Genomic DNA, 226,540 nt, shown 5'->3' with positions numbered 1-226,540 from the left:
CTCTTCCGCCTCCGCGCGATCCCCCACGTACTGCAGGCACACGCCGAACAGTTTGCTCGCGGTCACGCGGTAGAGCGTTTCGAAGGCCAGGCGATTGCCCTGGCCGCAGGCCTGCAGCAGGACATTGAGCGCAACGGGCTCCGGGTTCGTTTCAGGGCTGGCCGATACGGCTGATCTGCTCGTCAAGGATGGCGTTCCGAAAGGAGGCGCAACAAAGGTAGCTGGGCGTCAGCCCTATCGGGGCCGAGCAGCAAGAGGCCCGGGATTGCGGTGCTTGATGGCTTCACCGCCTCGGACGACCGCAGCAGCGAGGGGCGATCTGTCCGATTTACCATCGAACGGGCGGCTTCGCAATCGCGATTACCCTCGTGCGCTAATGCTTGCTCGGGTGGCTTAGGGCGCGCGGGCCTGCCGGCTCCCTCTCCGTATCCGCTCCTTGACCACCTTTACACAAGGCTACATGCCAGGCCGTAGCTGCCTCGCGGGCTGAGCGGCTAGCATGCACGTCCAGATCGTCCGACTGTTCAGGTAGCCCCGATGTCGCTGTCATCCGAATCCCCGCGCTGGACCTCGCGCATCCTGCTAGTGGATGACGATCCGTCGATCCGCGAGTTGATCTGTGGCTATCTGGCGCGTTTCAGCATCAATGCCCGGGGGGTGGGTGACGGCCTGGAGATGCGCCGGGCGCTGGCGGAGGAGGCCTTCGATCTGGTGGTGCTGGATCTGATGCTGCCGGGGGAGGACGGGCTTTCCCTCTGTCGTTCACTGCGGCGCGACAGCGGCATTCCCATCCTGATGCTGACCGCCCAGTGCGAGCCGGCGGATCGCATCATTGGCCTGGAGCTGGGCGCCGACGACTATATGGCCAAGCCCTTCGAGCCCCGGGAACTGGTCGCGCGGATCCAGTCGGTGCTGCGCCGGACCCAGGATGGCCGCGTGCCCCAGCGCAAGGCGCCGCGGACCAGTGTCAGCTTCGATGGCTGGAAGCTCGATGGCATCCTGCATCAGCTGCACTCGCCGGCCGGGGTGATGGTACCCCTGTCCAATGCCGAGGTGCGGCTGCTGTGGGTCTTCATCGAGCAGCCGCGCCAGGTCCTGAGCCGCGAGCAGTTGCTCGACGCCACCCGCGGCCGGGCGATCGAGGCCTTCGATCGCAGCATCGATCTGCAGGTGTCGCGCTTGCGCAGCAAGCTGGGCGACGATCCCCGCGCGCCGCAGTTGATCAAGACGGTGCGCGGCGAGGGCTATCTGTTCGATGCCAGGCAGATAGGGCACTAGCCGTGCGCCGCCTGGATACGCTGTTCGCCCGCCTGTTCGCGGTCTTTCTGCTGGCCATCCTGCTGGGCCATCTGCTGGCCTTTTTCTGGTTTCGGCATGGACTCGGCGAGCGACCGCCGCCACCGCCGCCACCCATGGAGGGTGAAGCCGCCTTCGATCGGCCACCGCCGCCCGGGCCTTTCCCGCACCGGGAGCCCGGCGTCTGGCGGCGCATCGAGTGGTTCCTCGGCGGCCCGCTGATCTTCCAGCTAGGCTCGCTGGTGATCGCCGCCTGGCTTGGTGCGCGATTGCTGACGCGGCCGCTGCGCCAGCTGACCGAGACCGCCGAACACCTCAGCCATAACCTCGACGGTTCGCCCATTCCGGTCACCGGCCCCTGGGAGACCCGGGAGGCCGCGCGGGCGCTCAATCGCATGCACCAGCATCTGCTCGAACAGCTCCAGCAGCGCGGGCGCATGCTCACGGCCATCTCCCATGACCTGCGCACGCCCCTGGCGCGGGTGAAGCTGCGCATCGAGGACATCGACGATCCGCGCCTGCATGCCCGGGTCAGCCAGGACGTGGACGACATGATCGAGTTGCTCGACGGCACCCTGAGGTATCTCCGCGAACAGCACCGCCAGGAGCGTCCCATCCTCTGCGACGTGCAGGCGCTGGTCGAGGCCATGGCCGAAGACGCGGCGGAGGAGGGCGCCCAGGTCGCTGTCGAGGGCAGCTGCCAGCCGTTGAAGGTGGCGCCCATGGCGTTGCGCTCCTGCCTGGGCAATCTGCTGCAGAATGCCCTGCGCTACGCGGGCCAGGCGGAGATCCGCCTGAGCGAGCAACCAGAGCGGCTGCTGATCTCCATCCTCGACCGCGGGCCGGGGATACCAGCCCAGTATCGGGAAGCGGTGTTCGAACCCTTCTATCGCCTGGAGGGCTCGCGCAATCGATCCTCTGGTGGGACCGGGCTGGGGCTGGCCATCGCCCGGGAAGCGGCGGCGCACATGGGCGGCGAGCTGACCCTCGGGGAAACGCCCGGCGGCGGCCTGACCTGCCAGGTGGTGCTGCCACGCCCCTGATGTATCGCCAGGCATACAAAGTGACCAAATGGCTGACATCTACCCGGCGGATACTGGGCGCTGCGGAACACTGATGTCCGCATTTCCCGGGAGAGACATCCATGATCAGCGGAATAGGCAGTGGCTACTCCAGCTACTACAGCAGTGCCAGCGCGATCAAAGGCACAGCTACGACAGCGTCCGGCAATAGCGTCAGCGGGGGTGAAGACGGCAATCCGTTGAAGAAGCTGTTCGGCAAGCTCGACAGCGATGGCGACGGCGCCATCAGCAAGAGCGAACTCACCACCGCCGCCAGCGCGGCGAGTGATACCCAAACGGATACCGACGAAAGCGGGGCTATCGACGTCGACAAGCTGCTCGGCATGCTCGACCAGGATGGTGATGGCAGCGTCGGCGAAAGCGAATTCGCTTCGGTCTTCGCACCGCCGCCCGGTGGTCCCCAGGGGCAAGGGGGCACCGAGGAATCCGGCAATTCCAGCGTCGCCGGACCGGGCGGTTCAGCGCGTCCGCGCATGCCGCCGCCACCGCCGCAGGGGGCGAGCGGACAAGGGGACAGCGAGGCCGAATCCAGCACTCAGGCGTCGTCGAGCCCCTACACGCAACTGGTCCAGGCGGTATTGCGCCAGTACCAGAGCATTGGCAGCAACGGCAGCAGCACCGCCACGGGCAGCACCCTGAACGTGGCCGCCTGAGCGGAGATCGGCAACACAGGGCAGGGCGGCCAGCGGCCGTCCGGTCTGCGCAATCACCTTGCACTCGATTCCCTTCTTGCCACCAGCCACCAGCTCCCTTCAGGGGCGAGTACCTTGGCTTACGGCTAATCGGACTGGACCTCATCGCCTGCCGCCGCTCCGCGAAAAATTCTCCAGCTGTTTCAAGATGTTGCTATCGCCGGTAGGGCTTGGCTTGTTGCGAAAACGTTATGATATAACGTGCGCCTTCATTGGTTTGGCCGATGCTCGGCTGTCAGCTGCGGGTATCGGCGCTTTCGCTCTGCTAAGGACTGTTATGCCTGTATCTCGCACCCTCCGGTCGGCGCTGACCGCTTCGGCGTTGGCGACCCTGGTCGCCTTCGTGCCGCCGCTTTCCAGCGCCGAGGAACGCGTCTTCGACGTGGTCGGCCCCTTCGAGATCGGTGGGCTGGATCCGTCGATTTCCGGCTTCGTCTTCCAGCGCATGCAGATCACCGAGACGCTGCTCGAAGCCGATGCCCAGGGCCAGCCGCTCCCTGGCCTGGCAGTGCGCTGGACCGAATCGGCGGATGGCCTTACCTGGCGGCTCACCATTCGCCAGGGGGTGAAATTCCATGACGGCAGCGTCCTCACGGCAGAAGCCGCGGCCGCTGCCCTCAATGCGGCACGGGGCAAGCCCGGGGTGCTCAAGCAGGCGGGCATGGAATCGGTCACTGCCGAGGGCAACGAGGTGGTGATCCGCCTGACGAAACCCTTCAAGCCCTTGCTGGCGCTGCTGGCGCATTCCTCCACCAATATCCTGGCGCCGGCCGCCTACGACGGCGAAGGCAAGGTACAGCAGATCATCGGCACGGGGCCGTACCAGCTGACCCTGCTAGAACCCCCGCAACGCCTGGCTGCCAAGCGCTTCGCGGGCTACTGGGGCGCCCAGCCGGAGATCGCCAGGACCTCCTACCTGGCCGCGGGCCGCGGTGAGACCCGCACCCTGATGGCCGAGAGCGGCGATGCTGAGCTGGTGTTCCAGCTCGACCCGCCCAGCATTGCCCGCCTCAAGCGCTCCAGCAGTCTCAAGGTGCTGATCGAGCCAGTCCCGCGAGTGGTGCTGCTGACCCCCAACTCCGGTGCCGGCGCCACCGCGCCGGTGGAAGTACGGCAGGCACTCAGCCTGGCCATCCAGCGCGAAGGCGTCGCCGCCGCCGTGTTACGCGCGCCGGGTACCGGGGCGACTCAGCTGTTTGCCAGGAATGTGCCCGCCTGGCACGACCCCGAGCTGGCGCCGCTCGCCTACGATCCGGCGGCATCGCGCAAGCTGCTGGCCGGGCAGGGCTGGACACCGGGATCCGATGGCATCCTGCAAAAGGACGGCACGCCGCTCAGGCTCAAGCTGCTGACCTATTCCGACAGACCCGAGCTGCCGCTGATCGCCACCGCGCTGCAGGCGCAGTTGCGCGAAGTGGGCGTGGACGTGGAGGTCGCGGTGCAGAACTCCAGCGCCATCCCGGCCGCGCACAACGATGGCTCGCTGCAACTGGCGCTCTATGGCCGCAACTTCGCCCTGGTCCCGGATCCCCTGGTTACTCTGCTCAATGATTTCGGCCACGGCGGTGCGGAATGGGGTCCGTTGGGCTGGAAGAACCCGGTCTTCGACCAGGCTCTGGCCGCGCTGCTGGCCAGCGACGATCCGGCCGAGCAACAGCGCCAGCGCCATGCCGCCATGGCCCAGGTGCAAAAGGACCTGCCGGTGATTCCGGTGGCCTGGTATCGCCAGACGATGGCCGTGTCCAATGCCGTCGAAGGCGCCGCCATCGATCCCTTCGAGCGCACCTTCGGCCTGAGCAAGCTGCGGTGGACCCCATGACCCGCTTGCTTGCCTTTCGCCTGCTGCAGGCGGGGCTGGTCGCCCTGCTGGTCGGCGGTCTCACCTTCCTGTTCATGAATCTGCTGCCGGGAGACGCCGCCTACCGCATCGCGGCCGGGCGTTACGGCTATGATCTGGTGGATACCGCCGCAGCTGCGGCGGTGCGGGCCGAGCTGAATCTGGATCAGCCCCTGCTGTGGCGCTTCCTCGCCTGGATCGGCGATCTGCTGACCCTGGATCTCGGCCATTCGCTGGTCTCCGGCAAGCCGGTGATGGACGTCGTCGCCCACGAATTGGGCAGCTCCATCCGCCTGGCCATCGGTGCCGTCTGCCTGTCGCTGCTCCTGGGCCCGCCGCTGGGCGTGGTGGCCGGTCTGCGTCCGGGGAGTCTGCTGGACCGCGGCCTGCTGGTGCTGACCACCGCGATCCGCGCGCTGCCGCAATTCGTCCTGGGCGTGATCTTCGTGCTGCTGTTCGCCATCTCCTGGCAGCTGTTCCCGGCGGCCGGTCACGGTACCTTCTGGCACAGCGTATTGCCCACGCTGACCCTGGCCCTGGGGCTCGCCGCGGTGTCGTCGCGGGTCGCCCGGGACGCCACGGTGGAGGTCGCCGCGTCCGCCTACTACCGCTTCGGCCGCCTCAAGGGCCTGAAAGGCGCCAGCGTCTTCCTGCGCCATGGCCTGCGCAACATCGGCGTGCCGGTGGTGACCTACCTGGGCGTGCAGCTGGTGTATCTCATCGAGGGCGTGGTGGTGGTGGAGACGCTGTTCGCCTGGCCGGGCATCGGTCACGGTCTGGTCCACGCCATCGTCCAGCGCGACGTGCCCATGGTGCAGGGCACCGCCCTGGCGATGGGGCTGCTGTTCGTCATCCTCAATACCCTGGTCGATCTCGCCAACCACCTGATCGATCCGCGCGGGAGAAACGCATGAATCTCGACGCTACCCTCGCTGCGGCGGCGCCTCCGGGCAAATCTTCCGCGCGCGGGCTCGGCCTGGGCCTGCTGGCGACACTGATCGCCTTCGCCGTACTCACCCCGCTGCTCTGCCCGGGCGATATCGCCCATCAGGACTATGAGGCGATTCTCGCGGGGCCCAGCAGCGCCTATCCGCTGGGTACCGATCACCTGGGCCGCGACATGCTGGCGCGGCTGTCGGTGGCCATCCGCTTCTCGCTGGGGCTGGCCTTCATCAGCGTCTGCACCGCTGCCATTCCCGGCGTGCTGCTGGGCATCCTGGCCGCCTGGAAAGGCGGACTGGTCGACAAGCTGCTGGGCGGCCTGGCCGAGCTGTTCCTGGCCTTGCCGGGGTTGCTGCTGGTGCTGCTGATCGTCGCGGTGTTTCCCGGCTCCTTCGTCGCCCTCTACAGCGCCGTGGCCCTGGTGCTCTGGGTGGAGTATTTCCGCATGACCCGGGCGCTGGCGCGCACCGTGCTGGCCTCGCCGGCGGTGGCCGCCAGCGGGCTGCTGGGCTTCGGCCCCGTCTACATCATCCGCCGCCATCTCTGGCCGCAGATGGCGCCGCTGCTCCTGACCATCGCCGCCTTTGGCGCCGCCTCGACCATCATGGCCATCGCCGCCCTGGGTTTCGTCAGCATCGGCGTGCGCCCGCCCACGGCCGAGCTGGGCCTGATGATCACCGAGTTGCTGCCCTATTACGCCGAGGCACCCCTGGTCATGGGCCTGCCTATCCTGGCGATCTTTCTAACCGTGCTGTCGCTGCTGCTCATCACCGGAGGGCGCAAGCCATGACCGCCTTGCTCACGACCACGGCGCTGGAGATCCGCACCGCCGAGGCCCGATTGGTGGAACCGCTGTCAATCCGCCTGGCGCCGGGGCAGGTGTTGTCGATTATCGGCGAGACCGGCTCGGGCAAGAGCCTGTTCGCCCAGGGCGTCGTCGGCAACCTGCCGGCGGGGCTGCAGGCCCACGGGCAGATAGGCCTGGCGGACGGCTTCAGCGAAGAAGGCCGCGAGGCCGGTCGCCGTAAGCACTGGGGCAGGGGGCTGGCGGTGCTGCCCCAGGAACCCTGGCTGAGCCTGGACCCGACCATGCAGGCACGCTCCCAGGTCGCCGAGACCTACACCCAGGTCGTCGGCCTCGCCCGTGCCGAAGCCCGCGACCGGGCCAGCGCGGATCTGGCGCGGCTGGGCCTGGCCGGCGCCGAGCGCAAGTATCCCTTCCAGCTGTCCGGGGGCATGGCCCAGCGCCTGGCCTTTGCCGCCACCCATGCCGGTGGCTCGCCAGTGCTGATCGCCGACGAGCCGACCAAAGGGCTGGATCGCGACCGCATCGACGAGGTCATCGACCTGCTCAAGGCCATGCTGGCCGAGGGAGGCAGCCTGCTCATCATCACCCACGACCTGGAAGTCGCGCGCCGCCTGGGCGGCGAGGTGATGATCATGCTCAAGGGACGGGTCATCGAATCCGGTACGGCCGAGCAGGTGCTGCGCCAGCCGCAGCATGCCTATACCCGTGAACTGCTGGCCGCCGATCCCGCCCAGTGGCCGAAGCGTACCTCGCGAGCCATTACCGACGAAGCCGTGGTGACGGTGGAGGACCTTGCCGCCCAGCGCGGTGGCAAGCAGCTGTTCGAGGGATTGTCCTTTGGCGTCCGGCCTGGGGAGATTCTCGGCGTGACGGGACCGTCTGGCTGCGGCAAGTCGACCCTCGGCGACATCCTGCTTGGCCTGGCCGCGCACAGCGCGGGTGCGATCCGCCGCCAGCCGGGTCTCGGTCGCTTCGCCTTCCAGAAGCTGCACCAGGATCCGGTGGCTGCCTTCGCGCCCTCGGTGACCATTCGCCAACTGCTGGCGGATCTGGTGCGGCTGCATCGGCTGGATACAGCGCGGATTGGGCGGCTGATGCAGCGCCTGCGCCTCGACGAGCGCCTGCTGGATCGACTGCCCGGCAACATCTCCGGAGGTGAGTTGCAGCGCTTTTCCCTGCTGCGCGTGCTGCTGCTCGACCCGGCGCTGATCTTCGCTGACGAGCCCAGCTCGCGGCTGGACCTCATTACCCAGAAGGAGATGATCGAGCTGCTGGTCGAGACCGCCGAGGAATCCGGAACCGCCATCCTCCTGGTCAGCCACGACGAGGACCTGGTGGGCGCCGTCGCCGATCGGCGCATCCACCTGCCAGATCCGGCGGCGCCGATGCGCAGTCAGGCGGAGTTGAACTCCCGGCCTGAGGCGCCGGAGGTGGTTTTCGCCGCCCACGACTAGGATTTTCGCCGGTATCCCTCAGTACCGGCAGCACCCTTCCAGCTAAGCGACTCGTCTGACATGCGATGGCAGCGGTCACGTGCTGGGCGCAACAAACGTCCAGTGAGGTTCGCTGCGCGCTGAAAAAAGCGTCGGGTATCCAGGCCCTGCTCCGAAAGCGGCAGGTTTCAACTTGGTATTACTTTACCAAGAATTCTTGGTAGTGATTTTTGGACTGGTTAGAAAGAGATCCTGGGTTGGCCAAGCAAACTTGCACAGCTCCTGAGTCGAAACTTCCTGAGCTTGGCGCACTGAGCGATGGGATCGATGTTTTTCCGTCTGTATCTGTTAGATGAGGGACAAGGCGTGGGCTTCGTGAATCGCGCTAGAAAATTCTTATAATATGTCCGTCTTTTTATAGTAGGCGCTCGATTTCTATTGGAGATATAGGAGGTGAGCTGCGGTAAAAAACCTTAATAACTTAAATATCCAAATTTGAATTTTAGGTGAAAAGACGCCGTAAACCTTGACGCCTGGCGATAGGAAAAAGCAGCATTACGCATCCCGTGTCGACGTGCCCTTGCTGCCAATCGACTGCACTAGTCGATTGCGCGGCAGTGTCTGCACGTAAGTAGAGGCTGCCCGCGAAGTTCATGTGACGACTGATTTCTACCTCTTTGTCTGTGTGTGAGAGTTCCAGCGGTTTTATCCGGCTAGTTTCGGCGTGGCAGTGAGTTATATCGAAAGATTGAACAGGCAGGCTTGCAAGTCCGTTGTTTTCGAAAATTAAGAGATCGAGTAACTCCTATGTCCGCTTTGTTTTCTTTCTGGTAGTCGATTCGCCAGCACTATGACCTGATTTCAGAGCCCGTACTGGGGAGTGCGGGCTCTCTTCAACGCGCATTTCAAGCCACGCCGGTGCGGCTCTGCTGTCCGGTGCGCGTCTGGCTGCGCGTCTTCAACCACTAGTAGTCGCCGACAATGAATAGGGGAAGTTATGCAAAGCACGCGTAATCAGAAAGGAGCGATATCCAATACCCATTTGACCAGTTTCAGCCGACTCCTCGGCCGCTGGACGTTTGGGGTGGTGGGCGGCTGTACGCTGCTGCTTGGCTGCAATGCAGCCTTCGCGGAGGGCTTGGTGGACGACAGCAAACTGGCGCTGACGGTACGCAACTTCTACTTCAACAGTGACCGCGCCAACGGACGGGCGAATCAGGAAGACTGGACCCAGGGTTTCCTGCTGGACTATCAGTCAGGGTTCACACCGGGTCCCGTGGGTATTGGGGTCGATGCCTTCGGCTATCTGGGCCTCAAGCTCGATGGCGGCCCCGGACGCCGTGGCACCGGTAACTTGCCTGTTCATGCCGGGAATGAGCCGGCTGATGAATATTCCCGTGCCGGTGCTGCGCTGAAGCTGCGGCTGGGCAATACCGTGGTGCGCTATGGTCAACAGGCGCCCACGGCGCCGGTCTTCGCCATCAGCACCAGTCGCCTGCTGCCGCAGACCGCCACGGGGTGGAGCGTGCTCAGTAGCGACATGGCGGATCTGTTGCTGGAAGCAGGGCATTTCACCTCTTCCACCGATCAGGTCAGCACTAACCGCGATGGCGATCTCTGGGCCGGATACGCGCGGCAGCGCGCCGATCACATCGATTTCGCCGGTGGCAAGTACAGCCCGGTCAAGGGGGTCAGCCTGTCGCTCTATGCGGCGCAGCTGGATGACATCTGGAACCAGTACTACGGCAACCTGAATCTGGTAAGGGCGCTGTCCAGCACCCAGGCACTCACCTTCGATGCCAATCTCTATCACACACGGGATACCGGAGCGGCCAAGGCTGGCCCGATCGACAATACGTCCTATAGCCTCGCCGCTGCCTTCAGCCAGGGACCTCACACCTTCACGCTGGGCTGGCAGCAGATCGATGGGGATACGCCGTTCGACTACGTGGCCCTGGGCGACAACGATCGCCTCGGTGGCGGTATCCTCCTGGGCAACGCCGTGATGCTCTCCGACTTCAATGCCCCTGGCGAACGCTCCTGGCAAGCGCGCTACGATCTCAGCTTCAAGACGCTCGGCGTGCCGGGCCTCAGCCTGATGACCCGCTACCTCGAGGGCTCCGGTATCGATGGCCGCGAGCTGCCGGTCAACAGCGCCTATCGTGGGCTCTACGGCGCAGACGATCACGAGCGGGAAGTCGACCTGGAGGGTCGCTACGTCCTGCAAGCGGGAGCGGCCAAAGGACTGTCGATCCGGGTCCGCCAGGCCTGGCACCACGGCTCGCCGTCCACCGGCGGTTCGGTCAATCAGCTGCGGGTCATCCTCGACTATCCGCTGCAATTGCTCTGACGCTCGCGTAATCCCCAATGGACGCCGCGACCGCTGGCAAGCGGTTCGCGGCCGTCCGTCGTCGCTGGCTTAAGCGGGCCCCGCTGCGCCGATAGCCCTAATAGTCATTTTATTAGGGATAACCCTCATGAGTCTTCGCAGCCTCAACGTCGCGCCCCGCGCCGTGCTGTTCTTTTCCGTCATCGTCCTGATCGTCTTCGCCCTCGGTGGCGTCGCCGTGGTGCAGATGGGCAAGCTCTTCGAGGCGGAGCAGGAAGTGGAGACCAACTGGCTGCCGGGCAACCAGCTGGCGGCGAAGATGAGTGGCGGATTGCTGCGGCTGCGCCTGGAAAGTCTCAGGGCCACCACCACACCGGATCCGCAGCTGCGCGCCCAGACGGTCGCGGCCTTTCCCGGTTATCGCGATGCCTTCTTCACGGCGGTCAAGGCCTACGAAAAGACCCTGGCCAACGCTGAAGACCGCGAGTTGTACGGCGCCGTGGTCAAGGGCGCCGAGAGCTACCGGACCCTGCTGGATGCCTTCGAGCCCAAGCTGCGCGCGGGTGACAACGAAGGCGCCATCGTCCAGATCAACACCTCGATCCGTCCGCTCACCAACGCGCTGGAAAAGACCATTGCCGAACTGAGCGCCTTCAACGAGCGCGGTGCCCAGGCTGCGGGGCAGGCGGCGAGCGCCACCTATGCCAACGGCCTGTTCTGGGTCTATGGGCTGATCGGCCTGACCATAGCGGCCACCGTCGTGCTTGCGGCTCTGCTGATCCGCAGCATCACCCTGCCGGTGGGTGAGGCCTTGCGCATTGCCCAGCGGATCGCCCGCAAGGACCTTACCGAGCGGATCACCGTGGTCGGTCGCGACGAGGCGGCGGGCATGCTGCAGGCCCTGGCCCAGATGCAGGGCAATCTGCGCGACACCGTTTCCCACCTCGGCGACAGCTCGACCCAGCTGGCCTCCGCCGCGGAAGAGATGACCGCGGTGATCGACGAAGCCAGCCGCGGCTATGTGCGGCAGAACGACGAGGTCAACCAGGCTGCCAGTGCCGTCACCGAGATGAGTTCGGCGGTGGAGGAGGTCGCGCGCAACGCCGCCGATGCGGCCAGCACCTCGCTGCATACCCAGAACCTGACCAGCGACGGTCTGGACAAGGTCACCCGCACGGTGCAGTCGATCGAGGCGCTGGCGCAGAACGTGGCCAGCACCAGCGAGCAGATCCAGGCCCTGTCGTCCCGCGCCCAGGACATCAACGCCGTGGTCGAGGTCATTCGCGCCATCGCCGAACAGACCAACCTGCTGGCGCTGAACGCTGCCATCGAGGCGGCCCGGGCGGGTGAGCAGGGCCGGGGCTTCGCCGTGGTCGCCGACGAGGTACGGGCACTGGCCCATCGTACCCAGCAGTCGACTCGCGAGATCGAGCAAATGATCGGCGCCATCCAGAATGATTCATCCCAGGCCGTCAGGGCCATGGCCGAGAGTCAGCAGCTGGCCGGTGAATCCACCTCGGTCGCCCAGCTGGCCAATGTATCCCTGGAGCAGATCGCCGAATCCATCTCCCAGATCAACGATCGCAATGCGGTCATCGCCACCGCCGCTGAAGAGCAGGCGCAGGTGGCGCGGGAGATCGATCGCAACATCACCAGTATCCGCGACCTGGCCACCCAGAGCGCGACCGGCGCCACCCAGACCGCCAGCGCCAGCGCCGAGGTCTCCAGGCTGGCCAGCGGATTGAATCGCGTGGTTCGCGAATTCGCCGTCTAGGAGGAGGGCCTTGAGGCCTTCTCGCCACGCGGCGGCGGGAAGGCGTCCTTTGCGACTGGCTCCAGGTTCGTCGCGGCAATAGAAAGACTAACAAGGGCTCTGGGGCATTCGCCCGTGCGACTGCGCTGGGCGGGCACGCCTGCTCGCCGCTGGAATGCCCGCCCGACAGTCTTTAGTATTCCGTTACATCGCCTCTGGCATCGGGTAGAGAACGAATCGGCGCTTGGCCTGCCTAAACAGTGTCCAATCAACCCGGAGTCCTACCATGAACGCGAAGAAAATCTCTGCCTTGATGTTTGCTGGTCTGATCGCTGCCAGTGGCGCTGCTTTCGCCACCGAAAGTGCAGGCAATCCGCCAAAGGCCAACAGCGCTGGTATGGGCACCCCGGCTGGTCAGAAGACCGGTGAAGGTGCAGGCGCCGCGACCGGCGCCGGCAAGACCACGCTCAACGAGCAAGGCCAGAAGCAACAGCAGTAATGTCCAGGGGGTCGCCGGCACGTCTGGCGCCCCCTAAATCTGCGTCTAGAATGGAACTTTGCAGGCCTCTTGTGTCCAAGGGGGCCGAGCGTGTGGGTACAGGGGTCAGATGGTGAGTGCGGAACAGAGCAAGGTTGTCCTGGTCGTCGAGGATGAGCCGCAGATTTTGATGATTCTGGCGGATTATCTTTCCGAACTGGGTTACACCGTCCTGCAGGCGCCCTCGTCACTCGAAGCCTTTCGCATCCTGGCCGGTCGGCCACGCCTGGATCTGCTGATCACCGACTTCCGCCTTCCCGACGACGTCTCTGGCGTGATGATCGCCGAGCCCGCGCTCAAGTTGCGCCCCGATCTCAAGGTGCTCTTCATCAGTGGCTATCCAGCCGAAATCATCGATACCGGCTCGCCGTTGCTGGGCAAGGTCCCCTTGCTGACCAAGCCATTCTCCCTCGAGCGTCTCCACCTGCAGGTGCAGAAGCTGCTCGGCGCCTGATCCGCTCCCTCGCCACAGATCGTTTTTCCGCCGGCACAGTCTATCTGTCAGGTGCGACCACTCCGGTCGCCTCAGGTTGGAGATACCGGCGCCCATGGCTATCAAGCATTTCAATCATCACGAAGCGATTTCCTCCGCCGTTCCGGCTGAACAGGGTTTCGAAGCGGTCATCGCCGTCAAGGCGCGGCGCGAGGATGCCCATCCGACCTTTCACAAGGTCGCCACCGAGCGTCATTTCGATCTGGCCTCCGAGGCGGAGGAGGCCGCCGATGCCGCGCTCAATCGCGTGACCGAGATCGGCGACGACGATGAACTCCTCTGGGACGAGCGGGCCGTCTGATGAAGAGAGACCAGGAACAGGGCGAAGAACCCCGACAGCGGCATGAATCCGGTCCGGACGACCCTGAACTGAGTCGCGAGGAAGAAGAGGACGTCGACGAGAACCAGCTGCCACGCGCCGTGGTGCTGCACGAGATCATCCGTACCCAGGGTGATCACGAACTCGAACGAACGATCGCGGCGCTGTTCTGGTCGGCGCTGGCCGCCGGCCTGACCATGGGTCTGTCGTTGATGGCGATGGGGCTACTCAATGCCAATCTGCCCGAGGGTGGCTACAGCAAGGCCATCGCCAGCTTCGGTTATTCGGCTGGCTTTCTGGCGGTGATCCTGGCGCGTCAGCAGCTGTTTACCGAAAACACCCTGACGGCGGTACTGCCGGTGATGAGCGAACCCACGCTGCACAATTTCGGTCGCCTGGGGCGGCTGTGGGGTGTGGTACTGGTGGGCAATCTCATCGGGACCATCCTGGTCGCCTACGTGATCCTCAATCTGCCGCTGTTCGATGCCAAGGCCGACGCCGCTTTTCTGAAAATCGGTACCAAGGTGATGGAGAACGATGCCTCGGCGATGTTCGCCAAGGGCATCGTGTCCGGCTGGATGATCGCCACCATGGTCTGGATGCTGCCCGCTGCAGAGCACGCCAGGATCTGGATCATCGTGCTCATCACCTACCTGATGGCCCTGGGGGACTTCACTCACATCGTGGTCGGCAGTCTGGAGGTGGCTTACCTGGTGTTCGCCGGAGAGGCGAGCTGGGGCGATTTCTGGCTGACCTTCGCCGGGCCGACCCTGGCCGGCAACATCGTCGGGGGCAGTCTGATCTTCGCGCTGATCAGCCATGCCCAGGTGCGCAGCGACACCTGAAAGCGGAAGGGCCGGCAAATTGCCGGCCCTTCGCGGTGATCAGGTAGCTGCTTCGATCACTCGTCGTCGTTGAGCTGACCCATGGCGGTAGTGTTGAAGCCGCCGTCGACATAGAGGATCTCGCCGCTGATGCCCGATGCCAGGTCGGAGCAGAGGAAGGCACCGGCGTTGCCGACTTCGTCGATGGTCACGTTGCGACGCAGGGGCGTCTGACGTTCGTTGGCGGCCAGCATCTTGCGGAAGCTCTTGATGCCCGATGCGGCCAGGGTGCGGATGGGACCGGCGGACACGGCGTTGACGCGGGTGCCTTCCGGGCCGAGGCTGCCGGCCAGGTAACGGACGCCGGCTTCGAGGCTGGCCTTGGCCATGCCCATGACGTTGTAGTTCGGCATGGTGCGCTCGGCGCCCAGGTAGGACAGGGTCAGCAGGCTGCCGTTGCGGCCGCGCATCATCTCGCGACCGGCCTTGGCCAGGGCGACGAAGCTGTAGGCGCTGATGTCGTGGGCGATCTTGAAGCCGTCACGGGTGGTCACGGCGGTGAAGTCGCCGTCCAGCTGGTCGCCGGGGGCGAAGCCGACCGAGTGGACGATGCAATCCAGGCCATCCCACTTCTTCGCCAGCGCGGCGAACACGGCTTCGATCTGGGCGTCGTCGGCAACGTCGCAGGGGAAGCACAGCTCGGGATTGGAACCCCAGCCGGCGGCGAATTCTTCGACGCGACCCTTGAGCTTCTCGTTCTGGTAGGTGAAGGCCAGCTCGGCGCCTTCGCGGTGCATGGCCGCGGCGATGCCGGAGGCGATGGACAGCTTGCTGGCGACGCCGACGATGAGAACGCGCTTACCGGCGAGAAATCCCATGGTTTTTTCCTCTTCTGTGTTGAATCCCGGGCAGCAGCCAGGGGCTGAGGTCCGGGTTGGGCAGGGCTCTGCGCAGGTCAGAGCGAGATCTTGGCCTGGCTCCGCTAGGGGTCAGGCACGGGTGGGGCGGTAAGGTAGCAGGTCGATACCCGGGACAAAAGCGCTGGTTGACCGCTGCGGTGCGCGGTCGCGCCTCAGTTGAGGAACAGCGTCAGGGTCTGACCAGGGGTCAGGGCGGAAGCGCTGCGCGGATTCCAGTCCTGCAGCGCCTGCACGCCGATGTTGTAGCGCTTGGCGATCTGATAGAGGGAATCGCCGGCCTTGACCCGATAGTAGGTGGGGGCGGCCTTGGTCGTTTTGGCCGTCTTTACCGCCGGCTTGGTGGTCTTGACGGTATAGGAGGCCGGCATCGCCACGGCCGTGGCGGTGCTGCTGCCCGTGCCATGCAGCTTCAGCGTCTCGCCGACCTTGAGGCCACGCTTGCCGAGATCATTCCAGCGCTTGAGGTCACCCAGTTCCACCTCGTTGGCCCGAGCGATGGACCAGAGGCTGTCGCCAGTGCGCACCCGGTAGGTGCGCACCACGGGTTCTTCGGCCACGGCGATGGTTTCCAGGGGCGTCGTGGTCTTGCCGGTCTCGCGCCGCGGGATCATCAATTCCCGGCCAGCGGACAGGCGGCTGCTGCTGCTGAGCTTGTTGAGCGCGGCGAGTTGCTCGACGCTCACACGATTACGCTTGGCCACGCTGCGCATGGTATCGCCGCGGCGCACCTGGTATTCCTGCCACTGCACCACGGCATCGGAGGCGATGTTGGGCAGGGTCGCGACCAGGCGCTTGGCTTTTTCCGCCGGCACCAGCAGATGCTTGGGGCCGTCCATTGTCACGCGCTGGGTGTAGGCGGGATTCAGGCGATAGAGTTCGTTGGCATCCAGATCCGCAAGTTCCGCCACTCGGGCCAGATCCAGGTGCTGCTTGATGTCCACGACTTCGAAATAGGGCTCGTCCGGGATGGATTCCAGGGCCAGGCCGTAGGCGTCCGGATTGCGTACGATCTGGGAGACGGCGAGCAGCTTGGGCACGTAGTCCTGGGTTTCCGGCGGCAGCGACGACAGATTCCAGTAGTCGGTGGGCAGGCCGAGCGACTGGTTGCGCTCGATGGCGCGGCTGACCGTGCCTTCGCCGGCATTGTAGGCAGCCAGGGCCAGCAGCCAGTCGCCACCGAACATGTCGTGCAGCTTGCTCAGGTAGTCCAGGGCGGCGTTGGTCGAGGCGGTGATGTCGCGGCGACCGTCATAGAAGCGGGTCTGGCGCAGATTGAAATACTTGCCGGTGGTGGGGATGAACTGCCACAGACCGGAGGCGGCGCTGCGCGAGAGGGCGTTGGGATTGAAAGAGCTTTCCACCACCGGCAGCAGGGCCAGTTCCAGCGGCATGTTGCGTTCTTCCAGGCGCTCGACGATGTAATGCAGATAGGGCGCGCCGCGGCTGCAGGACTGCGCGAGGGCAGCTTCGTGGCTGGCGTACCAGAGGCGCTGACGATCGATGCGCGGGTTGGTGCCGTTATCGCCGGCCCCCTGGAGCTGATAGCCGTCCCGCACCCGGTCCCAGATGTCGCCGCTGGTGGCCGCCGCGGTCGGTGCCTTGCGCAGCCATTCCGGCGGACGCTGCATCTTGCTTTGCGTCATGTGCAGATCGGCCTGATAGGCACGATTGTCTGGCTGCTGATTGCTCTGGCAGCCGGCGAGGAAGACGGCGAGGCAGAGCGCCGAGACTTTGAAGGAGGTGGCCAGCACGTCTGGTTCGCGGGTTTTCGGCGTCGCTGGCGGCATCGGTCTGGGCTTTCCGGGAGCTGGAGGATGGGCGATTCTAGGAACCGCATCCCGGGGGGTCAAGGAACAAGCCCTTGGCCTGTGACCTGTACGACGACCGTAAGCCCTGGCTTACAGCGTGCTGAAGGGGTCTGGGCAATAGGTGTCAGAACGTGTCCTTCCAGCCTCTCAAGGCCGCGAAATAGGTATCCTCCGGCGCATCTGCCGCCACCCCGCGCTCCTCTTGCAAACGCAGACGTACGCTGCTTTCGGCGGTACGCAGGAAGGGATTGATGCGGCGTTCGCGGCCCAGGCTGGAGGGCAGGGTGGGACGCTGGGCCTCCCGCAGCTGCTGCGTCGCGGTCAGGGCCTGCTGCACCGCGGGGTTTTCCGGTTCTACCGCCTGGGCGAAGCGCAGGTTGCTGAGGGTGTATTCGTGGCCGCAGTAGATTTCGGTGGCGTCCGGCAGGCTGGCCAGGCGTTGCAGGGAGGTCAGCATCTGGCTGGGCGTACCTTCGAAGAGCCGGCCGCAGCCGGCCGAGAAGAGGGTATCGCCGCTGAACAGCAGGGGTCGCTCACCCGCGACATGGAAGGCGATGTGGCCGGCGGTATGGCCGGGCACCCGCAGGACCTCGAAGGGAACGCCCAGCACCTCCAGGCGCTGGCCGTCCGCCAGGGGGAGGTCGACCGCGGCGATGCGTTCGTCAGCCGGCGCACTGACCCGGGCGCCGCTGCGCTGCTTGAGCGCAGTGATGCCACCGGTGTGGTCGTTATGGTGGTGGGTGATCAGGATATCGGTCAGGCGCCAGTCCGGATTGGCATCGAGCCAGGCCAGGACGGGGGCGGCATCGCCCGGATCGACCACGACCGCCTGTCTTGTCGCGGCGTCCTTGATCAGCCAGATGTAGTTATCGTTGAAAGCGGGCAGCGGAAGAATGTCGAACATGGACGAGCTCTCTGGTCGGACTGCAGGCCCCTAGGGTAGCAGTGGGTGGTAGGGCTAAGGCTTCAATATGAGAGGACCAGACGATGCACGATGAATTCTCCGCCCAGGTCGATCCGCGCTGGCTGAGGCTGATGAGCTCGGCGCGGGATTGGCTGGCCGGTCCACTGGGCCAACTGCTGCTGGAGCAGGAGCGCGTGCTGATCGACGAAGAGCTCAAGCGTCACTTCGGCAGTTACCTGATCCATTACGGTCCGCACCCCGAGGCGCCGGCCAATTGCGGTCAGCTCCGCCATGCGGTGCGCATAGGGCCGCCGCTGGGTGATGTGGACATTGTCTGCGAAGAGGGTGCCTGGCCCCTGGGCGAGCACGCGGCCGACGTTGTCCTGTTGCAGCACGGTCTGGATTTCTCCCTGGCGCCGCATCGGCTGTTGCGTGAAGCGGCACTGAGCGTGCGCCCGGGCGGGCACCTGGTGGTGGTGGGCATCAATCCCTGGAGTCTCTGGGGCGTGCGCCATTACCTGGCTCGGGATGCCCTGCGCAAGGCCCGTTGTTTCGGCCCCAGCCGGGTCGGCGACTGGCTGTCGGTGCTGGGCTTCGCGCTGGAGAAACGGCGCTTCGGGTGTTATCGTCCGCCGCTTTCATCCCCCAAGTGGCAGCAGCGGCTGGCCTGGATGGAGCAGGGTGAAGCCGAACCCAACTGCGAGCAGGCAGCGGGCGCGGGCTTCTATCTGCTGTCGGCGCGCAAGCTGATGTTCGGCCTGCGCCCCGTGCCCCAGGCGCGCAAGGAACCGCGCGGCAAGCTGGTGCCCATGCCGGTGGCCAAGATCAGCCGCCGCGAATCGAGTGAATCCAATGAGTGACGACATCGTCGAGGTCTTTACCGACGGCGCCTGCAAGGGCAATCCCGGCCCCGGTGGCTGGGGCGCCTTGCTGAAGTTCAAGGGTGCGGAGCGAGAGCTCTGGGGCGGCGAAGCCAACACCACCAACAATCGCATGGAGTTGATGGCGGCCATCCAGGCCCTGGCGGCGCTCAAGCGCCCCTGCCAGATCCGCCTGACCACCGACTCCGAGTACGTGATGAAGGGCATCACCCAGTGGCTGGTGAACTGGAAGAAGCGGGGCTGGCAGACCGCCGCGCGCCAGCCGGTGAAGAACGCCGAGTTGTGGCAGGCCCTGGACGAACAGGTTCAGCGCCACCAGGTCGAGTGGCGCTGGGTGCGCGGCCACACCGGCCACCCCGAGAACGAGCGAGCCGACCAGTTGGCCAACCGCGGTGTCGACGACGTCCGGCAGGCCAAGCAGGCCGCCAAGGCGTAACCAGGCAAGAGGTTAGCGATGAGATACGTAGTTCTGGATACCGAAACCACCGGCATGCCGGTGACCGATGGCCATAGGGTCATCGAGATCGGCGGGGTCGAGGTCGTCGGCCGGCGCCTGACCGGGCGGCATTTCCATGTCTACCTCAACCCGGATCGGCAGATCGACGAGGGCGCCATCGCGGTCCACGGCATCACCGATGATTACGTCGCCGACAAGCCGCGCTTCGCCGAGATCGCCGACAGCTTCTTCGAGTTCATCGAAGGTGCCGAGCTGGTCATCCACAACGCGCCCTTCGACGTGGGCTTCATCAACATGGAGTTCGCCCGGCTGGGTGTCCATCCCGAGCGCGCCGACATCTCCCAGCACTGCTCGGTGCTCGACACCCTGGTCATGGCCCGCGGCCGGCATCCCGGCCAGCGCAACAGCCTGGATGCCCTCTGCAAGCGCTATGGCGTAGACAACTCCAACCGCGAGCTGCATGGCGCCCTGCTGGACGCCGAGATCCTCGCGGACGTCTACCTGGCCATGACCGGTGGCCAGACCAGCCTGTCGCTGGCCGCCCACGGCCAGGAAGGCAATGGTGACGGCAATTACGTCATGCCGATCAGGCGGTTGCCGGCCGATCGCCCGCGGACACGGGTGATCAGCGCGACCAGCACCGATCTCGATGCCCATGCGGCGCGCATGGCGGCCATCGAAAAGAGCTGCGGCCGGACCCCCCTTTGGCTGGCCGGCGCCGACGCCGAATAGCGCCTTTCAGCGCTCGCCGGACGCCCGCTCGGTCCGGGAGCGGGCGTTCGCGTTCGTCTGAATAAGCTGAAAGACCTCACAATTTTCAGCTATTGTTCAACTAAGATGCTGCAGGCTGGTCATTTGAGCCCGCATGAAGCCTCGAATTTCGAATTGCGCGGAACTTTATTTGTTCCTCAAAATCATATGACGATTCGGAATTATCGCTTCGCTGTTGTGGATTTACAGGTCTAGCGTTCCAGAGCAAGGTTCTTTGGCGTGGCGAGTAGTCCCATACCCGTCCGCCTGGAATGATTAGTGTGACCCGGTCAGGAAGACGCAGGTACCTAGGCTCCAGTTGGAATAGCAAGCCTTTTTTCCCGTTTTAAAATGGCGTTGGCGAGGTTGTAATGGCGCAGGAGGCGTAAGGCACCATGGTGACCGGAGCAAGAGCTTTGAGCTTGGTCCGCGAACAGCTGTTCGCGACCATCGAGGAAGCTGAATCCCATCTCGAGCGATTCATTGTCGAACGGCACTGCAGCAGCCTGTTGCAGCGCGCGGTCGAGAGCATCGGCCAGATTCGTGGCGCCCTCACGCTGATAGAGCTGACTGGCGCCCAGTTGCTCGCCCATCAGACGCTGCAGATCGCCAACGACATTCCTGCCGGCGCCGGTGCCGAACATGACGAGCATCTCATGGCGATCTGTCGTGGACTGCATGTGCTGCGCCGCTATCTCGAACAGCTTCGTAGCGGTCAGGACGAGATGCCCGAGCTGCTGCTGCCGGCGATCAACGCCCTGCGACTCGCTGGCGGCGAACCCGAACTCCCGGAAAGTTATTTCTTCAGTGTCCGCCTCGATCAGCGTCCCCTGATCAGCGAGACCACCAGTCTTGGCGTGCGTGAGCGTCAGGCCCAGGCGCGCCGGATGCGTCAGATGTACCAGGTCGGCCTGCTGGGTTTCCTGCGCGACGTCAATGGCGTGGCCAGCCTCAGGCTCATGGCCAGGGCGCTGGAGCGCTCCGCGGCGCTGCTGCACGATCATGTCGGCGGCTACCTGCCCTGGGTCGCCGCGGCCACGGTCGAGGGCTTCGCTCAGGGCCGCCTGACGGCCACCCGTGAACGCAAACAATTGTTCGCCCGGGTCGATCGCGAACTGCGCCAGATGCTGGGCAACGAGCTGCACGAGCCGGCCCGCAGCACCCTCAAGGAGCTGCTCTATCTGCTGGCGCTGGCCGGTGTCGAAGGCGCCCATCCGCAAGAGGTCATGAACGCCTACGGCTTCGAGCGACTCGGCTTTACCGATGCCCAGCTCGAAGCCGGCAAGAAGCGGCTCGCCGGTCCCGGTCATGCGGTGATGCATTCGCTGTCCGCGGCGATCCGCGAAGAGGTGGAGACGGTCAAGGACCTGATCGACCTCATCGAGGCCGAGTTGCGCACCGGCGCCGAGCAGAATCGCCTGCCTCGCTCCGATAATTTCTCCCGGCTGTATGTCCAGGTCGGCCTGCTGGGCAAGACCCTGGAGATGGTCGGGCAGGAGAACGCCGGTCAGGTGCTGCAGCAGTGCCTGCCCAATATCTCCCAGTTCCGCGACCGGACGGTCGTGCTGGAGGACCTGGCGCCCCTGGCCGATGCTCTGTTGCTGGTGGAAAGCCTGCTGGGCCAGCCCGAAGGGCAGGGCTCGCTGATCGACGTGCCGCTGGAAGCCGAGGGTGTCCAGGTCAGCGTCGCCAACTATCAGCTGGGCGAGGCCCAGGCGTTGCTGCACCGGGAGGCCTACAAGGGCCTGACCGACGCCAAGCGCGCCATTGGCGCCTTTCTCGATTCCCGTGGCGATACCCTGCACCTGGCCACCGTGCCGGCGCTGCTGGATACCGTCCGCGGTGCCTTGTTCTTCCTGGGTAATCCCCGCGCGGCCGAGCTGGTGCGGGCCTGTACCGGTTACATCCAGCGCTGCCTGATCGAAGGTGGTCAGGCCTGCGAGTCGGCGACCCTCGAAGTGCTGGCGGATGCCCTCAGCAGCATCGAGTTCTTTGTCGAAAGCGGTGGCACCGAGAGCCAGGACGGCACCCCGGAGATTCTCGATATCGCGGCGCAGAGCATTCGCGCCCTGGGCTGGACCTCGGCTGCGGCATGAGTGTCTGGCAGCCTGGCTGGTTCCAGGCCGCCCAGCCCTCCGGTGGCTGGCTGGTCGTCCACAGCGGCCAGGCGTTTCTGACCTCGGGCACCGAGGTGCTCTTCGCCCTGGATGATCCGCGCGTCCAGGGCTTCGAAGGGGAGCGCCATGGGATGGGGCAGTGGCAGGCGCAGCCGGTCACGCTGCTCGAACTGGATACGCCTGAGGATATCGATGGCTGCCTCTGGCAGCCCTTGCGGCCGTTGATGCTGCAATCGCCCCATGCGCTGTTCAAGTTGCTGGGCTATGCCAACCAGATCGGAACCTGGGCGCGGCAGCATCGCTTCTGCGGCCAGTGCGGTACCCGGACCTTCGCGCTCGATGGCCAGCGCGGCCTCAAGTGCCCGAATTGCCAGCTCACCCAGTACCCACGGCTGTCGCCCAGCATGATCGCCCTGGTCACCCGTGGCGATGAGGTGTTGCTGGCGCGATCGCCCCGTTTCGCGCCCGGCGTCTTCAGCACCCTGGCGGGCTTCGTCGAGCCGGGCGAGTCGGCGGAAGCTTGCGTGCACCGGGAGATCATGGAAGAGGTGGGCGTTGCGGTCACCAACCTGCGCTACCAGGGCAGCCAGAACTGGCCGTATCCGCATTCCCTGATGCTGGGTTACCACGTCGATTATCTGAGTGGCGACATCTGTTGCCAGCCGGAGGAAATCGAAGACGCCCGCTGGTTCCATCTGCGCGAGTTGCCGACGCTGCCGCCGGCCTTTTCCATCTCGCGCTTTCTGATCGATCGCTATCGCGTCGAGCGGCTAGGCGGCGCTGAACCAGTGCTGCCAGATTAGCTTGACGGTCAAGGCCAGCACGACGCAGATGAACACCGGGCGGATGAACTTGGCGCCGCCGGCGATGGCGCTGCGCGCGCCCAGATAGGCACCCAGGGTCAGTGACAGGCCCATGGTCAGCCCCAGTACCCAGAGCACCTGCCCCAGGGCGATGAACATCACCAGGGCGACGCCGTTGCTGACGAAATTCATGGTGCGGGCCACGCCACTGGCCTTGAGCAGGTCCAGCGGGTAGAGCAGCAGGCTGCTGACGGTCCAGAAGGCGCCGGTGCCCGGTCCGAAGAGGCCGTCATAGGCGCCCAACGTCAGGCCCTGGGGCCATTGGCGCCGCTGCGGCACGGGCGCATCGCTGAGCACCGGCGCCTTGGGCGTACCGCCGAACAGCAGATAGAGGGCACAGCTGAACACCACGACCGGCAGCAGCTGATTGAGGAAGTCCGCGGAAAGATGGTGGGCGACCAGGGCGCCGATCCCCGCACCGATGGCGGTAGCCACCAGGGCATGCCGCCACTGACGGGGATGGAACAGCTTGCGTCTATAGAAGGTGTAGGCGGCGGTGGCGCTGCCAAAGGTGGAGCTGAGCTTGTTGGTGCCGATCGCCAGGTGGGGCGGCACGCCGGCCATCAGCAGGGCCGGCACCGTGAGCAGGCCACCACCGCCGGCGATGGCGTCGATGTAGCCGGCCAGAAAGGCGACCCCCGCCAGCAGCGTCAGGGTCATGGGGTCCAGGGCGAATTCGAGCATGGGGTAGGGCGCCAGATGGAACGGGGGCGCCATCATGCATCAGACGCGCAGCCGTCACCACCTGTCGCCGCCCCTGGTCAGTCCAGTGCGGGGAAGGGCAGTCCGACGTAGTTTTCCGCGATGGTCGTGCGACCCGCTCTGGAATCGAGCAGCGCCTGGAGTTCGGCGTCCTGCACCCGCTGGGTGAAGGCGTCGGTATCCGGAAAGCGGTGCAGGGCGGTGGTCATCCACCAGGAAAAGCGCACCGCCGCCCAGATGCGTTTCAGGCAAAGCGTCGAATAGCGTTCGAGGCAGGCGGCATCGCCGGTGCGATAGGCCTGCTCCAGCAGCAGATGCAGATTGCGCACGTCGCCCAGGGCCAGGTTGAGCCCCTTGGCGCCAGTGGGCGGGACGATATGGGCGGCATCGCCGACCAGGAACAGGCGGCCGTACTGCATGGGCTCGACCACATAGCTGCGCAGTGGGGCGATGCTCTTTTCCAGGGACGGACCGGTCACCAGCTGGGCCGCCGTCTCGGCTGGCAAGCGGGCCTTGAGTTCCGCCCAGAAGCGCTCGTCCGGCCAGTTCTCCACCGAGTCCCCGGCTGCCACCTGCAGGTAATAGCGGCTGCGAGTCGCCGATCTCATGCTGCACAGGGCGAAGCCGCGGGGGTGGTTGACGTAGATGAGTTCATCGGCGGCGGGCGGGGTATCGCTCAGCAGTCCCAGCCAGCCGAAGGGATAGACCCGCTCGTATTCGGTGAGCACACCGTCCGGGATGCTGCGGCGCGAGACGCCATGGAAGCCGTCGCAGCCGGCGATGTAATCGCAGTCGATGCGCAGGGTCTCACCGGCAACCTGGCAGGTGACATGGGGGCGCTCGCCCTTGAGCTCATGGGGCTGGACATCGCTGGCCTGGTAGAGGGTAGGGGCGCCGCTGGCCTCGCGGGCGGCCATCAGGTCGCGGGTGACCTCGGTCTGGCCATAGACAGTGACGCAGCGTCCGCCCAGCAGATCGTTCAGGTCCAGCCGCTCGCGCTGGCCATGGATGGCGAACTCGACCCCCTCGTGTACCTGGCCTTCCTGTTCCAGCCGCTCGGCGACGCCGGCCTTGTGCAGCAGATCGACCGTGCCCTGTTCGAGCACGCCGGCGCGGATGCGGCTGAGGACATGATCGGCGCTCTGGCGCTCGACGATGACATTGTCGATGCCCGAACGGGTGAGCAGTTGACCCAGCAGCAGCCCGGATGGGCCCGCGCCGATGATGACGACTTGGGTACGCATGGAGTCTGTCCTCTTGTCTGGCGTGATCGCCGTCTTGTTATAGGGCTCCGGTATTTTTGGACGATTTTGGCTGGTATCGGCAGGGACCTTTCCGATACTTTCTGGTACTTTTCAATGATTCGTGCGGCTATCGCCCAGGGACTGACGATGACCAACGCCTTTCCACCCATCTTCAAGCTGTATGGCGAGGCTCAGGCCTGGCCGGCACCGGATCTGCTGCATTGCGAGACCATCGAGAGTCGCAGTCGGCTGCATGCCTGGCATATCGACACCCATCGCCACGCGGATCTCGCGCAACTGCTCTATGTGCGCACCGGTGGGGTGCGCCTGCAGCTGGAAGACTGGCAGGGGGAAAGGCGCGGACCGCTGCTGGTGGTGCTGCCGGTGCTGTGCGTCCATGCCTTCGACTTCGATCCGGCGGTCGAAGGCTTCGTCATTACCCTGCCGGTACCCCAGGTGGAGCGGCTGAAGCAGCGCTGCCAGCGAGCCGGTCAGGGATTGTTCCTGGGGGCCGAGTGCCTGGACCTGGCAGCGCCCGATGCCCTCTGGATCGATCAGTTGATCGGCCAACTGGTCGCTGAATACGAAGGGCACAAGCCGGGTCGCGAGATAGTGCTCGAGGCCCTGCTCGACAGCCTGGCGATCTGGCTGCTGCGGCAACATCGCCATGAGCAGGGCACGGCCTTGCCGCGGCGTGCCGAACAGCACCTGGGACGTTTCCTGGCGCTGGTCGAGCAGCATTATCGCGAGCACTGGAGTCTGGGTCGCTACGCGACGGCGCTCGGTATTTCAGGGGTACACCTGAACGGTCTGTGTCGGCAGCTGGCCGGTGCCTCGGCGCTAGCCATCGTGCACCAGCGGCTGCTGCTGGAGGCACGCCGCACCCTGAGCTACACCCAGGCGTCGGTGGGCGAGATCGCCGATGCCCTCGGCTTCGCTGATCCGGCCTACTTCGCGCGCTTCTTTCGCCGCGGCACCGGCCAGAGCCCGCTCAGTTATCGGCGTCTGGCGGGCCAGCAACGGCAGGGCTGACGGCTGCCAGGGTTTCGCCGACCCGCGCAGCCAGGGCGTCGAGGTTGAAGGGCTTGGTGATCAGCGTCATGCCGGGGTCGAGATAGCCGTCCAGATGCGCCCCTTCGGCATAGCCAGTGGCGAACAGTACCCTGAGGCCGGGCCGGCGCTGCCGCGCGATCTCGGCCAGCTGGCGACCGTTCATGCCCGGTAGCCCGACGTCGGACAGCAGCAGATCGATGGGACGTCCGCTTTCCAGCAATGGCAGGGCGCCACGGGCGTCTTCGGCCTGCAGGGTGGCATAGCCCAGCTCCCGCAGCAGATCCACCACCATCTGCCGGACCACGGGTTCGTCCTCCACCACCAGCACGGTCTTGCCCGCGCCCTGGGGCGTGACGGTGGGCGACGTCAGCCGCGGCGGCTCGACATCGGCGCCCAGGTAGCGGGGCAGATAGAGGCCGACGGTCGTACCCTTGCCGGGCAGGGAGTCGAGTCGGACATGGCCCTTGGACTGCTTGGCGTAGCCGTAGATCATCGACAGCCCCAGGCCGGTCCCCTGCCCGATGGGCTTGGTGGTGAAGAAGGGGTCGAAGGCGCGGGCCATGACCTCGGGCGGCATCCCGGTACCATCGTCCACTACCAGCAGCGCCACATAGTCGCCGGCACTCACGGCGTCCAGGCCGTTGCCGCTGTCGGTCAGATAGACATTGCGGGTCTCGATGCGGATGGTGCCACCATGGGGCAGGGCATCGCGGGCATTGATGACCAGGTTGAGCAGGGCGCTCTCCAGCTGGTGGGCATCGGTCAGTGCCTGCCAGACATCCTTGTCGAGGTCGAGGACCAGCGCGATGTCGCCGCGCAGACTGCGCAGCAGCAGCTCCTCCATGGAGCGCACACTGTCGTTGACATGGATGGGCTGCAGATCCAGCGCCTGGCGCCGGGAAAAGGCCAGCAGACGCTGGGTGAGGGCGGCCGCGCGCTGGGCCGAGGTCAGCGCCGAATGCAGATACTGGTCGAACTTGTCCTGCCGGCCGGCCTTCTGTTGCCGCTGCAGCATGTCGAGGCTGCCCATGATGCCGGTCAGCAGGTTGTTGAAGTCATGGGCGATACCCCCGGTCAGCTGACCCACAGCTTCCATCTTCTGCGCCTGGCGCAGCTGTTCCTGCAGCTCCTGCTGCTCGGTGACGTCACGCCCCACGGCGTAGATGAGATCGTCCTCGGCGCTGGCGGTCCAGTCGAGGATGCGATAGCTGCCATCGCGGGCACGCACCCGCGCCCTGAGATTCGCCGAGCCCTGCTGGCGGCCCAGGCAGCGTAGCGTATCGAAGACCTGGCGCTGATCGTCCGGATGGATCAATTCGGTGAGCTGGACGGTCGCCAGGTCGGTTTCGCGTCGTCCCAGCAGGCGAGTGGCGGCGCTGTTCACCGTCTTCACCTCGCCGTCGGCGCGGCAGATCACCATGAGATCATGGCTGATACGCCACATCCGATCCCGCTCGCGGGTGCGCAGCTCGATCTGCTGTTCCAGTTCCTGGCGCGAGCGGGTGAGCACTTCCCGGGCGTCGACAATGCTCTGGATGTCGGTGCAGGTGCCGAACCACTGCTCGATGCGCCCCTTGGCGTCACGCACCGGCTGCGCTCGACCGAGCACCCAGCGATAACGGCCCGAACGATGTCGCAGGCGGTATTCGATATGGTAGGGCTCACCGGTGCTGAGGCTGTGGTGCCAGACCTTCCAGGTGCGCTCCTGGTCGTCGGGATGGAAGACGTTGGCCCAGCCTTCGCCCTCCGTGGAGCCTTCCGGCACCCCGGTGAATTCGTACCAGCGATCGTTGAAATAGAAGTGGTGGCCATCGGGGCGGGTGGCCCAGACCATCTGGTCGATGGAGTTGATGATGGCGCGCAGCTGCGCCTCGTTACGGGCCAGCTCCTGGGCCTGGCGCCGGTGACCACTGATGTCGATGAAGAGTACCGCGAAGCGATCGCCCGGCAGCTTGTGGGCGCGCACCTCGTACCAGTGTTCGTGCTGCAGGTGCAGCAGGATGTCGAACTGGGTGAATTCGGCATCGCCGTTCATGAAGTCGATATAGGCGGGCAGCAGATCGGCTTCCAGCTGCGGCAGGGATTCGCGCAGCGTCCGCCCCAGGACCTGATCCAGGGGGATGCCGGTCAGGGTGGCGAAGACCGGATTGACCTCAAGGAAACGGAAGTCCTCCATCCGGCCACTGGCATCGCGGATCGCCTGGGCCATGTAGAAGCCTTCGCGCATGCCGTGATACAGCTCCTGCAGCCAGAGATCGCGCTCGGTGATGGCGGCTTCGTTGAGCTTGCGCTCGGTGATGTCGTAGCACACGCCCAGGTAGCGGCCATTGCCCTGGCTGGTCATCAGCTGGCCGCGGCGACCGAGCCAGCGCTCCTCGCCGGTGTCGGCCCGGCGGATGCGGTATTCGAGATAGTCGAGGGCGTCGTCGTCCGGCGCGGCAGTCAGGGTTCGCAGGCTGGCGACATCGTCGGGATGCAGCTGGCGGACCAGCTCATCGAGGGAATAGCTGCGGCTGACCGGTAATCCCCACAGCTCGCAGAACCCCGAGGACACCAGCAAGCGGGCCTCTCCGGGCAGCAATTCGAAGGTGCCGACGCGACCGACGTCCTGGGCCAGGCGTACTCGCTCCTCGGCCATCAGCTGTTCGGTGCGGTCCTGCAGCACATGCACGAAGCCGAGTACGGTATCGGCGTCCTTCAGGGCCGTGGTGGCGATCTCCACCCAGCGCGGCGTACCGCCCTCTACCGTGATCCAGCCGGCGCCCTGGCCATGTTCATCGACCAGCGCCTGATGCTGAGCCGTGGTCAGGAACGAGATATCCCGATCGGGCGCCAGCAGGTCAGCGAAGCGCTGACCGCGGGCTTCGTTGGCTGGCCAGCCACACAGCAGTTCGGCGCCCCGATTCCAGCGCTCGATGCACCCGTGGTGGTCGGTGATGACCAGGGCGTGGGACGTCAACTGCAGAAGCGCCTGCTGTTCGAGCAGCGAGATCGACATGCGTAGATTCCATTCAGCGAGCGGGCGTGTGGCTAGCGATTCCTAGGCTTCGATACCCTCGCTCAGCTGGACGTTCAAACTGCGCAGGGCATTCCAGTACTCAGGATAGGTCTTGCCGACGCATTCGGGGTCCAGAATGCGGATGCCTGCCACTTTCAGGCCCGCCAGGGCGAAGCACATGGCGATCCGGTGGTCGGCGTGGGTCTCGATCACGGCATCGGTCCGGGTACCGGCCAGGGCCGGGTCCGCAGCCACCAGCAGGTCGTCACCCTCGACGCGGGCAAGGCCGGTGCGAATGGCGTTGAGGCCGTCGTGCAGCGCCGCGACCCGGTCGCACTCCTTGACCCGCAGGTTGGCCAGGCCGACGAAGCGCACCGGCGTCTCGTTGAACGCGGCAAGAACGGCGAGGGTAGGGATGGCATCCTGCATCTGCGAGCCGTCGATGACCGCCGGCAGCCGCGGGAAGGCCGCGATATGGTCGCGGGCCTTGGCATCGGGCTGGGTGAAGGCGTCGTCGGCCACACCCAGATCGATGGCGCCGCCGGTCAATGCCTGGGCCGCCCAGAGATAGGTGGCGGCGGAGGCGTCCGGCTCGATGAAGTAGTCCCGGGCGACATAGCCGGTCGGGGCGACGCGCCAGGTGGCGGCGTCCAGCTGCTCGACCTGGGCCCCGAAGGCGCGCATCGCCTCGACGGTCAGGTCGACATAACCACGGGCGCCGATGTCGCTGCCGCGCAGGGCGACGTCCACCGGTTCGCTGCCCAGCGCGGCCAGCATCAGCAGGGCGGAGACGTACTGGCTGGAGAGACCGGCATCCACCTCGAAGCGGCGGGCGGTGAGGCGGCCCTGGCCGGTGACGGTCACCGGCGGGCAGCCGCTAGGGGCGTCCACCTGGATACCATTGGCCCTCAGGGTTTCCAGCAGGGGACCGATGGGGCGCTTTTGCATATAGGCGTCACCGGTCAGGGTCACGGCGCCCGCGACGGTCGCCACCGCCGCGGTGAGGAAGCGTACCGCCGTGCCGGCGTTGCCGAGGAACAGTGGCTGGGCCGGCTGCTGTAGATGACCGGAGCTGGTCACCACGAAGGTGGTGGCATCGGGCTCGTCGACGGTGACACCCATCTGCCGCAGGGCCTCGGACATGTGCCGGGTGTCATCGCTCTTGAGGGCGCCGGTCAGGCGACTGGTGCCCTTGGCCAGCGCGGCCAGGAGCAGTGCCCGATTGGTGATGGACTTGGAACCGGGCGGGGCGATCCGTCCGTGCAGCGCGACGTTGGGCGGGGTGACGGTGATAAAGGGTCTGGCGGACATGGAGGCTCCAAGCAACTTCGCGACGGCCGTGACGGCGGTTCGTAACAGGGGCGCCATGATGCCATTTCGGGGAGCCAGGCCAAAGCGCCTGTTGGTTAATACCACCCCTATAAGGCAAAAACAGTTTATCTGATACCTCTGATGTCATGAACAAGTAATCAAGGCGGGGTAGTGCTAGCGGTTTTCCAGTAGAGGCCTATGCCATGTCCCTTCTTCGTCCTGATCGTCGTCGTGTCCTGCAAGGCCTGGGTGCTTCGCTTCTGTTACCGGCCCTGGGGCAAAGGACCTGGGCCGCGCCGGCCGGACGTCCAGCAATACCCGACGGTATCCAGGCGGGAGATGTCACTGACGGCAGCGCATTGATCTGGAGTCGCACGGACCGCCCCGCCCGGTTGCTGGTGGAGTGGGATACCCAGGAGAGCTTTCGCTCACCGCGCAAGGTGGCCGGTGCCGTCACCACGGCCGCGCAGGACTATACGGCGCGTATCGACCTCGCCGGATTGCCGGCCGATCAGCACATCTTCTACCGCGTTCGCTTCGAGGACGTGGACAGTGGTGCCCTCAGCGAAGCTGTCGCCGGTCACCTGCGCTCGGCGCCGAGTCAGCGTGGCGATATCCGTTTCGTCTGGGGCGGCGACACCGTGGGGCAGGGCTTTGGCATCAATCCCGATATCGGCGGCATGCGCATCTACAACGCCATGCGCGAGCGGCGACCGGACTTCTTCCTGCACAGTGGCGACACCATCTATGCGGACGGGCCGGTGCCAGCGCAAATGACGGTGGAAGAAGGGCGCATCTGGCGCAATATCACCACCGAGGCCAAGAGCAAGGTGGCGGAAACCCTGGACGAATTCCGCGGCAACTATCGCTACAACCTGATGGACGACCATCTGAAGCGCTTCAACGCCGAAGTCCCGCAGATATGGCAGTGGGACGACCACGAGACCACCAATAACTGGTCGCCGAGCAAGACGCTGGACGAGCGCTACCAGGTCAAGGACATCGCTGTCCTGAGTGGTCGGGCGCGCCAGGCCTTCCTGGAGTACGCACCCATGCGCGGCGTCTCGGCAGACGGGGCAGGGCGCATCTACCGCCGCATCGCCTACGGCCCCTTGCTGGATGTCTTCGTGCTGGACATGCGCAGCTATCGCGCCGGCAATGACAACAACCTGGGGGACGAGGAGGGCGGTCAGGGTGCCTTCCTCGGTCAGGAGCAACTCGACTGGCTGAAGAAGGAGCTGCAGGCGTCCAGGGCGACCTGGAAGGTTATCGCGGCCGATATGCCCATCGGGCTGCAGGTCCCGGATGGCAAGGACGCGCAAGGGCAGGCCCGCTGGGAGGCCATCGCCAATGGCGATCCGGGCGCCCCCAAGGGGCGGGAGCTGGAAACGGCCGATCTGCTGAGCTTCATCGCAAGGCAGGGGATTCGCAATACCGTCTGGCTTACCGCTGATGTGCACTACTGCGCCGCGCATAACTATCACCCGGACAGGGCAGCGTTCCAGGATTTCGAACCCTTCTGGGAATTCGTGGCAGGCCCGCTCAATGCAGGCAGCTTCGGGCCCAATCCACTGGATGCCACCTTTGGTCCCGAGGTGGTTTTCCAGAAGGCACCGCCCCAGGCCAACACCTCGCCGCTGAGTAATTTCCAATTCTTCGGCGAAGTCGAGATCGACGGGAAGACCGCCGAGCTGCAGGTCACCCTGAGAGATCAGGACGGCCGACCGCAGTTCAGCCAGAAGTTGCAGTCGGTCTAGGTTAATACCACCCCTACACAGAGGCTGCTACTAAGATATCCTTCTGTAAGGTAATCAATAAGAAGGGTGAAGTTCGTGCAAATGCTACAATCTGGTAGATATCAGGCTGGAGTTGGCTATGCACGAAGACATCAAGAACGCGTTCGAAGAGCTGAAGCGGAGCATCGCAACCTTCAATGAGCGCTGGCCCAGCAAGGTGATAGCCGCCCGGGTCTGGCGGCTGCCTTTGCTGGCGCAACAGCGGGTGCCGGACCACATTGCCGCGGAGTTCTTCGAGGGCAGCGCTGCGGTGAAGCTTACCCGCGATGCCTTGCTGGCCTTCCACCTGCAGCCCGGCCAGGCGCCGGGTACGGTCAGCCGCCTGCCAGGCTATATCGCCCTGACCGAACCCCTGATGGAGGAGGTCTTGGCCATCAACACCTGCAAGGCGGCCTTCAGCGCGGCCATCGAACAGACGCGCCTGGAGCTGGAGCTGGCGCCCGAGGCGCGGCCGCGCATAATGCGCAAGGCCCTGGGCGGCGCCTTCAATACCAAGCAGCTGATCCGCAAGGTGCATGGCTTTCCCGATCCGGTCCGGCAGCTGACCTTTACCTGGGCCGGCCATACCGCCGGAGGAGAGCGGGTCAAGGTGTCCAAGGTACGCGAGCAACTCAAGACCCTCGCCATGGCCCGCGCCGATCGGGAGCGGACCGCCCTGGATCGCACGCCGGAATGGCAGGAGCATCAGGCACTCAATCGCATGGCGGACGACGACATCCTGGTCCGGCACAAGAAGATCGCCCCGCATCCACGGGCGATGCTCTGGTTCGGCGAGGAAAGTCGCTATGACGCCATGATCCACGCCAACCTGCCGGTCTTCGTGGTGCCGGCCCAGGACGGCATGCAGGTCGTCGACCTGCGCGATTTCGACCGTACCCAGCGCGGGGCGCTGCGACCCGACATCAAGCCGCGTCGCGAGGTGCTGGCCACACGGCTGCTGTACCTGCCTACCGACAATCCCGAACGACCTGCCGCCCAGCGCAACAATGAGGCGACACTCAAGCGTTCGACCTACAGCCGCTGAGCGCCGCTGACGTTACCGAGCGGGTGGATGTCGTAACCAGATCCTTCACCGCCGAGTGAAAAGGTAACGAAATCCTCCGCAACAGTCGTCCCAATGTCAGGCTAGAATCAATAAAATCTATCTATTTCAACGACTTATGAATGTTGGCACGGCGAGTGCTTTATTACTGACACAAGAACAACAAGATGCGCCGCTAACCGCCCACAACAAGAACAAGACGGCCAAGGCTCGCGAACCGATCATTTTGGAACGCTGCAGAGCAACCAAAGTAATCTGTTCACTTCCCACCTGCTTGGTGGGGCGTACTAAAGATCGATGACGTTGATGTCCGACAACAAAAACAAGAGGACAGCAGACGTACTTGAACAGGGGAGCCTCCGGGCTCCCTTTTTTCATGCCTGCAAGAAGGTCGCTAGAGGGCAGGGGATGGCTGCCCTGACAGCACGATTAACTTCCAGCTTTGGCGCATCCCGCGTCCTTGATCTATCGTGTGCGCAGCCCATCCGCCGCGGATAACCGTCATGACCCTTGCGAAGACCTTGCCCGCCCACTGGCTGAACGAGCCGAAGCGCTGGTCCGACACGGATGGCCTGCTGCACATCTGTACCGATCGCGAGACCGACTTCTGGCAGAGGACCCAATACGGCTTCGAGCGTGATAGCGGGCATTTCCGCGGTTATGCGGCCGGAGCGGACTTCACCGCCCAAGTGCGGATCACCGGGACCTTTACCGAGCTGTATGACCAGGCCGGCCTGATGGTGCGGCAAGGCCGCGAGCAGTGGTGCAAGACCGGGCTCGAGATCAGCGATGGCATCGCCCATCTGGGCAGCGTCCTCACCCTGGGGCATTCCGACTGGGCCCTCGGGCCCATGCCTGATGCCTTGCGCGGCTTCTGGCTGCGGATGACACTGCATGACGAGGTGCTGCGCCTCCAGTATTCCCTGGATGGTCTGACCTGGCCGCTGTTGCGGCTGTGCCGGTTCGCGAGCGAAGAGGGCGCGGACCTGCAGGTCGGGCCCTATTGCTGCTCGCCGCAGCGCGAGGGCCTGGAGGTCAGCTTCGCCGACCTGCAGATCGGTCCGGCGATCGTCAAGGAACTGCATGACCTGAGCTGACCGCAGGGTGGATCAGCTCATCCAGTTGCCGCCGTCGACGTTGTAGGTCTGGGCGACCACGAAATCGCTGTCGCTGGACGCCAGGAACAGTGCCATGCCGACCAGGTCCTCGGCGGTTCCCATGCGGCCGTAGGGTACGGCTTCACCGACCAGGCGCTTCTTCTCGCCCAGCGGCCGTTGCTCGTAATGGGCGAAGAGGGCGTCCACACCCTCCCAATGCTCGCCGTCGACCACGCCGGGGGCGATGGCATTGACGTTGATGCGGTGCTTGATGAGGTCGAGGCCGGCCGACTGGGTCAGGCTGATGACCGCGGCCTTGGTCGCGCAATAGACGGCAACCAAGGCTTCACCGCGGCGCCCGGCCTGGCTGGCCATATTGATGATCTTGCCGCCATGACCCTGGGCGATCATCTGCCGGGCAGCGGCCTGCAGGGTGAACAAGGGCCCGGCCACGTTGATGGCGAACAGCCGGTCATAGCTTTCCCGCGAGATCTCGACGATGGGGGCCAGGTCGAACAGGGCGGCATTGTTGACCAGGATGTCGAGCTTGCCGGCGGTAGCGACCACCTGGGCGATAGCCGTGTCGATGGACACCTGGTCGGTAACGTCCATGGCCAGGGCGTAGGCGCGCTCGCCCAGTTCCTCGGCCGTTTCACGGGCTCTTTCGATATTGATGTCGGCGATGGCCACCCTTGCGCCTTCCCGCAGGTAGGCCTCGGCGAAGGCCTTGCCGATACCGCGCGCGGCGCCGGTGATCAGGGCGCTTTTTCCTTCCAGTCTGTTCATGGTCTTGGCTCCAATCGAGAGACTGACCGCGCGATGCAGCGCGCAGTCAGGTCTTGGATAAAGGGAAGCTACTTGAGATAGCCCGCGCGTTTCATTTCGCGGGTCGTCGAGGTCTGGGCAGCGTTGAGGGCCTGCTCGACGCTCATCTGGCCGGTGAGGGCAGCGGAGAACAACTTGCCGACCGAGGTGCCGATGGCCTGGAACTCGGGGATGGTCACGTACTGGATGCCGACATAGGGCACCGGCTTGGCCGAGGGATGGGCCGGGTCGGCGTGCTGCATCATCTCCAGGGTGATCCTGGCGAAGGGCGCAGCGCTCAGGTAGGCCTGGCTGTAGGTCGACTGGCGAGTGCCCGGCGGGACGTTGGAGATGCCATCCTGGTCGGCCACCAGCTGGATATATTCCTTGGAGGTCGCCCAGGTGATGAAGGTCTTGGCAGCCTCCTTGTGCTTGGCGCTCGCCGGGATCGCCAGCGACCAGGCATACAGCCAGGACGAGCCCTTGTCGGTGACCTCATGGGGCGAGGCGGCGAAGCCGACCGCATCGGCCACCTTGCTCTGGCTCTTGTCGGTGGTGAAGGAGCCGGCGACGCTGGCATCCACCCAGAGCGCGCACTTGCCGCTGTTGAACAGGGCCAGGTTCTCGTTGAAGCCGTTGCTGGAAGCCCCGGGCGGGCCGTACTTCTTCATGTTGTCGACGTAGAAATTGGCCGCTGCCGTCCACTCGGGACTGGTCAGTTCGGGCTGCCATTGTTCGTCGAACCAGCGCGCGCCGAAGGCGTTGCCCATCAGGCTGAGCAACGCGACGTTTTCCCCCCAGCCGGCCTTGCCTCTCAGGCAGAGACCGTATTGCTCCTTGTCCGGCTGGTTGAGCTGGCTGGCGAAGGCGGCGAGTTGCGTCCAGGTCGGCTTGTCGGGCATCTGCAGGCCGGCGGCCTTGAACAGATCCTTGCGGTAATAGGTGACGGTGCTTTCGCCGTAGAACGGCAGGGCATAGAGACGGTTGTTGACCGACAGCCCCTGGCGGACCGCCGGGAAGATGTCCTCGACGTCATAGCTGGCAGGCAGGTTGTCGAGCGGCTCCAGCCAATTCTTGGCACCCCAGAGCGGTGTTTCGTAGGTGCCGATGGTCAGCACGTCGAATTGGCCACCACCGGTGGTGATGTCGGTGGTCAGCCGCTGCCGCAGCACGTTTTCTTCGAGCACCACCCAGTTGAGCTTGATATCGGGGTGTTGTTTTTCGAAGACCTGGGACAGGCGCTGCATGCGCACCATGTCGCTGTTGTTGACGGTGGCAACGGTGACCGATTCGACGGCCTGGGCAACACCGGTCAGTCCGAGACCGGCCAGCAGCAGCAACGCGATAGGGCGCTTCATCTTCTTCTCTCCGTGGCTGCCACGGCGGGCAGCTTGTTGTTGTTATGAGCGGCTGGCCGCCGATATAAATCTGATCTCGACAGGCCCGCTGGAGAGGATTACAACAGCAGGGCCAAGCCGCTGGCTAACCTGGTATTGACCAGTTGCCGATACATTTTTGACCTGGATCGCACAGCGCGCCGAGGTCAAAAAAGCATCGATAGCCAGGCGGACGGGTGCGGTCTTACCAGAACACGCAGAGGTACATCATGAAGGCGACCGCCTTCTTCGAGGCGCGGCCAGCAGAGCTGGAAGTGATCTTCGCCGCGCCCGACCAGAGTTTTCGCTGGTACGAGCACGACTATCCCTACGCCTTGGCGCGCTGGAATCATCACCCCGAATACGAGATCCACCTGATCCGCCAGGGCAGTGGACGACTGCTGGCCGGCGACTATGTCGGGCCCTTTGCGGCAGGTCACGTAGCCATGATCGGGCCGGATCTGCCACATGACTGGATCGGCGATCTGCCACCCGGCGAGGTGCTTGCCGGTCGCGATGTGGTCATCCAGTTCAATGGTGACTTGCTGCGCTCGCTGAGCGCTGTGGCACCGGAGCTGGGCGATTATCTGCCGTTGCTGGAACAGGCGCGACGCGGTCTGGAGTTCAACGGCGATACGGCCCTGCAGGCGGCTGCATTGATCGAGGCGATGGGCCAGGCCCGGGGTGCCGAGCGCCTGCTCAAGCTGTTCGCCTTGCTGGGCTTGCTGTCCCGGGCGCCGGGACGCGAAAGGATCGTCCTGGCCAGTGCCTGTTATGCGCCGGCGCTGGATGCCCGCAGTTCCGCAAGGGTGCATCAGGCCTTCGACTATCTGCTGAGCGAACTCACCGAGGATATCCGGCTGCCGGTGATCGCCAGGCGCGTCGGCATGAGCGAGGCGGGGTTTTCACGCTTTTTCAAGAAGGTTACCGGCCACGGCTTCATCGAACTGGCGCGCAAGCTGCGCATCCAGCGGGCCTGTCGTCTGCTGCGGCAGGCGGAGCTGTCCATTGCAGCCATCTGCTTCGAGGTGGGCTATTCCAACCTGTCCAATTTCAACCGGCATTTTCGCAACGAGACCGGACAGACGCCCAGCCAGTATCGCCAGGAACAGATCGGGACGCGGCGTCAGCAGCCGCAGAGGTGAGGGCGGGCGAGGGTGGTTATGCCCTGCCAGGAGCTTATAAAGGTAGGCGTAGCTGACGCTGGAGCGCCCGCTACGCCAAGCGGCGCCTTATTCCGCGCTGGACGGCTTGGCCCAGAGATTGATGTCGCCTTCGACCGCATGGGTATCGATCTCGGCCAGTTCCTCGGCGGTAAAGGTCAGGTTGTCCAGAGCTGCCACGTTTTCCACGATCTGCTCGGGCCGACTGGCGCCGATCAGGGCGCTGGTGATGCGCGGGTCGCGCAGGGTCCAGGCCAGGGCCAGCTGCGCCAGGCTCTGGCCGCGGCGCTTGGCGATGGCATCCAGGGCGCGGACCCGGGCCAGATTCTCGGCGGACAGATGGCCTTGCTGCAGCGATTGGCCACCGGGTTGATTGACCCGGGCTTCGGCCGGAACGCCATTGAGGTACTTGTCGGTCAGCAACCCCTGGGCCAGAGGTGTAAAGGCGATCACGCCGCTGCCGATGTCCTTGGTCGCCTCCAGCAGATCCTTTTCGATCCAGCGATTGAGCAGGTTGTAGGCCGGCTGATGGATCAGCAGCGGGATCTTCCAGTCGGCCAGCAGCTTGGCCATTTCCCGGGTCTTGGTCCCCGAATAGGAGCTGATACCGATGTAGAGCGCCTTGCCTTGCTGAACCGCCGTGGCCAGGGCACTGGCGGTTTCTTCCAGCGGCGTGTGTTCGTCGAAACGGTGCGAATAGAAGATGTCGACGTAATCCAGGCCCAGGCGCTTGAGGCTCTGATCCAGGCTGGCCAGGACGTATTTGCGCGAGCCGCCGCCTTGGCCATAGGGTCCGGGCCACATGTCCCAGCCGGCCTTGCTGGAAATGATGAGTTCGTCGCGGTAGGCCGCGAAGTCTTCGCGCAGCAGCCGACCGAAATTGATCTCGGCGCTGCCATAGGGCGGCCCGTAATTGTTGGCCAGGTCGAAGTGATTGATGCCCAGATCGAAGGCGGTGCGCAGCAAGGCGCGTTGACGATCCAGCGGCGTGGTGTCGCCGAAGTTGTGCCACAGGCCCAGCGAAAGCGCCGGCAGCACGAGACCGCTGCGACCCACGCGGCGGTAAGGAATACGGTCATAGCGATCGGAAGCGGCTTGATAAGCCATGCAAAACTCCTTGGGATGGAATACGTGTTGGAAACCCAGGACATTCGCGCGCGGTGACACAGGCAGAGGCGCGACAACCGGAAGGAACTCCGGGAACGGACGCCATCCGATTAAAGCCGCCAGCGGCGTCTTGTACAAACGGGCGCTGCGGAATTTGCGGTGCAGGTGTACGGTAAGCGGCGATCTGAATCCCTGGAGTCGTAATGGCAGGCAACGTGGCGAGGTCGTGACGAATTGGAGGAAGCCGCCAGCGTAAAAACGCAGCCACCTGGTGCAGCGCTCCATAACCATGACTTCGCATAATGTATATTATGTTAAATTGGATATAGGCCTGGGCTGACAACTGCCCTTTGCCATCCCACTCGGCGTTTAACGTTCTCGCCAATCCAGCCAGCAGACTCCACTCTCGCTTCCCTACCCTGACGCTGCCGATCAGCATGTTTTGCAAGACGTGCAGCTTCGAGCAGGATTTCCTTGAGTGACGATCCTGAAGACGTGTCCGTTACGAACGACGTCTTCAGGATCTCCAGACCGATCGCCGCAACGCCCAGCGACCCTCAGGTCGCCAGGACCTGCTCCAGTCGCTGCAGACGTTCCCGGTACACACGCCGTGCGGCCAGCGCGTCTTCCAGGGTCACGGCGACGAACCGGGCTTTCTGATTCGGCTGCAGCTGGCCGATCAGATCCAGGTCACTGCTGATGACGGTGCCGATCATGGCGTAGCCGCCGCCAGACACCGCGTCTCGGTGCAGGACGATGGGTTCAAGGCCCGCCGGCACCTGGATCGAGCCGATGGGATAACAGCTGTCGACGATATTGGACGGATCCGAGCCGGCGCCAAAGGGTTGTTCGCGCGGCGTGAATTGCAGCGGCCGACCGCCCTTGAATCTATAGCCGATGCGATCGGCTTCGGAGCCTACCGTCCAGGTATCGGCGAAGAACGCCTCGGCGGCGTCCGCGGTCAGGCGGTGATGATAGAGACCCGGCACGACCCGCAGGATCACCTCGCCGCCGCAAGCCGGCACCAGGTCGCCTGGCAACCGGACGCCAGGCTTGACGCCTGTCGCCGGGGTGCCGACAGCCAGTTCGTCACCCGCGGCGAGCCTTCGACCCTGGAAGCCACCCAGGCCGCCCAGGGTGTACGTCGAGCGACTGCCCAGCACCTCGGGCACATCGAAGCCGCCCGCCACGGCCAGATAGCCACGGGCACCGGCCTTGAGGTAATCGAACTTGAGCACCTGGCCGGCGCGTACGCCGAAGGCTTCGTCCAGCGGCATTTCGGCGCCGTCCAGGCGTGGCGTCATGCGCGCGCCGCTCAGGGCGACCAGCGCGTCTTCGGCGAAGAGCAGCTCCGGACCGAGCAAGGTGCATTCCAGGGCCGCGGCGCCGGCTGCGTTGCCCACCAGCAGATTGGCCGCGCGCAAGGCATAGCTGTCCATGGCACCCGACGGCGGAATGCCCAGGTGGTAGTAGCCTTCACGGCCGAGGTCCTGGATCGAGGTGGCCAGGCCGGGTTTGAGTACCTTGATCATGCCGGCTCCTCCATCAGGGTGCGCGGATAGCCACGGGGATCGTCGAGGAAGGCGTCCAGGGAAAAGTCAACCGGCCGGATATTCAGGGTGAAGCTACCCTCCTCTACCTCGGCCAGCATCCGGTCGTACTCGGCACGGTCGATGGCGCGGAAACGGACGATGTCGCCGGGCCGGAAGAACACCATGTGCTCCTGCAGGTAATCGAGGCGCTGCGCCGGATCGTAGATGGGCGCCGGCGTCACACCGAACATCTGGTAGCCGCCGGCGCCCCGTACCGAATAGATGCAGCCGAAGCAGCCGCCGTGGCCAAGGGTCTGCCTGGGTGTGTCGGTGCGGGGTCGCAGGTACTTGGGGACCTGCAACTGCCGCTCGGACTCCACCATCTGGAACATGAACGGCAATCCGGCGACGAAACCCACCATGGACACGAACCAGGGCGCGCCGCTGTGGGCGGCGATAAAGGCTTCGACGTCGGCCAGGCCGTTGATGCGCGCAGCGTATTCCAGATCGGTGGCGGACGGATCCTGGTGGCGATCGCGAAAGCGCATCAGCGTCTCGTGGGTCCAGGGATCGTTGTAGAGCACCGGGATTTCGATCATCCGCGTGGCCAGCTGGCGCTCGGCCACCGCCTGGTCTTCCACGCCCTGGACCGCTGCCAGGAGCCGGTCGGGCGGCAGCACATCGGGATCGAAACGGATCTGGAAGGAGGCATTGGCCAGGCAGATGTCGTGGATGCCGGGCAATTGCAGCGCCTGCACCGCACGGGTCATGGCCAGGCCACGGAAAAACGCTTCCAGGGACATGCTTTCGGACAATTCGACGAACAGGTGCTCGTCGCCACCGAAGCTATAGCGGATCGCGGTCGTCATGCGGAGATCTCCTCGGCCAACCAGTGTTCCAGGGTACCGGTGTCGAAGCGCGCTTCGATCACCCAGGGTTCGTCCAGCAGACGGCGATGCAGGCTGGCGGTGGTGGCCATGCCGCTCAGACGTAATTCGTCCAGCGCCTGGCGGGCACGGGCCAGGGCCTCGCCGCGATCGGCGCCATGGGCGATGAGCTTGGCCAGCAGCGAGTCGTAATAAGGGGGGACCCGATAGCCTGCGTAGAGATGACTGTCGACGCGGATGCCCGGGCCCTGCGGCCAGGCGAGCTGCTCGACCGTCCCGGGGCTGGGAAAGAAGTTGCGCGCCGGATCTTCGGCGTTGAGTCTCAGCTCGATGGCGGCGCCCTGCAGATGGATGTCTTCCTGGCGCAGCCCCAGGGGTTCACCCCCGGCGATGCGCAGCATGGCCTGGACCAGATCGATACCTGTGACCATCTCGGAGACCGGGTGCTCGACCTGGATGCGGGTGTTCATCTCGATGAAGAAGAATTCGCCGCTGGCTTCATCGAACAGGTACTCCAGGGTCCCCGCGCCGCGATAGCCGAGGCGTTCGGCCAGGCGTACCGCGCTGGCGCAGAGGGTCTCGCGCTGGGCAGCGCTCAGCACCGGCGATGGCGCTTCTTCCAAGAGCTTCTGGCGGCGCCGCTGCAACGAGCATTCGCGCTCGAACAGATGCACGGCGCGCTGGCCATCGCCAAGGATCTGCACCTCTATATGACGAGCGCGCTCGATGAAGCGCTCCAGATAGAGGGCGCCGCTGCCAAAGGCGGTCTGGGCTTCGCGCTGGGCGACGGGAAATTCCCGCGCCAGCTCGGCGGCGTCGCGGGCCAGGCGGATGCCCCGACCTCCTCCCCCGGCCGCTGCCTTGATCAGCAGCGGATAGCCCACCGTCTCGGCTGCCGCTATGGCGGCCTCTATATCAGCCGGTTCGCTGGCAGAGCCCGGGACCACCGGGACGCCAGCCGCCTGCGCGGTGCGTCGTGCCTCGGCCTTGTCGCCCATGCGGCGGATGATGTCACCCGAGGGGCCGACGAAGACGGCACCCGCCGCCTCCACTGCATCGGCAAAGGCAGCGTTCTCGGCCAGAAAGCCATAGCCGGGATGCACCGCATCGGCGCCGCTGTCACGCAAGGCCTTGAGCAGCGCCTCTATATTGAGGTAGCTGCGATCCGCCCGCGCCGGGCCGATCACCACCACGGCATCGGCCTGGCGCGCCGCCAGGGAATCCTGGTCGGCCTCGCTGCAGGCCAGTACCGTCTCGATGTCCAGCGCCTTGGCGGCGCGCAGGATACGAACGGCGATCTCGCCACGATTGGCCACCAGCAGACGGCGGATGCCGCTCCCTGACGTACTCACGAGGCGGCTCCGCTCAGGGTGGCCAGCAACTGACCCGGCTCGACCGGGTCACCGTCCTCCACCGCGAAGGCCGTCAGGGTCCCGTCCACTTCGGCGTGGACCTCCGAGAATTGCTTCATCACCTCGACCAGGCCGATCACCGTGCCGGCGGTGACGGTTTCCCCGACCTCCACATAGGGCGCCGCATCGGGCGTGGGTTTGCGATAGAACGTTCCGGGCAAGGGCGAAAGCACCGAATGTTCGGCCATGACGATTCCTCTTCTAGGCAATGTTGTCGGAAAGGCAGGCGTAGCGAAGGACTGGAGGACCCGGCGTCTTGGCGCCGGTGTCCGCATGAAAACTAGCCGGCGCCAGGGGCGCGGATGGCGATGCCGGTGGCGTCGAGGCGCTGGCGGATGGCCTGGGCCAGGCCCAGCGCACCGGGGGTATCGCTGTGCAGGCAGATGGATTCGAAGGCCACCTCGACCTCGCCCCCCTCCACCGTGGCGACCCTGCCCTGCTGGCAGGCTCTGAGTACCCGTTCGGCCACGGCCTGGGGATCCAGCGCACCCATGCGCCGGACCAGCACGATGGACCCGCTGGCGTCATAGTCCCGGTCGGCATAGAACTCGCGCACCAGGGGCTGGCCCAGCTCGCGACCGATTCGCCAGGTGGCCGAATCGGGCAGGCAATAGAGCAGCAGCCCGGGTTCGATCCGTTGCAGCGTCTCCACCAGCAGCCGGGCAGCCGTCTCGTCCCGCGCCAGGTGCATGAACAGCGCGCCATGGGGTTTGAGGTGTTGCAGCCGCAGGCCATGCAATCGGGCGAATTCACGCAGGGCGCCGAGCTGATAGACGATATCGGCCACCAGTTCTTCGGCGGGCATCTGCAGGGGCCGGCGGCCGAAACCCACCAGATCGCGATAGCCCGGATGGGCGCCGATGGCCACGTTGCGCGCCTTGGCCTGCAGCACGGTGCGCTGCATGAGGGCGGGATCGCCGGCATGGAAGCCGGTGGCGATATTGGCCGAACTGACCAGGTCGAGCAGTTGGTCATCCACGCCATCGCCCAGCGTCCAGGCGCCAAAGCCCTCGCCCATGTCGGAATTGAAGTCCACCTCGATCATTGCGGTATTCCCTTGCAGTGGTGCGGTGTCCTCGACCTTAGGACTGCCCTGCCCCCTTGGGAAGATTTATTATCCAAGGTCCAGCGTTCGGAAAAATCGATACCTCAGGACAGTTGTCATGGCCCTTACCCTGCGTCAGCTGCGCTACTTCACCGCGACCGCCGAACTGGGGCAGATCTCCCAGGCGGCCATCCACCTAAACATTTCCCAGTCGGCGGTGACCAGTGCCATCCAGGAACTGGAGAGTCTGCTGGGCGCCAGTCTTTTCGTCCGCTCGGCGCAAGGAATGGCGCTGACCGATGCCGGCCGGCATTTCCTCAACCATGCCTACGGCATCCTGCGCGGGGTCGACGATGCCCTGAGCAGCGCCCTGCCCGACCACCGCGCCAGCGGCGAATTACGCATCGCCGCCAGCTATACGGTGATCGGCTACTTCCTGCCGCACCATCTGCAACGCCTGGCGCAGCTCTATCCCGAGGTGACGGTGGCGGTGCACGAACAGGAGCGCCAGGCCATCGAGGAGGCGCTGCTGGACAGGCGCATCGACATGGCGGTGGTCCTGACCGCCAACCTGACCCACGAGGACATCGTCTCCGAGACGCTCTTCAATTCCGAACGCCGTCTCTGGCTGCCCAGTGGCCATCCCCTGCGCGATCGACCCAATGTCAGCCTGGCCGATGTCGCCCGCGAGCCCTATGTGCTGCTGACCGTCGATGAGGCGGAACAGAGTGCCAGGCGCTACTGGCGCCAGTCAGGCCTTGAACCCCAGGTGCGCTTGCGGACCAGCTCGGTGGAAGCCGTGCGCAGCATGGTGGCCAACGGCAGCGGCGTGGCCATTCTCTCCGACCTGGTCTATCGCCCCTGGTCGCTGGAGGGCAAGCGCCTGGAGACGCGCACCCTGATAGAGCCCATCACGCCCATGAGCGTGGGGCTGGCCTGGCACCGCGAACACCCCCTGACACCGGCCATGCAGGCCTTTCGCAGCTACTTCCACAGCGCCTTTCTGGCACCCCAGCAACTGGGGGCGCGACGTTAGCAGAAGATTAAAATCCTCATGATCGAAAGGATTTTGTATTAGCAGCGTTATCAGCAACTGAAATCCTCACGATCTTGAGGATTGCGCTGCCTTTCCCTTTGGCGTTAGCCTGATCCCCACGCTCGTGAGGATAAATCATGCAGGTGATACTCAAGAATGCCGCCGACCTGGGCGCCCTCGTCCGCCAGGCGCGCAAGGCCCAGTCGCTGCGCCAGGACGATGCCGCCGGCAGTCTCGGCGTCAGTGAAAACTTTCTCGGCAAGGTCGAGCGCGGTGGCGAAACCGTCCAGTGGGGCAAGCTGTTCCAGGTATTGGAAGGCCTGGGGGTGCGCCTGATCGTGGATCTGCCCACTGAAGTGGCAGCCCAGCCGGATACCCGGACACCATGAGGCGTGAACTCCTGGCCTGGATCGACGACCAGCTGGTGGGTCGGCTGGCTGACGAGAACGGTATCTGGTCGTTCCGGTACGAGTCCGATTGGCAGGCCTTCGGGCTCTGTCCGCAATTGCCCTTGCAGCGAGCGCCACTGATCGATGGCAGTTCGCAGCGACCGGTGCAGTGGTACTTCGACAACCTGCTGCCCGAGGAAGGCCAGCGGCAACTGCTCGCCCAGGATGCGCGCCTGGATGCCGCCGATGCCTTCGCCCTGCTGAGCTGGTACGGCGCCGAATCCGCCGGATCCCTTACCCTGCTCGCCGAAGGACAGCACCTGCCACCGGGAGATCGCCGCCCCCTGAGCGATGCCGATCTCTCCCGGCGGATCCAGGCCATGCCGCAGTTGCCGCTGACCCACGAGGCGCACAAGCGCATGTCGCTGGCCGGCGCCCAGCACAAGCTGGCGGTGATTCTCGATGACCAGGGGTTGCAGGAACCCGTGGGCGCCCTGCCCTCCACCCATATCCTCAAGCCGGACCATCCCCACGAGGCCTTCGCCCATTCGGTGATCAACGAGTGGTTCACCATGCGCCTGGCGGGTCTGGCCGGGCTGATGGTTCCCGCCGTCGAGCGCCGCTACGTGCCCGAGCCGATCTATCTGATCGAGCGCTTCGACCGCGTCCGTACCTCGGGCGGCTGGCAACGGCGCCATGGCATCGACGCCTGCCAGGTGCTGGGTCTGGACCGTCATTTCAAGTACCAGGCGGGTAGCGTGGAGCGCCTGGCCGAACTGGCCCGGCTGTGCGAGGCGCCCGCCGTGACCCGGACGCGGCTGTTCAACTGGCTGGCCTTCAACGTGCTGGTGGGCAATACCGATGCCCATCTGAAGAATCTGGGCTTTCTGGTCTCACCCCGTGGGCTGGCCCTCGCGCCCTGCTATGACCTGCTCTGCACGGCCGTGTACGAGAGCCGCGCCTTCGATCAGCAGCGCTGGCCGGACGCGACCACCCTCGCCTGGCCGATCCTGGGTGAAAGCCGGCTGGTGGCCATCGACCGCAAGCGACTGCTGGATGCAGCCGAAGCGCTGGGTATCAAGCGCTCGCCGGCTGCTGCCCAGTTGCAACGCCTGCGCCAGCGCCTGTCCCTGCAGGCTCAGCAGTTGCTGGAACAGACCGAGCGGGAAAACCAAACCCTGGCCGGGGCGCGACCGGAGCTGCGGGCGGTCTTCGCCGGCGAGTTGCGCTGTCTGCGCGCGATCAGGGCGCTGATCGCCGAACAGGTCGAGCGGCTGGCCTGACGGCCACGTTCAAAGCGGCAACACCGCCAGCAGGCGTTCGCGTCTGAGCTGCTGCAGGCGGGCAATCAGCTCCCGCGTGGGCGTGCCGCTCGTGAACTGTTGCAGCCGTTGACCGGCGACCGATCCCAGCCATTCCAGCTCGTTCGAGCCCGCCGGCTCGACCGCCAGCAGCAGGCAGTCACCGCCCAGCCGGGACAACAGCCGTACGATCCGGCTCTGCGGACCCTGGGTGAGCCACTCCTCGTGCAGCCCGCCGACGTCCTCCAGCTGCAGCACCGGGAGGTCGCTGCAGCCGGGCAAGCCGCTGCGCAATTCCGCCGTTACCGCGGGGTCGAGATCGCCATGCAGGATGACCAGCGCCACGGCCGGCCGGAGGTCGTCTACCGCTGTCCAGCATTGGCTCGTCATGCGGGACCTCCTGGTGATCGGTCGTGGTTTTGGGGTCAGGCGAAGGCGTTGTGGTAGGCGTTGAGCGCCGGGGCACCCCCGAGGTGAACATAGAGTACCCGGCTGCCCTTGGCGATCTCGCCACTGCGCGCCATGGCGATCAGCCCGGCCATGGATTTGCCCTCGTAGACCGGGTCGGTGAGCATCCCCTCCATCTGCGCGGTGTAGCGGATGGCCTCGACGGTGGGACCATCCGGCAGGCCATAGTCCGGTCCGCAGAAGCGGGGCTCGATGATGACATCTTCGTCGCGGATCTCCTGCTTCAGGCCGATCATCTCGGCGGTGTTGCGCGCGATCTTGGTCACCGCGGCGCGGGTCATCTCGGCGTCCGCCGCCGTGTCGATGCCGATCAGGCGCCGCTCGCGCTCCTGGGCGCGAAAGCCCACCACCATGCCGCCCTGGGTAGAACCGGTACAGGTGGCCGTCACCACGGTATCGAAGAAGAGGCCCTGCTCGCGCTCCTGACCGGCCAGTTCATCGGCGAAATGGGCATAGCCGAGGCCACCCAGCGGATGGTCCGAAGCGCCGGCGGGAATGGCGTAGGGCTTGCCGCCTTCACGCCGCACCTCATCCAGCGCGCGCTCCCAGGTCGCCTTCACCGCGGTGGAATAGCCCTCGCCTTCCAGCAGCGTCTGGGCGCCCATCAGGCGGGACAGCAGGATGTTGCCGACCTTGTCGTAGACCGGGTCTTCCCACTTGGTCCACTCCTCCTGGACCAGCCGGCACTTCATGCCCAGCACCGCGGCGACGGCAGCGACCTGGCGCGTGTGGTTGGACTGGATGTTGCCGATGGAGACCAGGGTGTCGCAGCCCTGTGCCAGGGCATCGGCGGCCAGCCATTCCAGCTTGCGCACCTTGTTGCCGCCATAGGCTAGACCGGAGGAGACGTCGTCACGCTTGGCCCAGAGTTCGATACCGAGGTCCTTCGACATGCGCTCCAGCTTGTGCAGGGGCGATGGGAAGTAACCGAGCTTGACGCGGGGAAAACGCTTTTCGAGATCCAGGGACATAGCAGCGACTCCAGTGGTGAGAGGACGCCTTCAATGCTAGGGAAAACCCTGAAAAAGGTGCTTTCGAATGAGCGGTACGAAATCTGCTTTCCTTTTGAACAACTCCCAGAATCCGCATGGATGTTCCTCCAACAACCGTTTTCCAAGGAGAATCTTTCGATGAGCGAAGCTGCGGAACTGACCCCGGTAGAACGCAAGATCCTGCGCGCCCTGCAGCAGGACGGCCGGCTGAGCAATGCCGAGCTGGCGCGCCAGGTTGCCCTGAGCCCGAGCGCCTGCTGGAACCACACGCGCAGGCTGTTCGAGAGCGGCGTCATCACCAGCGTCAGGGCCCATGTGGACCCCAAGGCGGTGCAACGGGAGACCGCGGTACTGGTGGGCGTGGTGCTGGACAGATCGACCCCGGATTCCTTCCAGGCCTTCGAAGCGGCCGCCCGCGCCCTGCCCCCGGTGCTGGAGTGCTACCTGGTGGCCGGCGACGTCGACTACTTCATCAAGCTCAGGGTCAAGGACATCGCCGCCTTCAATCGCCTGCACAGCGAACGGCTGATCGCCCTGCCCGGCGTGCGCCAGGTGCGCACCTTTTTCGTGCTGAACGAAGTCAAGGCCGAGGGGCTGTTGCCTATCTGAACAGGCGGGTGGCGCCCAGGGAGGGACGGGTGCCGAGCGGCGCCCGTTCAGATAAGGGGTTTCACAGAGGGCGGCGTCCTGATTTGACGCCGCCTCAGGTCATTACACGACCACGTTCAACAGCAACACCACGATCAAACCGACCACGGCGACGATCGATTGCACCACCGAAATAGTCTTGGTGGCTTCGCCCATCGTCATGCCGAAGGATTCCTTCACCATCCAGAAACCTGCATGGTTGGCGTAGTTGAAGAACAGCGAGCCGCAGCCAATGGACAAGGCCAGCAGCGGCAGGTTGAGGCTGGGATCGGCACCGGCGAGCGGTGCCAGCAAGCCGGCAGCCCCTACGATACCTACCGTGGCGGAACCGGTAGAAACCGAAAGCAACATAGCGATCAACCAGCCGAGGACCAGCGGAGGGAATGCCGACTGCTGAGTCAGGTGGACAATCGCATCGCCCACCTTGGCGCTGGTCAGCAGCTGCTGAAAGGCACCGCCGCCGGCGATGATCATGATGATCGAGGCGATTGGCTTGAGGCTCTTGCCCAGCGATTCGCGCAATTGCTCCGCATCGCCGCCGCGCGCGAGTACCAGGCTCGCCCCGGCGAACAGCACGCCCAGCAGCATCGCTATCAGCGGATTGCCGAGGAAACCGGCCATTTTCAGCAGCGCATTGTCCTTGGCCAATACCATCTCGGCGACGGCATGGATCAGCATCAGGATCGCCGGCAGCAAGGCTGCCAGCACGCCAAGGTATACGCTGGGGCCTGGTTTATCGTCGGCTTTTTCAGCCAGGGTGAACTGATCCAGCAACACCTGATCGGGCCGAGTGCTCATGCGCGGGGAAATGAAAGCGCCATACAGTGGGCCGCCCAGGATCATGGCCGGGATAGCCGCCAGGAAACCATAGAGCATGGTCGGCCCGACCGAGGTTTTCAGCGCGGCGATGGCCGTCAACGGGCCAGGGTGCGGCGGGACCATACCGTGCATGGCGGCCAGTGCGGCAATCACCGGAACGCCCACATAGACATAGGCTGAACCCTTGAAGCGCGCCTGACTTTCCAGCTTGCGCGCCACGCTGAAGATCAGCGGCAGCATGATCACCAGGCCGACCTCGAAAAACATCGGAATGCCAATCACGAACGCGACCATCATCATCGCCCACGGAATCATCCGATCCGATGTACGCCTGAGGATGACCGCGGCGATCTGCTCGGTGACGCCGGCGTCCGCAAGTATTTTGCCGAGCATCGCCCCCAGCGCGATGACCACCCCCACTGCCCCCAGTGTCTTGCCGGCGCCGGTGACCAGCTGGGAGACGATGCGATCTGGCTCCATGCCGGTTGCAAAGCCTACGCCGACGGAAACTACCAGCAACGCCAGCAGCGGGTGCATTTTGAGGCGCGAGACGATCAGCACTACCAGCACCACGACGCTGATCAATGCAGTCAGTAACAGATCTATATCTAAGGGAGTCATGAAAGGTTCTCGGTTGGGCTGGTGCCAAACTCTTGTAAGAGGGTGAGATGAATGGCCTCTGCAACGGCTAGGTTGCAGCGTTCGTCTTTCTAGAAACCAAATAACCTGCGAGGCGCCTGCACCAGCAGCGCGGCGCTGGCTTGCGCCGAAAGCTCCAAGGCTTGCAACTGGTCGACGACGGTGGCGAAGTCAACGCTTTGCTCATGCTGCGTATGCGGCCAGTCGCTGCCCCACACCAACTGATGCAGGCCAACGCTTTTTTCCAGCAACGGTAATGCCCGTCGAGCGAAATCAATGTTCTGTTGTGGCGTACCTCCCAGGCGATAGATTCCCGATACCTTGATCCAGATCGAGCCTTTCGATCCGGCCTCGAGCAACTCGCCAAACCCGGGCTGATCGAGACCTGCATTCGCATCCGGCCGCCCCAGGTGATCGATCACCAATTTCACGCCGAACGGCGTCAATTGCCGGATCAAGCCCGGCAGATCCCTGACTTCCCGGTGCAACTCGACATGCCAGTCGAGATCGGCGATATCGCGGAAAAACCCTTGCCAGGCACTGTCACGAAAATCAGGTAACGCCTTGCCGATCAGGTTCAGGCGCACGCCGACCACGCCCAGTTGCGCCATGTCCTTCAAGGTAGAACGACTGATGCCGGGCTCCAGCACGACCACACCGCGCAATTGCTGAGGTGCTTGCTTCAACGCCGCCAACAGGTAGCTATTGTCGGTGCCAAGGAAACTTGGTTGCACCAATACACCGTGACTCAGACCATGGGCTTGCAAATGCTCAAGGTACTGGTCAAGCGTGGCGTCGTACTCGGGACTGTAGCGGCGTGCACCGATCAGCTGCAGATCACGGCTGAACACATGGGCATGGGCGTCAATGCCGGTGATCGACTTGGAGCGGGAAGCTGACATGGGTTTTATCTACTGAAGGTGGGGATCATCACGCCCGAGCGCGCTGATTGCCGTTGATAGTGGCCGGAACGGCGGAGGCATTGGCTTCAAGGTCCCTGCCCCGGGTTTCAGGCAGGCAAAGTGCGGCAAGCACCCCCACGCCGTAGGCGATTCCGGCATCGATACCGATCGCCGAACCCAGGGACATGGAATCACTCATGTGCCCGACCAGGAATGGAAATACAGCGGACAGCACCCGGCCAAAGTTGTAGCAAAAGCCAACGCCGGCGCCGCGTACATCGGCCGGGTAAAGTTCGTTGAAGAACGCGCCCAGACTGGCCGGAATGCCGGCGGCGAAGAACCCCAGCGGGAACCCCAGGAACAGCATCTGCGTATTGGTCAGCGGCAGAAATACGTAGCACTGCACCGTGACCACGCAGCACAAGGCAAACAGCACAATGTTTTTTCGACGGCCAATGCGATCGATCAAATAACCGCTGGCCACACAACCACACCAGAAGGCGAAGATGATCACCGCCAGATAGCCGCCCGAGTTCAGCACAGACAGATTGCGCTCGGTCTTGAGAAAAGTGGGTAACCAGGTCATTACCGCGTGATAGCCACCGTGCGCGCCCAGTCCCAGCAGCCCGCCAAACAGCGTCACGCGAATCAGTTCCGGGCGAAAAATGCCCGCGAGCGACGTGAAGAAACCCTGCGGAATGGCGTTGCCTTCTTGCAGACGCCGGAAGCTGTCCGGCTCCTCAACGTTACGACGTACCCAGAAGATCAGGAACGACGGCAGCAACCCGACAAGGAACATCACACGCCAGGCCATGTCCTGTGGCACAGCGGTATAGATCAGGGTGAACACCCCGACCGCCAGGCCCCAACCCACCGCCCAGGCACTTTGTACAGTGCCCATGACCTTGCCGCGATAGCGCGGATTGATCGTCTCGGCCATGAGCACCGCGCCGGCCGCCCACTCCCCGCCAAGCCCGAAACCCTGCAGCGCCTTGACCACCAACAGCTGATTGAAGCCCGTGACGAAAGCCGAGAGAAAGGTGAAGAACGAGAACCACAGAATCATCAACTGCAAGGTGCGCACGCGGCCGTAGCGGTCAGACAACGTCCCACCCACCCAGCCACCGAGTGCCGAGGTGACTAGGGTAACGCCGCTGATCAATCCGGCATCGCCCTTGGTCAGCGCGAAAGCGGCGATCAGCGCCGGAATCGCCAGACCGAACATCTGTACTTCCAAGGCGTCGAGCGACCATCCGCCGAAGCAGGCCCAAAATGTCTTGCGCTCACGAGGAGTGATGTGGCGATACCAGCTGAACATGAGTCTTATCCTTATAGGTGTTACGCAAGACAGCCGACGGCCAACCCGCCGCGACAGGATCGACGTTGGCAACCAAACAGCAATCGGCCGGCGATCTGGCCGCCGCAGAACGCTTCGCTACGCAGACAGGCGTCAGCGAATATCCACGCTGTAGCGGAAATGCTCCGCGTGGCCGCGCGAGCGACGCCACTCCAGCGGGCTACCCGCGTAATCACGGGCCAACCGCTCGATCACGATCACCGGACTGTTGACCGGTACCTGGAGCAGGCGGGCATGCACGTCATTCACCGATTCGGCGGTCAGCGTCTCTTCGGCCGAGGCAACAACCTGTCCGCACACCTCTTCGTAGATCGGATACAGCAGCGGCCCTTCGCGACTGAGGTCGATCTCCAGCAGCGCCTGGAACCGCTGGCGGGGCAGCCAGATTTCTTCGGCGAGCACCGGCTTAACATCGAGCAGACGCACGCGGACAATACGAATGACCAACGCATCGGCAGGCAACCCTAGCGCTTGCGCTACGGCCGAAGGTGCGGCAACGGGCTCGATCGAGAGGATGCGACTCTCCGGGACCTGGCGCTCTCCGGAAACAGTCTGGAATCGGAAGAAACGGAACAAGGAGGATTGAAACTGCGCCCGTCGAATGAACGTCCCGCGCCCTTGCTGACGTTCCAGAATGCCCTCACTGACCAAGGCATCAATCGCCTTGCGCACCGTGCCGGTGGACAGCTGATATTCCGCAGAAAGCGCCGCTTCGGTAGGGATCGCCTCCCCCGGACGCCAGCGATTATTGGCGATCTGCTCAGCCAATTGGTCACGCAGGCGTTGGTACAGCGGCAGTCGGGCATCACTGGATAAAGAATTCATCGACTTTATTCACCTTGTTATCTAGTCATCTATATGAATCTTGCAGCGAGTATTTGCCCAGACAACTTCGCTGTCAAGGAAGGGCCTTTTGTCTCGCTGACGAATGGCTGCCCTACCGCCCTTGTCATCGACAGGCAGGTCTTCGCCAGCAATATCAGATCCTGGCCGATTGCTGCCCCGAACCAAGGGCAGCTATGAATCGATAGCTCGAGGATCTAAAGCCGCCAATTGTGGCCCTCCCCGACCAGGAGTCGCACCTGTTTCGGAAACCGGCGTGAGGGTCAGGCCTTTACGGCCAGGGCCAGGATGGTCGCCACCAGCGCCTGGGTGCGTGGAACCAGGGTATCGAGCACCAGGAATTCGGCGTCGGTGTGTACCTTGCCGCCCACGGGGCCCAGGCCACAGAGGGTGGGCACGCCCAGGCTGGCGGTGAACCCGGAGTCGGCGCAACCGCCGGTGAATTCGCCCTCGACGCTGAAGCCGAGGTCCTCGGCCTCGCGCTGGTAGAGCGCCAGCAGGTCGTGGCTCAGGTGCGCCTCCATCGGCAGGAACAGGCAGGTGGGTTCGACACGGGCGGCTGTCCCCGGCACCTCCACCTCGGCGATGATGGCCTCGATGCGCGCCTGCAGCGCGGGCCAGTCGGCCAAGGCGACGAAGCGCACATCCAGGCGCGCGGTGGCGCTGGGCGCCACGGTATTGCTGGAGGTGCCGCCCTCGATGAGGCCGACGTTGGTGGTGATGCCGCGCTCGTAGTCGGTCAGGGCGTGCAGCTTGGCCACCTTGAGCGCCAGGGCCTGGATGGCACTGGCGCCCTCGGCGTGGCTGACGCCGGCATGGGCGGCACGACCGCTCACGCTGATAGCCAGGGTGGCGCCGCCCTTGCGCGCCTTGACCACGTTGCCACTGACGCGCCCGGGCTCGCAGTTGAGCACGGCCCGGGCGCCGCGGGCCGCCGCTTCCAGGTGCGGGCGAGCCGTGCCGGAGCCGATCTCTTCGTCACCGGTGTAGAGCACCCGTACCGGAAACGGCAGCTCGCCGGCGCGCTTGAGCGCGCGCAGCGCGAAGCAGCTCGCCACCAGTCCACCCTTCATGTCCGCGACGCCGGGGCCATAGGCCTGGCTGGCATCGCGGGTGAAGCCGCGGCTGGCCACGGTGCCCGGCGGAAAGACGGTGTCGCGGTGGCCCAGCAGCAACACCGCAGCGCCGGTGGCGGGCCCCACCTGGGCGGCGAGGACGTCACCGAAGTCGGCGATCGGCGTCCGGGCAACCTCGATGCCGTCTTCGGCCAGGGCGGCGGTGAGCACTGCACCGACGGCATCGACGCCGGCCTTGTCGTAGCTGTTGGAATCGGTATCGACCAGGCGTTGCAGGAGAAGGGTCATCGGCTCGCGCTGGGTGGCGAGCCACTCCAGGGCAGTGGTCTTGGCAAGGGGCATCAGCTGCGGCTCCAGCGATCGCCCAGGTCCCAGAACAACCCGGCCATGAGTTGCAGCCCCTGCCGCGCGACCGGGGCCAGGAGATGCTCGTTGGGCGCGTGCTGGGAGCAGGCGGGATAGGAATGGGGCACCCAGAGGGTGGGCAGTTCGAGGATGTCGGCAAAGATGTCATTGGGCAAGCCACCGCCGAAATTGGGCAGCAAGGCGGGCTTTTCGCCCAGGGTGCGGGTCAGGGAGGTCAGCGCCCAATCCACCCAGGGATTCTCCGGGTCCAGCCGCGAGGCGTGGAGGATCTCGTCCTTGGCACGGGAAACGCGCACCGCGGCGAAACCCCGTTCGGCCAGGTGCGCCTCGATCAGCGGGATGAAGGTCGTGCAATCGCAGCCGGCGACGAAGCGGATCTGGCAGTGGGCGCGGGCGCTGCCGGGAATGGCATTCACCGGTGCCTCGGGATTGCCGGTGGTGAAGGCCAGCAGTTCGAAGGTGTTCCAGCCGTAGACACGTTCCGCCGGGGTCAGCCCGGGCTCGCCCCAGTGGGGATCGATGGCCGGATCGCCCGGCGCGCCGCCCACCTCGATGTCGGCCAGCGCCCTGCGCACCGGTGCGGGCAGCTCGGTGGGCTTGAGCCCCGCGACCTGGATCTGGCCCCGGGCATCCACCAGGCTGGCCAGCGCATGGGCGAGGATGATCCCGGGATTGGCCAGCAGCCCGCCCCAGTTGCCGGAGTGATGGCCGCCTTCGCGCAGCTCCAGGTGCAGATCGAAATTGAAGGTGCCGCGGGCACCCAGGAACAGCGTCGGCCGGGATGCCGAGACTCGCGGACCGTCGGAGGCGATGAACAGATCGGCGGCCAGGGCCTGGCGCTGCTCCTGGCAGAAGGCGCGCAGGCCGACCGAGCCGATCTCCTCGCCCATCTCCAGCAGCAGCTTGACGTTGTAGCCCAGGCGTCCGCCGCGGGCGGCGATCACCTGTTCCAGCGCCGCCAGGTTGAGCAGGTGCTGGCCCTTGTTGTCGGCGGTGCCGCGGCCGTACCAGCGCTCGCCCTGCTCCACCAGGGTCCAGGGCGCGAGGCCTTCGCGCCAGCGGCTGGCATCACCGCGCACCACGTCACCGTGGCCATAGCTGAGCAGGGTCGGCAACGCCAAGTCCTCGATTCGCTCGGCGATCAGCAAGGGCCCCTTGCCGGCGACCGGATTGTCCAGCTGCCGGCTGGTGAAGCCGAGACTGGCCACATAGGGGGCGATGAATTCATCCAGGTAGCGCTGCAGCTCCGCCTGGCGCTCGGGCGCCTGGCTTTCGGTAGGATGGGCCACCGCGGTGGCGAGCTGCGTACGAAAGGCGCCGCTGTCGAAGTGCGCGGCGGCAAGCTCAAGGGCATGGGTACGGCTGGTCATGGCGGACTCCGGGGTCAGGCAGGTTCGGGCAGATGGCAGCGCTTGCTGCCGCCGGGGATGGGTTCGCGTTCCGGATAGCGCTCGGCGCAGGGGCCGAAGCAGCGCGGGCAGCGGGGATGGAAGGCGCAGCCGCTGGGCGGCGAGATGGGATTGGGAAAGCTGCCGCCCAGGCCCAGCGCCGGCAGGCCCAGGCTGGGATCAGGGGTGAGCACCGCATCCAGCAGCGCCCGGGTATAGGGATGCGCCGGCTGGGCGAACAGCGCCGCTCGCTCGCGCTCCTCGACGATCTTGCCGAGGTACATCACCGCCACCCGGTCGGCCAGGTGCTCCACCACCGCCAGGTTGTGGCTGATGAGCAGATAGGTCAGACCGAATTCACGCTTGAGTTCCAGCAGCAGGTTGAGGATCTGCGCCTGCACCGAGACGTCCAGTGCCGAGGTGGGTTCGTCGCAGATCAGCACGTCCGGGCGCATCACCAGGGCGCGGGCAATGGCCACTCGCTGGCGCTGACCACCACTGAGCTGGCCGGGATGGCTGTCGGCGGCGCGCCGTGGCAAACCCACCACGTCGAGCATCTCGGCGACCCGCTGTTGCTGCTCGGCCGTCGAGCCCAGGCCATGCACCTTGAGCGGCAATGCCACGATCTCGCGCACCGTCTTGCGCGGATTGAGCGACGAATAAGGGTCCTGGAAGATCGGCTGGATATGCCGGGCCATTCGCTTGCGATCCACCCCGCGCAGGTGCTCGCCGCCTACCAGGATGTCGCCGCTGGTGGGTGCCAGCAGCCCCAGCAGCAGCTTGGCCAGGGTGCTCTTGCCGCACCCCGATTCCCCCACCAGACCCAGGGTCTCGCCGCGATGGAGCCGCAACGAAATGCCATCCACCGCCTTGAGGGTGGCCGGCGGGCGGAACAGGCCGCGACCCAGGGTGAATTCGCGGCGGATGTCGCACAGTTCCAGAGCGATCTCGCGGCTCATCGCACACCTCCGACCCGGCGCAGGGGTTCGCTGGGCAGGGCGAAATGGCAACGCGCCAGGTGCGCGCCCTCCTCCAACAAGGGCACGCTGTCGGCGCAGACCGCCACCGCCTGCGGGCATCTGTTGCGAAAGGCACAGCCGTGCTGCTCGCCGACCAGGCTGGGGACCAGGCCGGGAATGGCGCCCAGCGGCTGCCCGGGACGGGTCCGGCCCGGTACCGGGATGCTCGCCAGCAGCCCACGGGTATAGGGGTGTCGGGGGGCGGCGAACAGCTCGGCGGCCGGTGCCTGCTCGACGATCTGGCCGGCATACATGACCGCTACCCGGTCGGCGATGCGCGCCACCAGCCCCAGGTCATGGGTGATGAACACGATGGCCGTGCCGAATTCCCGCTGCAGATCGCGCAACAGGTGCAGGATCTGCGCCTGGATGGTGACGTCCAGCGCCGTGGTGGGTTCGTCGGCGATGATGAGGTCCGGTTCGCAGAGCAGCGCCATGGCGATCACCACCCGCTGGCGCAATCCGCCACTGAGCTGGTGCGGATACTGGCGCAGGCGCTCGCCGGCGTTGCTGATGCCGACCTTTTCCAGCATGGCCTCCGCGCCTGCCCAGGCGGCCTTGCGATCCAGCCTGCGGTGGCGCCGCAGCACCTCGGCGAGCTGGTCGCCGATGCTGTAGGCCGGATTGAGGGCGGTCATGGGTTCCTGGAAGATCATCGCCAGGCGATTGCCGCGCAGGTCGCGCATGCCCTTTTCGCCCAGGGTCAGGAGGTCGTGCTCGCCCAGCGTCAGGCGCGCCGCCTGGCGCCGGGCCTGGCGCGGCAGCAGATCCATCAGCGCCAGGGAGGTGAGCGACTTGCCGCAGCCGGACTCGCCCACCAGGCAGAGCATTTCGCCCCGCTCCACCTGCAGGTCCAGGCCGCGCACGGCGTGCAGGGTGTCATCCCCCAGGGGGATATCGATCCGCAGGTCTCTTACGTCGAGCAGTGCCATGGTCAGTCCTCCGCTTAGTTGCGCCCGCTGGGCGCGGCCAGATCCCGGATACCGTCACCCACCAGGTTGATGGCCAGCACCAGCAGCATCAGGGCGATGCCGGGAATGGCGATCACCCAGGGCGAAAAGAACATGTAGGGCTTGCCTTCGGCGATCATCAGGCCCCAGGACGGCAACGGCGGCTGCACGCCCACGCCGAGAAAGGACAGGGTCGCCTCCAGCAGGATGGCGTGGGCCATCTCCAGGGTGATCACCACGATCAGCGCCCCCAGCACATTGGGCAGGATCTCGCCGACGATGACCCGCCAGGGTGAACAGCCCAGCGCCTGGGCAGCGGCGACGTATTCGGCGTCGCGAATCTGCTGCACGGCGGCGCGCACCACCACGGCGAAGCGATCCCACAGCAGACAGCCGAGCAGGATCACCACCACCTGCAGCGAGCCACCCACCAGGGAGGCGGCGGCCAGGGCCACCATCACCACCGGCAAGGCCAGGCGGGTGGTCACCAGGTAGCTCACCAGGGCGTCGACCTTGCCGCCGTAGTAGCCGGCGAGCACCCCGAGCAAGGTGCCGATGGCGCCGGAGATGAGCGCCGCGGCGAGACCGATGAACAGCGAGATGCGCGCGCCATAGAGCAGCCGGGAGAGATAGTCGCGGCCGAGCTTGTCGGTGCCCAGCGGATGGGCCCAGGTGCCCTTGGCCATCCATACCGGTGGTTTCATCCGCTGCATCACGTCCTGGGCATAGGGGTCGTGGGGCGCCAGCCAGGGCGCGGCCAGGGCGGCGAAGACGATGACGACGAGCAGCACGGCGCCCAGGGCGAAGCCGCGGTGGCCGAACCAGCGGCGTAGCTGGCGGCCCAGCGTCGGGCGCGGGGGCAGATAGTCGTCGAGCACGAAGGGATTGGCGACGGTCATGGAGCCTCCTAGCGCACGCGAATGCGCGGGTCGAGCAAGGCGTTGAGCAGATCGGCCACCAGCGTCAGCACGATATAGATCAACGCGATCAAGAGGACGATGGCCTGCACCACCGGGAAGTCGTTGCGGGCGATGGCGTCCCAGGCCAGTTGGCCGATGCCCTGCAGCGAGAACACCGCCTCGATCACCACCGACCCGCCCAGCATGAAGCCGAACTCCACCGCGGCCAGGGCCACCACCGGGATCAGCGCATTGCGCAGGGCGTGCTTGAACAGTACCCGGGCCGGACTCAGGCCCTTGGCCCGGGCGGTGCGGATGTAGTCGGCGCCCAGTACATCGAGCATCCCGGCCCGGGTCAGGCGCATCAGCGAGGGAGTGGCGTAGTAGCCCAGGGCGATCGCCGGCAGGATGAAGTGCTGCCAGCTGGTATTGCCGGACACCGGCAGCCATTTCAGGGTCACGGCGAAGACGACGATCAGCACCAGGGCGAACCAGAAGCTGGGCATCGCCTGGCCGAAGGTCGCCAGGGTCAGCGCCAGGCGGTCGATCCAGGTGTCGCGCCGGACCGCGGCCAGCACCCCGAGCGGGATGGCGATGAGCAGCGCCACCAGCAGCGCGATGGCGCCCAGGGTCAGGGTGATGGGCAGGCGGCTGGCGATGAGATCCCGCACCGATTCCTGGAAGAAGAACGATTGCCCCAGCTCCAGGCGCAGCAACTGCCCGATCCACTCGACGTACTGCGTCGCCAGGGGTTTATCGAGGCCGTGTTGATGACGCACCACCTCGATCTGCTCGGCGGTGGCCTCGGGTCCGGCGATGGCGGTGGCCAGGTCGCCGGACAGGTGCAGCAGGAAGAAACTGATGAGGGAAACGGTAAAGGCCACGGCCAGGGTGATACCCAGGCGGCGCAGGAGATAGGCGGACATGTTCGGCTCCTCGGCTGAGAACCTGTTCAAGCGCTGCTGCGCGTCGGCCAAACGGCGTTGAAAAGGCCTTCGGAATGCTCATTTACCATTCGTAAACTCCGCTTCCTCAGGCCTTTTCGCCTTGTTTGGCTCTAGCTCGCGAGCTTGAACAGGTTCTGAAGACGCCCCCGTGCGGGGCGCCGGGACGGATCAGTTCCAGTGGGCCAGGGCGAAGCGCGGCAATTCGTCCGGATAGGGCTGGAAGGCCAGGTCCGAGGTGAAGGCGTAGTTGATGGAATAGTTGAACACCGGCGCCCAGTAGGCCTGCGCGGCGATCCGCTGCAGCGCCTTGCGGTAGTTGTCCTTGCGCACCGCCGGATCCATGGCGGTGTCGGCCACCTTGAGCCAGTCGATCACCTGGGGATCCTTGGCCACGTCGTCGGCATTGCCCTTGAAATACACGCCGGTGGCCGCCGAGGCGTCGGCGATGGAGAACGAGCCCCAGGCGAGAAAGGCCATGGGCACCTTGCCGGCGCGCTGCTGGTCGCGCAGGGCAGCGTATTTCAGATAGCGCAGCTTGGCGTCGATGCCCACCGCACGCAGGTCCCCGATCAGCGCCTCGACCACGTCACGATCGCGGTAGGCGAAGATCTCGGTGCTGAAGCCGTTGGGATAGCCGGCGGCCTTGAGCAGCGCCTTGGCCTTGGCCGGGTCGTAGGCGTAACCCGGTACGGCTTTGGCGTCGCAGCCGAATTGCTCCGGATAGCAGGCCACCTGCAGCGGCTGGCTGCCGCCCCCCATGAGCTGGCTGGCGATGGCCTGGCGATTGATGGCGTAGTTGACCGCCTGGCGCACCTCGGCCTTGGCAAAGGGTGAATCCGGGCTGGAGGCGCCCTGGGCGTCCATGCTGAGGAAGCCGATCCTCATGCTGGCGCCGCTCTCCACGGTGAGGTTGGGCGCGGCCTTGAGTTGCTCGGCCTGGTCCGGCGCCACGCGCCAGGCCCAGTCGATGCCGCCGGTCATGAGCTCGGCGAGCCGGGTCTCGGCGTCGGGGATGACGCGGAACTGGATGTGGCCGATGCGTGGCTGACCCTGGGGACTGTCCTTGAAATAGTCCGGATTGCGCTCCAGCGTGACCCCCTGGCCGCTGGTGACCGCGACGATGCGATAGGGCCCGGTACCCACCGGCTTTTGCGCGAAGCCCGCCAGACCGACCTTCTGGAAGTACTTGCCGGGATAGATGGGCAAGGGATTGGCCAGGTATTCCAGCGCGGCGGGAAACGGCTGCTTGAGGTGCAGGCGAACCTTGTATTCGCCCAGCTTCTCGGCGCTCTTGATCCAGTTGACGTTCTGCTGGGTGACCACCTTGCCTTCGGGCGAGGCCACGTAGTTGAAGGTGAAGACCACGTCGTCGGCGGTGAAGGGGTCGCCGTTGTGGAAGGTCACGCCCTGGCGCAGATCGAAGTCGAGGGTCAGCGGATCGACCTGCTGCCAGCCGGTGGCCAGCATCGGCCGGTATTCACCGGTCTGGGGATCGCGGTAGATCAGGGTATCCCAGGCCAGGTGGGCGAGGATGACGCCTTCACGGGCATCGTTGTGATAGGGGCTGACGTTTTCGGGCTCGGTGTCGGAGGCGTAGACCAGGGTGTCGTTGGCTTTGCCGGCGAAGGCCTGGCCCTGGGCCAGGAAGAGGGAAAACGCGATGCCACAAGCGAAACCTTTGAGTCCCATGCCGTCTGTCTCCGGGGCGGTGGTTGGTCAAAGGCAGGTCCGCGAAACGCGGGAAAGGAGTTCTTGCTGAAGCCTGTTGTTGGTCTCTTGACCCGACTCTAGGTCTTGCCATCCCATGCCACAAGCAGAATATTTAGATGCGAGCCATGCCTTTTCGGCAAAGGAGGCCCTATGCAGCCCTACGGCATTCAGTCCACCGCCCTGCGCTATTTCCTCGAGGTGGTGCGGTGCGGCTCCATCAGCGAAGCTTCCCAGCGGCTCAATGTCGCGGCCAGTGCGGTGAGTCGCCAGATCGCCAAACTGGAGCGCGAACTGCAGACGCCGCTGCTCGAACGCCGCGCCCGTGGCGTCGTGCCCAGCGCCGCCGGCGAGCGTCTGGCCGTGCATGCGCGCAAGGCGCAGCTGGCCAGCGAGCAGGTCGCGGCCGAGTTGCGGGGCCTCGCCGACCTGCGCCGCGGCCAGGTACGCCTGGCCACCACCGAAGGCTTTTCGCTGGACTTCCTGCCCGAGGTCATCGTGGCCTTTCGCCAGGGCTATGCCGGCATCCACTTTTCCCTGGAGGTCTGCGCGCCGGCGGCGGTCACGCGCCGGGTCCAGGAAGGTGACGCCGACCTGGGCCTCACCTTCAGCCTCAGGCCAGAGCCGGACATCAGCGTCGACGCCGCCTTGAGTGGCGCCATCGAGGCGGTGGTGGCGCCCGAGCATCCCCTCGCCGGCCGTACCGGGCTGACCCTGGCCGACCTACAGCCCTTTCCGCTGGCGCTGCCGATGCCCGATACCACGGTGCGCCAGCTGTTCGACATCTGCTGTGGCGTCCAGGGACTCTCCTTCGAGCCCGTGCTGGTGAGCAACAACATGCAGGCGCTCTATCGTTTCGCCGCCTTGGGCGGTGGCGTGGCGCTCTCAAGCGAACTGAGCCTGCGTAGTCGACTGCGCGAAGGCCAACTGGTGGCCCTGCCCCTGCTGGACGAAGGCCTGGCCGCGCGGCGGATCGAATTGCAGAGCATGGCGGGTCGCGAATTGCCCCCGGCGGTGAATGCCTTTCGCCAGGCGCTGATCGCGGCGCTGGGGCGCTGAGTCAAAGCAGTGCATCGTGCCGCTTCGAACGCACTGCAACGGGGCGGCGCGCTGGATACAGCCTCAACGTCATGGCGAGCAATCAGCATGGCACGGGGCCTGGCGGCAACTGGCACGCATCTGGCAAAGGCCATAGCGTGCAGGAGCACCGGCCAGCCGGTTTGATGCACCACAATCTGCAATGGATGACTAGGGTTCCGACTCGCTCGTGCGGGTGTCTGGTCCGAGAGTCGTCGACCTCTGATGGGGTTACACGGCGGGACAAAAGCCCGGGAGACACAGCGCCAGTCGCGTGCTCCTGTCCCGTCGTCCATCCTATTGGAGGTCCCATGCGCCATCCCCTGCTCGCCTCGCTCGTTCTCGGTTGTTCCCTGCTGCTTGGTGCCACCGCTCAGGCGGCGCCGCGCGACGACTTCAAGGTGTGCTGGACGATCTATGCCGGCTGGATGCCCTGGGGCGAAGCCCAGGCCCAGGGCATCATCGACAAGTGGGCCAAGAAATACGGCATCCACATCGAGGTCGTGCAGCTCAACGACTACGTCGAATCCATCAATCAATACACCACCGGCCAGTTCGACGGCTGCGCCATGACCAACATGGACGCCCTGACCATTCCGGCCGCCGGCGGCGTGGACAGCACGGCGCTGATCGTCAGCGACTACTCCAACGGCAACGACGGCGTGGTGATGAAGGGCAAGGGCAAGACCCTGGCCGACCTCAAGGGCCAGCAGGTCAACCTGGTGCAGTTCTCCGTCTCCCACTATTTGCTGGCACGCGCGCTGCAGAGCGTGGGACTGAGCGAGAGGGACCTGACCACCGTCAACACCTCCGACGCCGACATGGTGGCCGCCTTCCAGACCGCCGACGTGCGCAACGTGGTGACCTGGAATCCGCTGCTGGCCGAGATCAAGGCTCAGCCAGACACCACCGAGGTGTTCGACTCCAGCAAGATTCCCGGCGAGATCCTCGACATGCTGGTGGTGAACACCGCCACGCTCAAGGACAACCCGGCCCTGGGCAAGGCCCTGACCGGTGCCTGGTTCGAGATGCTGGCGCTGATGCAGTCCGGCGACGCCAAGGGCAAGGCGGCCCTGGAGGCCATGGCCAAGGCCTCGGGTACCGATCTCGCCGGCTTCCACGCGCAACTGGACAAGACCCGGCTGTTCGCCACGCCCGCCGAGGCCCTGGCCTTCGTCAAGGATCCCGCGCTGCCGACCACCATGCAGCGCATCGCCCACTTCTCCTTCGAACACGGCCTGCTGGGCCAGGGCGCACCCAGCGCCGAGGCCATCGGCATCGCCTATCCGGGCGGCAAGACCAGCGGGGACGCGGGCAATCTCAAGCTGCGCTTCGATCCGACCTTCGTACAGCTGGCCGCCGACGGCAAGCTCTGAGCCCCGCCGCGAGGACGACGCCCATGCGCTTCATCAATCGGCATCCCGATCGGGGCGGCCGGCTCCTGCTGGTCCTGCTGCCCTTCGCCCTGCTCGCCCTGCTCTATCTGGTGGGCTCGGCCACCCGGCTAGCGGAGAACCCCAACGACAAGCTGCTGCCCAGCGTGGCGCAGATGGCCGATGCGGTGCAGCGCCTGGCCTTTACCGCCGACGTACGTACCGGGGGTTATCCGTTCTGGCAGGACACCCTGGCCAGCCTGCAACGCCTGGGGCTGGGCCTGGGGATCGCCGCGCTGATCGCCCTGGTGGTGGGCATCGCCGCGGGCAGTCTGCCCCTGGTCGGCGCGCCGCTGTCGCCGCTGGTGACGGTGCTCTCGATGATCCCGCCGCTGGCGATCCTGCCGATCCTCTTCATCGTCTTCGGCCTGGGCGAACTGGCCAAGGTGATGCTGATCGTGGTGGGCGTCACCCCGGTGCTGATCCGCGAGCTGGACCAGCGCGCCCGGGAGCTGCCACGCGAACTGCTGATCAAGGCCCAGACCCTGGGCGCCAACAGCTGGACGGTGATCCTGCGCCTGGTGCTGCCGCAGCTGCTGCCGCGCCTGCTCATCGCCCTGCGGCTGCAGCTGGGCGCCGCCTGGCTGTTTCTCATCGCCGCCGAGGCCATCGCCGCCACCGATGGCCTGGGCTATCGCATCTTCCTGGTGCGGCGCTATCTGGCCATGGACGTGATCCTGCCCTATGTCGCCTGGATCACCCTGCTGGCCTGGCTGCTGGACGCGGGCCTGCGCCTGCTGACGCGGCGCGCCTTTCCCTGGTACGGGGAGGGTCGCTGATGATCGAGGTCCGCAATCTCTGGCAGCGCTATGGCGAGCAGGTGGTGCTCGAAGGCCTCAGTCTGCAGGTGCGCGAAGGCGAATTCTGCGCCCTGGTCGGTGCCTCCGGCTGCGGCAAATCCACCTTCCTGCGCCTGCTGCTCGGCCAGGAGCGGCCCAGCCGTGGCGAGATCCGCATCGATGGTCAGCCGCTCTCGGCGGAACCGGATCCCGAGCGGGGCGTGGTCTTTCAGCGCTATTCGGTGTTTCCCCACCTGAGCGTGCTGGACAACGTCGCCCTGGGCCTGGAATTGCCCAGGTCCCCGCTGCTCGGCCGGCTGCTGGGCACGGCCAAGCGCCAGGCCCGGGAACAGGCCGCTGCCCTGCTCGAACGCGTCGGCCTGGGCCAAGCACTGAGCAAGTACCCGGGCCAGCTGTCCGGCGGCATGCAGCAGCGCCTCGCCATCGCCCAGGCGCTGATCGTCCGGCCGCGCATCCTGCTCCTGGACGAGCCTTTCGGCGCCCTCGATCCCGGCATCCGCAAAGACATGCACACCCTGCTGCTGGAGCTCTGGCACGAGCGCCCGCTCACCGTGTTCATGGTCACCCATGACCTGCACGAGGGCTTCAGCCTGGCCACCCGGGTGCTGGTGTTCGACAAGGTCCGCCAGGACCCGCAAGCCCCCGGCGCCTATGGCGCCCGCATCACCTACGACCTGCCCCTGACCGCCAAGACCCGGCCCGTGCATGCGCCTGGGACTCGGCCAGCCCTTACCTGACGAGGTTGCCCATGACTGACGAACTGCTCTACCAGGAACGCGTCCCCGGCGGCGGCACCGCCTCCTTCATCCTGCGCCGCGGCCAGACCCTGCGGCTGACCGACGTGGAAGGCGGCGCCAATGTCAGCCTGCTGCTGTTCAATGCCGATGACCGCAGCGAGCGGCTGAACCTGCCCGATACCCTCAAGGGCCAGCACACCGCGCGTCTCACCGCCGGCCATTGCCTCTATTCCGACATGGGGCGGGTGCTGGCGGCCGTGGTGCGCGACACCTGCGGCTGGCACGACAGCTTTGGCGGCGTGGCCAATGCCGCCGAGGTGGCGGAGAAATACGGCGCGGGTCGCTACCAGGAGCTGCGCAACGGCTTCCACCGCAATGGCACCGACAACCTGCTGGTGGAACTGGCCAAGTGGGGCCTGGGCCTGGAAGACCTGCTGATGACCCTCAACCTGTTCAGCCGGGTGGACGTGGATGCCGCGGGCGCCTTTGCCTTCGTGCCCGGCAACTCCCGCGCCGGCGATCTGGTCGAGCTCCATGCGCCCATGAACACCCTGGTGGTGCTGACCGCCCTGCAGCATCCGCTGGACCCGGACCCGGTCTATGCGCCGCGCCCGGTCGATCTCGCCCAGTTGCGCGCGGCGCCCGAGGTGGCCGAACGCTGCCGCACCTCGCGCCCGGAAAACGAGCGCGCCTTTCAGAACACCGCCCGCTACTTCCTCTGAGGCCCTGCCATGACCCTGATCGCCAGCACCAAACGCCCGGAAGATGCCAGCTACCGCGCCCTCCTGCCGGCCGGAGCGCCCTACCTCAAGGAGGTCAAGGCCGGCCAGACCCTGCGCATCCATGACCTGGAAGGCAACCAGGCGGTGGACACCCTCTTCTACGCCGCCGCCAACCCCCAGGAACGCTACGATCCCCAGCGCACCCTGAGACGCCAGGGCCGGGTCTATCTGTCGACCGGCAGCGTGCTCTATTCCAACCTGGGCAATCCCCTGCTGACCATCGTCGCCGACACCTGTGGCCGCCATGACACCCTGGGCGGCGCCTGCTCCCAGGAGAGCAACACGGTGCGCTACGCCCTGGATCGCCGGCAGATGCACAGCTGCCGTGACAACTTCCTCTGCGCCGGTGGCCATGACGGGCGCCTGGGCAAGCGCGACATCGGGGCCAACATCAACTTCTTCATGAACGTGCCGGTGACCGCGGACGGCGGCCTGACCTTCGCCGATGGCATCTCCGGCGCCGGCAAGTATGTGGAGTTGCGCGCCGAGACCAACGTCATCCTGCTTATTTCCAATTGCCCGCAACTCAACAACCCCTGCAACGGCTGGAACCCTACTCCGGCGGAGGTGCTGCTATGGGACTGACCCACGCACGCCAGCTCTGGCAGTGGCTGCGACCGCGTCTCCATCGCCTCTGCGAAGTCCGCGCCGGGCGCTACAGCTACCGCGGCAAGCGCTAGACGCCGACTGACCTACCGCCCTCGCGCGGCCTCCTGGGGACGACCCCGGGAGCTTTTATCTGGCGGGACGGCCCGCCGCCTTCGAGGACGCCTCGAATGTTCACCACCCTGCTCATCGCCAACCGTGGCGCCATCAGCTGCCGCATCCAGCGCACCCTGCGCGACTTGGGCGTCGCCGCGGTCGCCGTCTACAGCGAAGCCGATCGCGCCAGCCGCCATGTCAGCGCGGCCGACCAGGCCTTCAGCCTGGGCGAAGGCGCCGCCGCGGCCACCTACCTGGACACCGCCAAGCTGCTCGAGGTGGCGCGCCAGAGCGGCGCCCAGGCCATTCACCCGGGTTATGGCTTCCTCTCCGAGAACGCCGCCTTCGCCGAAGCCTGCGAAGCCGCCGGCATCGCCTTCGTCGGGCCCACCCCCGAGCAACTGCGCACCTTTGGTCTCAAGCACACGGCGCGGGCCCTGGCGCGCGCCCAGGGCGTGCCGCTGCTGGAGGGCACCGAGCTGCTGGATACCCTGGAAGGGGCACTGGCGGCCGCGCAACAGATCGGTTATCCGGTGATGCTCAAGAGCACCGCCGGTGGCGGCGGCATCGGCATGCGCGTGTGCCGCACGGACCCTGAACTCGCCGAGGCCTTCGACGCCGTGCGCCGGCTGGGCCAGAACAACTTCAGCGACGCGGGCGTCTTCCTGGAGAAGTACATCGAACGCGCCCGGCACCTGGAGGTGCAGGTGTTCGGTGATGGCCAGGGCGAGGTGCTGGCGCTGGGCGTGCGCGACTGCTCGGTACAGCGCCGCAACCAGAAGGTACTGGAGGAAACCCCGGCGCCCAACCTGCCGGCCGGCATGGCCGAGGCGCTCTGCGCCGCCGCCCTGGAGCTGACACGCGCGGTACGCTATCGCAGCGCCGGTACCGTGGAGTTCGTCTACGACAGCGCCGCCGACCGCTTCTACTTCCTGGAGGTGAACACCCGGCTGCAGGTCGAGCACGGCGTCACCGAGCAGGTCTGGGGCGTGGACCTGGTGCGCTGGATGATCGAACTGGCCGCTGGCGAACTGCCGCCGCTGGCCGTGCTCGCCGCGGGGCTGCAGCCCCAGGGCCATGCCATCCAGGCGCGGCTCTATGCCGAAGACCCGGGTCGCGACTTCCAGCCCAGCCCGGGCCTGCTGACCCAGGTCGACTTCCCACCCGCGGATGGCCGGGCGTTGCGCCTGGACACCTGGGTCGAGGCCGGCTGCGAGATCCCGCCCTATTTCGATCCCCTGGTGGCCAAGGTCATCGCCTGGGCCCCCGACCGTGACGCCGCCCGGCAACGCCTCGATCAGGCCCTGGCGGCAACCCGGCTCTATGGCGTGGAAACCAATGGCGACTACCTGCGGCAGATCCTCGCCGCCGCGCCCTTCGCCTCGGGCCAGCCCTGGACGCGCTGCCTGGAAGGGCTGACCTACCAGGCCACCACCCTGGAGGTGCTCAGCGCCGGCACCCAGACCACGGTGCAGGACGCCCCCGGGCGCCTCGGCTACTGGTCGGTGGGCATTCCCCCTTCCGGCCCCATGGACGACCGCGCCCTGCGCCTGGGCAATCGCCTGCTCGGTAACGACGGCCGCGCGGCCGCCCTGGAAATCACCCTGGCCGGCCCTACCCTGAGATTCAACACCGAGGCCGTGGTGGTGGTCACCGGCGCGGCGCTGCCGATCCTGCTGGACGACCAACCCCAGGCCATGGACAGCGTCTTTCGCGTCCCCGCGGGTGCCATCCTGCACCTGGGCGCCATCACCGGCGCCGGCGCCCGCAGCTATCTCTGCCTGAGAGGCGGCCTGGACCTGCCCGACTACCTGGGCAGTCGCAGCACCTTCACCCTCGGCCAGTTCGGCGGTCACGGTGGCCGCGCCCTGCGCGCCGGCGACGTGCTGCACCTGCACTCGCTGACCGACGCACGTGCGGAGGCCCGGCTGCCCCTCGCCCTGACCACCCGGCTGCCCGAGACCCGCACCCTGCGCGTCATCTATGGACCGCACGGTGCGCCGGACTATTTCAGCCCGGCCTATCTGGATCTCTTTCTCGCCACCGACTGGGAGGTGCACTTCAATTCCAGTCGCACCGGCGTGCGCCTGATCGGCCCCAAGCCGGAATGGACCCGCGAAGACGGCGGCGAGGCTGGTCTGCATCCCTCCAATATCCATGACAATCCCTATGCGGTGGGCGCGGTGGACTTCACCGGCGACATGCCGGTCATCCTCGGCCCGGACGGCCCCAGCCTGGGCGGCTTCGTCTGTCCGGTCACAGTGATCGAAGCCGACCTCTGGCAACTGGGCCAGCTCAAGGCCGGCGACCGGCTGCGCTTCCTGCCGGTGGACCTGGCGACCGCGCGACGCCTGCAGCAGGCACGCCTGGCCGAGGAAAGCAGCTTGCAGCCGCAGGCGGAGATCGCCATTACGCCCGAGCGCGGCGATCCCGTGGTGCTGGATCTGGGCCAGGGCGCCGAGCGCCTGGTGGCGCGGCTTTCCGGGGATACCCATCTGCTGCTGGAGATCGGCCCACCGGAGCTGGACCTGGCCTTGCGCTTTCGCGGCCATGGGCTGATGCAGGCACTGGCCGCGCTGGCGCTGCCCGGGTTGTACGAACTCACCCCCGGCATCCGTTCGCTACAGGTGCACTACCAGCCCGAGGCACTGCCTCTGGCAGAGCTGCTGGCGGCGGTCAGTCGCTGCTGGCAGGCGCTGGGCGATGCCCAGGACCTGCGGGTGCCCTCGCGCATCGTCCATCTGCCGCTGTCCTGGGACGATCCGGCCTGCCGCCTGGCCATCGAAAAATACACCACCACGGTGCGCAAGGACGCGCCCTGGTGCCCGAGCAACTTGGAGTTCATCCGCCGGGTGAATGACCTGGAGTCCCTGGAGGCGGTCAAGCGCATCGTCTTCGACGCCAGCTACCTGGTGATGGGCCTCGGCGACGTTTATCTGGGTGCGCCGGTGGCCACCCCCCTCGATCCGCGTCACCGGCTGGTGACCACCAAGTACAACCCGGCGCGTACCTGGACCGCGGAAAACTCGGTGGGCATCGGTGGCGCCTATCTCTGCGTGTACGGCATGGAAGGCCCTGGCGGCTATCAGTTCGTCGGTCGCACCCTGCAGATGTGGAATCGCTACCGTGACGTGGAAGCCTTCCACGGCCAGCCCTATCTGCTGCGCTTCTTCGATCAGATCCGCTTCCATGAGGTGTCGGCGGACGAGCTGCTACGCATCCGCGCGGACTTCCCACTGGGTCGCGTGCCGCTGCGCATCGAAGAGAGCGAATTGTCCCTGGCCGACTACCAGGCCTTCCTGGCACGCGAAGCCGAGGGTATTACCACCTTCCGCACGCGCCAGCAGAGCGCCTTCGCCGCCGAGCGGCAGCGCTGGATCGACTCCGGCCAGGCGCATTTCGACAGCCAGGAAGCCGCCGTGGAAGCCACCGAGGATGTCCCCCTCGCCAGCCACCAGCTGGCCCTGGAAAGCCCGGTGGCCGGCAATCTCTGGCAGGCCCAGGTGCAGCCGGGCGACCAGGTGGAAGCCGGCCAGCCGTTGCTGATCCTGGAATCCATGAAGATGGAAATCCCGTTGCTCGCGCCTTGCAGCGGCCGGATCCACGACCTGCAGGTCCAGCCCGGCTCGCCGATCCGCGCCGGCCAGCGCCTGCTGGTCATCGACAAGACGTGAAGGAAGCCACCATGACATTCGATCTGCGCCTCGACACCCTGAGCGCCGCCTATGCCGCCGGGACCCGGACCCCACGCACGCTCATCGTTGAATTGCGGGAACAGGCCGCGGCCCTCAACCCCGAGTACCACCTGTTCATCCACCTGCTGACCCCAGCCGAGCTGGAGCCCTATCTCGCCGCCCTGGACGATCGCGATCCCGCCGAGCTGCCGCTCTATGGCATCCCCTTCGCCATCAAGGACAACATCGACCTCGCCGGCATCCCCACCACGGCGGCCTGCCCGGCCTATGCCTATGTGCCCGAACGCTCGGCGACCCTGGTGGAACAGCTGGTCGCCCTGGGCGCCGTGCCGCTGGGCAAGTGCAATCTCGACCAGTTCGCCACCGGCCTCAACGGCACCCGTTCGCCCTACGGCGCCTGTCGCAACAGTGTCCATCCGGACTATCCTTCCGGCGGCTCCAGTGCCGGTTCGGCGCTGGCCGTGTCCCTGGGTGTCGCCAGCTTCGCCCTGGGCACCGATACCGCCGGTTCCGGGCGCGTGCCCGCGGGGCTGAACAACCTGGTGGGCCTCAAGGGCAGCAAGGGACTGCTGTCCACCGCCGGCGTGGTCCCTGCCTGCCAGACCCTGGACTGCGTGACCTTCTTTACCGCCACCGCCGCCGAAGCCAGCACGCTGCTGGCGCTCACCGCCCGCCTCGATCCGCGCGATCCCTACAGCCGCGCCAATCCACAGTGGAACGACGCCAGCGCCTTCGGCCGCCCGCGGCCCTTCCGCTTCGGCGTCCCGACCCAGCTGGAATTCCTCGGCTGCCCGGAAAGCCCGGCGCTGTTCGCGGCGGCCAAGGCCCAGCTGGAGGCCCTGGGGGGCGAAGCCGTGCCGCTGGACCTTGCGCCCTTCCTGGAAGCCGCGCGCCTGCTCTATGAAGGCCCCTGGGTCGCCGAGCGCTATAGCGTGGCCGGCGCCCTGATCGAGGCCGAACCGGACGCCGTACTGCCAGTGATCCGCGCCGTGCTGGAAAAGGCGCCCGACACCACGGCGGTGGACGCCTTTCGCGCCGGCTACCGCCTGCAGGCGCTGAAAGCCCGGTGCGACACCCTGCTCGCCGAACTGGATTGCGTCCTTACCCCCACCTATCCGCGCCCGGTGACCCTGGCGGAACTGGCCGCCGAACCGGTCACCCGCAACGCCGATCTGGGTTACTACACCAACTTCATGAACCTGCTGGACTACGCCGCCGTGGCCGTGCCGGCCGGCGTCATGGCCAACGGCCTGCCCTGGGGCGTGACGCTGTTCGGCCGGGTCTTCACCGACCAGTACCTGCTGAGCCTGGCCGCGGCCCTGCAGGAAGCCCAAGGCCTGGCGCTGGTCGGCGGCGCCCTGCCGCACGCCAGCCTGCCGGCGCGTCCCGCCCACCATGACCGTGCCCGGCTGGTGGTCTGCGGTGCCCATCTGCAGGGGCTGCCCCTCAATGGCCAGTTGCTCGCCCGCGGTGCCCGCCGCCTGGCCCTGACCCGGAGCGCGCCGCACTATCGCCTCCACGCCCTGGCCGGCGGCCCGCCGCTACGTCCGGGCATGGTCCGGGTCGCCGAAGACGGCGCCGCCATCGAGGTGGAGGTCTGGGAGCTGCCCAGCAGCGAACTGGGTAGCTTTCTCACCGGCATCCCCGCCCCGCTCGGCCTGGGCAAGGTGGAACTGGCCGATGGCAGCTGGGAAACCGGCTTCATCTGCGAGCCCTATGGCCTGGCGGAGGCTGAGGACATCACGGCGCATGGTGGGTGGCGGGCGTGGTTGGCGAGTCGCAGCGCCGTTTAGGTCGGGAAACGAGCTAGGCGGCGAAGCCACCGTATCAGCCAGGATGCGCAGCGCCGCTTCTAACCGCCGCTGTGCAAGCGGTGGACGCAAGCACCCGTCTGCTGTTCATGAGCTTCTTTCAAGCCGCCATGAGCTGCGGGCGCTAGCCGTACCCGTGGCCGCCTGCTATCAAGGGTGTTCGAAGCCGCTGACCGTTGCTGGGCAGTGGCGCCTCCTTGCTTGAAGATCGAAACACCCTCATGCCTCTCTCCTGCACCGACCGCTACGACCTTCCCCTGTCCACCGCTTCCACCCGCGCCGCCGAGCGCTATCAGGCCGGCATAGATCTCTTGCTGTCGCTCTGGCCCGGTGCGGCGGAAGCGTTGGACGAGGCCATCGCGGCCGATCCTGGCTTCGCCCTGGCCCATGCAGCGCGGGCACGGCTGCAGCTGATCGACAACCAGGCCGGCGCTGCCCGGGAGACCATCGCCCAGGCGCAGCGGCTGGTGGAGCGACATGGCACGGAGCGCGAGCGCAGCCATGTCGAGGTCGTGCGGCGGCTGATCGCCGGGGAAGCCGCCCAGGCCCTGGAGGGCGCGCTGGAACACGCCGAGCGCTGGCCGCGCGACATCCTGATCCTCGGCCTGCCGCTGGGGGCCTTCGGCTTGCTGGCATTTTCCGGGCGGGCGGATCATGACCAGGCGCGGGTCGAACTCTGCGAACGCCATGCCCGCCATTTCGCCGCGGATGACTGGTGGTTCCTGACCTACCGCGGCTGGTCCCACGGCGAGAACGGCGACGTGGTCCGCGGTCGGGCGCTTGCCGAGCGGGCGCTCGAGCTGCGCCGCCACAACGTCAATGCGGCCCATGCCCTGACCCATGTCCTGCACGAATCCGGCGCCAGCCAGTCCGCTCAGGCCCTGATCGCCGGCTGGCTGCCCGAGTACCCCCTTCACGGTACCCTGCATGGCCATATCGCCTGGCACGGCGCCCTGGTGGCCCTGGAACAGGGTGACAGCCAGGGCGCGCTGGCCCTCTATCAGCGCTTCGTGGCGCCGGCCGCGTCCACCGCCGGCCCGCTCAATCGAGTCAGCGACAACGCCTCCTTTCTCTGGCGCCTGGGCCTCTATGGCCATGAGGTGCCCGCCGACCTCTGGCAGGCCACCGCCGCCAGCGCGGACGGACTGTTCAAGCAACCGGGGCTGCCCTTTGCCGATGTCCATATGGCACTGATCGCCGCGGCGACCGGGGATCGTCTGGCGGTGGAAGCCCGCGTTGCCGGCCTGGAAAGTCGTCTGCGCGACGGCGTCCTGCCCGCCGGGCCGGTCGTACCGCTGCTCTGCCGTGCGCTCCTGGCCTTCGCCGAAGCCGATTACCTGGGTTGTGCCCGCCTACTGGAACCATTGCGCGCTGACGTCCTCCGCATCGGCGGCAGCGGCGCCCAGCGCGAGGTCATCGAAGACACCCTGCTGGTCGCTCTGCTGCGCGGGGGTGAACAGGCCAAGGCCGCGGCGCTGCTGGACGAGCGGCTGCACCGCCGGCCCTCGACCCGGGATCGGCGCTGGCAGGCCAGCCTGGCGCTCCCTCGCTAGGACGCCCATCTAGCCGCCCTAGCGAGGGAGCGGTAAAGCCTCTATCTCTGTAGATGCAAATTCATTATATTTGCCTCTACAGATTGGAGAATACTATGTCCCAGGTTGCCATCGTTGAGCAATTTTCGAAAAGCCAGAGCACAATTGGTCTAAGGGCAGCGCTCAATATCCTGGAAAGATGGCAAGCTTCCAGCGAGCAGAGTTGCCGGATCCTGCGCATCTCACGCAGCACCTATACCCGAGCGTCGCAGCGGGACAGCGAATGGGCGGTGAGCCTGGATGCCGATCAACTGCAGCGTGTCAGCCTGGTGCTGAACATGCATTCCGCGTTGCGCCTGGTTTTCGACAACCCGGAAAACGTCTATGGCTTCGTCGCCATGGCCAATCACAATGAATTCTTCAATGGCCGTTCGCCGCTGGAGATCATGGCCCAAGGCGACATGATCTCCCTCTATGAAACCTTCCGGCGTATCGACGTCCTGCGCGGTGCCGGATGGTGAAGCTGGAGGACCTGCCCCTGCTGGCCGATGAGCGTCTACAAGGGCATCGCCTGGTCAACTCCAAATTCCCGCCCATCCACCTGTTCGACGATGTTGCCAATGCCGAAGATTTCGCCGTGCTCCATCAGTTACAGGTGTTGACCAACCCGCGCCTACAAAACGAACTGGGGCGTCTGGAGCTGATTCCCCGCGAACAGATTCCCTTCGGCATCTCGGGTTGCTCCTATGCGACAGCGCCCTTCACTCATGTCAATCCAGAGGGTTCGCGCTTCAGCGATGGCACCTTCGGCGTTCTCTATCTGGCCGACCATCCCGATACCGCCCTTGCCGAAGTCCACCATCATCAGCAGGCCTACTGGTCGAAGGTGCCGGCACTGAAGTACGAGCGTTTCGTCTTCCGTAATCTTTCGGTGAGCTTCTCCGAGAAGGGGGTACGCGACGCCCCGGTGCTAAAAGCAGCAGATCCTATCCATGATCCCTTGGACTACAGCGCGGCGCGCAGTCTGGGCGCCGCCGCCAAACGCGTCGGCTGCCCAGGTCTGCGCTATCGCTCGGTACGCCGCCCCGGCAGCCATTGCTGGGCGCTGCTAACCCCGCGCCTGGTCACTGCCGTGGTCCAGGCGGCGCCGGTTGAGATGATCTGGAATGGCGGCATCATCAGCGTGAATCGCCTCACCGCCGTGCCGGGCGAGTCGGACTGATCTGACACCGACCCATCAGGCGTGGGTCAGATACCAGCGCCAGTCCTGTTCCCCCACCTCGGCCATGAATTGCCGGTACTCCGCGCGCTTGATCGCCAGATAGACCTCGATGAAACGCTCACCCAGCGCCTCCCGGATCCAGCTGGAGCGCTCCAGCGCCTGCAGCGCGGTGAGCCAGTCGGTGGGCAGGAAGTCGGTGGCCTGCTCGTAGCCATTGCCGACGATGGCCGGCCCCGGGTCGCGTCGGTCACGGATGCCTTCGTGGATGGCAGCGAGGATGGCCGCGGCGGCCAGATAGGGATTGGCATCGGCGCCGCAGATGCGGTGCTCGATGTGGCGACTGCTGGCCGGACCTCCAGGTACGCGCAGGGATACGCTGCGGTTGTTGACTCCCCAGCTCTTGGCCAGCGGCGCATAGCTGTTGGCCTGGAAACGGCGGTAGGAGTTGGCGTTGGGACAGAAGATCGCCAGGGCGTCCAGCATCCGGTGCTGCATGCCGCCGATGGAATGGCGCAGCAGCGGCGTGCCCTGCGGGTCCTCGCTGGCATAGAGGTTGTTGCCCTCGGCATCGGCCAGGCTGACGTGCAGGTGCAGGCCACTGCCCGCCTGGTCGCCGAACGGCTTGGCCATGAAGCAGGCCTGCAGGCCGTGGCGGTTGGCCACGCCCTTGACCAGGCGCTTGTAGCGAATGCCTTCGTCGATGGCCTGGAGGGCGTCGAAGCGGTGCAGCAGGGTCAGTTCGAGCTGGCCGGGGGCGTATTCGGAGATGGCCGTGCGCACCGGCAGGCCCTGCACCTCGCAGGCGGCGTAGAGGTCATCGAGAAACGGCTGCAGCTGCTCCAGTTCGTAGACCCCGTAGACCTGCGGCGAGCCGGGTCGCACGCCATTCATCTGCAGCGCCGGTTGCGGCCGGCCCTGGGCGTCGCGGGTGCGGTCGAGCAGATAGAACTCCAGCTCCACCGCCATCACCGGCTGGAAGCCGTCGGCCTGCAGCCGTTCGATCACCCGTACCAGGGCGTGCCGGGGATCGGCGGGCGTGGCCGGCAGCCCCTGGGTCGGGTGCATGCTCACCTGCACCTGACCGGTCGGGGTGCTGCGCCAGGGTTGCAGGGTCAGACTGCCGGGCAGTGGATAGGTCCAGCAGTCGACGTCGGCGACCTCCCAGACCAGACCGGTGGCTTCGACGTCCTCCCCCTGCAAGGTCAGCGCCAGGATGGAGCTGGGTAGCGGCCGGCCCTCCTCATAGATGGCCAGCAGTTCGTCCCGGTGCAGCAGCTTGCCGCGGGGCACGCCATTGGCATCGATCAGCATGAGTTCGATGCTGCGCACCTCGGGGTGGGCGGCGAGGAAGTCGCGGGCTTCCTGAGCGTCGGCGACGTTCATGGCTGACACTCCCGGGCGCCGGGCAGCGCCAGGAGTTCGGCGAGGCCCTGGTCGAGGGTGGCGAGCAGTAGATCGACGTCTGCCGCAGCGAGGTCCGGGCAGCACAGGGTCATGTTGTGGAAGGGGGTGATGAGGATGCCCCGGTTGATCAGATAGAGGTGCAACGCCTGCTGCAGGCTGTCATGGAAGGCGGCTTCCGCCTCGGCGCCGGTGGTGGGCGGCGTGGCGCAGAACTGGAATTCGCAGCGGGCGCCCAGCTCCGTCACCGACCAGGCCAGGCCATGGTGGGCGATCACCGCGCGCAGACCGGCGGCCAGTCGCGCTGCCATCGGCAGCATCCGTTCGTAGGCGGCCGGCGTCGCCACTTCCTCCAGGTTGACTCTCAGGCAGCGCATGGCCAGGGCATTGGCCGACAGCGTGGTGCCCATGCCGCTGTGCCCATGGCCGTGGCTGGTCTCGCTGGCGTGCTGCTGCGCCAGGCGCATGGCCTGGGCCATCTCGTGGCTGCAGCCATAGGCCGAACAGGGGACGCCCCCGGCGATGGGTTTGCCAAAGGTGATGAAGTCCGGCTGCAGATTCCAGGCGCGGGTACAGCCGCCGGGGCCGGTGGACAGGGTATGGGTCTCGTCGATGATCAGCAGGGTGCCGTATTGCCGGGTCAGGGCGCGGACCTGGTCCATGAAGCCCGGGGCGGGCAGTACCATGCCGATGTTGGTCATGGCCGGTTCGCAGATCAGCGCGGCGACGTCGCCCTTCGCCAGCGCCTCCTCCAGCGCCGTGAGGTCGTTGAAGGGCACGGCCCGGCTGGTCTCGGCCAGGTTGTGCGCCTGGCCGATCAGGCCGCCGCGGTGCACGGTGCGACCGTCCTGATGGCGCACCATGACGTCGTCGACGGTGCCGTGATAGCAGCCGTCGAACACCAGCAGCACCTTGCGATTGGTGATGGCGCGCGCCCAGCGGATGACATAGCGATTGGCGTCGGTGGCGGTGGTCGCTACCTGCCAGAACGGCAGGCCGAAGCGCTCGGCGAGCAATTCCCCGGCGACCACGGCATCCTCGCCGGGCAGCATGGTGGTGAGCCCGCGCGCGCCCTGCTCTGCCAGGGCCCGGGCGATGGGCGTCGGCGAATGGCCGAACATGCTGCCGGTATCGCCCAGGCAGAAGTCGATGTACTCGTGGCCGTCTACATCGTGGAAGCGCGAGCCCTGGGCATGGCTGACGAACAGCGCACTGGGCATCGACCAGTCGTTCATCCAGTGCATGGGCACGCCGCCGAACAGCGAGTGCCGGGCCCGCTCGGCCAGGGCGAGGGATTTGGGATTTCGCGCCAGGAAGCGCTCGCGTTCGGCCGCGACAAAGGTCTGGACGGCGGCTTCGCTGATACCACTGGTGGTCATGTCGGACTCCTCTTGGGGTTGAGGGCGGCTCGGCCCGGGCTCAGTGCCCGGCCGAGACGCCGCAATCGATGGCCAGGTCGGCGCCGGTGATGGAGCGGGCGGCGGGTTGGCACAGGAAAAAGGCCAGTTCGGCGACTTCCTCGGGCTGGATGAAGCGCGCCTGCTCGCCTTGCGGATACTTCTCCAGCAATTCCTGCAGATAGGCGGCGGGATTGCCATTGCCGTAGCGCTCTGCCTGAAAGTTCAGCATGGGCGTCGCCACATCGCCGGGGGAGATGCTGTTGCAGCGCACCCCGCTGGGCGCCAGGTCCAGTGCCAGGGCCTTGGTCATCAGGGTCACCGCGCCCTTGCTGGCGCAGTAGACGGCGGCGTTGCGATTGCCCTGGCGGCCGGCATCGCTGCTCAGGTTGACGATGGCGCCGCGGGTGTCGCGCAGCGCGGGAATGGCCGCGGCGCTGAGAAAGAAGCTGGCCTTGAGATTGACGTCCAGCACCAGGTCGAAGTCTTCCTCGCTGAAGGTCTCGGCCGGGCCTTCGCGCCAGACGCCGGCGCAGTTGACCAGGGCGTCGAGGCGACCGAGGCGGTCCAGGACGCTGGCGACCACCTCCCGGCTCGCGCGGGCCTGGCGCAGGTCAGCAGCGTGCTGGCCGGCAAGGTGGCCGTCGGCCTGGAGCGCCGCCAGGGCTGCGCCGTCGAGATCGGTGCCGAAGACCTGCCAGCCCGCCTGCAGGAAATGCTCGCGCACCGCCCCCCCGATGCCACCCAGAACCCCACTGACCAGTACGACCGGCTGCATGTCAGGCCCCCTTGTTTTCGATGCGGCTGTTGCCGCCGTCCACCACCAGGTATTCCCCGGTGATGTAGCTCGCCTCGGGCGAGGCCAGGAAGGCCACCGCCGCCGCGACCTCGGCGGGGCGGCCGGCGCGACCCACGGGGACCCGCGTCGCCGCCTGCAATTCTTCCGGCAGGCTGGAGGCGGTTTCGATCCAGCCAGGGGCCACGGCGTTGACCGTGATGCCCTGCCCGGCCACCTCCAGCGCCAGACTCATGTTCATGCCGACCATGGCCGCCTTGGCCGCGCTGTAGGCCGCTGCCTGCGGAATGCCCGCCCGGGTGCCGGTGGCGGAACTGACGTGGACGATGCGGCCATAGCCGCGCGCCTGCATGCCGGGCAATACGGCGCGAGTCAGCAGGAAGGCCGTGGTCAGGTTGCGCGCCAGGGTCAGATTCCAGTCGGCCAGGGTCATCCGCGCCACCTCCACCAGGGGCTCGGGACTGCCCTGCATGGTCATGCCGGCGTTGTTGACCAGGATGTCGATGCGGCCCCAACGCGCCTCGGCCCACTGGCAGAAGTCGCCAACGGCGGCCTCCTCGGTGAGATCCAGGGCCTGACCTTCAGCGGTAAAGCCGGCGGCGCGCAATTCCGCCACCCGCTCCGCGATCCGGGTGCTGCTGGCGGTGACGAGCAACCGTGCCCCCGCCGCGCCCAGGCGGCGGGCTATCGCCATGCCGATGCCGGCTTCGCTGCCAGCACCGCTGATCAGGGCCACCTGGCCCGCCATCGACTCGCTCATGTCGCTGTCTCCGTTGTGGTCTGACTGGACTCTAAGCCTGTCTGGCTGATACAAAAAGACGATCGTTATCAGCGAAATTGACAACCATGGCCTTTACCAGCGAAACGCTTCGGGTATTCCTCGCCGTGATCGACGAGGGCTCCTTTTCCGCGGCGGCCCGCGTCCTGGGGCGGGTGCCGTCAGCGGTGAACATGGCGATTTCCCAGCTGGAGGCCGAGCTGGACCTGGTGCTGTTCGATCGCGCCACCCGCAAGGCCTTGCCTACCCCCGCCGCGCGCGCCCTCGAACCCCAGGCGCGGCAGGTGGCCAGCCAGCTCAACCTGCTCGACGCCCATGCCCTGCAATTGCACGCCGGGCTGGAGCGGCGCTTCGTGCTGGTGATGGCGCCGGAGTTGCAGACCGGTGCCTGGAGTCGGCCGCTGGTGACCCTGGCCGAGGAATTTCCGGCGCTGGAAATCGAGATCCGCTCGGCGGCACGCGCCGAGGCGATCCGCCTGCTGCACGATGGCAGCGTCGACCTGGCGCTGATCTTCGAACGACCGGGGATCAACGAGCAGGAAGGTTTCGCCGAGGCCGGCAGCCAGTTGCTCACGGCGGTGGCGGCGCCCGGCTACCCCTCGACCCGCACCGGTCGACCTCTGGGCGAAACGCTGATGGCCGATACCCGTCAGATCGTGGTGGCCGGCGGCGACCGCAACGCCTCGGACCCGCAGATCGTGCTGTCGCAGCGGGTCTGGCTCACCGACAGCTATCTGGCGACGCTGGACCTGGTGCAGGCCGGGCTGGGCTGGGCCTATCTGCCTCACCCACTGGTGCGCCCACTGATCGCCGCCGGGCTGCTCGAACAGGTGCAATTCGACAACATGGCCAGCCAGATCCGTCGCTGGATCGACGTCATCTGGATCAAGAACCGCCCCCAGGGCTTGGGCGCGCGGCGTTATTTGCAACTCCTGCGGGAGCAGATCGGCACCAAGCCTGAATAGTAGCCTTAGCGCCCTTCGGTGAGCCGCTGCAGCAGTTGCACACGCCGCGCCTGGTCCGCGGCTTCCTTGGCCTGGGCCAGTGGCAGCAAGGCTGTGGCCCGCGCGGGCGACAGGATGAACAGGCCGTCGTCGTCTCCCAGGGCGAGGTCACCGGGGCAGACGAGCGTCTCGCCGAGCTGGAGTTCGACGTCCAATTCGCCCAGCGCCTCGCCGCCTTGGGTGGTGACGGCGCTGATGCCGCGATGGAAGACCGGCAGACCGAGTTGGCGAAGCGCCTGGATGTCGGTGATGGCGCCGCTCACCACCACGCCGGCCAGGCCCTTGACCAGGGCCGCCAGGGTGCGCAATTCGCCCCAGCAGGCGCAGTGGGGATCGCCGACGGCCTCGATCACCAGGACGTCGCCCGGGCGACTGGCGATCAGCGCCTCGCGCAACAGGGCGCCGTGGGGCAAGGGAATGCGCGCCGTCACCACCCGGCCCAGCAGGCGCGCGCCGGCTACCGCCGGCTTGAGCTCGGGCAGGTAACCCGTACGTCCGAGATGACCCAGGGTCGAGGCGGAAATCTCGGCGTAGCCGGCGATCAGCGCGGCCGGCAGCTCGTTCAGGTGGCTGGGCATACGGCCTCCCGGGGGCGGATCAGCGGACAGTTGGAGCAGTATTCGGCAGGTGCCGTGGCCTGGTAGTAGAAGCAGCAGGTGCGCCGGAAGCGGACGGGACGTCCCACGGTACTGGCCGTTGCAGGCCGGCGGAATTGCGCCAGCGGATTGGTCTCCAGTCCCAGCTCCGCCGGCGTGGCCGCCAGCAGCCAGGCGAAGTCCTCGGCGCAGCGGGCACGAATGGCCGGATCGGCCAATTCGGCAAGGCGCCGGTCGTACAGCGAATAGAGCCGCACCGCCGCGTTCTCCCAGAGGATGCGCGGCGAGACGCGGCCAACCTGCGCCAGGGTCTCCCAGAGCGGCCGCAGCAACTCGCCGAACAGGGTGCGGGCCAGCAACGCCCGGGCAGTGGCATGATCTTCCACGGCAGGCAGTGGCCGGGTATCGCTCAACGGCAGGGCCGATCGCCAGCGCCCCTGGGCGTGGCCATCCTCGATCCAGACATTGCCAGGCGTCAGGTCCAGGCGCCGGTCATAGGCCGACAGGGCGTGAAAGGCCACCCCGGTGGTAAGGAAGCCCAGCCGTTTGGTCAGCAACGACGCCGCGACCCGCCGCGTGGGGGCTTGCATGCGCGCCGTCAGATCGTCGAGCAACTCGGCGCAGCGCGCGGCGTCCAGCCAGGCGGCGACCGGCTGGCTGTGCTGCCCATCGCGCTCGCTGGCTTCGCGCAGGCCGAAGGTAGCGCGCAGCTCGTCCCGTTGGGCACTGTCGAAGGTGAGCCTCAGGCACATGGCGGTACCTCGCGACCGAAGGGAATGCACAGCGGCGTGCCGAAATAGGGATCGGCGATGATCCGGCATTCCAGGGCGAACACCTCCCGTACCAGGGCTTGCGTCAACACCGCCGCGGGAGCGCCCTGGGCGTAAGCGCGACGCTGGTGGACGGCGACCAGGTGATCGGCATAGCGGCAGGCGAGATTGAGGTCGTGCAGCACCATGACGATGGTCTTGCCTTCCTCCCGGTTCAGCTGGCGCAGCAGGTCCAGCACCTCGATCTGGTGCGCCAGGTCCAGGTAGGTGGTGGGTTCGTCCAGCAGCAGGCAATCGGTATCCTGGGCCAGGGTCAGGGCGATCCAGGCGCGCTGGCGCTGACCGCCGGAGAGGTCGTCCACCGGCCGCTCCGCCAGCGCCAGCAGGTCGGTGAGGCGCAGCGCCCTGTCCACCGCCGCGGCATCGTCCGCCGACCATTGGCGCATCCAGTTCTGGTAGGGATAGCGGCCCAGGCTGACCAGCTGCCGCACGCTGATGCCCTCGGGCGCCACCGGGGTCTGTGGCAGGACCGCCAATCGCCGGGCCAGGGCGGCGGTGGACTGCCGGTGGATGTCCTGGCCGTCGAGCAGCACCTGGCCCTGGCGTGGTTCCAGCAGCCGGGCGCAGGCCTTGAGCAGGGTGCTCTTGCCGGAGCCGTTGCTGCCAATGAGGACTGAGACGCGACCCGGTGGTAGGTCGAGGTCGAGGGCCTCGATGATGGTCTGGGTGCCGTAGCCGAGGGTCAGGCCGCGGCTGGCCAGGGTTGCCATGAAGCCTCCTTCAGGGGCGTTGCCGGATCAGCAGGTAGAGGAAAAAGGGCGCCCCCAGGGCGGCGACGAAGATGCCGGCCGGCAGATCCAGGGGCAGGAACAGGGTACGACCCAGGAGGTCGGCGAGCATGACCAGCAGCGCTCCCACCAGGGCCGCCAGCAGCGCCTGACCGGCGAACCCACTGGGCAGCAGGCGGCGGGCGATATGGGGCGCGATGAGGCCGACGAAGGCGATGGCGCCCCCCCAGGCGATGGCCACCCCGGCCAGGGCCACGGCCAGCGCCAGCAGGGCCGCGCGTTGCCGCTGCAGGCGCACGCCGAGGCCGCGGGCCAGGTCGTCGTCGAGTTGCGCCAGCACGGCGTGTCGCGCCAGAGCCGCCAGTGGCAGCAACAGGGCCAGCCACCAGAGGCCCAGGGCGCGCACCTCCGGCCAGCTGGCGCCATAGACGCTGCCGGTCAGCCAGACGTAGGCGGACAGCGTGGTGGTCAGCGGACTGAACACCAGCAGGAAGGTAGTGGCCGCGGCGAGCATGGCCGATACCCCTACCCCCACCAGCACCAGCCGCAACGGCGAGGCTCCGTGATTCCAGGCCAGGCCATAGACCAGCAGCGCCGCCAGGCCCGCGCCGAGCATCGCGGCCAGCGGCAGGCCATGCGGCCCGAGACTCCCGGCCAGAAACGCCAGATAGCAGACCGCCCCGGCACTGGCGCCACTGGTGATGCCGAGCAGGTCCGGCGAGGCCAGGGGATTGCGAACCTGGCCCTGCAGCAGCAGGCCGGACACCGCCAGGGCGCTGCCGACCAGGGCCGCCAGCAGCGCCCGCGGCAGGCGCAACTGGGTGACGATGAAATTCCGGCCGCCGTGCGCGTCGTCGGCGAAGACGGCCAGCACCTGGGTGGGCGTCAACCAGACCTTGCCCAGGCAGAGGCACAGCAGCAAGGCCGCCAGGGCCACCAGCGCGGCGACGACCAGCCGCCCCAGGGTGGCCGGGGCCAGGCGCCGGGAAAAGCGGCCGAGCCGCCAGACGATCTCAACGGCCATGGCGGCCTCCCCGGCGCGCGAGATGGATGAAGAACGGCCCGCCGAACAGGGCGGTCATGATGCCCACGGGCACCTCCTGGGGCAGGATCACCACCCGCGCCAGGCTGTCGGCCAGCACCAGCAGCAGGGCCCCGCCCAGGGCGCAGCCGGGGATCAGCCAGCGATGCTCGTTTCGCGCGCGGGCCAACAGCCCGCGCACCAGGTGCGGCACCATCAGGCCGATGAAGCCGATGTTGCCGGCCAGGGCCACGGCGCTGCCAGCCAGGCAGATCACCAGCACCCCGGCCAGCAAGCGGATCAGTCCGATCGGCTGGCCGAGGCCACGGGCCAGGTCGTCACCGGCGACCAGTACATCCAGCTGCCCGGCCAGGACCATGGCGGCGGCCAGGGCCAGCAGGCTGAACACCAGCAGGGGCGCAGCCATGGCCAGGTTGCGCTCACCCACCGAACCGGCCAGCCAGAACAGCACGCTGTCCAGGCCCTCCTGATTGATCACCAGCAGCGCCTGGCTGAAAGCGGTGAACAGCGCCGCCAGGGCGGCGCCAGCCAGCACGATGCGCAGCGGCGTCAGGCGCGCCTGGCCCCGGTTGCCCAGGATCCAGACCAGGGTGCCGGCCACCGCAGCGCCCAGCAGCGCGCAGAGCACCCAGCCTTCCGTGCTGGACAGCCCCAGCAGGGTGATGCCCAGCACCAGGGCGAAGGTGGCCCCGGCGTTGATGCCGAACAGCCCCGGCGAAGCCAGGGGATTGCGCGTCATGGCCTGCATCAGGGCACCGGCCACCGCCAGGTTGGCACCCACCACCAGAGCGACCAGCAGCCGCGTCAGGCGCGTGGTGTTGACCAGGGTGGCATCCAGCGCCAGCGAAGGATCCTGCACCAGCGCCGCCACCACGCTGCTAGGCGCGATCCAGCGCGCACCGACCGAGAGGCTCAGCACGGCGGTCAGCGCCAGGGCCAGGGCGAGCAGCAGCAATCTGAAGGGTGCGCTCATGCGGCCCCCTGGGCGGCCAGAACGCCCTCGATATCGTCCAGCAGCCGATTCGCCGCGAGAATGCCGCCGCCCAGGCTCCAGGCCACCCCGTCGACCCGCCAGACCTGCCCGCGCCGGGGGGCGCTCAGGCGTTGCCAGAGCGGGTGTTCGAGCAGACTGGCGTAGTTGCGCTGCACCGCGGCCTGGTCGGCGCGCAGGAAGACGAAGAAGACCTCGGCCTCCACCACCGGGAGGCTTTCCCGGGAGGTCAGCTTGATCGAGGACGCGGCGCTGCCCTGGCTGGCCGCCGGCCAGGCGAAGCCCAGTTCGCTGAGTACCCGCCCGGCGAAGCTGTCGGGCAGGTAGCTGCGCAGGTGATCGGCGCGCACATCCAGTACCGCCACCGTCGGCGGCCACTGGGTCCCGTAATGGCGTTGCAGCGCCTCGCGCAGACGGGCGATGCGCGCCTGCCAGGCCTGCAGCAGGGCCATGGCGTCCGCTTCACGCCCCGCAGCGGTGCCCAGGGCCAGCAGGGTCTGCTTGAATTCGAAGACCTCCTCCAGCATCACCACCGGGCACAGCTGCTGCAGCAAGGGTGCGATCCGGCCATGGCGAAAGCGCGAGGCGACGATCAGGTCGGGCGCCAGCAGCGCCAGGGCCTCCAGACTTGGCTGGGTTTCCAGACCCAGCGAGGGCACCCCTGCCAGCGCCGGGCGCAGGTAGCGATAGACAGGTTTCTCGCTCCAGGATTCGACCACCCCGCAAGGCCTGAGCCCTAGGGCCACGGCACTGTCGGTGGCACCCTGGAACAGCGTGGCTACGCGCGTGGACTGCGCCCGGGCGACGCCTGGCGGCAGCGCCAGGCCGGTGGCGAGCACGCCGCCGAGCCCGAGCAGGCGGCGGCGGGTCATAGAGAGGGAAACACTAGGGGGCATGGCTCACCTGATGAAAGGGATTGACCACCCTGCCCTTGCCGAACGGCATGCTGCCGGGCCCACCGGCCCGCTCGATCATCGGGCGCAGCAGCCACTTCTGCGGCCAGTCCGGTGCCTCGAACAAGGTCTCCCGGAGCAGCGCCCGGGCCTCGGCGTCGAAGTCCAGGGCCGCGATGCGCTCCTCCAGTACCTCGCGCAGCAGCGTCCAGGCAGCGGTCAGCGGGACAGCGTAGCAGTTCGCGACGGTCTCGAAGATGGCCCTGAGGTTGACCTGGATGCCCAGCGTCTGGAACCAGAACAGCAGATCGCGCGGATGCTCGTGATAGAGCGTCTGGGCATGGCCGGGCTTGATCCGGTACTGCGGATCGGCCAGCCCCTGGCGCTCCAGCCAGGGCACGTACAGGCGCAGGGAGTCGTGGTCGCGTAGCAGCAGGCCCTGGATGCGCCCGGCGCGCCAGACCAGCACGGCATTCTGCCCGTGCACCTCGCCGAGCAGGCCGAGGCGGAACAGCCGCAGGTTGAGATCGATGAAACTGTGGCACAGCTCACCCAGCAACAGCTGGACGTTGGCCGGCGTCGGTGCCAGCGCCCGGGCCGCCAGCCAGTCATCGAAGAAATGCCGGCGACTGCCCGGCAACGGCGTGCCGAGCGCGGCCATGGGCAGCAGCCGGCAGTCGGGATCGGCCAGCAGCGCCGCGGGATAGCCGCGCACCATGGCTGACAGATGCCGCGGCGCCTCGTCGAACAAGGTCGCCGCCGGCGGCATGAAGGCCCACCAGCGCGACTCGTCGCACAGGTGCAGGCTCTCCGCGAGCACCGGGTCCAGGGTGCGGGCCTGGCGCAACAGGGCCTCGCTGCGCGAGCCGTTGATCATCTTCACCGCCGGCAGGTAGCGCGAGGCGCCCAGGGAATGCACCGCCATGGGCAACTTGAGCTGGGCCACGCCCGCGCCCTCCTCCATGAGCATGGAGCGCAGCGACGAGGTCGCGTGGCAACGTGCGCCGGCGAAGTCCAGGTGCTGGCAGACGCCGCTGGTGAAGGCCTCGTCCAGCCGGCCCGGCAGTCCCTCGGCGAGTTGCCAGGGGTGTACCGGCAGCGCCAGGTGACTCTCGGCCAGGCCGCGCTGCTGCAATTCGGCCTGCAACTCGGCCAGCGCCGCTGGGGTCAGCAGGGCGGCCGCCGGCCCCTGGCTCTCCGCCGCCACCCCCTCGCCGCACAGCAGCTGATCGCGGTGCACCGCGACCCAGGCCAGGCGCACGGGTTGGCCGAATTCGGCCTGATAGGCCTGGTAGTCGGCGTCGTTCAGGCCCAGCTTGGCCTTGGCCAGGGGGTGATAGGGTCGATCCCGCAGGGCGGCCCAGCGCTCCAGTTGCAGGAAGGCGGCCTGGCCGTCGCCCTCCAGCAGCGGACCCGGGACCAGGGGTCGTTCCAGCGACAGCCGGGTTTGCCGCAGGCTGGTGGCCAGGGTCTCGCGCAGCAGGGCGATGCCCCGTGCCCGCTCCGGATCGGCAGCCGCCTCGGCGAAGACCAGGGAGACGAAGGCCTCGGGCGTGAGGGTGCTCCAGGCGTCGCCCTGGCGCGCCAGGATCGGCGTACCGGGCACCTTTACCCAGGCCTGGGTGATACCCGGACGCACCCGCGCGGCGATGAAGCGCTGCTCGCGGGGATCGCAGCAGCACTCCCAGAGGCGCTCCTCCGGGGCGGCCGGCTGCAGGATGGCGGGAAGTTCCGGGGCCGCGGCCGCCAGGGTCACGGCCAGCGGGGCGAAGACGTCTTCGGCCAGCAGGCAGTCGAACAGGTCCTGCAGGATCAGATCGGTGGCGAGGGTCTGGGCGTTCATGGGGATTCTCCGCAGGAATGGGCGGTCAGGCGGGCCTGCAGGGCCCGGAAGGCGATGCCGCGCTCGTCGCCGAGCACAAAGGTGGTGACGCCCCGGGCGCGCCAGAGATCGAGGTCCTCCGGGCGCCGGGGGATGGCGCAATAGGGTGTGCCCTGGCGTCTTGCCGAGTACCAGGTCTTGTGCAGGGCCTCCTGCACCTCCGGATCGGCGATGCGCCAGGGGCGACCGAGGGATTGCGACAGGTCCGCCGCCCCTTCGAGCAGCAGGTCCACTCCCGGCACCGCGGCGATCTCCGCTGCCCGGGCAACGCCGGTGGCGCTCTCGATCATGGCGACCACCAGGATCTGCGCATTGGCGCGGGTCACGTAGTCGGCCAGGCTGGTTTTGCCGAAGGAGCCAGGCCGCCCGGCATTGAGGCTGCGCTCGCCCTCCGGGTGGTATTTGCAGGCGCGCACCGCGGCGGCCAGCACTGCCGGGTCTTCCACGCAGGGCAGCACGATCCCCTGGGCCCCGGCATCGAGCAGGCGCAGCAGGCGCTTGGGCTCGGCGTCCGGCACCCGCACCAGCGGCGTGAGGTCGTAGCTCTCGGCGGTGCGGATCATGTTCTCCAGGGTTTCCGGATTGATCAGCACGTGCTCCAGGTCGATGATCACGAAGTCGTAGCCGGCTTCGGCGATCAGCTCGATGCTGGCGGGCGTGGGCAACGAGGCGAACAGGCCGTGGCTGGGCGTGCCGGCCGCCAGGGCGGCCTTGAGTCGATTGCGCCTCAGCATGCGGCGGGCCGGTAGGGATGCAGGGGATTGGCCACCGCCTTGAAACGCCGCTCGCCATCGCCCAGCAGGCGCCGCTTGGTCAGCTCCTCCACCTCGAAGGTGGGGGCGAAGACGTCGAACAGCGCATAGCGCTCCCGGTGCTGGGGATGGGCGCGCTGGTAGTCGAGGATGACCGTGGCGGTCGCCTGCCAGAAGTCGGCCTCGGCCAGGGCGAAGTGCTGGCGCAGAAATACCGCCAGTTCGCCCAGGGCGATGAAAAAGAAGGCATCGCAGGTGAAGTCCCGGACCGCGTCCACGTCCTCGGTGAGGATGAAGGAGTTGCGGTTGATCCGCGCGTGGCTTGCCGGCAAGGGCGCAAGGGTCGGGCGCAGCTCCGGACGCGCCAGGTGGCGCTCGGCATAGCGTACGCCGTCGTGGAAGTCCTTGAGGGCGATGCGCAGCGGCCAGCCGTCGCGGTGGATCAGCACGATGTTCTGGCCGTGGGACTCCATGCCGATGCCTTCGGCGTGGAGCATGTGCATGAGCGGCGTCACCGTGACCCTGAGCAGTTGCCGCAGCCAGGCGTCCAGGCCGTAGCGCTCGATCCAGGCGGCGACGAAGGGCTGCGGCGCGCCCTGGCCATAACGATGCTCCACCTGGGTCAGGCCATTGAAGGGTACCGCCTGTTCATCCGCGCGCAGATAGGCATGGATGCTCTCGCGCCAGACGGCGCCGAGGGTGCCGTAGACCTGCCCCGCGCGACTGACCGGCAGCGTGCGACTGTCGTAGGCGACGCCGGCGACCTCGCCGAGCACCACGAAGTCCAGGTCGCGGGCCGTGGCATCGGTTTCGATCAGGCGCTGCAGCCAGTCGGTGATGATTGGGCCGTTGAGCACCGTATGGCGCGCCAGGATGCGGGTGCTGGAGGTATTGGTCAGGCACATCGCCAACTTGACGTAGGGCCGCCGGGGCGCACTGCGGTTGGCCAGGGTGCGGATGGACTGCTGGGCGGCGTACTGGTCGCGAGAGGTGCCCAGGTAGAGCAGCTCGCCACTCACCAGCTCGGGCTGGAACAGCGCGGCGAGGTGCTGCTCCCACTGCCAGGGATGCACCGGGATCAGTTGGTAGTCGTCCAGCGCCCGCCCCTGTTCGCGCCACTCGGCGGCCAGGGCCGCCCAGCGCTGGGCACCGAATTCCTCGGCGATGAAGGCCGGAAAATCCAGATGGCGAGAGTGCCCCACCGAGGCCCGCTCGCGCGCCAGGGCCAGCCAGACCAGCTGGATCGGCTCGCCGAATTCCGGTCCGTAGCGGCGATTTTCGGCTAGGGAAAAGCCGATGCGCGACTTGTAGCAGGGGTGGTAGCCATGGGCATCCATGAAGTGCCGTTCCAGCGCGTCCACATCCAGTTCGTGGGCCGGGCGGTCGGGACGATAATCCTGGCGGCGCGACTGCAGGTCCTTGAGCAGGGTCTGCTCCAGCTCCTGGACGAAGCGCGGCCATAGCGGCGCGGCGCTCTGCTCGCCGAGCAATTCGGCCAGGGTCTCGTGCAGCGTCGGCGCACGGCTCCCCTGGGCGTCCTGGCGAACCAGGCGCTGGGGGTCCAGGCGGATCAGGCCGAAGCTGGCAGCGGCGGGCGCATAGCCCAGGTACTGCACCGGTTGGCCATCGGCGGCGTGACCGGCCAGGCGATACTGCGCCAGGCCATCCGCCACTGGCTGTACCTGGGCGCTGAGCACCTCTTCGTAGATCAGCGTCTGCAGCAATTGCGCCACCACGCGCTGCTCGACCTGGCGATAGAGGGCGGCGTCGGCGGGCGACGGCCAGGGCTGCGCAGGAAGTGAAAGCTGAGCGGTCATGAGTACCTCCGAACGGAAAGGGATTGGCCGGCGGGAAAGCGCCAGGCCCAGGGCAGTGCCAGCAGGATGAACAGACCGGTGGCGATGAAGGCGTCCTGGATGGCGACGCCGGTGGCAGCCTGGCGCGGGCCCCAGCCGGCCGCGCCGCCCAGGCGCAGTTCCAGCCACAGGGAGGCGGCCACCACGGCCACCGAGGACACCAGGCGCCGGGCGATGTTGTTCATGGCCGCGCCCTGGGTGACCTGGGCATCCGGCAGGGTATTGAGGCCGGCGGTGGTGGCCGGCATGTAGGACAGCCCCAGGCCGACGCCGCGCAGCACCATCAGCGCGCAGATCCAGGCGAGTCCGGCATGGCTGCCAACCACACCCAGGGCCAGGGTGGCCAGGCCGCTGAGCGCCAGACCGGTGGCGATCACGCCACGGGGTCCGCGGCGGTCGAGCAGGCGCCCGCCGACCTGACCGAACAGCGCCGCCGCCAGCGCCGTGCAGAGCAGTGCCAGACCGGTCCAGAGCGCGCTGTGGCCCAGTACCAGCTGGATGAGCAGCGGCAGCAGCACCAGGCATTCGAACATGCCCACCGCCTGGACCACGGCGATGATGACGCTGGCCCGGTAGCCGCGCAGGGCGAACAGTCGCAGCGGCAGCAGCGGATGGCTGCGCCGCAGTTGCAGCCGGACAAAGGCCAGCAGGCACAGGAAGCCGGCCGCCAGGGCCAGCAGATTGAGGGGTTCGCCCAGCGCCGCCAGCTCGCGCAGCCGGCCGAGGGTCACCAGCAGCAACCCCAGGCCACCGGCGATCAGCAGGTAGCCGGCCAGGTCGAAGGGCTGGTGTTCGCGAGGGCCATCCGCGGGCAGCACCACCTGCCCCATGGCCAGGGCCAGCAGGCCCACCGGGACGTTGAGCAGGAACAGGGCGCGCCAGTCGAACACCTCCAGCAGCAGGCTGCCGCACAAGGGCCCTACCGCCGGCGCCAGCATCACCGCCCCACCCCACCAGCCGGTCACCCGCCCGCGCTCCTCCTTGGGATAGACGGAGAAGATGATGCCCAGCGCCAGGGGAATCATCAGGCCGCTGGCCACCCCCTGAACCATGCGCGCCAGCAGCACGCCGGCGATGGAATCGGCCAGGGCGCCCAGCGCCGAACCGGCGATGAAGGCCAGCAGCCCGAGGCGATAGAGCCGCCGGCGCCCGAGGCGCCCGGCCAGGAAACCGGTCAGCGGCATGGTGATGCCCATGGCCACCATGAAGCCGGCGACGATCCAGCTGGCCAGCAGCGGCCCCAGGTCGAAGGTGGCGATGAAGGCCGGCAGCGCCGGATTGAGCGCGGTATTGGCCAGGCTGACGGTGACCGTGCCCAGCAGCACGTTCACCGCCACCCAGACCCGCGGGATCGCCACGCTCACGCCGAGGCCCTCCCGTTCCCGTCGAGGAACAGCTGCCGCGGGCGCGGATGGCAGAGGAAATCCGCGTGGGAGATGTTGTAGCCATAGGCGCCGGCCAGGGGCAGCACCAGCAGGTCGCCCACCCGTACCTCACCCAGCGGCTGGCCGCGGCTGAGGACGTCCTTGGGGGTACAGAGCTGGCCCACCACCGTCCAGGCCTTGCCCCCGGTCGCCGTCGCCCGCGCCTCGCGGGGCAGGTGCAGCACCGGGTGATCGTGCCCCTGGGCCACCGGCAGGCGGAACTGGTGGGTTCCGCCGCGGCAGACCAGGAAGTGCTGGCCATGACTGGTCTTGGTATCCAGCACCTCCATGGCGTAGTAGCCGCAGAAGGCCGCGAGGAAACGGCCCGGTTCGAAGCGGATCAGCGGCGGCTGCGCCTGGGCGGCCAGACGGGCGCGCAGGTGCGCGCACAGCCGCGCCCAGTCGAATCGCCGACCTTCGCGATAGTCAACGCCGATGCCGCCCCCGACGTTGAGCCGCACCAGGCTCTCCGGGCGCCGGGCCAGGCCGCACCAGTGCGGCCAACGCTGCAGGTAGAAGTCCAGCAGGTGCAGATGGCGCTCGACCGAGTGCTGGTGCGACAGGGCATGCACATGGAAACCCTGCAGCTGCAGGTGACTGGCCGCCTCCACCGCTGCCACCGCGGCGTGCAGATCGGCCTCGTCGAAGCCGAAGGGCGTCGCCGTACCGGCCATGGCCAGGGTACTGGTCAGCCCGGCCGGCAATTGTGGGTTGATGCGGATGTACACCGGCTGTAGCCGCCCCAGGGAGCGGGCCAGGCGTTGCAGGCGCTGGATCTCGCCGAGGCTCTCCAGGTGGATGGCTTCGACCCCGGCGCTCAGGGCGGTGCGCAGGTCGGAATCCAGCTTGCCCGGACCGGAGAAGATGAACGGCTTGCGCTGCGGGCAGGCGGCGAGGCGATCGATCTCACCACCGGAGGAGATCTCGAAGCCGTGCACCAGCGGCGCCAGGGCCGCCAGGATCGGCGCCTCGCTGTTGGCCTTGATGGCGTAGTACAGCTCCACGCCCGGCGGCAATTCGGCCATCAGCGCGGCGACGTGCCGCCGCAGGGCATCGAGGTCGTAGACGAAGGCCGCCAGGGGATCGCTGGACTGCGCCTGGGCTTCCACCAGGGCGGCGCGGACCACGGTCGGTAGCTCACCCATGACGCACCTCCGCGCCCCAGGGGCAAGGCAACTGCACGTAGCCGGCCTGGCGATCGGCCTGGGCGGCGAGGCGCACCTTGAGATTGGTCTTGCAGGGAATCGGCTGGCCGGCGATCAGCGCATCCAGCTCGGGCGCGGCGCGTTGCAGATCCGCGCGGATGGCGATCAACTCGGCTTCCACCTGCCGCCACAGGCGCGGCGCCAGGTGCGGACGCTCCCAGCTCAGCGCCAGCACCGCCTCGGCGAGGTTATTGACGAACAGGCAGTAGGCGATGCGCCGCCAGCCCTGGTCGCGGCTGTAGAGCAACGACTGGCGCACCCGGGGATGGACGTGGGCGTCCAGGGCCTCGGCGCCGAGGGTATCGGTCAGCTTGATACCTTCGAAGTCGCGCAGCAGCAGCCGGACGGGCCGGCCATTGTCATGCACCAGGACGCAATTCTGCAGGTGCGGCTCCAGCACCACGCCGTGCTCGAAGAACATTCGCAGCACCGGCCCCAGCAACAGCCGCTGGTAATCCTGGAACCAGGCCAGCCGCGCCTGATCGCTGGGTTCCCTACCGCCGCAGCGACTGAGGAAGTCCTGCAGCAGCGGCTGCAGGCGGGTGTCGCGGGCGAACAGGGTGCCGGCCAGCAGGCAGCAGTCGGCGCCATGCTCCAGGCAAAAATTCTCGCGCAGGATGGCGCCGGTCTGCTCCCGGAACCAGCGCTCGTCCTCGGCACTCGCCGCCGGCGGTGCCCAGCTCAGGGCACCCGGCTCACGCACCATGTCCAGGCCCGCCACCCGCCCCTGCAGGCGTTGCATGAGGCGATCGACGATCAGGCTGCTCTGCAGTTCGTACCAGGCGTTCTTGCGCACGCAATTGGTGATGCGCACATTCAGCGAGCCCTTGACGAAGAAGGCATGGCCCGCGCGGTACCAGGTGCGCATGGAGGCGGTGGGACTGGCCAGGGCGCCGCTGGGCCCGAGGTCATGGATCAGCCCCTGGCTGACCAGCGCCTGGACCCGCGGATCGCCCAGGAACAGCTGCGCCTGGACCGGGTGCAGCACGATCCGCGCCCGCTCCGGAGCGGCCTGCGCCTGGTCCACGAAGCCCTGCAACACCTGGGCATCGCTCAGGCCGTTGCCAGCCACCTGCAACCCGGCGCGCGGCACCTCCAGCACGTGCATGGGGGTGCTGGTGTGCAACTCCGGTGCATAGGCCTCGGCCGGCAGAGGCTCCGGCCAGCGCCGCGCCTTGGGCGCCGGGTGATTGGGATGGCCGAACCACAGGCCCTGCTCGCTGGCCAGGTAGTCGCTGAGCGGCGCGGGATGTCGAGTGACCTGCACGTGGTCGACGATGGCCGCGGTCAGGCGCTGACTCTGCAGGACCTGCTGCAGCAACTCGCCATTGTGGGCGCCGGCGAGTTCTTCGCAGGCCTCCAGCAGATAATCGATGAAGGCGGGAAAGTCCGGGCAATACCAGGGCTGGTCGCCGCGTCTTACATAGATATCGGATAGATAACGCTGGCTGCCGAGTTCATCCTGTCGATCGACGACCAGAAAGAACTGGCGGTCTCCAGGAAAGTTGATCAGCAAGGGAACGCCGCCGTCTTGTAACCAACTCAGATAATTGGCCGGCGCTATACCGCGCCGATCTTCCGGCCAGTTATAAGTCAGGCACTTTTCCGGCAGCGCGAATTCCTTGATGAGGCAATTCATCAGGGCGTGGGAAGACGCCAGCTCGCTGACGATGCGGGAAAGCAGCGTGGATTCTAGAGAAGTCATGGCAGTGTCCAAGAGGTTGCGCGTCCCTGCGGGCGATCCGGTGTCACGGCACTCGGGGGTGCCTCGTGCTCAGCCACGGGGTTCGGCCAGGGCCGCCACGAGGGCCGCCTCCAGGCGCTCGAGCAGCACCAGGCAGTGGCTTTCCTGGAGGATCAGCGGGGGCAGCAGTCGCACCACGTTGCCGTCGCGGCCACCGCGTTCGAGCAGCAGCCCCTGGGCGAAACAGTGGCGCTGGATGGCCGCCGCCAGGGCGGGATCGGCCGGCAGGCTGCCGAGCGCATCCGCGTCGCCGCCCGCCTCGACAATTTCCAGGCCCAGCATCAGCCCCAGCCCGCGGACATTACCGATGGCGGGAAAGCGCTCGCGCAGCCGCTCCAGATGGCGCCTGAGCCAGCCCCCGAGCTGGGCGGCATGGCTGACCAGGCCATCGCGCTCGATGACCTCCAGGGTGGCCAGCCCCGTGGCCATCGCCAATTGATTGCCGCGGAAGGTGCCGGTATGGCCACCGGGCTCCCAGGCGTCGAACTCCCGACGTATCGCCAGCAGGGCCAGCGGCAGGCCACCGCCCACGGCCTTGGACAGCACCAGGATGTCCGGCTCGATGCCGGCATGCTGGCAGGCGAACAGCGCGCCGGTGCGACCGAAACCGGTCTGGACCTCGTCGACGATGAGCAGGATTCCGTGCTCCCGGGTGACCTGGCGCAGGGTCCGCAGCCAGGCCGCCGGTGCCGGATTGACGCCGCCCTCCCCCTGGACCGCCTCGACGATCACCGCCGCCGGCCGGCAGACGCCGCTTTCCACATCGCCGAAGAACCGCTCCAGATAGCCCGCCAGGGCCGCGGCGCCCTGCTCGCCGCCCAGTCCCAGCGGGCAGCGGTATTCATGGGGATAGGGCAGGAATTGCACCCCGGGCATCAACCCCGCCACGCCCTGCTTGGGCGCGAGATTGCCGGTCACGGCCAGGGCGCCGTGGGTCATGCCGTGGTAGCCGCCGGAAAAGGCCACCACGTTGCTGCGTCCGGTGACCTTCTTGGCCAGCTTCAGTGCCGCTTCCACCGCATCGGCGCCGGACGGCCCGCAGAATTGCAGGCAGTAGTCTTCCGCCCGACCCGGCAGCAGGCCCAGCAGGTGCTCGCTGAAGGCGTCCTTGAGCGGCGTGGTGAGATCCAGGCTGTGCATGGGCAGCCCGCTGCCGAGAAAGTCGGTGATGGCCGCGGTAACCGCCGGATGGTTGTGCCCCAGGGCCAGGGTGCCGGCCCCGGCCAGGCAATCCAGGTAGGTCTTGCCTTCGACGTCGGTCACCCAGACACCGGCGGCCTTGGCGATGGCCAGCGGCAGCTTGCGCGGATAGCTGCGGACATTTGATTCGAAGCGCGCCTGGCGAGCGAGAAAGAAGGCGTTGTCGGCTACTGCGGTATCGCGACTGAGGGATGGTTGAAGCATGGCGTCAGACCTCGGGACGTTTATCTTCGGTAACGATAATCAGTTTCATTCTCATCCTTCAACCGCTATTCCGGTGAATAGCCCAGTCTTTGAACTCGCCCAACTTTGGCCAATGTGCGGACGACAGGAAACCCGAACTCACTACAGTCCGTTATTGAAATAGCTCGGTGATAAGCCTGATAAGGATCTTGTTTCAGCTATATCCGCAAGGCACTCCTGTCGATGAATAACGACTTTCAACCGAATAATGCAGCAAGGCTATTCCGGTAATTAACTGCTCATAAATGTGCCGCTGCGCAGGACTGAACGAGCCTTGCGCAGCAGCGGGCTCCGGCGGCGTCAGAACGCCAGGGTGGTGGAGAAGACGAAGGTCCGCGGCGTGGAGATCGTCAGGCCGGGTTCGCTGTCGTCGGACGCGCCGGCGGAGGCCCAGTAGCGCTCGTTCATCACGTTCTCCACCGAGGCCCTCAGGGTCACGCGGGTGGCGTCGACCTTGAAGGCGTAGCGCGCGCCCACGTCGAAGCGATGCCAGGCGTCGATTTCCTTGCTGTTGGCCTGGTCCAGATACTGGGAGCTGGTGTAGATCCCCCGCCCGGTCAGGGTCAGTCCGGGCACCGCCGGGATGTCCAGTTCGGCGCCGAGGTTGGCATTGAGCCTGGGCGTGGCCGGGGCGCGATTGCCGTCGAAGGTGCCGCCCACGGTGTCCCTGAGCTCGCTGTCGATGTACATCAGGCCGCCCAGCACGCGGAAGCCGGCCAGCGGCTCGCCGAACACGCTCAGCTCCGCCCCGTCGTTGACCCGCTTGCCGTTGGGGCCGAAGGTACGGCTGGTGGCGTTGGTCTCGTAGGCTGGCTGCTTGATGCGGAAGGCACTCGCGGTCACGGCCACGGCGCCGAAGTCGTACTTGGCGCCCACCTCCGCCTGGCGGCTGATGAAGGGCGGGAAGATCTCGTCCTCGTTCAGCGCGGTGGACGGCGCGATCTTGCCCTGGCTGAGGCCTTCCATGTAGTTGGCATAGAGCGACAGGCGCTCGGTGGCCTTGAACAGCACCCCCGCCGAGGGCGAGACCTTTTCCTCGTCGTAGGCGGTGGTTTGCTTCACCCCATCGGACCAGTCGTCCACCTTGACCCGCTGCCAGCGGGCGCCGAGGGTGACCAGCAGGCGGTCGTCGAAGAAGCCCATGGTGTCGGCCAGGGCCACGCCACTGAAGCGGTTCTCGGTGTAGTCCTTGGCATCGGACCGGGTGCGCACGCCCGGCGCGGGCAGGTCGCGGGGCGCATAGAGGTTGCTGGCCCCGCTGGCGTAGCGCCCGCCACCGTTCTCGAAGTCCATGTAGAAGTAGTCGGCACTGACATTGAGCTCGTGGCTGACCGGCCCGGTCTGCAGCCATTTGCGCGCGCCCACGTTGGCGGTACGGACGTTTTCGTCGCGGGTGAAGTCGCGCGGCTGGACGGTGAAATCGCCGGCGTCGTTGGTGAGGGAAACATTGTGGCGCAGGAAATCGTGATCGCTGCGGCGCGCGCCCACGGCACCGTAGACCATCAGCGAATCGTCGACGTCGAATTCGCCACGCAGGGCGCCAAAGGTGTCCTTGGTCTGGGCGCGGGTCCAGCGCTGGGCATAGTTGTGGCGCACGTCGTCGGCATCGGGCACCCGGGCATTGGCACCGACCAGCACCCGCTCCTGGGGCGCATCGGTGTCGCGCTCGGTGTGGCCGAGATCGAGGCTTAGGCGCAGGCGTTCCACGCGATAGTCCAGACCGAGCACGCCCATCTGCCGGTCGACGTGCTGGTGATCCCAGGTGGTATCGCCGGATTGCTTGACGCCGTTGAAGCGCATCCCGAAGCGATTGTCCTCGCCGAAGCGACGACCGATGTCCACGGCGCCGCCCACCTGGCTGTCGGAGGCATAGCTGCCGGTGATTTCGGTGATGGGCTGATCGGTGGCGCGCTTGGGCACCACGTTGATGCCCCCGCCGACGCTGCCGCGAGGCGAGATGCCGTTGAGCAACTGGCTCGGGCCCTTGAGGATGTCGACCCGCTCGGCCATCTCCATGTCGATGGAATAGGTCGGCAGCACGCCATAGAGCCCGTTGTAGGCGACGTCGCTGTTGAACAGGCTGAAACCGCGGATGGTGAATTGCTCGAAGCGACCACCCGACGGATTGGTGGAGCGCACCGAGGGATCGCTGGCGATCAGGTCGGTAAGGGTGCGGGCCTGAAGATTCTGGACGGTCTGGGCGGTGTAGGAGGTCTGGCTGAAGGGCGTGTCCATGAAGTCGCGATTGCCCAGCAGTCCCTGGGAGCCTTGCCGCGCGACCTGGCCGCCGGCGTAGGGCGCGTCATCCGCCTGCAGACTGGTGGCGATGATGGAGGTGCTGGCCAGCTCCTGGACGCCGCTGTCCTGCGGCGCTGGCGCCAGGGTGAAGTCGCGCTCCCCCAGCGGTTGCAGTCGCAGGCCCGAGCCGGCGAGCAGGCGGCTGAAGCCCTCTTCCACACCATAGTCGCCGTTGAGGCCAGCGCTGTCGCGCTTGCCCACCAGCCCCGGATCCACAGCCAGATTGACGCCGGATTCCGCGGCGAAGCGCGTCAGCGCCTGGGCGAGACTGCCAGCGGGAATCTCGTAGTGCCGGCGGGCGGCCTCCTGGGCCCAGGCAGAACCCGCCCACCAGGGAGTACCACTCAACGCCACCAGCAAGCCCGTGCGCAGCAACGGACGCAATACCAACGCCACCATTGAATCCCCCTCCTTTGATTGTCCTATGCCGTTAATGACCGACGAGTACGGAAAAGGGGACAGGCTTTTTTCAGGCGGCGATCGAGCGGGGTTTCAGGGTCACCCAGAAGCGGGTACGCCAGTGCACCTCAACTGGCAGCGTCGCGGCCAGCAGCGCCAGTACCCGGTCGGTATCGGCGAGCTGAAAGCTGCCGGTGACCCTGAGGTCGGCCACCGCGGGATCCCAGCGCAGCAGGCCAGGACGATAGCGACTGAATTGCTGCAGGAATTCGCCCAGTGGCTGGTCCTGGGCGATCAGCACGCCCTGGCGCCAGCTCAGCAGCGTCGCGGAAAACGGCTCTATGGCACCGATCCCCAAGGTACTCAGGCGCAACTGCTGGCCCTTGCCCAGTTCCAGCCCCGGCCCGCTCAGCGGGCGCACCCCCACGCTACCGCTGACCACACGCACGTCGCATCCTTCATCGTCCTGCTGCACGCAGACCTCGGCCTGCTCCACCATCAGGGTCCCGAAGCGGGTATCCAGCCTCAGCGCCTGGGTACCGGGTACGCGCAGCGAGAGCTCGCCGCGCACCAGGGTCAGGCGTCGCCGGGTCTGATCCAGATCCACGGCGGTCGCGGTATTGAGTTGCAGCAGGCTGCCATCCTCCAGGGTCAGGCTGCGGCGTTCGCCGGTGGCGGTGCTGAGATCGGCGGTCCAGGCGTCCAGCGGCACTTCCTGGGTCAGCCACCACCCCGTCGGTACCACCACCGCCAGGCCCAGCAACTGCCGCAGGGCGGTACGTCGGCCGCGATCGGCCGGTTGCAGACTGGCCATGGCCAGGCGCGACGGCACCCCGGCGAAGCGTTGCTGCAGCGCCAGGGCCGCCTGCCAGGCGCGCTCGTGCTCGGCATGGGCCTGGCGCCAGGCCTGCAGCTGCTGGTGTTCGCGCTCGCCAGCCGCACCGGATTCCAGCAACGCCAGCCAACCCGCGGCCTCGCGGATCGCGGTCCGCCGCCGGTCCTGGGCGCCGCTCAGCACAGCTCCGCCAGCAGGCAATGTTCATAGGCCTGCGCCATGTATCTCTTGATGGTGCGCTCGGAGACCTGCAAGCGCTCGGCGATCTCGCGGTAGGTGAGGTCTTCGAGCTGGCTGAGGAGGAAGGCATGGCGCACCGTGGCGGGCAGGCCGTCGAGCAGCTCATCGAGGGCCTGCAGGGTTTCCAGCAGGACCCAGCGTTGCTCGGGCGATGGCGCGCAGGCTTCGGGCAGCTCGGCCAGGGCGTCGAGATACGCCTGCTCCAGGCTGCGCCGGCGCTGGAAATTGATCAGCAGGCGCTTGCCGATGGTCACCAGATACGCCCGCGGCTCCTGCAGTTCGCCCAGCACCTCGGGGTTGCGCACCAGCCGCAGAAAGGCCTCCTGGCTGAGATCGGCCGCATCCCATTCGCTGCCCAGCCGCCGCCGCAACCAGGCCTGTAGCCAGCCGCTGTGGTCGCAATAGAGCCGATGAAGATGGCGTGAGGATGCGAGAGCCATATCACTCATGACGGGTGCTGCCTGCTCGATGATGCTTAGATGATATTGATTCTACTTTACATCACGCATCCGCGACCAGCCCGGAGCCGTCTATCCCTGCCCTTTCGCCCGGAAGATGGGTAACTGCCAGCACGGCGTTCAGCCTGCCGGGTTTTCCGCCGGCACCGGCGACAGATCGACACTCCGGCAATAGTCCATGAACAGCCGCGTCGCCTTGGTCGGCTCGTTGTTGCGCAGGTAGGCCATGATGAAGGTCGAGGCCGGCATGTCGTCGTGGATGTTGACCTGGGCCAGACGCTTGCCGTCGTAGGTCAGGTTGGTGGTCGGCCGGGTGACCAGCACGGAAAAGCCCAGCCCCTGCCCCACCATGCAGCGCACCATCTCGATGGAGGGGGAGCTGTAGGCCACCGTGGGGTGGTAGCCCTTCTCCTTGAAGATGTCGATGAAGTAGTTACGGCTGGGCACCACGTCCAGCAGGATCATGGGCTCGCGACTCAGCTCCTTGAGCGTCACCGCCTTCTTGCCCGCCAGGGGGTGGGCAATGGGCAACAGGGCATAGGGCTTGTGCGGCGCATTGAGCTTTTCCTTGGTGATGGAATCACCCAGCTCCAGATCGTAGAGAAACACCAGGTCGAAGCGTCCCCGGTGCACGCCGTGCATGAGTTCATGCTGCTCGCCGTCGTGCAGCTGGATGGTGATTTCCGGATAGAGCCGCTTGAAGCCGGCGACTAGCTTGGGCAGGTAAAGCGGCGCGGCGGATTCGAAACAACCGATGGCCACGGTGCCCGAGACCATCTCGTTTTCCGCCTTGGCGTTCTGCTCCAGCTCGTGGGACAGCCGCAACAGTTCCTTGGCCTTATCGTAGAGTCGGCGCCCACTGGCGGTGAGGGAAACGCCCTGGGCGTGATGGCGGATAAACAACTTCTGCTCGAAACTTTCTTCGAGATTCTTGATGGCGACGGAAATCGACGGCTGGGATATGTGCAGTTGTCGCGCTGCCTCGACGATGCTGTCTTCCTCGACCACCGCGACGAAATAACGAAGTTGCCTGAGCGTAAAGTGGGTCACGGATTACCTATAGGAAAAAACTGTGCAGAGCTCGTTTTTGCATAGCCTTTACTCTCGAAGCGAAAGCTGTGCCAGGCAGGCTGCGCCTGTCTTCAACGCCCATCAAACCTTTGAAAATCCAGTGGATCTCCGCAGCATCCTTATCATGCCAGTGCACCAAAACCCTGCATCGAAGCCTTTAATGGCGGCACTTTGCCCCTTATGAGGGCATAGAGGAAAAGTTCTCCAGCAGCCGTTTTCTCTGTATAGCAAAGTCCTATACAGAGGCCTGTAATTTGTTAATTGACGATAAGTCCGCCGATTGCCAATTCTGTAATTACAGCGACCGGACACCCCTCTTCGGAGGTGTCCTTCCAATGAATGGCGACAGGTTTTAACGATGACTTTCGACTGGAACTACATGTTCGGCCTTATCGGCGACACTCAATTCTGGCTGGCAACCTGGACCGTCATCAAACTCAGCACCCTCACCTGGGTCATCAGCATCGCCCTGGGCTTCTTCATCGCCCTGGCCAAGCAGTCCCGGCATCCCGCGCTCAACCTGCCGGCCCGTGCCTACATCTGGTTCTTTCGCAGCGTGCCGCTGCTGGTGCTGCTGATCTTCATCTACAACCTGCCGCAGGCGCTGCCGGGCACCTCGGTGGTGCTCGCGGATCCCTTTTGGGCCGGCCTGATCGGCCTGGTCATCAGCGAGACGGCCTATGTCGCCGAGATCCACCGCGGCGGCCTGCTGTCGATTCCCAAGGGCCAGGGCGAAGCGGCGCGGGCACTCGGGCTGCGCTTTCTCGGCACCCAGTGGCGCATCGTCATTCCCCAGGCCCTGCGCGTGGCCCTGCCGTCGCTGGCCAACGAATACATCTCCATCGTCAAGCTCAGCTCCCTGGTATCGGTGATCTCCCTCACCGAGATCCTGATGGTCGGCCAGCGTCTCTATTCGCAGAATTTCCTGGTCATGGAGACCATGGTGGCGGTGGCCTTCTACTACGTGCTGATCGTCACCCTCTTCGACTTCCTGCTCAAACGCCTGGAGCGCTTCCTCGACGTTACCCAGCGCAAGGTGGTGCGGACCCCCGATGAGCAGGTGCTGGCCCTGGCCACCCAGGCCTCCACCGCCAGCGCCAAGCCGCAGTGGGACGCCGCCACCCCGGCGCTACAGGCCGCCCGCCTGCACAAGGCCTACAACGACGTCGAGGTGCTGGGCTCGGTCAACCTGCGCGTCCAGCCCGGCGAGGTGGTCTCGGTGATCGGCCCGTCCGGCTCGGGCAAGACCACCCTGATCCGCCTGCTCAACGGCCTGGAGCAACTGGACAACGGCGAGATCCGCATCAACGGCCAGCCCTTCATCCACCTGCACAAGGACGGCGCCCAGAAGCCGCGCTTCATCGAGCACAGCGAGCATCGCCTGGACATCGGCATGGTGTTCCAGAGCTTCAATCTCTTCCCCCACCTCACGGTGCTGGACAACCTGCTGCTCGCGCCGCGCTATCACCGCCTGGATACCCCCGCGGCGCTCAGGCAGCAGGCCTATGCCCTGCTGCACAAGGTCGGGATGCTCGATCACACCTGGAAGTATCCGCACCAGCTGTCCGGCGGCCAGCAGCAGCGGGTGGCCATCGCCCGGGCGCTGATGATGCGACCGCAGATCATGCTGTTCGACGAGCCCACCTCGGCGCTCGACCCGGAAAAGGTCAACGAGGTGCTGCAGGTGATCGAGGCCCTGGCCCAAGAGGGCATCACCATGGTGATCGTCACCCACGAGATGAACTTCGCCTTCAAGGTCTCGGACCGCATCGTGTTCATGGAAAAGGGCCGTGTGGTCTGCGACGACGCGCCCCAGGTACTGCGCAACGGCCAGCATCCCCGCGTCGAGGCTTTCCTCAAGGACGTGTCCCTGGCTTGACCCCCACCCTTGGCTTCTGGAGAACCCCTATGATCGAGCAAGCGCAACTGGAGAGTTTCCACAAGAACGGCTACCTGGTGGTCGAGAACCTGCTGACGGCCGAGGAAATCGCCGCCCTGCAGGCCGATTTCGATGATTGGGTCGAAGACAGTCGCAGCCACACCGAGGCCTGGGGCGAGACCCAGGACGGCCGCGCCCGCTTCGATGTCGAACTGGATCACCGGCCCGACCACCCCTCCCTGCGCCGGGTCAGTTCGCCGACCGAGATCTCCGCGGCCTATCGCCAGGTCGCCTTCACCTCGCGGATGGCCCAGGTCGCGGCTCAGCTCATCGGTGGCAGCGGCACGCGATTCCACCACAGCAAGATCAATTCGAAGCTGCCGCGCACCGCCACCCAGGTGAAGTGGCACCAGGACTTCCTCTTCACGCCCCACAGCAACGATGACGTGGTCACCGCGCTGCTGATGGTGAGCGAGGTGACTCCGGAGAACGGCCCCCTCACCGTCATCCCCGGCAGCCACAGGGGCCCGCTGTGGTCGCACTGGCAGGACGGCCGTTTCACCGGCGCGGTCGACGACGGCGTGGTGGCCGAGCACTGCGGCGAGCCCGTGGCCTGCTTCGGCCCGGCCGGTTCGGTGTGCTTCATGCACACCCGCCTGCTGCATGCCTCCAGCCCCAACCAGACCGAGCTGCCGCGCACCCTGTTCATCAGCGTCTATGCCGCCGAGGACGCCCTGCCCTTCGGCGAGAATCCGCTGCCCAGCGAGCACGCCGGGGTGCTGGTGGCCGGCCAGGAAAGCGGGCTGGTGCGCAGCGTGGCCAACAGCGTGCGGCTGCCGCAGAAACCACGCGGCGCGTCCTTCTTCGTCCAGCAGGCCGGGCTCGACCAGGCTGCCGTTTGATCTTTCCTACCCTCCAAGGAGCACCGCCATGCAAAGAGTCAGCAGCGCCTCGATTCGAATCCTCTCCACCGCCGTACTAGGCGCCGGCCTGGCGCTGGTCTCCAGCCTGGCCTCGGCCGACTTCCTGCAGCCAGGCAAACTCGTCGCCGGTTCCGACCTGACCTTCTTCCCCTACGAATACGTGCAGGACAACAAGCCGGCAGGCTTCGACATCGAATTCGTCGAGGGGCTGGGCAAGCTCATGGGGCGCTCCGTGGAAACGCTGGACACCCGTTTTCCCAACCTCATCACCGGGCTGCAGGGCGGGCGCTTCGACATCACCAACTCCTCGATGTACATCACCGCGGACCGCCTCAAGGTGATCGACATGATCCCCTACCTGAAGAGCGGCGAGTCGATCATCGCGCTCAAGGGCAGCAGCTATCAGCCCAAGAAGCCGGAAGATTTCTGCGGCCACAAGATCGGCTCCATGGGCGCCACCTCCTGGCTGCAGCAACTGCACAAGCTCTCCGACGAGTATTGCGTGAAGAACGGTCTGCAGCCGATCGCCGTGAGCGAATACGGCACCGATCCCCAGACCACCCAGGCGCTGCTGTCCAAGGCCGTGGAGGCGCAGATCACCGACGCCGCCGTGGCCCGCGGCCTGGTGGAAAAGCTCGGCAATCGCGTGGTGATCTCCTCGGACACCCTGATTTACCCAGTGCTCAACGGCTTTGGCGTGAAGAAGGGCAACGATGCGGTCAAGACCGCCCTGGTGGAGGCGCTCAAGCAATACAGCGCCACCCCGGAGTACGCCGCGCTGCTGAAGAAATACAACTTCCAGGCGCCCACCGAGGCGGACATCGCCGCCCTGATGCCCAAGCCCTGAGCTTTACGGAGTCACGACCATGGCACTTTCTCCCGAGGAACGGCTGCGCATCGATCTGGCGGCGACCTTTCGCGTCATCGCCCACCTCGACATGCACGAAGCCGTCGCCAACCACTTCAGCGCCGCCGTCTCCACCGACGGCAAGCAGTTCCTGATCAACCCCAAGTGGAAGCACTTCTCGCGCATCCGCGCCAGTGATCTGCTGCTGCTCGACGCGGACGATCCCCGAGGCGCCGAGCGGCCCGACGTGGACAGCACCGCCTGGTCGATCCACGGGCAGATCCATCGCCGGCTGCCGGAGGCCCGGGTGGTGCTGCACCTGCACCCGGTCTACACCACGGCGGTGGCCTGCCTGGCCAAGCCCGAGGTGCCGCCCATCGACCAGAACACCGCGCGCTACTTCAATCGCCTGGCGGTGGACGAACTCTATGGCGGCATGGCCGATACCGAGGCCGAGGGTGCGCGCCTGGCCGGGTTGCTGGATGGCAAGCAGCGCCTGCTGATGGGCAACCACGGCGTCATGGTGATCGCCCCCACCGTCGGCCAGGCCTTCGACGATATCTGGACCCTGGAGCGTGCCTGCCAGATTCTGGTCACCGCCTGGTCCACCGGCCAGCCGCTCAAGGTGCTCTCCGCCGAGGTCGCCGAGAAGACCGCCCGCGCCTGGGAAGGCATCACCGACTTCTCCGAGCAGCACTTCGCCGAGATGAAAGAACTGATGATCCAGCAAGACCCTTCCGTGCTGGATTGATCGCCGCGGAGCCTGCGCGCTCCGCCTTCCTACTGCTTAGAGCCTGTTCCAAATCTCGCGAGCTAGAGCCAAACAAGGCGAAAACGCCTGAGGAAGCGGAGTTTACGAATGGTAAATGAGCATTCCGACCGGGCTGGCGACCCAGGGCGTTTTCAACGCAGTTTGGCCGACGCGCAGCAGATTTTGAACAGGTTCTTATGATGACGGCCGCCCCCTGCGGAGCGGCCGAAGGGTACCCTCATGTCCACATTACCGACCACGATCGACACCCTGGTGATAGGCGCTGGCCAAGCCGGCGTCGCCATGAGCGAGCACCTGGGACGGCTCGGCATCGAGCACCTGGTGCTGGAAAAGAACCGCATCGCCGAAGCCTGGCGCACCGGTCGCTGGGACTCCCTGGTAGCCAACGGCCCGGCCTGGCACGACCGCTTCCCCGGACTGGAATTCCAGACGGCGCCGGACGGCTTTCCCGGCAAGGACGAGATCGCCGCCTACTTCGAGACCTATGCCCGGCAGATCGGCGCACCCATCCGCACCGGCGTCGCCGTCACCCGGGTGACCCGCCAGGCCGGCCAGGCGGGCTTTCTGGTGGAAACCTCGGCGGGCAGCCTGAACGCCCAGCGCGTGGTGGTGGCCACCGGTCCCTTCCAGAAGCCGGTGATCCCGGCCATCGCACCAACGGACGAGGGCCTCTACCAGATCCATTCCGCCCATTATTTCAATCCACAGCAACTGCCCGAAGGCGCGGTGCTGGTGGTGGGCGCTGGCTCCTCCGGCGTGCAGATCGCCGAGGAATTGCTGCGCGCCGGCAAGCGCGTCTATCTCTCCGTCGGCCCCCATGACCGGCCGCCGCGGGCCTATCGCAGCCGCGATTTCTGCTGGTGGCTGGGCGTGCTCGGCCTGTGGGACACCGAGACCATGCAGCCGGGCCGCGAGCACGTGACCATCGCCGTGAGCGGCGCCCGCGGTGGCCATACCGTGGACTTTCGCCGCCTGGCCCAGGCCGGCATGACCCTGGTGGGCCTTACCGACAGCTTCGTCGACGGGGTGGTGCGCTTCCGTCCGGACCTCAACCAGAACCTCGACGCCGGCGACGCCAACTACCTGGCCCTGCTCGACGCCGCCGACGCCTATGCCGCCCGCCACAGCCTCGACCTGCCCGAAGAGCCCTCAGCCCGCGAACGGGTGGCGGACGCCGACTGCATCCGTGAACCGCTCAAGGAACTGGACCTGAAGGCCGCGGGCGTCAGCTCGGTGATCTGGGCCACCGGCTATGCCACCGACTTCAGCTGGCTGCAGGTGGATACCTTTGGCGACAACGGCAAGCCCAGGCACCAGCGCGGGGTCGGTGCCGAGCCGGGCATATATTTCGTCGGGCTGCCCTGGCTCAGCCGCCGCGGCTCGGCCTTCATCTGGGGCTGCTGGCACGACGCCCGCCACGTGGCCGACCAGATCGCCATCCAGCGCCGCTACCAGGACTACCGTCCCAGCATCCAGTCGGCCGCCCACCCCCAGCAGTCGCGTAGCGCCTGACGCCCTTATCGAGACCCGGAGATCCCGCATGGCCACCCCGACCCACACCCGTATCCGCATGTTCAACACCAAGGACACCTACCCCAACCAGACCCTGGACAACGACCTCTGCCAGGCCGTGCGCGCCGGCAACACCGTCTATGTCCGTGGTCAGGTCGGCACCGATTTCGACGGCAGGCTGGTCGGGCTGGGCGATCCCCGCGCCCAGGCCGAGCAGGCCATGAAGAACGTCAAGCAACTGCTGGAAGAAGCCGGCAGCGACCTCAGCCACATCGTCAAGACCACCACCTACCTGATCGATCCGCGCTATCGCGAGCCGGTGTACCAGGAGGTCGGCAAGTGGCTCAAGGGCGTCTTTCCCATCTCCACCGGCCTGGTGGTCGCGGCCCTGGGCCAGCCCCAGTGGCTGATGGAGATCGACGTCATCGCCGTGATCCCCGACTGAGGCCGCCCTATGACCTTTTCCCTCACCGCCCGCTGCGCCGAGACCGGTCAATTCGGCATCGCCATCAGTTCGTCGAGCATCGCCGTGGGCGCCCGCTGTCCCTGGCTGCAACCCGGGATCGGCGCGGTCAGCTCGCAGAACATCACCCTGCCCGCCCTGGGGCCGCGCACCCTGGAGCGACTGGCTGCGGGACAGGCTCCCAGCGCGGCCCTGGCCGAGAGCCTGGCCGGCGACGGCTACGCCGAGTATCGCCAGGTGACCGTCATCGACGCCCAGGGCCGCAGTGCCCATCACAGCGGTGCCCATACCCTGGGCGTGCACCAGGCGCGCAGCGGCCGGGACTGCGTGGGCGCTGGCAACATGCTGGCGAGCCCCGCGGTGGTGGAGGCGCTGGTGGAGAGCTTCGAAGCCAGCCAGGGCGCTCTTGCCGAGCGCCTGCTGCGGGCCATGCAGGCGGCCATGGCCGCCGGTGGCGAGGCCGGACCGGTGCACTCGGCGGCGCTGCTGGTGGTGGGCGACGCCAGCTGGCCCATCGTCAATCTGCGGGTCGACTGGGCCGAGACGGACCCCATCGGCGAGCTGGCGTCGCTGTGGCGCGCCTATGAACCCCAGTTGCAGGACTATCTCGACCGGGCGGTGCGCCCGGATCTCGCCCCCGGCTACGGCGTCCCGGGAGACGACCGATGAGCGCCAGCGGTGAACTGCTGGCGCGGCTGGTGGCCTTCGACACCACCAGCCGCGAAACTAACCTCGCGCTGATCGACTTTGTCGCCGGCTACCTGGAGGGCTTCGGCGTACCCTACGAGCTGATCCACAACGGCGAAGGCACCAAGGCCAACCTGTTCGCCACCCTGGGGCCGGCGGACGTGCCCGGTATCGTGCTCTCGGGACATACCGACGTGGTGCCGGTAGACGGCCAGGCCTGGACCCGTCCCCCCTTTGCCCTCAGCGAAAGCGCCGGCAAGCTCTACGGTCGCGGTACCGCCGACATGAAGGGCTTTCTGGCCTGCCTGCTGGCACTGGTGCCCGCGGCCAGCCGTGCGGCCCTGCGCCGCCCGCTGCACCTGGCGCTGTCCTACGACGAGGAAGTCGGCTGCCTCGGCGTGCGCAGCCTGCTCGACCAGTTGGCCCAGCGTCCGGTCAAGCCGCTGCTGTGCCTGATCGGCGAGCCCACGGAGCTGAAACCCGTGCTAGGCCACAAGGGCAAGGTAGCCATGCGCTGCCAGGTGCATGGCGCGGCCTGTCATTCGGCCTATGCGCCTCAGGGCGTCAACGCCGTCGAATACGCCGCGCGCCTGGTCGTGGAACTCGGCCGGCTCGGTGAGGCGCTCAGGACAGCGGAACGCCAGGACCCCCGCTTCGATCCGCCCTTCTCCACGGTGCAGACCGGCCTCATCGGTGGCGGCCAGGCACTGAACATCGTGCCCCAGGACTGCACCTTCGATTTCGAGATCCGCGCCCTGCCCGCCCAGGACCCCTACCAGGTGATCCATCAGCTGCAGGCCCATGCCGAGGCGACCCTGCTGCCGGCCATGCGCGCCATCAGCGGCCAGAGCGCCATCCGCTTCACCGAGCTGTCGAGCTATCCCGGCCTGGATACCGCCGTCGAAAGCGAGGCGGCCGACTGGATCGCGCAGTTCTGCGGCTCCCGCGACTTCGGCACGGTGGCCTTCGGCACCGAAGGGGGTCTGTTCGCGGCGGCCGGCATTCCCACCGTGGTCTGCGGCCCCGGCAGCATGGCCCAGGGGCACAAGCCCGACGAATTCGTCACCCAGGCGCAACTGGACGGCTGCGATGCCATGTTGGGTCGGGTGTTGGCCTTCGCTTGTCGCTAGCCCGATCATTCCATTTTGCGGAATGCTGAACTGACCAGAAAGCCCATTCCCTCGAAAGCGCCCTGATCCCAAGCTGGTAGCACCTATCGGGCCCCCTCGGCCCTCTGCCTGGCAGGAGTCGGATCATGAAGCTCTATCACACCCCGCTGTCCGGTCATGCCCATCGCGCCGTGCTCTTCGCCTCGCTGCTGGGGATCGAGGTCGAGCTGATCGACATCGATATTCCGGCCGGCGCCAATCGCACGCCGGAATTCCTCGCCCTCAATCCCTTCGGCCAGGTGCCGGTGCTGGAGGACGCTGGCGTGGTCGTCGCCGACTCCAACGCCATCCTCGTCTACCTGGCGAAGAAACTGGGCCGTACCGATTGGCTACCGGAAGATCCCGCTGGCGCGGCCGCGGTGCAGCGCTGGCTGTCGGTGGCCGCCGGAGAACTGGCCTATGGCCCGGCAGCGGCGCGCCTGATCACGGTATTCGGCGCCCGCCTGAATCCGGAAGAAGTCATCGCCCGCGCCCATATCCTGCTCGAACGCTTGGAGGCGCACCTGACCACGGGCAAGTGGTTGGCTGCCGATCACCCGACCATCGCCGACATTGCCCTCTACAGCTACCTGGCCGGAGCGCCGGAAGGCAATGTGGAGCTGGCGCCCTATACGGCGGTGCGCGCCTTCCTACAGCGGGTGGAGGCCCTGCCCGGCTTCGTGCCCTTTCCCGAGACCGTGGCCGGTCTCCGCGCCTGATCGCGGCGTCACCCTACTGGAGGCCAAGGTCATGCACGAGCCCCTACCCACCTGGCACGCCGGGGAAACCTTCATCCAGGAACGGCTAGGCGTCCGCGAGCGCCTGGAGGCCCTGGGGCCGCGGGTGATCCGGCCGTTCATGCCCGACCAGCATCGGCAGTTCTTCGCCCAGCTGTCCTTCGTGGTACTGGGCAGCGTGGATGCCGCGGGCGACGCCTGGGCGACGATCCTGGAAGGCCAGCCGGGCTTTATCGCCTCGCCCACGTCCACCACCCTGGATATCGCCGCCCGCCCTGCCAGCGAGGATCCGGCAGCGCCCGGACTGGGCGCAGACGCGGCCGTGGGCCTCCTGGGCATCGAGTGGCATACCCGCTGCCGCAATCGCATGAACGGCATCCTCAGCCCCACAGCCCAGGGACTGCGCGTGACGGTGGACCAGAGCTTTGGCAACTGCCCGCGCTATATCCAGCTGCGCGACCTGAGCTTCGCTCACGAACCGGGCGCCGCCCCGGCCACGCCCGGGGAGCAGCTCGCCAGCCTGGATGTGGCGGCCCGCGCGCTCATCACCAGTGCCGATGCCTTTTTCGTCGCCTCCTACGCCGACCAGCAGGACCAGCGACGGGTCGATGTCTCGCACCGCGGTGGCAAGCCGGGCTTCGTCCGGGTAGACGCCGAGGGCTTGCTGACCATTCCCGACTTCAACGGCAATCTGTTCTTCAATACCCTGGGCAATGTCGTCGCCAATGGCCGCGCCGGACTGCTGTTCGCGGACTTGGAGCGCGGCGATCTGCTGCAGCTGAGCGGGACCGCCGAGGTGCTGTTCGACTCGCCCGAGATCGCCGCCTTCGAAGGCGCCGAACGCCTCTGGACCTTTCGCCCCCAACGTATCGTCCGTCGCCGTGGTGCCCTGGCGTTGCGCTGGCAGGCGCAGCCCGGCGGCGAGTCGGACAGCAGTCGGCTGACCGGCAGCTGGGCGGAAGCCAAGCGGCGCCTGCAGGCCAGGGCCCAGGACCGCACCTGGCGTCCGCTGCGCATCACCCGGATCGTCCAGGAGAGCGCCACCATCCGCTCCTTCCACCTCGAATCGGTGGACGGCGCAGCCCTGCCCCCCTACCAGGCCGGTCAATTCCTGCCGATCCGGGTGACACCCGAGACGGGGCAATCTTCCCTGGTGCGAACCTACACCCTGACCTCCCTCCCCGCCGACGGCCATTACCGCATCAGCGTCAAGCGCGACGGCCTGGTCTCGCGGCTGCTGCACGGCCAGCTGCGCGAAGGCGACCTGATCGAGGCCCGGGCACCCGCCGGCGACTTCACCCTGGCGGTCTCGGCGGAGCGCCCCCTGGTGTTCCTCGCCGCCGGGATCGGTATCACTCCGTTGCTGGCCATGCTGCGCCAGGCGGTCCATCAGGGTCGGCGGCCAGTCACGCTGTTCTATGGCGCGCGGACCCAGGCGGAACGGGCCTTCGACCGGGAGCTGAGCGAGCTGATGGCCAGGGCTCCGGAAACGCTACGGGTGATCAGGGTGCTGAGCGATCCCGCTGCTGCCCTCCCCGGGGTGGACTATGACGTCGCCGGGCGCATCGACATGGCACTGCTGGGCCGCCAGCTGCCCTTCGGTGACTATGACTTCTACCTCTGCGGTCCCGCGGCCTTTACCCAGGGCCTCTATGACGGCTTGCGCGGTTTTGGTATCGAGGATGCCCGTATCCATGCCGAAGCCTTCGGTCCGGCCGGCCTGGTGCGCAGCGGTGCGGCGACGGCGGCGACCGTACGGCCTGCCGCGGCCACCGAGGCCGTCCGGGTGCGCTTCGCGGCGTCCGGCCAGCACGCGCAGTGGACGCCCGCCTCCGGCAGTCTGCTGGAGCTGGCCGAGGCCCAGGGCCTGGAGCCCGCCTTCAGCTGTCGCGAGGGGCACTGTGGCAGCTGTCGCACGGGACTGCTCCAGGGCGCGGTCACCTATGCCGAGGAACCCGCCGCGGCGGTCGCCGCCGACCAGGTCCTGCTCTGTTGCGCGCGGCCCGCGGCCGGGTCCGTACCGCTGGAACTCGATCTCTAGGCTGGCCTGCCTGGCCGGGTCGACTACCATGGACGTCTTGCCGGGCCGCTCCGGCGCCCTGAGGAAGACCCCGCAGATGGATCGTTGGCAGGCGATGCGCGTGTTCGTGAAGGTGGCCGAGACCGAGAGTTTCGCCCGCGCCGCCCGGGATCTGCACCTGAGCGCCCCGGCGGTGACCCGCCTGGTGGCGGGCCTGGAAGCGCTGGTCGGCGCCCGCTTGCTGGTGCGCACCACCCGTTCGGTGAAACCCACCGAGGCCGGTGCGCGCTATCTGCAGGATTGCCGGCGCATCCTCGGCGACATCGCCGAGGCGGAACTGGCCGCGGCCGGGCACTACGCCAAGCCGGTCGGCACCCTGGCGATCACCGCGCCGCTGCTCCTCGGCCAACTGCACGTATTGCCGCTGGTGCTGGACTACCTCGAGCGTTATCCAGACGTGCGCGCCCGGACCTTCTTCGTCGACAGGCCGGTGAACATCGTCGACGAAGGCATGGACATCGCCCTGCGCATCGGTCATCTGGCCGACTCCGGCCTCACCGCCATTCAGGTCGGCTGCATGCGGCGGGTGGTCTGCGCCGCGCCCAGCTACCTGGCGACCCGTGGCGTCCCGGGGACGCCCGCCGCGCTGCGCGATCACCGCGTCCTGGTGTCCCACAGTGCCTGGTCGTCGCTGGAATGGCGTTTCGCCGGGGGACAACGGGTGGTGGTCGAGCCTTTGCTGCACAGCAACACCAATGCCGCCGCGATCAGCGCGGCCGAGAACGGTCTGGGCCTCACCCGCGTGCCCCACTATCAGATCGCCCAGGCCCTGGCGGACGGCGTGCTGCAACTGGTACTCGAAGACCACGAAGAGGCGCCGCTGCCGGTCAATCTGATCTATCCCGAGGGCCGCCAGGCACCGGCCAAGGTCCGGGCGTTCATCGACTTGGCGGTAGCGGGATTGCGGAGCAATCCGCTGTTCAACCCGCGTCAGTGACCGAGGATCGCCTTGGTCTCCAGGTATTCCTCCAGGCCGTGGACGCCATATTCGCGCCCGTTGCCGGAGCCCTTGTAGCCGCCGAAGGGTGCGCAGGGGTTCCAGGCCGGATAGTTGAGATGGACCTGCCCGGCACGAAGACGGGCCGCCACCGCGGCGACCTGGTCGGGATCCCGGCCCTGGACGTGGGCACTGAGGCCATAGCGGCTGTCGTTGGCGATGGCGATGGCTTCCTCGACGAAACCATAGGGCAGCAGGCAGAGCACCGGCCCGAAGATCTCCTCCTGGGCGATGCGCATGTCGGTGGTGACCGCCGAGAAGACCGTGGGCCGCGCATAGAAGCCTACGGGCTGATCCTCCGGGCGGCCCGGCCCGCCACAGATTAGCCTGGCGCCCTCCGCCAGGCCGCTCTCGATCAGTTCCTGCACCCGGGCGAACTGGGCGCCATTGGCCAGGGGACCATGGGTCGTCGCGGGCGCCGGGGGATCGCCGACCACGAGGCTGGCCACGGTGGCCGCCGCCAGGCGCTCCACCTCCGCCAACTGGGCCTGGGGCACCAGCATCCGCGTCGGCGCGCTGCAGGATTGGCCGCTGTTACGGAAGGCGGCCAGCACGCCCTTGGCCACGGCCGTCTCGAGGTCGGCGTCGGGTAGCAGCAGGTTCGGCGACTTGCCACCCAGCTCCTGGGTCACTCGCTTCACGGTGGCGGCGGCGGCCCGGGCCACCTGCACCCCGGCGCGATTGGAGCCGGTGATGGAGATCATGTCGACCTCGGGATGCTCGGCCAGCGCGGCGCCGACGGTGGGGCCGTCACCGTTGATCAGGTTGAACACCCCGCCCGGTATCCCCGCGTCATGGACCGCCTGGGCGAACAGCAAGGCGCTCAACGGCGCCAGTTCACTGGGCTTGAGCACTACCGTGCAGCCAGCGGCCAGCGCCGGCGCGACCTTGGCGGTGATCTGGTACAGCGGCCAGTTCCAGGGGGTGATGAGGGCGCAGACGCCGATGGCTTCGCGGCGGATGCGCAGCGTACCCTCGCTGCGCTCGAAGGCGTAGTTGAGCGCGACCTCGCGCGCGACGCGCAGATGTTCCAGGGCCAGGGGCACCTGCAGGGCGCGCGCCGCGGCCAGGGGCGCGCCCATCTCCCGGGAGATGACCTGGGCGAAGATTTCGCTGCGCTGCGTCAGCAGGCCATGGAGTCGCTCCAGCAGCCGGGCCCGGGCGGCCGGGGTACGACCGGACCAGTCGCTGAAGGCCGCGCGGGCGGCCTGTACGGCCCGATCCACCTCGGCGGCGCTGCCCAGGGCCACGTCGGCCAGGGGACGTTCATTCGCCGGGTTGATCACCCTGACCCGTTCCGGGCCAGCGGCGGGCACCCAGCGACCGTCGAGATAGAAGTGGCTGGTGGTCCGGGGATCGATCAGGTCGTGCAGCGTGGCGTCCAGCATGGCGGTGTCTCCTGAAGATTGAACGCGACTTAGCCCAGCGCCTGGGTCACCAGGGCGAAGGATCGGACACTCCCCGACGATCGTGGCGGCGTGCCTCTGGCCATGCGCGGGGCGCGATCCACGCAGGCCAGGCCGGCGGCTACCAACCAGTCGGCCAGGCCGCAATCGGCGAGGATGTCGATGCGCACGAATTCACCCTGCGTCGCCTCCAGCAGCGGGGCGATCAGGGCCTTGGCCGCCTCGGCATCCGGCGCTACCACAGGGCCTATCACCAGGCCCCGGCCGAAGTGTCTGAGCAGGGCCAGACCCTGCAATTCACCCGCCCGCTCCAGCCCCAGCACCTGCAACGCCTCGGGCAGCAGCTCATCCAGCAGCCGAGTACGCTGCAGACCGCTGGCGGCGTTGGCCAGGGCGATCGCCTGCGGATAGTCGGCCGGCGCCAGGCGGCGGCAGCGCGACTCGGCGAGCACCGGCGCGGCGGGCGCACTGGCCAGGCAGCCCTGGTGCTGCTGGATATGGTCGAAGGTCGCGAAACCCAGGCTGGCGTACAGCGGGGCGCCCGCCTCGGTGGCATTGAGGATGGGCGTGCGCGGCGCCGTGGCGTCCAGGCACAGCTGCATCAAGCGCCGGCCGATCCCCTTGCCCTGCTGCTCATCGCTGACGATCACCAGGCCGATGGACGAAAAGTCGCCCTGGTGGCAGGCGAAGGCGATGCCCACCAGTTGCCCCTCGTGTTCGGCGACGAACCCGTCGGCGGTGCGCTGGACCAGGGCCCAATCGGCTTCCCGATGCGGCCAGCGCAGCCGTTGCGACAGCGCATGGGCGGCCGGCAGGTCCCGGGCGGTGGCGGGGCGATAGCTGTAGGTCGAGGCGTTCATGAGCGCTCCTGGTGGGATGTCCGGGATCAGCAGGCGCGGGCCAGCGCCTCGATCTCGACGAGATAACCATGGTGCAGGTGCGGCACGGGCACCACCGCCCGCGCCGGGCGATGGTCGCCCAGGTACCCGGCATAGAGGCGGTCGAAGGTGGGCCAATGCTCGACACCCACCACATAGACGGTCACCTTGAGCAGATCCTGCGGCCCACGCCCGGCGGCGGTCAGGATGGCGCAGAGGTTGTCCAGGGCGATGCACGCCTGATCGGCGAAGCTCGCCGCCATGCTGTGACTGCCATCGGGCCGCACCGGCAGTTGCCCGGAGACATACAGCAGCCCCTGGTAGGCCACCGCCTGGCTGTAATGCCCACCAGGTGGCGCGGCGGTGGCGGTCTGGATGAATTCGGGATCAACGGCCATGCAGGCGACTCCAGGCAGTGAGGGCGCCGGTGGCGTCCACGGCGTGATAATGATCGAACTGGCCACCGGTGGCGCAGGCATGATTGGGCAGGACCCGCAGGCGACTGCCCACGGGGAAGCGCTGCTCCAGATCGGCGGGCGCCCCTCCCGCGAAGCTGATCATGCCGTGCTCCTGATTGGCGCCGGACAGGAGCGCGCCTTCGAGCCAGGTCCCGTCCAGGTCACAGACCTGGCCGTAACCGAAATCGCGGTGCTGCCGCTGGGTGCCGCGGTCGCGACTCAGCGCCATCCAGCCGGCGTCCACCAGCACCCAGCCCTTTTCCGGCTGGTGGCCGATCACCGTGGTGAGGACACTCAGCGCCAGGTCGTCGGCGCGGCAGATGCCGACGTTGAGCATCACCAGGTCCTGGAAGACATAGACCCCGGCACGCACCTCGGTGACGCCGGTCAGGTCCCGGGCCGACAGCGCCGTGGGTGTCGAGCCGATACTCACCTGCGGACAGGCGAAGCCCTGGGCCCGCAGCTGCTCGGCGGCCGCCACGCAGAGGGCGCGCTCCTGCTCGGCCAGCGCCTGTAAGGCCGCGGCCTCGTGCAACTCGTAGCTGGAGCCGGCGTGGGTGAGCACACCCACGAGAGTCATGCCGCCGGCCCGCAGCACCTCGGCGATCTGCAGCAGTTTGGGATCGTCCGGCTGCAGGCCGGCGCGATGACCGTCGCAGTCGATCTCCAGCCAGACGTCGAAGGCTTCGGCATGGCGCTGTCCGGCTTCGACGATGGCGCGCGCCCCCGCCAGGCTGTCGGTGAGGATGCCGAGCCGGCAGCCCCGCCGCCGCAGCGCCCGCACCTGCTCCAGCCGCGCCGGGGCGATGGCCACGGCATAGAGCACGTCGGTGATGCCCAGGGCGAAGCAGGCCTCGGCCTCCTGCAGCGTGGAAACGGTCACGCCCTCGGCGCCCGCGTCCAGTTGCCGGCGCATCACCGCCTCGCTCTTGCTGGTCTTCACGTGGGGCCGCAGGCGTACGCCGAGGGCGTCCATGCGTGCTTGCATGAGCTGGATGTTGCGGGTCATCCGCGTCTCGTCGATGAGCGCGGCGGGGGTGTCGAGGGTGAGCAGGGACGGGGTCATGGCAGGGACTCGACCAATGGGCGTTGGCTCGACTGTACCCAGCCAGCCTGAACCTGTGCTTCAATTCAATTGACTCATTCCTTCAGCTCAGATTAATGATCGCCATCGAAGACCTGCGCCTGATGGTGCTGCTGGCCCGTTCCGATTCCTTGAGCGCGGCGGCGCGCGCCCTGAACGTCTCGCCGCCCGCCCTCTCCACTCGGCTGCGCAGGCTGGAGACGCGGCTCGGCGTGGCCCTGGCCAATCGCGATGCTCGGCGGCTGAGCCTCACCCCCGATGGCGAACGCCTGGCCCAGGAATGCGTCGAGCTGCTCGAACGCCTGGACGCCCTGCCCGAGGCGTTCGCCCGCCACGACCAGCCATTGGTGGGTACCCTGCGCCTGGCGGCACCCTTCGGCTATGGTCGCCAGCGCATCGCTCCGCTGCTGGCCCGCTTCGCCAGCCTGCATCCAGGCGTGCGCCTGCAACTGGACCTGCGCGAGACGCCCTGGCCCGATCGACACGACAGCGACGCGGTCATCCATATCGGCGCCATCGAGGACAGCTCCTGGATCGCCAAGCCCCTGGCGCACAACGAGCGCTGGCTGTGCGCCAGTCCCGCCTACCTGGCCGAGCACGGCGTGCCCGGGGAGCCGCAGGACCTGCTGCGGCACCGCTGCATCTGCATCCGCGAGAACGACGAAGACGTGACGCTCTGGCAACTCCGCCACGCTGAGGAGCGCCGGACACTGCGCATCGAGCCCGCGCTGCTGACCAACGACGGCAGCGTGGCCCGACGCTGGGCGGAACAGGGTCAGGGCATCGTGCTGCGCTCCGAATGGGACGTGGCCGACGCCATCGCCCGCGGCGCGCTGGTCCGGTTGCTGCCGGACTGGCGTTTCGACCGTGCGCCCATCACCCTGCTGGTCCCCGCGCGCAAGCAGCGCAGCGCCCGGCTCCAGGCGCTGGCGCGCTTTCTCGACCGGGCGGTGAAGGGGCTGGAGGCGGACACCGACGCGCAATAAAGGCAACGTCCGAGGGCCGCCGCAGAAACTGCGGCGAGGCGGTGAGGAACACCGCGGGCAGCGCTCAGGCACCCTGCATTTCGGCATTCGCCACCGTGGCCGCTCCTTAGACTCAGGGGCTGACCTGCCACTGGGAGCGCCACCATGCCACTGCACCCCGATCTGCGAGACCCACGCCTGTTCAAGGAATCCGCCTATGTCGACGGTCACTGGATAGCCGCCGACAACGGCGCTACCTTCGCCGTGGAAAATCCTGCCACCGGCGCCGTCATCGCCCAGGTGGCGGCGCTGGAGGCGGCGGAAACCGCCCGCGCCATCGCCGCCGCGGAAGCGGCCTGGCCGGCCTGGCGCGAGCGTCCGGCAGCCGAGCGCGCGGTCCTGCTGGAGCGCTGGTACGCATTGATGCTGGAGCATCAGGAAGACCTGGCCCTGCTGATGACTCTGGAACAGGGCAAGCCCCTGGCCGAGGCGCGCGGCGAGATCGCCTATGGCGCCAGCTTCGTCAAATGGTTCGCCGAGGAAGCCCGGCGCAGCTTTGGCGACATCCTGCCCGCCCCCGCCCGGGATCGCCGGGTGCTGGTGCTGCGGCAACCGGTGGGGGTCGCCGCCGCCATCACCCCCTGGAATTTCCCCAACGCCATGATCACCCGCAAGGCCGCGCCGGCGCTGGCCGCCGGTTGCCCGGTGGTGATCAAGCCCTCGGACCTCACCCCGCTGTCGGCCCTGGCGCTGGCCGAACTGGCCGAGCGCGCCGGCTTTCCGCCCGGCGTATTCAACGTGCTCACCGGGATGCCCGCCGGCATCGGCGGCGAACTGACCGGCAACCCCGCGGTGCGCAAGCTGTCCTTTACCGGCTCCACGCGCATCGGTCAGCTGCTGCTGGCCCAGTGCGCGGCCACGGTGAAGCGCACCAGCATGGAACTGGGCGGCAATGCGCCCTTCATCGTCTTCGACGACGCCGATCTGGACCTGGCCATCGCCGGGGTGCTGCAGAGCAAATTCCGCAACGCCGGCCAGACCTGCGTCTGCGCCAACCGCATCCTGGTGCAGGACGGCATCCACGACCGCTTTGCCGAGCGGCTGGCCGCCGAGGTGGCCAAATTCAAGGTGGGCAACGGCCTGGAGGCCGGCGTGACCTTGGGTCCGCTGATCAATCGCCAGGCGGTGGACAAGGTGGCGCGCCATGTCGACGACGCCCTGACCCAGGGCGCCAAGGCACTGTTCGGCGGACCGCCCGGCGGCCGCGACAAGTTCGTCGCCCCCACGGTGCTGACCGGCGCCACGGCGGACATGCTGCTGGCCCGCGAGGAGACCTTTGGCCCGGTGGCACCGCTGTTCCGCTTCCGCGACGAAGCCGAGGCCCTGGCGCTGGCCAATGCCACGCCCTACGGCCTGGGCGCCTACTACTACACCCAGGACCTGCGCCGCGCCTGGCGCGTCGGCGAACAGCTGGAATTCGGCATGGTGGCGCTCAACACCGGCACTCTGTCGATGGAGGTCGCGCCCTTTGGCGGCGTGAAGCAATCCGGCCTGGGCCGCGAGGGCTCGCACCTGGGGCTGGACGAGTACCTGGAGGTCAAGGCCTGGCACCTCGGCGGCCTCGACTGAAAGCCATTGGCGGCAGGCAACCGAAAATGCCGCCGCCCCCAAGCAAAACAGCCGATCACGATGCCGGGGCTGGCAACTTCAGCGTTACCGACCCTGCGGCCTGCGTAGGCTGGAACTCTCGCCCCTGCCTGGAGTATCGCTGCATGAATTCCGCTGCCAAAGCCACCGACCGCCTGCTGGGTCTTCGCGAACAAGGCGTGCCCCGCGGCATCATCACCGCCCATCCCGTCGTGGTGGCCCGCGCCCAGGGCAGCGAAGTCTGGGACGTGGACGGGCGTCGCTACCTCGATTTCGTCGGCGGCATCGGCGTGCTCAACGTCGGTCACAACCATCCACGGGTGGTGGAGGCCGTACGCCGCCAGGTCGGAGAGATCTCCCATGCCAGCTTCCAGGTGATGGCCTACGAGCCCTACCTGGAGCTGGCCAGCCGGCTCAATACCCTCATCGGCGACGGCGAAGCCTACAAGACGCTGCTGCTGACCTCCGGCGCCGAAGCCGTGGAGAACGCCATCAAGATCGCCCGCGCCCACACCCGGCGCCCCGGGGTGATCGCCTTTCGCGGCGGCTTCCATGGCCGCACCCTGCTCGGCGTGACCCTCACCGGCTTCGCCCAGCCCTACAAGCAGAACTTCGGCCCCTTCCCCGGCGACATCTACCACGCGCCCTACCCCGATGCCTTCCGCGGGGTGGATAGCCAGCAGGCCCTGGCCGGCTTGCGCGAAGTCTTCGCCACCCAGATCGCGCCCGACCAGGTGGCTGCCCTCCTGATCGAACCGGTGCAGGGCGACGGCGGCTTCCGCCCGGCGCCGGTGGAATTCCTCCAGGCGCTACGCGCCCTCTGCGACCAGCACGGCATCGTGCTGATCGCCGACGAGATCCAGACCGGTTTCGGCCGGACCGGCAGCCTCTTCGCCTTCCAGCAGACCGGCGTCCAGCCCGACCTGGTGACGGTGGCCAAGAGCCTGGCCGGTGGCCTGCCGCTCTCCGGGGTGGTCGGTCGCGCCGCCATCATGGATGCGCCCCTGCCCGGCGGCCTCGGCGGTACCTACGGCGGCAACGCCCTGGCCTGCGCCGCGGCCCTGGCGGTGCTGGACGTGTTCGCGGAAGAGGATCTGGTGGCCCGTGGCGTCGCCCTCGGCGAGCAGCTGCGCAACGGTCTGCTCGAGCTGCAGCGGCGGCATCCACGCATCGGCGAGGTGCGCGGCCGCGGCTTCATGCTGGCGGTGGAAATGGTCGGCGCCGATGGCCAAAGCCCGGACGCCGCCCTCGCCCAGCAGGTCATCGACGGCGCCCGCCAGGCGGGCCTGCTGGTGATCAAGTGCGGTGTCGAACGCAACGTCATCCGCTTCCTGGCACCGCTGGTGACCACCGAGGCACAACTGGCCGAAGCCTTGCACATGTTCGGCCAAGCCCTCGCCCAGGCCGGTGCCTGAGGTCGAACGTAACGCCGCCTGATATCGGCAGAGCGGCGCCAAGGGGAAACCGACCATGAGAATCACGCGTTACCAGGCCATAGGCTTTTCCTGCTACGGCACCCTCGTCGACCGCGAAGGGGGCATCCTCGAAGCCCTGCGCCCCCTTGTGGCGCAGGCGGGCCTCAGCACCCATCCCGACTGGCTGCTCGGCAGCTATCACCGCCTGGCCCGCGAGCTGCGCCAGGCCACGCCCAACGCCAGCCAGACCAGCCTGCACCTGCGTATCCACCAGCGTCTGGCGCAAGAGTTGCAGCAGGAAGACGATCTGGATGCCAGCGTGGCCTTTGGAAACGCCACGACGTGCTGGCCGGTGTTCGAGGATGCGCCGGGCGCGCTGCAGTACCTGAGCAAGTTCTATCGATTGGTGTTGCTGGCCTCGCCCGATGACGGCGAGGCCGCGGCGGTCACGGCACGCTTGCCCGAGGTGTTCGCCGCCGTGATCCCCAACCGCGGCGGCGATCTGCGCCTGGCGCTGGACAACACCCTGGAAGAGCTTGGCCTGGCGCGCGGGGATCTGCTGCCGGTAAGGGGCAGCGAACCGGACGACCCCTGGAACCCCCTGGTGGATTTTCCGCTGTGTACCTTGCGCCGTGATCGCTCGCGGCCCTGGAACCTTTCACGGCAGGCCCTGGATGGCACGCGGTGCGAGTACGCGAGTCTCGCCGACCTGGTGCATGCGCATCAGACCGCCCTGCGTGCCTAGCCTGACGTTCACGACTGCGAGGAACGACGATGGACGCCGCAACAAAACTGGACCGCATCGACATCAACATCCTGGTGCAACTGCAGAAGGATGGCCGGATGACCAATGTCAGTCTCGCCGAAGCCGTGGGCCTCTCGCCCAGCCCCTGCCTGCAGCGCGTCAAGCGCCTGGAGGCGGCCGGCTACATCAGCGGCTACGAAGCCCACGTCAACCTCGCCAAGATCGCCAACTCGGTGACGGTCTTCACCGAGGTCACCCTTTCCGACCACAAGCGCGCCGACTTCGTGAAGTTCGAATCCTTCATCCGCGGGGTCGACGAGATCCTCGAATGTCACCTCATCAGCGGCGGGTACGACTACCTGCTGCGGTTCATGTGCAGCAGCATCGGCCACTACCAGGAGCTGATGGAATCCATCCTCGACCGCAACGTCGGCATCGAGAAGTACTTCAGCTACATCGTCATCAAGTCGCCGGTGGTCAAGAACGCCCTGCCGCTGCGCAGCCTGATCAAGGCCGGCTGACCACCCTCGCCGCGACGCTCCACCAGCATCCCGCTGCCGGAGCGTCCTCTTCTCAGCGCAATATGCAATAGAGCTTGCGCACCCGCTCCCGGCTGTCCCAGGCCATGGGGGTCTCCGCGGGTACCAGCACCGCCTCGCCCGCCCTGATGCTGCAGGGCGCTTCACCCTCGACGGCCAGGGTCACCGAGCCGGCATAAAGCAGCATCAGTTCGCAATGGGGATTGGTCACTGCCTTGCGCACGTAGCCGGTGCATTCCCACATCCCTACCCGCAGGGCGCCGCCGCCGCTTTCGAACAGGTCGCAGCCCGTGGCAGTGGGCGCCGGGCTGAGCAGCACGCTGGCGGCCGGTGGCGGCGAAGGCTCACGCACGGCGGCCGGATCCAGCAGTAATGGCGCCGACGGCATCGGGCCTTCGCTGGCGCGGCCGGGAAAGGCCATGAACAGGCGGCGTAGCTCGCCACTGTGGCGCCAGCGGCAACTCAGGCCACGCGGCAGGATGAAAGCATCGCCGGCCTTGAGCTGCAGGGCGCCACCGGCCCACTCTAGCTGCAACTCGCCCGCTTCGAGAATGCTCACCTCCACCCAGGGAAAGTCATCCAGCTGGCAATCGGCGGAGTGGCTGGTGGCGCTGCCCATGACATAGCCCAGGCGGCCGTCGTGCAGGTGCAGTTCCCGGCCAGCGGCCAGGGGATCATCGTGCAGGGGTTGCAGCGCGCGCGGCAACTGGCGGTCATTGGGCGGTTGGCAGTAGTGCAACAGGGGCATGGCGAATCCTCACGACCAGAGGCGCGGCGGGCATGCCGCGGACAGGGTCAGTATCGACCGCCACGACGGCCGGGATATGGCGTTTCCGTCGCGACGCAGCACAGAAGCTGCCGTTTTTCCCAGATGCGGCGCAGTTTCCGCCGCACCACCGATCATGACGGCGACGCCTGGGATTTCAGGACAAACTACCGCCCCCTTGCGCCATCCTTGAGCTTTGCCGGAGACCTTTCCATGACGCTGCTCTACAAGGCCGATCCTGAACGCGGCCAGGCCTGGCGCCGCCTGTTCCAGGAACGCGCGCCCGATATCGAATTTCGCCAGTGGCCAGAGGTGGGCAACGCCGACGAGGTCCGCTACCTGGCCTGCTGGCAACCACCAGAAGACCTCGCCAGCCGCTTTCCCAACCTGGAGGTGTTGTTCGCCACCTCGGCCGGGGTCGATCAGTTCGACCTGAGCCTGCTGCCTGCCGACCTGCCGGTGGTGCGCATGCTCGATCCCGGCATCGTCGCCGGCATGGTGGAGTACGCGACGCTCATGGTCCTGGCCCTGCATCGCCAGCTGCCGCGCTACCTCGACCAGCAAGGTGCGGGGCGCTGGCAGGAACATGCCCTGGTGACGGCGGAGAACAGACGCGTCGGGGTGCTCGGCCTTGGCCAGATCGGCCAGGCGGTGCTGGAGCGCCTGACGAGCTTTGGCTTCGCGCTGTCGGGCTGGTCACGATCGCCCCATGAGCTGCCAGGGGTACGCTGTCATGCCGGCCCCGATCAGCTGCCCGCCTTTCTCGCCGACTGCGAGATTCTCATCTGTTTGCTGCCGCTGACCCGGGAGACGCGTGGAATTCTCGATGCCGAACTGTTCGCCGCCCTGCCTCGTGGCGCCAGCCTGATCAACCTGGGACGTGGCGCCCAGCTGGTGGAGGCCGATCTGCTGGCGGCCCTGGACAGCGGTCAGCTGAGCCAGGCGATACTGGATGTGGTGGAACCAGAACCGCCCACGGCCGACCATCCCTTCTGGCAGCACCCGCGTATCTGGCTGACACCCCACGTGGGCGCCATGACGGTGCCGGAAACGGCCTTCACGGTCTTGCTGGAGAACATCCGCCGCCACCAGCGCGGTGAGCCGATGCAGGGTTTGGTGGATCGGCAGCGGGGGTATTAGCCGAGGCTCCGGGTGGCCTTAGCCCAAGGCCACTCGCAACCGTCCGAGCAAGGCATCGCAGGCTTCCAGCTGGCTGATCTCGACGTATTCATCGGGCTTGTGCGCCTGTTCGATGCTGCCGGGCCCGCAGACCACCACCGGGGTGTCCAGCCGATTGGCGAAGAGGCCGCCCTCGGTGCCGAAGGCCACCTTGAGCTGCGCCGTCCCCGGCTCGACCAGGGTCTGCAGGAAGCGCACGGCCTCGACGCTGGGATGGGTATCCAGTCCGGGATAGGCGTTGACCGTCTCGATTTCGATGGCGGCCTTGGCTGAGGTCTGTTGTGCCTCCCTGACCAGGCTGTCCGCCGTTTCCTGCAGCGCGGCGACCAGGCTGGCGGGATCGTCCGCCGGCAGATGGCGAATCTCGAAGTCCAGGGTGCAGAGGTTGGGCACGATGTTCAGCGCCTTGCCGCCGTCGATCCGCCCGACATGCAGGGTGGTATAGGGAATATCGTAGGCCGCGTCGTGCGCGCCCTCTTCCGCCAGCCGCCGCTGGCTGGCGCGCAGGGCGCCGACCAGGTCGCTGGCCAGGTGGATGGCGTTGACGTGCCGCGGCGCCAGGGAGGAATGACCTTCCTGGCCATGGCAGTGGGCGCGCAACGCGGCCTTGCCCTTGTGGCCGAGGGCGACCTGCATGTTCGTGGGTTCGCCGACGATGCAGAGGAAAGGTCGCACGGGTGCCATTTCCAGCACATCCAGCAGTCGCCGTACACCGACGCAGCCGATCTCCTCGTCGTGGGAGAGCGCCAGCTGCAAGGGTCGTTTCAGCGGTTCACCACGAGCGGCGTCCAGCAGCGCCACCACCGCACAGGCGACAAAGCCCTTCATGTCGCAGGCGCCGCGGCCATGGATCCGGCCCTCCTTGAAGGTCCCCGCGAATGGCGGCAGCGTCCAGGCCTGGCCGGCCACGGGTACCACGTCCGTATGCCCGGAGAGCAGCACGCCGGGCACGTCGCCTGGGCCGACGCTGGCGAAGAGATTGGCCTTGCACCCGCTCTCGTCGAGCACCAGGCGGCAGGCGATACCGGCGCCTTCCAGCAGGCCCTGCACATGCTGGATCAGCGCCAGGTTGGAGTCGGCGGAAACGGTGGGAAAGCCGATCAGGGTGCGCAGCAGGTCCTGGCTGTTCATCCGGCGAGGCTCTCGCTGCGCGGTTGCGCGAAGCGGCCGATGTCGAAGGCCGCCAGGGGCGTCTCGGTACGCCCGGTGGCGATCAGCTCGGCCATGGTATCGCCCACGCCCGGGCCGAGCTGGAAGCCGGCGCCACAGAAGCCGAAGGCGTAGTAGAGGCCGTCCACCTGACTGCTGGGACCCATGATCGGCAGGTCATCGACGATATAGCCCTCGACCCCGCTCCAGGTACGGATCACGTTGATCCGCCCCAGCGCCGGCGCCAGGCGGCGCAGCTGGGCCAGTTGGTTGAGCATGCCATGGGGCTCGGCCCGGGCCAGGCGGGTATCCAGGTCCGGTCGGGTGCGGAAGCAGCCGCCAAAGATGACGTTGCCCCGGGGGATCTGGCGGAAATAGATGGTCTCGCTCACCAGCGGCGAAGACACGCCCACGGTCTCGCGGAAGACATAGGGCAAGGGCTCGGTGACCCCCATCTGCGGGCCGTGGGTCTCGATGGGCACCGGCTCGCCGAACTGGCTCGACAACCGGCTGCCCCAGGCACCGGCGGTGATCAGCAGCCGTGGCGCCTGATAGCGCCGGCCATCGGCGGCCTGCACCAGGAAGTCACCGCCCGGCTTGGTGACCTGGGTGATCTCGACCCCTTCCTGGAGATCGACGCCTTCGCGCACCGCGGCGCGGGCGAATGCCGGGGCGGCCAGGCGCGGATTGGCGTGGCCATCGTGGGGCGCATAGGAGCCGGCCACCACCTCGGGGCCCAGATAGGGAAACTTCTCGTGCAGCGCCGCGCCTTCAAGTACCTGAAGTTCCAGGGCGGCGGTCTCCGGCGCCCGTGCATACTCGTGCAGCATGGCGATGCGCGCCGGATCGTAGACCACCCGCAGATGACCGCCTGGAATGAATTCCAGATCGTCACCGATAAGCTCCGGCAAGCGACCCCAGATCCCCCGCGACCGCGTGGCCAGCGCGACCTGACTCAGGTAGCGGCCCTGACGGCGGACATTGCCGAAATTGGTGCCACTGGCGAAGCGCCCGACCTGGTCACGTTCCAGCAGGAGCACCGACAAGCCCCGGCGACGCAGGAAAAACGCGCTGGCGCTGCCCATGATGCCGGCGCCGACGATGATGACATCGGCCCGGTTGGCGGCCTGTTGACTCATGATGAAACCTCCTCTTCGCTGGTCACGATGCCCAGCGGCAATGGCCGGATCGGCGCCTGGCCACGCAGGCGGCCGACGGTTTCCACCGGCACCCCCGATTCGGCGGCGATGATCTCGGCCCCGGCCTGGGCGCAATAGCGACCCTGGCACCGGCCCATGCCGACCCGGCTGAAGGCCTTGGCGCGGTTGGCTTCACGGGCGCCCTTTTCACGCACCACGGCGCGCAGTTCACCGGCGGTGATGCCTTCGCAACGGCAGACCACCGCGGTGTCCGGCAGACTGGCCATCTGCCTGGCCGGCCAGGGAAAGGCCTCGGCCAGGCCCAGGCGAAAGCGCTCCTGCACCGCCAGCGCCTCGCGGCAGCGCTCGGCGAGGCCGCCGGGCGCCGTGCGGCCGAGATCGGTCAGGACCGCGCAGGCGGCCAGTCGCCCGGCCAACTCGGCGCCGTCGGCGCCCCGTACCCGCGCCCCATCCCCGGCGGCATAGACGCCGGGCGTGGAGGTGCGGCCGTCGCCGTCCAGTTGTAGCACCCACTGGCCGGTCGCCTGCTCGAATTCGAAGGCGCAGCGGGCCAGGTCGCCCAGCTGGGTTTCCGGACGCAGGTGATACCCCAGGCCCACGGCGTCACCTGCTACCTCCTGGCGCAAGCCACGGGCATCGGCGAAGGCCACGCCGGCAACCCCCTGCTCGGCATCGCCGAGAATCTCCAGTGGCGTGACGCCGAAATGCAGCGGCACACCGGCGCGCCTGAGCGCGGCCATGAGCTGTACGCCCTTCCAGGCCACACCCGGGCGGGCCAGCAGCTTGGGCGTCGCCAGTGCACGCAGGCGCAGCGGCGCGGTGTCGAGTACCGCCGCCACCGTGGCGCCGGCCTGCTGGTACTGGGCGGCAACGAGATAGAGCAAGGGCCCGCTGCCCATGAAGATAACCCGGCGGCCGATGGACACCGCCTGGGCCTTGAGGGCGATCTGGGCGCCACCCAGGGTATAGGTGCCGGCCAGATTCCAGCCCGGCACCGGCAGCAGCCGATCGCCGGCACCGGTACAGAGCACCAGGGCGTCGAAATCCAGGGTGCGCTGGCGATTGCCCTGCGCCGTATAGAGAGTGCGCTCGTGCAGGTGCCAGGCCAGGGTATCCGGGCGGTAGTCGAGGCGCCCACGCAGGCTGTCGAAGGTGCGGTGCAAGGCCTCGGCCTTGCCTGCCTCGCTGCCATAGAGGGTGGCGTAGGGCCGCTGGAAACCCTCGGGCTGACGTCGATAGATCTGGCCGCCATCGCGGCGATTCTCGTCGATCACCACCGGGGCGATACCCGCGGAAAGCAGGGTTTCCGCACAGCGCACGCCAGCCGGACCCGCGCCGACGATGACCACCCGCGGCGGGTTCGCGCCCTGTTGAACTAGGCCAGATTCCATACGGCCTCCGGTTGCGTGGTCAGGATCTGCAGGCCTTCGCGTACCTCGGTGCCGCAGGCGCGCAGGCGTTCGCCCTCGGCCGTCCAGACCCAGCAATCCTGGCAGGCGCCCATCAGGCAGAAGCCGGCGCGACGTTCGTCGCCGAATTCGGAGCGGCGCAGCGCCGGGCCGTTGGTGAGCAAGGCGACCATCAGGGTGTCGCCGGCCAGGGCGGTGACCGGCAGGCCATCGACACTGAGGCTGACTTGCGGTCGGCCGGTTTCGCCGAGACGCTGGAAGCGGGTAGTCATGCGCGAACTCCTTGGGTGTGCAGCACGGTACCGCCCTGCAGTCGTTGCAGGGCGTCACCGTCGTGATGGCAGAGGATGCGATTGCCACCGGCCAGCATCCGAGGCTGCGGCGGCACCCGGTCGCAGCGCCCCTCGATGCGTACCGGGCAGCGCTGCAGGAAGCTGCAGAGTCGGCCACTGGCGGCTGCCGACGGGACCCAGGGCAGCGGCGCACGGATCGGCTGTTCTTCCAGCCAGCCCTGACGCAGCTCGGGCACCGAGGCGGTGAGCAGGTCGGTGTAGGGATGCAGCGGCGGATGCTGCAAGGTGGCCGGCGTGCCCACTTCCACCGGCTGTCCGGCATAGAGCACCAGCACCTCGTCGCACAGGCTGCGCACCGTGGAGATGTCATGGCTGATGAACAGATAGGCCAGCCCCAGTTCGCGGCGCAGTTCGGCGAGCAGGTCGAGGATGGCGGCGCCGACCACGGTATCCAGCGCCGAGGTGACCTCGTCGCAGAGGATCAGCTCGGGTTCGGCCGCCAGTGCCCGGGCCAGGTTGACCCGCTGCTTCTGACCACCGGACAGTTCGCCCGGACGCCGACTGGCGAGGCTGGCCGGCAGCTGCACGCGGTCGAGCAATTCGCGGACCTTGCGCTGGCGGGTCGCCTTGTCGAAGGCGTGATAGGTCTCCAGCGGCCGCATGAGGATGCGCTCCACGCTGTGGGACGGATTGAGCGCCGTGTCGGCGTTCTGATAAACCAGTTGCACCCGGCGGAACTGCTCACGGGTGCGGCCTTCCAGGCCTGGCGGCAACAGTTCGCCGCCCAGGCGCACGCTACCCTGGGCCGGCGGCAGCAGGCCGGCGATCACCCGCGCCAGGGTCGACTTGCCCGACCCGGACTCGCCGATCACACCCAGGGCCTGGCCCTTGGCGATGCGCAGGTCGATGCCTTCCAGCACCCGGTAGTGCGGCAGGCCATCGGCGCCGAGGGAACCATAGCCCGCCACCAGATCCCTGACCTCCAGGATCGGCGCCGTGGTCTCCACGGTGGGCAGGCCTCGCTCCGCCAGGGGTTCCGGCCGGGCCGCGGCCAGCAGGCTGCGGGTATAGGGATGCCGGGCACTGGCCAGCAGCCGCTCGGTGCGGCGATTCTCATAGACTTCGCCACCATTGAGCACCAGGATGCGATCAGCCATCTGGGCCACCACCGCCAGGTCGTGGGAGACGTAGATGGCGGTCACGCCACGCTCGCGCACCACCTGCTTGAACACCCGCAGCACCTCGATCTGGGTGGTGACGTCCAAGGCCGTGGTGGGTTCATCGAGGATCACCAGGGTCGGATCGGTGATCAGCGCCATGGCGGCCATCAACCGCTGCAACTGACCGCCCGAGACCTGGTGCGGATAGCGCTGGCCGATGTGCTCGGGGTCCGGCAGCGCCAGCTCCTTGAAGAGTTGCAGCGCCCGCGCCTCGGCTTCCCGGCGGTTCAACACGCCATGGATCAGCGCGCTCTCGATGATCTGCTCCATGAGCCGCCGCGCCGGATTGAAGGCCGCCGCCGCGCTCTGGGCAATGTAGGCGACGGTGCGACCGCGCAGGCGCCGCAGGCCAGCGGCGTCCAGCTCCAGCACCTGGGTGTCGCCGACGCGGATCGAGCCACCGGCCAACCGACAGCCCGCCCGGGCATAGCCGAGCAACGACAGGGCGATGGTGGTCTTGCCCGAGCCCGACTCGCCGATCAGCGCCAGCACCTCGCCCTTGGCCAGGCTGAAGCCGACGTCCTTGACGATGGTGGTTTCACTGCCGTCGTCGCCCTGGGCGACCACCCGCAGGTCCTTGACCTCTACCAGCAATTCCATCTCAGCGCCCTCCCCGGCGTCGCGCGCCGAACCGGTCGATGAGCAGGTTGACACCCACGGTCAGGGTGCCGATGGCCAGCGCCGGCATCAGCACCGCCGGGGCGCCGTCGGCCAGACCGCCGATGTTTTCCCGGACCAGGGAGCCCAGGTCGGCATTCGGCGGTTGCACGCCGAGACCGAGAAAGCTCATGCCGCTGAGCAGCAGCACGATATAGACGAATCTCAGCCCCAGATCGGTGAGCAGCGGCAGGCGCATGTTGGGCAGCATCTCCCGCAGGGCGATGTAGAACCGCCCCTCGCCACGGGTGCGGGCGACCTGGACGTACTCCAGCTCGGTAAGGTTCATGGCCAGGCTGCGGGCGATGCGATAGCAGCCGGGGGCATAGCCCACCACCGCCATGACGATCAGCAGCGGCACCGAGGAGCCGAAGGCCGAGACCATGACCAGTGCCAACATCTTGCTCGGCAGCGAGATCAGCGCATCGATCAGCCGTGACAGCGGCTCGTCCACCCAGCGGCCGGACAGCGCCGCCAGCAGACCGAGTCCGGTGCCCAGCACGCAGGAGAGCACGGCGGCGACCAGCGCCAGGCCGACGGTGAAACGGGCCCCGTCGAGGATGCGGCTGAGGACATCGCGCCCCAGGTAGTCGGTGCCCAGCAGGTGCGCCTGACTGTAACCGGCCAGCACCGCGCTATCGCCCAGGGCGCCCGGGTCATAGGGGGTCAGCCAGGCGCCGAACATGGCGATGAACAGCCAGAAGGCCACCAGCACGCCGCCGCAAATGCCGGTCAGCGACCAGCGGGCCCGCCGCCGGGTACGGGGGGGTGACAACTGGGCGTCGAGGGTCTTGCCATCCACCGGCAGGACGGACGCGGCACGTACGGGAGTCACGGGTCGGGTCATAGCGTTCTCAGCCTCGGATTGGACAGGATGGCGCAGAGATCCGCCAGGGTCATGAGGACCAGATAGGCGCAGCAGAACAGCATGGCGCAGGCCTGGATCAGCGGCAGGTCGCGACTGGCGACGCCGTCCACCATCAGCTGGGCGATGCCCGGGTAGTTGAAGATGGTCTCGACGATCACCACCCCGCCCATCAGGTAGGAAAGACTCAGGGCAATGGAGTTGGCGATGGGGCCCACGGCATTGGGCAAGGCATGGCGCAGCACGGCGCGGACCGGACCGACGCCCTTGAGCCGCGCCATCTCCACATAGGAACTCTGCAACTGCTCCACCAGGGCTGCGCGGGTCATCCGCGCCATCTGCGCCACGATCACGCAGCACAGGGTGCCCACCGGCAGCGCATAGGCGCGCAGGAAATCCAGGGGGCCGCCGATGTCATGGGCGAAGGTCAGCGCCGAGGTCCACTGCAGGTGCACGGCGAAGACCAGCACCGCCAGGGTCGCCACCAGGAATTCCGGTACCGCGACGATGCCCAGGGTAAAGACGTTGAGGGCCCGGTCCAGGCGGCCGCCGGCATTCATCGCCGAGACGATGCCCAGGCCCAGCGCCAGGGGCACCGACACCAGGGCGGTGACCCCGGCCAGCATCAGCGAGCTGCCGAGCCGATCGCCGATCATGCTGGTGATGGGCATCTGGCTCGCCAGCGACTGGCCGAGATCGCCGTGCAGGAGACCGCTCAGCCAGTGGACGTAGCGCAGCAACGCGGGCTGGTCGAGACCCATCTGGGCACGCAGGGCCGCGACCTGCTCGGGCAGCGCGAACTGGCCCAGCGCCTGCTGGGCGGCATCGCCCGGCAACAGCGCGGAGACGAAGAACACCAGCAACGAGACGATGAGCAGGGTCAGCAACCCGCCCCCGAGGCGTCTGGCGATGAGCGTGAAAACGGAAAGGTCCAAAGCCACCTCCTGCTTGAGCGTGGAGCGGCGAGCCGGGCCCCTGCGGACAGACTCGCCGGCAGGCACCGGGCGTCAGGCCTCCAGCCAGACGTGCTCGGCGAACATGTAGCCCATGAAGCCACCGATGGGGATGATCCCGTAGCCACCGAGCTTGGGCGAATGGGCATCGATGGAGCTGGTGAAGATCGGCAGGCCGATGCCGCAATGCTGGTGGATCAGCAGCTGCATGTCGGCGTACATCTGCTTGCGCTTGGCGATGTCCGTCTCGCCACGGGAGGTCACCAGCAACTGGTCGAACTGCTCGTTCTTCCAGCCCGACTCGTTGAAGGGCGCATCGGACTTGAAGAATTGCGACAGCAGGATATTGGCCGTGGGCCGGGCGTTGATGTTGCCGAAACCCAGCGGGTCCTTCATCCAGTGGCTGTTCCAGTAGCCATCGGCACTGACCCGGTTGACCATCAGGTTGAGCCCCGCCTGGCGCGCCGACTGCTGCAGCACCAGGGCCATCTCGTTGGCGTTGTCGGCGGCGGTTGAGGTCACCAGGGGCAGCTTCGCCCCGGCGATGCCAGCCTTCTGGAACAGGAACTTGGCCTTGTCCGGATCATAGGGCCGCTGGGGCAGGTCCGCGGCATAATAGGGTGTCCCGGGCATGATCGGCTGGTCGTTGCCGATGACGCCGTAGCCAAGGAATACCGACTTGAGAATCTGCTCGCGGTCGAACAGCAGCTTCATGCCCTCCACCACGTTGGGATCGTTGAAGGGACGATTGGGGATTCTCATGATGAGATCGGTGTAGCTACCGGAATTGTTGGCGACGATCTTGAGCTTGCCGCCCTGCTTGAGCCGATCCGCCGAACGGGGATCCACCGACACGGTGAGCTGGACGTCCCCGGCCAGCAGGGCATTGACCCGCGAAGGCTCGTCGCCGATGCCGATCAGCTCGATCTCGTCCAGATAGGGCTTGCCGGACTTCCAGTAGTTTTCGTTGCGCACGCCCACGGTGCGCACGCCCGGCTTGAATTCCTTGACCTTGAAGGGCCCGGTACCGTTGGCGGTGGAGAAATCCTTGGTGCCGTCGGCGATGATCAGGAACGGTGAGATGGCCAGCACCGCGGGCAGCTCGGAGTTCGGCGACACCAGGCGGATGCGCACCTCGTCGGGCGCCACCGCGGTGACTTCGGCGAACTGATCGGCCAGGGCCTTGACCTTGGAACCCACCGCCGGGTCCTTGTGGCGCAGCAGCGAGTAGACGACATCGGCGCTGTCCAAGGTCTTGCCATTGTGGAATTGCACGCCCTGGCGCAGCTTGATCGTCCAGGTCAGGGCATCCTGGGTCTCCACGCTGGTGGCCAGGGCCATCTGGGGTTCCAGATGGCTGTCGAAGACGGTCAGGCCGTTGTAGAAGAAGTACTGGCGGGCATAGTCGCCCGAGAAAGAGCCCTTGGCCGGATCGAGGGTATCGGCGGTGGAGGAACCCGCCGCTGCGGCACGCACCCGACCGCCGCGACGCGGGGTGCCAGTGACCGCATCTTCTGCGGCGAAGGCCTGGCCATCCCGACCGAGCAGACTGCCCACCCCGGTCGCCAGCAATCCGGCGGCGCCCAGCAGGCGCAGCGCATCGCGCCGCGACACCCCCCGATGCAGGGCCTCGAAGGCCCGAACGCTTTCAGCAGCTCCTATCAGGGGACTTCCAGTCTTTTTCTCGGTCATGTCGGCTCGCTCGTTGGGGACTCGGTCGCCAGTCCGCGCACCCCTCCCCGGGCGCACGAAGCTGTCCTCTTGGCCGCCTTGTCGTGCGGCCAGGTTCATTACAGCACCCGCCCCTCGTCGATTACCGTCGAATTGCCCCCGCGGCGAGACAGAAAAGACCGTTTTGACCGAGCCGCTCAGCATTGTTTGCGGTGTGCGTCGCGACGGCGCGTCGGGGCCCGTCATGCCCGCCTTTGGCGCGCTGGTGCGGCGTTTCGCTTGGCTTGACGGAGCGCGGTGCGGACCGCGACGGGAGGCTGGACGATCGCAAAAAGCCCGCAGCGACAGCAGGTTCTGCGCAGCGGTGCCGGTCAGCGCTGCGACAGGCTGCGGAAACGAAAAAACCGCCAAGCCGGGCGCTGCGTGGCAGGGCCTGGACTGGCGGTGGCGGTGGCGGTGGCGGGATCGGGGCTAGTGCAGGCGATCCTGAACGCGGTAGTAGAGTCCTACCAGTGGCAGGAACCAGGGCTTGCCGAAATGCCCGGGAATCGCCGGCCAGTCCAGCACCCGCCAGGGATTGGCCTGGCCGCGACCTTCCAGCACCTCGGCCATCACCCGGCCCATGTGCACCGACATCTGCACGCCATGGCCGCTGTAGCCCATGGCGTAGAACAGGCCGTCCTGCTCGCCGGCGCGGGGCAGGCGATCGGCGGTCATGTCCACCAGGCCGCCCCAGCAATAGTCGATGGGCGTCTGGACCAGGCTGGGAAAGAGTTGACCCAGCGCGGCGCGCAGCACGGCGCCGCTCTTGGCGTCCTGGCGGGGATCGGACAGGGCGAAACGCGCCCGTCCGCCGAAGATCAGCCGGTGATCCGGGGTGGTGCGGAAATAGTTGCCGATGATGCGGCTGGTGACATAGGTGCGCCGATTGGGCAGCAATCCGTCCAGCTGCGCCTTGGGCAGGGGCGCGGTGGCGATGATGAAACTGCCCACCGAGGCGATGCGCCGGCGAAACCACTGGAAGGGGCCGACGCTGGCGTTGCCCGTGGCCACCAGCACCTGGCGGGCGCGCAACTCGCCCCTGGCGCTGATCACGCGAAAACTGCCATCGGGCAGTCGCTGCAGATCGCTGACCGCCGCGCCTTCGAATACCTGGGCGCCCCGCCGCACGGCCGCCTCCGCCAGCCCGACGCCGAAGCGCCCCATGTGCATCTGGGCGCCGTTGTGCTGCAGCAGACCGCCATGGAAATCGTCGGACGCTACCTCAGCGCACACCTGGGCGGCGTCGAGCAGTTCGACCTGCGGGTCCACCTCCTGGCGGATCAGTTCGCAGGTGCGCGCGAGGTTGTCATAGTGCTGCGGCTTGGCCGCCAGCTTGAGCTTGCCGGCCTTGTGGAAGTCGCAGGCGATGCCCTCCTCGGCGATCACCGCCTCGACGCTGGCGACCGCATCGGCATAGGCCTGGTAGAACGCCCGGGCCTTTTCCGCGCCCAGGCTGGCGTGCAGGGCCGCGTAATCCTGGGCGACCCCGGTGTTGCAGTGGCCGCCGTTGCGTCCGGAGGCTTCGCCGATCACCCGGCCAGCCTCCAGCACCGCCACGCTGGCACCGCGCTGGCGTAGCGCCACGGCCGCGGAGAGCCCGGTGAAGCCGCCGCCGATGACGGCGACATCCACCTCGCCCGCCACCGGCCCGAGGGTAGCCCCGGTAAAGCCCGGCGCGGTCGCGAGCCAGTAGGAATCGGACGATGCTGGGCCAAGACTCATGGGCGGGCGCTCCGGCAGCTCAGGGGGGTTATTCGAGACCGACCACCGCGGCTAGGCCGCCGATGTCCTTGATCTCGGTGTTGGTGTAGAACGGCGTACTCGGCTCATGGCCGCGATTCACGAACACCTTGTTCTTGATGTTCATGTAGTCGGCCGGGATGAGGTCGTAGCGGAAGCTCGACGACACATGCAGCACGTCTTCCGGACCGCAGCCGAGGGTGTCCAGCATGTATTCGAAGGCCTGCAGGCGCGGCTTGTAGGCCTGGCCCTGCTCGGCGGTGAAGACCCGGTGGAAGGGCACGCCCAGCTTGTCGACGTTGGACATGATCTGCTCGTCGGCGGCGTTGGAATAGATCACCAGCGGGATCTTGTCGGCGATCTTGGCCAGGCCCGCGGTCACGTCCGGATGCGGTCCCCAGCTCGGCACCGCCTCGTAGTAGGCGTTGGCCTCGGCGTCGGTGAAGGAGATGCCCCAGCGCTTGCAGGTGCGCTCCACCGCCGAATACAGCACCTCCGAATAGGGCTTCCAGGCGCCGAGCACCTCGTCGAAGCGATAGCCGTTGAAGTCCTTGCAGAACTGGTCCATCGCCTCGGCGGGAATGCGGTCGGCGAACATCTCGCGGGCCATGTCGGACATGCGGAAACGGGTCAGGGTGCCGTAGCAGTCGAAGGTGATGTACTTGGGCCGAAAGGCGGTCATGGCAAGGGTCCTTTGACAGGGGTCATGAGTGAGAGGCCGGGACGCCGGTGGCGTCCCTGGCAAGCATTACAGCACCGGCGGGCCTGACAGTTGTCCGCTTTCAGGCACCGCGGGAGACAGAAAAAACCGTTTTAGCGGTAGGGCCCAGCATTGTTTGCGGCGACCTCAGGCTTTGGCTGAAAAGTGCCTGCGCTCGGCCATGCTGCGTTAAAAATCATCTCGGAATGCTCATTTACCCTTAGTAAACTCGAGCGCGAGTCCGATCCGCTTCCTCGCTGATTTTTGCCTTGCCTGACCATCGCTCAGCGACTTTTCAGCCAAGCCTCAGGAGTGTTCCAGGTCGATCAGCACGCTCTTGCTGCGCAGGGTCGCCTCATAGGCGGCGCGGCCCAGGTCCTTGCCGATGCCGGACCTCTTGTAGCCGCCGGTGGGAATGATCCAGTCGTGGCTGCGGCCATAGCGATTGACCCAGACGGTACCGGCTTCCAGCGCCCGGGTCAGCCGCAACGCCCGGCCAAGGTCGGCGGTGTGCACCCCGGCGGCCAGGCCATAGGTGGAGTGGTCGGCCAGGGCCAGGGCCTCGGCTTCGTCGTCGAACACCTGCACGGTCAACACCGGGCCAAAGATCTCTTCGTGCACCGCGGGGTTGGCCGCGTCGACCCCGGTAATCAGCGTCGGCTGATAGTAGGCACCACCCATGCCCTCCTCCAGGGCGCCACCGACCAGGATCTCCGCGCCGGCTGCCCGGCTGCGGGAGACGATGTCCTGGATGCGCTGCCCCTGGCGGTGGGAAATGATCGGCGCCAGGGTAGCCTCCGCCGCCCAGGTCGGCCCCGGGCGCAAGGCGGCGAAGGCCGCGCGGACGCCTTCCAGCATCGGCTCCAGAGCGGCGCGCTGGACCAGCAGTCGCGAACCCGAGACGCACACCTGGCCGGCGTTGCCGGTGATGGCGGCCGCCACGCTGCGGGCGGTACGGGCCAGATCCGGAGCGTCGGCGAACACCAGTTGCGGACTCTTGCCGCCCAGCTCCAGGGTCACCGGCTTGGGCCCGCTCTCGGCGCAGGCGACCATGATGGCGGTGCCGGTCCCGGTGGAGCCGGTAAAGGTGACCTTGCCGATGCGCGGATGGCGACACAGGGCGTCGCCGGTGGTCCGACCATCGCCCTGGACCACGCTGAGGATGCCGGCCGGCAGTCCCGCCAGCACGGCCAGTTCCGCCAGGCGCAGGATGGAAAAGGGCGTCAGCTCCGAAGGCTTGATGACCACCGCATTGCCGGCGGCGAGCGCCGGCGCCATCTTCCAGCCGGCCATGCTCAGGGGGAAATTCCAGGGGGCGATGGCGCCCACCACGCCATAGGGCTCGGTGATCTGCAGGCCCAGGTGGCTGGTGGCGGTGGCCGCCACCTCGCCGCCGTGCTTGTCGGCGAATTCGGCGAAGAAGCGAATGCCCTCGGCGACATAGGGAATGTCCCAGGCCAGCACCTCGCGCAGCGGACGGGTCGAACCCACCGCCTCCAACGGACCGAGGATCTCGCCATCGGCCTCCACCAGATCGGCCCAGCGGCGCATCACCCGCGCGCGTTCGCGCGGCGGCCGACTGGCCCAGTCGCTGGCCTTCCAGGCGCGCCAGGTGCCCTCCACCACCTCGTCCACCAGATCCGACGAGGCGCACGGCAGGCCGCTCTGGAAGCCACCATCGGACGGCCGAAACACCTCCAGTTCGGCGCGGGCATCGCAGGTGCGACCGCCGATGAAGTGGGCACAACGAACCGCTATTGCTCTGGGGTCGAACGAGGCCATGGCGCGCTCCGCTAGGGCTGTGGGCTTGGCCCCAATGCTAGGCCGCCGGGCCGCCATCTTTTGCCGAACTGGAAGGGGCCTTCGGTGCCTCGCAGTGGCGCATCCACCCACCGGCAACCGAATCTGCCGTCGCGGCTTGCTAGGCTGACGCCTGAATCAGCCAGACCCGAACCGGAGCCCTGCCGTGTCCCACGCCACCTTGAGACCCCTGCGCGAAACCGACCTCGCCACCGCCCACCAGCTGTCCCAGGCGCTGCACTGGCCCCATCGCCTGGAAGACTGGCAGTGCCTGTTCCACACTGGCGAAGGCCTGGTGCTGGAAGACGACCAGGGCGTGTTTGGCACCGGCTTCTGCGTGCCCCAGGGCGACTACGCCACCATCGGCCTGGTGATCGTCGCCGACAGCCACCAGGGCCAGGGCCATGGCCGCCGGCTCATGGACGGCCTGCTGCAACTGGCCGGCAACCGCACGCCGCTGCTGGTCGCAACGGTGCGCGGTGCCCCTCTCTACCGCAGCCAGGGCTTCGAATCCTATGAGCGCATCTATCAGCACCAGGTGGCGCGTCTGCCGGCCATGGGGGAACGCCATCCGCTGGAAGGCCAGGTCCGCGCGTTGAATCCGGCAGCGGCGCCGCAGCTGGAGGCCCTCGCCCAGGCGGCTACCGGCCTGGACCGCAGCGCCCTGCTCCGCGAACTGGTGCCCCAGGCCGAGCGTATCGTCGGCTTGGAGCTGGAAGGCCAGCTACACGGCTTCGCCCTGCTACGCCCCTATGGTCGCGGCCTGTCGGTCGGCCCGGTGATCGCTGAATCCACCGACCAGGCCAAGGCCCTGGTGCTCGCCCTGCTGCGCCACGCCGAAGGGCGCTACCTGAGATTCGACGTGACGGCCCGCAGCGGTCTCAATCCCTGGCTGATTGAAATCGGCGTCCCCCAGGTCGATGAAGTCGAGCAGATGGCCAGGGGCGCGGCGCCGCGGTCCCGCGAAGGGGTGGATCAGTTCGCGCTGCTGACCCAGGCGCTAGGTTGAACAGGCAATCGGATATCAACTCGAATTGGGCGTCACGGCTGAGCCGAATAAACCGGCCGATCAGCTCATGTAGTGAGCCGATCGGCCGGTTCACCTAACGCCACTCGCACCCCGCCACGCGGTTGCAGCTGGTGCGGGCGCGGTCGCCCTGGGACGTGGAGAAGCGACTGATGACGTTCCAGCCCAACTGGCGGGTGCGGCCCAGCCAGAGGGTGCCGTCGCTGGTCAGGCCGCTGAAGAACTGCAGCCGTCCCAGCCGCGTACTGGTCTGGGCCCAGGAGCGGCCCGATACCGGATCATAGCCACGCATCAGGGTATCGTTGCCCTGCACCGCCACCCCGTACCAACCGCCCTGCCCGTCCTGACAGCGCAGCACGAAGGCGCTGCGCACGCAGGTGTCGGCCGGTTTGAGACTGGGAATGGCCGCCTGGACGGCGGGCACAGTCAGCAGCAGGGCCGCGGTAAGCAGGCCGGTACGCAGGATCGCAGACGAGGTCATCGCGGCAGTCGGTTGGCAGCGGGACGCCCAGCATGAGGCAAATCCCCGCGGCTCGCCAGCCAGGCAGGCTCTGGCGTCAGCCTTTCGCCGTCCGCCACAGCCGCCCGATATCGCGAGCGGTCCGCTCCAGCAATACCTCGGCCTGAGCCAGGGCTTCTTCCAGACTCAGCGGACCCGGCACCAGGCTGAAGGCGGCGGCGAGACCCTGCTCATAGAGGGCGTCATAGCCCTCGCCCAGCGAACCGGCCACGGCCACCACCGGCACGCCGTGGCGCCGGGCCAGGCGCAATACACCCGCCGGGGTCTTGCCCCTCAGGGTCTGGCCGTCCAGCCGCCCTTCGCCGGTCACTGCCAGATCGGCGTCGATCAGGGCGTCGTCCAGACCGACCAGTTCCGCCACCACCTCGATGCCGGGGCGGAAGGTCGCCTGGAGAAAGGCCAGGGCCGCAAAGCCGACGCCACCGGCGGCGCCGGCACCCGGTTGCTCCCGGACATCACGACCCAGGGTCGCGGCGGTAACGGTGGCGAAATGCGCGAGGGCCGCGTCGAGCTGGCGAACCTGCTCGGGCGAAGCGCCCTTTTGCGGACCGAAGATCTGGCTGGCGCCCTGGGGACCACAGAGCGGATTATCGACGTCGGCGGCAATGACCACCTCCACCTCCGCCAGCCGTGGGTGCAGCGCGGTCACGTCCAGGCTGGCCAACATCGCCAGGGCTGCCCCGCCCGGCCCCAGCGCCTGACCCTGCCTGTCCAAAAGGCGCACACCCAGCGCTTGCAGCAGCCCTGCGCCGCCGTCATTGGTGGCACTGCCGCCGATGGCCAGCACCAGGCGCTCGGCGCCGGCGTCCAGCGCGGCGTGCAGGAGCTCGCCCGTACCGCGGGAGGTGGCGACCAGCACGTCGCGCCGGCTCCTGGGGACCAGCTCCAGACCGCTGGCGCTGGCCATCTCGACGAAGGCGGTGCGCTGCTCGGCCAGCCAGCCCCAGCGGGCGGTCACCGGCTCGCCCAGCGGACCGGTCACCCGCGCCTCGCGCACCTCGCCGCCGGTTGCGGCCAGTACGGCATCCAGGGTGCCCTCGCCGCCATCGCCCAGGGGGCACTCGATGATCTCGGCCGCGGGCAGGGCCTGATGCAGGCCACGGGCCAGGGCGCGGGCGACACCGGCAGCGGACAGGCTTTCCTTGAAGGAGTCAGGGGCGACGACGATTTTCATGGGCGATTCTCCGTTGTTATGCACCGAGTGTTTCCCGGTTCGGCCGGCGCTACAACAGGACAAAAGCCCAACATAGTGAAGTCAGGACTGTGAATTCGCCCAGTCCTGATCCAGCAGCAGCAGCGCGCAGTACAAGTCGGCGGCCTCGGCGAAACGCCGCGGATCCCGTCCGGTCAGCGCCTGGATCCGCTCCAGCCGATGCCGCAGGCCATTGCGATGCAGCCCCAGCGCCTCGGCGCAGGCCTGGGGGCTGGCGTCCTGGGCGAACCAGCTGCGCAGCGTCGCCAGCAGTTGGCCGTCCCGGTCGGCCTGGCGCAAGCGCAGCAACGGCTCCAGCAACCAGGCGCCGTGCGAGCGCTCGGCCTGACCCTGGAGCCAGGTGGGCAGGGCCAGGTCGTCCTGCGCCACCCGGACGAGGTCAGGTCGCAGGCGCCTGGCCACCGTCAGCAGATCCAGGGCCCGCTGAGTCGTCTCGGCCAACCCCGACCAGGGTCGGGCCTCCGGGATCCAGGCACTGCGCTGCAATGACCAGCCCTGCCCCGGCAGCTCCCCCAGCAGCGCCTCAGGCGCTTGCGCGCCGGGTCGATACCAGAGCCACTGCCCCTCTTTGCGCGGCAGGCACCAGCTGTGCGTCAGCCGCTGCTGGGCCCAGTCGCCAAAGCCCGGTGCAGGCACGGCGAATTCGAGCAGCAGCACGTCACGCGGCAGCTCCGGCCGCAAGCCGAGCAGACTGGCATGGCGACCCACTTCGGGCGCCGCACCCGGTGTAAGCAGCTGACGCAGCAGGGGGGCGGTCATGCGGCTGGTTACGGGCGGTTGCCCGGCGGCCTGCTCGATGAGCATTTCCGCGGTAAGGCGCAGGAGCTCGGCGGGCAGGCGCAAGTGCTCGGCGTCAGCCCCGGACACGCCAAGGACCCCGACCAGCTCGCCCGCGCGATACAACGGCAGGTTGATACCTGCCTGGGCGCCAGCCAGCCGTGCGGCGGCGACGGCATCCAGCGCCACCGCACGGCCTTCGGCGATGACCTGGCGCGCGCCGGCATGGCGGGTGAACAGTCGCGCCGGATCGCCCGAGCCGATGATCAGCCCGGACGCATCCATGACATTGACGTTGCCCGGCAGGATGCGCATGGCGCGTTCGACAATTTCCTGCGCCAGGGTCTGGCTCAGCTCCATGGCCACCTCCAAGGTTGGCGCGCGTCCTTGCGACGCGCCGTCACCTTAGAGGCGTCGCCTGCCGCCGGGCAAGCCTCCAGGAGGCCGGAGGCCGTTACGCCGAGGTGCTCAGCACCCCACGCCGCACCTGATCGCGCTCGATGGATTCGAATAGCGCCTTGAAGTTGCCCTCGCCGAAACCGGTATCGCCCTTGCGCTGGATGAATTCGAAGAACACCGGTCCCAGCAGGGTCTGGGAGAAGATCTGCAGCAGCAGGCGGCGCTCGCCACCTTCGGAGGTACCGTCGAGGAGGATGCCGCGGGCTTTCAGCTGCTCCACCGGTTCGCCATGGTTGGGCACCCGCCCTTCGAGCATCTCATAGTAGGTCTCCGGCGGCGCGGTCATGAAACGCGTGCCGTAGGCCTTGAGCCGATCCCAGGTGGCGATCAGATCGTCGGTGAGAAAGGCCACGTGCTGGATGCCCTCGCCGTTGAACTGCATGAGGAATTCCTCGATCTGCCCAGCCCCCTTGGAGGACTCCTCGTTGAGCGGGATGCGCACCAGGCCGTCCGGCGCCGCCATGGCCTTGGAAGTCAGACCGGTGTACTCGCCCTTGATGTCGAAGTAGCGCAGCTCGCGGAAGTTGAACAGCCGCTGGTAGAAGTCGGCCCAGTAGGCCATGCGCCCGCGATAGACGTTGTGGGTCAGGTGGTCGATGACCTTGAGGCCGGCGCCCACCGGCTTGCGCTCGACTCCCTCAAGAAACACGAAATCGATGTCGTAGATCGAGCTGCCCTCCTCGTAGCGATCGATGAGGTACAGCGGCGCACCGCCGATGCCCCTGATCGCCGGCAGCCGCAGTTCCATCGGGCCGGTAGGCATGTCCACCGCCTGGGCGCCCAGCTCCAGCGCCTTGGCGTAGGCGTGGTGGGAGTCGCGGCAACGAAAGGCCATGCCGCAGACCGAAGGTCCGTGCTCGGCGGCGAAATAGGCCGCATGGCCGGTCTTCTCGCGATTGACGATGGCGTTGATGTCGCCCTGGCGGAACAGCACCACGTCCTTGGATCGGTGGTTGGCGACGTGGCTGAAGCCAAGGCTTTCCAGTACGGGTTCGATGACGTTGGGCGTAGGCGAAGCGAATTCGATGAACTCGAAACCCATGAGGCCCATGGGATTTTCAAACAGATCGGCCATGACTGGCTCCTTGACGGGTAACGTGACGGACGTTGTCGGTAACGCGGGCTAGCGCCCCGTCAGGGGCGGCGCGCAGGAAATGCCGCGCACGCTGCGGGCGAGGAAATCGCCCAGGAGAAGCTGACAGCCCAGGCGCCTCACGAGGCCACCTGTGCCGGGGTATCCGGCTGAACCTCGGGGCGCGCCTGCTGGAACGCCGGATGCGCGGCGGCCAGGGCCTCCACCCGCAGCAGACGCGGATAGGGCGACAGATCCACCTGGAAACGCCGCGCCGCATAGAGCTGGGGCAGCAGATAGACGTCCGCCAGCCCTACGTCGCCGAAACAGAAACCACTGGACCCGATCTGCGCCTCCACCGCCGCCAGGCCCTCGCCGATCCAATGCGAAATCCAGTCGAGGATGGCCGGCTCTTCCAGGCCCAGACCGCGCAGGCGGTTGAGCACCGAGACGTTGTGCAGCGGATGGACATCGCAGGCGATCAGGGCGGCGACCCCCCGATGCCGGGCGCGCAGCAGCGGCTCGGCCGGCAGTAAGGGCACCGCTGGATAGCGCTCTTCCAGGTATTCGAGGATGGCGGGCGACTGGATCAGCACCTCGCCGCTGTCGAGGCGCAGGCTGGGCAGTCGGCCCTGGGCATTGAGCGCGCGATAGTCCGGCTGGCGCTGCTCGCCGGCCAGCAGATTGACCGGCACGGCCTGGTAGTCCAACCCCTTCAGCGCCAGGGCCAGACGGACCCGATAGGCCGAGGTCGAACGGTAATAGGTGAAGAGGTCCATCGACACTGCCCCGCGATTGCCTGCCGGCTTCTTATTATGCGTAAGTTCATTACGTTAAAAGGAATCTGCGCTTGCCCGGAGGCCTTGTCAACGGCACTCGGGTCGTTGCCCAATCCGCGCTGCCCTACCCCGCGGCCAGCACCTGGCCGCGACATTCGCCGAAGCCGATTGTGGGCAAGCCGGGCCGCTGACAGCGCGCCCTGAGGATGACCTCGTCACCGTCTTCCAGAAAGGTACGGGTCTCGCCGCCTGGCAGTTGCAGCGGCTGCTTGCCGCCCTGGGTGAGCTCCAGCAGGCTGCCGCAACTGCCGGCATCCGGCCCGGACAGGGTGCCCGAACCAAAGAAGTCGCCGGGTTGGAGGGCACAGCCATTGACGGTGTGATGGGTCACCATCTGCGCCACCGTCCAGTACATGTTCAGGGTATTGCTCAGGGCGAGCCGCTGGGCAGGCAACCCCTGCTCCACCATGCGCGGCGTACGCAGCAGCACTTCCAGTTCGATGTCCAGCGCGCCCTGGGCCTGGTCGCGTTCGTCATACAGATAGGCCAGGGGCTGGGGATCCCCGGCAGGCCGCGCTGGCTGCGCCTGGCGATAGGGTGCCAGGGCTTCCGCGGTCACTACCCAGGGCGACAGGGTGCTGGCGAAACTCTTCGACAGGAAGGGGCCCAGCGGCTGGTATTCCCAGGCCTGGATGTCCCGCGCCGACCAGTCGTTGAGCAGGCAGAAACCGGCGATGTGCTCCGCCGCGCTGCCGATGGCGATGGACTCGCCCTGGGCATTGCCCGGGCCGATCCAGATCCCCAGCTCCAGCTCGTAGTCCAGCCGGCGGCAAGGCCCGAACACGGGCGCCTCCTGCCCGGGCGGGAGCGTCTGACCCTTGGGTCGCTTGAACGCCTTGCCAGAGACCCCGAGGGTCGAAGCACGGCCGTGGTAGGCGATGGGCACGTGCTTGTAGTTGGGTAGCAGCGGATTGTCCGGGCGGAACAGCCGACCGATCTGGGTGGCATGGTGGATGCCGACATAGAAGTCGGTGTAGTCACCGACCCGCGCCGGCATGTGCATTCGGCAGGCACTCTGGGGTGCCAGCAGATACTCGGCCAGCTCCTCGAGCTGCTCGCGTTGCGGATGGTCGGCGCGCAGCAAGGCCTGCAGGGCCTGGCGCAATGCGACCCTCGCCGCCCCGCCGGCGGCGAAGAAGGCATTGAGCGTTTCCTGAGCAGCCAGTTCGGCGGCCCGCTGGGCCTCGCCGCGGAACAGACCCGCTTCGAGAGCGAAGCCCAGATCGAGGATGAAGTCACCCACCGCCACGCCCCCGCGGGGCCTCTCCTCGCCGCGACTGAACACGCCCAGGGGCAGGTTGTGCAGGGAAAAATCCGCATGGCCATTGGCCGAGGCGACCCAGCTGGGCAATTCGTGGGTCATGCCGATACTCCTGCGCCGGGCGCGACAAAGGTCTTGGTGAGGCCCGCCCAGCAGGCATCGTAGTCGGGCTGCAGCAGCGGCGATGCCAGGGCGTGACGGGTCGGCCGCAGGACGCGCCCGGTTTCGAACATGAAGGCCATGGTGTTCTCGATCCGGTGCGGCCGCAGGTCGGCGGCGATGGCGTTCTGGGTGGAGACCTGATCCGGACCGTGGGCGCTCATGCAGCCGTGCAGGGAGGCCCCACCCGGCGCGAAGCCATCGGCCTTGGCGTCGTAGGCTCCCTGGATCAGACCCATGAATTCGTTCATCAGATTGCGGTGGAACCAGGGTGGTCTGAAGGTGTTTTCCGCGACCATCCAGCGGGGCGGAAAGATCACGAAGTCGATGTTGGCCACCCCTTCGCTGGTTCCGGGTGCGGTCAGCACGGTGAAGATCGAGGGATCCGGATGATCGAAACTCACGGTGCCCAGGGTATTGAAGCGACGCAGGTCGTATTTGTAGGGCACGTTGTTGCCATGCCAGGCGACCACGTCCAGCGGCGAGTGATCCAGCTCGGTCTCCCAGAGTTCGCCGAGGAATTTCTGCACCAGCCGGGTGGGTGCCTCCCGATCCTCGAAGCGGGCCACGGGTGCCTGGAAATCCCGCGGATTGGCCAGGCCGTTGCTGCCGATCGGACCCAGCTCGGGCAGCCGCAGAGAGCGCCCGTGGTTTTCGCAGACGTAACCCCGTACCGCCTCGCCCTCCACCACCTCCACCCGGAATTTCATGCCGCGTGGAATCACCGCGATCTCCAGCGGCTCGATGCGCAGCAGACCTAGCTCAGTAACCAGGTCCAGCCGCCCTCGCTCCGGCACGATCAGCAATTCTCCATCGGCGTCGTAGAAGACGCCGGTCATGCTGGCATTGGCGGCATAGCGATAGAGGCTGACGCCCTCGGCCTGGTCACCCGGGTCGGTGGCGACGAGCCGTTCCAGCCCGGCGAGAAAATCGGTGGCGGCGGCCGGCAGCGGCAAGGGATTCCAGCGCAGGCGATTGGGTGTCGGCGCGCCCAGCTCCACGCCGGTCAACTGCAGCTCGCAGCGCTGGAAGCGGCCATGGGCGGCCGAAGGCCTGAGCCGATACAGCCAGGAGCGCCGAGCCTCGTGGCGCGGCACGGTAAAGGCCGTGCCGGAGAGTTGCTCGGCATAGAGGCCGAAGGGCGCGCGTTGTGGCGAGTTCTGCCCGACGGGCAGGGCACCCGGCAGGGCCTCGGCGCTGAAGTGATTGCCAAAGCCGGATTGATAGGTCACTGGCGTTGTTGCTTGTTCTTGTCTGTCCACCTGGCCCACCCATTATGCGTAACAGGTTTACGCAAAAAGTAAATTGAACCCAGGAGAGCGTCAAGCTATAACGCTGCCTTTACCCACGCGATCGAAACGATGACGAACACCCCCGAAGCAGCACCCCCACGACGCCAGAAGGTGCAGGCGGCCGAGGTCGGCACCGATATCCTCAAGGCCCTCGCCGAGCTGGCGCCGTCGACGTCCTTGTCGCGCCTGGCCAGCCACCTGGACATGCCCGCCAGCAAGGTGCACCGCTACCTGCAGGCTCTGATCGCCAGCGGATTCGCCGAGCAGGATCCGCGGACCAATCACTACGGACTCGGTCAGGCCGCCCTGTTCGTTGGCCTGGCCGCCCTGGGTCGGCTGGATGTGGTGAAGCTGGCGGCGCCGCTGCTGGCCGATCTGCGCGACGAGGTCGGCGAAACCAGCTTCCTGGCGGTCTGGGGCAACAAGGGGCCGACGGTGGTGCTGGTGGAACAGGCGCTGCGCGCTGTCACCCTGGTGACCCAGGTCGGCTCGGTACTGCCGCTGCTGGGCTCCTCCACGGGCCTGGTGTTCAACACCTTCCTGCCGGATGTCGAGACCGCGGCATTGCGCGCGGAAGAATTGCACCGGCCGGATGCGCCCAGCGTGGCGGAGCTGGCGGAAGGTGCACGCCAGCTGCGGGAGACCCATATCCAACCGGTGCATGGCTTGCTGATGGCGGGTGTCAATGCGCTGTCCGCACCACTGTTTGGAGCCGGCGGCCGGCTGGCCGGGGTGCTGACCCTGGTCGGCGCCGCGCCAGGCTTCCAGGCCGAGGTCGGAGGCGCCGCGGCGAGCCGTCTGCACGCCGCCGCCCAGGCCATCAGCAGGCGGCTGGGTGGATAGCGCGGACGAACCCGGGCACAGCACCGCAGTCAGGAGCGCCGATGGTCGCGGCAGCGCTCCACTCGATCCGTTCCAGCCTCCATTCGGCTAAAGGATCACCCGGACTGGCCGTTTGCCATTAAGCTTACTGTTAGCGCGTTTATCATTGGCGCACTGCTTTCTGGTGACCTCTTCATGACTGCTCTTTCCTATCGTGATCGCAACCAGGCTCTCAACGACTCCCTGGGCAAATTCTGGCAAGTCGCCAAACCTGTCGTTCAGGCGGCCATGACCATTCATGTGGCGCTGCTGGTCATCTTCGTCCTGCTCGACCAGATCCTGATGGCCTGGGCCAACGTGCTCAGCATCGCGGCCTACGTCGGCTGCCTGGCCGCCCTGCGCCAGCGCCGTTATCGCATCGCCAGCCTGACCATGTGCTGCGAGATCGTCGCCCACGCCTGGATCGCCACCTGGCAACTCGGCTGGGACAGCAACTTCCACTACTACGTGCTGTGCATCCTGCCGATCGTCATCTACAACTACCGCACCGCGCCGATCCGCCATCTGCTGCTGGCGCTGGGAATCCTCGTGACCCTGGCGGGCGGCTATCTGCTGCACCCTCCCGCGGCTCTCGCGCCCCTGGCAATGAAGCTCTTCGGCGTCGTCAACGTCATCAGCGCCCTGCTACTGCTGCTCTATGGCACCGGCGCCTCCTTCCACCACAGCACCAAGATGCAGCTGGACCTGCTGCATTCCGCCAGCCACGACAGCCTCACCAACCTCTACAACCGCCGGCGGATTCTCGACCAGGCCGACCAGCACAGTGGTGTGGCCGGCAGCCTCATTCTCTTCGATGTGGATCACTTCAAGCACATCAACGATCGCTTCGGCCACGATTGCGGCGATCTGGTGCTGCAGGGCATCGCCGACGTCATCCGCCGCGAGGTGCGCCACTCCGATCTGGCGGCGCGCTGGGGCGGCGAGGAATTCCTGGTGCTGCTGCCCCAGGCGCGGACCGAAGTGGCCTGGGGCGTGGCGGAACGCATCCGCCAGCGCCTGACCGATGTCACCCAGTCCCTCGAACGCGGTCCCGCGCGGGTCACCGCGACCCTGGCGGTGTGCGAGATTCGCGATTGCGAGGCCTTCGCCAGCGCCCTGGAGCGCGCCGACCAGGCGCTCTACCGTGGCAAGCAGGAAGGCCGCGACCGGGTGATGCTGGCGGCCTGAGATCCCGCCCGTCCTAGACCACGAAGCGCTGCAGGGCGCCGTGCAGATCGGCGGCCAGGGCGGAAAGCTGCTGGCTGCTGGCACTGGTCTGCTGGGCGCCGGCGGCGGTCTGGGTCGCCGCGTCGCGGATCAGCGTCAGGTTGCGATCGACCGCCGCCGTGGTGGCCGTCTGCTCTTCGGTGGCCGCGGCGATGGCGTCGTTGCGCTGGCCGATGGCGGTGATGGCCTGAGTGATGCCTTCCAGCACCTGCCAGGTCGCCTGGGCTTGGTCGCGGGTATGGCTGGCCTGGAGTCGACTCTGATCCAGGGCAGTCACCGTCTTCTCGCTGACCTGCTGCATGCCGTCGATCAGACCCTCGATCTCACGGGTGGAGTCGCCCGTACGGCGGGCCAGGCCCCGCACCTCGTCGGCCACCACGGCGAAGCCGCGTCCGGCATCCCCGGCACGGGCTGCCTCGATGGCGGCGTTGAGCGCCAGCAGGTTGGTCTGCTCGGCGACGTTGCGGATGACATCGAGCATCTTGCCGATGCCCTTGGATTGCTCGGCCAGCTGGCCAGCCTGGTTGGCCGCCTCGTCCACGTTGCCCACCAGCTGGGTGATGGCGGCCAGCGTCTGGCGGACCTGCGTCTGCCCCTGCTTGGCCTGATCGACGCAGCGCTGCGATTCGGCGGAGGTGGAGGTCGCGTGCTCGCACACCGCCTGGACCGCCTGATTGAGCTGGGTGACGGCATTGGCCGCATGCTGGATATCGGTCGTCTGCTGCTCCAGATTGCGGCAGCTTTCATCCATCACGGCACTCACCTGGGTCGAGGCCGAGGCCAATTGCTCCGAGGCATTGCCGGTATGGGCCAGCACCTCGCGCAGATTGCCCTGCATACGCTCCAGCGCCAGCAGCAGCATGGCTGCCTCGTCGCGCCCCTGGGGCTGGATGTTCTGCCGCAGATCACCCGCGGCGATGCCGCCGGAGATGTCCAGCGCCTGGCGCAGCGGCTGCACCACGCTACGGGTCAGTCGCCAGGCCAGGAGCAGCAGCAGCAGAATGGCGCCGCCAATGACCGACCAGACGATGGCGCGGGCCTGCAGGAACTGGACGTTCGCCACCTCCTTGGCCTGGGCCGCGCCCTGCTTGTTCAATTCGCGCAGCAGTTGCACCTGCATGTCCATCAGATCGCCCTTGAGGCCCACCACGGTATCCAGTTGCATCCGCGCAGCCGCGATCTGCTGCTGCTCGATCAGGCGCACCTCTTCGCGCAGGCCTTCCACGAAAGGCAGATACGCCTCGTGCAGGGCCTTGATCGAATCCCCTTCGGTCGCATCGGTGACGACCGGCGCATAGTCCCGGAACAGCTGATCGGTCTCGTTGACCAGTTGCTCCAGGGTGACCCGGCTCATGGCCACGGCGCCCGGATCCTCGGCATTGAGCAGCACCACCGAGGCCTGGTTGCGCAACTTGCCGAGGTTGATCGCCAGGGAATCGGCGATGGCGATACTGGGTAACCAGTCCTGCTCCATGCTCAGGGCCTGACGGCGCAGCTGCTGCATCTCCCATAGCGAAAAACTGCCCAATCCGGCGAGCAGCACGGCGGCGAAGGTAAAGGAGAACAGCATCCGCGGGCCGGTCTTGAGAGCTCTCAACCAGGAACGGCGGGAAAGGCGGCGAAGGGGCGCGAGGATCCGAAGCATGGAGGCGTCACTGCAGGAAGACGGTCAAGCACAGCAGCCTAGGCAAGCCAGATGTCGAGCTGATTACAAAATGCCATTGTCCGAAAAAATCAGACGATTGCGGCGAAAGGTAACAGGGGCTAAGGTCCGTCCCCTCCGTTTGCCATCCTGCTCGACGCTGTCATGACTACCCCTGTCGCCAAGGCTTCGCCTTTACAGATCCTGCTGCTCGGCATCGCCCAGATCCTCGTGTGGGGTGGCTCCTTTTTCATTCTCGCGGTGCTGGCCGATCCGGTGGTACAGGAGACCGGCTGGTCCCGGCAATGGGTCTATGGCGGTCTTTCGCTCGGCGTCCTGGTCTCCGGCCTGCTCGCACCGGCGTGTGGCCGCCTGATCGCCCGCCAGGGCGGCCGCACGCTGCTGTCGCTGAGCGGTCTGGGGGTGGCCGCCGGGCTGACCCTGATGGCCAGCGCCCAGCATCTGCCGCTGTTCCTGCTCGCCTGGGTGGTGATGGGTATCGGCATGGCCGCGGGTCTGTACGATGCATTGTTCGCGACCCTGGGCACCTGCTACGGCAGCCAGGCCCGCTCGGCGATCAGCGGCATCACCCTGGTCTCCGGCTTCTGCACCGCCATTACCTGGCCCGTCGCCGCCTTCATGGTGAGTCATCTGGGCTGGCGCGGTGCCTGCCTGGTCTATGCGGCCGTCCTGTTGCTGACGATCTGGCCCCTGTATCGACGCGCCCTGCCCGCGCCGGTCCTCGCCACCCGGGCGCCGCGGCCCAACCAGACGGCACCGGCAGTACCGGTTGATCGCGCCCTGTACATCGTACTCATGGCCCTCTTCAGCCTGGGCGCGGTGCTGATGACAGCCATCTCCATCCAGCTGATCACCCTGCTGCAGGGGATCGGCTACAGCCTGGCCAGCGCCGTGGCGCTGAGCGCCTGCCTGGGGCCAAGTCAGGTCGCCTCACGGATCATCGACCTGCTCAACCGCAACGGCCACCCGCTATGGACGGCCCTGGCCTCGGTGGTCTGCACGGCCGCCGGCCTGCTGTTGGTCACCCTGGGTCCCGGCCTAGTCTGGGTGACGGTCGTGGGTCTGGTGATCTTCGGCGCGGGCAATGGCCTGAGGGCCATCATTCGTGGCGCCCTGCCGCTGGCGCTCTGGAGTCCGGCGGAATACGCCACCATCCTCGGCCGCATGGCGCGCCCGGCATTGCTCGGCCAGGCCGCCACGCCCCTGCTCTGTGGCTATGTCCTGGAACACCATGGCCCCCAGGCGGTGCTGGGTCTGCTCTGCCTGCTGGCGCTTATCAACGTGGCACTGGTCGCCTGGTTGTTCAGGGCGATCCTCAGCCGTCGCGACGCCTAGTCGCAGGCAATTTCCAGGGGTACCAGGCGCAACCTGATGCCGGTGCGACGCAGGGTAAGGATATCGCCCTCACGCTGCCCGACCTCGTCGCCCAGGGTGCTGCGCAGCGTTTTTTCGTCGAGCAACTGGGCATAGGTCCGGGGATCTTCCCCCTGGCAGCTTTCGGCGATATGCAATTCGCCCTGCAGCAGCTTGCCCGCAGTGCGCCCGCTGGTGAGATCCACGAGCAGATAATCCTGGTCAGGCTGGTACTTGAAGGTCATGCGAATTCCCCGGCGACTGTAGCCATGGGAACCGCTCGTACCCGGTTGGTTCAGGACGTCGGGTTGCCTTCCTCGTCCAGACGGGTGCGCAGCATGACCAGGGTCTCGCGCAGATCATCCAGGCCCGCATCGCCCAGGGCGCAGACCTGCCGCACCCGGCTGTTGACCCCATTGGCCTGATCGCGCAGCGTGCGACCCGCGGGCGTCAGTTCTATCGACAGGTTGCGTTCGTCTTCGGCACTGCGACGGCGCGTGACCAGCCCGGCGGCCTCGAGGCGCTTGACCACGGGGGTCAGGGCACCGGAATCCTGCCGCAGCCGATTGGACAATTCCTTGAGCGTGAGGCCGTCATGCTCCCAGAGCACCAGCATGATCAGGTACTGCGGGAAGGTCAGGCCCATGCTCTCCAACAGGGGCTTGTAGAGTTGCGTCATCGCCAGCGAAGCCGAGTACAGGGAAAAGCAGAGTTGCTGGTCGAGGAGCAGTGGATCTTTGGCTGTCATGGGATCTGCCATTACAAAAGCGTGAAAAGAGTGGAAGGTGCGATCTATCCCCAGCCAGGTCAAGCACCCGGGTGACGTGGGGTCGGTTGCCGGAAACATCCGGTAACTGGCACTGGATTCCGATACCACAGGATGCCACAGTGAGCGGCTGGACATAAATAATAAGGGTAATACCTGCATGGCCGTTTCCTCTGCCACGCCAGCCGTTCCTGGCGAAAATCCCCCCGCCGCCCTGGCCGGCGCCTCGCCGATGGTGGCGGGAATCCTGGCCTCCTGTGCGCTGGCCCACCTCATCAACGACCTGATCCAATCCGTCCTGCCCTCGATCTATCCAATGCTCAAGGACAGTTATGGTCTTACTTTTACCCAGATCGGCCTGATCACCCTGGCTTTCCAGATCACCGCCTCCCTGCTGCAACCCTGGATCGGCTTCCATACCGACCGCCATCCTAAACCCTATCTGCTGCCCGCCGGCATGGTCTGTACCCTGATTGGCGTACTGCTGCTCGCCTTTGTTGGCAGTTTTCCCGCGATCCTGGCCGCTTCGGCGCTGATCGGCGTCGGTTCCTCGACCTTTCACCCGGAAACCTCGCGGGTGGCCCGCCTGGCGTCGGGGGGACGCTTCGGCCTGGCGCAATCCACCTTCCAGGTCGGCGGCAACGCCGGCACCGCCATCGGCCCCCTGCTGGCGGCAGCCATCGTCATTCCCTATGGTCAGACTCATGTCGCCTGGTTCGCGCTCTTCGCGCTGTTCGCCATCGGCGTGCAGTACGGACTGTCGCGCTGGTATCGCAACCACCTGCGTAGCGCCAAGGGTCGCAAGGCCGCCGCAGTCAGCCACGGCCTGTCGCGCGGCCAGGTGACCTTCGCGCTGATCGTGCTGGCACTGCTGGTGTTCTCCAAGTACATCTACATGGCCAGCATCACCAGCTACTTCACCTTCTATCTCATCGAGCGTTTCGGCCTCTCGGTGGCCAGCTCCCAGCTGCACCTCTTTCTCTTCCTGGGTGCGGTCGCGGCCGGAACCTTCTTCGGTGGCCCCATCGGCGATCGCATCGGCCGCAAGGCGGTCATCTGGTTCTCGATCCTGGGCGCGGCGCCCTTCACCCTCGCCCTGCCCTATGTCGACCTGTTCTGGACCAGTGTGCTCAGCGTCATCATCGGCTTCATCCTGGCTTCGGCCTTCTCGGCCATCGTGGTCTATGCCCAGGAACTGGTACCAGGCAACGTGGGCATGATCGCCGGGATCTTCTTCGGCCTGATGTTCGGCGTCAGCGCCATCGCCGCCGCGGGGCTGGGCAATCTCGCTGACCATCGCGGCATCGAATACGTCTACCAGCTGTGCTCCTACATGCCGCTGCTGGGTGTCCTGACCATCCTGCTGCCCTCCACTTGCCGCAAGGCGGCCTGAGGTCCGCGCCACGGGAGCATGAGGCTCCCGTGGCGAAGCGCTTCGCCACCCGCTACGCTGGCCGCCCCTGAGCCTTTCGCCGAGTCGCGATGAAGAGTCCGCTGCACTACCTGGTCCGTTACCCCTCCGCCAACCTGCTGTTCATCCAGTTGCTCGGGCTGCTGCTCTACCCCTTCGTGGAGCAGGAAGAACATGGGCGCGCCATCATCGGTGCCTTCGGCATCATCGTCCTCGCCACCGCCCTGCGCATGGTGCGCCGGAGCCCGACCATCCAGTGGCTGGGGTTCATTCTCGCCGGCTGCATCCTGGTGCTCACGGTACTGGTGGAGTGGCAGGGCAATCGCCACCTGGTGGTATCCCTGGCCATCCTCGATGCGATCTTCTACTTCTATGCCGCGGGCAGTCTCATCGCCTACATGATGGAAGACCAGCGAGCGACCACCGATGAACTCTTCGCCGTGGGTGCGACCTTCACCCTGCTGGCCTGGGCCTTCGCCCATGCCTACTCGGCCTGTCAGATCCTGCAGCCCAACAGCTTCACCGCCGCCAACGATCCCCTGGCCGCACGCACCTGGACCGAGCTGCTCTACGTCAGCTTCGCGATCCTCTCCGGCGTCGGCCTGAGCGATATCTACCCGATCAAGCCGATGGCGCGCTCGCTGGTCATGCTCGGCCAGTTCTCCGGTGTCATGTACATCGCCCTGGTAGTGACCCGGCTGGTCACCCTGACGGTGCGCAGCCGCTAGCCGAATCGCGCCAGGCTGAAGCTGCCGAGATCGATGTCGCTGCGCCCGGTGGTCACGCGCTGGGCGAGCGCCTCGCCCAGCGCGGCCGAATGCTTGAAACCATGTCCCGAACAGGCACTCACTACGGTCACGCCCGGCAGCGCCGGATGCTCGTCGACGATGAAGCCGAAGTCGGACGTCACGGTGTAAGCGCAGACCGCGCTGCGTACCGCCCGGTCTGAAAGACCGTTAACCCACCTTCCTACCTGATTACTGAACAGCCTGCTCGATTCCTCAGGATGAAGGGATCTTTTGATCCCTATAGGGGTGGTATTATTCTGGTATTGTTCCGTGGCGACCTTCACGGCATTTTCCCCAGGCAGAGGAGGAAAGCCGTAGAAGAGATCGCTGTCGCCACTGCCATGGGCGAGGATGAAGCTCGGTGAATCCGCCGGAAACAGTTCGGGCCTGGCGACTTCAAACCAGTGCAGGGTCTGACGGCAGACGCGCAGCAGCCGGTCGAACGGTGCGCCCAGCAATTCAGCGCTCCACATGCCGGCAGCGACGATGACCCGCTTCGCCCGCCAGCGGCCCTCTGCCGAATGCAGCAGTACGCCCTGCTCGTCCGTCTCCAGCCGTTCGATGACGGTATCGGTATGGATCCGGGCACCCCGCTCGCGTGCGCCGTCCAGTTGCGCCTGGATACAGGCTTCCGGATAGAGGTAACCCCCACCTGGTTCGAAATAGCCCAGCGCGTCTTCCGCTACCTGGAATTGCGGAAACCGCTGGCGAATGGCGGCGCCATCCCAGGCCTCATGAGGGATCCCGTACTGGCGCGCCAGCTCCAGGGTGGCCTGGGTGAAATCCGGGCGACCGTGATGGGAGGTTGCCGTCGCGGTGGCGGTCATGATCAGTACCCCGCATTGCTCGAACAGCCGGACGCCCCTCTCCGCCTCCAGCTCGCGCCAGAGTTGCTGCGAGCGGATCGCCAAGGGCACGTAGGCTGCACCCTCGCCCACCGCCTGGCGAGTAATGCGCGTCGCGCCGTGACTGGAGCCCAGCTCATGGGGCGGTGCATAGCGATCGATGCCTGCGACCTTCACGCCACGCCTGGCCAGTTGGTAAAGCGTGGCCGCGCCCATGGCGCCCAGGCCCAGGACAATGACGTCATGAGTTGCGTTGGTCATCTTATCCCCCTGCCTTCTTCGCTTATTGAGCAGCGAACGCTAGCAAGACGAGCTGCCCAGGACCAGGCGCGGAGTCAGCGATGGATGGTCATCGTCTCCATGACATGTTCGTGCAAGAGGAATCGAAGGGTGGCAGCTCGGTTTTTACAGGGGTGGTATTGGACGGGGATCAATTCAGGAGCCGCGGAGCGACAACGACGATCGTGGCGCCGCCTTAACCACTGGGTGAAGTGTCCGGTCGCAAGTCGTTGGACGCTTCACCCAGTCACCCTCCTCTGCCTCAGGTCATGCCCAACCAATTCGGCAAGGCCAGGGACAGATAAGGCACGTAGGTCACCAGGATGAGGAAGGCGAGCATCACCAGCAGCCAGGGGGAAACGGCCTTGATGGTGGTGGTCAGCGGCATCCCGGTGACTGCTGAAGTGACGAACAGATTGAGTCCTGTCGGCGGTGTGATCAGTCCGATCTCCATGTTGACCACCATGATGATCCCCAGATGAATCGGATCTATCCCGAGCTGCACGGCGATTGGGAAGAGGATAGGTGCGAGAATCAGGATGATCGCCGAAGGCTCCATGAAGGTGCCCGCGATCAGCAGCACGATGTTCACCACGATCAGGAACTCCACCGGCGAGAACCCCTGGGCCACGACCCAACCCGTGATCGACTGGGGAATCTGCTCGGTGGTCAGTACATGAGCGAACAGCATGGCGTTGGCGATGATGAACATCAGCACCACGGTCAACTTGCCTGCATCGATCAGCACCCGGTGGCACTCTCTCAGCTTCATGTCCTTGTGCACGAAGACCGCGACGATGGCTGCATAGATCGCCGATACCGCCGCCGCTTCCGTGGGGGTGAACATGCCCGAGTAGATGCCGCCGAGGATGATCACGATGAGCATGAGGCCCCAGATGGCACGGCGACCGGTGCGCAACACCTCCTTGAAGGACGCGCGTGGCAGTGCCGGGATATTCTTGATCCGGGCGATGACGTAGATGGTCACCATCAGCACCAGCCCCAGCAGCAACCCCGGCACCACCCCCGCCATGAACAGCTTGCCCACCGAGGATTCGGTGGCCGTCGCATAGACCACCATGACGATGGAGGGCGGGATGAGAATCCCCAGGGTGCCGGCATTGCAGACGATGCCGGCCGCGAATTCGCGCTTGTAGCCCGAGCGGACCATGCCGGCGATGACGATGGAGCCTACCGCGGCAACGGTGGCTGGCGACGATCCGCAGAGGGCGGCGAACAGCATGCAGGCCAGGATCGCGGCGATGGCCAATCCACCCCTGATATGGCCGACGCAGGCGTTGGCGAACTCGATCAGCCGATGAGCCACCCCGCCCGTGGTCATGAAGGCTCCGGCCAGCAGAAAGAACGGAATGGCCATCAGGGTGTAGTGCTCGCTGGTCTCGAACAGCTTGATGGCCAGCGAGCGCACCGAGTCGTTGCTGAACAGCAGGATGGTGAGCGCGCCGGAAAGCCCCAGGGAAATGGCAACCGGAATGCCGATGAACATCAGGACGAAAAGCGCCAGGAACAGAAAGGTGATAGTCATGGCTGGCGCTCCGTGCCCTGGTGTCCGTCGACGAGCTTGAGAGCATCCTCGGCTTCACTGTGTCCACCGAACCCGCTCTGCTCGTTGCGCAGGATGCGCAGGAACACCTCGACGAAGCGGATAAGCATGAGACCGAAGCCGATTGGCACGATCATGACGATATGCCACTGACGCAGACCGAAGCGGTCGAGATCCTCGGCACCGATGTTGGCGTTCATCAGCGCCGCTACCCATTGCTGACTGGAATAGGTCATCAGTCCGCAATAGAAAATACAGATACCGACCGCCAGCAAGGCAACCGACCTGCGCAGCGCGGGCGGAAAGGTCTTGACCAGCAGATCGACCCCCAGGTGAGCGCCGAGGCGCACGCCCCAGGCCAGACCGATGAAGATCAGCCAGCCGAATACGGCCTTGGCCAGGGCAACGCTCCAGGTCATTTCCTGGGAGACGAAGAGAATGCCATCGCCGATGGCGAAGAGGGGTTTTTCCAGAAAGGGAAGGTGATCGGCGAAATAATAGAAAACGGCGTAAACGTTGTTGACCACCACGTAGAAGAAGGTGATCAGGGTCATGACCGCCAGCAGGAAGGCGACGAGCGCCTCCTCCAGCCGGCACCAGAGACGGGTCACGGCGGGCATAAGAACCTCCGACAACAGCTGACAGGGGGCGAAGGAAAGAAGCGCTCGTGGCTTTTTTAGCTAGCCCTGTTGGCGTCGACGGCCGCTTTGATCACCTCGCTGCCAATCTCTCCCTCGAACTGCTTCCATACCGGCTGCATGGCCTTGCGCCAGTCTTCGCGTTGCGCGGGAGTCAGCTCGATGATTTCGCTGGTACCGGCCTTGGCGATGGCGCTACGCGCCTCGTCGTTGAGGGCCTGAGCCTGGCGGTTCACCTCGACAGAGACCTCGGCCATCACCTTGCTCAGCTCGCTGCGAACATCCTCCGGCAGCCCCTGCCAGAACTTGGTATTGGTGATCACCATGTAGTCGATCAGGCCGTGATTGGTCTCGGTGAAGTAAGGCTGAACCTCATAGACCTTCTGGCTGTAGTAGTTGGACCAGGTGTTCTCGGTACCGTTGACGACCCCGGTCTGCAAGCCCTGATACACCTCGGCGAAGCTCATCTTGCGCGGCACGGCACGCAGTGCCTTGAATTGCTCATCGAGGACCGCCGAGGCCTGGACGCGGAATTTCAGGCCGCGGGCATCCTTGGGTTCACGCAGCGGCTTGTTCGCTGACAGCACCTTTAGCCCGTTGTGCCAGTAGGCCAGCCCGGTGATGCCCTTGCCTTCCATGCTGGCCAGCAATGCCTTGCCCTGGGGGCCGGCCTGGAAGCGATCGACCGCGGCCATGTTGTCGAACAGGAAGGGCAGATCGAAGACCTGCACCGCCTTGGCGTAGTGCTCGAACTTGGCCAGCGAGGGCGCCAGCATCTGGACATCGCCCAGCAGCAGAGCCTCCATCTCCTTGCCATCGCCAAACAACGACGAGTTGGGATAGACCTCGACCTTCACCCGGCCGGGCAGGCGCTCTTCCGCCAGCTTCTTGAACAGCACCGCGCCCTGCCCCTTGGGGGTGTGCTCGGCGACCACATGGGCAAACTTGATGGTGATGGGAGCTTCATCTGCCGCGTAAAGCGAACCGGCGAAGGAAAACACGGCGGCACAGAACAGCGTCTTGATAGTCAACGTGGGCATGGCGACACCTCATCTTGTTTTTGTAATCAGGTCGGGTTTATTAAACGCGCCCCCTCCGTGGGGTGGAATTCATCATTGCCCAACAGGGCCTTCAGCTCTGCCTAACACCGGAGCACCTGTTTGCAGACGCCTCAGCAGTCGCTGGGCCCGCCCGATGACGGGTGCATCGATCATTTTCCCGTCGACGACGAAGACCCCCACGTCGCCCTGACTCGCCGCGATCACCTGCCGTGCCCAATCGATTTCCGCTGGCGTCGGCCGCAGGCTGTCGTGCACCACGGCGACCTGGCGGGGATGGATGCACAACAGGCCGCCGAAGCCCTGGTCACGCGCACTGGCGGTGGCTGTCGCCAGACCGGCCAGGTCATCGATGGCTGGAAAGACGCTGTCCAGCGGTGCGGGCAGCCCGGCCAGTCGGCCTTCCAGCAGGAGTAGAAAGCGAGCCTGATCCAGCAGCCGTTCGGCTGCCGCCGTACCGCTTTCCAGACCGAGATCCAGGCCCAGATCCAGACCACCGAGCACCAGGCGCTCCACCCCGGCAGCCCCGGCGACCTCCTTGAGTCGATCCAGCCCCCGGGCGCTCTCGATGATCGGCCAGACGGGCTTGCCCGTCTCGGCATGGACGCGCTCGACCTGGGCGGCGCTTTCCGCCTTGGGCAGGACGACCCCGAGCACCTGCCCCAGGCGTTGGCACAGCGCCAGGTCGTCGCCGTGCGCCGAGTGAGCGGCGGCGTTGATCCGTATCCAGACCCGTAAGGCAGGCGCGGCGAGCAACGCCTGTTCGAGGGCGCCGCGTGCTGCGGTCTTGGCGGCTTCAGCGACCGCATCCTCCAGGTCCACGATCACCACATCGGCACCGCTGGCCACGGCCTTGGCGATTCGCTCCGGACGAGTCGCCGGGACGAACAGGGCCGAGCGAGGATCAGCAGCCATCCTGCTGGCGGTAGGGGTCATAGCGCACCTCGCTGGCGCAGCGCCTCCAGCGCGGCGTGGTCATAGCCCAACTCCTGCAATACCGCTTCGGTGTGCTCGCCCAGCGCCGGGACCGGATCCATCCGCGGCTCGAAGGCACTGTTGCTCGCCGGTGGCAACAAGGCGGGCAAGGGACCGGCCGGACTGCCGACCTCACGCCAGCGATCACGCTCGCGTAACTGGGGATGCGCCCAGACGGCCGCCATGTCATTCACCTGGGCATTGGCGATCTGCGCCCGCTCCAAGCGGGTGATGACCTCTTCGGTCTTGAGCTCGGCGAACGCCTCGACGATCAGGTCGCGCAGCACGCCGCGATTCGCCGAACGTTTGAAGTTGGCGGAAAATCGCGGATCGGTAACCAGTTCCGGCTGCAACAGCACCTGCTCACAGAAGAGCTGCCACTCCCGCTCATTCTGCAGGCCCAGCATCACCGTGCCGCCATCGCCTGCGGGAAAGGGTCCGTAGGGGTAGATGGTGGAGTGGGCGGCGCCGGCACGCGCGGGGGCCGGCATGCCGGCGTAGGCGTAATACAGCGGATAGCCCATCCACTCCACAAGGCTCTCCAGCATGCTGACCTCAACGCGACTGCCCTCCCCGGTCCGCTCCCGCAACAGCAGCGCCGACAGGATGCCACTGTAGGCATACATCCCCGCGGCGATATCAGCGATCGAGCAGCCCGCCTTGGCCAGCTGGTCATCGTCTGGTCCACCCGTCACCGAAAGAAAACCCGCCTCGCTCTGAATCAGCAGATCATAGGCCTTCTTGCGCTCGTAGCTACCTCCTGCGCCATAGCCGGACACATCGCAGACGATCAGCCGGGGAAAGCGCTCGTGCAGCGCCTCGAAGCCCAGCCCCAGCCGACTCGCCGCGCCCGGCGCCAGGTTCTGCAACAGGACGTCCGCCCCGGCGAGCAGCTTGTCCAGCACGGCCAGGGCATCATCCTGCTTGAGATCCAGAGCCACGCTCTCCTTGGAACGATTGGTCCAGACGAAGTGGGAGGCGAGTCCGGCGACACGTTCGTCGTAGCCCCGAGCGAAATCGCCACTGCCTGGCCGCTCGATCTTGATCACCCGGGCGCCCAGGTCGGCCAGCTGCCGGGAGCAGAACGGGGCCGCGATCGCGTGTTCGAGACTCACGACCGTGATGCCATCCAGAGGACGAGGTTTTTCGACAGCCATCTTGGTTCACTCCGGGTCAGGTGAAGCAATAGAGATCCACGCACTCGTGCAGCCGCCAGGCCTGGGCGATCAGGGCCTCGGCCTCGGCGGGTGGGCGTTTGCCGGCGAAGGCGACCAGCCGGCGGAACTTGTCTTCCAATTCGGCCCTGTCGAGGGTATTGCCGGGATCACCCTTGGGCTCGTCGATACGTCCCTGCAGAACGGCGCCCTGGCGGGTTGTCACCTCGACCCTTCCCAGCCAACGCTGGGGATAGGCGGCATCGACCTCGGGGTCCAGCCGCATGCCGACGCGCGCGCGGAAGGCCGCGACCGCGGGATCGTTCAGCGCGGAATTCGCAAATTCGCCCAGTTGCGCCTTGCCATGGACGGCGATCAGACCCAGCACCGTGCCCATGGAAAACTTCGCCTGATGCACGGTCCGCGGCACGTCCACGCGCCCGAGCACGTCCAGGGCGCCCTGGTGAACTCGTGCTGTTACCCGGGCAATGTCGTCGGGCGCCAGGCACTCGCGCTGCATCAGGTCCAACAGGGCATCGGCAGCAGGATGGGTATGCCGACAGGACGCATGGAACTTGAAGGAGGTTTCCAGCAAGGCCCAGCGCTGCCCCAGGCGATCGCTCAGGCGGCGGGCGTCGGCGTCACTGGAAAGGCCGGCAGCCATTCCCTGCTCGCCTTCCAGGATGTTGCGCGCACCGGTCAGCCCTTGCGCCGTGAGATAGGCTGCGAGCAGTCCATCCCCCGCTGCCTTGGCGGTATGCAGCTGCTTGGAATCCGCCGCGTCACGCAGGAACTCCCAGAGCCCCGCCGCCTGGGTGCCCGCGTTGCCAAGCACCTGGATGAACTGCTCCCGGTCGAAGCCCAGCAACTTGCCCACCGCCACCGCCGCGGCCAGGGTGCCGACGGTGGCCGTGGTGTGGAAGATCCGATAGTGCGAGCGCCCGAGAAATTCACCGATGCGGATGCCTGCCTCATAGCCGGCGACCGCGGCGACGATCAGCTCCTGTCCGCTCTTTCCCAGGTCCTGGGCGGCGGCCAGTGCGGCGGAAAAGACCACCGTCGCCGGATGCAGCACCGAGCTGTTGTGCAGATCATCCTGCTCCACCAGATGAGAGGCGGCGCCATTGACCAGCGCGGCAAAGTAGGGCGAGGTGCCGTAGGGCGCGACGAGTACCCGGGCCCGCCCCTCGCGCGGGCCCATGGTCTGCGCATAGGCATGGAACAGCGGTGTGGGATGGCTGCCATCGCTGGCCAGTGCGGAGCCCAGCCAGTCGAGAAACAGCTCTTCGGTCCGAGAGACGACGCTGGCTGGCAGGTCCGCATAGGCCAGCTCGCCAAGATAGGCCGCCAGACGTTCGGTATGGGTCATGGCAGTCACCCTAGAACGAGCGCGGCAATTCGAGCAGGTGCTCGGCCACGTAGGAAAGAATGAGGTTGGTGGAGATGGGCGCCACCTGGTACAGGCGCGTCTCGCGAAACTTGCGCTCGACGTCGTACTCGGTGGCAAAGCCAAAGCCACCGTGCGTCTGCAGACAGGCGTTGGCCGCCTCCCAGCTGGCCTTGGCCGCCAGGTACTTGGCCATGTTGGCCGCCGCGCCGGCGTTTTCGCCGCGGTCGTACAGATCGCAGGCGTGCCAGCGCATCAGATCGGCGGCCTCGATCTCGATATGGGCCTCGGCGATGGGAAACTGCACGCCCTGGTTCTGCCCGATGGGGCGACCGAATACCACCCGGTCGCGGGCATAGTGACTGGCCTTCTCGACGAACCAGCGGCCGTCGCCAATGCATTCCGCGGCGATCAGGGTGCGTTCGGCATTGAGCCCATCGAGGATGTAGCGGAAACCCTTGCCCTCCTCCCCGATGAGGTTGCTAGCGGGAATTTCCAGCTCGTCGAAGAACAGCTCGTTGGTCTCGTGATTGACCATGTTGGGGATGGGCCGAACCGTGAGCCCCTTGCCAATTGCCTCACGCAGATCCACCAGAAAGATCGACATACCTTCGGATTTGCGCTGGACGGCCTCCAGGGGTGTGGTCCGCGCCAACAGGATCATCAGATCGGAATGCTGCACCCGGGAGATCCACACCTTCTGCCCATTGATCACATAGCGATCGCCCTTGCGCACCGCCGTGGTCTTGATCTTGGTGGTGTCGGTGCCGGTGGTGGGCTCGGTGACGCCCATGGACTGCAGCCGCAGCTCGCCGCTGGCCAGCCGTGGCAGATAGCTGTTCTTCTGCTCTTCGCTGCCATTCCGCAGCAGGGTGAACATGTTGTACATCTGCCCATGGATGGTGCCGGAGTTGCCCCCGCAGCGGTTCACCTCCTCCAGGATGATGGACGCCTCGGCCAGGCCCAGCCCCGAGCCACCATAGGCTTCCGGAATCATCGCGGACAGCCAGCCTGCCTCGGTCATCGCCTGGACGAAGTCCTGGGGAAAACCCTTCTGCTCATCGATTCGGCGCCAGTATTCGGCCGGAAAGCCCGCGCAGAGGCCACGGACGCCATCGCGAATGGCGGCGAATTCTTCTTGTCGTTCGTCCAGCATGGGGTTTCTCTCTTGTCGTTATAGGGGCACCGCTGTCACTCGAAATGCAACTGAGCCATCTGGGCGACACCGTCGCCATTTCCGGCCCACAGCTCCGCCTCCCCGGGCGCGATGACCTGACCACTGAGCGTGAAGGGAGCGGGCGCGATCAGCGGACGAACGCCGCGATAACTGAATTGCCGTATCCGCGCGGTGGGATGGGCGCGACGAAAGCTGCGCAGCAACAGGGTCGCGATGAGCGGGCCATGGACGACCAGACCGGCATAGCCTTCCTGTTGGGTCGCGTAGGGCCAGTCGTAGTGGATGCGATGACCGTTGAAGGTCACCGCCGAATAGCGAAACAGCAACGTAGGCTCGGGCACCACCGACTCCGCCCAGCCGCCGAGAGCGATGGCTTCGCCGCTGCCGGCCTTGGGCGCTCCGGGCTCGCGATAGACCAGGTCCTGCTCTTCGCGCAGTACCAGTTCGTCGCGCTGGAAATAGCGATGCTCGACGGTCACGAACAGCAGGCTGCCGCTGCGGCCCGCCTTCTCCTCGACGCGTAGCAGGGTCGAAAGGCAACGAGCCTGCTCGTCAACGCGCAGTTCGCCGAGAAACTCCAGGCGTCCGCCTGCCCACATGCGATTACGCCCTTCCGCCGGCGGCAGGAAGGTGCCCCGCGCCGCGTGACCATCGGGCCCGAGCTGGGCACCTGCCACGGGATTATCGAAGAAGGCCCAGTGCCAGAGCGGCGGCAGCGCCTCGCCTGCAGCCAACGGCGATTCGTCGAAGGTATGGGCGATACGCGCGACTTGGCGTTGACCCAGGAACTCGTGGGTTTCGAGCGTTCGCCCCACCCAGGCTTCGGCCGGCGTAGTGTTCATGTCTGGCTCCCGTCATTAGGCTCTCAACCAGCTTGAGGGGAGTTGTTTCGTTCTGTGAATTTACATTTGCGTAAGCCGGCATTCGGCTAGGCTGAACGCCGAAAGACGTACCGAGTACAAGAGCATGCATTTCGACCTGCCTGACCTGCGGCTTTTCATCCATATCGCCGAATCGCCCAGCCTGACCCAGGGCGCACGCCGGGCCGCACTCTCTCCGGCAGCTGCCAGCGCCCGGATAAAGGCCCTCGAAAGCCAATTCGGCATCCGCTTGCTATACCGTGACAGCCGCGGCGTAGAGCTCACGCCAGCGGGTCAGCGTCTACTGCAACATGCCCGCCTGGTTATGCGCCAAGTCGACTTTCTCAAAGGTGAATTCACCGAGTACCGCAGCGATGCCAGCGGGCATATCCGTATCTTCGCCAACACCACAGCGGTTACAGAGTTCCTCCCGGGGCTGCTGGCCGGCTATCTCGCCGATCGCCCCGGCGTGACGGTGGATCTGCAGGAGCGCCTCAATCGTGACATTGTCAGGGGGGTCATCGACGGGGCAGCGGATCTGGGCATCACCGCCGGGCTGATCGAGGCCAGCAATCTGCAGATCCTGCCCTACAGCATGGACCGCCTGACGCTGGTAGTACCGACCGATCATGCCTTGGCGAGCGAGCCCCAGGTCACCTTGCGTGAAACCCTGGACTACCAGCACATCTGTCTGCGCGAGGGCACCAGCCTGCTGAATTTCCTGCGGGATCAGGTGGAGCGTCTCGGTGCCACCCTGAATCTGCGTATCCAGCTTTCCAGTTTCGAGGCCGTGTGCCGCATGGTCGAAGCCAAGGTGGGCATCGGCATCCTGCCCGAATCCGCCGCCCAGCATCACGGCAAAAGCATGGCCATCAGGACGGTACGGCTCGAAGAGCCCTGGGCCCTGCGCGAGCGAAATATCCTGGTCAGGGATCTGGAGGCGCTGCCGGAAAGCGTCCGTGCCTTGGTCAGGCTGTTGCAGCAATCAGCCAAAGGCGAAGTAAACCGGGAACACGCCTGACGAGGCGATCCCGGAAGTCATCCTTTCGACTACACCCCTGTCTAGTGAAACCGGAGCGCTCCCAATTTGCGCATCACTTCGTCTGCAGTCCAACGCCGGTATTCGGTTCGATCATGACGACCATGGCGTCTCGATCGTGGCTGGTCCTTTCGCCGTTGAGTGCTGCAGCAGAGGAGTCGAAGGAGACTGATCAGCTCTTTACAGGGGTGGTATTATTTAGTGATAAGAACTATGGCAAATGGCCGTCTGCCAGCCGGCGTACCCGCTGCTTGCGCTTGAGGATGCAGTGGCGCATCCACGGGTCGCCAGGCGAAACGCCAGCCCAAGTCGCGATAGCCGGAAAACAGGAAACCACCACTGCGAACCTGGTAGGCACGGCGCCTGGCTCGATAGACCCGCGGAATGAAATACCAGGGCAAGCCCGGCAGATCGTGGTGAACCAGGTGCAGGGTGTTGTTGAGAAATAGCCAGCGCAGCGCCCCACCGCTTTCGTTGAGTACGCATCTTTGCGCAGGGTCCAGCGCCGGACGATGCTCGTAGAAAGATCGGATCAGCGTTACGGCCAGCGCCGGCCAGGCTACCCCCAGCACATAGACCTCCAGGGGAATGCCAGATAGCAAGTGAATCGCCAGGAGCAAGCCTGCACACAGCGCCAGATGAATCAGCCAGACGCGCAGCACGCCCCGCTCCCCGCGCCACCCGCGGCGTACTTCGAGATCGAGCATGCCGTGCAGCGCCAGGATCGGGCCAACCAGGAGCCGACCGATCAGGGTCTTGTCCATCCAGAGCAACGCACGCCCGACCTGCCCTCGCCGCTCCCAGAGTTCGCCATCGACATAACGGCTCTCGGGATCGAGGGTCGGATCGGTGAGGTTCTCGCGCCGATGGTGCGCCAGGTGGCTGTCACGATAGAGCGGAAAGGGAAACCAGAGGCCGAGGGGCGGATAGGCGAGCAAGGCATTCACCCCAGGCCAGCGAGTTGGATGTCCATGAATCAACTCGTGTTGCAGGGACTGATGCAGCACCACCAGGATCGTCAGCGGCGGCAGGATCCAGAAACCCAGTAGCGGCCACGCCCAGACCAGCGTCAGCCAGCCGGCGTAGACACCGACGATCAGCCCCCAGGTTGGCCATTCACTTCGACCGGTGGCGGTATGCAGGAGCAGCTTGATCAGGCGGCGGTGCCGCGCATCGAGATAGACAGTCACCGCAGGGTCCTGATAACGAGAAATCAACGCTGACCCTAAGGAAAAACAAGAGGGAAGCCAAATATCGTTAAGGCATTACCTCATGAAAAGACGTTATTCGACCACCTCGCTGCTTGTAACTTCGCTTGATTGAACGCCTTGTTTAAGCCATCTCTTACGTCTTACCTTACATAGCATAATGCAAAAAAAATCATAAGCTTATAAGCAAAAACCGATCAGGCAGCTCAACTGTTGCGTGAGCAACACCTGCATTTAAAAATCAGTTAAAGACATATCCTTAGCAGCTTTGAAGATTGGCGGCGCTCTTGAACGCCCATCTAGACTTCCGCCAACTTTCACGAACTTCAAAGTTTGCCATGCCGCTGTCTGATAAAACTCTTCTACCTGCTGCGCCTGCGCGAACTGCAAGGGTGAATTTCGTTCCCGAGCTGGCAGCCTGCGACGTGTCCAGCCCCCCTCCGCTGCCTCGGCTGCCGACCCTGAATCGAGCCGAAGCGGCAACGCGCATCCGATACCGTGCGACAGCGCGGGTATCCCTCGTCGGCACCCTCGGCCGTCGACTGGTAGCGGCGATGGTGCTGATCGGCTGCACCCGAGCCGCCCATACCGAGCTGGCTCGTCTTGGGCTCGCGCTTCCCCACTCTCTGCTGACACGACCAGAAGGATTTTCTTTTCCATGAGCATCATTTCCGCAGGCTGGGGCGCCGGCCCTTCCGCGCGTCACGCCGAACTCTCGGCCCGCTTTCTGCCGCTGTTCCAGCGTATTCGCGCGGGCGCCATAGAACGCGAGGTGCAGCGGCGACTGCCGGTCGAAGAATTGGCCTGGCTGAAGGCGGCCGGTTTCACCGCCTTGCGGTTGCCGGTCGAGCATGGCGGTGCGGGCGTCACCCTGCCGGAATTGTTTGCCCTGCTCATCGAACTGGGCGAGGCCGATTCCAATCTGGTGCAGGCGTTGCGCGGTCACATGGGCTTTGTCGAGGGCTTGCTCAACAGCGATGACCAGGCACGCCGCAGCCGCTGGTTCGCCCGTATCGCCGCGGGTGAAACCCTGGGTCCGGCCTCCAGCGAGGTCGGCGATGCCCGGCGGGCCGAATTCAGTACCCGCGTGCGTCGGGAGGGTGACGCCCTGCTGCTTTCGGGCACCAAGTTCTATACCACGGGTTCGCTCTATGCGGACTGGATCGACGTGGGCGCCACCGATGACGCCGGCAATCGCGTCATGGCGACCATCCGCCGCGACGCTCCCGGCGTAGCGGTGGTGGATGACTGGAATGGCTTCGGCCAGACGCTGACCGCCAGCGGCACGGCCACCTTTACCAACGTGCGGGTAGCGCCTGGGGACGTGGTCACGGTAGGCGAGCGCTTCCGCTATTCGCCGGGCTTCTTCCAAGTCTTCCACCTCGCCAACCTGGCGGGCATGGGGCGGGCCATGAGCAGCGAGGTGGCGGCTGCGGTCGCCGCTCGCACCCGCACCTTCACCATTGGTAATGCCGACCGGGTCAGCCAGGATCCACAGGTATTGGCAGTGGTAGGCCAGGTGCGCAGCGCCGCCTACTGCGCCGGGGTGATCGCCCTGAAGAATGCCGAAGCGCTGCAGCGCGTGCATGACCTCAGGCAGGCGGATGACCAGGCGGCCGAGGATCGCGCGGTGGAACTGGCCGAACTGGAGGTCTGCCAGTCGCTCAATGTGGTTACGGACCTGATCATCGATGCCTCCGGACGCCTCTTCGACGCTCTGGGCGCCTCGGCCACGCTTAGACCGCAGGGACTGGATCGCTTCTGGCGCAATGTCCGTACCCTCGCCTCCCATAATCCGCGCATCTACAAGGATCGCATCGTCGGCGACTTCGCGGTCAACGGCACGCCGCCGCCACCGCAGTGGAAGATCGGCGTCGCCTAGGGGCCGAAGCCGCCGGAAATGCCGACGAGAGCCGCCCTGCCCCGCTGTTCGCCGCCCCCGGCGATGCTTTAAGCTCGCCGGCTTTCCTCCTGGAGCGGTGTCATGGAAAGGTCGCGCAGCAATCGTCAGGCCGTATGGAAGGCTATCAAGGATCCGCGCTTCATCCCCGTTGCCGTGGCGGCGGTGTGCATCGTGCTGTTCTTCGTCCTGGGGCTGGTCGACGTCCTGGGCAACTGATCGCCACGCTGAGACGCTGGCCGATCCCTGCCACGGGATGGGCCATCACAGCGCAGGGCGCGGCCCGTGGGGGCTATTACCTGGATGCTTTTCCCGGGCCAAAGGCCTTGCGCCAGGTTGGCGAGCCGGGAAGCCAGGTGAAGGTATGAACTGCAAAAAGCGCGAAAAGCGGCCTGGAACCAGGCCGCGGAGGACAGCAATCAGCCTTTGCGCTGATTGAGGAAGCGGAAGCAGCCGGCCAGCAGATCATCGAAGCGCCACGGCTTGGGCAGATAGTAGATATCCGGTGCGCGTTCAGGCTGGAGTTCTTCGAAATAACCCGAGGAGACGATGATGGGCAGACCCGGCAGCTGCTGCTTGACACGACGCGCCAGCTCCAGACCGTCGATGGCACCCGGCATGCGGACATCGGTGATCAGCAGATCCGGCGTCGGACGCGCACTCGACAGGTATTCCCAGGCTTGGTCCGCGGTACCGAAGGTGTGCACCTGAAAGCCTTCGCCTTCGAGCACCTCTTCCATCAGCCCGAGCAACATGTTCTCGTCTTCGACAACCACTACCACTGGCTTCATAAATCCGTCTCGATCTCCGCAGGTCCGCCATCTGACTGGACGTATCTCGTTGGGGCGCGAATTCTACTCCTATCCTGCGTCCGCTGCGCACTCTCCTCTAAGCTTAGACGCGAGGTGCGACATCCTGCCCCACTGATCGACAGAAAAGCCTGCCGGGAGCCGAACAGGTTTTTTCCTGCAGGGGTGGTATTAATTGGCAGGGTATTTTGCCGCTTCCTCGGGGAACCGTGGCGAAGCCCCTCAGTCGGAAAACAGGTATCTCGAAAGGCTTCCCGCGATTCCGCCGCGTCAGCTTTTCAGGATCCCGGGAAGCCGTCTGCTTGAGGAAATGCGTATGACGGCCATCGACTGGACAGGTTGGCTCAACGCCCCCTGGATCACCACGCTGATCGCGGCGGGGGTCGCCCTGCTGATCAGCAGCATCCTCCTGATAGTGGCGTTTGCGGCCATCCGCCCGCTCGCCAATCCCTTTTTGCTGGCGCGCAACCTGGTGAAGCACGCCGAGAAGCCAGCGCGGCTGGCGGTCCCTCTGGTGGTGTTGCAAGGTGTCTGGAATTCCGCACCCGATGCCCTGCCGCTGTTGCGTGCGGTACAGCATCTCACCGGCCTGCTGAGCATCGCTGCCTTCACCTGGCTGGGTCTCAGGTCGGTCAAGGCCGTCGGAGCCACCATCGCCCTGCGCAATCCCGTGGATGTGGTGGACAACCTGCGGGCACGGCGAATCCAGACGCAGAATCGGGTGCTGGTACGCAGCCTCAGCTTCGTCGTGCTGCTGGTAGGTATCGCCCTGATGCTGATGACTTTTCCCGCGGTTCGCCAGGTGGGCGCGAGCCTGCTCGCCTCCGCTGGTGTCGCCGGCCTGGTCGCGGGTATCGCCGCGCGCCCGGTACTGGGCAATCTCATCGCCGGTCTGCAGATCGCCGTGACGCAGCCGATCCGGCTCGACGACGTGGTCATCGTCGAAGGGGAATGGGGCCGGGTGGAAGAGATTACCGGCACCTATGTGGTGGTCCGCATCTGGGACGACCGTCGCCTGGTGGTTCCCCTGCAGTACTTCATCGAGACCCCCTTCCAGAACTGGACGCGCTCCTCCTCCAGCCTGATCGGATCAGTCTTCATATGGGTTGACTATTCCCTGCCCCTGGCGCCGATCCGCACCGAATTGGAACGCGCCTGTGCCGAGGTGCCTCATTTATGGGACGAGCGTGTCTGTGTGCTGCAGGTGACCGATGCGTCCCATGATTCGATCCAGATCCGGGTGCTGGTGAGCTCCGGCGATTCCTCGAAGAACTGGGACCTGCGCTGCTTCGTGCGGGAACGGCTGATCACCTACATCAATCGTGAGTTCCCCCTCTGCCTGCCCAAGCTGCGAACCGAACTGGGACGTCGCGATGTGCTTCCCACACCACAATCCGACGAAAGGCACGAACCGGTCGTACGCCAGCCAGAAGTCTGATTTATCGGCTAATTGTCTCGATCAGGCAGCCATTAAGCGGTTCACCTGCAGCTTATGTCTTAGCGCACCAAGAGTGAGCGCCAGCTTTCGGGCATGTATTTGGCAATACGAAGCAGGACCGCAACATTCGAGCAGGAAACTTGTGACGTTGTCCGAGAGTCAGTGCGAGAGCAATCTGGAATTCCGCGAAGCAGTTCTCGCCCAAATCCAGACATCTCAGAAGAGATGACCGGCAAAAAGGCTGTAGCAGCTCGGCTGTAGGCGTTTTTGAACCAGGAGCATCGAGCTTCAGGAAGAAGCAATCAGGTAAACCTCAGTCTCGAACTTGCTGCATTGGGAGCGCACCATGGCAAATGCCGTCGTGGGGAAATTTGGGGCTCTGGAGCCCGTTGAAACTGCCACTCTTTCCACCAGATCCAGCTCTCCTCGCAAGCGCACGGATGAGCCTCAGCTGACGCTGAGCTCCGTCGTCGAAAGCCGCAAACGTATCCTCTTCGTGACGCCGGAAATTTCCGACTTCGTCAAGGCCGGTGGCCTGGGCGAGGTTTCGGGCGCCCTGCCGCGCGCCCTCGCCGCCTCCCATGACGTCCGGGTGCTGATCCCCGGCTACCGTCAGGTGATGGCCGCGATCAAGGACCGTGTGCAGATGGTCGGCCGCATCGCCGCCCGTGCCGCCATGCCCGCCTGTGACATCGGTCGCGTCAATCTGGACGACGGGCTGGTCGTCTATGTATTGATCTGTCCCGAGCTGTACGAGCGCTCGGGCAATCCCTACGGCGACCTGAACGGCGCCGACTGGGCCGACAACCACATCCGTTTCGGTCGTCTGGCCAGCGCCGCGGCCGACTTCGCCCTGGGCGACGCCTCGATTCGCTGGGTGCCGGACCTGCTGCACCTCAACGACTGGCAGACCGGCCTCGCTGCTGGCTACCTGCGTTGGAAGGGTGCCAGCACCCCTTGCCTTACCACCATCCACAACCTGGCCTACCAGGGCCTGTTTCCCGCCTCGGTCATGGCCGACCTGGACATCCCCGCCCATGCCTTCCAGATGGAAGGCCTCGAGTTCTGGGGCAAGGTTTCCTTTCTCAAGGCGGGCCTGGTCTATGCCGACCACATCACCACGGTCAGCCACACCTATGCCCACGAGATCACCACGCCCGAATTCGGCTGCGGCCTGGAAGGGCTGCTGCAGGTCAAGGCGCGGGAAGGCAAGCTGACCGGTCTGCTCAATGGCATCGACGATGGCTGGAGCGCCTGCAGCGATCCGCATCTGTGCCAGCAGTTCCACGAATCCGACTGGGACGGCAAGGCGGTCAACGCGGCGCGCATCCGCGAGGAATTCGGTCTCGAGCCGTCCAATGGCCCGCTGTTCGCCGTGGTCTCGCGGCTGGTCCAGCAGAAAGGCATCGATCTGACCATCCAGGCCGCCGATCACATCGTCGCCCGTGGCGGCCAGCTGATGATAATCGGTTGCGGCGAGCCGCACATCGAGCGTCAGGTGCGGGCCCTGGCCCTGCGCTACCCTGGCCGCGTCAGTGCCCACATCGGCTTCTGCGAGACGGAAGCCCGACGCATGTATGCCGGCAGCGACTTCCTGCTGATGCCCTCGCGCTTCGAGCCTTGCGGCCTGAGCCAGATGTACGCCCAGCGCTTTGCCTCCCTGCCGATCGCCACCCGCACCGGCGGTCTGGCCGACAGTATCGAGGACGGCACCACCGGCTTCCTGTTTGCCCCGCTGTCGCTGGAAAACTACATCAGCGCCATCGACCGCGCCCTGGGTGTGTTCGAACGTCAGGACCTGCTGCTGGCCATGCGGCACCGGGCCATGCAGGGCCCATTCTTCTGGTCCGAATGCGCCAAGCCGTACGCCTCGCTGTACCTCGATCTGCTCCAGGCCACCGCGCATCAGGAGCGTCACGTCGGCGCCTGATGCCCGACGTGGCTACCAAGCGCTTTTCCTTCGCCAAAAGGCCGACGAAAAGCGCTATCCCCGCCCAACTTTGAGCAACTCTCACCGGTCATAACAGCAACTGCGGCCAACTGGGCCGCAGTGTCTTTTCTGCCGTCCGGCTTCGGGAGTTCTCTATCCATGACTGATATTTCGCGCGACGCAGCCGCGGTGACCGGGGGCTATGCCTGGCAAACCCGTGCCGGTGCCACCCTGGTGGGCAAGGACCGCACCTTCTTCCACTTCTGGGCACCCAGCGCCGATGCCGTTTCGGTGGTCCTGGAAGGCGGCATGACCCTTGCCATGGAGGCCGAGCAAGACGGCTGGTTCGCGGTCGAGGCCCAGTGCGGCGCCGGTACCCGTTATCGCTATCAGATCGAGGACCTGCTGGTCCCGGATCCTGCGTCCCGCGCCCAGGCCGGCGACGTGCACGAGCCAAGCATCGTCATCGACCCCACCACCTATCACTGGCAAAGCGTCGAGTGGCAGGGTCGCCCCTGGCACGAAAGCGTCATCTACGAATTGCATGTCGGCACCCTGGGTGGCTTTTCCGGTGTCGAGAAGCTGGTACCCCGCCTGGCCGCGCTGGGCGTCACCGCCATCGAACTGATGCCGCTGTCGGAATTTCCCGGCGATCGCAACTGGGGCTATGACGGCGTCCTGCCCTATGCGGTGGAAGCCTCCTACGGCACCCCGGACGATCTCAAGTCGCTGATCGACACCGCCCACGGCCATGGCGTCATGGTCTACCTGGACGTGGTCTACAACCACTTCGGGCCGGACGGCAACTACCTGCACGCCTACGCCGAGCGCTTCTTTCGCGAAGACATCCATACACCCTGGGGCGCCGCCATCGATTTCCGTCAGGACGCCGTGCGCCGCTACTTCATCGACAACGCCTTGATGTGGCTGATGGAGTACCGCTTCGATGGCCTGAGATTCGATGCGGTCCATGCCATCAACGACAAGGGCTTCCTCGAAGAGATGGCCGAGGAGATCCGCAGCACCGTCGAGCCGGGTCGCCACATCCACCTGATGCTGGAAAACGAAGACAACACCGCCACCCTGCTGGGCGGCAAGCACTACGACGCGCAGTGGGCGGACGACTGGCATAACGTCATTCATCCTATGCTGACCGACGAGAACGAAGGCTACTACCAGGACTTCACCGAGGACGCCACGGCCAAGCTGGTGCGCTGCCTGGGCGAAGGCTTCATTTATCAGGGCGAGCAGACCCGCCACGGCAAGGCGCGCGGTGAACCCAGCAAGGACCTGCCGGCCTCGGCCTTCGTCATCTTCCTGCAGAACCACGACCAGGTCGGCAACCGCGCCTTCGGTGAACGCCTGACCCGTCTGGCACCGGAGCCGGCGCTGAAGGCGGCCACCGCGCTCTTGCTGCTCAGTCCGATGATTCCGCTGCTGTTCATTGGCGAGGAATGGGGCAGCCGTCAGCCCTTCCTGTTCTTCACCAGCCACAACGATGAACTGGCCGAACTGGTCCGCGATGGTCGCCGTAACGAGTTCAAGGACTTCGATTTCTTCACCAGTGAAGAGCATCGCCAGCAGATCCCCGATCCGAACGCGCCCAAGACCTTCGAGGACTCCAAGCCCAATTTCGGCGAAGCCGATCAGCCCGATCACGCTGCCTGGCTGGGGCTGTACCGCGAGCTACTGGAGATCCGCCACCGCGAACTCTTCCCGCGTCTGGAAGGGGCGCGTCCCGCAGGCGCCGAAGCCCTGGCCGACCGGGCCGTGCGCGCTCGCTGGAGCCTCGCCGACGGCAGCCGCCTGACCATCGAACTCAACCTGAGCGACAAGGCCGTGCAGCTCGACGAGGCGCCTCAGGGCGAGTTGCTGCACAGCAGCGACGCTGCAGCAACGCCTGCCCGTCAGGACCGCACGCTGACCGCGCATTCGGCACTGGTCTGGCTGGAGAAAAAGGCATGAGTGGCGATCGTCTGGAACAACTGGCCGAGGCCGCCGGCATCGCCATCGAATGGACCGCCTACGACGGCCAGCGCCAACGCGTAAGCCCGGAGGCGCTGCGCAATCTGCTCAAGGCCATCGAATTGCCGGCGGACAGTGACGCCGATATCGACGCCAGCCTGCGCAAGCTGGCCGAGGTGGGTGACAAGCACCACTTGCCGCCGCTCATCACCGCAGTGGTCGATAAACCGGTCGGTGCGCCGGACCAGTTCAGGCGCGGTGTCCGCTACCAGGTACAGCTGGAAGGCGGCGAGCGTCTGGACGGCCAGGTCGACGACCGCGGACAGCTGGCGCCGATCAGCGCCGCCGGTTATCACCAGGCCGAGGTCGATGGCGAAGCCCTGACACTGGCCGTCGCGCCGGAACGCTGCTTCACCATCGCCGACGCCACCGGCAATGAACAGGCCCGTCTCTGGGGTCTGGCCGTGCAGCTCTACAGCCTCAGACGCGAAGGGGGCAGCGGCGCCGGCGATCTCCAGGGCCTGGTGCACTTCGCCAAGGCCGCCGGCGACAAAGGCGCCGACGCCCTGGCCATCAGCCCCTTGCACGCCATGTTCAGCGCCGATGGCAGCCGCTACAGCCCCTACTCGCCATCGAGTCGGGTGTTCTTCAATGTGCTCTATGCCGCGCCGGAGCTGGTCCTGGGTGCCGAGTCCGTACGCCAGGCCATGCAGCGCGCCGGTCTGCAGGCGGAAGCCGAGCGCCTGGAGCAGCTGGAGCTGATCGACTGGCCGGCGCTGGCCAAGCTGCGCCTGCGCCTGTTGCGCACCCTGCACCTGGATTTCCGCACCGCCGGCGGCGAGCTGCGGGAACGTTTCGAGGCCTTCCGCCGCGACGGTGGCGAGGCGCTGGAAAACCATTGTCGCTTCGAAGCCCTGCATGCCTCCTTCACCCAGGGCGCTGCCTCGCCGAGCTGGCAGCATTGGCCGCAGCAGTATCGCGACCCCAGGAACCCGGCCGTGGCCGAATTCGCCGAACGCCATGCCCAGGACGTGGAGTTCTACGCCTTCACCCAATGGCTGGCCAGCGAAGGGCTGTCCGCGGCCCAGGCACAGTGCCGCGACGCGGGCATGAAGATCGGCCTGATCGCCGATATCGCCGTGGGCGCGGATGGTGGTGGCAGCCAGGCCTGGAGTCGGCAGGAAGAGTTGCTGGCCTCGGTCACCGTGGGTTGCCCACCGGACCTGCTCAACCAGAAAGGCCAGGGCTGGGGCATTTCCGCCTTCTCGCCCACCGGCATGATCCAGCATGGCTTCCGCGCCTTCATCGAGATGCTCAGGGCCAACTTCGCCCATGCCGGCGGTGTGCGCATCGACCACGTAATGGGCCTGCAACGCCTCTGGCTGGTGCCCGAGGGCGCTTCGCCGGCCGACGGTGCCTATCTCTCCTACCCCATCGACGACCTGCTGCGACTGGTCGCCCTGGAATCCTGGCGTCATCGCTGCGTGGTCATGGGTGAAGACCTGGGGACGGTGCCCGAAGGCTTCCGCGAACGCCTGGCCGAGCGCGCCATCATGGGCATGCAGGTGCTGCTGTTCGAGCGAGATGGCAAGGCCTTCAAGCCCGCTGCGCAATGGTCGGACACAGCCATGGGCATGCCCACCACCCATGACCTGCCGACCCTTACCGGTTGGTGGCAGGGCCGCGATGCCGACTGGCAGGAGGAGCTGGGGCTGCTGCCCGATGGCACCTCGCGCCAGGACCGGCTCGACGAGCGGGCCGAGGATCGCCAATACCTGGCCAAGGTGCTGGAACTGGACGACCCCCGGGAAAGCAATGTCGAACAGGCGGTCGATGCCGCCATCGCCTTCATCGGCCGCACCCCGGCACCGCTGATCATCCTGCCGGTGGAAGACGCCCTGGGCCAGCTGGAGCAGGCCAACCTGCCCGGCACCACCAACGAACACCCCAATTGGCTGCGCCGCTGGGACGACCCGGCCGAGCGCCTGCTGAACGCTGCTACCCCTAAACGACGCCTGAGCGTGCTGAGCACTGCGCGTAATAATCCGGAGAACACTCGATGAGTCGCTTGCGCGCTACCGTACGCCTGCAGTTCCACAAGGACTTCACCTTCGACGATGCCCTGCCCCTGGTGGACTACTACGCCAAGCTGGGTATCAGCCACGTCTACGCCTCGCCCATCACCACCGCTCGCGCCGGCTCCGTGCACGGCTACGACGTGGTGGATCCGACCCGGGTCAACCCGGAGCTGGGCGGCGAAGACGCGCTGCGGCGCCTGGTCGCCCGCCTGCGTGAGCACGGCATGGGGCTGATCGCCGACTTCGTGCCCAACCACACCAACGTGGGCGGTTCGGAAAACGCCTGGTGGCTGGATATTCTCGAATGGGGTCGTCAGAGCCGCTATGCCGGCTTCTACGACATCAACTGGTACGGCCCGGACCCGGATCTGCAGGGCCAGGTGCTGCTGCCCTTCCTCGGTGACGCCTATGGCAACGTGCTGCAGGCCGGCGACCTCAAGCTGGTGTTCGACGCCGAGCAAGGCGCCTTCCGCGTGGAGTACTACGCCCACCACTTCCCCATCAACCCAGGCACCTATGGCCAGATCCTGCGCGAGAGCGACCTGCCCCAACTGAGCCTCTTCGCGGATGCCTTCTCGGCACGTGCCAAGGATCTGGACGAAGCCCGCGGCGCCCAGCGCCAGCTGGCGGACGCCGCCAGGGATCCCGCTGTGGCAGCGGCCATCGAGAAGGCGGTCGCCGCCTTCGATGGCAGCCAGCCGGCCAACCAGGAACGCCTGCATGCCCTGCTGGAGAGTCAGCATTATCGCCTGGCCAGCTGGCGCACCGCATCGGACGACATCAACTGGCGGCGCTTCTTCGACATCACCGAACTCGGCGGCCTGCGCATGGAGCGCCACGAGGTGTTCGAGGAGACCCATTCGCTGATCTTCCGCCTGATCAGCGAAGGCCTGCTCGACGGCCTGCGCCTGGATCACATCGACGGCCTGGCCAATCCCCGTGCCTATTGCCGCAAGCTGCGCCGTCGGGTGGACGACCTTTGCGCCAGCCGCACCGGTGGCGCGCCGGAAGATGGCTTCCCCATCTATATCGAGAAGATCCTGGCGGACGGCGAGCAGTTGCGCGAAGGCTGGGGCATCGATGGCACGACCGGCTACGAGTTCATGAACGAGGTCTCGGCGGTGCAGCATGCGGCCAGCGGCGAAGCACCGCTCCGCCGGTTCTGGGCCGAGCGGACCGGTCGTACCGAGGACTTCCTCGAAGAGGTACGGGAAGCACGGCGTCTGGTTCTCACCGGCGCGCTGTCCAGCGAATTCGAATCCGCCGTGCACACCCTGCACCTGCTCGCCCAACAGGACTGGCGTACCCGCGACACCAGTCAGGGCGCCATCCGCCGGGTGCTGCTGGAGCTGATCGTGCAGTTCAAGGTCTATCGCACCTATGCCGGCGCGGCGGGTTTCGTCGGTGCCGATGCCCAGTGGTTCGATACCGCGCTGGAGGCCGCCCGCCCCCATGTCAGCGAAGCAGAACAGCCGCTACTGGAGCAACTGCGCGCCTGGCTGGGTGGTGATGCCCCGCGGCACAAGCCCGTGGGCAGCGTGGCACGTCGCGAACAGCGCCGGGCGATCACCAAGTTCCAGCAGCTCACTTCGCCCATTGCTGCCAAGGCCGTGGAAGATACCGCCTGCTATCGCTCCGCACCGCTGCTGTCGCGCAATGACGTGGGTTTCGATCCGCAGCATTTCGCCCAGCCGGTCAGTGCCTTCCACCAGGCCAGCGGTTGGCGCGCTGAACACTTCCCGCGCAACATGCTCACCACCGCGACCCACGACCACAAGCGTGGCGAGGACACCCGCGCTCGCCTGGCGGTGGTCTCGGAACGTCCGGATGCCTACATCGCCCAGGCCACCCGCTGGATGCAGCAGGCCGCCCCGCTGCGCGGCCAGTGGAACGACGCCCCGGCGCCGACGCCGGGCGATGAACTCATGCTCTACCAGACCCTGCTCGCCAGCTGGCCACTGCATCTGCAGGCCGATGACCGGCAGGGTCTGGAGGCCTATCTGGAGCGTCTGCTGCAGTGGCAGGAAAAGGCCCTGCGCGAGGAGAAGCTGGAGTCCGACTGGTGGGCTCCGAACGGGGACTACGAAGCGGCCTGCAAGGCCTTTCTGGAAGGTCTGCTCACCGACGATCAGTACCGCGGCCTGCGCAGCGAGATCGTCACTGCGGTACAGGAACTGGCGCCAGCAGGTGCCCTGAACGGCCTGGTGCAGATGCTACTGCGCAATACCGCGCCCGGCGTGCCCGACCTCTACCAGGGTGGTGAATTCTGGGACTTCAGCCTGGTGGAGCCCGACAACCGTCGCGCCGTGGACTACGCCCCGCGGCAGCAGGCGCTGACCAGGCACGCCTCGGTCGATGCTGCTCTGGATGCCTGGCAGAACGGCGAGGTCAAGCAGCAGGTACTGGCTGCCGTATTGCAACTGCGCAAGCAGCGGCCGCAACTGTTCACCGAAGGTGACTATCTGCCCCTGAGCGTAGTGGGTGCCCACGCCGATCAGGTGCTGGCCTTTGCCCGTACCTGGGAACAACAGGCAGTGATCGTCATCGTGCCGGTGCATGCCTCCGAACTGCTGGAGAACAACGGAAAACTGCAATTTTCCGCGGAGGCTTGGCAGGACACCCGGATAAAACTTCCCGAAACCTTGTCCATGTACCGTTTTGGGGAAACTTTTGCCCCGGCATCTGTCCATGACCAGAAGAAAGAGCTTTCTGTCGGCGAGGTTCTGGCACGTTTTCCGCTTGGATTGCTCAGCACACAAGACATCACTCAAGGAGCCGCACCGCAATGACCCAAAAAGACGAACGCATCCAGCAGCTCGCCTATCAGATCTGGGAGTCCGAAGGACGGCCGGCTCACGAACATGATCGCCACTGGGAGATGGCGACCCGACTGTACGAAGCCGAACAGGAAGGCGTGGCCAAGAAGACCGCGGCCAAGAAGCCTCGCGCGACCAAGGCTGCAGCCAGCGCGGAAAAGCCTGTTACTAGCAAGGCCGGCACCACCGGCAAGACCAAGAGTGGCAGCGAGAAGGCCGCTACCGAAGACGCAGCTGCCGGTGAGTCCGTGACCGAGAAGGTCGAGTCGGCCGCCAAGAAGGTTGCCAGCAAGGTCAAGCAGGCGGTCAAGCCCAGTGCAGGCAAGACCGGTGCGAGCAAGGCCCCGGCCAGCAAGGCAAAGGCTGACGCCAACGTCGAGGCCACCGGCGTAGGTGTGGCACCAGCCACGCTCAAGAAGCCGCGCGCTTCCCGTGCCAAGGCGGCCACGGCCAAGCCTGCCGCCACCGAGTGATGTGATGTTCCGGCCTGGCCGTTCGGCCAGGCCTTCCCCTGCCGCCTCGCTGCGGCGTTCGCGTTACCGCTGTTCTCCTGATTTTTCCAGAAAAAACAACGCTTTGTCGGTTCGCCATCAGGGCCCGGAACTGCGCTGCGTCGGGCCTTTCATATACAGGTAGCCGGATCTGTATCGATTCAGCCACCGGCAGGTATTGAGAGCCGAGTCAGAGCTACTTCCTTCCTAGCTATCCCCGAGAGCGTCGAAATGACATCAACCGATTCCAACAAGCCCTTAACCGAAGCGACCGCGTTCATCAGCAAGTCCAAGTCTCGTGTTCGTGAAGGCCTGCCCTATCCCCTGGGCGCTACCTGGGACGGCTCCGGCGTGAACTTCGCCATCTTTTCCGCCAACGCCACCAAGATAGAACTCTGTCTCTTCGACGACGAAGGCAAGGAAGAAATCGAACGCATCGAGCTGCCGGAATTCACCAACGAGATCTGGCACGGCTACCTGCCCGATGCCCGTCCCGGCACGCTCTACGGTTACCGCGTACACGGCCCCTATGAGCCGCAGAATGGCCATCGCTTCAACCACAACAAGCTGCTGATCGATCCCTACGCCAAGCAGATCGTCGGTGAGCTGGAGTGGAACGATGCCCTGTTCGGCTACACCATCGGCCATGCCGATGGCGACCTGTCTTTCGACGAGCGCGACAGCGCCCCCTTCATGCCGCGCTGCCGGGTGATCGACCCGGCCTTCACCTGGGGCAACACCACCCATCCGCGTGTCCCGCGTGACCGCACCGTGTTCTACGAGACCCATGTCCGCGGCTACACCATGCAGCACCCGGCAGTGCCCGAGAATGCCCGGGGCACCTTCTCCGGCCTGCAGGAAAGCGAAGTCATCGATTACATCAAGTCGCTCGGCGTGACCTCCGTCGAGCTGATGCCGATCCACTACTTCCTCGATGACAACCACCTGCTGGAAAAGGGCCTGAGAAACTTCTGGGGCTACAACACCCTGGCCTTCTTCGCCCCGCACTCGCGCTACATGGCCAGCCAGTCCATCGGCGAATTCAAGGTGATGGTCGCGCGCATGCACAATGCCGGCCTCGAGGTCATCCTCGACGTGGTCTACAACCACACCGCCGAAGGCAACGAGATGGGCCCGACCCTCTCGCTGAAGGGCATCGACAACGCCAATTACTACCGCCTGATGCCCGATGATGCGCGTTACTACATCAACGATACCGGTACCGGCAACACCCTGAACATGAGCCACCCCTGCGTGCTGCAGATGGTCACCGACTCGCTGCGCTACTGGGCGACCGAGATGGGCGTGGACGGCTTCCGCTTCGACCTGGCCACCATCCTGGGCCGCGAGCCGGACGGCTTCGACGAAGGCGGCGGTTTCCTGCATGCCTGCCGTCAGGATCCCATCCTGGCCGAGACCAAGCTCATCGCCGAACCCTGGGACTGCGGCCCCGGCGGCTATCAGGTCGGCAACTTCCCACCCGGCTGGATGGAGTGGAACGATACCTTCCGCGACACCGCGCGTGCCTTCTGGAAGGGTGACGAAGACAAGATCGGCGATTTCGCGAAGATCCTGCTGGGCTCCGGCGACAAGTTCAACCGTCGCGGTCGCAAGCCCTACTCGTCCGTGAACTTCGTGACCGCCCACGATGGCTTCACCCTGGCCGATACCGTGTCGTACAACGACAAGCACAACGAGGCCAATGGCGAAGGCAACAACGACGGCCACTCCCATAACCTGTCGTGGAACTGCGGTGTCGAGGGTGAGACCGACGATCCGGAGATCATCGAACTGCGCTATCGGCAGATGCGCAACCTGCTGGCGACCCTCTTCCTCTCCCAAGGCACGCCCATGCTGCTGGCTGGGGACGAGTTCGCGCGTACCCAGGGCGGCAACAACAACGGCTACTGCCAGGACAGCGAGATCGGCTGGGTCAATTGGGAGATCAGCGAAAAGAGCGCCGAACTGCAGGAGTACGTGCGCAACCTGATCGACCTGCGTCGCCGCTATCCGCTGCTGCGTCGTAGCCGCTTCTTCACCGGTGCCTACAACGAAGAACTGGGCGTTAAGGATGTCACCTGGCTGCAGCCCGGCGGCACCGAGATGGGCGACGAGCAATGGCAGGACGGCAGCAACAAGTGCATGGGCATCCTGCTCGATGGCCGTGCCCAGCCGACCGGCATTCGTCGCAAGGGCGCGGATACCTCGCTGCTGATTCTGGTCAATGCTCATTATGACGTGGTGGATTTCACCCTACCGGAAGTCCCCATGGGCGAGCATTGGTCCCTGCAGCTGGATACCAATCAGCCTGACCTGGATGCCGGCGACGTCTTCAATTTCGGAGACACCTATCAGGTCACCGGACGCTCGGTATTGCTGTTCGAGCTGACCCAGACCAAGCGGAGGAAGCGCCAGGCATGACGAACGCGCAACAGGGTTTTTCGTTCAAGGTCCTGACCATCAACACGCACAAGGGCTTCACGTCCTTCAACCGCAAGTTCATCTTGCCGGAATTGCGCGAGGCGGTGCGGACGGTGTCAGCGGACATTGTCTTCTTGCAGGAGGTATTGGGTACCCACGAAAAGCACCCGTTGCGCTTCGAGAACTGGCCGGCGGCGCCGCAGTACGAGTTCCTGGCCGATTCGATGTGGACCGACTTCGCCTACGGGCGAAATGCGGTCTACCCGGACGGCCATCACGGTAATGCGGTGCTGTCGAAGTTTCCCATCGTCAGTTACGACAACTTCGACATTTCCATCGCCGGTCCGGAAAAGCGCGGGATGCTGCATTGCGTCCTGCGTATCCCGGATCAGGCCGTGGATCTGCACGTCATCTGCGTGCATCTGGGCCTGCGCGAGAAACATCGCCAGATGCAGATGCAGCTGATCTGCGAACACATCAATTCCCTGCCCAGCGATGCCCCCGTCGTGGTGGCAGGGGACTTCAACGACTGGCGTCAGAAGGCCAATGACATCCTTGGCCAGGGCGCGGGACTCGAAGAGGTGTTCATGAAGACCGCGGGGCGCCTGCCCAAGACCTTCCCGGCCAAGCGACCCCTGCTCTGCCTGGATCGCATCTACACGCGCAACGTCAGCGTCGGGCGCCCACAGGTGCTGGGCAATCAGCCATGGTCGCACCTGTCCGACCATGCGCCCCTGGCTGCGGACTTCCACCTATGAATTTCGAATGGCGGGACGGAAACCGCATCGCCTTGCTGGAAAACGGCGAGGACTTCTTTCCACGGGTCTTCGAGGCGATCCGCGCGGCCGAGCGCGAGGTCATCATCGAGACCTTCATCCTCTTCCACGACAAGGTCGGCAAAGCCTTGCAGAAAGAGCTGGTCGCGGCGGCCAAGCGTGGTGTCCAGGTGGACATCACCGTGGACGCCTACGGCTCGCCCGATCTGCCACGCGACTTCATCGATGAAATGGTGCATGCCGGCGTACGGTTCCGCTATTACGATCCGCGCCCCCTGGTCATGGGCATGAGGACCAATCTCTTCCGCCGCCTGCATCGCAAGATCGTGGTGGTGGACGCCCGCCTGGGGTTCATCGGCGGCATCAACTACTCCGCCGAGCACCTGGGCGACTTCGGACCCGAAGCCAAGCAGGACTACGCCGTCGAGGTCGAAGGCCCCATCGTCGATGACATCCACCGCTTCGCGCGGGACGCCATCAACTCCCCGGAGGAAACCCACCGCTGGTGGGGCAAGCGCTCGCAGAAGCCGGCCGACAACCGCAATCCCGGCAATGCCCAGGCGCTGCTGGTGTTCCGCGACAACGACGAGCATCGCGCCGACATCGAAAAGCACTACCTGGAGATGCTGCGCAACGCCAAGCGCGAGGTGGTGATCGCCAACGCCTACTTCTTCCCCGGCTATCGGCTGCTCAGGGAAATGCGCAATGCGGCGCAGCGGGGCGTCCGCGTGGTGCTGATCGTGCAGGGCGAACCGGACATGGCCATCGTCAAGGTCGGCGCGCAGATGCTCTACAACTACCTGGTCAAGGCCGGGGTGGAGATCTACGAATATTGCCTGCGGCCCCTGCACGGCAAGGTGGCGACCATGGACGAGCACTGGTCCACCGTGGGTTCGAGCAATCTCGACCCCCTGAGTCTCTCGCTGAACCTCGAATGCAACCTGATCTTCCATGACCACGCCTTCAACCGCGAACTGCGCGGTCGCCTGGAAACCCTGATCCAGAATCACTGCGAGCACGTCGACAGCAGCAAGGTACCCAAGCGCACCTACTGGCACCTGGCCAAGACGATGCTGGTCTTTCACTTCCTGCGCCACTTCCCCGCCTGGGTCGGCTGGCTGCCCGGTCATACCCCCAAGATCGAACTGGTGAGTCCGCCGGTGCAGCCCGAGCTCGAAACCCAGGATCGGGTCGATTCCTCGATTTCAAGGTATCCCCAACGATGAGCAGCCACAGCGACGCCCTGGATCATACCGACGACGAGGACGACCAGCAGGCTGCCGACAAGCCGCAGAATGGTCGCTGGGTGCTGGCGAAGAAGATCCTCACCTGGGTCTTCCTGATCGCGGTGGTGGTGCTGCTGGTGATCTATGCCCGCAAGGTAGACTGGGGCGAGGTCTGGAAGGTCTTCACCGGCTACAAGTGGACGACGCTGGCCATGGCCGGCGGCCTAGTGGTGCTGTCCTACATCATGTATGGCTGCTATGACCTGATCGGGCGGGCCTATTGCGGGCACAAGCTGGTCAAGCGCCAGGTGTTCCTCGTCTCCTTCATCTGCTACGCCTTCACCCTGACCCTGAGCACCTGGGTCGGCGGCATCGGCATGAGATACCGCCTCTATTCCCGCCTGGGCCTTTCCAGCGGCACCATCACCCGCATCTTTTCCCTGAGCATCGCCACCAACTGGCTCGGTTATATCCTGCTGGCCGGTGGCATCTTCGTCAGCGGCGTGGTGGACATGCCGCCTAACTGGTTCGTCGGCGATACCACCCTGCGGCTGATCGGCTTCGGCCTGCTGGCCTTCATCGTCTTCTACCTGGGCGTCTGTGCCTTCGCCAAGCAGCGCGAATGGACGGTACGCAAGCAGCGCCTCGCCCTGCCCTCGCTGCGCATGGCCTGCCTGCAGTTGCTGGTCTCCTCGATCAACTGGATGGCCATGGCGGCCATCGTCTACCTGTTCCTCGGCCGCCAGGTGGACTATCTGCATGTGCTAGGCGTGTTGTTGCTCTCCAGCATCGCCATGGTCATCGTGCATATCCCGGCTGGGGTCGGAGTGCTGGAGACGGTGTTCATCGCCCTGCTGGCCAATGACGGCCTCTCCCAGGGCAAGATCATCGCTGCGCTGCTCGGCTACCGGACGCTGTATTTCATCCTGCCGCTGCTGATCGCGGCCGTGCTCTACTTCGCCCTGGAAAGCCGGGCCAAGAAGCTCAAGGTCAGCAATGACCGACGCGAAGAGCGCAAGCAGCAGGAAAAGCACGCGACCTGAGCCAGTCTTACCGGTTGTTGGGCTGGTGCATGGAGATCAGCCGGTAGAACAGGACCCGTCCGCCTTCGGTGGCGGGCCCCTCGCCATCGCGCAAGCGGGCACCCGCCTTGAAATACAGGTGATGGCTGCTCCAGGCGCTGTCCAGTTGCAGACCCAGGTCACCGTTGCGCGACCCGGCACCATGGGCGCGGACGGTGAGCACGCCACTGCGGGCCAGCTTGATATCATAGCTGAAGCGGCTGTTGAGGGGCAGGCGCTCCAGCAGGATGACCTCCTTGGGGCTGTCACTGGGGCTTTCCCGCAACCGGGCGATCAACTGGCCCTGGGGGGTCTGTCCCTTGCCGGTCGCAGGGCTCTCCACGCGATAGATGAGTTGCAACAGCGCCTGGGGTGCTTCCGGCACGGCGGTCTGGTCCTCGATCTGGCTGATGATGACCTCGGGGCGTGAAGGCACCTGTTGCACCACGGCTTCAGCCTGCAGCAGGGCATCCCCTTCGCGGTATTTCCACGCATAGGCACTGCCGTCCGGGCGCGTCTCACGCAGCTCCGTGGCGGGATAGGTGTTGAAGGGTTGCGGCGTACCGGTCACCGGAACCCAAAACACCAGCGATCCCCCCTCGCCACGCGCGAGATAGGGGCTGCGAAAGCCGCTGCTGTTGAGTTCGGCGGTCTGTACCTGAGCCACGGGCATGGGTACGGGAACCGTCAGATTCCATTCGGCGAGATCGATCATGGTGTTCTCGGTTGCCAGATGCCTGACAAGCATCGCCCAGAACGGGGATGCCTGTCAGCGGAACGCGCCCCTGATGGGGCGCTCCCGGATCAGCCCTGCGGCTTGAACACCAGCAGACCCAGCGGCGGCACTTGCAGATTCAGCGAGGCCGGCTGGCCATGGGCGCCGATCTCCTCGGCCGTTATCCCGCCGCCGTTGCCCAGGTTGGAACCACCGTAGCGCTCGGCATCGCTGTTGAATATCTCCTGCCAATGGCCCAGCGACGGCACACCCACCCGGTAGTCGTGACGCGGTACCGGAGTAAAGTTGGCGACGACCAGCAGCGGTCGCTGCTGGGCGTCCTTGCGCAGCCAGGCGAAGACGCTGTTGCCATTGTCGTCGCCGACCACCCAGTCGAAGCCTTCGGGCAGGTGATCGCGCTCGTGCAGTGCCGGTTCGTGACGATAGAGCTGGTTGAGATCGGCCAGCAGCTGCTGCACGCCCCGGTGGGTGCCGTGCTCCAGCAGGAACCAGTCCAGCTCGCGATCATGACTCCACTCGCGCCATTGACCGAATTCGCAGCCCATGAACAGCAGTTTCTTGCCCGGATGGGTCCACATGAAGCTCAGGTAGGTGCGCAGATTGGCGAATTTCTGCCAGACGTCGCCCGGCATCTTCTCGATCATCGAGCCCTTGCCGTGCACCACCTCGTCGTGGGAGATGGGCAGCAAGAAACGCTCGGACCAGGCATACACCAGGCCGAAAGTCATCTGGTGGTGATGGTACTGGCGATAGACCGGGTCCTCTTCCACGTAGTGAAGAGTGTCGTTCATCCAGCCCATGTTCCACTTGAAGTCGAAACCCAACCCCCCTTCGCTGACCGGTGCGCTGACGCCCGGCCAGGAGGTGGATTCCTCGGCGATCACCAGGGCACCCGGCGCTTCCTCGTGGACCACCTCGTTGAGGTGACGCAGGAAGGCGATGGTTTCCAGGTTCTCGCGACCACCATGGATGTTGGGGATCCACTCGCCTTGCTTGCGCGAGTAGTCGCGGTAGAGCATGGAGGCCACGGCATCCACGCGCAGACCATCGATGTGGAAGTGCTTGAGCCAGTGCATGGCCGACGCCAGCATGAAGCCGTGCACCTCATGGCGCCCCAGGTTGTAGATGTAGGTGTTCCAATCCTGGTGGAAGCCCTCGTAGGGGTGCTCGTATTCGTACAGCGCGGTGCCATCGAAGCGGGCCAGGCCGTGTTCGTCGGTCGGGAAATGCGCCGGTACCCAGTCGAGAATGACGCCGATGTCGGCCTGGTGGCAGGCGTCAACGAAGGCGGCGAAATCCGCCGGGGTGCCGAAGCGCGAGGTAGGCGCGAACTGGCCCAGGGGCTGGTAGCCCCAGGAGCCGCTGAAGGGATGCTCCATGATCGGCAACAGTTCGATATGGGTGAAGCCCATCTCGCGGATGTAGGGAATCAGGCGCTCGGCCAGTTCGCGCCAGTTGTACTGGCGCCCCTCGTCACCGCCTTCACGGCGCCAGGACCCGGCGTGCAGTTCGTAGACCGAGATGGGCGCTTCCACACCCTGCAGCTCGCGACGGCGAGCCATCCAGTCCTGGTCGTGCCAGGTGAAGGGCTTGTTGTCGGCCACCACCGAGGCGGTGCGCGGTGGCAATTCCGCGGCCAGGGCGATGGGATCGGCCTTGAGCGGCAACACGCCGTGCTGGCCGAGAATCTCGTACTTGTAGGCCGTGCCCACCGGCAGACGCGGCACGAAGAGCTCCCAGACACCGCTGTTGGCGCGCAGGCGCATGGGCAGACGGCGCCCGTCCCAGCTGTTGAAGTCGCCGACCACCGAGACGCGCCGGGCATTGGGCGCCCAGACCGCGAAGCGCACGCCCTCCACGCCGTCGACCTGGCAGCGCTGGGCGCCAAAGGTCTCGCCGAGATTGCGGTGGCGGCCTTCGTTGAACAGGTAGAGATCGGTTTCTCCCAGCAGCAGCCCGAAGGAATAGGGATCCTCGGTCTCCTGCACGCCGCTGGGCCAGCGGATGACCAGCTTGTAGGGCGCGGCGTAGTCGAGCCGCGCGACGAACAGCCCGGGCACCCGCCCGGGTTGCATCTGGGCCAGCGACCGACCGCTGACGCGATCGACCAGCTCTGCGCCCAGGGCATTGGGCAGGAAGGCGCGGACGATCAGGCCCTCGCCATCCGGATGGGGGCCGAGCACGGCGAAGGGATTGCCATGCTCGCCACGGGCCAGGGACTCGGCCTCGGCAGCCGAGAGCCGGGCGTCGTCCAGCGGAGCGACAGGAACGGTGTTGTGATCGGTCATGCGCGGGCTCCGGACAAAAGGGTCTCGACGATGGCGGCAACGCCCCGTAGCGGGATGTTGATCCAGGTGGGTCGGTTGGCAGCCTCGTAGCCTATCTCATAGACCGCCTTCTCCAGGCTGTAGAGATCCAGCGCCGCCTGCTCGCCCCGCTCGCTCCACTGGTGGCCGATGTCGGCCGCCGCAGCGCGATAGCCTTCCAGGAAGGCCGCGTAGGAAGCATTGCGGTAGGTTTCTGCTGCCTTGGCACGCAGTTGCAGGTGCTCTTCCGAGGTGTCCGCGCCGGCGTTGCTCGACTGGGTGACCATGGCCGCCGCGTAGTCGAAGGAGCGCAGTACCCCGGCGACGTCCTTGTGCGGACCGTACTTGCCGCGACGTTCTTCCAACGACCGTGCCGGCTCGCCTTCGAAGTCGATGAGGATGGCGTCGTCCTGGGCCACCAGCACCTGACCCAGGTGCAGATCGCCGTGGACGCGGATACGCAGACCGCCCTCGACATCGGCCGCCAGGGCCTCGATGCGCTTGGCCAGGGCTTCGCGCTTGCCGACCAGGCCCTGCAACAGGGACTTGCCAGTGGCGTCGAGCTGATCGCCCATGCCCTGCAGGGTATCCAGGGCGTTGTCCACCTGGAGGCGAACGCGATGCGCCAGCTCCTTGGCCGCTTGGGCGTCCACGGTTTCGGGAGCGAAGGCCGCATCCTCGGTGGGCTGCGCCAGCACGAGATGCATCTCGCCCAGACGCTTGCCCAGCACGCCGGCGAAGGCCGTCAGATCGCCCATGGCGGTGAATTCGTTCTCCACGTCGGAGATGCCGCCGCTGAGCAGGTCACGGGTGACGCGATCCAGACCGTCGAGGCTCCAGGTCCAGGCATCGCCCTGGTTGTGGATGTGCTGCTGCACCAGCATCAGCACGTGCGGCGTGCCATCGGCCGCGATGCGCTGGGCCACGGCATGGGTCGCGGCGATGTTGGCGAACCCGGCCTGGGCCAGGTAGCGTCCCATCTCCACTTCCGGGTGGATACCCGGCGCCACCTTGCGGATCAGTTTGAGCATCAGGTGGTCGCCGACGATCAGCGAACTGTTGGACTGCTCGACGCCCAGGTGTTTGATCTCGATGTCCGGATCCAGCGCGAAGTCCTCGGCCTGGTCGTAGACCTCGAAACTCAGGTCCCCGGCAGGGGACGCCAGCCTGGCACCCTTGCGGAAGGCATCGAACACGCCATGCACGAAGCTGGTGAGGGCGAAGGCGTCGGTCACCAGCCCCACACGCCGCACGTGACGGATGCGGGAAAGCGCCAGCTGGGTCGCCAGCGGACTGCAATGCTGGTCCTCTTCGGCGAGGAAGCCGAGGGGCAAGGCGTAGCGCTCTTCGCCCTTGGCATTGGTCACCACCACCTCGCTGAACATCACCGGCAGCTTGGGCGTATTGATCTGCACGGCATAATCCAGCCGCACACCGGTGATGGCCTCGTCCTTGGAACCGAACCAGCGACGCTTGGGCAGATAGACCGGCAGCACCTCTTCGAAGATGCGGCGCGGCTCGCCGTCCAGCAGTTCCTGCAGATTGCGCTTGATGACCACCGTCTGGTAGTCGGGCATCGGTGCCGGCGGCTCGGTGTGCCAGGCGGGCATCTGCTCGTTGCCGGCCAGGTAGAACCAGTAGAAGCCATAGGGCGGCAGGGTCAGCATGTAGGGCAGCTGGCCGATGGGCGGGAAGGCGCTGCCACCGATCATTTCCACCGGTACCTGGCCGGCGAAGCTGGACAGGTCCAGTTCCACCGCCTGGGCAGCGCGGGAGACGTTGGCCACGCAGAGGATGGTCTCGTGCTCGCCCTGGGCATTGGTGAAGTCGCGCAGGTAGGCCAGGATGCGTCTGTTGGTAGGCGACAGCATCTTCAGGGTGCCGCGACCGAAGGCCTTCTGCTGCTTGCGCACGGCCAGCATGCGCCGCGTCCAGTTGAGCAGCGAATGGGGATCGCGCGACTGGGCCTCGACGTTGATCGCCTGGTAGCCGTAGAGCGGATCCATGATCGAGGGCAGCACCAGGCTGGCTGGGTCGGCGCGGGAGAAGCCGCCATTGCGGTCGACCGACCACTGCATCGGCGTCCGTACGCCGTCGCGATCGCCCAGGTGGATGTTGTCACCCATGCCGATTTCATCGCCGTAATACATCGTCGGGGTACCGGGCATCGACAGCAGCAGGCTGTTGAGCAGCTCGATACGCCGGCGGTCGCGCTCCAGCAGGGGCGCCAGGCGGCGACGGATGCCGAGGTTGATGCGCGCACGGCGATCCGAGGCGTAGTAGTTCCAGAGATAGTCCCGCTCGCGGTCGGTCACCATCTCCAGGGTCAGTTCATCATGGTTGCGCAGGAAGATCGACCACTGGCAGTTGGCCGGGATCTCCGGGGTCTGGCGCAGGATATCGGTGATGGGGAAGCGGTCTTCCTGGGCGATGGCCATGTACATGCGCGGCATCAGCGGAAAGTGGAAGGCCATGTGGCATTCGTCGCCATCGCCGAAATACAGCTGGGTGTCTTCCGGCCACTGGTTGGCCTCGGCCAGCAGCATGCGGTCGGGATAGTTGGCGTCGATCTCGGCGCGAATCTCCTTGAGCACCACGTGGGTCTCGGGAAGGTTCTCGTTGTTGGTACCGTCGCGCTCCACTAGGTAGGGAATGGCGTCCAGCCGCAGGCCGTCGACACCCAGGTCCAGCCAGTACCTCATGATCGAGATGACGGCCTTCATGACCTGGGGATTGTCGAAGTTGAGGTCCGGCTGGTGGGAATAGAAGCGATGCCAGAAGTACTGGCCGGCGACCGGGTCCCAGGTCCAGTTGGACTTCTCGGTGTCGAGGAAGATGATGCGGGTGCCATCGTACTTCTGGTCGTCGTCGGACCAGACGTAGAAGTTGCGCGCCGCCGAGCCCTTCTTGGCGCGCCGCGCGCGCTGGAACCAGGGGTGCTGGTCGGAGGTGTGGTTGATGACCAGCTCGGTGATCACCCGCAGGCCACGGGCATGGGCCTCGGCGATGAAACGCTTGGCATCGGCCATGGTGCCGTAGTCGGGATGGATGCCGCGGTATTCCGCGATGTCGTAGCCGTCGTCGCGCCGCGGCGAGGGGTAGAACGGCAGCAGCCAGATGGTATTGACGCCCAGGCTGGCGATGTAGTCCAGCTTGTCGATCAGGCCGGGGAAGTCGCCGATGCCATCGTTGTTGGAGTCGAAGAACGACTTCACGTGCACCTGGTAGATGATCGCATCCTTGTACCAGAGCGGGTCGTCGATGAAGGCGGCGGGTTTGCGGGAGCGAGCTTTATTGGGTTTTGCCATGTCGTCAGGTCCTTAACAGGGCGTCTGAAGCGTATGCGTGCACCGGTCGTCTAGGCCGTCCGGCGATGATGACGGAAGGCGCCAGGCACTCGGGGACCTGTCCCCGAGTGCCTGGCGCGCTCCGCCCGAGGTATCGCTAGTGGCCCGCCTGGATGCGCCAGATGCCGAAGGGCATCGACGGCTCCAGCCGTGTCCACTGAGTCTTGCCGTGCCAGGCCCAGCGGTGCCCGGTCATCAGGTCTTCGCCGTAGGTGGTGGCGTGATCGTCGAGGCCCAGCTCCCACAGCGGCAATTCGAAGTGGCCCTCCTGGGCATTGAAGGGATCCAGGTTGATCGCCACCAGGATGAAGTTGCCCAGATCGTCGGTGCGCTTGCCGAAGTAGAGGATCTGGTCGTTCCAGCAGGTATAGGCCTTCAGGCCCAGATGGGTTTGCAGCGCGGGGTTCTGCCGGCGGATGCGATTGAGCTGGGCGATCTCGCCCATGATGTTGCCCGGCGCATAGAAGTCGCGCGGCCGCAGCTCGTATTTCTCCGAATCCAGGTACTCCTCCTTGCCCGGCGTGAGCGGCGCGCCCTCGCAGAGCTCGAAGCCTGCGTACATGCCCCAGAGGCCGGAGCCCATGGTGGCCAGTGCCGCGCGGATCAGGAAACCGGGGCGGCCACTGGTCTGCAGGAAGGCCGGGTTGATGTCCGGCGTGTTGACGAAGAAATTCGGCCGGTAGCAGTCGCGCAGGGGCGCTTCGTTGAGCTCGGTGAAATACTCGGTCAGCTCGGCCTTGGTGTTACGCCAGGTGAAGTAGGTGTAGCTCTGGCTGTAGCCCACCTTGCCCAGGCGCGCCATCATCGCCGGCTTGGTGAAGGCCTCGGCGAGGAACATGACGTCGGCGTCGCGGCCGCGGATATCGGCGATCAGCCACTCCCAGAAGGGCAGCGGCTTGGTGTGGGGGTTGTCGACGCGGAAGATCTTCACGCCCTGCTCCACCCAGTGCCAGACCACATCACGCAACACCAGCCACAGATCCGGCACGGCGTCCTGGGCATAGAAGTCCACGTTGACGATGTCCTGGTACTTCTTCGGCGGATTCTCCGCGTAGCGCATGGAGCCGTCCGGGCGCCAGGAGAACCAGCCCGGATGCTCCTTGAGCCACGGATGGTCGGGCGAGCACTGGATGGCGAAGTCCAGGGCGATCTCCAGGCCGTGATCGGCGGCGGCGGCCACCAGGGCACGGAAGTCGTCCAGGGTACCCAGCTCGGGATGCACGGCATCGTGACCACCGTCCGGGCTGCCGATGGCATAGGGGCTGCCCGGCTGATCGGCGCCGGCGCCCAGGGTGTTGTTCTTGCCCTTGCGATGGGCCAGGCCGATCGGATGGATCGGCGGGAAGTACAGCACATCGAAGCCCATGTCGCGCACGCGCGGCAATTCGCCGATCACGTTGCGGAAGGTGCCATGGCGATGGGGATCATCGGTGATGGAACGGGGAAAGAGTTCGTACCAGCTGGCGAATTCGGCGCGCAGGCGCTCGATGTCCAGCGGATATTCGATGCTATGGGTCAGGTGGGCATAGGCGTCCACCGGGGTCATGGCCTGGCTCGCCTCGCCCGCCAGCAGCACGGCGACCTTGTCACCTTCGCTACCGGCCTGGTCCAGGCGCTGCAGCAGAGCCTCGAGCGGGCCGCGCTGCTCGCCTTCGGCGCGGGACAGCGCCTGCTCGACGTGGAGACGGCCTTCCTGCAATTCCAAGTTCAGCCCGACGCCCGCGGCGTACTTCTTCTCGATCTCGTAGCGGTAGGTGCCCCAGACATCCCACCAGGCCTGGACCACGAATTCATAGCGGCCCACGGCTGGCGGCGTGAAGCGTCCACGCCAGAGGTCATTGGTCTCGAGCGTCAGCGGGGTCTGTTGCCAGTTCTCTTCGCCCTCCTGACGCCAGAGCACACTGGCAGCCAGCTTGTCGTGGCCATCGGCGAAGATCTTGGCGGTCACTTCGACCACCCGCCCGGCGATGCCCTTGGCGGGAAACTGGCCATTGTCCACGGCCGGCGTGACCGCCTCTATGGCGATGCGCGGGGTCTGGGCAGCGGTAGCGGGATCAAGGGAAAGGGTGGAAAAAGAACCGGGGAGATCGGTGTTCGACATCGAGCCTGACTCCATCTTGGGACGCGTGAAAGGCCGCAACGCGCTAGCGCTGCGACCTTGGTCATGAACCCGCTACTGCTTGGCTTACCGCCAAAGAGGCCCGGCTGGCCGAACCCCTGAAGGGAGTCGGTAACCCGCAGCGACGTCCATGAGGACGCCGCTCCAGACAGCCGCGACTCTACTGCAACCGGAAGCACTCACGCGGGTGTGTCTGAAAGAGTCTGAGCACCGACGGCGCGCAAAAGTTCAGCCAAATCTCAATGACCGGCAGGCGCAGAAAATCAGTAAAAATCCTGAAATATCATCCGCTTAGGTCAAATATATGAATCGATATCTAACCCAACACCGAACGCCCTGGAGTTAGTCGAATAGCAGCGCAGCACACACCGGGATGGCAATCGTACTAGGGCTACTATTCGGGAAATCACCTAAATAAGTACTCGCAACCCTATGATTTCAATGGAAAGGCGTATAGGGCAGATCGCGCTTGTGGGCGCTACGCCGGTAGGTATTGAGAATGATCTCCAGGGTCGCCGGGCTTACTGCCTTGCCTTCCAGGAAATCGTCGATCTCGGCATAGGTGATGCCGAAGGCATCTTCATCGGCCTTGCCAGGCGACAGGGATTCCAGATCGGCGGTCGGCACCTTGTGCACCAATTCGTTCGGTGCGCCTAGCCACTCGGCCACCGCCCTAACCCGCCGCTTGTTGAGCCCGTGCAAAGGAGTCAGGTCACAGGCGCCATCGCCGAACTTGGTATAGAAGCCCATCAGCGCTTCCGCCGCATGATCGGTGCCTATCACCAGGCCCCGACGTGCGCCGGCTACGGCGTACTGGGCGATCATGCGCTGGCGCGCCTTGATGTTGCCCAGGGTAAAGTCTTCATGGAGTTCGTCATCGAAGGCCACCCGGGCTTCGCGCACCGAGGCGAGCATCGCGTCGCTGGCGGGCTTGATATTGACGGTATGGGTCTCGTCGGGCTGGATGAATTGCAGGGCGCGCTGGGCATCCGCCTCATCGCGCTGCACGCCATAGGGCAGCCGCATGGCAATGAATCTCAGGCGGGCATTGCCACTTTCCTCGCGCGCCCGTTCCACCGCCAGTTGGGCGAGTCGACCCGCGGTGGAGGAATCCACGCCGCCACTGATGCCCAGCACATAGCTCTCCTGGCGGCTGCCGAGCAGATAGTCCTTGAGGAACTGGATACGACGCTCCGCTTCCGCGGCCGGATCGAAATATTCGGGTACCTGCAGGGCCTGGATGATGTCGCGCTGAAGGGCTTCGGTCATCGGGCGTTCTCCTCTGATTCGCGTTCGAGACGTTGATGATAGGGCACCACCGCGCCGAGGCTATGACGGGCCGCCGCCAGTTGCACGGCCTCGCGATCGCCGGGGAAGTGCCGGGTTTCGGAATAAAGCACGATGTCATCGCCAACCCGGTAGCCCCAGGCGAAGCAGACGGTTCCCTGGGGAATGCCGTCCGCTCCGCCGGGCCCGGCCAGCCCGGTATTGGCGATGGCCACCTGAGCCGGACTGTCACACAGGGCACCGGCGGCCATCTCCCGCGCCACTTCTTCGCTGGTGAGGTTATGACGCTCGATGGTCTCCGGCCTGACGCCCAGGAGACGCTGCTTGGCTTCGGGGGAATAGACGACGTAACCCGATTCGATGCAGCCGCCGCTGCCGGGTATCTCCGACAGCAGCCCCACGACCTTGCCGGCCGTGCAGGATTCGGCCGTGGTGAGTTGCAGTTCGCGGGTCTTGAGATAGTCCAGCATGGACTCGATGGTGTTCATGAGTGCGTGTCCCCAAAAGCGGTGCTCCTCCCTTGGAAGAGCGGCGAATTGGGGAAGTTCTGGGGCTACCTGCCCGGTATTTTCCAGGTCGGCGGGCGTATCGATGTCGTGGTGGATACCGGCGTCCGCGACCTCCCGCTCTAGCACCGAACCCTCGCGCAGGAGCCGTTTCGCTCCCTCGTCCCCCTCGAGTTCGCCCAGCGCAGCAGCAAAATTCCGACCAAAGAGCACGGGATGACCACGCCTGCCCTGGCAGGTCGGGATGATGATACGTTCGGGATGATGCAGGTCCAGCAACTGCCGGGCCGTCGCGGGCTGTACGAAGGGCATATCGCCCAGGGTTACCAGCCAACCGGACGCACCGGACGTCGCTTGCACCGCGGCGGCCAGGCTGTCGCCCATGCCGGTGGTGGGCAGGCTCAGCACTGCCAGGCCTTCCTGTTGCGCCAGCTCGGCGCGCCAGGGAGCGCTGTCCGAAACCACTGCCAGGCACGGTAGACCCAGGCCTCGCCACAGTCGAAAGGTCGCCTGCAACACCGTCAGCTCGGCCGGTCCGGGCAAGGCGGCCTGCAGCTTGTCGCCACCGCCGGCGGCGCGGAAGCGACTCCCGGCACCCGCCGCGAGGATCAGCACCTGAACCGGGGCCATCCCTAGGCGACCTGCTCCACCGCCACCAGGGCGCGCTTCTTCTGGGTCAGAGCGATGCCGTTCTTGACGGCGACCACCTCTGCCAGCAGCGACAGGGCGATTTCCGGTGGGGTGTGACTGCCGATATGCAGGCCGATGGGGCCATGCAGGCGATTGATCGCTGCGACCGGCAGGTCCAGCTGCAGCAGCCGCTCCCGCCGCCGGTCATTGTTGCGCAGTGAGCCCAGGGCGCCGACGTAGAAGGCGTCGGACTGCAGCGCCGTCAGCAGGGCCAGGTCATCCAGGCGCGGATCGTGGGTCAGGGCTACCACCGCGGTGCGTTCGTCCGGGCGGATCGACAGCACGGCATCGTCCGGCATGCCGGAGATGAAACGCGCCTGGCGCGTCTCCCAGCCCTGACGGAATTCCTCGCGGGGATCGCAGACCAGCACCTCGAAATCGAGCATGGCCGCCATGTCGGCGACATAGAGCGATAGCTGACCGGCACCGATGAGCAGCAGGCGCCAACGCGGTCCATGGACCAGGCGCAGCCGCTGCTCGTCCAGGGTGACCGGCGCATCGTGGGTGGTGCTGGAAATCCGCACCTCGCCGGTCGCCAGGTCCAGCTCACGCAAGGCCAGTTCGTGGCCGTCGCAGCATTGCAGCAACTGCTCGACCCAACAACAGTCACCGACCTGCTCCTGGACCAGACGCAGGGTACCGCCGCAGGGCAGCCCGAAACGCGCGGCTTCGTCGCCGGAGACGCCGTAGGTGATGATCTCCGGGCGCTTCCCGGCGAACTGGCCGGCGTGCAGTCGGGCGATCAGATCGTCCTCGATGCAGCCACCGGACACGGAGCCACAGACCTGGCCATCGTCGCGCAGGGCCAGCATGGCGCCCGGCGGCCGGGGCGAACTGCCCCAGGTCTGGACCACGGTGAACAGGCTGACGCCCTGTCCCTGCCGTCGCCAGGCCAGGGTCTTGCGCAAAACTTCTTGATCGACACTGTCCACGCCCTGCTCCTCTCTACCCTGCACCTGCGACGGCAAAAACGTCGTTCCGGGGGTAGAACCCAACAGCGGAGCGGGGTTCCCCAGGGCGGAACCCGATGGATCGCCGGCCTATCCATAGGGGACACCCAAGAGGAGAACGCCCATGCCCCGCTCGATCTGGAAAGGCGCCGTCAGCTTCGGCCTGGTGCACATCCCCGTTTCGGTCGTCTCGGCGACCCGGCAATCGGGCATCGACTTTGACTGGCTGGACGAACGCAGTCTCGATCCGGTGGGCTACAAGCGGATCAACAAGACCACCGGCAAGGAGGTGCCCAGCGAACACATCGTCAAGGGCGTCGAACATGGCAAGGGCAAGTACGTGGTGCTCAGCGAGGACGAGATCCACAACGCGCTGCCCGAGGCCACTCGCACCATCGACATCCTCACCTTCGTCGAGGCGCGGGAGATCTCCATCCTGCACTTCGAGAAGCCCTACTACCTGGCGCCGGACAAGAACGGCGAAAAGGTCTATGCCCTGCTCCGCGACACCCTGAGCGCCGCCGGCAAGGTGGGCGTGGCCAACCTGGTAATGCACTCCAAGCAGCACCTGGCGGTGATCATGCCGCTGGGCGATGCCCTGGTGCTCAACACCCTGCGCTGGGCCGACGAGGTCCGCTCCGCGGAAGACGTCGGGCTCGAAGGGCTGGACGCCAAGGTCACCAAGAAGGAAGTGGACATGGCCCAGCGGCTGGTGGACGAGATGACCGAGCAATGGGATCCGGAGCAGTACCACGACACCTTCAAGGACAACGTCATGGCCCTGGTCGAACGCAAGCTCAAGGACGGCAAGCTGGAAGCCGTCGCCGAGGAGCCCGAAACCGAGGACAGCGGTGCCGACGTCATCGACCTCACCGAATTGCTGCGCCGCAGCCTGGGCGGCAAGCAGGACAAGGCCAAGGAGGCGCCCAAGCCCAAGGGTACCGGTCGTTCGACCAGCCGCCGTAGCCCTGCCGCCAGCCGTACCCGCAAGGCCAAGTGAGGACCGCCGCCATGGCCAGCCCGCCCAGCGAATACAACCGCAAGCGCAACTTCGACATCACCGCCGAGCCGCGGGACGAGGACAGTCCGCGCCGGCGCAAGGCCAGGGGCGCCCTGAGTTTCGTCATCCAGAAGCACGATGCCCGTCGCCTGCACTATGACTTCCGTCTGGAGCTGGACGGCACCCTGAAGAGCTGGGCGGTGCCCAAGGGTCCCAGCCTGGATCCCGGTGAAAAACGTCTGGCGGTACAGGTGGAAGATCATCCGCTCGCCTACGGCAGCTTCGAAGGCAGCATTCCCGAAGGCCAGTACGGCGCGGGCGATGTCATCGTCTGGGACCGCGGCGAGTGGCAGGCGGAGGGCGATGCGGCCGAAGCCTATGCCGCTGGCAAGCTCAAGTTCGAACTCCGCGGCGAAAAGCTCCGCGGCCACTGGACCCTGGTACGCACCCGGCTGCAGGGCCATGGCGACAAGCCGCAGTGGTTGCTGATCAAGGAGCGCGACGCTGAAGCCCGCGACAGCGCCGACTACGAGGTGACCGCGGCCGAACCCGACAGCGTGCTGAGCGACAAGACTCTGCCGCGGCTGGCGCAGCCCAAGGCCAAGTCCAAGGGCAAAACCGCTAGCCAACCGAAGGCAGCCAAGGCGCCGGCGCGCCAGGCCAAGGCACGCAAGGCCAAGCTGCCCGAGACCCTGGAGGCGCAACTGGCGACCCTGGTCGACAGTCCGCCGGCCGGCGACTGGCTGTACGAGGTGAAATACGACGGCTATCGGTTGCTCGCCCATATCGAGGACGGTGAGGTGCGCCTCTTCACCCGCAGCGGCAACGACTGGACCGAACGTCTGCCCGAGCAGGCCAGGGCACTGGCGGCCCTTGGCCTGGAAAACGCCTGGCTGGACGGCGAGATCGTGGTCAACGATGCCCAGGGCATCTCCAGCTTTCAGGCGCTGCAGAATGCCTTCGAGACCGGCAGGGCGACCCGCATCGCCTATTACCTGTTCGACCTGCCCTATCTCAATGGCGCGGATCTGCGCGAGGTACCGGTCGAGCAGCGCCGCGAGCTGCTCGGCAAGCTGCTGGAGCAAGGCAACGACAGCGACCTGCTGCGCTTTTCCGCCGCCTTCGAGGTACCGGCCGATCGCATCCTGGCCAGCGCCTGCGAACTGGGCCTCGAAGGGGTGATCGGCAAGCGCCTGGGCAGTGCCTATCGCTCCCGGCGCAACAAGGACTGGATCAAGCTCAAGTGCGCCCATCGCCAGGAATTCGTCATCGTCGGCTACACCCCGCCCAAGGGCGGCCGCCAGCACCTGGGCGCGCTGCTGGTGGCGCTGCACGATGACCAGGGCCGGCTGCACTATGCCGGCAAGGTCGGCACCGGCTTTACCGCCGCCCTGCTCAAGCAGTTGCACGGCAGATTCCAGCCGCTGATCGTCGATCAGCCGCCGGTGGTGGATCCGCCGAGGGGCGCCGCCTACCGCGAGGTGACCTGGTTGCGGCCCGAGCAGCTGTGCGAGATTGCCTACGCCGAGCTGACCCAGGATCGCATCGTCCGTCAGGGCGTCTTCCATGGCCTGCGTGACGACAAGCCCGCCGAGGGCATCGGCCTCGAACAGGCCGCGCCGGCACGGGAAGCCGAAGGTCCCGACGCCCCGCCCCGGCGCAAACCCGGTGCCGGACAGCAGGAGGCTACCGTCGCCGGAGTGCGCATCAGCCACCCCGAGCGCGTCATTGACGAGGCCAGCGGCGCGCGCAAACTCGACGTGGCCGGCTATTACGCCGCCGTTGCCGACTGGATCCTGCCGCACCTGGCCGAGCGGCCCGTGGCCCTGGTCCGTACGCCCGAGGGTATCGCCGGCGAGCAGATTTTCCAGAAGCACAAACAGACCCTGGCGATCCCCCATATCCGCGAACTGGCGCCCGAGCTGGATCCGGGTCATGCACCGCTGATGGTCATCGACAGTCGCGAGGCTCTCATCGGCGCGGCCCAGATGGGTACGGTGGAACTCCATACCTGGAATGCCACCGCCGCCCGCATCGATCGCCCCGACCGCTTCATCCTCGATCTCGACCCCGATCCCGCCCTGCCCTGGTCGCGCATGGTGGAAGCGACGGAGCTGGTGCTGACCCTGCTCGACGAGCTGGACCTCCAGGCGTTCGTCAAGACCAGCGGCGGCCGCGGTCTGCACTTGGTGGTGCCCCTGGATAGGCGCCAGGATTGGGACACCGTCAAGGCCTTCGCCCAGGCGGCCGCCCAGCACCTGGCCAACACCCTGCCCAAGCTCTTCGCTGCCAAGATGGGCGCCCGGAATCGCCAGGGGAAGATCTTCGTCGACTACCTGCGCAATCGCCATGGCGCCACCACGGTGAGCGCCTTTTCCCTGCGCGCCCGTCCCCACCTCGGCGTTTCGGTGCCCGTGGCGCGCGACGAGCTGACCGACCTGCAGGGCAGCGACCAATGGCGCTTCGATTCGCTCCTGCAACGCCTCGAAGGGCTCAAGGACGATCCCTGGGCCGGGTATGCCGGGGTGCGCCAGAGCCTCACGGCCGCGCGGCGCAAACGACTGGGCGTGGCCTAGCGACACGCCTGCCGTCGGCCAGCATAGGGCCCAAGCGAAACCCCTTATCGCTCCCCGTGGTCTGCACTAACGAGCGCTGTCGTGGACAGCGCCGTCGCCAGCCACGGGATGGAGCCGATGTCGATCGATCTGGATAGCCTTCAGGACACCCTGGACGAGTGGGCCTATGACGAGGTCACTCCCGCACTGCTGCAACACCGACTCCAGATTCTCAATCAGCGCGGCCTCGACCGCCTGCCCTTGCCCGGCCAGGGTCAGACCCTGGATCGTTGGCGCGCTTTGGCCCAGGTAGCCCATCATGATCTGGGCCTGGTCAAGCTGTACGAGGGCCATACCGATGCCCTGGCCATCCTGAGCGAACTGGATGGCTACGTACCGCCTGAAAGCCTCTGGGGCGTCTGGGCTGCCGAGCCGCCGGACGCCCGCCTGCTGGTGCGCTACAGCGCCGACGGCATGGTCACCCTGCACGGCCGCAAGTCCTGGTGCTCCGGCGCCGCCCTGGTCAGCCATGCCCTGGTCACCGCCTGGATGGACGACCATCCGATGCTGGTGGCGGTGGAAATGAAGCAACCCGGCGTCGAGGTCACCCAGGACGGCTGGCGCGCCATCGGCATGCAGCACACGGGTAGCGTCGATGTGCTCTTCGATGGCGCCGCCGGCGTGCTGGTCGGGGCTCCCGGTCGGTACCTGCACCGTCCCGGCTTCTGGCATGGCGGCGGCGGCATCGCCGCCTGCTGGTATGGCTCAGCCACCGCCCTGGCGGATACCCTGCGCGCCCATTGCAAGCGTCATCGCGAACCCCATGCCCTCGCGCACCTGGGCCACGTGGACGCCGCCCTGCTCGGCGCCGTCACGGCCTTGCGCCAGGCCGCCCACTGGATCGACCTCAATCCCGAGGCGGACGCCCGCTATCCCGTCTGCCAGTTGCGGGCCCTGGTCGAGCAGTGCGCCGAAATCGTCATCCGCCATACCGGCCGCGCCTTCGGCGCCGCGCCGCTGTGCCGTGACGCCTATTGCGCCCGCCACATGGCGGACCTTCCCGTCTACCTGCGCCAGAGTCACGCCGAACGTGATCTGGCGGTACTGGGTGACCTCAATCTGCTGGAGGGTGCCCCTTGGCAACTGTAGGCGATCGTCAGATTCAGGGACTCGGCACCCCGCCCGAGGCGTGGCTGCAGTGGTCAGGCTTTGGCGAGATGCCGGCCATCGAAGCCGCGCAACTGGTTCCGCCGGGACATCGCGCCGTGGTGGTCGCCCCTCACCCGGACGACGAAATCCTCGGTTGCGGCGGCCTGCTCTGCCTGCTGGGCGAACTGGGGCGCCGGTTGGCGCTGGTGGCGGTCACCGATGGCGATGGCAGCCATCCGCAGTCCACCCTCTGGCCCGCCAGCCGCCTGCGCAATACCCGCCCGCTGGAAACCCGCGAAGCCCTGCGCCGGCTGCGCCTGGAACGCGCCACCGTGACGCGCCTGGCGATCCCGGACGGTCAGGTCAGCGAGCAGGAAGACGCCCTGCAACAGCGCCTGCTGGAGTTCATCACTCCCGAGGACGTGGTCTTCGCCACCTGGCGGCTGGATGGCCATCCCGATCACGAGGCGACCGGGCGTGCGGCGGTGGAAGCCTGCCGTTTGCGCGGGGCTCGCTGCATCGAGGTGCCGGTCTGGACCTGGCACTGGGCCGCCCCCGGTGATCCGCGCGTGCCCTGGGACCGGGCGCGGCGCCTGGATCTGGAAGAAGATGTCCTCGCGCTGAAGAAGCGTGCGGTCAGCGCCTTTGGCAGTCAGCTGACCGAGGACGCCAGCACGGGACAGGGGCCGATCCTGCCGCCTGCGGTGGTTGCCCGTCTTACCCGTGCCTGGGAGGTCTATCTGACGTGACTGTCTCCATGAGCTATTTCGACTCGCTCTACGCCAACAGCGAAGACCCCTGGGACTACCGCCATCGCTGGTACGAGGCGCGCAAGCGCGATCTGACCCTGGCCGTGCTGCCGCATCGCCGCTACACGCACGGCTATGAGCCAGGCTGCTCCACCGGTGAACTGTCCCGGCGCCTGGCCGAACGCTGCGAACGGCTGCTGGTCAGCGACGGCAATGCCTCGGTGGTCGCCACTGCCAGCGAGCGCCTGGCCGACCAGCCCCACGTCGAGGTACGGCACGCGCTTTTGCCGGACGCCTGGCCCGCGGGCGCCTTCGATCTCATCGTCATCAGCGAGATCGGCTACTACCTCGGTGAGCGCGGCCTGGATGCCCTGCTGGATCGCGCCCACAGCGCCCTGTTGCCCGGCGGGGTGCTGCTCGGCTGCCACTGGCGCCACCCCATCGACGGCTGCGCCCTGACCGGCGACCAGGTCCACGCACGCATGGCCGCCCTGCCCGGCCTGCATCGCCTGAGCCAGCTCGAAGAAGCCGATTTCGTCCTCACCCTCTGGTCTTCCGATCCCACCTCCGTCGCCCGCCGGGAGCAGCTTCTATGATAGGTGCCGTGATACCCGCTCATAACGAAGAGCAACACGTCGAACGCTGTCTGCAATCGGTGCTGCGCGCCGCGCGGCATCCGGCCCTGCTGGGTGAGACCGTCGAGATCGTCATCGTGCTGGACAGCTGCACCGACGGCACCGCCGACATCGTTCGTCGCCTGCCGGTAACCGCACTGGAGGTCTGGGCCTGCAACGTCGGCCTGACCCGGGCGACCGGCGCGGCCCACCTGATCCAGCGGGGCGCGCGCTGGCTGGCCTGCACCGATGCCGACTCCGAGGTGGCGCCGGACTGGTTTGCCGCCCAACTCGCCTACGGCGCCGATGCCGTCTGCGGTGTGGTCGAGGTGGACGACTGGGCCCCGCATTCCCCCGGTCTGAGAGCGCGCTATGAGGCGGCCTATCACGATCGTGAAGGCCATCAGCACATCCACGGCGCCAACTTTGGCATCTCGGCGGCGGCCTACCTGCGCGCCGGGGGCTTTCCCTCCATGACCGTGGACGAGGACGTCACCCTGGTCACCGCGCTCAAGACCCAGGGCGCGCGTATCGCCTGGAGCAACAGCGTGCGGGTGCGCACCAGCTCACGGCTGGACTGCCGGGCTCGCGGCGGCTTCGGTGACTACCTGAGCCTGCTCGGCGCCACCGCCTGACGGTTAGACGCCCAGGGCGAAGGCCCCGGGCGTCGCGCCGAACTGGCGGCGAAAGGCCGCGATGAAGGCCGATGGCGAGTTGTAGCCGCAATCCAGCGCCACCTCGGTCACCGCGGCGCCCTGCTCCAGGCGCTCAAGGGCGCTGATCAGCCGCAACCGCTGGCGCCAGGTCCTGAAGGTCAGCTCGGTATCCCGCAGGAAGGCACGACTCAGGGTCTTTTCCGACGCCCCCAGCACCCCCGACCATTGCGCCAGGGTACGGTCGTCCGACGGATTGGCCGCCAGGGCCTCGCACAGCAGCCGCAGCCGGCCATCCTGGGGCGCCGGCAGCGACAACCCCACCTCGGGCGCCGCCTGCAGCTGATCGAGCATCACCGACACCAGCCTGCCCTCGGCGCCATCCTCGTCATATTCCCGGGCGAAGCCACTGAAGATCTTGATCAGCTCGCGGATCAGGGGGCTGACCGCCACCACGCGACAGCGCTCGCCGACATAGGGCGCTGCCTCGGCGCTCACATAGAGACTGCGCATCTCCGCCTGCGGCGAGGAACGCACCTGGTGCTCCACATCGGCGGCGATCCACACCGCCCGCTGCGGCGGCGCGACGTAGCTGCCCTCAGCGGTGGTCACCGTGAGCACCCCCCGGATGGCATAGGACAGTTGCCCCCAGGGATGTCGGTGCCAGGGTGTCCAGGCCGGTTGCGCCAGGGACTCGACGCGGGCATAGAGCCGCCGGGGCAGGTGGGCGAGCGCGGGAACGGGACGTTCGACCGCAGACTGTCCGTTTGACGACATCATTGGGGCTTTTCGCGTTAGTCGGTTAGGTCAGGAGACGATAGCCTTGAAGCCATCCACAGACAACCCGAGAGAGACCATGGCTCGTCCCCGCCTAATGCCCGACAACTTCACCCTGCTGCTGGTTGCCACGGTAATCCTGGCCAGCGTGCTGCCCTGCCGGGGCCTCGCTGCCCAGGTCGCCAACGTGGTGACCAACATCGCCATCGGCCTGCTGTTCTTCCTGCATGGCGCCAAGCTGTCGCGCCAGGCGCTGGTGGCCGGCATCACCCACTGGCGGCTGCACCTGCTGGTGTTCGCCTTCACCTTCGTCAGCTTTCCGTTGCTTGGCTGGGCGCTGCAGCCGCTGCTGGCGCCCCTGGTGACACCGGAGCTCTATCTTGGCGTGCTGTTCATGTGCGCCCTGCCCGCCACCGTGCAGTCGTCCATCGCCTTCGTCTCCATGGCTCGCGGCAATGTCTCGGCGGCGGTCTGCAGTGCGTCGCTGTCCAGCCTGCTCGGCATCTTCCTCACCCCGCTCCTGGTACGGCTGCTGCTCGACGCCCATGGCGGCTCGGACGGCCAGAGCACCCTCGACGCCATCGTCAAGATATGCGTCCAGCTGCTGCTGCCCTTTGTTGCCGGCCAGCTGCTGCGCCCGGTGATCGGCCACTGGGTCGATCGCCACAAGGGCAAGCTCAAGTTCGTCGACCAGGGGTCCATCCTGCTGGTGGTCTACACCGCCTTCAGCGCCGCGGTGATCGAAGGCCTGTGGCGCGAGACACCGATCCTGTCGCTGGTGGGCCTGGTGTTCATCTGCGCCACCCTGCTGACCCTGGTGCTGCTGGCCACGCGCTACAGCGCGCGGCTGCTGGGCATGAGCAAGGAAGACGAGATCACCGTGGTCTTCTGCGGCTCCAAGAAGAGCCTGGCCACGGGGGTGCCCATGGCCAAGGTGCTGTTCGCCGGCAGCACCATGGGGCCGGTGCTGCTGCCCATCATGCTGTTCCACCAGATCCAGCTGATGGTCTGCGCGATACTGGCCCAGCGCTACGCCAAGCGTGAGGCGGTAGTGCCTGTCACACCCGTGGTAGCGCCGCTACCCAAGTGATGCCCGCAGTGGCGAGGCGCCCGATCAGCGCGCCTCGTCCTCGCGAACCGGTTTGCGCATGGTGACCCACTCTTCCGCAGCCGTGGGATGGATGCCCAGGGTGTCGTCGAAGCAAGCCTTGGTCGCCCCGGCCTTGAGGGCAATGGCCAGGCACTGGATCTGCTCGCCGGCATCCGGTCCCACCATGTGGCAGCCCAGTACCTGATCGCTGTCGGCATCCACCACCAGCTTCATCAGGGTGCGCTCCTGGACATCGGTCAGGCTGAGCTTGGTCGGCCGGAAGCTGCTCTGGAAGATCTTCAACCGATGGCCACGTTCGCGGGCCTCTTCCTCGCTCAGGCCGATGCTGGCCAGGTTGGGCAGGCTGAAGACCGCACTGGCGATCAGGTCGTAGTTCAACGGGCGATAGCTGTCCGGATTGAACAGGTGCCGCGCCAGGGTCATGCCCTCGGCCAGGGCCACCGGGGTCAGTTGCACCCGGCCGATGACGTCGCCGATGGCGTAGATCGACGGCTCGGTGGTCTGGAAGGTCTCGCCGACCTCGATGAAGCCCCGCGCATCCAGGGCGACCCCGGTGTTTTCCAGCCCCAGGTCATCCAGCATCGGTCGGCGGCCGGTGGCATAGAACACGCAATCGGCTTCCAGCACCCGATCATCCTTGAGCGTCACCTGCAGGCTGCCATCGGCGGCCTTGTCGATCCGCGCCACGTCGGCATTGAACTGCAGGTCATGGCCACGTTTGAGCATCTCGTCGCGCAGGTGCTCGCGCACGCCCTGGTCGAAGCCGCGCAGGAACAGCTCGCGGCGATACAGCAGCGTGGTGCGGGCGCCCAGGCCCTGGAAGATCGAGGCGAATTCCACGGCGATGTAGCCGCCCCCCACCACCACCACCCGCTTGGGCAGCTCCGGCAGGTAGAAGGCCTCGTTGGAGGTGATGGCGTGCTCACGCCCGGGGAAGTCCGGCACGTCCGGCCAGCCACCCGTGGCGATGAGGATGCGTTCGCAGCGATAGCGCTGGCCTTCAACCTCAACGGTATGGGGATCGAGGATGCGGGCATGGGCTTCCAGCAGGGTAACCCCGCTGTTGACCAGCAAGGCCCGGTAGATGCCGTTCAGCCGGCGGATCTCGTGGTCCTTGCTGGCGACCAGGGTATTCCAGTCGAAGGCCGGGACCTCGGCGTCCCAGCCATAGCCACGGGCCTGGCGGAATTCGTCACGAAAGGAGGCACCGTAGATGAAGTATTTCTTGGGCATGCAGCCCACGTTGACGCAGGTGCCGCCGAGGTAGCGGCTTTCCGCGACTGCCACCCGGGCCCCGAAGTCGGCGGCGAAACGCGCCGCGCGCACGCCGCCCGAACCGGCGCCTATCACGAAGAGTTCGAAATCAAAGGTCGTCATGGAGCTCTCTCTCTGCAGCTGCTGGCGCCAGCATAACGCAAGGCCACCCCGGACAGCGGCGCGGATGGCCAACCGCCAGAAACGACAAGGCCACCCGCAGGTGGCCTGGTCCAGTGCACAGGGCGTCTTACAGTGCCTTGTACAGATGCTCGAAGCAGAAGTTGGTGGCTTCGACGAAGCCTTCCGCGCTGCCGCAGTCGAAACGCTGACCCTTGAATTTGTAGGCCAGTACGCAACCGTCCTGGGCCTGCTTCATCAGGGCGTCGGTGATCTGGATCTCGCCACCCTTGCCCGGCTCGGTCTGCTCGATCAGGTCGAAGATGTCCGGGGTCAGGATGTAGCGGCCGATGATCGCCAGGTTGGAAGGGGCATCTTCCGGCTTGGGCTTCTCGACCATGTTGTTCACGCGGTAGATGTCGTCGCGGATCATCTCGCCGGCGATCACGCCGTACTTGTTGGTCTCGTTGGCCGGGACTTCCTGGATGGCCACGATCGAGCAACGGAACTGGTTGTACAGCTTGACCATCTGCTTGAGGACGCTGTCGCCGTCCAGGTTCAGGCAAAGGTCGTCCGCCAGCACCACGGCGAAGGGCTCGTCACCGATCAGCGGGCGGCCGGTCAGGATGGCGTGGCCCAGGCCCTTCATTTCCACCTGACGGGTGTAGGAGAAGGTGCAGTTGTCGATCAGCTTGCGAATGCCGACCAGGTACTTTTCCTTGTCGGTGTTCTTGATCTGGCTTTCCAGCTCGTAGCTGATGTCGAAATGGTCTTCCAGCGAGCGCTTGCCACGACCGGTGACGATCCCGATCTGATGCAGGCCCGCCTCCAGAGCTTCCTCCACGGCGTACTGCACCAGCGGCTTGTTCACAATGGGCAGCATTTCCTTGGGCATGGCCTTGGTCGCAGGGAGAAAACGAGTGCCATAGCCGGCTGCCGGAAACAGACATTTGGTGATCATGGGAGTCCTTTGATCTGTACGTGAAGGCAAAACGAACGGCGGTCTATCCAGCCGCTTGTCGCATACAATGCCCGAAGCGCGCGACGCTGGAAATAGCCAGGCATGGGCGCTCTGTGGACGTGCGGATACGACTCCAGGATTGCCTTCGGGTTCTGCGCAAAGCCGCAAAGAACTGCTATCGTCCAAAGTTTGGAACCAGCGTCACGACTCCGCGGATAGATCTCGACATGAAGAAATGGATGCTACCGTTGCTGTGTGTTTCCCTCGCCGGCTGCTCCCTGGGCGGTCACCACGAGGCAGCGGAAACGCGGCCACTGAGCGCGGAACAGACCACCCTGCTGCGCCAGAACGACCTGTTGCAGGCCAAGCTGCTGGTCCTGGGTGGCAGTGAGGAACAGCTCAAGCTCGCGGATGCCCTGCTCCTGCGCAATGGCGGCACCAGCGCCGATGGCGAGGTGGAATTCTATCGGGCGGTAATCGCCATCAAGCAGGGTCCGCAGACCGACGATGTCCTGGAATTGCTGAACGCCTCCGCCGATCATCGCTATCCGCTGGCCTATGCCCTGCTCTATCGCATGTACACCGACCCCTTCCTGGTGCCCGAGGCGGATCCGATCCAGGCGCAGACCTACAAGAGCGCCTATGGCGAGCTGGCGGTCGCCAAGAGTGGCTACCCGTCCTTCGACAAGGCCCTGGAAGTCACCCGCCAGCTGGCGCCCTGAAGCCGCCCCTCTAGCCGGCCGCTTTTGCGGCCGTTCACAGTCTGGCACTGGCGAATGAGCAGCCGTTGACCTTTCCTTCATGTGAATGATGTCAATTGGCCGCACGACGGTAGCATCGAACCTCTACCGTCCGCCGCCCAGAGCCATTCCCATGTCCTCGATTGGCAAGCTGTCACCCGATATCGTTGCCGTCCGCACCGTGACGCAGCGGCTCGTCCTGCTGCTGATCGGGTTCTTCGCGCTGGCCATCCTGTTGACGCGGCTGCCGACCTTCATCAACGCGGCCAGTGGCGAGACCTGGCAGATCCGCGGTGGCCAGATTCCGCTGATGCAGTATCCCGCCATGCCGGAACGCAGCCTGGTCGCCAACCGCCAGCTGATCGTCATGCTCGAGCCGGGTAATCGCATCCTGGTCCTGGACAGCGCGCCCTTTCGTCCCTGGAAGAAAGTCATGCTGATCGGCGAAGACAGCCGCATCGGCTGGATTCGCGTCACTCCGGCCCTGGGCGCGATCCGTCTGGAATGACACCGGCCCCGGACCGCGACGACAGCAGTCGCATGACCCGGGTGTCATGCCAGCGATACCAGCGTTCATGGCCCAGCCGCTGCGCCTGCCGATGTTCCGGATGGGCACCCCAGGCCGCGACCGCCGCCTGGTCGGTCCAGTAGGACAGGGTGATGCCCCGGCCGTCGGCGCCGCGTACCGACTCCATGCCGAGAAAGCCCGGTTGCGCCTGCGCCAACTCCACCATGCGCGCGGCCATCCGCTCATAGTCGGGATCTTCGTCCGTGCGCTGCGAGAGGAAGGCGATCACCACGCAGTCCTCGGGCAGCTCCAGCCGGTTCATACCCGTAGGCTCCGTGTCGCGACCACCGCCTCCAGCCAGGCGCGCACCACCGAGGGGACCCGACCGGCCAGCGCCTCCCGCTCGGGCTGATAGAGGGTGCCGAAATAACAGGGATGGCTTTCCAGTTCGAACGCCGCGGGTAGCCCTTCTTCATCCCAGGCGAGGACGCGCCAGCCGGCAGCGAGCAAGGTCGGCAGATAGGCGGGATTTACCCCGAAGCGACAGCGATAGGTGGCCTCGACCCGTTCGGCGCCGGCCGCCTCCGCCAGGCGCGAACCCGGCAGCAGCCGGAGTTGATTCTGCACCTCGATGCGGGCGCAGCTCAGGGGCGTGAGCACCGCGCGGGTCGCCAACGGATCGTCTTCACCGTGGGCGGCGTCCGTCCAGCCCAGTACTGACTGGACGTACTCCAGGAGCGCGTACTGCAGCCCGCCACAGGTACCCAGAAAGGGAATCCGCTGTTCGCGGGCCGTGCGCAGGGTCGCCAGCACCCCTTCGCGATGGCGATAGGGACTGCCGGGCACGCACCAGAGGCCGTCGCAGTGGGCAAGGGCGCCATCGGCTTCTACAGTCGGCAGCCAGCGGGAACTCAGCGTGACACCCAGCGCCATGGCCGTCAGCGCCAGGGCCTGGGGGATGGCCTGGTGGGCAATGATGGATACATCCTGGTCACCCAGGAGCACGATTTCATACGACGTCATGACGGACACCTGCAGGCGTGGAAGGTCCGACTGACTCTAGGCCTTCGGGGCCACGGTTTTAATAGGCGTCGCGGACAGCAGCCCTTGCGTCCATGCCCTGTTGGTCACGGCCGCCTTTCGCCGCGCGCAAGAAAACGCCCGGTACAACGGCTGTACCGGGCGCCGGATACCACGCGATCAGGGCGCCGGATTGGGCTGGTCGACGTGGATGGCTTCGATGGCGGCCAGGGTTTCCCGGTCCAGCACCAGCTCGCTGCTCGCCAGGTTGCTTTCCAGCTGGGCGAGCGAGGTGGCGCCGATGATGTTGCTGGTCACGAAAGGCCGACTGGTGACGAAGGCCAGGGCCATCTGCGCCGGATCCAGACCGCGTTCCCGGGCCAGCTCGACATAGGCCTGGGCGGCGCGCTGCGTCTGCGGATTGCTGTAGCGCTGGAAGCGTTCGAACAGCGTCAGTCGCGCGCCCTCCGGACGTGCGCCCTGCAGGTACTTGCCCGCCAGCACGCCGAAGGCCAGTGGCGAATAGGCCAGCAAGCCTACCTGCTCGCGGATGGCCTGCTCGGCCAGACCCACCTCGAAGCTGCGATTGAGCAGGTTGTAGGGATTCTGGATCGAGACCACCCGCGGCCAGCCACGGGTCTCGCTCAGGTGCAGGAATTGCTGCACGCCCCAGGGCGTTTCGTTGGAAAGCCCGACATGGCGGACCTTGCCTGCCTTCACCAGGCTATCCAGGGCTTCCAGGGTCTCTTCGAGGGGCGTGAAGTCGGCATCGCTGTGCTCGTAGCCCAACTGGCCGAAGTAGTTGGTCCGCCTATCCGGCCAGTGCAGCTGATAGAGATCCAGATAGTCGGTGTTCAGACGCTGCAGGCTGGCGTCCAGCGCCGCGGTGAGATTGGCCCTGGTAAAGGCCAGACCGCCATTGCGGATATAGTCCATGTCGCGTCCCGGACCGGCCGCCTTGCTGGCCAGTATCCAGTCGGCGCGATCGCCATGCTGGCGAAAGTAGTTGCCGATGATGGTCTCGGTACGGGTGTAGGTCTCGGCGCGCGGCGGCACCGGATACATCTCCGCCGTGTCGATGAAGTTGACCCCGGCGGCCTTGGCGGCGCGCAACTGCTCGAAGGCCTCGGCCTCGGTGTTCTGCTCACCCCAGGTCATAGTGCCCAGCGCAATGGCGCTAACCTGGAGGTCGGTACGACCCAGCGATCGAAAGTGCATCTGGAAGCTCTCTGTCGGTGCGGAAGTCGTACAAGTTAACAGGCGGCTGCCTGGTCTGCCCATCGGTCCGATGAGGCTGCCGATCCGACGCCGACCGGCGCGACCTCGCCAGGTGCCCCGTATATCCGTAGAATGTCGCCCCGCCTCCGCGCCCTGGGTTCCCTCACCCCAGGTAACCAAAAAAGGACTGCCCATGTCTGCCTTGCTTGCCACCCCGCAGCGTGCCCTCGTGGCCGCGCTCGTCGCTTTCCACATCCTCATCATCATCGCCAGCAACTATCTGGTGCAGTTGCCGCTGCAGCTGTTCGGCTGGCACACCACCTGGGGTGCCTTCAGCTTCCCCTTCATCTTCCTGGCCACCGACCTTACCGTGCGGGTGATGGGCAAGGCGGCGGCGCGTCAGGTTATCGCCCGGGTGATGCTGCCGGCGCTGTTGGTCTCCTATGGGGTTTCCGTGCTGTTCCAGGACGGCAGCTTCCAGGGCTGGACGGCGCTGGCCGCCCTCAATGTCTTCGTCCTGCGCATCTCCCTGGCGAGCTTCTGCGCCTATGTGCTTGGCCAGTTGCTCGACATCCAGGTGTTCGACCGCCTGCGGCGCTCGCGCCACTGGTGGCTGGCGCCGACGGTCTCGACCCTGTTCGGCAACGCCCTCGACACCCTGGCGTTCTTTTCCATCGCCTTCTGGCGCAGCGACAATCCCTTCATGGCCAGTCATTGGCCGGAGATCGCCCTGGTCGACTACGGGGTCAAGCTGACGGTCAGCCTGCTGCTCTTCGTGCCGCTCTACGGCGTGCTGCTGCGCTCCCTGGTACCCCAGGCCTGGGCACGGCGCCCGGACCTCGCCTGAGTGCAGGATTGCTGCCAGGCGCGGCTTGCCCCTAGAGTGAAGCCCCCTTCACTGCCCCGGGTTCCGCCATGCTCGCCACCGCCCTCGCCCGCTTTCCGCGCCTGACGCTGCAATCCTCGGCGACCCCGCTGGAGCTCCTGCCGCGACTGTCGGCAGAGCTGGGCCGACCGGTCTACTGCAAGCGCGACGACACCACCAGCCTGGCCCTGGGCGGCAACAAGGTGCGCAAGCTGGAGTACCTGGTCGCCGCGGCGCTGGCCGCCGGCGCCGACACCCTGGTGACCGCCGGCGCCATCCAGTCCAATCATGTCCGTCAGACTGCAGCCGTCGCCGCGCAGCAGGGGCTGGCCTGCGTCGCCCTGCTGGAAAATCCCATCGCCACCACGGCTCCCGGTTATCTGCACGGCGGCAATCGTCTCCTGCTCGAACTCTTCGGCGCCGAGGTCAGGGCCGTCGCCGCCCTCGATGATCCGGTCAGCCAGCTGGAAGCCGCAGCCGAGCGCCTGCGCCAGCAAGGGCGCAAGCCCTGGGTGATTCCCATTGGCGGCTCCAGCGCCCTGGGCGCCCTCGGCTACGTCCGTGCCGGCCTGGAACTCGACGCTCAGCTGCACGAACTGCAGCTGCAACCCGCTGCCGTCATCCTCGCCTCCGGCAGTGCCGGCACCCAGGCCGGTCTAGACCTGGCCCTCCACCAGCTGCGACCGGAGTTGCCGGTGATCGGGGTCACCGTCTCCCGCACCGAGGCCGAACAGCTGCCCAAGGTCGCCCTGCTGCGGCAACAGCTGGCCGAGCTGTTGGGCGTCGCCCCGCCTCAGGATCCGCCGCAGCTGCGTGATGGCTATTTCGGCCCCCGCTATGGCGAACCCAATCCCGGCACCCTGGCGGCCATCCGCCGGCTGGGCCGGCTGGAAGGTCTTGTGCTCGACCCGGTCTACACCGGCAAGGCCATGGCCGGCCTGCTGGACATGGTAGCCACCGGCGCGCTGCCGCCCGGCCCCCTGGTATTCCTGCACACCGGCGGAGCCCCGGGTACCTTCGCCTATGGCGACTGGTTGGCGTGATCGGCTAGCCAAGTCCCTGGGCGATGGCATAACGTCAGCAGTTTTCGGACTTGGGATGTCAGAACAGACACCCCCATAGTGGCGCACCCTCATAACCTCAAGGATTTCCTCCATGCGCAAAGCTCTCCCCCAGCGTCTGTTCCGTAGCGCCGCCCTGCTGCTCGCCCTGGGCCTGGCCCACCAGGCCACCGCCCAGGCCGAAGATCTCCTGCAGACCGTCAAGCAGCGTGGCGAACTGGTCGTCGGCCTGGAAGGTACCTATCCGCCCTTCAGCTTCCAGAACGAACAGGGCCAGCTGACCGGCTTCGAAGTGGACTTCGCCAAGGCGCTGGCCAAGGAACTGGGCGTCGACGCCAAGATCCAGCCCGGCAAGTGGGATGGCCTGCTGGCAGCCCTGGAATCCCGTCGCCTGGACGTAGTGATCAACCAGGTCACCATCAGCGAGGAGCGCAAGAAGAAATACGATTTCTCCACCCCCTACACCGTCTCCGGCATCCAGGCCCTGGTGCGCAAGGACGATGTGGACAGCATCAAGACTGCCGCCGACCTCGCCGGCAAGAAGGTCGGCGTCGGCCTGGGTACCAACTACGAGCAGTGGCTGCGCCAGAATGTACCCAAGGCGGACGTGCGCACCTACGAAGACGATCCGACCAAGTACCAGGATCTGCGCGTCGGCCGTATCGACGCCATCCTCGTCGACCGCCTGGCCGCCCTGGAATTGCTGGCCAAGACCAAGGACAAGCTGGCCCTGGCCGGTGAGCCTTTCAGCCGCCAGGAATCGGGCATCGCCGAGCGCAAGGGCGATCCGGAATTCCATGCCGCGGTCGACCAGGCCATCGCCAAGCTGCGCGCCGACGGCACCCTGGCCAAGATCTCCGAGAAGTGGTTCAAGGCTGACGTCACCCAATGAGCGACACGCTACAGCTCCTGCTCGATTCGCTGCCCTTCCTGCTGAAGGGCGCGATCTGGACAGTGGTCCTGAGCCTCGGCGGCATGTTCTTCGGACTGCTGCTGGGCTTCGGCCTGGCCCTGCTGCGCCGCTCCCGAAGTCTGCCGCTGCGTAGCCTGGCGCGGCTGTACATCTCGTTTTTCCGGGGTACGCCACTGCTGGTGCAGCTGTTCGTCATCTACTACGGCCTGCCCGAGCTCGGTCTCCAGCTCGATCCGCTGCCGGCGGCGCTGATCGGCTTCTCGCTGAACATGGCGGCCTACACGGCGGAGATCATCCGCTCGGCCATCGGCGCCATCGACCGCGGCCAGTGGGAAGCCGCCGCCAGCATCGGCATGACGCCCCTGCAGACCCTGAGGCGCGCCATCCTGCCCCAGGCGCTGCGGATCGCCCTGCCACCGCTCGGCAACAGCTTCATCTCGCTGGTCAAGGACACCTCGCTGGCGGCCACCATCCAGGTGCCTGAGCTGTTCCGCCAGGCCCAGCTGATCACTGCCCGCACCTTCGAGATCTTCAGTATGTACCTGGCCGCAGCGCTGCTCTACTGGGTGCTGGCCAGCCTGCTGTCCACCCTGCAGAATCGCCTGGAACGGCACTACGGGCGTCACATCAACGAGCGAGGCCCGTCATGATCGAGGTGCAGGGGCTGTCCAAGTCCTTTCAACAGCAGACCGTGCTCCAGGCCATCGACCTCCAGGTGGCCCAGGGCGAGGTGGTCGCCATCATCGGCCCCAGCGGCTCAGGCAAGACCACCCTGCTGCGCTGCCTCAATCTGCTGGAGACCCCGGACGCCGGCAGTATCCGCCTGGGTGAGCTGCGTATCGATGCCAGCCGGCCGCTCAAGGCCCAGCAGGGCACCATTCGCCAGTTGCGGCAGAGCATGGGTTTCGTCTTCCAGAACTTCAATCTGTTTCCCCATCGCACCGCGCTGGAGAACGTGATCGAAGGGCCTATCATCGTCCAGGGCGAAGCGCGCGAGACCGCCAGCGCCCGCGGTCGCGAGCTGTTGGCCAAGGTCGGGCTGGCCGACAAGGCGGATACCTATCCCGGGCAGCTGTCGGGTGGCCAGCAACAGCGGGTCGCCATCGCCCGGGCGCTGGCCATGCGTCCCCAGGCCATCCTCTTCGACGAGCCCACCTCGGCGCTGGATCCCGAGCGGGTCGGCGAGGTGCTGGAGACGATCCGCGGGCTGGCCCAGGAAGGTCGTACCCTGGTGATCGTCACCCACGAGATGGCCTTCGCCCGTGACGTCGCCCACCGGGTGCTGTTCATGGACGGTGGCCGCATCGTCGAACAGGGCCCGGCAGCCGAGCTGTTCAATCAGCCGCGTGAAGAACGAACCCGGCGCTTCCTGGCCAAGTTCGTTCGCGACAGCGCCGCCGACTACTCCTGAGCCAGGCCGGCACAGCCCTGCAAGCTGGCCTGGCTGACGTTGCTGTTGGCCGGCACGCCATGGGTCAGCCAGACGTTGCCGCCAATGGTCGAACCCTGGCCGATGGTGATGCGCCCGAGGATGGTCGCCCCGGCATAGATCACCACGTCGTCCTCGACGATGGGATGGCGCGGGTGGCCCTTCTTGAGATTGCCCTCGGCATCGGCCGGGAAGCGCTTGGCACCGAGGGTCACAGCCTGATAGATGCGCACCCGGTCGCCGATGATGCAGGTCTCGCCGATCACCACGCCCGTGCCATGATCGATGAAGAAGCCTTCGCCGATCTGGGCGCCCGGGTGGATGTCGATCCCGGTCGCCGAATGCGCCCGCTCGCTGACCATCCGCGCCAGCAGCGGCAGGCCGCTGCGATAGAAGTGATGGGCGATGCGGTGATGGATCATGGCGTAGATGCCCGGATAGCACAGCAGTACCTCGTCCACGCTGCGCGCAGCGGGATCGCCCTGGTAGGCGGCGATCACGTCGGTATCCAGCAGGCGGCGCAGATCCGGCAGCGCCAGGGCAAAGGCCTGTACCAGCCGGCGCGCCTCATCGGCACGATTGACGCCGTTCTCGCCACGCTGCTTGGCGAAATAGTCCAGCTCCAGCTTCGCCTGGATCACCAGGGCATTGAGCGCTCGCTCCAGCTCGAAGCCGACATAGAAGTCCTCGCTTTCCTGGCGCAACTGATCCGGCCCGAGGCGCAGCGGAAAGAGCGCCCCGCTGAGGGATTCGATCACGCTGGCCATGACGCTGCGCGACGGCAGCTCGCGGCCACTGAATTCGCGAAAACGTCCATGGGTCTCGCGCCATTGACTGCGCGCCTCATGCAGTTCACCGACGATGCGCCCTAGTTGCCAGTCGTTGCCGCCCGTGGATTGCCCGTTAAGTTCGCTCATAAGTCATCTATCCAGTTGCCAGGTTGCCGAGGATAAAGTATCCGCTGGTCCCTGACAGCCCACGTCGCGCCAGGCGCGCTAAGCTGTCGCCCTTTGCCCATCAAGGAGCGCCACCCATGATCGCTTCCCCGCTGGTCACCGTCGCCTGGCTACACGAGCAACTTGGTCGCCCGGACCTGCTGATCCTCGATGCCAGTCTCTATCTGCCCAATGAACCCCAGATCGCCGACGAAACCTATCGGCAGCAGCACATCCCCGGCGCCCTGCGCTTCGATATCGAACACTTCTCCGACCCGGACACCGCGCTGCCGCACATGGTCCCCAGCGCCGGACGCTTCGCCCGCCTGGCCGGCGAACTGGGCGTCACCCCGGAGACCACCCTGGTCGTCTACGACCAGAAGGGTCTCTTCTCCGCCGCCCGGGCCTGGTGGCTGTTCCGCCTGTTCGGCCATGACCAGGTGCTGGTGCTCGATGGCGGCCTGCCGCTCTGGCGTGAACAGGGCCTGCCGCTGGAGGCCGGTGAAAACCTGCCCAGCCCGCAGCCACCCTACCCCGTCATCTTCAACAACCGCCTGCTCTGCGGCCTGGGCGATGTGCAGACCGCGCTCAGCGTGGGCCAAACCCAGGTGCTCGACGCGCGCGGCGCCAAGCGCTTCACCGGCGAGATCGCCGAGCCGCGCCCGGGCGTTGCCTCCGGTCATATGCCCGGCAGCCAGAATCTGCCCTACGACAGCCTGTTGACCGACAACGGCACCCTGTTGCCACCCCAGGAGTTGCGGCAGCGCTTCCAGGCCCTGGGTATCGATGGCCTGCATCCGGTGATCACCAGCTGCGGCAGTGGGGTCACCGCCACGGTGCTGCTGCTCGCCCTCAGTGTCGCCGGCTTTCCGGATGGCCGACTCTATGACGGTTCCTGGAGCGAATGGGGTCAGCATCCCGCCACGATCAAGGCCCTGGGCGCTGCCTGAGGTTTGGCTAAGGTACTGATTTCCTTCATAACCTGTAGTATCCGATAGAGGCGCCTAATCGCCAGCATCGCCTTTAACAATGAGGTGAATCGTCAAACTGCGATTAGTATGCGTCCTATCGATTTCAACCCTGACTTAAACCCATCAAGGAGTCATCAATGTCCCTGATCAACACCGAAGTGAAGCCTTTCACCGCGACTGCCTACCACAATGGCAAATTCGTCCAGGTGACCGAGGCCGATCTGAAGGGCAAGTGGTCCGCCATCGTGTTCTACCCGGCTGACTTCACCTTCGTGTGCCCCACCGAGCTGGAAGACCTTGCTGACCTGTACCCCGAGTTCCAGAAGCTGGGCGTAGAGATCTATGGCGTGTCCTGCGACACCCACTTCGCCCACAAGGCCTGGCACGACACCTCGGAAGCCATCAAGAAGGTCAACTACCCGCTGGTAGGCGATCCCACCGCTCGCCTGGCACGCAACTTCGAAGTGCTGATTGAAGAAGAAGGCCTGGCCCTGCGCGGCACCTTCCTGATCAACCCGGAAGGTCAGATCAAGCTGTGCGAAATCCACGACAACGGTATCGGCCGTGATGCCAGCGAACTGCTGCGCAAGGTCCGCGCCGCCCAGTACGTCGCCAACCACCCGGGCGAAGTCTGCCCGGCCAAGTGGAAAGAAGGCGAAGCGACCCTGACCCCCTCGCTGGACCTGGTCGGCAAGATCTAACGCCCGCCTGATCCAGCCCGAGCGCCCGGGCGCCTTGCCCGCGCGCTCTTTTTTTGCCCATTTTTTACGGAAGCCACGTCGCCATGTTGGACGCAAATCTGAAAGCCCAGCTCAAGACCTACCTCGAACGCGTCACGCGCCCCATCGAGATCGTCGCGTCCCTCGATGATGGCGCGAAGTCCCGTGAAATGCACAGCCTGCTGCAGGATATCGCCAGCCTGTCCGATCAGGTCAGCCTCAGCACCGACGGCAGCGATGAGCGTCGTCCCTCCTTCGCCCTGCTGACCCCCGGTCAGAACATCGACCTGCGCTTCGCCGGTCTGCCCATGGGCCACGAATTCACGTCCCTGGTCCTGGCCCTGCTCCAAGTTGGCGGTCATCCGTCCAAGGCCAGCCAGGACGTCATCGAGCAGGTCAAGGCCCTCGACGGCGACTACCAGTTCGAAACCTATTTTTCCCTGTCCTGCCAGAACTGCCCGGACGTGGTGCAAGCTCTGAATCTCATGGCCGTGCTCAATCCCCGGGTCAAGCACGTGGCCGTCGACGGCGCCCTGTTCCAGGACGAAGTCGAGCGCCGCCGGATCATGGCCGTGCCCAGCGTCTACCTGAACGGCGAACCCTTTGGCCAGGGCCGCATGGGCCTGGAAGAGATCGTCGCCAAACTCGACACCGGCGCCGCCGCCCGCTCCGCCGACAAGCTCAAGGCCAAGGACGCCTTCGACGTCCTGGTCATAGGTGGCGGCCCCGCTGGTGCTGCAGCAGCCGTCTATGCCGCGCGTAAGGGCATCCGCACCGGCGTCGCCGCCGAGCGCTTTGGTGGCCAGGTGCTGGACACCCTCGCCATCGAGAACTTCATCTCCATCAAGGAGACCGAAGGCCCGAAGCTGGCCATGGCGCTCGAAGAGCACGTCAAGCAGTACGAAGTCGACATCATGAACCTGCAGCGCGCCGAGCAGCTGATTCCGGCCCACGACGCTAGCGGTCTGCACGAAGTACGCTTCGCCGATGGTGGCTCGCTCAAGGCCAAGACGCTGATCCTTGCCACCGGTGCCCGCTGGCGTGAGATGAATGTGCCGGGTGAGCAGGAATACCGTAACCGCGGCGTAGCCTACTGCCCGCACTGCGACGGTCCCCTGTTCAAGGGCAAGCGCGTCGCCGTGGTCGGCGGCGGCAACTCGGGAGTCGAGGCAGCCATCGACCTCGCCGGCATCGTCGCCCAGGTGACCCTGATCGAGTACGACGGCCAGCTGCGTGCCGACGCCGTGCTGCAGCGCAAGCTGTTCAGCCTGCCCAACGTGACCGTCATCACCAGTGCGCTCACCAGTGAAGTCAAGGGTGACGGCCAGAAGGTCAACGGCCTGGTCTACAAGGACCGCAATTCCAGCGAGTTCCACCATATCGACCTAGAAGGCGTCTTCGTGCAGATCGGTCTGGTACCCAACACCGACTGGCTCAAGGGCACCGTGGAGCTGTCGCCACGTGGCGAGATCGAAGTGGATGCGCGCTGCCAGACCTCCCTGCCTGGCGTGTTCGCGGCGGGCGACGTCACCACCGTGCCCTACAAGCAGATCATCATCGCCCTGGGCGAAGGCGCCAAGGCCTCTCTGGCCGCCTTCGATCACCTAATCCGTACCAGTGCCTGATCAATCTGACGCTCCACTCCAAGCCCGACACCTGTCGGGCTTTTTTCGTCTGGTGCTTTTTCCCCAGGCGTTGGCATGGTTCTCGCTGCAACCTAACCAGGCGTCATAAAGATGGGCACGAACGGTCTAGGAGTTCTTCCCGGACTTTCGTTAGGATCTTGGTGCCGGGTCCCTAGACCTGGCAGCTCCAGCGGTTGAGGACCAGGCGACAAATGCACAGACAGATTTCTTCCAGCATCCACGATTCCTATCCCCCCAAGCTGGCGCCCGCCACCCCGCTCACCCATCCGGAACTCGTAGCCTCTCTGGAGGCCACCCTGGCCCAACGCCAACCCGGCCCGGTGTGGCTGTTCGCCTACGGCTCGCTGATCTGGCGCCCCGAGTGCCCCGCGGTCGACGTCCGCCGGGCGCGGGTGCACGGCTATCACCGCGGTCTCTATCTCTGGTCCCAGCTGCATCGCGGCACCCCCGAACAACCCGGCCTGGTACTGGGCCTGGATCGCGGCGGCTCCTGCTCGGGCTTTGCCTACCAGTTGCCCGAGGATCAGCTGGACGACCATCTGCTGGCCCTCTGGAAACGCGAAATGCCGGATGGCTCCTACCGTCCTCGCTGGCTGCAATGCCACCTGGAAGACGGTAGCAAGGTCCAGGCGCTCGGCTTCGTACTGAAACGCAATCTCCCCTGCTATGCCGGCAGCCTGCCCGATGACATCCTCAATCGCGTCCTGACCGAAGCTTGCGGCCATTTCGGCACTACTCTGGAGTACGTCGAACGCACCATCACGGCGCTCAGGGCTCACGCCATGCCCGATCGGAACCTGGAAGCCCTGCTGCAGCGCTATCGCAGCGCACCACTGCTGGAGGCCATGCAGGGATGAAGCAGCGCCAGATCAATCCTAGCAAGCTGCTGCTCAGCAAATGGACGGCCGTCCAACCACGCGAACGGCAGAAGCATTTCATCGTCACCCGGGTGCATACCCCTGAAGTCGAGACCGATCCCATCTCGCAGATAGATATACAAGCCGTTCTCACTCGCCGCACCTGGACGCTGGACTGGCACGAGTTGCAGGATGCAGAATGCTGGCTGCAAGGCTGGCAATAAAACTCCGAAAGCAGGGCCGGAATTTTGCGACTAGCATCGCGATATGACGGCACGTTTCTGCAAAGGTGAAACCCTGTAGCAGCCAATGCTGTCACAGTGCCACCTTTGAACAGGAAGCTCTTCCGGATGACCCTCTATGTCGAACTCGCCAGCGCCTTCAACACCCTGAAAGGCGGATTCGAACCCCTGCGCTGCGTGATCTCCACGCGAGATCAACGTGCCTACGATGTCGAAGTCTTCTCTCGTAGCGGTCAGTCGGTACTCAATCGCCCCATCGCCCGCACCGAATTGCTCGACGCTGCCATGCTCGAAGCCTTCATCCTCGACAGCCGCTCACGCATCGAGCGCGACGCGGATGAAACACCCTACTGGACGATTCCCTCCTAAACGAAAAAGGCCACTCGAACAGGAGTGGCCTTTTCATTTGAATGGTGCCCGAGGCCGGAATCGAACCGGCACGACGGTTAAGTCGAGGGATTTTAAGTCCCTTGTGTCTACCAGTTTCACCACTCGGGCAGAACCGAATCCTCAGACGACCGGATTCGTAGAACCTGATCCAGTATTCACACATCCCTGGATGATGAAAAGCCCCGTAGACCAGAGATCTACGGGGCTCTCAATAGTGGAGGCCGAGGTCGGAATCGAACCGGCGTACACGGATTTGCAATCCGCTGCATGACCACTCTGCCACCCGGCCTCAAACCTGAATGTCTTGCGACACTCATGTAAAACATGGAGCGGGAAACGAGACTCGAACTCGCGACCCCGACCTTGGCAAGGTCGTGCTCTACCAACTGAGCTATTCCCGCTTGGTGACGGGCGCCATTCTATCTGAGCTACCCTTCATGTCAAGCCATTGATTCAAAAACTTATTTCTTTTTCTCGGCGCTCATCAGATGCGGCCAGGCCGCCATCAGATAGGTGCACATGGACCACAGCGTCAGTGCCGCCGCGACGATGAGCAAGGCGTAGCCACTGATTACCCAGAAGGTCATCTGCGGTGGATTGGCCAGCAGGATGACCAGGGCCAACATCTGCGCCGCAGTCTTCCATTTGCCCAGATTGGAGACCGCGACCTGGGCACGGGCACCCAGCTCGGCCATCCACTCCCGCAGCGCCGATACGACGATCTCGCGCCCGACAATGATGACGGCGGGCAGCGTCAGCCAGGCGTTGGCGTGCTCCTGCACGAGCAATACCAAGGCTACGGCGACGATGAGCTTGTCCGCTACCGGATCCAGAAAGGCACCAAAGGGCGTGCTCTGCCCCAGCCGCCGCGCCAGATACCCATCCAGCCAGTCGGTCGCGCAGGCAATCGCGAAGACGGTGCTGGCGGTCCAGTAGCTCCAGTGGACTGGCAGGTAGAACAGGATGACGAACAGGGGAATAAGGAAGACGCGCAGTACGGTAAGCAGATTTGGAATATTCATTGGCGCGGCTGTTGGTGAACGTGAGGCGATTCTACTCGCTGTGCAAGGCGGCATAAATCTGCTCGGCCAGCTTTTTGCTAATGCTGGGCGCTTTGGCAATTTCCTCGATGCTGGCGCGCTGCAATTCGCGAAGCCCACCAAAGTGTTTCAGGAGTTCCTGACGACGCTTGGGCCCGATACCGGCAACCTCTTCCAGAGAGGAGGTCTTGCGCGCCTTGCCGCGACGCGCGCGATGCCCGGTAATCGCGAAACGGTGCGCCTCATCACGGATCTGTTGAATGAGGTGCAGCGCGGGCGAATGCGCCGGCAGGGTGAATTCGTTGGAAGGATCGTCCAGATAGAGGACCTCGAGGCCAGGCTTGCGGGTGACGCCTTTGGCCACCCCCAGCAAAACCAGATCCGGCACGGCGAGCTCCCTGAGCACCTCACGGGCCATGGCCAACTGGCCCTTGCCGCCATCCACCAGCAGGATGTCTGGCAACTTGCCCTCTCCCGCTTTCAGCCGACTGAAGCGACGCGTCAGCGCCTGATGCATCGCCGCGTAGTCGTCGCCGGCCGTTACGCCTTCGATGTTATAGCGACGATAGTCCGATTTGAGCGGCCCTTCCGGTCCGAAGACTACACAGGACGCCACGGTCGCCTCGCCACTGGAGTGACTGATATCGAAACATTCCAGCCGTTGCGGTGGTTCGGGCAGATCCAGCGCCTGGACCAGGGCATCGAAACGCACACCCATGTGCTGCCGATTGGCCAGACGCGTATTCAACGCCTGCTCTGCATTGGTTACCGCCAACTGCTGCCAGCGTGCGCGGGTCCCGCGGACGCGATGCGCGATGACCAGCTGCCGCTTATGGACTTCGGCAAAGGCATCGATCAGGGTAGCGAAGTCCTCATGGACGGAATTGACGATTATCTCATCCGGCAGATCCCGTTCTAGGTAAGCGAGATAGTACTGCTCCAGGAAGGCGACCAGCACCTCACTGGAATCCTCCTCGATCCCCACCTCCGGAAAGAAATTCTTGCTGCCCAGCACCCGACCGCCGCGGACACTGACCAGGTGGACACAGGCACCGCCGGGGTTGACGAGGGCAGCGATGACATCGACGTCGCCGGTGCCTCCCTCGATACTCTGCTGGTCCTGGACCCGCCTGACCAGGGCCACCTGATCACGCAACTCGGCAGCACGCTCGAATTGCAGATTGACCGAGGCACTCTCCATCTTGACTTGCAGCTCTTCGGCCAGGGCATTGCTGCGCCCCTCGAGAAACATGGCGGAATGGCGAACGTCCTCGCCATATTCCTGCTCACTTACCAGCGCAACGCAGGGTCCCTTGCATCTCTTGATCTGGTATTGCAGGCAGGGCCGCGTGCGATTGCGGAAATAGTTGTCATCACACTGGCGCACCTGGAAGGCTTTCTGCAGCAGATTGAGACTTTCGCGGATGGCACCGGCACTGGGATAGGGCCCGAAATAGCGTCCCTTTCCTCTCTTCTCACCGCGGTGGATGGTCAGCCGAGGATACTTATCCTCAGTGGAAAGATAGACGTAGGGGTAGGACTTATCATCCCGCAACAGGATGTTGTAGGGCGGACGCCACTGCTTGATGAGGTTTTGTTCCAGCAGGAGCGCTTCGGTCTCGTTGCCGGTGATGGTGGTCTCGATCTGGGCGATCTTGGACACCATGGAAGCCGTCTTGGGCGCCAAGCCGGTCTTTCTGAAGTAACTCGAAAGGCGGTTCTTGAGGTTCTTGGCTTTACCTACGTAGAGGAGCTTGCCGCCCTCATCGAACATCCGGTAGACGCCCGGACGTCCACTGCAACCTGATAAAAAGGCCGCAGCATCGAAAGATTGACTCATATCAACTCGTTGCATCTACCATGCCGTGGCGAACAGCCAACATGGCCAGTTCGACATCGCTGGTAATCGATAATTTCTCGAAGATCCGATAGCGATAGGTGTTGACGGTCTTGGGGGACAAACAAAGCTTGTCGGAAATGACCTGGACTTTCTGGCAGCCCGCGATCATCAGCGCGATCTGAATCTCACGCTCGGACAGCTGATCGAACGGCGACGCTTCGGCCTTGGACTGGAAGGGCTTCAAGGCGAGCTGCTGAGCAATCTGCGCACTGATGTAGCGCCGACCGGCAAAAGCCTGCTTGATGGCGGTGATCATCTCTTCGATGTCAGCACCCTTGGTCAGATACCCGGCAGCGCCCGCCTGGAGCAGACGTGTCGGAAAGGGATCTTCCTCACAGGCCGTGACGACAACCACCTTCAGGTCAGGTCGAGTGCGCAAGAGCTTGCGCGTAGCCTCCAGCCCACCAATACCGGGCATACGGACGTCCATCAAGACGACATCCGGCTCGAGCTCACGGGCCAGCATCAAGGCATTTTCGCCACTGTCTGCCTGGCCGACGACCTGGATTCCTGATACATCCGCGAGCATCCGTACGATGCCGGTACGAACAAGATCATGGTCGTCGACAACTAGCACCTTGATCAAAATCGAATCCCCTTCGCTTGCGCTTTCATCGCTTGCGTCACCTGAGCACCTGTCCGCGGACCCTAACGTTCAAGGGATAGGATCCTGGGCCACGCTAGAAATTTAATTGGTCATGCAAAGAAAAAAGGGGTACGACGCTTCGCACCCCTTGCCTACCGGCCTTAGGCCATTGGGCATTGTATACCGAAAAGGTTAAGGAAAATGTACCAGATCAGAATCATTCCCGGTCAGGTTACCGGTGGCCATGATGGTTCTCTGACAGGCTGCTGCAGTCGATCTTGGCTAGCGTACTTTTGCCGACTCGCTATATCGGCAGCGGGCGCTCGACGGCTGCATAAGCAATAGGAGTCTGCCTGGCGGCCATTTTTTCAGGTCTATCATGCCTGCGGCGACCTCAAGGCGTTGGGCTTCGCAAGCTCAACCCAGCCTACGACGGTCCTGTGCCGCGCTTCAAGCACAACAGCCCGGCGCAGCCGGGCTGTTGTGCTCTTGCGGACGTAAAGCGGCACCCGCCTAGCAGGCATTGCTCCAACGTCACCGCCGCGCCCTTTAGTCCCCTCTCCCCCGGGAGAGGGCTAGGGTGAGGGCCACCTCAGCTCCGTAGCGTCAGGCTTCCGCTAGCCGATTAGCCGCTCCCAGCGCTCAAGCCCCTGACGCCCGGCCAAACTTTTCCCGCCGCAAAGACAACACCCCCGTCAGAGTGATCTGAGCGGGGGTGCTGGGTGTTAGGCGCTTGACGATGACCTACTCTCACATGGGGAAACCCCACACTACCATCGGCGATGCATCGTTTCACTTCTGAGTTCGGGAAGGGATCAGGTGGTTCCAATGC

200 protein-coding genes, 3 tRNA genes, 1 rRNA gene, 3 pseudogenes and 1 riboswitch (1 of these 208 cut by a window edge) are annotated in these 226,540 nt (G+C 66.1%); of the genes and pseudogenes, 96 read left to right on the top strand and 111 right to left on the bottom strand.

Annotated elements, in window-relative coordinates; all coding sequences use genetic code 11:
• Positions 1-186: the start of a sigma-70 family RNA polymerase sigma factor gene (locus OMP44_RS08905; protein ID WP_280307406.1), read on the bottom strand. The gene continues 390 nt to the left of window position 1, outside the view; only the first 186 of its 576 coding nucleotides appear in the window; the start codon lies at positions 184-186; its stop codon lies beyond the left edge, outside the window.
• A 351-nt stretch (positions 187-537) separates the two neighbouring features.
• Here OMP44_RS08905 and OMP44_RS08900 point away from each other — a divergent pair, with 351 nt between their 5' ends.
• The 14 genes and pseudogenes from OMP44_RS08900 (at position 538) to OMP44_RS08840 (ending at position 14,367) form a co-directional block, all read left to right on the top strand.
• Complete coding sequence (locus tag OMP44_RS08900) at positions 538-1,278, top strand: response regulator (RefSeq protein WP_273861528.1); 741 nt, start codon at positions 538-540, stop codon at positions 1,276-1,278.
• Positions 1,279-1,280: 2 nt separating this feature from the next.
• Positions 1,281-2,339 (top strand): ATP-binding protein, encoded by a 1,059-nt coding sequence (locus OMP44_RS08895; protein ID WP_158895769.1) that lies wholly within the window; start codon positions 1,281-1,283, stop codon positions 2,337-2,339.
• A 101-nt stretch (positions 2,340-2,440) separates the two neighbouring features.
• Positions 2,441-3,031, top strand: a complete 591-nt coding sequence (locus OMP44_RS08890; protein ID WP_280307405.1) for an EF-hand domain-containing protein — start codon at positions 2,441-2,443, stop codon at positions 3,029-3,031.
• A gap of 316 nt (positions 3,032-3,347) precedes the next feature.
• Positions 3,348-4,889, top strand: coding sequence for an ABC transporter substrate-binding protein (locus tag OMP44_RS08885; RefSeq protein WP_280307404.1), 1,542 nt, complete (start codon positions 3,348-3,350; stop codon positions 4,887-4,889).
• On the top strand, positions 4,886-5,821 hold the full coding sequence (locus OMP44_RS08880) for an ABC transporter permease (protein ID WP_133861665.1): 936 nt from the start codon (positions 4,886-4,888) through the stop codon (positions 5,819-5,821). Before OMP44_RS08885 ends, OMP44_RS08880 begins: the two co-directional genes overlap by 4 nt.
• The gene (locus tag OMP44_RS08875; protein ID WP_280307403.1) at positions 5,818-6,639 is read left to right on the top strand and encodes an ABC transporter permease; all 822 of its coding nucleotides are present in this window, start codon (positions 5,818-5,820) and stop codon (positions 6,637-6,639) included. The genes OMP44_RS08880 and OMP44_RS08875 overlap by 4 nt, the downstream gene beginning before the upstream one ends.
• The gene (locus OMP44_RS08870) at positions 6,636-8,111 is read left to right on the top strand and encodes an ABC transporter ATP-binding protein (RefSeq protein WP_280307402.1); all 1,476 of its coding nucleotides are present in this window, start codon (positions 6,636-6,638) and stop codon (positions 8,109-8,111) included. The genes OMP44_RS08875 and OMP44_RS08870 overlap by 4 nt, the downstream gene beginning before the upstream one ends.
• A 1,120-nt stretch (positions 8,112-9,231) precedes the next feature.
• Entirely contained in the window at positions 9,232-10,440 is a 1,209-nt protein-coding gene (locus OMP44_RS08865) for an OprD family porin (protein ID WP_280307401.1), read from the top strand.
• Between the two features lie 127 nt (positions 10,441-10,567).
• Positions 10,568-11,338, top strand: a pseudogene (locus tag OMP44_RS24930) (MCP four helix bundle domain-containing protein); the annotation flags it as partial.
• The gene (locus OMP44_RS24925; protein ID WP_423815002.1) at positions 11,330-12,193 is read left to right on the top strand and encodes a methyl-accepting chemotaxis protein; all 864 of its coding nucleotides are present in this window, start codon (positions 11,330-11,332) and stop codon (positions 12,191-12,193) included. The pseudogene OMP44_RS24930 and the gene OMP44_RS24925, both read left to right, overlap by 9 nt.
• Positions 12,194-12,458: 265 nt before the next feature.
• Positions 12,459-12,671: a hypothetical protein gene (locus OMP44_RS08855; protein WP_187979297.1), complete on the top strand. Its 213-nt coding sequence runs from the start codon at positions 12,459-12,461 to the stop codon at positions 12,669-12,671.
• 109 nt (positions 12,672-12,780) lie between these two features.
• Complete coding sequence (locus tag OMP44_RS08850) at positions 12,781-13,164, top strand: response regulator (protein ID WP_085982650.1); 384 nt, start codon at positions 12,781-12,783, stop codon at positions 13,162-13,164.
• A 94-nt stretch (positions 13,165-13,258) separates the two neighbouring features.
• Complete coding sequence (locus OMP44_RS08845; protein WP_133861670.1) at positions 13,259-13,504, top strand: hypothetical protein; 246 nt, start codon at positions 13,259-13,261, stop codon at positions 13,502-13,504.
• Positions 13,504-14,367 carry a formate/nitrite transporter family protein gene (locus OMP44_RS08840; RefSeq protein ID WP_133861671.1) on the top strand — a complete coding sequence of 288 codons (864 nt, stop codon included), beginning with the start codon at positions 13,504-13,506 and terminating at the stop codon, positions 14,365-14,367. Before OMP44_RS08845 ends, OMP44_RS08840 begins: the two co-directional genes overlap by 1 nt.
• Before the next feature lie 56 nt (positions 14,368-14,423).
• Here the strand turns inward: OMP44_RS08840 and fabI are convergent, their stop codons facing one another.
• The 3 genes from fabI to gloB form a co-directional block, all read right to left on the bottom strand.
• The gene (gene fabI / locus OMP44_RS08835) at positions 14,424-15,224 is read right to left on the bottom strand and encodes an enoyl-ACP reductase FabI (RefSeq protein ID WP_042134086.1); all 801 of its coding nucleotides are present in this window, start codon (positions 15,222-15,224) and stop codon (positions 14,424-14,426) included.
• 194 nt (positions 15,225-15,418) lie between these two features.
• The gene (locus tag OMP44_RS08830) at positions 15,419-17,053 is read right to left on the bottom strand and encodes a lytic transglycosylase domain-containing protein (protein WP_187979296.1); all 1,635 of its coding nucleotides are present in this window, start codon (positions 17,051-17,053) and stop codon (positions 15,419-15,421) included.
• A 145-nt stretch (positions 17,054-17,198) separates the two neighbouring features.
• The gene (gene gloB / locus OMP44_RS08825) at positions 17,199-17,978 is read right to left on the bottom strand and encodes a hydroxyacylglutathione hydrolase (RefSeq protein ID WP_273861535.1); all 780 of its coding nucleotides are present in this window, start codon (positions 17,976-17,978) and stop codon (positions 17,199-17,201) included.
• Positions 17,979-18,061: 83 nt separating this feature from the next.
• On the opposite strand from gloB, the gene OMP44_RS08820 reads away from it, so the two are divergent.
• From OMP44_RS08820 to dnaQ, 3 genes are read left to right on the top strand one after another with little or no spacing between them, the layout of a single operon-like run.
• Complete coding sequence (locus OMP44_RS08820; protein ID WP_133861674.1) at positions 18,062-18,838, top strand: methyltransferase domain-containing protein; 777 nt, start codon at positions 18,062-18,064, stop codon at positions 18,836-18,838.
• On the top strand, positions 18,831-19,295 hold the full coding sequence (rnhA, locus tag OMP44_RS08815; RefSeq protein ID WP_133861675.1) for a ribonuclease HI: 465 nt from the start codon (positions 18,831-18,833) through the stop codon (positions 19,293-19,295). Before OMP44_RS08820 ends, rnhA begins: the two co-directional genes overlap by 8 nt.
• An 18-nt stretch (positions 19,296-19,313) precedes the next feature.
• A complete protein-coding gene (dnaQ, locus tag OMP44_RS08810) occupies positions 19,314-20,048 on the top strand; it encodes a DNA polymerase III subunit epsilon (RefSeq protein WP_273861536.1) in 735 nt (244 codons plus the stop codon).
• Positions 20,049-20,374: 326 nt separating this feature from the next.
• Here the strand turns inward: dnaQ and OMP44_RS08805 are convergent, their stop codons facing one another.
• A complete protein-coding gene (locus OMP44_RS08805; RefSeq protein ID WP_273861537.1) occupies positions 20,375-20,719 on the bottom strand; it encodes a hypothetical protein in 345 nt (114 codons plus the stop codon).
• A gap of 3 nt (positions 20,720-20,722) precedes the next feature.
• Here OMP44_RS08805 and OMP44_RS08800 point away from each other — a divergent pair, with 3 nt between their 5' ends.
• Positions 20,723-22,162 carry a FimL-related protein gene (locus tag OMP44_RS08800; RefSeq protein WP_273861538.1) on the top strand — a complete coding sequence of 480 codons (1,440 nt, stop codon included), beginning with the start codon at positions 20,723-20,725 and terminating at the stop codon, positions 22,160-22,162.
• Complete coding sequence (nudC, locus tag OMP44_RS08795) at positions 22,159-22,986, top strand: NAD(+) diphosphatase (protein ID WP_280307399.1); 828 nt, start codon at positions 22,159-22,161, stop codon at positions 22,984-22,986. Before OMP44_RS08800 ends, nudC begins: the two co-directional genes overlap by 4 nt.
• Here the strand turns inward: nudC and OMP44_RS08790 are convergent.
• Both OMP44_RS08790 and pobA read right to left on the bottom strand, forming a co-directional pair.
• A complete protein-coding gene (locus OMP44_RS08790; RefSeq protein ID WP_017640224.1) occupies positions 22,954-23,730 on the bottom strand; it encodes a TSUP family transporter in 777 nt (258 codons plus the stop codon). The genes nudC and OMP44_RS08790 overlap by 33 nt on opposite strands.
• 77 nt (positions 23,731-23,807) lie before the next feature.
• Positions 23,808-24,992: a 4-hydroxybenzoate 3-monooxygenase gene (gene pobA, locus OMP44_RS08785; protein ID WP_280307398.1), complete on the bottom strand. Its 1,185-nt coding sequence runs from the start codon at positions 24,990-24,992 to the stop codon at positions 23,808-23,810.
• A gap of 114 nt (positions 24,993-25,106) precedes the next feature.
• On the opposite strand from pobA, the gene OMP44_RS08780 reads away from it, so the two are divergent.
• Entirely contained in the window at positions 25,107-26,024 is a 918-nt protein-coding gene (locus tag OMP44_RS08780) for a helix-turn-helix domain-containing protein (protein WP_252977122.1), read from the top strand.
• Here the strand turns inward: OMP44_RS08780 and OMP44_RS08775 are convergent.
• Both OMP44_RS08775 and OMP44_RS08770 read right to left on the bottom strand, forming a co-directional pair.
• On the bottom strand, positions 25,984-29,043 hold the full coding sequence (locus OMP44_RS08775) for a hybrid sensor histidine kinase/response regulator (protein ID WP_273861541.1): 3,060 nt from the start codon (positions 29,041-29,043) through the stop codon (positions 25,984-25,986). The genes OMP44_RS08780 and OMP44_RS08775 overlap by 41 nt on opposite strands.
• A gap of 42 nt (positions 29,044-29,085) precedes the next feature.
• A complete protein-coding gene (locus tag OMP44_RS08770) occupies positions 29,086-30,354 on the bottom strand; it encodes a 3-phosphoshikimate 1-carboxyvinyltransferase (RefSeq protein ID WP_280307397.1) in 1,269 nt (422 codons plus the stop codon).
• Positions 30,355-30,557: 203 nt separating this feature from the next.
• On the opposite strand from OMP44_RS08770, the gene OMP44_RS08765 reads away from it, so the two are divergent.
• The 3 genes from OMP44_RS08765 to OMP44_RS08755 all read left to right on the top strand — a co-directional run bounded on the left by OMP44_RS08765 (position 30,558) and on the right by OMP44_RS08755 (position 34,289).
• Positions 30,558-32,111 carry an alkaline phosphatase D family protein gene (locus OMP44_RS08765; RefSeq protein WP_280307396.1) on the top strand — a complete coding sequence of 518 codons (1,554 nt, stop codon included), beginning with the start codon at positions 30,558-30,560 and terminating at the stop codon, positions 32,109-32,111.
• A 118-nt stretch (positions 32,112-32,229) separates the two neighbouring features.
• Positions 32,230-33,174 (top strand): DNA replication terminus site-binding protein, encoded by a 945-nt coding sequence (locus tag OMP44_RS08760; RefSeq protein WP_280307394.1) that lies wholly within the window; start codon positions 32,230-32,232, stop codon positions 33,172-33,174.
• A 521-nt stretch (positions 33,175-33,695) separates the two neighbouring features.
• Positions 33,696-34,289, top strand: coding sequence for a DUF1349 domain-containing protein (locus OMP44_RS08755; RefSeq protein WP_273861543.1), 594 nt, complete (start codon positions 33,696-33,698; stop codon positions 34,287-34,289).
• 12 nt (positions 34,290-34,301) lie between these two features.
• Here the strand turns inward: OMP44_RS08755 and OMP44_RS08750 are convergent, their stop codons facing one another.
• Together OMP44_RS08750 and OMP44_RS08745 are read right to left on the bottom strand one after the other, a co-directional pair.
• Positions 34,302-35,075 (bottom strand): L-iditol 2-dehydrogenase, encoded by a 774-nt coding sequence (locus tag OMP44_RS08750; protein ID WP_187979287.1) that lies wholly within the window; start codon positions 35,073-35,075, stop codon positions 34,302-34,304.
• A gap of 68 nt (positions 35,076-35,143) precedes the next feature.
• Complete coding sequence (locus OMP44_RS08745; protein ID WP_133861687.1) at positions 35,144-36,451, bottom strand: ABC transporter substrate-binding protein; 1,308 nt, start codon at positions 36,449-36,451, stop codon at positions 35,144-35,146.
• Positions 36,452-36,699: 248 nt separating this feature from the next.
• Here OMP44_RS08745 and OMP44_RS08740 point away from each other — a divergent pair, with 248 nt between their 5' ends.
• A complete protein-coding gene (locus OMP44_RS08740) occupies positions 36,700-37,614 on the top strand; it encodes an AraC family transcriptional regulator (protein WP_280307392.1) in 915 nt (304 codons plus the stop codon).
• An 87-nt stretch (positions 37,615-37,701) separates the two neighbouring features.
• On the opposite strand, the gene mgrA is transcribed toward OMP44_RS08740, so the two are convergent.
• From mgrA to OMP44_RS08710, 6 genes are all read right to left on the bottom strand, one after another.
• Positions 37,702-38,739: an L-glyceraldehyde 3-phosphate reductase gene (gene mgrA, locus OMP44_RS08735; protein WP_280307390.1), complete on the bottom strand. Its 1,038-nt coding sequence runs from the start codon at positions 38,737-38,739 to the stop codon at positions 37,702-37,704.
• A gap of 557 nt (positions 38,740-39,296) precedes the next feature.
• Positions 39,297-40,271: a 5-oxoprolinase subunit C family protein gene (locus OMP44_RS08730; protein WP_187979284.1), complete on the bottom strand. Its 975-nt coding sequence runs from the start codon at positions 40,269-40,271 to the stop codon at positions 39,297-39,299.
• A complete protein-coding gene (locus OMP44_RS08725) occupies positions 40,268-41,140 on the bottom strand; it encodes a 5-oxoprolinase subunit B family protein (RefSeq protein WP_187979283.1) in 873 nt (290 codons plus the stop codon). Before OMP44_RS08725 ends, OMP44_RS08730 begins: the two co-directional genes overlap by 4 nt.
• Positions 41,137-42,489 carry an acetyl-CoA carboxylase biotin carboxylase subunit gene (locus OMP44_RS08720; RefSeq protein ID WP_405046285.1) on the bottom strand — a complete coding sequence of 451 codons (1,353 nt, stop codon included), beginning with the start codon at positions 42,487-42,489 and terminating at the stop codon, positions 41,137-41,139. The genes OMP44_RS08725 and OMP44_RS08720 overlap by 4 nt, the downstream gene beginning before the upstream one ends.
• 17 nt (positions 42,490-42,506) lie before the next feature.
• Positions 42,507-42,758 carry an acetyl-CoA carboxylase gene (locus OMP44_RS08715; protein WP_158896781.1) on the bottom strand — a complete coding sequence of 84 codons (252 nt, stop codon included), beginning with the start codon at positions 42,756-42,758 and terminating at the stop codon, positions 42,507-42,509.
• A gap of 92 nt (positions 42,759-42,850) precedes the next feature.
• Complete coding sequence (locus OMP44_RS08710; RefSeq protein WP_280307388.1) at positions 42,851-43,615, bottom strand: 5-oxoprolinase subunit PxpA; 765 nt, start codon at positions 43,613-43,615, stop codon at positions 42,851-42,853.
• A gap of 118 nt (positions 43,616-43,733) precedes the next feature.
• Between OMP44_RS08710 and OMP44_RS08705 the strand changes: the two genes are divergently transcribed.
• From OMP44_RS08705 to OMP44_RS08695, 3 genes are all read left to right on the top strand, one after another.
• Complete coding sequence (locus OMP44_RS08705; protein WP_187979281.1) at positions 43,734-44,651, top strand: LysR family transcriptional regulator; 918 nt, start codon at positions 43,734-43,736, stop codon at positions 44,649-44,651.
• A 137-nt stretch (positions 44,652-44,788) separates the two neighbouring features.
• Positions 44,789-45,040 (top strand): helix-turn-helix domain-containing protein, encoded by a 252-nt coding sequence (locus OMP44_RS08700; protein ID WP_187979280.1) that lies wholly within the window; start codon positions 44,789-44,791, stop codon positions 45,038-45,040.
• Positions 45,037-46,323: a HipA domain-containing protein gene (locus tag OMP44_RS08695; protein WP_280307386.1), complete on the top strand. Its 1,287-nt coding sequence runs from the start codon at positions 45,037-45,039 to the stop codon at positions 46,321-46,323. The genes OMP44_RS08700 and OMP44_RS08695 overlap by 4 nt, the downstream gene beginning before the upstream one ends.
• Positions 46,324-46,332: 9 nt before the next feature.
• On the opposite strand, the gene OMP44_RS08690 is transcribed toward OMP44_RS08695, so the two are convergent.
• Both OMP44_RS08690 and OMP44_RS08685 read right to left on the bottom strand, forming a co-directional pair.
• Positions 46,333-46,731 (bottom strand): hypothetical protein, encoded by a 399-nt coding sequence (locus OMP44_RS08690; protein WP_280307385.1) that lies wholly within the window; start codon positions 46,729-46,731, stop codon positions 46,333-46,335.
• 35 nt (positions 46,732-46,766) lie between these two features.
• Positions 46,767-47,780 carry a 1-aminocyclopropane-1-carboxylate deaminase gene (locus tag OMP44_RS08685; protein WP_133861699.1) on the bottom strand — a complete coding sequence of 338 codons (1,014 nt, stop codon included), beginning with the start codon at positions 47,778-47,780 and terminating at the stop codon, positions 46,767-46,769.
• A 159-nt stretch (positions 47,781-47,939) separates the two neighbouring features.
• Between OMP44_RS08685 and OMP44_RS08680 the strand changes: the two genes are divergently transcribed.
• Positions 47,940-48,410 (top strand): Lrp/AsnC family transcriptional regulator, encoded by a 471-nt coding sequence (locus OMP44_RS08680; RefSeq protein ID WP_280307383.1) that lies wholly within the window; start codon positions 47,940-47,942, stop codon positions 48,408-48,410.
• A gap of 102 nt (positions 48,411-48,512) precedes the next feature.
• Here OMP44_RS08680 and OMP44_RS08675 read toward each other — a convergent pair whose 3' ends face one another.
• The 11 genes from OMP44_RS08675 to OMP44_RS08625 all read right to left on the bottom strand — a co-directional run bounded on the left by OMP44_RS08675 (position 48,513) and on the right by OMP44_RS08625 (position 61,343).
• The gene (locus tag OMP44_RS08675) at positions 48,513-49,889 is read right to left on the bottom strand and encodes a GntP family permease (RefSeq protein WP_133861701.1); all 1,377 of its coding nucleotides are present in this window, start codon (positions 49,887-49,889) and stop codon (positions 48,513-48,515) included.
• Between the two features lie 89 nt (positions 49,890-49,978).
• The gene (locus OMP44_RS08670; RefSeq protein WP_280307381.1) at positions 49,979-50,809 is read right to left on the bottom strand and encodes an amidohydrolase family protein; all 831 of its coding nucleotides are present in this window, start codon (positions 50,807-50,809) and stop codon (positions 49,979-49,981) included.
• 28 nt (positions 50,810-50,837) lie between these two features.
• Positions 50,838-52,127: an MFS transporter gene (locus OMP44_RS08665; protein WP_280307380.1), complete on the bottom strand. Its 1,290-nt coding sequence runs from the start codon at positions 52,125-52,127 to the stop codon at positions 50,838-50,840.
• Between the two features lie 132 nt (positions 52,128-52,259).
• Positions 52,260-52,991: a GntR family transcriptional regulator gene (locus OMP44_RS08660; RefSeq protein ID WP_133861704.1), complete on the bottom strand. Its 732-nt coding sequence runs from the start codon at positions 52,989-52,991 to the stop codon at positions 52,260-52,262.
• A 281-nt stretch (positions 52,992-53,272) separates the two neighbouring features.
• Positions 53,273-54,427, bottom strand: a complete 1,155-nt coding sequence (locus tag OMP44_RS08655; RefSeq protein WP_273861551.1) for a M20 family metallopeptidase — start codon at positions 54,425-54,427, stop codon at positions 53,273-53,275.
• Entirely contained in the window at positions 54,427-55,821 is a 1,395-nt protein-coding gene (locus OMP44_RS08650) for a M20 family metallopeptidase (RefSeq protein WP_273861552.1), read from the bottom strand. Before OMP44_RS08650 ends, OMP44_RS08655 begins: the two co-directional genes overlap by 1 nt.
• A gap of 14 nt (positions 55,822-55,835) precedes the next feature.
• Positions 55,836-56,798 carry an ABC transporter ATP-binding protein gene (locus OMP44_RS08645; protein WP_133861707.1) on the bottom strand — a complete coding sequence of 321 codons (963 nt, stop codon included), beginning with the start codon at positions 56,796-56,798 and terminating at the stop codon, positions 55,836-55,838.
• Positions 56,795-57,790 carry an ABC transporter ATP-binding protein gene (locus OMP44_RS08640; protein ID WP_133861708.1) on the bottom strand — a complete coding sequence of 332 codons (996 nt, stop codon included), beginning with the start codon at positions 57,788-57,790 and terminating at the stop codon, positions 56,795-56,797. The genes OMP44_RS08645 and OMP44_RS08640 overlap by 4 nt, the downstream gene beginning before the upstream one ends.
• Positions 57,791-57,804: 14 nt before the next feature.
• A complete protein-coding gene (locus OMP44_RS08635) occupies positions 57,805-58,707 on the bottom strand; it encodes an ABC transporter permease (protein WP_158895531.1) in 903 nt (300 codons plus the stop codon).
• An 8-nt stretch (positions 58,708-58,715) separates the two neighbouring features.
• The gene (locus OMP44_RS08630) at positions 58,716-59,633 is read right to left on the bottom strand and encodes an ABC transporter permease (RefSeq protein ID WP_280307377.1); all 918 of its coding nucleotides are present in this window, start codon (positions 59,631-59,633) and stop codon (positions 58,716-58,718) included.
• Between the two features lie 189 nt (positions 59,634-59,822).
• Positions 59,823-61,343 carry an ABC transporter substrate-binding protein gene (locus OMP44_RS08625; protein WP_133861711.1) on the bottom strand — a complete coding sequence of 507 codons (1,521 nt, stop codon included), beginning with the start codon at positions 61,341-61,343 and terminating at the stop codon, positions 59,823-59,825.
• Between the two features lie 171 nt (positions 61,344-61,514).
• Between OMP44_RS08625 and OMP44_RS08620 the strand changes: the two genes are divergently transcribed.
• The 11 genes from OMP44_RS08620 to OMP44_RS08570 all read left to right on the top strand — a co-directional run bounded on the left by OMP44_RS08620 (position 61,515) and on the right by OMP44_RS08570 (position 75,152).
• Positions 61,515-62,420: a LysR family transcriptional regulator gene (locus OMP44_RS08620; RefSeq protein ID WP_273861555.1), complete on the top strand. Its 906-nt coding sequence runs from the start codon at positions 61,515-61,517 to the stop codon at positions 62,418-62,420.
• Between the two features lie 178 nt (positions 62,421-62,598).
• A riboswitch (guanidine-I (ykkC/yxkD leader) is annotated at positions 62,599-62,698 on the top strand.
• 51 nt (positions 62,699-62,749) lie between these two features.
• Positions 62,750-63,814: a putative urea ABC transporter substrate-binding protein gene (locus OMP44_RS08615; protein WP_280307374.1), complete on the top strand. Its 1,065-nt coding sequence runs from the start codon at positions 62,750-62,752 to the stop codon at positions 63,812-63,814.
• Positions 63,815-63,837: 23 nt separating this feature from the next.
• Positions 63,838-64,650 carry an ABC transporter permease gene (locus tag OMP44_RS08610; protein WP_027599335.1) on the top strand — a complete coding sequence of 271 codons (813 nt, stop codon included), beginning with the start codon at positions 63,838-63,840 and terminating at the stop codon, positions 64,648-64,650.
• Positions 64,650-65,408 (top strand): ABC transporter ATP-binding protein, encoded by a 759-nt coding sequence (locus tag OMP44_RS08605; RefSeq protein WP_280307371.1) that lies wholly within the window; start codon positions 64,650-64,652, stop codon positions 65,406-65,408. The genes OMP44_RS08610 and OMP44_RS08605 overlap by 1 nt, the downstream gene beginning before the upstream one ends.
• Positions 65,409-65,419: 11 nt before the next feature.
• On the top strand, positions 65,420-66,130 hold the full coding sequence (locus OMP44_RS08600; RefSeq protein WP_158895542.1) for an urea amidolyase associated protein UAAP1: 711 nt from the start codon (positions 65,420-65,422) through the stop codon (positions 66,128-66,130).
• A 9-nt stretch (positions 66,131-66,139) separates the two neighbouring features.
• Positions 66,140-66,775 (top strand): urea amidolyase associated protein UAAP2, encoded by a 636-nt coding sequence (locus tag OMP44_RS08595; protein WP_017640185.1) that lies wholly within the window; start codon positions 66,140-66,142, stop codon positions 66,773-66,775.
• A 191-nt stretch (positions 66,776-66,966) separates the two neighbouring features.
• Positions 66,967-70,566 (top strand): urea carboxylase, encoded by a 3,600-nt coding sequence (gene uca, locus OMP44_RS08590; RefSeq protein ID WP_187979264.1) that lies wholly within the window; start codon positions 66,967-66,969, stop codon positions 70,564-70,566.
• Positions 70,567-70,577: 11 nt separating this feature from the next.
• A complete protein-coding gene (gene atzF / locus OMP44_RS08585; protein WP_187979263.1) occupies positions 70,578-72,380 on the top strand; it encodes an allophanate hydrolase in 1,803 nt (600 codons plus the stop codon).
• A 239-nt stretch (positions 72,381-72,619) separates the two neighbouring features.
• The gene (locus OMP44_RS08580) at positions 72,620-73,951 is read left to right on the top strand and encodes a tetratricopeptide repeat protein (RefSeq protein WP_280307369.1); all 1,332 of its coding nucleotides are present in this window, start codon (positions 72,620-72,622) and stop codon (positions 73,949-73,951) included.
• Positions 73,952-74,046: 95 nt separating this feature from the next.
• Positions 74,047-74,451 (top strand): antitoxin Xre-like helix-turn-helix domain-containing protein, encoded by a 405-nt coding sequence (locus tag OMP44_RS08575; protein WP_187979262.1) that lies wholly within the window; start codon positions 74,047-74,049, stop codon positions 74,449-74,451.
• Positions 74,445-75,152: an RES family NAD+ phosphorylase gene (locus OMP44_RS08570; RefSeq protein WP_280307367.1), complete on the top strand. Its 708-nt coding sequence runs from the start codon at positions 74,445-74,447 to the stop codon at positions 75,150-75,152. Before OMP44_RS08575 ends, OMP44_RS08570 begins: the two co-directional genes overlap by 7 nt.
• Positions 75,153-75,167: 15 nt before the next feature.
• On the opposite strand, the gene OMP44_RS08565 is transcribed toward OMP44_RS08570, so the two are convergent.
• The 4 genes from OMP44_RS08565 to OMP44_RS08550 are packed head-to-tail and all read right to left on the bottom strand — an operon-like array spanning position 75,168 to position 79,506.
• On the bottom strand, positions 75,168-76,535 hold the full coding sequence (locus tag OMP44_RS08565) for a glutamine synthetase family protein (protein WP_280307366.1): 1,368 nt from the start codon (positions 76,533-76,535) through the stop codon (positions 75,168-75,170).
• On the bottom strand, positions 76,532-77,932 hold the full coding sequence (locus OMP44_RS08560) for an aspartate aminotransferase family protein (protein ID WP_280307364.1): 1,401 nt from the start codon (positions 77,930-77,932) through the stop codon (positions 76,532-76,534). The genes OMP44_RS08565 and OMP44_RS08560 overlap by 4 nt, the downstream gene beginning before the upstream one ends.
• Before the next feature lie 40 nt (positions 77,933-77,972).
• Entirely contained in the window at positions 77,973-78,728 is a 756-nt protein-coding gene (locus OMP44_RS08555; protein ID WP_280307363.1) for an SDR family NAD(P)-dependent oxidoreductase, read from the bottom strand.
• A 1-nt stretch (position 78,729) separates the two neighbouring features.
• Complete coding sequence (locus tag OMP44_RS08550) at positions 78,730-79,506, bottom strand: SDR family NAD(P)-dependent oxidoreductase (RefSeq protein WP_280307362.1); 777 nt, start codon at positions 79,504-79,506, stop codon at positions 78,730-78,732.
• Positions 79,507-79,592: 86 nt separating this feature from the next.
• Between OMP44_RS08550 and OMP44_RS08545 the strand changes: the two genes are divergently transcribed.
• A complete protein-coding gene (locus OMP44_RS08545; RefSeq protein WP_187979256.1) occupies positions 79,593-80,489 on the top strand; it encodes a LysR family transcriptional regulator in 897 nt (298 codons plus the stop codon).
• 5 nt (positions 80,490-80,494) lie between these two features.
• Here OMP44_RS08545 and OMP44_RS08540 read toward each other — a convergent pair whose 3' ends face one another.
• The 17 genes from OMP44_RS08540 to OMP44_RS08460 all read right to left on the bottom strand — a co-directional run bounded on the left by OMP44_RS08540 (position 80,495) and on the right by OMP44_RS08460 (position 101,194).
• The gene (locus OMP44_RS08540; protein ID WP_187979255.1) at positions 80,495-81,106 is read right to left on the bottom strand and encodes an RraA family protein; all 612 of its coding nucleotides are present in this window, start codon (positions 81,104-81,106) and stop codon (positions 80,495-80,497) included.
• A complete protein-coding gene (locus OMP44_RS08535; RefSeq protein ID WP_280307359.1) occupies positions 81,091-81,876 on the bottom strand; it encodes an IucA/IucC family C-terminal-domain containing protein in 786 nt (261 codons plus the stop codon). The genes OMP44_RS08540 and OMP44_RS08535 overlap by 16 nt, the downstream gene beginning before the upstream one ends.
• Positions 81,867-82,664, bottom strand: coding sequence for an ABC transporter ATP-binding protein (locus OMP44_RS08530; protein ID WP_280307358.1), 798 nt, complete (start codon positions 82,662-82,664; stop codon positions 81,867-81,869). Before OMP44_RS08530 ends, OMP44_RS08535 begins: the two co-directional genes overlap by 10 nt.
• Positions 82,665-82,674: 10 nt before the next feature.
• A complete protein-coding gene (locus OMP44_RS08525) occupies positions 82,675-83,706 on the bottom strand; it encodes a FecCD family ABC transporter permease (protein ID WP_273861567.1) in 1,032 nt (343 codons plus the stop codon).
• The gene (locus OMP44_RS08520; RefSeq protein ID WP_187979252.1) at positions 83,696-84,697 is read right to left on the bottom strand and encodes a FecCD family ABC transporter permease; all 1,002 of its coding nucleotides are present in this window, start codon (positions 84,695-84,697) and stop codon (positions 83,696-83,698) included. Before OMP44_RS08520 ends, OMP44_RS08525 begins: the two co-directional genes overlap by 11 nt.
• Entirely contained in the window at positions 84,694-85,611 is a 918-nt protein-coding gene (locus tag OMP44_RS08515) for an ABC transporter substrate-binding protein (RefSeq protein ID WP_280307356.1), read from the bottom strand. Before OMP44_RS08515 ends, OMP44_RS08520 begins: the two co-directional genes overlap by 4 nt.
• Complete coding sequence (locus tag OMP44_RS08510; RefSeq protein WP_280307354.1) at positions 85,601-87,451, bottom strand: IucA/IucC family protein; 1,851 nt, start codon at positions 87,449-87,451, stop codon at positions 85,601-85,603. The genes OMP44_RS08515 and OMP44_RS08510 overlap by 11 nt, the downstream gene beginning before the upstream one ends.
• Entirely contained in the window at positions 87,448-88,224 is a 777-nt protein-coding gene (locus tag OMP44_RS08505; protein ID WP_187979251.1) for an HpcH/HpaI aldolase family protein, read from the bottom strand. The genes OMP44_RS08510 and OMP44_RS08505 overlap by 4 nt, the downstream gene beginning before the upstream one ends.
• On the bottom strand, positions 88,218-90,059 hold the full coding sequence (locus OMP44_RS08500) for an IucA/IucC family protein (protein ID WP_187979250.1): 1,842 nt from the start codon (positions 90,057-90,059) through the stop codon (positions 88,218-88,220). Before OMP44_RS08500 ends, OMP44_RS08505 begins: the two co-directional genes overlap by 7 nt.
• The gene (locus tag OMP44_RS08495; protein ID WP_187979249.1) at positions 90,056-91,462 is read right to left on the bottom strand and encodes a DHA2 family efflux MFS transporter permease subunit; all 1,407 of its coding nucleotides are present in this window, start codon (positions 91,460-91,462) and stop codon (positions 90,056-90,058) included. Before OMP44_RS08495 ends, OMP44_RS08500 begins: the two co-directional genes overlap by 4 nt.
• Positions 91,459-92,667, bottom strand: coding sequence for a type III PLP-dependent enzyme (locus tag OMP44_RS08490; RefSeq protein ID WP_280307351.1), 1,209 nt, complete (start codon positions 92,665-92,667; stop codon positions 91,459-91,461). The genes OMP44_RS08495 and OMP44_RS08490 overlap by 4 nt, the downstream gene beginning before the upstream one ends.
• On the bottom strand, positions 92,660-94,432 hold the full coding sequence (locus OMP44_RS08485) for an IucA/IucC family protein (protein ID WP_280307349.1): 1,773 nt from the start codon (positions 94,430-94,432) through the stop codon (positions 92,660-92,662). Before OMP44_RS08485 ends, OMP44_RS08490 begins: the two co-directional genes overlap by 8 nt.
• A 69-nt stretch (positions 94,433-94,501) precedes the next feature.
• Positions 94,502-95,875 carry a diaminobutyrate--2-oxoglutarate transaminase gene (locus OMP44_RS08480; protein ID WP_280307348.1) on the bottom strand — a complete coding sequence of 458 codons (1,374 nt, stop codon included), beginning with the start codon at positions 95,873-95,875 and terminating at the stop codon, positions 94,502-94,504.
• Between the two features lie 339 nt (positions 95,876-96,214).
• A complete protein-coding gene (locus OMP44_RS08475; protein WP_280307346.1) occupies positions 96,215-98,611 on the bottom strand; it encodes a TonB-dependent siderophore receptor in 2,397 nt (798 codons plus the stop codon).
• 70 nt (positions 98,612-98,681) lie between these two features.
• The gene (locus tag OMP44_RS08470) at positions 98,682-99,629 is read right to left on the bottom strand and encodes a FecR domain-containing protein (protein ID WP_280307344.1); all 948 of its coding nucleotides are present in this window, start codon (positions 99,627-99,629) and stop codon (positions 98,682-98,684) included.
• Entirely contained in the window at positions 99,623-100,135 is a 513-nt protein-coding gene (locus OMP44_RS08465) for a sigma-70 family RNA polymerase sigma factor (protein ID WP_133861742.1), read from the bottom strand. The genes OMP44_RS08470 and OMP44_RS08465 overlap by 7 nt, the downstream gene beginning before the upstream one ends.
• A gap of 129 nt (positions 100,136-100,264) precedes the next feature.
• A complete protein-coding gene (locus OMP44_RS08460) occupies positions 100,265-101,194 on the bottom strand; it encodes a LysR family transcriptional regulator (RefSeq protein WP_187979243.1) in 930 nt (309 codons plus the stop codon).
• A 379-nt stretch (positions 101,195-101,573) separates the two neighbouring features.
• Here OMP44_RS08460 and OMP44_RS08455 point away from each other — a divergent pair, with 379 nt between their 5' ends.
• The 11 genes from OMP44_RS08455 (at position 101,574) to OMP44_RS08405 (ending at position 113,200) form a co-directional block, all read left to right on the top strand.
• Complete coding sequence (locus OMP44_RS08455) at positions 101,574-103,094, top strand: amino acid ABC transporter permease/ATP-binding protein (RefSeq protein WP_187979242.1); 1,521 nt, start codon at positions 101,574-101,576, stop codon at positions 103,092-103,094.
• A 29-nt stretch (positions 103,095-103,123) separates the two neighbouring features.
• Positions 103,124-103,996: a phytanoyl-CoA dioxygenase family protein gene (locus tag OMP44_RS08450; protein WP_280307343.1), complete on the top strand. Its 873-nt coding sequence runs from the start codon at positions 103,124-103,126 to the stop codon at positions 103,994-103,996.
• Between the two features lie 28 nt (positions 103,997-104,024).
• Positions 104,025-104,864 (top strand): ABC transporter substrate-binding protein, encoded by an 840-nt coding sequence (locus OMP44_RS08445; protein WP_187979240.1) that lies wholly within the window; start codon positions 104,025-104,027, stop codon positions 104,862-104,864.
• A 19-nt stretch (positions 104,865-104,883) separates the two neighbouring features.
• A complete protein-coding gene (locus OMP44_RS08440) occupies positions 104,884-105,615 on the top strand; it encodes a class II aldolase and adducin N-terminal domain-containing protein (RefSeq protein WP_273861581.1) in 732 nt (243 codons plus the stop codon).
• Between the two features lie 240 nt (positions 105,616-105,855).
• Positions 105,856-107,148 (top strand): flavin-containing monooxygenase, encoded by a 1,293-nt coding sequence (locus OMP44_RS08435; RefSeq protein ID WP_187979238.1) that lies wholly within the window; start codon positions 105,856-105,858, stop codon positions 107,146-107,148.
• Between the two features lie 28 nt (positions 107,149-107,176).
• Entirely contained in the window at positions 107,177-107,593 is a 417-nt protein-coding gene (locus OMP44_RS08430) for a RidA family protein (protein ID WP_133861749.1), read from the top strand.
• 9 nt (positions 107,594-107,602) lie between these two features.
• Positions 107,603-108,280, top strand: a complete 678-nt coding sequence (locus OMP44_RS08425; RefSeq protein ID WP_280307341.1) for a DUF1028 domain-containing protein — start codon at positions 107,603-107,605, stop codon at positions 108,278-108,280.
• Positions 108,277-109,428, top strand: a complete 1,152-nt coding sequence (argE, locus tag OMP44_RS08420; protein ID WP_280307340.1) for an acetylornithine deacetylase — start codon at positions 108,277-108,279, stop codon at positions 109,426-109,428. The genes OMP44_RS08425 and argE (OMP44_RS08420) overlap by 4 nt, the downstream gene beginning before the upstream one ends.
• A 125-nt stretch (positions 109,429-109,553) precedes the next feature.
• A complete protein-coding gene (locus OMP44_RS08415) occupies positions 109,554-110,165 on the top strand; it encodes a glutathione S-transferase family protein (protein ID WP_280307339.1) in 612 nt (203 codons plus the stop codon).
• A gap of 31 nt (positions 110,166-110,196) precedes the next feature.
• A complete protein-coding gene (locus tag OMP44_RS08410) occupies positions 110,197-112,224 on the top strand; it encodes a 2Fe-2S iron-sulfur cluster-binding protein (protein ID WP_280307338.1) in 2,028 nt (675 codons plus the stop codon).
• A gap of 76 nt (positions 112,225-112,300) precedes the next feature.
• Entirely contained in the window at positions 112,301-113,200 is a 900-nt protein-coding gene (locus OMP44_RS08405; protein WP_280307713.1) for a LysR family transcriptional regulator, read from the top strand.
• On the opposite strand, the gene OMP44_RS08400 is transcribed toward OMP44_RS08405, so the two are convergent.
• Genes OMP44_RS08400 through OMP44_RS08385 form a run of 4 tightly spaced genes read right to left on the bottom strand, consistent with a single transcriptional unit; the run spans position 113,194 to position 117,068 of the window.
• Positions 113,194-114,648 (bottom strand): aldehyde dehydrogenase family protein, encoded by a 1,455-nt coding sequence (locus tag OMP44_RS08400; RefSeq protein WP_280307337.1) that lies wholly within the window; start codon positions 114,646-114,648, stop codon positions 113,194-113,196. The genes OMP44_RS08405 and OMP44_RS08400 overlap by 7 nt on opposite strands.
• A gap of 29 nt (positions 114,649-114,677) precedes the next feature.
• Entirely contained in the window at positions 114,678-115,526 is an 849-nt protein-coding gene (locus tag OMP44_RS08395; protein WP_280307335.1) for a GNAT family N-acetyltransferase, read from the bottom strand.
• Positions 115,527-115,552: 26 nt separating this feature from the next.
• Complete coding sequence (locus OMP44_RS08390) at positions 115,553-115,942, bottom strand: RidA family protein (RefSeq protein WP_187979230.1); 390 nt, start codon at positions 115,940-115,942, stop codon at positions 115,553-115,555.
• Positions 115,932-117,068 carry an alanine racemase gene (locus OMP44_RS08385; protein ID WP_280307334.1) on the bottom strand — a complete coding sequence of 379 codons (1,137 nt, stop codon included), beginning with the start codon at positions 117,066-117,068 and terminating at the stop codon, positions 115,932-115,934. Before OMP44_RS08385 ends, OMP44_RS08390 begins: the two co-directional genes overlap by 11 nt.
• 95 nt (positions 117,069-117,163) lie before the next feature.
• On the opposite strand from OMP44_RS08385, the gene OMP44_RS08380 reads away from it, so the two are divergent.
• From OMP44_RS08380 to OMP44_RS08360, 5 genes are all read left to right on the top strand, one after another.
• Positions 117,164-118,072 (top strand): LysR family transcriptional regulator, encoded by a 909-nt coding sequence (locus OMP44_RS08380; RefSeq protein WP_280307333.1) that lies wholly within the window; start codon positions 117,164-117,166, stop codon positions 118,070-118,072.
• Positions 118,073-118,216: 144 nt separating this feature from the next.
• Positions 118,217-119,680, top strand: a complete 1,464-nt coding sequence (locus OMP44_RS08375; RefSeq protein ID WP_280307332.1) for an NAD-dependent succinate-semialdehyde dehydrogenase — start codon at positions 118,217-118,219, stop codon at positions 119,678-119,680.
• Positions 119,681-119,823: 143 nt separating this feature from the next.
• Positions 119,824-121,113, top strand: a complete 1,290-nt coding sequence (gene gabT / locus OMP44_RS08370) for a 4-aminobutyrate--2-oxoglutarate transaminase (protein WP_187979227.1) — start codon at positions 119,824-119,826, stop codon at positions 121,111-121,113.
• A gap of 55 nt (positions 121,114-121,168) precedes the next feature.
• Positions 121,169-121,858 (top strand): HAD family hydrolase, encoded by a 690-nt coding sequence (locus tag OMP44_RS08365; protein WP_187979226.1) that lies wholly within the window; start codon positions 121,169-121,171, stop codon positions 121,856-121,858.
• A 29-nt stretch (positions 121,859-121,887) separates the two neighbouring features.
• Complete coding sequence (locus tag OMP44_RS08360) at positions 121,888-122,379, top strand: Lrp/AsnC family transcriptional regulator (RefSeq protein WP_007161776.1); 492 nt, start codon at positions 121,888-121,890, stop codon at positions 122,377-122,379.
• Between the two features lie 52 nt (positions 122,380-122,431).
• Here the strand turns inward: OMP44_RS08360 and OMP44_RS08355 are convergent, their stop codons facing one another.
• Entirely contained in the window at positions 122,432-123,145 is a 714-nt protein-coding gene (locus OMP44_RS08355; RefSeq protein ID WP_280307328.1) for a cupin domain-containing protein, read from the bottom strand.
• Between the two features lie 231 nt (positions 123,146-123,376).
• Here OMP44_RS08355 and OMP44_RS08350 point away from each other — a divergent pair, with 231 nt between their 5' ends.
• Complete coding sequence (locus tag OMP44_RS08350; RefSeq protein ID WP_280307326.1) at positions 123,377-124,303, top strand: 2-hydroxyacid dehydrogenase; 927 nt, start codon at positions 123,377-123,379, stop codon at positions 124,301-124,303.
• An 18-nt stretch (positions 124,304-124,321) separates the two neighbouring features.
• Here OMP44_RS08350 and argE (OMP44_RS08345) read toward each other — a convergent pair whose 3' ends face one another.
• The 11 genes from argE (OMP44_RS08345) to OMP44_RS08295 all read right to left on the bottom strand — a co-directional run bounded on the left by argE (OMP44_RS08345) (position 124,322) and on the right by OMP44_RS08295 (position 137,983).
• Positions 124,322-125,473: an acetylornithine deacetylase gene (gene argE, locus OMP44_RS08345; protein WP_280307325.1), complete on the bottom strand. Its 1,152-nt coding sequence runs from the start codon at positions 125,471-125,473 to the stop codon at positions 124,322-124,324.
• Entirely contained in the window at positions 125,470-126,630 is a 1,161-nt protein-coding gene (locus OMP44_RS08340; protein ID WP_133861766.1) for an NAD(P)/FAD-dependent oxidoreductase, read from the bottom strand. Before OMP44_RS08340 ends, argE (OMP44_RS08345) begins: the two co-directional genes overlap by 4 nt.
• Entirely contained in the window at positions 126,627-128,042 is a 1,416-nt protein-coding gene (locus OMP44_RS08335; RefSeq protein ID WP_280307323.1) for an FAD/NAD(P)-dependent oxidoreductase, read from the bottom strand. The genes OMP44_RS08340 and OMP44_RS08335 overlap by 4 nt, the downstream gene beginning before the upstream one ends.
• A complete protein-coding gene (locus OMP44_RS08330; protein WP_133861768.1) occupies positions 128,027-128,332 on the bottom strand; it encodes a (2Fe-2S)-binding protein in 306 nt (101 codons plus the stop codon). The genes OMP44_RS08335 and OMP44_RS08330 overlap by 16 nt, the downstream gene beginning before the upstream one ends.
• Positions 128,329-130,173 (bottom strand): nickel ABC transporter ATP-binding protein NikE, encoded by a 1,845-nt coding sequence (locus OMP44_RS08325; RefSeq protein ID WP_133861769.1) that lies wholly within the window; start codon positions 130,171-130,173, stop codon positions 128,329-128,331. Before OMP44_RS08325 ends, OMP44_RS08330 begins: the two co-directional genes overlap by 4 nt.
• A 1-nt stretch (position 130,174) precedes the next feature.
• The gene (locus OMP44_RS08320) at positions 130,175-131,077 is read right to left on the bottom strand and encodes an ABC transporter permease (RefSeq protein WP_187979220.1); all 903 of its coding nucleotides are present in this window, start codon (positions 131,075-131,077) and stop codon (positions 130,175-130,177) included.
• Positions 131,074-132,030: an ABC transporter permease gene (locus OMP44_RS08315; RefSeq protein WP_187979219.1), complete on the bottom strand. Its 957-nt coding sequence runs from the start codon at positions 132,028-132,030 to the stop codon at positions 131,074-131,076. Before OMP44_RS08315 ends, OMP44_RS08320 begins: the two co-directional genes overlap by 4 nt.
• Before the next feature lie 72 nt (positions 132,031-132,102).
• Complete coding sequence (locus OMP44_RS08310) at positions 132,103-133,740, bottom strand: ABC transporter substrate-binding protein (RefSeq protein WP_133861772.1); 1,638 nt, start codon at positions 133,738-133,740, stop codon at positions 132,103-132,105.
• A 450-nt stretch (positions 133,741-134,190) separates the two neighbouring features.
• Complete coding sequence (locus OMP44_RS08305) at positions 134,191-135,483, bottom strand: NAD(P)/FAD-dependent oxidoreductase (protein ID WP_187979218.1); 1,293 nt, start codon at positions 135,481-135,483, stop codon at positions 134,191-134,193.
• Between the two features lie 28 nt (positions 135,484-135,511).
• Positions 135,512-136,183 (bottom strand): haloacid dehalogenase type II, encoded by a 672-nt coding sequence (locus tag OMP44_RS08300; protein ID WP_187979217.1) that lies wholly within the window; start codon positions 136,181-136,183, stop codon positions 135,512-135,514.
• Between the two features lie 324 nt (positions 136,184-136,507).
• The gene (locus tag OMP44_RS08295; RefSeq protein ID WP_280307320.1) at positions 136,508-137,983 is read right to left on the bottom strand and encodes an aldehyde dehydrogenase family protein; all 1,476 of its coding nucleotides are present in this window, start codon (positions 137,981-137,983) and stop codon (positions 136,508-136,510) included.
• 184 nt (positions 137,984-138,167) lie between these two features.
• Between OMP44_RS08295 and OMP44_RS08290 the strand changes: the two genes are divergently transcribed.
• Positions 138,168-139,010 (top strand): GNAT family N-acetyltransferase, encoded by an 843-nt coding sequence (locus tag OMP44_RS08290; protein WP_187979215.1) that lies wholly within the window; start codon positions 138,168-138,170, stop codon positions 139,008-139,010.
• Between the two features lie 94 nt (positions 139,011-139,104).
• Here the strand turns inward: OMP44_RS08290 and OMP44_RS08285 are convergent, their stop codons facing one another.
• From OMP44_RS08285 to hmgA, 7 genes are all read right to left on the bottom strand, one after another.
• The gene (locus tag OMP44_RS08285) at positions 139,105-139,509 is read right to left on the bottom strand and encodes a hypothetical protein (protein ID WP_187979214.1); all 405 of its coding nucleotides are present in this window, start codon (positions 139,507-139,509) and stop codon (positions 139,105-139,107) included.
• Positions 139,510-139,585: 76 nt separating this feature from the next.
• Positions 139,586-140,722: a glycerate kinase gene (locus OMP44_RS08280; protein WP_273861596.1), complete on the bottom strand. Its 1,137-nt coding sequence runs from the start codon at positions 140,720-140,722 to the stop codon at positions 139,586-139,588.
• Positions 140,723-140,803: 81 nt separating this feature from the next.
• Positions 140,804-141,898, bottom strand: a complete 1,095-nt coding sequence (locus OMP44_RS08275) for a CdaR family transcriptional regulator (protein ID WP_273861597.1) — start codon at positions 141,896-141,898, stop codon at positions 140,804-140,806.
• A gap of 94 nt (positions 141,899-141,992) precedes the next feature.
• Positions 141,993-143,072, bottom strand: coding sequence for a 4-hydroxyphenylpyruvate dioxygenase (gene hppD, locus OMP44_RS08270; RefSeq protein WP_280307318.1), 1,080 nt, complete (start codon positions 143,070-143,072; stop codon positions 141,993-141,995).
• Positions 143,073-143,209: 137 nt separating this feature from the next.
• A complete protein-coding gene (maiA, locus tag OMP44_RS08265) occupies positions 143,210-143,848 on the bottom strand; it encodes a maleylacetoacetate isomerase (RefSeq protein ID WP_280307316.1) in 639 nt (212 codons plus the stop codon).
• 124 nt (positions 143,849-143,972) lie between these two features.
• On the bottom strand, positions 143,973-145,271 hold the full coding sequence (fahA, locus tag OMP44_RS08260; RefSeq protein WP_280307315.1) for a fumarylacetoacetase: 1,299 nt from the start codon (positions 145,269-145,271) through the stop codon (positions 143,973-143,975).
• Positions 145,268-146,590 carry a homogentisate 1,2-dioxygenase gene (gene hmgA / locus OMP44_RS08255; protein ID WP_280307313.1) on the bottom strand — a complete coding sequence of 441 codons (1,323 nt, stop codon included), beginning with the start codon at positions 146,588-146,590 and terminating at the stop codon, positions 145,268-145,270. The genes fahA and hmgA overlap by 4 nt, the downstream gene beginning before the upstream one ends.
• Before the next feature lie 99 nt (positions 146,591-146,689).
• On the opposite strand from hmgA, the gene OMP44_RS08250 reads away from it, so the two are divergent.
• Both OMP44_RS08250 and OMP44_RS08245 read left to right on the top strand, forming a co-directional pair.
• Entirely contained in the window at positions 146,690-147,463 is a 774-nt protein-coding gene (locus OMP44_RS08250; protein WP_208691143.1) for an IclR family transcriptional regulator, read from the top strand.
• 174 nt (positions 147,464-147,637) lie between these two features.
• Positions 147,638-148,669 (top strand): GGDEF domain-containing protein, encoded by a 1,032-nt coding sequence (locus OMP44_RS08245; RefSeq protein WP_280307312.1) that lies wholly within the window; start codon positions 147,638-147,640, stop codon positions 148,667-148,669.
• A 13-nt stretch (positions 148,670-148,682) separates the two neighbouring features.
• On the opposite strand, the gene OMP44_RS24920 is transcribed toward OMP44_RS08245, so the two are convergent.
• Together OMP44_RS24920 and OMP44_RS24915 are read right to left on the bottom strand one after the other, a co-directional pair.
• The gene (locus tag OMP44_RS24920) at positions 148,683-149,459 is read right to left on the bottom strand and encodes a methyl-accepting chemotaxis protein (RefSeq protein WP_405046471.1); all 777 of its coding nucleotides are present in this window, start codon (positions 149,457-149,459) and stop codon (positions 148,683-148,685) included.
• Positions 149,460-149,537: 78 nt separating this feature from the next.
• Positions 149,538-150,353, bottom strand: a pseudogene (locus OMP44_RS24915) (MCP four helix bundle domain-containing protein); the annotation flags it as partial.
• Positions 150,354-150,515: 162 nt separating this feature from the next.
• Between OMP44_RS24915 and OMP44_RS08235 the strand changes: the two are divergent.
• A complete protein-coding gene (locus tag OMP44_RS08235; RefSeq protein ID WP_280307309.1) occupies positions 150,516-151,706 on the top strand; it encodes an MFS transporter in 1,191 nt (396 codons plus the stop codon).
• Here OMP44_RS08235 and OMP44_RS08230 read toward each other — a convergent pair.
• Positions 151,703-151,969: a hypothetical protein gene (locus OMP44_RS08230; RefSeq protein ID WP_187979203.1), complete on the bottom strand. Its 267-nt coding sequence runs from the start codon at positions 151,967-151,969 to the stop codon at positions 151,703-151,705. The genes OMP44_RS08235 and OMP44_RS08230 overlap by 4 nt on opposite strands.
• Positions 151,970-152,019: 50 nt before the next feature.
• Positions 152,020-152,472: a MarR family winged helix-turn-helix transcriptional regulator gene (locus tag OMP44_RS08225; protein ID WP_183630113.1), complete on the bottom strand. Its 453-nt coding sequence runs from the start codon at positions 152,470-152,472 to the stop codon at positions 152,020-152,022.
• Positions 152,473-152,722: 250 nt separating this feature from the next.
• Between OMP44_RS08225 and OMP44_RS08220 the strand changes: the two genes are divergently transcribed.
• Both OMP44_RS08220 and OMP44_RS08215 read left to right on the top strand, forming a co-directional pair.
• Positions 152,723-153,883: an MFS transporter gene (locus tag OMP44_RS08220; RefSeq protein ID WP_280307710.1), complete on the top strand. Its 1,161-nt coding sequence runs from the start codon at positions 152,723-152,725 to the stop codon at positions 153,881-153,883.
• An 89-nt stretch (positions 153,884-153,972) separates the two neighbouring features.
• Positions 153,973-154,629, top strand: a complete 657-nt coding sequence (locus OMP44_RS08215; protein WP_133861899.1) for an ion channel — start codon at positions 153,973-153,975, stop codon at positions 154,627-154,629.
• Here the strand turns inward: OMP44_RS08215 and solA are convergent.
• From solA to OMP44_RS08170, 9 genes are all read right to left on the bottom strand, one after another.
• The gene (gene solA / locus OMP44_RS08210) at positions 154,626-155,795 is read right to left on the bottom strand and encodes an N-methyl-L-tryptophan oxidase (RefSeq protein ID WP_280307306.1); all 1,170 of its coding nucleotides are present in this window, start codon (positions 155,793-155,795) and stop codon (positions 154,626-154,628) included. The genes OMP44_RS08215 and solA overlap by 4 nt on opposite strands.
• A gap of 280 nt (positions 155,796-156,075) precedes the next feature.
• Positions 156,076-157,359, bottom strand: a complete 1,284-nt coding sequence (gene dctM, locus OMP44_RS08205; RefSeq protein ID WP_187979201.1) for a C4-dicarboxylate TRAP transporter large permease protein DctM — start codon at positions 157,357-157,359, stop codon at positions 156,076-156,078.
• Positions 157,356-157,997 carry a TRAP transporter small permease gene (locus OMP44_RS08200; protein WP_280307305.1) on the bottom strand — a complete coding sequence of 214 codons (642 nt, stop codon included), beginning with the start codon at positions 157,995-157,997 and terminating at the stop codon, positions 157,356-157,358. The genes dctM and OMP44_RS08200 overlap by 4 nt, the downstream gene beginning before the upstream one ends.
• 56 nt (positions 157,998-158,053) lie before the next feature.
• The gene (locus tag OMP44_RS08195) at positions 158,054-159,055 is read right to left on the bottom strand and encodes a TRAP transporter substrate-binding protein (RefSeq protein ID WP_187979199.1); all 1,002 of its coding nucleotides are present in this window, start codon (positions 159,053-159,055) and stop codon (positions 158,054-158,056) included.
• Between the two features lie 72 nt (positions 159,056-159,127).
• On the bottom strand, positions 159,128-159,988 hold the full coding sequence (locus OMP44_RS08190; RefSeq protein WP_187979198.1) for an HpcH/HpaI aldolase/citrate lyase family protein: 861 nt from the start codon (positions 159,986-159,988) through the stop codon (positions 159,128-159,130).
• 17 nt (positions 159,989-160,005) lie between these two features.
• Entirely contained in the window at positions 160,006-161,205 is a 1,200-nt protein-coding gene (locus OMP44_RS08185; RefSeq protein WP_280307303.1) for a CaiB/BaiF CoA transferase family protein, read from the bottom strand.
• A 16-nt stretch (positions 161,206-161,221) separates the two neighbouring features.
• Entirely contained in the window at positions 161,222-162,571 is a 1,350-nt protein-coding gene (locus tag OMP44_RS08180; protein ID WP_280307302.1) for an MmgE/PrpD family protein, read from the bottom strand.
• 10 nt (positions 162,572-162,581) lie between these two features.
• Complete coding sequence (locus OMP44_RS08175; protein WP_405046425.1) at positions 162,582-163,745, bottom strand: acyl-CoA dehydrogenase family protein; 1,164 nt, start codon at positions 163,743-163,745, stop codon at positions 162,582-162,584.
• Positions 163,746-163,780: 35 nt separating this feature from the next.
• Positions 163,781-164,608, bottom strand: coding sequence for an HTD2 family dehydratase (locus OMP44_RS08170; RefSeq protein ID WP_273861610.1), 828 nt, complete (start codon positions 164,606-164,608; stop codon positions 163,781-163,783).
• Positions 164,609-164,732: 124 nt separating this feature from the next.
• Between OMP44_RS08170 and OMP44_RS08165 the strand changes: the two genes are divergently transcribed.
• On the top strand, positions 164,733-165,647 hold the full coding sequence (locus tag OMP44_RS08165; RefSeq protein ID WP_280307301.1) for a LysR substrate-binding domain-containing protein: 915 nt from the start codon (positions 164,733-164,735) through the stop codon (positions 165,645-165,647).
• Positions 165,648-165,859: 212 nt separating this feature from the next.
• Here OMP44_RS08165 and OMP44_RS08160 read toward each other — a convergent pair whose 3' ends face one another.
• Complete coding sequence (locus tag OMP44_RS08160) at positions 165,860-166,855, bottom strand: fatty acid desaturase (RefSeq protein ID WP_280307300.1); 996 nt, start codon at positions 166,853-166,855, stop codon at positions 165,860-165,862.
• A gap of 676 nt (positions 166,856-167,531) precedes the next feature.
• Between OMP44_RS08160 and OMP44_RS08155 the strand changes: the two genes are divergently transcribed.
• Both OMP44_RS08155 and OMP44_RS08150 read left to right on the top strand, forming a co-directional pair.
• A complete protein-coding gene (locus tag OMP44_RS08155; protein WP_280307299.1) occupies positions 167,532-168,755 on the top strand; it encodes an acyl-CoA dehydrogenase family protein in 1,224 nt (407 codons plus the stop codon).
• A 102-nt stretch (positions 168,756-168,857) separates the two neighbouring features.
• Positions 168,858-168,992 carry a hypothetical protein gene (locus OMP44_RS08150; RefSeq protein WP_256664572.1) on the top strand — a complete coding sequence of 45 codons (135 nt, stop codon included), beginning with the start codon at positions 168,858-168,860 and terminating at the stop codon, positions 168,990-168,992.
• A gap of 200 nt (positions 168,993-169,192) precedes the next feature.
• Here OMP44_RS08150 and OMP44_RS08145 read toward each other — a convergent pair whose 3' ends face one another.
• Positions 169,193-169,564: a response regulator gene (locus OMP44_RS08145; protein WP_027599241.1), complete on the bottom strand. Its 372-nt coding sequence runs from the start codon at positions 169,562-169,564 to the stop codon at positions 169,193-169,195.
• A 334-nt stretch (positions 169,565-169,898) separates the two neighbouring features.
• On the opposite strand from OMP44_RS08145, the gene OMP44_RS08140 reads away from it, so the two are divergent.
• The 10 genes from OMP44_RS08140 to OMP44_RS08095 all read left to right on the top strand — a co-directional run bounded on the left by OMP44_RS08140 (position 169,899) and on the right by OMP44_RS08095 (position 185,766).
• Positions 169,899-171,020, top strand: a complete 1,122-nt coding sequence (locus OMP44_RS08140) for a mechanosensitive ion channel family protein (RefSeq protein ID WP_280307298.1) — start codon at positions 169,899-169,901, stop codon at positions 171,018-171,020.
• A 346-nt stretch (positions 171,021-171,366) separates the two neighbouring features.
• The gene (gene glgA / locus OMP44_RS08135; protein WP_280307297.1) at positions 171,367-172,950 is read left to right on the top strand and encodes a glycogen synthase GlgA; all 1,584 of its coding nucleotides are present in this window, start codon (positions 171,367-171,369) and stop codon (positions 172,948-172,950) included.
• Between the two features lie 159 nt (positions 172,951-173,109).
• Positions 173,110-174,915 (top strand): malto-oligosyltrehalose trehalohydrolase, encoded by a 1,806-nt coding sequence (gene treZ, locus OMP44_RS08130; protein WP_280307296.1) that lies wholly within the window; start codon positions 173,110-173,112, stop codon positions 174,913-174,915.
• Positions 174,912-176,978, top strand: a complete 2,067-nt coding sequence (malQ, locus tag OMP44_RS08125; protein ID WP_280307295.1) for a 4-alpha-glucanotransferase — start codon at positions 174,912-174,914, stop codon at positions 176,976-176,978. The genes treZ and malQ overlap by 4 nt, the downstream gene beginning before the upstream one ends.
• Positions 176,975-179,782 (top strand): malto-oligosyltrehalose synthase, encoded by a 2,808-nt coding sequence (gene treY, locus OMP44_RS08120; RefSeq protein WP_280307294.1) that lies wholly within the window; start codon positions 176,975-176,977, stop codon positions 179,780-179,782. Before malQ ends, treY begins: the two co-directional genes overlap by 4 nt.
• Positions 179,779-180,282, top strand: a complete 504-nt coding sequence (locus tag OMP44_RS08115; protein WP_280307293.1) for a DUF2934 domain-containing protein — start codon at positions 179,779-179,781, stop codon at positions 180,280-180,282. Before treY ends, OMP44_RS08115 begins: the two co-directional genes overlap by 4 nt.
• Positions 180,283-180,531: 249 nt before the next feature.
• Positions 180,532-182,721, top strand: coding sequence for a glycogen debranching protein GlgX (glgX, locus tag OMP44_RS08110; protein ID WP_252977116.1), 2,190 nt, complete (start codon positions 180,532-180,534; stop codon positions 182,719-182,721).
• Entirely contained in the window at positions 182,718-183,479 is a 762-nt protein-coding gene (locus tag OMP44_RS08105; RefSeq protein WP_133861799.1) for an endonuclease/exonuclease/phosphatase family protein, read from the top strand. The genes glgX and OMP44_RS08105 overlap by 4 nt, the downstream gene beginning before the upstream one ends.
• On the top strand, positions 183,476-184,723 hold the full coding sequence (gene clsB, locus OMP44_RS08100) for a cardiolipin synthase ClsB (protein ID WP_280307292.1): 1,248 nt from the start codon (positions 183,476-183,478) through the stop codon (positions 184,721-184,723). Before OMP44_RS08105 ends, clsB begins: the two co-directional genes overlap by 4 nt.
• Positions 184,720-185,766 (top strand): lysylphosphatidylglycerol synthase transmembrane domain-containing protein, encoded by a 1,047-nt coding sequence (locus OMP44_RS08095; RefSeq protein WP_273861620.1) that lies wholly within the window; start codon positions 184,720-184,722, stop codon positions 185,764-185,766. The genes clsB and OMP44_RS08095 overlap by 4 nt, the downstream gene beginning before the upstream one ends.
• A 7-nt stretch (positions 185,767-185,773) precedes the next feature.
• Here OMP44_RS08095 and OMP44_RS08090 read toward each other — a convergent pair whose 3' ends face one another.
• The 8 genes and pseudogenes from OMP44_RS08090 to OMP44_RS08055 all read right to left on the bottom strand — a co-directional run bounded on the left by OMP44_RS08090 (position 185,774) and on the right by OMP44_RS08055 (position 197,707).
• Positions 185,774-186,499, bottom strand: coding sequence for a polysaccharide lyase family 7 protein (locus OMP44_RS08090; protein WP_187979187.1), 726 nt, complete (start codon positions 186,497-186,499; stop codon positions 185,774-185,776).
• A gap of 89 nt (positions 186,500-186,588) precedes the next feature.
• Positions 186,589-188,808, bottom strand: a complete 2,220-nt coding sequence (gene glgB / locus OMP44_RS08085; protein WP_280307291.1) for a 1,4-alpha-glucan branching protein GlgB — start codon at positions 188,806-188,808, stop codon at positions 186,589-186,591.
• Positions 188,805-192,134 (bottom strand): maltose alpha-D-glucosyltransferase, encoded by a 3,330-nt coding sequence (gene treS / locus OMP44_RS08080; protein WP_273861622.1) that lies wholly within the window; start codon positions 192,132-192,134, stop codon positions 188,805-188,807. Before treS ends, glgB begins: the two co-directional genes overlap by 4 nt.
• 136 nt (positions 192,135-192,270) lie before the next feature.
• Positions 192,271-194,274 carry an alpha-1,4-glucan--maltose-1-phosphate maltosyltransferase gene (locus tag OMP44_RS08075; RefSeq protein ID WP_280307290.1) on the bottom strand — a complete coding sequence of 668 codons (2,004 nt, stop codon included), beginning with the start codon at positions 194,272-194,274 and terminating at the stop codon, positions 192,271-192,273.
• A 456-nt stretch (positions 194,275-194,730) separates the two neighbouring features.
• Positions 194,731-195,561 carry an NAD(+) synthase gene (gene nadE, locus OMP44_RS08070; RefSeq protein ID WP_187979184.1) on the bottom strand — a complete coding sequence of 277 codons (831 nt, stop codon included), beginning with the start codon at positions 195,559-195,561 and terminating at the stop codon, positions 194,731-194,733.
• The gene (locus OMP44_RS08065) at positions 195,558-196,067 is read right to left on the bottom strand and encodes a CinA family protein (RefSeq protein WP_273861643.1); all 510 of its coding nucleotides are present in this window, start codon (positions 196,065-196,067) and stop codon (positions 195,558-195,560) included. The genes nadE and OMP44_RS08065 overlap by 4 nt, the downstream gene beginning before the upstream one ends.
• 165 nt (positions 196,068-196,232) lie before the next feature.
• Positions 196,233-196,715, bottom strand: a pseudogene (locus OMP44_RS08060) (nucleotidyltransferase family protein); the annotation flags it as partial.
• A gap of 2 nt (positions 196,716-196,717) precedes the next feature.
• On the bottom strand, positions 196,718-197,707 hold the full coding sequence (locus OMP44_RS08055; protein ID WP_280307289.1) for an XdhC family protein: 990 nt from the start codon (positions 197,705-197,707) through the stop codon (positions 196,718-196,720).
• 142 nt (positions 197,708-197,849) lie between these two features.
• Here OMP44_RS08055 and ku point away from each other — a divergent pair, with 142 nt between their 5' ends.
• From ku to OMP44_RS08025, 6 genes are all read left to right on the top strand, one after another.
• Complete coding sequence (gene ku, locus OMP44_RS08050; RefSeq protein WP_273861625.1) at positions 197,850-198,725, top strand: non-homologous end joining protein Ku; 876 nt, start codon at positions 197,850-197,852, stop codon at positions 198,723-198,725.
• A gap of 11 nt (positions 198,726-198,736) precedes the next feature.
• On the top strand, positions 198,737-201,301 hold the full coding sequence (ligD, locus tag OMP44_RS08045) for a DNA ligase D (protein WP_280307288.1): 2,565 nt from the start codon (positions 198,737-198,739) through the stop codon (positions 201,299-201,301).
• A gap of 117 nt (positions 201,302-201,418) precedes the next feature.
• Positions 201,419-202,429, top strand: coding sequence for an acyl-CoA dehydrogenase (locus OMP44_RS08040; protein ID WP_405046470.1), 1,011 nt, complete (start codon positions 201,419-201,421; stop codon positions 202,427-202,429).
• Entirely contained in the window at positions 202,417-203,178 is a 762-nt protein-coding gene (locus tag OMP44_RS08035) for a PIG-L deacetylase family protein (protein WP_280307287.1), read from the top strand. The genes OMP44_RS08040 and OMP44_RS08035 overlap by 13 nt, the downstream gene beginning before the upstream one ends.
• Before the next feature lie 8 nt (positions 203,179-203,186).
• A complete protein-coding gene (locus OMP44_RS08030; protein WP_280307286.1) occupies positions 203,187-203,774 on the top strand; it encodes a class I SAM-dependent methyltransferase in 588 nt (195 codons plus the stop codon).
• Positions 203,771-204,427, top strand: coding sequence for a glycosyltransferase family 2 protein (locus OMP44_RS08025; RefSeq protein ID WP_133861813.1), 657 nt, complete (start codon positions 203,771-203,773; stop codon positions 204,425-204,427). The genes OMP44_RS08030 and OMP44_RS08025 overlap by 4 nt, the downstream gene beginning before the upstream one ends.
• 3 nt (positions 204,428-204,430) lie before the next feature.
• Here the strand turns inward: OMP44_RS08025 and OMP44_RS08020 are convergent, their stop codons facing one another.
• Positions 204,431-205,225, bottom strand: a complete 795-nt coding sequence (locus OMP44_RS08020) for an AraC family transcriptional regulator (protein ID WP_273861628.1) — start codon at positions 205,223-205,225, stop codon at positions 204,431-204,433.
• Between the two features lie 76 nt (positions 205,226-205,301).
• Between OMP44_RS08020 and OMP44_RS08015 the strand changes: the two genes are divergently transcribed.
• Positions 205,302-206,312, top strand: coding sequence for a bile acid:sodium symporter family protein (locus OMP44_RS08015; RefSeq protein ID WP_280307285.1), 1,011 nt, complete (start codon positions 205,302-205,304; stop codon positions 206,310-206,312).
• Between the two features lie 24 nt (positions 206,313-206,336).
• Here OMP44_RS08015 and gorA read toward each other — a convergent pair whose 3' ends face one another.
• Both gorA and galU read right to left on the bottom strand, forming a co-directional pair.
• Positions 206,337-207,710 (bottom strand): glutathione-disulfide reductase, encoded by a 1,374-nt coding sequence (gene gorA / locus OMP44_RS08010; RefSeq protein ID WP_280307284.1) that lies wholly within the window; start codon positions 207,708-207,710, stop codon positions 206,337-206,339.
• Positions 207,711-207,837: 127 nt separating this feature from the next.
• Positions 207,838-208,668: a UTP--glucose-1-phosphate uridylyltransferase GalU gene (galU, locus tag OMP44_RS08005; protein WP_133861817.1), complete on the bottom strand. Its 831-nt coding sequence runs from the start codon at positions 208,666-208,668 to the stop codon at positions 207,838-207,840.
• 227 nt (positions 208,669-208,895) lie between these two features.
• Between galU and OMP44_RS08000 the strand changes: the two genes are divergently transcribed.
• Together OMP44_RS08000 and OMP44_RS07995 are read left to right on the top strand one after the other, a co-directional pair.
• Positions 208,896-209,390, top strand: a complete 495-nt coding sequence (locus OMP44_RS08000; RefSeq protein WP_133861818.1) for a hypothetical protein — start codon at positions 208,896-208,898, stop codon at positions 209,388-209,390.
• A gap of 151 nt (positions 209,391-209,541) precedes the next feature.
• On the top strand, positions 209,542-209,916 hold the full coding sequence (locus OMP44_RS07995; protein ID WP_187979177.1) for a hypothetical protein: 375 nt from the start codon (positions 209,542-209,544) through the stop codon (positions 209,914-209,916).
• Here OMP44_RS07995 and OMP44_RS07990 read toward each other — a convergent pair.
• The 3 genes from OMP44_RS07990 to OMP44_RS07980 all read right to left on the bottom strand — a co-directional run bounded on the left by OMP44_RS07990 (position 209,882) and on the right by OMP44_RS07980 (position 212,154).
• Positions 209,882-210,238 (bottom strand): antibiotic biosynthesis monooxygenase family protein, encoded by a 357-nt coding sequence (locus tag OMP44_RS07990; RefSeq protein ID WP_187979176.1) that lies wholly within the window; start codon positions 210,236-210,238, stop codon positions 209,882-209,884. The genes OMP44_RS07995 and OMP44_RS07990 overlap by 35 nt on opposite strands.
• A complete protein-coding gene (locus tag OMP44_RS07985; RefSeq protein ID WP_280307283.1) occupies positions 210,235-210,939 on the bottom strand; it encodes a CTP synthase C-terminal region-related (seleno)protein in 705 nt (234 codons plus the stop codon). The genes OMP44_RS07990 and OMP44_RS07985 overlap by 4 nt, the downstream gene beginning before the upstream one ends.
• Before the next feature lie 177 nt (positions 210,940-211,116).
• Positions 211,117-212,154 carry an NADP(H)-dependent aldo-keto reductase gene (locus tag OMP44_RS07980; RefSeq protein WP_187979175.1) on the bottom strand — a complete coding sequence of 346 codons (1,038 nt, stop codon included), beginning with the start codon at positions 212,152-212,154 and terminating at the stop codon, positions 211,117-211,119.
• A 193-nt stretch (positions 212,155-212,347) separates the two neighbouring features.
• On the opposite strand from OMP44_RS07980, the gene OMP44_RS07975 reads away from it, so the two are divergent.
• The 5 genes from OMP44_RS07975 (at position 212,348) to tcyN (ending at position 216,404) form a co-directional block, all read left to right on the top strand.
• A complete protein-coding gene (locus tag OMP44_RS07975) occupies positions 212,348-213,001 on the top strand; it encodes a 7-cyano-7-deazaguanine/7-aminomethyl-7-deazaguanine transporter (protein ID WP_187979174.1) in 654 nt (217 codons plus the stop codon).
• 68 nt (positions 213,002-213,069) lie between these two features.
• Positions 213,070-214,062, top strand: a complete 993-nt coding sequence (locus OMP44_RS07970) for a D-cysteine desulfhydrase (protein ID WP_273861632.1) — start codon at positions 213,070-213,072, stop codon at positions 214,060-214,062.
• Positions 214,063-214,174: 112 nt separating this feature from the next.
• A complete protein-coding gene (gene tcyJ / locus OMP44_RS07965; RefSeq protein WP_187979172.1) occupies positions 214,175-214,972 on the top strand; it encodes a cystine ABC transporter substrate-binding protein in 798 nt (265 codons plus the stop codon).
• Complete coding sequence (tcyL, locus tag OMP44_RS07960) at positions 214,969-215,643, top strand: cystine ABC transporter permease (RefSeq protein WP_133861826.1); 675 nt, start codon at positions 214,969-214,971, stop codon at positions 215,641-215,643. Before tcyJ ends, tcyL begins: the two co-directional genes overlap by 4 nt.
• Positions 215,640-216,404, top strand: coding sequence for an L-cystine ABC transporter ATP-binding protein TcyN (gene tcyN / locus OMP44_RS07955; protein WP_280307282.1), 765 nt, complete (start codon positions 215,640-215,642; stop codon positions 216,402-216,404). Before tcyL ends, tcyN begins: the two co-directional genes overlap by 4 nt.
• On the opposite strand, the gene epsC is transcribed toward tcyN, so the two are convergent.
• Entirely contained in the window at positions 216,395-217,339 is a 945-nt protein-coding gene (gene epsC / locus OMP44_RS07950) for a serine O-acetyltransferase EpsC (protein ID WP_007161852.1), read from the bottom strand. The two genes, tcyN and epsC, sit on opposite strands and share 10 nt — an antisense overlap.
• 116 nt (positions 217,340-217,455) lie before the next feature.
• Between epsC and sseA the strand changes: the two genes are divergently transcribed.
• The 6 genes from sseA to OMP44_RS07920 all read left to right on the top strand — a co-directional run bounded on the left by sseA (position 217,456) and on the right by OMP44_RS07920 (position 222,161).
• Positions 217,456-218,307 carry a 3-mercaptopyruvate sulfurtransferase gene (sseA, locus tag OMP44_RS07945; protein ID WP_187979169.1) on the top strand — a complete coding sequence of 284 codons (852 nt, stop codon included), beginning with the start codon at positions 217,456-217,458 and terminating at the stop codon, positions 218,305-218,307.
• A gap of 158 nt (positions 218,308-218,465) precedes the next feature.
• Positions 218,466-219,029 carry an alkyl hydroperoxide reductase subunit C gene (ahpC, locus tag OMP44_RS07940; protein ID WP_007161854.1) on the top strand — a complete coding sequence of 188 codons (564 nt, stop codon included), beginning with the start codon at positions 218,466-218,468 and terminating at the stop codon, positions 219,027-219,029.
• 83 nt (positions 219,030-219,112) lie between these two features.
• A complete protein-coding gene (gene ahpF / locus OMP44_RS07935) occupies positions 219,113-220,672 on the top strand; it encodes an alkyl hydroperoxide reductase subunit F (protein ID WP_187979167.1) in 1,560 nt (519 codons plus the stop codon).
• Positions 220,673-220,884: 212 nt separating this feature from the next.
• A complete protein-coding gene (locus OMP44_RS07930) occupies positions 220,885-221,550 on the top strand; it encodes a gamma-glutamylcyclotransferase (protein WP_280307276.1) in 666 nt (221 codons plus the stop codon).
• Entirely contained in the window at positions 221,547-221,774 is a 228-nt protein-coding gene (locus OMP44_RS07925; protein ID WP_133861831.1) for a TIGR02450 family Trp-rich protein, read from the top strand. Before OMP44_RS07930 ends, OMP44_RS07925 begins: the two co-directional genes overlap by 4 nt.
• Before the next feature lie 126 nt (positions 221,775-221,900).
• Positions 221,901-222,161, top strand: a complete 261-nt coding sequence (locus OMP44_RS07920; RefSeq protein WP_007161858.1) for a hypothetical protein — start codon at positions 221,901-221,903, stop codon at positions 222,159-222,161.
• Between the two features lie 42 nt (positions 222,162-222,203).
• Here OMP44_RS07920 and OMP44_RS07915 read toward each other — a convergent pair.
• The 7 genes from OMP44_RS07915 to rrf form a co-directional block, all read right to left on the bottom strand.
• Positions 222,204-222,290 (bottom strand) — tRNA-Leu (locus OMP44_RS07915).
• A gap of 107 nt (positions 222,291-222,397) precedes the next feature.
• Positions 222,398-222,471: transfer RNA gene (locus OMP44_RS07910), tRNA-Cys, on the bottom strand.
• A 36-nt stretch (positions 222,472-222,507) separates the two neighbouring features.
• Positions 222,508-222,583, bottom strand: a tRNA-Gly gene (locus OMP44_RS07905).
• A gap of 60 nt (positions 222,584-222,643) precedes the next feature.
• Positions 222,644-223,204: a CDP-diacylglycerol--glycerol-3-phosphate 3-phosphatidyltransferase gene (gene pgsA, locus OMP44_RS07900; RefSeq protein WP_133861891.1), complete on the bottom strand. Its 561-nt coding sequence runs from the start codon at positions 223,202-223,204 to the stop codon at positions 222,644-222,646.
• Positions 223,205-223,235: 31 nt separating this feature from the next.
• On the bottom strand, positions 223,236-225,062 hold the full coding sequence (gene uvrC / locus OMP44_RS07895) for an excinuclease ABC subunit UvrC (protein ID WP_280307271.1): 1,827 nt from the start codon (positions 225,060-225,062) through the stop codon (positions 223,236-223,238).
• A gap of 1 nt (position 225,063) precedes the next feature.
• Complete coding sequence (gene gacA / locus OMP44_RS07890) at positions 225,064-225,708, bottom strand: response regulator transcription factor GacA (protein WP_273861636.1); 645 nt, start codon at positions 225,706-225,708, stop codon at positions 225,064-225,066.
• Positions 225,709-226,439: 731 nt separating this feature from the next.
• Positions 226,440-226,540, bottom strand: a 5S ribosomal RNA gene (gene rrf / locus OMP44_RS07885); the annotation flags it as partial.

Origin of the sequence: Pseudomonas flavocrustae, from assembly GCF_029872515.1 — a bacterium.
In the GTDB taxonomy this organism is placed as follows: Bacteria; Pseudomonadota; Gammaproteobacteria; order Pseudomonadales; family Pseudomonadaceae; genus Chryseomonas; species Chryseomonas aestiva.
Note: the sequence above shows the minus strand (reverse complement) of the source record. Positions and strands in the feature narration are given on the sequence as shown.

What these genes read in the sequence shown, in the direction of transcription:
- OMP44_RS08300 (WP_187979217.1), bottom strand. Translation starts at nt 136,183, where the DNA reads ATGACCGCCTTTCGGCCCAAGTACATCACCTTCGACTGCTACGGCACC.
- OMP44_RS08660 (WP_133861704.1), bottom strand. Translation starts at nt 52,991, where the DNA reads ATGAATTCTTTATCCAGTGATGCCCGACTGCCGCTGTACCAACGCCTG.
- glgA (WP_280307297.1), top strand. Translation starts at nt 171,367, where the DNA reads ATGGCAAATGCCGTCGTGGGGAAATTTGGGGCTCTGGAGCCCGTTGAA.
- OMP44_RS08715 (WP_158896781.1), bottom strand. Translation starts at nt 42,758, where the DNA reads ATGGCCGAACATTCGGTGCTTTCGCCCTTGCCCGGAACGTTCTATCGC.
- OMP44_RS07925 (WP_133861831.1), top strand. Translation starts at nt 221,547, where the DNA reads ATGAAGCAGCGCCAGATCAATCCTAGCAAGCTGCTGCTCAGCAAATGG.
- OMP44_RS08200 (WP_280307305.1), bottom strand. Translation starts at nt 157,997, where the DNA reads ATGCCCGCCGTGACCCGTCTCTGGTGCCGGCTGGAGGAGGCGCTCGTC.
- OMP44_RS08725 (WP_187979283.1), bottom strand. Translation starts at nt 41,140, where the DNA reads ATGACGACCGCGATCCGCTATAGCTTCGGTGGCGACGAGCACCTGTTC.
- hppD (WP_280307318.1), bottom strand. Translation starts at nt 143,072, where the DNA reads ATGGCCGATCTGTTTGAAAATCCCATGGGCCTCATGGGTTTCGAGTTC.
- OMP44_RS08165 (WP_280307301.1), top strand. Translation starts at nt 164,733, where the DNA reads ATGCATTTCGACCTGCCTGACCTGCGGCTTTTCATCCATATCGCCGAA.
- OMP44_RS08750 (WP_187979287.1), bottom strand. Translation starts at nt 35,075, where the DNA reads ATGAACAGACTGGAAGGAAAAAGCGCCCTGATCACCGGCGCCGCGCGC.
- OMP44_RS24925 (WP_423815002.1), top strand. Translation starts at nt 11,330, where the DNA reads ATGCAGGGCAATCTGCGCGACACCGTTTCCCACCTCGGCGACAGCTCG.
- gloB (WP_273861535.1), bottom strand. Translation starts at nt 17,978, where the DNA reads ATGTTCGACATTCTTCCGCTGCCCGCTTTCAACGATAACTACATCTGG.
- OMP44_RS07980 (WP_187979175.1), bottom strand. Translation starts at nt 212,154, where the DNA reads ATGCACTTTCGATCGCTGGGTCGTACCGACCTCCAGGTTAGCGCCATT.
- OMP44_RS08285 (WP_187979214.1), bottom strand. Translation starts at nt 139,509, where the DNA reads ATGACCTCGTCTGCGATCCTGCGTACCGGCCTGCTTACCGCGGCCCTG.
- OMP44_RS08580 (WP_280307369.1), top strand. Translation starts at nt 72,620, where the DNA reads ATGCCTCTCTCCTGCACCGACCGCTACGACCTTCCCCTGTCCACCGCT.
- OMP44_RS08410 (WP_280307338.1), top strand. Translation starts at nt 110,197, where the DNA reads ATGCACGAGCCCCTACCCACCTGGCACGCCGGGGAAACCTTCATCCAG.
- OMP44_RS08075 (WP_280307290.1), bottom strand. Translation starts at nt 194,274, where the DNA reads ATGTCGAACACCGATCTCCCCGGTTCTTTTTCCACCCTTTCCCTTGAT.
- pobA (WP_280307398.1), bottom strand. Translation starts at nt 24,992, where the DNA reads ATGCGTACCCAAGTCGTCATCATCGGCGCGGGCCCATCCGGGCTGCTG.
- fabI (WP_042134086.1), bottom strand. Translation starts at nt 15,224, where the DNA reads ATGGGATTTCTCGCCGGTAAGCGCGTTCTCATCGTCGGCGTCGCCAGC.
- tcyJ (WP_187979172.1), top strand. Translation starts at nt 214,175, where the DNA reads ATGCGCAAAGCTCTCCCCCAGCGTCTGTTCCGTAGCGCCGCCCTGCTG.
- OMP44_RS08570 (WP_280307367.1), top strand. Translation starts at nt 74,445, where the DNA reads ATGGTGAAGCTGGAGGACCTGCCCCTGCTGGCCGATGAGCGTCTACAA.
- fahA (WP_280307315.1), bottom strand. Translation starts at nt 145,271, where the DNA reads ATGACCCACGAATTGCCCAGCTGGGTCGCCTCGGCCAATGGCCATGCG.
- OMP44_RS08020 (WP_273861628.1), bottom strand. Translation starts at nt 205,225, where the DNA reads ATGATGTCGTCAAACGGACAGTCTGCGGTCGAACGTCCCGTTCCCGCG.
- OMP44_RS08040 (WP_405046470.1), top strand. Translation starts at nt 201,419, where the DNA reads ATGTCGATCGATCTGGATAGCCTTCAGGACACCCTGGACGAGTGGGCC.
- OMP44_RS08505 (WP_187979251.1), bottom strand. Translation starts at nt 88,224, where the DNA reads ATGCTGAGGCGCAATCGACTCAAGGCCGCCCTGGCGGCCGGCACGCCC.
- OMP44_RS08650 (WP_273861552.1), bottom strand. Translation starts at nt 55,821, where the DNA reads ATGACCAGCCGTACCCATGCCCTTGAGCTTGCCGCCGCGCACTTCGAC.
- nudC (WP_280307399.1), top strand. Translation starts at nt 22,159, where the DNA reads ATGAGTGTCTGGCAGCCTGGCTGGTTCCAGGCCGCCCAGCCCTCCGGT.
- OMP44_RS08745 (WP_133861687.1), bottom strand. Translation starts at nt 36,451, where the DNA reads ATGAAGCGCCCTATCGCGTTGCTGCTGCTGGCCGGTCTCGGACTGACC.
- OMP44_RS08175 (WP_405046425.1), bottom strand. Translation starts at nt 163,745, where the DNA reads ATGCTGGACGAACGACAAGAAGAATTCGCCGCCATTCGCGATGGCGTC.
- OMP44_RS08850 (WP_085982650.1), top strand. Translation starts at nt 12,781, where the DNA reads ATGGTGAGTGCGGAACAGAGCAAGGTTGTCCTGGTCGTCGAGGATGAG.
- treZ (WP_280307296.1), top strand. Translation starts at nt 173,110, where the DNA reads ATGACTGATATTTCGCGCGACGCAGCCGCGGTGACCGGGGGCTATGCC.
- OMP44_RS08190 (WP_187979198.1), bottom strand. Translation starts at nt 159,988, where the DNA reads ATGGCTGCTGATCCTCGCTCGGCCCTGTTCGTCCCGGCGACTCGTCCG.
- ku (WP_273861625.1), top strand. Translation starts at nt 197,850, where the DNA reads ATGCCCCGCTCGATCTGGAAAGGCGCCGTCAGCTTCGGCCTGGTGCAC.
- OMP44_RS08030 (WP_280307286.1), top strand. Translation starts at nt 203,187, where the DNA reads ATGAGCTATTTCGACTCGCTCTACGCCAACAGCGAAGACCCCTGGGAC.
- OMP44_RS08310 (WP_133861772.1), bottom strand. Translation starts at nt 133,740, where the DNA reads ATGACCGAGAAAAAGACTGGAAGTCCCCTGATAGGAGCTGCTGAAAGC.
- OMP44_RS08415 (WP_280307339.1), top strand. Translation starts at nt 109,554, where the DNA reads ATGAAGCTCTATCACACCCCGCTGTCCGGTCATGCCCATCGCGCCGTG.
- OMP44_RS08485 (WP_280307349.1), bottom strand. Translation starts at nt 94,432, where the DNA reads ATGACTTCTCTAGAATCCACGCTGCTTTCCCGCATCGTCAGCGAGCTG.
- OMP44_RS08095 (WP_273861620.1), top strand. Translation starts at nt 184,720, where the DNA reads ATGAGCAGCCACAGCGACGCCCTGGATCATACCGACGACGAGGACGAC.
- OMP44_RS08550 (WP_280307362.1), bottom strand. Translation starts at nt 79,506, where the DNA reads ATGAGCGAGTCGATGGCGGGCCAGGTGGCCCTGATCAGCGGTGCTGGC.
- OMP44_RS08690 (WP_280307385.1), bottom strand. Translation starts at nt 46,731, where the DNA reads ATGACGAGCCAATGCTGGACAGCGGTAGACGACCTCCGGCCGGCCGTG.
- OMP44_RS08845 (WP_133861670.1), top strand. Translation starts at nt 13,259, where the DNA reads ATGGCTATCAAGCATTTCAATCATCACGAAGCGATTTCCTCCGCCGTT.
- OMP44_RS08630 (WP_280307377.1), bottom strand. Translation starts at nt 59,633, where the DNA reads ATGTCCGCCTATCTCCTGCGCCGCCTGGGTATCACCCTGGCCGTGGCC.
- OMP44_RS08545 (WP_187979256.1), top strand. Translation starts at nt 79,593, where the DNA reads ATGGCCTTTACCAGCGAAACGCTTCGGGTATTCCTCGCCGTGATCGAC.
- OMP44_RS08385 (WP_280307334.1), bottom strand. Translation starts at nt 117,068, where the DNA reads ATGACCCCGTCCCTGCTCACCCTCGACACCCCCGCCGCGCTCATCGAC.
- OMP44_RS08115 (WP_280307293.1), top strand. Translation starts at nt 179,779, where the DNA reads ATGACCCAAAAAGACGAACGCATCCAGCAGCTCGCCTATCAGATCTGG.
- OMP44_RS08325 (WP_133861769.1), bottom strand. Translation starts at nt 130,173, where the DNA reads ATGGAATTGCTGGTAGAGGTCAAGGACCTGCGGGTGGTCGCCCAGGGC.
- OMP44_RS08235 (WP_280307309.1), top strand. Translation starts at nt 150,516, where the DNA reads ATGACTACCCCTGTCGCCAAGGCTTCGCCTTTACAGATCCTGCTGCTC.
- OMP44_RS08405 (WP_280307713.1), top strand. Translation starts at nt 112,301, where the DNA reads ATGGATCGTTGGCAGGCGATGCGCGTGTTCGTGAAGGTGGCCGAGACC.
- OMP44_RS08705 (WP_187979281.1), top strand. Translation starts at nt 43,734, where the DNA reads ATGGCCCTTACCCTGCGTCAGCTGCGCTACTTCACCGCGACCGCCGAA.
- OMP44_RS08170 (WP_273861610.1), bottom strand. Translation starts at nt 164,608, where the DNA reads ATGAACACTACGCCGGCCGAAGCCTGGGTGGGGCGAACGCTCGAAACC.
- OMP44_RS08520 (WP_187979252.1), bottom strand. Translation starts at nt 84,697, where the DNA reads ATGAGCGCACCCTTCAGATTGCTGCTGCTCGCCCTGGCCCTGGCGCTG.
- OMP44_RS08800 (WP_273861538.1), top strand. Translation starts at nt 20,723, where the DNA reads ATGGCGATCTGTCGTGGACTGCATGTGCTGCGCCGCTATCTCGAACAG.
- OMP44_RS08000 (WP_133861818.1), top strand. Translation starts at nt 208,896, where the DNA reads ATGAAGAAATGGATGCTACCGTTGCTGTGTGTTTCCCTCGCCGGCTGC.
- OMP44_RS08605 (WP_280307371.1), top strand. Translation starts at nt 64,650, where the DNA reads ATGATCGAGGTCCGCAATCTCTGGCAGCGCTATGGCGAGCAGGTGGTG.
- OMP44_RS08530 (WP_280307358.1), bottom strand. Translation starts at nt 82,664, where the DNA reads ATGGCAACCCTGGCCAGCCGCGGCCTGACCCTCGGCTACGGCACCCAG.
- sseA (WP_187979169.1), top strand. Translation starts at nt 217,456, where the DNA reads ATGATCGCTTCCCCGCTGGTCACCGTCGCCTGGCTACACGAGCAACTT.
- OMP44_RS08665 (WP_280307380.1), bottom strand. Translation starts at nt 52,127, where the DNA reads ATGTTCAGCTGGTATCGCCACATCACTCCTCGTGAGCGCAAGACATTT.
- OMP44_RS08375 (WP_280307332.1), top strand. Translation starts at nt 118,217, where the DNA reads ATGCCACTGCACCCCGATCTGCGAGACCCACGCCTGTTCAAGGAATCC.
- argE (WP_280307325.1), bottom strand. Translation starts at nt 125,473, where the DNA reads ATGAACAGCCAGGACCTGCTGCGCACCCTGATCGGCTTTCCCACCGTT.
- OMP44_RS08430 (WP_133861749.1), top strand. Translation starts at nt 107,177, where the DNA reads ATGGCCACCCCGACCCACACCCGTATCCGCATGTTCAACACCAAGGAC.
- OMP44_RS08490 (WP_280307351.1), bottom strand. Translation starts at nt 92,667, where the DNA reads ATGGGTGAGCTACCGACCGTGGTCCGCGCCGCCCTGGTGGAAGCCCAG.
- epsC (WP_007161852.1), bottom strand. Translation starts at nt 217,339, where the DNA reads ATGAGCGAACTTAACGGGCAATCCACGGGCGGCAACGACTGGCAACTA.
- OMP44_RS08355 (WP_280307328.1), bottom strand. Translation starts at nt 123,145, where the DNA reads ATGCCCCTGTTGCACTACTGCCAACCGCCCAATGACCGCCAGTTGCCG.
- OMP44_RS08820 (WP_133861674.1), top strand. Translation starts at nt 18,062, where the DNA reads ATGCACGATGAATTCTCCGCCCAGGTCGATCCGCGCTGGCTGAGGCTG.
- OMP44_RS08655 (WP_273861551.1), bottom strand. Translation starts at nt 54,427, where the DNA reads ATGCCCCTTGCCAAGACCACTGCCCTGGAGTGGCTCGCCACCCAGCGC.
- OMP44_RS08790 (WP_017640224.1), bottom strand. Translation starts at nt 23,730, where the DNA reads ATGCTCGAATTCGCCCTGGACCCCATGACCCTGACGCTGCTGGCGGGG.
- OMP44_RS08510 (WP_280307354.1), bottom strand. Translation starts at nt 87,451, where the DNA reads ATGAACGCCCAGACCCTCGCCACCGATCTGATCCTGCAGGACCTGTTC.
- OMP44_RS08615 (WP_280307374.1), top strand. Translation starts at nt 62,750, where the DNA reads ATGCGCCATCCCCTGCTCGCCTCGCTCGTTCTCGGTTGTTCCCTGCTG.
- argE (WP_280307340.1), top strand. Translation starts at nt 108,277, where the DNA reads ATGAGCGCCAGCGGTGAACTGCTGGCGCGGCTGGTGGCCTTCGACACC.
- OMP44_RS08395 (WP_280307335.1), bottom strand. Translation starts at nt 115,526, where the DNA reads ATGAACGCCTCGACCTACAGCTATCGCCCCGCCACCGCCCGGGACCTG.
- OMP44_RS08465 (WP_133861742.1), bottom strand. Translation starts at nt 100,135, where the DNA reads ATGAGTGATATGGCTCTCGCATCCTCACGCCATCTTCATCGGCTCTAT.
- OMP44_RS08195 (WP_187979199.1), bottom strand. Translation starts at nt 159,055, where the DNA reads ATGCCCACGTTGACTATCAAGACGCTGTTCTGTGCCGCCGTGTTTTCC.
- OMP44_RS08855 (WP_187979297.1), top strand. Translation starts at nt 12,459, where the DNA reads ATGAACGCGAAGAAAATCTCTGCCTTGATGTTTGCTGGTCTGATCGCT.
- gorA (WP_280307284.1), bottom strand. Translation starts at nt 207,710, where the DNA reads ATGACGACCTTTGATTTCGAACTCTTCGTGATAGGCGCCGGTTCGGGC.
- OMP44_RS08230 (WP_187979203.1), bottom strand. Translation starts at nt 151,969, where the DNA reads ATGACCTTCAAGTACCAGCCTGACCAGGATTATCTGCTCGTGGATCTC.
- tcyL (WP_133861826.1), top strand. Translation starts at nt 214,969, where the DNA reads ATGAGCGACACGCTACAGCTCCTGCTCGATTCGCTGCCCTTCCTGCTG.
- OMP44_RS08140 (WP_280307298.1), top strand. Translation starts at nt 169,899, where the DNA reads ATGACGGCCATCGACTGGACAGGTTGGCTCAACGCCCCCTGGATCACC.
- maiA (WP_280307316.1), bottom strand. Translation starts at nt 143,848, where the DNA reads ATGGACCTCTTCACCTATTACCGTTCGACCTCGGCCTATCGGGTCCGT.
- OMP44_RS08455 (WP_187979242.1), top strand. Translation starts at nt 101,574, where the DNA reads ATGACTTTCGACTGGAACTACATGTTCGGCCTTATCGGCGACACTCAA.
- OMP44_RS08900 (WP_273861528.1), top strand. Translation starts at nt 538, where the DNA reads ATGTCGCTGTCATCCGAATCCCCGCGCTGGACCTCGCGCATCCTGCTA.
- OMP44_RS08730 (WP_187979284.1), bottom strand. Translation starts at nt 40,271, where the DNA reads ATGATCAAGGTACTCAAACCCGGCCTGGCCACCTCGATCCAGGACCTC.
- solA (WP_280307306.1), bottom strand. Translation starts at nt 155,795, where the DNA reads ATGACCAACGCAACTCATGACGTCATTGTCCTGGGCCTGGGCGCCATG.
- OMP44_RS08090 (WP_187979187.1), bottom strand. Translation starts at nt 186,499, where the DNA reads ATGATCGATCTCGCCGAATGGAATCTGACGGTTCCCGTACCCATGCCC.
- OMP44_RS08180 (WP_280307302.1), bottom strand. Translation starts at nt 162,571, where the DNA reads ATGACCCATACCGAACGTCTGGCGGCCTATCTTGGCGAGCTGGCCTAT.
- OMP44_RS08500 (WP_187979250.1), bottom strand. Translation starts at nt 90,059, where the DNA reads ATGACCGCTCAGCTTTCACTTCCTGCGCAGCCCTGGCCGTCGCCCGCC.
- OMP44_RS08635 (WP_158895531.1), bottom strand. Translation starts at nt 58,707, where the DNA reads ATGACCGTCGCCAATCCCTTCGTGCTCGACGACTATCTGCCCCCGCGC.
- dnaQ (WP_273861536.1), top strand. Translation starts at nt 19,314, where the DNA reads ATGAGATACGTAGTTCTGGATACCGAAACCACCGGCATGCCGGTGACC.
- OMP44_RS08360 (WP_007161776.1), top strand. Translation starts at nt 121,888, where the DNA reads ATGGACGCCGCAACAAAACTGGACCGCATCGACATCAACATCCTGGTG.
- OMP44_RS08670 (WP_280307381.1), bottom strand. Translation starts at nt 50,809, where the DNA reads ATGTCAGCTTCCCGCTCCAAGTCGATCACCGGCATTGACGCCCATGCC.
- OMP44_RS08640 (WP_133861708.1), bottom strand. Translation starts at nt 57,790, where the DNA reads ATGGCACTGCTCGACGTAAGAGACCTGCGGATCGATATCCCCCTGGGG.
- OMP44_RS08555 (WP_280307363.1), bottom strand. Translation starts at nt 78,728, where the DNA reads ATGCAGCCGGTCGTACTGGTCAGTGGGGTTCTGGGTGGCATCGGGGGG.
- ahpF (WP_187979167.1), top strand. Translation starts at nt 219,113, where the DNA reads ATGTTGGACGCAAATCTGAAAGCCCAGCTCAAGACCTACCTCGAACGC.
- dctM (WP_187979201.1), bottom strand. Translation starts at nt 157,359, where the DNA reads ATGACTATCACCTTTCTGTTCCTGGCGCTTTTCGTCCTGATGTTCATC.
- uca (WP_187979264.1), top strand. Translation starts at nt 66,967, where the DNA reads ATGTTCACCACCCTGCTCATCGCCAACCGTGGCGCCATCAGCTGCCGC.
- OMP44_RS08595 (WP_017640185.1), top strand. Translation starts at nt 66,140, where the DNA reads ATGACCCTGATCGCCAGCACCAAACGCCCGGAAGATGCCAGCTACCGC.
- OMP44_RS08390 (WP_187979230.1), bottom strand. Translation starts at nt 115,942, where the DNA reads ATGGCCGTTGATCCCGAATTCATCCAGACCGCCACCGCCGCGCCACCT.
- OMP44_RS08350 (WP_280307326.1), top strand. Translation starts at nt 123,377, where the DNA reads ATGACGCTGCTCTACAAGGCCGATCCTGAACGCGGCCAGGCCTGGCGC.
- atzF (WP_187979263.1), top strand. Translation starts at nt 70,578, where the DNA reads ATGACATTCGATCTGCGCCTCGACACCCTGAGCGCCGCCTATGCCGCC.
- OMP44_RS08225 (WP_183630113.1), bottom strand. Translation starts at nt 152,472, where the DNA reads ATGACAGCCAAAGATCCACTGCTCCTCGACCAGCAACTCTGCTTTTCC.
- OMP44_RS08575 (WP_187979262.1), top strand. Translation starts at nt 74,047, where the DNA reads ATGTCCCAGGTTGCCATCGTTGAGCAATTTTCGAAAAGCCAGAGCACA.
- clsB (WP_280307292.1), top strand. Translation starts at nt 183,476, where the DNA reads ATGAATTTCGAATGGCGGGACGGAAACCGCATCGCCTTGCTGGAAAAC.
- OMP44_RS08015 (WP_280307285.1), top strand. Translation starts at nt 205,302, where the DNA reads ATGGCTCGTCCCCGCCTAATGCCCGACAACTTCACCCTGCTGCTGGTT.
- OMP44_RS08440 (WP_273861581.1), top strand. Translation starts at nt 104,884, where the DNA reads ATGGCACTTTCTCCCGAGGAACGGCTGCGCATCGATCTGGCGGCGACC.
- nadE (WP_187979184.1), bottom strand. Translation starts at nt 195,561, where the DNA reads ATGACCGAAGCCCTTCAGCGCGACATCATCCAGGCCCTGCAGGTACCC.
- OMP44_RS08025 (WP_133861813.1), top strand. Translation starts at nt 203,771, where the DNA reads ATGATAGGTGCCGTGATACCCGCTCATAACGAAGAGCAACACGTCGAA.
- OMP44_RS08645 (WP_133861707.1), bottom strand. Translation starts at nt 56,798, where the DNA reads ATGAGCCGCGAGATCGCTCTGGAACTGTGCGACATCCGCCGCGAATTC.
- ligD (WP_280307288.1), top strand. Translation starts at nt 198,737, where the DNA reads ATGGCCAGCCCGCCCAGCGAATACAACCGCAAGCGCAACTTCGACATC.
- uvrC (WP_280307271.1), bottom strand. Translation starts at nt 225,062, where the DNA reads ATGAGTCAATCTTTCGATGCTGCGGCCTTTTTATCAGGTTGCAGTGGA.
- pgsA (WP_133861891.1), bottom strand. Translation starts at nt 223,204, where the DNA reads ATGAATATTCCAAATCTGCTTACCGTACTGCGCGTCTTCCTTATTCCC.
- OMP44_RS08450 (WP_280307343.1), top strand. Translation starts at nt 103,124, where the DNA reads ATGATCGAGCAAGCGCAACTGGAGAGTTTCCACAAGAACGGCTACCTG.
- OMP44_RS08540 (WP_187979255.1), bottom strand. Translation starts at nt 81,106, where the DNA reads ATGCCCAGCCACCTGAACGAGCTGCCGGCCGCGCTGATCGCCGGCTAC.
- OMP44_RS08340 (WP_133861766.1), bottom strand. Translation starts at nt 126,630, where the DNA reads ATGAGTCAACAGGCCGCCAACCGGGCCGATGTCATCATCGTCGGCGCC.
- OMP44_RS08365 (WP_187979226.1), top strand. Translation starts at nt 121,169, where the DNA reads ATGAGAATCACGCGTTACCAGGCCATAGGCTTTTCCTGCTACGGCACC.
- OMP44_RS08215 (WP_133861899.1), top strand. Translation starts at nt 153,973, where the DNA reads ATGAAGAGTCCGCTGCACTACCTGGTCCGTTACCCCTCCGCCAACCTG.
- tcyN (WP_280307282.1), top strand. Translation starts at nt 215,640, where the DNA reads ATGATCGAGGTGCAGGGGCTGTCCAAGTCCTTTCAACAGCAGACCGTG.
- OMP44_RS08560 (WP_280307364.1), bottom strand. Translation starts at nt 77,932, where the DNA reads ATGACCACCAGTGGTATCAGCGAAGCCGCCGTCCAGACCTTTGTCGCG.
- OMP44_RS08515 (WP_280307356.1), bottom strand. Translation starts at nt 85,611, where the DNA reads ATGCCCCCTAGTGTTTCCCTCTCTATGACCCGCCGCCGCCTGCTCGGG.
- OMP44_RS08740 (WP_280307392.1), top strand. Translation starts at nt 36,700, where the DNA reads ATGAAGGCGACCGCCTTCTTCGAGGCGCGGCCAGCAGAGCTGGAAGTG.
- treY (WP_280307294.1), top strand. Translation starts at nt 176,975, where the DNA reads ATGAGTCGCTTGCGCGCTACCGTACGCCTGCAGTTCCACAAGGACTTC.
- OMP44_RS07990 (WP_187979176.1), bottom strand. Translation starts at nt 210,238, where the DNA reads ATGAACCGGCTGGAGCTGCCCGAGGACTGCGTGGTGATCGCCTTCCTC.
- OMP44_RS08185 (WP_280307303.1), bottom strand. Translation starts at nt 161,205, where the DNA reads ATGGCTGTCGAAAAACCTCGTCCTCTGGATGGCATCACGGTCGTGAGT.
- OMP44_RS08475 (WP_280307346.1), bottom strand. Translation starts at nt 98,611, where the DNA reads ATGGTGGCGTTGGTATTGCGTCCGTTGCTGCGCACGGGCTTGCTGGTG.
- OMP44_RS08765 (WP_280307396.1), top strand. Translation starts at nt 30,558, where the DNA reads ATGTCCCTTCTTCGTCCTGATCGTCGTCGTGTCCTGCAAGGCCTGGGT.
- OMP44_RS07920 (WP_007161858.1), top strand. Translation starts at nt 221,901, where the DNA reads ATGACCCTCTATGTCGAACTCGCCAGCGCCTTCAACACCCTGAAAGGC.
- glgB (WP_280307291.1), bottom strand. Translation starts at nt 188,808, where the DNA reads ATGACCGATCACAACACCGTTCCTGTCGCTCCGCTGGACGACGCCCGG.
- OMP44_RS08610 (WP_027599335.1), top strand. Translation starts at nt 63,838, where the DNA reads ATGCGCTTCATCAATCGGCATCCCGATCGGGGCGGCCGGCTCCTGCTG.
- OMP44_RS08710 (WP_280307388.1), bottom strand. Translation starts at nt 43,615, where the DNA reads ATGATCGAGGTGGACTTCAATTCCGACATGGGCGAGGGCTTTGGCGCC.
- OMP44_RS08155 (WP_280307299.1), top strand. Translation starts at nt 167,532, where the DNA reads ATGAGCATCATTTCCGCAGGCTGGGGCGCCGGCCCTTCCGCGCGTCAC.
- OMP44_RS08675 (WP_133861701.1), bottom strand. Translation starts at nt 49,889, where the DNA reads ATGACTCCCTTAGATATAGATCTGTTACTGACTGCATTGATCAGCGTC.
- OMP44_RS08770 (WP_280307397.1), bottom strand. Translation starts at nt 30,354, where the DNA reads ATGTCCGCCAGACCCTTTATCACCGTCACCCCGCCCAACGTCGCGCTG.
- OMP44_RS08220 (WP_280307710.1), top strand. Translation starts at nt 152,723, where the DNA reads ATGGTGGCGGGAATCCTGGCCTCCTGTGCGCTGGCCCACCTCATCAAC.
- mgrA (WP_280307390.1), bottom strand. Translation starts at nt 38,739, where the DNA reads ATGGCTTATCAAGCCGCTTCCGATCGCTATGACCGTATTCCTTACCGC.
- OMP44_RS08065 (WP_273861643.1), bottom strand. Translation starts at nt 196,067, where the DNA reads ATGAACACCATCGAGTCCATGCTGGACTATCTCAAGACCCGCGAACTG.
- OMP44_RS08875 (WP_280307403.1), top strand. Translation starts at nt 5,818, where the DNA reads ATGAATCTCGACGCTACCCTCGCTGCGGCGGCGCCTCCGGGCAAATCT.
- OMP44_RS08425 (WP_280307341.1), top strand. Translation starts at nt 107,603, where the DNA reads ATGACCTTTTCCCTCACCGCCCGCTGCGCCGAGACCGGTCAATTCGGC.
- OMP44_RS08445 (WP_187979240.1), top strand. Translation starts at nt 104,025, where the DNA reads ATGCAAAGAGTCAGCAGCGCCTCGATTCGAATCCTCTCCACCGCCGTA.
- OMP44_RS08870 (WP_280307402.1), top strand. Translation starts at nt 6,636, where the DNA reads ATGACCGCCTTGCTCACGACCACGGCGCTGGAGATCCGCACCGCCGAG.
- OMP44_RS08245 (WP_280307312.1), top strand. Translation starts at nt 147,638, where the DNA reads ATGACTGCTCTTTCCTATCGTGATCGCAACCAGGCTCTCAACGACTCC.
- OMP44_RS08695 (WP_280307386.1), top strand. Translation starts at nt 45,037, where the DNA reads ATGAGGCGTGAACTCCTGGCCTGGATCGACGACCAGCTGGTGGGTCGG.
- OMP44_RS08680 (WP_280307383.1), top strand. Translation starts at nt 47,940, where the DNA reads ATGAGCGAAGCTGCGGAACTGACCCCGGTAGAACGCAAGATCCTGCGC.
- gabT (WP_187979227.1), top strand. Translation starts at nt 119,824, where the DNA reads ATGAATTCCGCTGCCAAAGCCACCGACCGCCTGCTGGGTCTTCGCGAA.
- OMP44_RS08480 (WP_280307348.1), bottom strand. Translation starts at nt 95,875, where the DNA reads ATGCTTCAACCATCCCTCAGTCGCGATACCGCAGTAGCCGACAACGCC.
- OMP44_RS08805 (WP_273861537.1), bottom strand. Translation starts at nt 20,719, where the DNA reads ATGCTCGTCATGTTCGGCACCGGCGCCGGCAGGAATGTCGTTGGCGAT.
- OMP44_RS08885 (WP_280307404.1), top strand. Translation starts at nt 3,348, where the DNA reads ATGCCTGTATCTCGCACCCTCCGGTCGGCGCTGACCGCTTCGGCGTTG.
- OMP44_RS08330 (WP_133861768.1), bottom strand. Translation starts at nt 128,332, where the DNA reads ATGACTACCCGCTTCCAGCGTCTCGGCGAAACCGGCCGACCGCAAGTC.
- OMP44_RS08150 (WP_256664572.1), top strand. Translation starts at nt 168,858, where the DNA reads ATGGAAAGGTCGCGCAGCAATCGTCAGGCCGTATGGAAGGCTATCAAG.
- OMP44_RS08105 (WP_133861799.1), top strand. Translation starts at nt 182,718, where the DNA reads ATGACGAACGCGCAACAGGGTTTTTCGTTCAAGGTCCTGACCATCAAC.
- OMP44_RS08755 (WP_273861543.1), top strand. Translation starts at nt 33,696, where the DNA reads ATGACCCTTGCGAAGACCTTGCCCGCCCACTGGCTGAACGAGCCGAAG.
- OMP44_RS08830 (WP_187979296.1), bottom strand. Translation starts at nt 17,053, where the DNA reads ATGCCGCCAGCGACGCCGAAAACCCGCGAACCAGACGTGCTGGCCACC.
- OMP44_RS24920 (WP_405046471.1), bottom strand. Translation starts at nt 149,459, where the DNA reads ATGGATGAAAGCTGCCGCAATCTGGAGCAGCAGACGACCGATATCCAG.
- OMP44_RS08620 (WP_273861555.1), top strand. Translation starts at nt 61,515, where the DNA reads ATGCAGCCCTACGGCATTCAGTCCACCGCCCTGCGCTATTTCCTCGAG.
- OMP44_RS08880 (WP_133861665.1), top strand. Translation starts at nt 4,886, where the DNA reads ATGACCCGCTTGCTTGCCTTTCGCCTGCTGCAGGCGGGGCTGGTCGCC.
- OMP44_RS08600 (WP_158895542.1), top strand. Translation starts at nt 65,420, where the DNA reads ATGACTGACGAACTGCTCTACCAGGAACGCGTCCCCGGCGGCGGCACC.
- OMP44_RS08400 (WP_280307337.1), bottom strand. Translation starts at nt 114,648, where the DNA reads ATGCTGGACGCCACGCTGCACGACCTGATCGATCCCCGGACCACCAGC.
- OMP44_RS08525 (WP_273861567.1), bottom strand. Translation starts at nt 83,706, where the DNA reads ATGGCCGTTGAGATCGTCTGGCGGCTCGGCCGCTTTTCCCGGCGCCTG.
- treS (WP_273861622.1), bottom strand. Translation starts at nt 192,134, where the DNA reads ATGGCAAAACCCAATAAAGCTCGCTCCCGCAAACCCGCCGCCTTCATC.
- OMP44_RS08335 (WP_280307323.1), bottom strand. Translation starts at nt 128,042, where the DNA reads ATGGAATCTGGCCTAGTTCAACAGGGCGCGAACCCGCCGCGGGTGGTC.
- OMP44_RS08775 (WP_273861541.1), bottom strand. Translation starts at nt 29,043, where the DNA reads ATGTCGATCTCGCTGCTCGAACAGCAGGCGCTTCTGCAGTTGACGTCC.
- OMP44_RS08145 (WP_027599241.1), bottom strand. Translation starts at nt 169,564, where the DNA reads ATGAAGCCAGTGGTAGTGGTTGTCGAAGACGAGAACATGTTGCTCGGG.
- malQ (WP_280307295.1), top strand. Translation starts at nt 174,912, where the DNA reads ATGAGTGGCGATCGTCTGGAACAACTGGCCGAGGCCGCCGGCATCGCC.
- OMP44_RS08840 (WP_133861671.1), top strand. Translation starts at nt 13,504, where the DNA reads ATGAAGAGAGACCAGGAACAGGGCGAAGAACCCCGACAGCGGCATGAA.
- OMP44_RS07985 (WP_280307283.1), bottom strand. Translation starts at nt 210,939, where the DNA reads ATGACGTCGTATGAAATCGTGCTCCTGGGTGACCAGGATGTATCCATC.
- OMP44_RS08305 (WP_187979218.1), bottom strand. Translation starts at nt 135,483, where the DNA reads ATGAGTCTTGGCCCAGCATCGTCCGATTCCTACTGGCTCGCGACCGCG.
- ahpC (WP_007161854.1), top strand. Translation starts at nt 218,466, where the DNA reads ATGTCCCTGATCAACACCGAAGTGAAGCCTTTCACCGCGACTGCCTAC.
- OMP44_RS08535 (WP_280307359.1), bottom strand. Translation starts at nt 81,876, where the DNA reads ATGTGCCTGAGGCTCACCTTCGACAGTGCCCAACGGGACGAGCTGCGC.
- OMP44_RS08380 (WP_280307333.1), top strand. Translation starts at nt 117,164, where the DNA reads ATGATCGCCATCGAAGACCTGCGCCTGATGGTGCTGCTGGCCCGTTCC.
- glgX (WP_252977116.1), top strand. Translation starts at nt 180,532, where the DNA reads ATGACATCAACCGATTCCAACAAGCCCTTAACCGAAGCGACCGCGTTC.
- OMP44_RS07970 (WP_273861632.1), top strand. Translation starts at nt 213,070, where the DNA reads ATGCTCGCCACCGCCCTCGCCCGCTTTCCGCGCCTGACGCTGCAATCC.
- OMP44_RS08700 (WP_187979280.1), top strand. Translation starts at nt 44,789, where the DNA reads ATGCAGGTGATACTCAAGAATGCCGCCGACCTGGGCGCCCTCGTCCGC.
- OMP44_RS08625 (WP_133861711.1), bottom strand. Translation starts at nt 61,343, where the DNA reads ATGGGACTCAAAGGTTTCGCTTGTGGCATCGCGTTTTCCCTCTTCCTG.
- OMP44_RS08250 (WP_208691143.1), top strand. Translation starts at nt 146,690, where the DNA reads ATGACGAACACCCCCGAAGCAGCACCCCCACGACGCCAGAAGGTGCAG.
- rnhA (WP_133861675.1), top strand. Translation starts at nt 18,831, where the DNA reads ATGAGTGACGACATCGTCGAGGTCTTTACCGACGGCGCCTGCAAGGGC.
- OMP44_RS08565 (WP_280307366.1), bottom strand. Translation starts at nt 76,535, where the DNA reads ATGAACGTCGCCGACGCTCAGGAAGCCCGCGACTTCCTCGCCGCCCAC.
- OMP44_RS08890 (WP_280307405.1), top strand. Translation starts at nt 2,441, where the DNA reads ATGATCAGCGGAATAGGCAGTGGCTACTCCAGCTACTACAGCAGTGCC.
- OMP44_RS08295 (WP_280307320.1), bottom strand. Translation starts at nt 137,983, where the DNA reads ATGGCCTCGTTCGACCCCAGAGCAATAGCGGTTCGTTGTGCCCACTTC.
- OMP44_RS08320 (WP_187979220.1), bottom strand. Translation starts at nt 131,077, where the DNA reads ATGACCCGACCCGTGACTCCCGTACGTGCCGCGTCCGTCCTGCCGGTG.
- OMP44_RS08685 (WP_133861699.1), bottom strand. Translation starts at nt 47,780, where the DNA reads ATGTCCCTGGATCTCGAAAAGCGTTTTCCCCGCGTCAAGCTCGGTTAC.
- OMP44_RS07930 (WP_280307276.1), top strand. Translation starts at nt 220,885, where the DNA reads ATGCACAGACAGATTTCTTCCAGCATCCACGATTCCTATCCCCCCAAG.
- OMP44_RS08780 (WP_252977122.1), top strand. Translation starts at nt 25,107, where the DNA reads ATGATTCGTGCGGCTATCGCCCAGGGACTGACGATGACCAACGCCTTT.
- OMP44_RS08760 (WP_280307394.1), top strand. Translation starts at nt 32,230, where the DNA reads ATGCACGAAGACATCAAGAACGCGTTCGAAGAGCTGAAGCGGAGCATC.
- OMP44_RS07995 (WP_187979177.1), top strand. Translation starts at nt 209,542, where the DNA reads ATGTCCTCGATTGGCAAGCTGTCACCCGATATCGTTGCCGTCCGCACC.
- galU (WP_133861817.1), bottom strand. Translation starts at nt 208,668, where the DNA reads ATGATCACCAAATGTCTGTTTCCGGCAGCCGGCTATGGCACTCGTTTT.
- OMP44_RS08275 (WP_273861597.1), bottom strand. Translation starts at nt 141,898, where the DNA reads ATGGAGCTGAGCCAGACCCTGGCGCAGGAAATTGTCGAACGCGCCATG.
- OMP44_RS07975 (WP_187979174.1), top strand. Translation starts at nt 212,348, where the DNA reads ATGTCTGCCTTGCTTGCCACCCCGCAGCGTGCCCTCGTGGCCGCGCTC.
- OMP44_RS08435 (WP_187979238.1), top strand. Translation starts at nt 105,856, where the DNA reads ATGTCCACATTACCGACCACGATCGACACCCTGGTGATAGGCGCTGGC.
- OMP44_RS08280 (WP_273861596.1), bottom strand. Translation starts at nt 140,722, where the DNA reads ATGAAAATCGTCGTCGCCCCTGACTCCTTCAAGGAAAGCCTGTCCGCT.